Origin of the sequence: Weizmannia sp. FSL W8-0401 (assembly GCF_038009125.1) — a bacterium.
Taxonomy (GTDB): Bacteria; Bacillota; Bacilli; order Bacillales; family Bacillaceae_C; genus Weizmannia; species Weizmannia coagulans.
The window spans coordinates 3,106,760-3,282,095 of sequence record NZ_JBBPAG010000001.1; the positions used below are offsets into that span (position 1 = coordinate 3,106,760).

At 43.9% G+C, this 175,336-nt stretch carries 153 protein-coding genes, 3 tRNA genes, 10 pseudogenes and 2 riboswitches (1 of these 168 only partly in view); of the genes and pseudogenes, 62 read left to right on the forward strand and 104 right to left on the reverse strand.

Annotated elements, in window-relative coordinates:
* A protein-coding gene (locus NSU00_RS15100; protein ID WP_017552678.1) for an HD domain-containing protein crosses the window boundary here: on the reverse strand, nt 1-116 show its beginning. 1,201 nt of this gene lie to the left of the window's left edge; 116 of the gene's 1,317 nt are visible here — the first part of the coding sequence; it begins with the start codon at nt 114-116; its stop codon lies beyond the left edge, outside the window.
* Between the two features lie 597 nt (nt 117-713).
* On the opposite strand from NSU00_RS15100, the gene NSU00_RS15105 reads away from it, so the two are divergent.
* Nucleotides 714-1,424 (forward strand): RsfA family transcriptional regulator, encoded by a 711-nt coding sequence (locus NSU00_RS15105; RefSeq protein ID WP_340703871.1) that lies wholly within the window; start codon nt 714-716, stop codon nt 1,422-1,424.
* Between the two features lie 1,388 nt (nt 1,425-2,812).
* Here the strand turns inward: NSU00_RS15105 and NSU00_RS15110 are convergent.
* The 3 genes from NSU00_RS15110 to pta form a co-directional block, all read right to left on the reverse strand.
* Nucleotides 2,813-3,646 carry a lipoate--protein ligase family protein gene (locus NSU00_RS15110; RefSeq protein WP_013860779.1) on the reverse strand — a complete coding sequence of 278 codons (834 nt, stop codon included), beginning with the start codon at nt 3,644-3,646 and terminating at the stop codon, nt 2,813-2,815.
* Between the two features lie 31 nt (nt 3,647-3,677).
* The gene (locus tag NSU00_RS15115) at nt 3,678-3,857 is read right to left on the reverse strand and encodes a hypothetical protein (protein WP_207369055.1); all 180 of its coding nucleotides are present in this window, start codon (nt 3,855-3,857) and stop codon (nt 3,678-3,680) included.
* Nucleotides 3,858-4,240: 383 nt separating this feature from the next.
* Nucleotides 4,241-5,242, reverse strand: coding sequence for a phosphate acetyltransferase (pta, locus tag NSU00_RS15120; RefSeq protein ID WP_100228779.1), 1,002 nt, complete (start codon nt 5,240-5,242; stop codon nt 4,241-4,243).
* Between the two features lie 140 nt (nt 5,243-5,382).
* On the opposite strand from pta, the gene hemQ reads away from it, so the two are divergent.
* Both hemQ and gerQ read left to right on the forward strand, forming a co-directional pair.
* On the forward strand, nt 5,383-6,138 hold the full coding sequence (gene hemQ / locus NSU00_RS15125; RefSeq protein WP_013860784.1) for a hydrogen peroxide-dependent heme synthase: 756 nt from the start codon (nt 5,383-5,385) through the stop codon (nt 6,136-6,138).
* A 160-nt stretch (nt 6,139-6,298) separates the two neighbouring features.
* The gene (gene gerQ / locus NSU00_RS15130; protein ID WP_340703107.1) at nt 6,299-6,748 is read left to right on the forward strand and encodes a spore coat protein GerQ; all 450 of its coding nucleotides are present in this window, start codon (nt 6,299-6,301) and stop codon (nt 6,746-6,748) included.
* Between the two features lie 39 nt (nt 6,749-6,787).
* Here the strand turns inward: gerQ and NSU00_RS15135 are convergent, their stop codons facing one another.
* The 3 genes from NSU00_RS15135 to NSU00_RS15145 form a co-directional block, all read right to left on the reverse strand.
* On the reverse strand, nt 6,788-7,159 hold the full coding sequence (locus tag NSU00_RS15135) for a DUF423 domain-containing protein (protein WP_029143102.1): 372 nt from the start codon (nt 7,157-7,159) through the stop codon (nt 6,788-6,790).
* 163 nt (nt 7,160-7,322) lie between these two features.
* A complete protein-coding gene (locus NSU00_RS15140) occupies nt 7,323-7,568 on the reverse strand; it encodes a YwdI family protein (protein ID WP_017550345.1) in 246 nt (81 codons plus the stop codon).
* A 450-nt stretch (nt 7,569-8,018) separates the two neighbouring features.
* Complete coding sequence (locus NSU00_RS15145) at nt 8,019-8,705, reverse strand: uracil-DNA glycosylase (RefSeq protein ID WP_061566649.1); 687 nt, start codon at nt 8,703-8,705, stop codon at nt 8,019-8,021.
* A gap of 149 nt (nt 8,706-8,854) precedes the next feature.
* Between NSU00_RS15145 and NSU00_RS15150 the strand changes: the two genes are divergently transcribed.
* Nucleotides 8,855-9,202 (forward strand): general stress protein, encoded by a 348-nt coding sequence (locus NSU00_RS15150; RefSeq protein ID WP_237348700.1) that lies wholly within the window; start codon nt 8,855-8,857, stop codon nt 9,200-9,202.
* A 124-nt stretch (nt 9,203-9,326) separates the two neighbouring features.
* On the opposite strand, the gene NSU00_RS15155 is transcribed toward NSU00_RS15150, so the two are convergent.
* Nucleotides 9,327-9,599, reverse strand: a complete 273-nt coding sequence (locus tag NSU00_RS15155) for a helix-turn-helix domain-containing protein (protein ID WP_017550349.1) — start codon at nt 9,597-9,599, stop codon at nt 9,327-9,329.
* A gap of 476 nt (nt 9,600-10,075) precedes the next feature.
* On the opposite strand from NSU00_RS15155, the gene NSU00_RS15160 reads away from it, so the two are divergent.
* The 8 genes from NSU00_RS15160 (at nt 10,076) to bshB2 (ending at nt 17,397) form a co-directional block, all read left to right on the forward strand.
* Nucleotides 10,076-11,380, forward strand: coding sequence for an IS1380 family transposase (locus tag NSU00_RS15160; RefSeq protein WP_340702980.1), 1,305 nt, complete (start codon nt 10,076-10,078; stop codon nt 11,378-11,380).
* 305 nt (nt 11,381-11,685) lie between these two features.
* A complete protein-coding gene (locus NSU00_RS15165; protein WP_017550351.1) occupies nt 11,686-11,913 on the forward strand; it encodes an uberolysin/carnocyclin family circular bacteriocin in 228 nt (75 codons plus the stop codon).
* 74 nt (nt 11,914-11,987) lie between these two features.
* Nucleotides 11,988-13,637 carry a hypothetical protein gene (locus tag NSU00_RS15170; RefSeq protein ID WP_340703872.1) on the forward strand — a complete coding sequence of 550 codons (1,650 nt, stop codon included), beginning with the start codon at nt 11,988-11,990 and terminating at the stop codon, nt 13,635-13,637.
* A gap of 20 nt (nt 13,638-13,657) precedes the next feature.
* Complete coding sequence (locus NSU00_RS15175) at nt 13,658-14,176, forward strand: stage II sporulation protein M (protein WP_017550353.1); 519 nt, start codon at nt 13,658-13,660, stop codon at nt 14,174-14,176.
* A 17-nt stretch (nt 14,177-14,193) separates the two neighbouring features.
* Complete coding sequence (locus NSU00_RS15180) at nt 14,194-14,859, forward strand: ATP-binding cassette domain-containing protein (RefSeq protein WP_013860792.1); 666 nt, start codon at nt 14,194-14,196, stop codon at nt 14,857-14,859.
* Nucleotides 14,860-15,414: 555 nt separating this feature from the next.
* Nucleotides 15,415-16,233: a pyridoxine/pyridoxal/pyridoxamine kinase gene (gene pdxK, locus NSU00_RS15185; protein ID WP_017550998.1), complete on the forward strand. Its 819-nt coding sequence runs from the start codon at nt 15,415-15,417 to the stop codon at nt 16,231-16,233.
* Nucleotides 16,234-16,352: 119 nt separating this feature from the next.
* Nucleotides 16,353-16,700, forward strand: coding sequence for a YojF family protein (locus tag NSU00_RS15190; RefSeq protein WP_013860797.1), 348 nt, complete (start codon nt 16,353-16,355; stop codon nt 16,698-16,700).
* A gap of 13 nt (nt 16,701-16,713) precedes the next feature.
* Nucleotides 16,714-17,397, forward strand: a complete 684-nt coding sequence (bshB2, locus tag NSU00_RS15195) for a bacillithiol biosynthesis deacetylase BshB2 (RefSeq protein WP_340703873.1) — start codon at nt 16,714-16,716, stop codon at nt 17,395-17,397.
* Nucleotides 17,398-17,515: 118 nt separating this feature from the next.
* On the opposite strand, the gene NSU00_RS15200 is transcribed toward bshB2, so the two are convergent.
* The 5 genes from NSU00_RS15200 to NSU00_RS15220 all read right to left on the reverse strand — a co-directional run bounded on the left by NSU00_RS15200 (nt 17,516) and on the right by NSU00_RS15220 (nt 24,624).
* Nucleotides 17,516-18,382, reverse strand: a complete 867-nt coding sequence (locus tag NSU00_RS15200; protein ID WP_017550996.1) for a Cof-type HAD-IIB family hydrolase — start codon at nt 18,380-18,382, stop codon at nt 17,516-17,518.
* Nucleotides 18,375-20,561 (reverse strand): DNA helicase RecQ, encoded by a 2,187-nt coding sequence (recQ, locus tag NSU00_RS15205; protein ID WP_017550995.1) that lies wholly within the window; start codon nt 20,559-20,561, stop codon nt 18,375-18,377. Before recQ ends, NSU00_RS15200 begins: the two co-directional genes overlap by 8 nt.
* A 275-nt stretch (nt 20,562-20,836) precedes the next feature.
* On the reverse strand, nt 20,837-22,147 hold the full coding sequence (locus NSU00_RS15210; protein WP_340703301.1) for a transposase family protein: 1,311 nt from the start codon (nt 22,145-22,147) through the stop codon (nt 20,837-20,839).
* Nucleotides 22,148-22,377: 230 nt separating this feature from the next.
* Nucleotides 22,378-23,649: an alkaline phosphatase gene (locus NSU00_RS15215; protein WP_340703110.1), complete on the reverse strand. Its 1,272-nt coding sequence runs from the start codon at nt 23,647-23,649 to the stop codon at nt 22,378-22,380.
* Between the two features lie 126 nt (nt 23,650-23,775).
* The gene (locus NSU00_RS15220; RefSeq protein WP_118498706.1) at nt 23,776-24,624 is read right to left on the reverse strand and encodes a MurR/RpiR family transcriptional regulator; all 849 of its coding nucleotides are present in this window, start codon (nt 24,622-24,624) and stop codon (nt 23,776-23,778) included.
* A gap of 253 nt (nt 24,625-24,877) precedes the next feature.
* Here NSU00_RS15220 and NSU00_RS15225 point away from each other — a divergent pair, with 253 nt between their 5' ends.
* Complete coding sequence (locus NSU00_RS15225; RefSeq protein WP_340703111.1) at nt 24,878-25,744, forward strand: alpha/beta hydrolase; 867 nt, start codon at nt 24,878-24,880, stop codon at nt 25,742-25,744.
* Between the two features lie 165 nt (nt 25,745-25,909).
* On the opposite strand, the gene NSU00_RS15230 is transcribed toward NSU00_RS15225, so the two are convergent.
* The 3 genes from NSU00_RS15230 to NSU00_RS15240 are packed head-to-tail and all read right to left on the reverse strand — an operon-like array spanning nt 25,910 to nt 28,008.
* Entirely contained in the window at nt 25,910-26,086 is a 177-nt protein-coding gene (locus tag NSU00_RS15230) for an SE1832 family protein (RefSeq protein WP_013860804.1), read from the reverse strand.
* Nucleotides 26,079-27,347 carry a sensor histidine kinase gene (locus tag NSU00_RS15235; protein ID WP_041819555.1) on the reverse strand — a complete coding sequence of 423 codons (1,269 nt, stop codon included), beginning with the start codon at nt 27,345-27,347 and terminating at the stop codon, nt 26,079-26,081. The genes NSU00_RS15230 and NSU00_RS15235 overlap by 8 nt, the downstream gene beginning before the upstream one ends.
* Nucleotides 27,331-28,008 carry a response regulator transcription factor gene (locus tag NSU00_RS15240; RefSeq protein WP_013860806.1) on the reverse strand — a complete coding sequence of 226 codons (678 nt, stop codon included), beginning with the start codon at nt 28,006-28,008 and terminating at the stop codon, nt 27,331-27,333. Before NSU00_RS15240 ends, NSU00_RS15235 begins: the two co-directional genes overlap by 17 nt.
* A gap of 147 nt (nt 28,009-28,155) precedes the next feature.
* Here NSU00_RS15240 and NSU00_RS15245 point away from each other — a divergent pair, with 147 nt between their 5' ends.
* The gene (locus tag NSU00_RS15245; RefSeq protein ID WP_013860807.1) at nt 28,156-28,593 is read left to right on the forward strand and encodes a DUF2231 domain-containing protein; all 438 of its coding nucleotides are present in this window, start codon (nt 28,156-28,158) and stop codon (nt 28,591-28,593) included.
* A 13-nt stretch (nt 28,594-28,606) separates the two neighbouring features.
* Here NSU00_RS15245 and ybaK read toward each other — a convergent pair whose 3' ends face one another.
* The 4 genes from ybaK to NSU00_RS15265 form a co-directional block, all read right to left on the reverse strand.
* Nucleotides 28,607-29,095: a Cys-tRNA(Pro) deacylase gene (gene ybaK / locus NSU00_RS15250; protein ID WP_026104576.1), complete on the reverse strand. Its 489-nt coding sequence runs from the start codon at nt 29,093-29,095 to the stop codon at nt 28,607-28,609.
* A 106-nt stretch (nt 29,096-29,201) separates the two neighbouring features.
* Nucleotides 29,202-29,348, reverse strand: coding sequence for a hypothetical protein (locus tag NSU00_RS15255; protein WP_013860809.1), 147 nt, complete (start codon nt 29,346-29,348; stop codon nt 29,202-29,204).
* Nucleotides 29,349-29,416: 68 nt separating this feature from the next.
* Nucleotides 29,417-30,100, reverse strand: a complete 684-nt coding sequence (locus NSU00_RS15260; RefSeq protein WP_017552357.1) for an LrgB family protein — start codon at nt 30,098-30,100, stop codon at nt 29,417-29,419.
* A complete protein-coding gene (locus NSU00_RS15265) occupies nt 30,090-30,467 on the reverse strand; it encodes a CidA/LrgA family protein (protein WP_019720397.1) in 378 nt (125 codons plus the stop codon). The genes NSU00_RS15260 and NSU00_RS15265 overlap by 11 nt, the downstream gene beginning before the upstream one ends.
* Nucleotides 30,468-30,569: 102 nt before the next feature.
* Between NSU00_RS15265 and NSU00_RS15270 the strand changes: the two genes are divergently transcribed.
* The gene (locus NSU00_RS15270) at nt 30,570-31,505 is read left to right on the forward strand and encodes a LysR family transcriptional regulator (protein ID WP_340703112.1); all 936 of its coding nucleotides are present in this window, start codon (nt 30,570-30,572) and stop codon (nt 31,503-31,505) included.
* A 176-nt stretch (nt 31,506-31,681) separates the two neighbouring features.
* Here NSU00_RS15270 and asnB read toward each other — a convergent pair whose 3' ends face one another.
* Complete coding sequence (gene asnB, locus NSU00_RS15275) at nt 31,682-33,529, reverse strand: asparagine synthase (glutamine-hydrolyzing) (protein WP_340703113.1); 1,848 nt, start codon at nt 33,527-33,529, stop codon at nt 31,682-31,684.
* Nucleotides 33,530-33,905: 376 nt separating this feature from the next.
* Between asnB and NSU00_RS15280 the strand changes: the two are divergent.
* A pseudogene (locus NSU00_RS15280) lies at nt 33,906-34,049 on the forward strand (transposase); the annotation flags it as partial.
* 28 nt (nt 34,050-34,077) lie between these two features.
* Here NSU00_RS15280 and NSU00_RS15285 read toward each other — a convergent pair.
* A pseudogene (locus tag NSU00_RS15285) lies at nt 34,078-35,630 on the reverse strand (IS5 family transposase).
* A gap of 122 nt (nt 35,631-35,752) precedes the next feature.
* Between NSU00_RS15285 and NSU00_RS15290 the strand changes: the two are divergent.
* The 5 genes and pseudogenes from NSU00_RS15290 to NSU00_RS15310 all read left to right on the forward strand — a co-directional run.
* Nucleotides 35,753-36,925: pseudogene (locus NSU00_RS15290) on the forward strand (IS1380-like element ISBco1 family transposase); the annotation flags it as partial.
* A gap of 334 nt (nt 36,926-37,259) precedes the next feature.
* Complete coding sequence (locus NSU00_RS15295; protein ID WP_014096687.1) at nt 37,260-38,273, forward strand: DUF1646 family protein; 1,014 nt, start codon at nt 37,260-37,262, stop codon at nt 38,271-38,273.
* 1,016 nt (nt 38,274-39,289) lie between these two features.
* A complete protein-coding gene (locus NSU00_RS15300; protein WP_035190688.1) occupies nt 39,290-39,898 on the forward strand; it encodes a sigma-70 family RNA polymerase sigma factor in 609 nt (202 codons plus the stop codon).
* Complete coding sequence (locus tag NSU00_RS15305; protein WP_133536465.1) at nt 39,879-40,082, forward strand: hypothetical protein; 204 nt, start codon at nt 39,879-39,881, stop codon at nt 40,080-40,082. Before NSU00_RS15300 ends, NSU00_RS15305 begins: the two co-directional genes overlap by 20 nt.
* A gap of 375 nt (nt 40,083-40,457) precedes the next feature.
* A pseudogene (locus NSU00_RS15310) lies at nt 40,458-41,985 on the forward strand (IS5 family transposase).
* A gap of 344 nt (nt 41,986-42,329) precedes the next feature.
* Here the strand turns inward: NSU00_RS15310 and NSU00_RS15315 are convergent.
* Nucleotides 42,330-43,553, reverse strand: a complete 1,224-nt coding sequence (locus tag NSU00_RS15315; RefSeq protein ID WP_237349286.1) for an IS110 family transposase — start codon at nt 43,551-43,553, stop codon at nt 42,330-42,332.
* Between the two features lie 232 nt (nt 43,554-43,785).
* On the opposite strand from NSU00_RS15315, the gene NSU00_RS15320 reads away from it, so the two are divergent.
* The 3 genes from NSU00_RS15320 to NSU00_RS15330 are packed head-to-tail and all read left to right on the forward strand — an operon-like array spanning nt 43,786 to nt 44,757.
* Nucleotides 43,786-43,980 (forward strand): hypothetical protein, encoded by a 195-nt coding sequence (locus tag NSU00_RS15320; protein WP_340703874.1) that lies wholly within the window; start codon nt 43,786-43,788, stop codon nt 43,978-43,980.
* Nucleotides 43,965-44,468 carry a hypothetical protein gene (locus tag NSU00_RS15325; protein ID WP_035191344.1) on the forward strand — a complete coding sequence of 168 codons (504 nt, stop codon included), beginning with the start codon at nt 43,965-43,967 and terminating at the stop codon, nt 44,466-44,468. The genes NSU00_RS15320 and NSU00_RS15325 overlap by 16 nt, the downstream gene beginning before the upstream one ends.
* Nucleotides 44,461-44,757 carry a hypothetical protein gene (locus NSU00_RS15330; RefSeq protein ID WP_235801744.1) on the forward strand — a complete coding sequence of 99 codons (297 nt, stop codon included), beginning with the start codon at nt 44,461-44,463 and terminating at the stop codon, nt 44,755-44,757. Before NSU00_RS15325 ends, NSU00_RS15330 begins: the two co-directional genes overlap by 8 nt.
* A gap of 92 nt (nt 44,758-44,849) precedes the next feature.
* Here NSU00_RS15330 and NSU00_RS15335 read toward each other — a convergent pair whose 3' ends face one another.
* Entirely contained in the window at nt 44,850-45,215 is a 366-nt protein-coding gene (locus tag NSU00_RS15335; RefSeq protein WP_340703194.1) for a group II intron maturase-specific domain-containing protein, read from the reverse strand.
* Nucleotides 45,191-45,466 (reverse strand): hypothetical protein, encoded by a 276-nt coding sequence (locus tag NSU00_RS15340; RefSeq protein WP_237348709.1) that lies wholly within the window; start codon nt 45,464-45,466, stop codon nt 45,191-45,193. The genes NSU00_RS15335 and NSU00_RS15340 overlap by 25 nt, the downstream gene beginning before the upstream one ends.
* A gap of 193 nt (nt 45,467-45,659) precedes the next feature.
* Between NSU00_RS15340 and NSU00_RS15345 the strand changes: the two genes are divergently transcribed.
* Together NSU00_RS15345 and NSU00_RS15350 are read left to right on the forward strand one after the other, a co-directional pair.
* Complete coding sequence (locus NSU00_RS15345) at nt 45,660-47,075, forward strand: ISLre2 family transposase (RefSeq protein ID WP_340703114.1); 1,416 nt, start codon at nt 45,660-45,662, stop codon at nt 47,073-47,075.
* A gap of 571 nt (nt 47,076-47,646) precedes the next feature.
* Nucleotides 47,647-48,066: pseudogene (locus tag NSU00_RS15350) on the forward strand (DUF4277 domain-containing protein); the annotation flags it as partial.
* Between the two features lie 219 nt (nt 48,067-48,285).
* On the opposite strand, the gene NSU00_RS15355 reads toward NSU00_RS15350, so the two are convergent.
* The 6 genes from NSU00_RS15355 to NSU00_RS15380 form a co-directional block, all read right to left on the reverse strand.
* Complete coding sequence (locus tag NSU00_RS15355) at nt 48,286-48,576, reverse strand: hypothetical protein (protein WP_035191363.1); 291 nt, start codon at nt 48,574-48,576, stop codon at nt 48,286-48,288.
* 177 nt (nt 48,577-48,753) lie between these two features.
* Complete coding sequence (locus NSU00_RS15360) at nt 48,754-50,247, reverse strand: ISLre2 family transposase (RefSeq protein ID WP_340703875.1); 1,494 nt, start codon at nt 50,245-50,247, stop codon at nt 48,754-48,756.
* A 321-nt stretch (nt 50,248-50,568) separates the two neighbouring features.
* On the reverse strand, nt 50,569-50,751 hold the full coding sequence (locus tag NSU00_RS15365; protein ID WP_133537700.1) for a transposase: 183 nt from the start codon (nt 50,749-50,751) through the stop codon (nt 50,569-50,571).
* Nucleotides 50,748-51,152, reverse strand: coding sequence for a hypothetical protein (locus NSU00_RS15370; protein WP_340703117.1), 405 nt, complete (start codon nt 51,150-51,152; stop codon nt 50,748-50,750). The genes NSU00_RS15365 and NSU00_RS15370 overlap by 4 nt, the downstream gene beginning before the upstream one ends.
* 101 nt (nt 51,153-51,253) lie before the next feature.
* A complete protein-coding gene (locus tag NSU00_RS15375; RefSeq protein ID WP_340703118.1) occupies nt 51,254-51,601 on the reverse strand; it encodes a hypothetical protein in 348 nt (115 codons plus the stop codon).
* A gap of 61 nt (nt 51,602-51,662) precedes the next feature.
* Nucleotides 51,663-51,857, reverse strand: coding sequence for a hypothetical protein (locus NSU00_RS15380; protein WP_340703119.1), 195 nt, complete (start codon nt 51,855-51,857; stop codon nt 51,663-51,665).
* A gap of 531 nt (nt 51,858-52,388) precedes the next feature.
* Here NSU00_RS15380 and NSU00_RS15385 point away from each other — a divergent pair.
* From NSU00_RS15385 to NSU00_RS15405, 5 genes are all read left to right on the forward strand, one after another.
* A tRNA-Cys gene (locus tag NSU00_RS15385) sits at nt 52,389-52,461 on the forward strand.
* Nucleotides 52,462-52,486: 25 nt separating this feature from the next.
* Nucleotides 52,487-52,693 (forward strand): hypothetical protein, encoded by a 207-nt coding sequence (locus NSU00_RS15390; protein WP_035191069.1) that lies wholly within the window; start codon nt 52,487-52,489, stop codon nt 52,691-52,693.
* Nucleotides 52,694-53,663: 970 nt separating this feature from the next.
* Nucleotides 53,664-54,647 carry a transposase gene (locus NSU00_RS15395; protein ID WP_340703876.1) on the forward strand — a complete coding sequence of 328 codons (984 nt, stop codon included), beginning with the start codon at nt 53,664-53,666 and terminating at the stop codon, nt 54,645-54,647.
* A 54-nt stretch (nt 54,648-54,701) separates the two neighbouring features.
* A protein-coding gene (locus tag NSU00_RS15400; protein ID WP_371862244.1) for an IS3 family transposase occupies nt 54,702-55,864 on the forward strand; the annotation gives its coding sequence in 2 pieces (ribosomal slippage) (nt 54,702-54,945 and nt 54,945-55,864; 1,164 coding nt in all).
* A 532-nt stretch (nt 55,865-56,396) separates the two neighbouring features.
* Entirely contained in the window at nt 56,397-56,588 is a 192-nt protein-coding gene (locus NSU00_RS15405) for a hypothetical protein (protein WP_201627968.1), read from the forward strand.
* Between the two features lie 532 nt (nt 56,589-57,120).
* On the opposite strand, the gene NSU00_RS15410 is transcribed toward NSU00_RS15405, so the two are convergent.
* The 10 genes from NSU00_RS15410 to NSU00_RS15455 all read right to left on the reverse strand — a co-directional run bounded on the left by NSU00_RS15410 (nt 57,121) and on the right by NSU00_RS15455 (nt 67,609).
* Complete coding sequence (locus NSU00_RS15410) at nt 57,121-57,567, reverse strand: threonine/serine exporter family protein (RefSeq protein WP_328013987.1); 447 nt, start codon at nt 57,565-57,567, stop codon at nt 57,121-57,123.
* Nucleotides 57,568-57,625: 58 nt separating this feature from the next.
* Nucleotides 57,626-58,375, reverse strand: coding sequence for a threonine/serine exporter family protein (locus NSU00_RS15415; protein ID WP_340703121.1), 750 nt, complete (start codon nt 58,373-58,375; stop codon nt 57,626-57,628).
* A 133-nt stretch (nt 58,376-58,508) separates the two neighbouring features.
* Nucleotides 58,509-59,582 carry a branched-chain amino acid aminotransferase gene (locus NSU00_RS15420; RefSeq protein ID WP_340703122.1) on the reverse strand — a complete coding sequence of 358 codons (1,074 nt, stop codon included), beginning with the start codon at nt 59,580-59,582 and terminating at the stop codon, nt 58,509-58,511.
* 308 nt (nt 59,583-59,890) lie between these two features.
* A complete protein-coding gene (locus NSU00_RS15425; RefSeq protein ID WP_340703123.1) occupies nt 59,891-61,693 on the reverse strand; it encodes a carbon starvation CstA family protein in 1,803 nt (600 codons plus the stop codon).
* Nucleotides 61,694-62,147: 454 nt separating this feature from the next.
* Nucleotides 62,148-62,990, reverse strand: coding sequence for a MetQ/NlpA family ABC transporter substrate-binding protein (locus tag NSU00_RS15430; protein ID WP_013860819.1), 843 nt, complete (start codon nt 62,988-62,990; stop codon nt 62,148-62,150).
* A 59-nt stretch (nt 62,991-63,049) separates the two neighbouring features.
* Nucleotides 63,050-63,712: a methionine ABC transporter permease gene (locus NSU00_RS15435; protein ID WP_017552056.1), complete on the reverse strand. Its 663-nt coding sequence runs from the start codon at nt 63,710-63,712 to the stop codon at nt 63,050-63,052.
* On the reverse strand, nt 63,702-64,742 hold the full coding sequence (locus NSU00_RS15440; protein ID WP_340703124.1) for a methionine ABC transporter ATP-binding protein: 1,041 nt from the start codon (nt 64,740-64,742) through the stop codon (nt 63,702-63,704). The genes NSU00_RS15435 and NSU00_RS15440 overlap by 11 nt, the downstream gene beginning before the upstream one ends.
* 72 nt (nt 64,743-64,814) lie before the next feature.
* A riboswitch (SAM riboswitch) is annotated at nt 64,815-64,923 on the reverse strand.
* Nucleotides 64,924-65,004: 81 nt separating this feature from the next.
* Nucleotides 65,005-65,784 (reverse strand): ABC transporter ATP-binding protein, encoded by a 780-nt coding sequence (locus NSU00_RS15445; protein ID WP_017552054.1) that lies wholly within the window; start codon nt 65,782-65,784, stop codon nt 65,005-65,007.
* Between the two features lie 62 nt (nt 65,785-65,846).
* Nucleotides 65,847-66,419: a hypothetical protein gene (locus NSU00_RS15450; protein WP_340703877.1), complete on the reverse strand. Its 573-nt coding sequence runs from the start codon at nt 66,417-66,419 to the stop codon at nt 65,847-65,849.
* Between the two features lie 11 nt (nt 66,420-66,430).
* Entirely contained in the window at nt 66,431-67,609 is a 1,179-nt protein-coding gene (locus NSU00_RS15455) for a ParM/StbA family protein (protein WP_017553483.1), read from the reverse strand.
* A 419-nt stretch (nt 67,610-68,028) separates the two neighbouring features.
* Between NSU00_RS15455 and NSU00_RS15460 the strand changes: the two genes are divergently transcribed.
* From NSU00_RS15460 to pepT, 3 genes are all read left to right on the forward strand, one after another.
* Nucleotides 68,029-69,378 (forward strand): MATE family efflux transporter, encoded by a 1,350-nt coding sequence (locus NSU00_RS15460; RefSeq protein ID WP_340703878.1) that lies wholly within the window; start codon nt 68,029-68,031, stop codon nt 69,376-69,378.
* A gap of 193 nt (nt 69,379-69,571) precedes the next feature.
* Nucleotides 69,572-70,366 carry a glycosyltransferase family 8 protein gene (locus tag NSU00_RS15465; RefSeq protein ID WP_340703879.1) on the forward strand — a complete coding sequence of 265 codons (795 nt, stop codon included), beginning with the start codon at nt 69,572-69,574 and terminating at the stop codon, nt 70,364-70,366.
* Between the two features lie 62 nt (nt 70,367-70,428).
* Nucleotides 70,429-71,661 (forward strand): peptidase T, encoded by a 1,233-nt coding sequence (gene pepT, locus NSU00_RS15470; protein ID WP_340703935.1) that lies wholly within the window; start codon nt 70,429-70,431, stop codon nt 71,659-71,661.
* Between the two features lie 516 nt (nt 71,662-72,177).
* Here the strand turns inward: pepT and NSU00_RS15475 are convergent.
* Nucleotides 72,178-73,680 carry a DHA2 family efflux MFS transporter permease subunit gene (locus NSU00_RS15475; protein WP_340703880.1) on the reverse strand — a complete coding sequence of 501 codons (1,503 nt, stop codon included), beginning with the start codon at nt 73,678-73,680 and terminating at the stop codon, nt 72,178-72,180.
* Nucleotides 73,681-74,018: 338 nt separating this feature from the next.
* On the opposite strand from NSU00_RS15475, the pseudogene NSU00_RS15480 reads away from it, so the two are divergent.
* From NSU00_RS15480 to uraA, 7 genes and pseudogenes are all read left to right on the forward strand, one after another.
* A pseudogene (locus tag NSU00_RS15480) lies at nt 74,019-75,539 on the forward strand (IS5 family transposase).
* A 153-nt stretch (nt 75,540-75,692) separates the two neighbouring features.
* Nucleotides 75,693-77,246: an IS5 family transposase gene (locus tag NSU00_RS15485; RefSeq protein WP_265114716.1), complete on the forward strand. Its 1,554-nt coding sequence runs from the start codon at nt 75,693-75,695 to the stop codon at nt 77,244-77,246.
* 148 nt (nt 77,247-77,394) lie between these two features.
* Nucleotides 77,395-78,384, forward strand: a complete 990-nt coding sequence (locus tag NSU00_RS15490; protein WP_019720300.1) for a S8 family peptidase — start codon at nt 77,395-77,397, stop codon at nt 78,382-78,384.
* A gap of 226 nt (nt 78,385-78,610) precedes the next feature.
* Entirely contained in the window at nt 78,611-79,921 is a 1,311-nt protein-coding gene (locus tag NSU00_RS15495) for a transposase family protein (protein WP_013858128.1), read from the forward strand.
* 238 nt (nt 79,922-80,159) lie between these two features.
* A complete protein-coding gene (locus NSU00_RS15500) occupies nt 80,160-81,146 on the forward strand; it encodes an SAR2788 family putative toxin (protein WP_340703881.1) in 987 nt (328 codons plus the stop codon).
* A gap of 21 nt (nt 81,147-81,167) precedes the next feature.
* Entirely contained in the window at nt 81,168-81,626 is a 459-nt protein-coding gene (locus tag NSU00_RS15505; RefSeq protein ID WP_019720302.1) for a hypothetical protein, read from the forward strand.
* A 436-nt stretch (nt 81,627-82,062) separates the two neighbouring features.
* Nucleotides 82,063-83,343 (forward strand): uracil permease, encoded by a 1,281-nt coding sequence (gene uraA, locus NSU00_RS15510; RefSeq protein WP_340703130.1) that lies wholly within the window; start codon nt 82,063-82,065, stop codon nt 83,341-83,343.
* Nucleotides 83,344-83,554: 211 nt separating this feature from the next.
* Here uraA and poxB read toward each other — a convergent pair whose 3' ends face one another.
* Entirely contained in the window at nt 83,555-85,279 is a 1,725-nt protein-coding gene (gene poxB, locus NSU00_RS15515; protein ID WP_340703131.1) for a ubiquinone-dependent pyruvate dehydrogenase, read from the reverse strand.
* Between the two features lie 461 nt (nt 85,280-85,740).
* On the opposite strand from poxB, the pseudogene deoC reads away from it, so the two are divergent.
* Both deoC and NSU00_RS15525 read left to right on the forward strand, forming a co-directional pair.
* Nucleotides 85,741-86,412, forward strand: a pseudogene (gene deoC / locus NSU00_RS15520) (deoxyribose-phosphate aldolase).
* Between the two features lie 813 nt (nt 86,413-87,225).
* On the forward strand, nt 87,226-88,755 hold the full coding sequence (locus tag NSU00_RS15525) for a transposase (RefSeq protein WP_340703882.1): 1,530 nt from the start codon (nt 87,226-87,228) through the stop codon (nt 88,753-88,755).
* 210 nt (nt 88,756-88,965) lie between these two features.
* On the opposite strand, the gene NSU00_RS15530 is transcribed toward NSU00_RS15525, so the two are convergent.
* From NSU00_RS15530 to NSU00_RS15540, 3 genes are all read right to left on the reverse strand, one after another.
* Nucleotides 88,966-90,222 carry an MFS transporter gene (locus NSU00_RS15530; RefSeq protein ID WP_340703133.1) on the reverse strand — a complete coding sequence of 419 codons (1,257 nt, stop codon included), beginning with the start codon at nt 90,220-90,222 and terminating at the stop codon, nt 88,966-88,968.
* A 20-nt stretch (nt 90,223-90,242) separates the two neighbouring features.
* Nucleotides 90,243-90,803, reverse strand: coding sequence for an ArsR/SmtB family transcription factor (locus NSU00_RS15535; protein ID WP_340703134.1), 561 nt, complete (start codon nt 90,801-90,803; stop codon nt 90,243-90,245).
* Nucleotides 90,804-91,013: 210 nt separating this feature from the next.
* Nucleotides 91,014-91,784, reverse strand: a complete 771-nt coding sequence (locus NSU00_RS15540) for an SAM-dependent methyltransferase (RefSeq protein WP_340703135.1) — start codon at nt 91,782-91,784, stop codon at nt 91,014-91,016.
* Between the two features lie 212 nt (nt 91,785-91,996).
* Here NSU00_RS15540 and NSU00_RS15545 point away from each other — a divergent pair, with 212 nt between their 5' ends.
* From NSU00_RS15545 to NSU00_RS15570, 6 genes are all read left to right on the forward strand, one after another.
* Complete coding sequence (locus NSU00_RS15545) at nt 91,997-93,334, forward strand: IS1380 family transposase (protein WP_340703883.1); 1,338 nt, start codon at nt 91,997-91,999, stop codon at nt 93,332-93,334.
* A 466-nt stretch (nt 93,335-93,800) separates the two neighbouring features.
* Nucleotides 93,801-93,989 (forward strand): hypothetical protein, encoded by a 189-nt coding sequence (locus tag NSU00_RS15550; protein ID WP_328196800.1) that lies wholly within the window; start codon nt 93,801-93,803, stop codon nt 93,987-93,989.
* A gap of 91 nt (nt 93,990-94,080) precedes the next feature.
* Nucleotides 94,081-94,947, forward strand: a complete 867-nt coding sequence (locus NSU00_RS15555) for an aKG-HExxH-type peptide beta-hydroxylase (RefSeq protein WP_328196801.1) — start codon at nt 94,081-94,083, stop codon at nt 94,945-94,947.
* A 3-nt stretch (nt 94,948-94,950) separates the two neighbouring features.
* Nucleotides 94,951-95,826: an aKG-HExxH-type peptide beta-hydroxylase gene (locus tag NSU00_RS15560; protein ID WP_328196802.1), complete on the forward strand. Its 876-nt coding sequence runs from the start codon at nt 94,951-94,953 to the stop codon at nt 95,824-95,826.
* Complete coding sequence (locus tag NSU00_RS15565; protein ID WP_328196803.1) at nt 95,801-96,619, forward strand: SAM-dependent methyltransferase; 819 nt, start codon at nt 95,801-95,803, stop codon at nt 96,617-96,619. The genes NSU00_RS15560 and NSU00_RS15565 overlap by 26 nt, the downstream gene beginning before the upstream one ends.
* 164 nt (nt 96,620-96,783) lie before the next feature.
* A complete protein-coding gene (locus NSU00_RS15570) occupies nt 96,784-97,293 on the forward strand; it encodes a DUF6875 domain-containing protein (protein ID WP_328196804.1) in 510 nt (169 codons plus the stop codon).
* A gap of 19 nt (nt 97,294-97,312) precedes the next feature.
* On the opposite strand, the gene NSU00_RS15575 is transcribed toward NSU00_RS15570, so the two are convergent.
* Together NSU00_RS15575 and NSU00_RS15580 are read right to left on the reverse strand one after the other, a co-directional pair.
* Nucleotides 97,313-98,533, reverse strand: a complete 1,221-nt coding sequence (locus tag NSU00_RS15575; RefSeq protein ID WP_328196805.1) for an MFS transporter — start codon at nt 98,531-98,533, stop codon at nt 97,313-97,315.
* Nucleotides 98,534-98,819: 286 nt separating this feature from the next.
* Nucleotides 98,820-99,506, reverse strand: a complete 687-nt coding sequence (locus NSU00_RS15580; protein WP_328196806.1) for a hypothetical protein — start codon at nt 99,504-99,506, stop codon at nt 98,820-98,822.
* 174 nt (nt 99,507-99,680) lie between these two features.
* Between NSU00_RS15580 and NSU00_RS15585 the strand changes: the two genes are divergently transcribed.
* On the forward strand, nt 99,681-100,985 hold the full coding sequence (locus NSU00_RS15585) for an IS1380 family transposase (protein ID WP_340703136.1): 1,305 nt from the start codon (nt 99,681-99,683) through the stop codon (nt 100,983-100,985).
* 153 nt (nt 100,986-101,138) lie between these two features.
* Here the strand turns inward: NSU00_RS15585 and NSU00_RS15590 are convergent, their stop codons facing one another.
* From NSU00_RS15590 to NSU00_RS15620, 7 genes and pseudogenes are all read right to left on the reverse strand, one after another.
* Nucleotides 101,139-102,158 carry an RHS repeat domain-containing protein gene (locus NSU00_RS15590; protein WP_340703137.1) on the reverse strand — a complete coding sequence of 340 codons (1,020 nt, stop codon included), beginning with the start codon at nt 102,156-102,158 and terminating at the stop codon, nt 101,139-101,141.
* Nucleotides 102,159-102,633: 475 nt separating this feature from the next.
* A complete protein-coding gene (locus NSU00_RS15595; protein WP_327077457.1) occupies nt 102,634-103,146 on the reverse strand; it encodes a hypothetical protein in 513 nt (170 codons plus the stop codon).
* On the reverse strand, nt 103,116-109,127 hold the full coding sequence (locus tag NSU00_RS15600; RefSeq protein WP_340703138.1) for a DNRLRE domain-containing protein: 6,012 nt from the start codon (nt 109,125-109,127) through the stop codon (nt 103,116-103,118). The genes NSU00_RS15595 and NSU00_RS15600 overlap by 31 nt, the downstream gene beginning before the upstream one ends.
* 293 nt (nt 109,128-109,420) lie before the next feature.
* Nucleotides 109,421-110,076 (reverse strand): annotated as a pseudogene (locus NSU00_RS15605) (queuosine precursor transporter).
* Between the two features lie 11 nt (nt 110,077-110,087).
* A complete protein-coding gene (gene queF / locus NSU00_RS15610; RefSeq protein WP_017553497.1) occupies nt 110,088-110,588 on the reverse strand; it encodes a preQ(1) synthase in 501 nt (166 codons plus the stop codon).
* 317 nt (nt 110,589-110,905) lie between these two features.
* Nucleotides 110,906-111,523, reverse strand: a complete 618-nt coding sequence (locus NSU00_RS15615; RefSeq protein ID WP_340703884.1) for an MMPL family transporter — start codon at nt 111,521-111,523, stop codon at nt 110,906-110,908.
* A 21-nt stretch (nt 111,524-111,544) separates the two neighbouring features.
* Complete coding sequence (locus tag NSU00_RS15620; protein ID WP_328196832.1) at nt 111,545-111,721, reverse strand: hypothetical protein; 177 nt, start codon at nt 111,719-111,721, stop codon at nt 111,545-111,547.
* 230 nt (nt 111,722-111,951) lie between these two features.
* Here NSU00_RS15620 and NSU00_RS15625 point away from each other — a divergent pair, with 230 nt between their 5' ends.
* Complete coding sequence (locus NSU00_RS15625; protein ID WP_340703885.1) at nt 111,952-113,415, forward strand: alpha-amylase; 1,464 nt, start codon at nt 111,952-111,954, stop codon at nt 113,413-113,415.
* A gap of 144 nt (nt 113,416-113,559) precedes the next feature.
* A pseudogene (locus tag NSU00_RS15630) lies at nt 113,560-113,937 on the forward strand (phosphoketolase family protein); the annotation flags it as partial.
* Between the two features lie 89 nt (nt 113,938-114,026).
* Here NSU00_RS15630 and NSU00_RS15635 read toward each other — a convergent pair.
* The gene (locus NSU00_RS15635; RefSeq protein WP_014095882.1) at nt 114,027-115,145 is read right to left on the reverse strand and encodes an RNA-guided endonuclease InsQ/TnpB family protein; all 1,119 of its coding nucleotides are present in this window, start codon (nt 115,143-115,145) and stop codon (nt 114,027-114,029) included.
* Nucleotides 115,146-115,232: 87 nt separating this feature from the next.
* Between NSU00_RS15635 and NSU00_RS15640 the strand changes: the two genes are divergently transcribed.
* The 7 genes from NSU00_RS15640 (at nt 115,233) to NSU00_RS15670 (ending at nt 122,186) form a co-directional block, all read left to right on the forward strand.
* Entirely contained in the window at nt 115,233-115,373 is a 141-nt protein-coding gene (locus NSU00_RS15640) for a ribbon-helix-helix protein, CopG family (protein ID WP_003352379.1), read from the forward strand.
* Between the two features lie 127 nt (nt 115,374-115,500).
* Entirely contained in the window at nt 115,501-116,325 is an 825-nt protein-coding gene (locus NSU00_RS15645; protein ID WP_340703886.1) for an STAS domain-containing protein, read from the forward strand.
* A gap of 569 nt (nt 116,326-116,894) precedes the next feature.
* Complete coding sequence (locus tag NSU00_RS15650; RefSeq protein ID WP_013860852.1) at nt 116,895-118,094, forward strand: saccharopine dehydrogenase family protein; 1,200 nt, start codon at nt 116,895-116,897, stop codon at nt 118,092-118,094.
* Nucleotides 118,094-119,221, forward strand: a complete 1,128-nt coding sequence (gene nspC, locus NSU00_RS15655) for a carboxynorspermidine decarboxylase (protein WP_340703887.1) — start codon at nt 118,094-118,096, stop codon at nt 119,219-119,221. The genes NSU00_RS15650 and nspC overlap by 1 nt, the downstream gene beginning before the upstream one ends.
* On the forward strand, nt 119,218-119,388 hold the full coding sequence (locus NSU00_RS15660; RefSeq protein ID WP_235801247.1) for a hypothetical protein: 171 nt from the start codon (nt 119,218-119,220) through the stop codon (nt 119,386-119,388). The genes nspC and NSU00_RS15660 overlap by 4 nt, the downstream gene beginning before the upstream one ends.
* Nucleotides 119,389-119,949: 561 nt before the next feature.
* The gene (locus NSU00_RS15665) at nt 119,950-121,026 is read left to right on the forward strand and encodes a DUF1611 domain-containing protein (RefSeq protein WP_013860854.1); all 1,077 of its coding nucleotides are present in this window, start codon (nt 119,950-119,952) and stop codon (nt 121,024-121,026) included.
* Nucleotides 121,026-122,186: an alanine/ornithine racemase family PLP-dependent enzyme gene (locus tag NSU00_RS15670; RefSeq protein ID WP_326242726.1), complete on the forward strand. Its 1,161-nt coding sequence runs from the start codon at nt 121,026-121,028 to the stop codon at nt 122,184-122,186. Before NSU00_RS15665 ends, NSU00_RS15670 begins: the two co-directional genes overlap by 1 nt.
* Before the next feature lie 37 nt (nt 122,187-122,223).
* Here NSU00_RS15670 and NSU00_RS15675 read toward each other — a convergent pair whose 3' ends face one another.
* From NSU00_RS15675 to NSU00_RS15700, 6 genes are all read right to left on the reverse strand, one after another.
* Nucleotides 122,224-122,541, reverse strand: a complete 318-nt coding sequence (locus tag NSU00_RS15675; protein ID WP_445684494.1) for a hypothetical protein — start codon at nt 122,539-122,541, stop codon at nt 122,224-122,226.
* A 254-nt stretch (nt 122,542-122,795) separates the two neighbouring features.
* The gene (locus tag NSU00_RS15680) at nt 122,796-123,308 is read right to left on the reverse strand and encodes a transporter substrate-binding domain-containing protein (RefSeq protein ID WP_340703888.1); all 513 of its coding nucleotides are present in this window, start codon (nt 123,306-123,308) and stop codon (nt 122,796-122,798) included.
* A gap of 27 nt (nt 123,309-123,335) precedes the next feature.
* On the reverse strand, nt 123,336-124,073 hold the full coding sequence (locus NSU00_RS15685) for an amino acid ABC transporter ATP-binding protein (RefSeq protein WP_035188722.1): 738 nt from the start codon (nt 124,071-124,073) through the stop codon (nt 123,336-123,338).
* Nucleotides 124,066-124,755, reverse strand: coding sequence for an amino acid ABC transporter permease (locus NSU00_RS15690; protein WP_013860859.1), 690 nt, complete (start codon nt 124,753-124,755; stop codon nt 124,066-124,068). Before NSU00_RS15690 ends, NSU00_RS15685 begins: the two co-directional genes overlap by 8 nt.
* Nucleotides 124,736-125,395, reverse strand: coding sequence for an amino acid ABC transporter permease (locus tag NSU00_RS15695; protein ID WP_340703889.1), 660 nt, complete (start codon nt 125,393-125,395; stop codon nt 124,736-124,738). The genes NSU00_RS15690 and NSU00_RS15695 overlap by 20 nt, the downstream gene beginning before the upstream one ends.
* Nucleotides 125,396-125,889: 494 nt before the next feature.
* A complete protein-coding gene (locus NSU00_RS15700; protein WP_340703890.1) occupies nt 125,890-127,392 on the reverse strand; it encodes a malate:quinone oxidoreductase in 1,503 nt (500 codons plus the stop codon).
* A gap of 348 nt (nt 127,393-127,740) precedes the next feature.
* Here NSU00_RS15700 and NSU00_RS15705 point away from each other — a divergent pair, with 348 nt between their 5' ends.
* Together NSU00_RS15705 and NSU00_RS15710 are read left to right on the forward strand one after the other, a co-directional pair.
* Nucleotides 127,741-129,072: an MFS transporter gene (locus NSU00_RS15705; protein WP_340703143.1), complete on the forward strand. Its 1,332-nt coding sequence runs from the start codon at nt 127,741-127,743 to the stop codon at nt 129,070-129,072.
* A 76-nt stretch (nt 129,073-129,148) separates the two neighbouring features.
* Nucleotides 129,149-129,296 (forward strand): annotated as a pseudogene (locus NSU00_RS15710) (ABC transporter permease); the annotation flags it as partial.
* 417 nt (nt 129,297-129,713) lie between these two features.
* Here NSU00_RS15710 and NSU00_RS15715 read toward each other — a convergent pair.
* The 30 genes from NSU00_RS15715 to NSU00_RS15860 form a co-directional block, all read right to left on the reverse strand.
* Entirely contained in the window at nt 129,714-130,739 is a 1,026-nt protein-coding gene (locus NSU00_RS15715) for a restriction endonuclease (protein WP_340703891.1), read from the reverse strand.
* Nucleotides 130,740-130,842: 103 nt separating this feature from the next.
* On the reverse strand, nt 130,843-134,091 hold the full coding sequence (locus tag NSU00_RS15720; RefSeq protein ID WP_340703892.1) for a type I restriction endonuclease subunit R: 3,249 nt from the start codon (nt 134,089-134,091) through the stop codon (nt 130,843-130,845).
* 40 nt (nt 134,092-134,131) lie between these two features.
* Nucleotides 134,132-135,400, reverse strand: a complete 1,269-nt coding sequence (locus tag NSU00_RS15725) for a restriction endonuclease subunit S (protein WP_340703893.1) — start codon at nt 135,398-135,400, stop codon at nt 134,132-134,134.
* Nucleotides 135,390-136,907: a class I SAM-dependent DNA methyltransferase gene (locus NSU00_RS15730; protein WP_445684495.1), complete on the reverse strand. Its 1,518-nt coding sequence runs from the start codon at nt 136,905-136,907 to the stop codon at nt 135,390-135,392. The genes NSU00_RS15725 and NSU00_RS15730 overlap by 11 nt, the downstream gene beginning before the upstream one ends.
* Nucleotides 136,908-136,926: 19 nt before the next feature.
* The gene (locus NSU00_RS15735; protein ID WP_340703895.1) at nt 136,927-137,520 is read right to left on the reverse strand and encodes a helix-turn-helix domain-containing protein; all 594 of its coding nucleotides are present in this window, start codon (nt 137,518-137,520) and stop codon (nt 136,927-136,929) included.
* A 922-nt stretch (nt 137,521-138,442) separates the two neighbouring features.
* Nucleotides 138,443-138,922: a 23S rRNA (pseudouridine(1915)-N(3))-methyltransferase RlmH gene (gene rlmH, locus NSU00_RS15740; protein WP_019720229.1), complete on the reverse strand. Its 480-nt coding sequence runs from the start codon at nt 138,920-138,922 to the stop codon at nt 138,443-138,445.
* A gap of 298 nt (nt 138,923-139,220) precedes the next feature.
* A complete protein-coding gene (locus tag NSU00_RS15745) occupies nt 139,221-140,477 on the reverse strand; it encodes a S1C family serine protease (protein WP_340703147.1) in 1,257 nt (418 codons plus the stop codon).
* A 215-nt stretch (nt 140,478-140,692) separates the two neighbouring features.
* Complete coding sequence (locus NSU00_RS15750) at nt 140,693-141,487, reverse strand: MBL fold metallo-hydrolase (RefSeq protein WP_013860872.1); 795 nt, start codon at nt 141,485-141,487, stop codon at nt 140,693-140,695.
* Nucleotides 141,488-141,503: 16 nt separating this feature from the next.
* Entirely contained in the window at nt 141,504-142,283 is a 780-nt protein-coding gene (locus tag NSU00_RS15755; RefSeq protein WP_340703148.1) for a two-component system regulatory protein YycI, read from the reverse strand.
* A complete protein-coding gene (locus tag NSU00_RS15760) occupies nt 142,270-143,553 on the reverse strand; it encodes a YycH family regulatory protein (protein ID WP_340703149.1) in 1,284 nt (427 codons plus the stop codon). The genes NSU00_RS15755 and NSU00_RS15760 overlap by 14 nt, the downstream gene beginning before the upstream one ends.
* A complete protein-coding gene (gene walK / locus NSU00_RS15765; protein ID WP_340703150.1) occupies nt 143,550-145,370 on the reverse strand; it encodes a cell wall metabolism sensor histidine kinase WalK in 1,821 nt (606 codons plus the stop codon). Before walK ends, NSU00_RS15760 begins: the two co-directional genes overlap by 4 nt.
* 4 nt (nt 145,371-145,374) lie before the next feature.
* The gene (gene yycF, locus NSU00_RS15770) at nt 145,375-146,085 is read right to left on the reverse strand and encodes a response regulator YycF (protein WP_013860876.1); all 711 of its coding nucleotides are present in this window, start codon (nt 146,083-146,085) and stop codon (nt 145,375-145,377) included.
* Between the two features lie 376 nt (nt 146,086-146,461).
* Nucleotides 146,462-146,534 (reverse strand) — tRNA-Phe (locus tag NSU00_RS15775).
* 30 nt (nt 146,535-146,564) lie between these two features.
* Nucleotides 146,565-146,640, reverse strand: a tRNA-Asp gene (locus NSU00_RS15780).
* Between the two features lie 335 nt (nt 146,641-146,975).
* Complete coding sequence (locus tag NSU00_RS15785; RefSeq protein ID WP_017550656.1) at nt 146,976-148,265, reverse strand: adenylosuccinate synthase; 1,290 nt, start codon at nt 148,263-148,265, stop codon at nt 146,976-146,978.
* 177 nt (nt 148,266-148,442) lie between these two features.
* Nucleotides 148,443-149,798, reverse strand: coding sequence for a replicative DNA helicase (gene dnaB, locus NSU00_RS15790; protein WP_013860879.1), 1,356 nt, complete (start codon nt 149,796-149,798; stop codon nt 148,443-148,445).
* Between the two features lie 219 nt (nt 149,799-150,017).
* Nucleotides 150,018-150,461 (reverse strand): 50S ribosomal protein L9, encoded by a 444-nt coding sequence (gene rplI, locus NSU00_RS15795; RefSeq protein WP_017550659.1) that lies wholly within the window; start codon nt 150,459-150,461, stop codon nt 150,018-150,020.
* Nucleotides 150,458-152,431, reverse strand: a complete 1,974-nt coding sequence (locus NSU00_RS15800) for a DHH family phosphoesterase (protein WP_265114580.1) — start codon at nt 152,429-152,431, stop codon at nt 150,458-150,460. The genes rplI and NSU00_RS15800 overlap by 4 nt, the downstream gene beginning before the upstream one ends.
* Before the next feature lie 35 nt (nt 152,432-152,466).
* On the reverse strand, nt 152,467-153,408 hold the full coding sequence (locus NSU00_RS15805) for a YybS family protein (RefSeq protein WP_340703896.1): 942 nt from the start codon (nt 153,406-153,408) through the stop codon (nt 152,467-152,469).
* A 379-nt stretch (nt 153,409-153,787) separates the two neighbouring features.
* On the reverse strand, nt 153,788-155,203 hold the full coding sequence (locus NSU00_RS15810; RefSeq protein WP_265115626.1) for an ISLre2 family transposase: 1,416 nt from the start codon (nt 155,201-155,203) through the stop codon (nt 153,788-153,790).
* Nucleotides 155,204-155,396: 193 nt separating this feature from the next.
* Entirely contained in the window at nt 155,397-155,636 is a 240-nt protein-coding gene (rpsR, locus tag NSU00_RS15815) for a 30S ribosomal protein S18 (protein ID WP_013860883.1), read from the reverse strand.
* A 44-nt stretch (nt 155,637-155,680) separates the two neighbouring features.
* The gene (ssb, locus tag NSU00_RS15820) at nt 155,681-156,181 is read right to left on the reverse strand and encodes a single-stranded DNA-binding protein (protein WP_017554535.1); all 501 of its coding nucleotides are present in this window, start codon (nt 156,179-156,181) and stop codon (nt 155,681-155,683) included.
* Nucleotides 156,182-156,242: 61 nt separating this feature from the next.
* On the reverse strand, nt 156,243-156,530 hold the full coding sequence (rpsF, locus tag NSU00_RS15825; RefSeq protein WP_013860885.1) for a 30S ribosomal protein S6: 288 nt from the start codon (nt 156,528-156,530) through the stop codon (nt 156,243-156,245).
* 258 nt (nt 156,531-156,788) lie between these two features.
* Nucleotides 156,789-157,259, reverse strand: coding sequence for a 6,7-dimethyl-8-ribityllumazine synthase (ribH, locus tag NSU00_RS15830; RefSeq protein WP_019720267.1), 471 nt, complete (start codon nt 157,257-157,259; stop codon nt 156,789-156,791).
* A 12-nt stretch (nt 157,260-157,271) separates the two neighbouring features.
* Nucleotides 157,272-158,465: a bifunctional 3,4-dihydroxy-2-butanone-4-phosphate synthase/GTP cyclohydrolase II gene (locus tag NSU00_RS15835; protein WP_017554602.1), complete on the reverse strand. Its 1,194-nt coding sequence runs from the start codon at nt 158,463-158,465 to the stop codon at nt 157,272-157,274.
* 17 nt (nt 158,466-158,482) lie between these two features.
* Nucleotides 158,483-159,130, reverse strand: a complete 648-nt coding sequence (locus NSU00_RS15840; RefSeq protein ID WP_237348739.1) for a riboflavin synthase — start codon at nt 159,128-159,130, stop codon at nt 158,483-158,485.
* Nucleotides 159,111-160,232, reverse strand: coding sequence for a bifunctional diaminohydroxyphosphoribosylaminopyrimidine deaminase/5-amino-6-(5-phosphoribosylamino)uracil reductase RibD (gene ribD, locus NSU00_RS15845; RefSeq protein ID WP_340703151.1), 1,122 nt, complete (start codon nt 160,230-160,232; stop codon nt 159,111-159,113). Before ribD ends, NSU00_RS15840 begins: the two co-directional genes overlap by 20 nt.
* Before the next feature lie 106 nt (nt 160,233-160,338).
* A riboswitch (FMN riboswitch) is annotated at nt 160,339-160,478 on the reverse strand.
* Nucleotides 160,479-160,552: 74 nt separating this feature from the next.
* Nucleotides 160,553-161,653 (reverse strand): redox-regulated ATPase YchF, encoded by a 1,101-nt coding sequence (gene ychF / locus NSU00_RS15850; protein WP_133537527.1) that lies wholly within the window; start codon nt 161,651-161,653, stop codon nt 160,553-160,555.
* 159 nt (nt 161,654-161,812) lie between these two features.
* Nucleotides 161,813-162,013, reverse strand: a complete 201-nt coding sequence (locus tag NSU00_RS15855) for a DUF951 domain-containing protein (protein WP_013860891.1) — start codon at nt 162,011-162,013, stop codon at nt 161,813-161,815.
* A complete protein-coding gene (locus NSU00_RS15860) occupies nt 162,003-162,914 on the reverse strand; it encodes a mechanosensitive ion channel family protein (RefSeq protein ID WP_340703152.1) in 912 nt (303 codons plus the stop codon). Before NSU00_RS15860 ends, NSU00_RS15855 begins: the two co-directional genes overlap by 11 nt.
* 213 nt (nt 162,915-163,127) lie before the next feature.
* Here NSU00_RS15860 and yyaC point away from each other — a divergent pair, with 213 nt between their 5' ends.
* The gene (yyaC, locus tag NSU00_RS15865) at nt 163,128-163,751 is read left to right on the forward strand and encodes a spore protease YyaC (protein WP_019720262.1); all 624 of its coding nucleotides are present in this window, start codon (nt 163,128-163,130) and stop codon (nt 163,749-163,751) included.
* Between the two features lie 233 nt (nt 163,752-163,984).
* Here yyaC and NSU00_RS15870 read toward each other — a convergent pair whose 3' ends face one another.
* The 12 genes from NSU00_RS15870 to rpmH all read right to left on the reverse strand — a co-directional run bounded on the left by NSU00_RS15870 (nt 163,985) and on the right by rpmH (nt 174,656).
* Complete coding sequence (locus NSU00_RS15870) at nt 163,985-164,701, reverse strand: DUF554 domain-containing protein (RefSeq protein WP_237348741.1); 717 nt, start codon at nt 164,699-164,701, stop codon at nt 163,985-163,987.
* A gap of 36 nt (nt 164,702-164,737) precedes the next feature.
* Nucleotides 164,738-165,598: a ParB/RepB/Spo0J family partition protein gene (locus NSU00_RS15875; protein ID WP_237348742.1), complete on the reverse strand. Its 861-nt coding sequence runs from the start codon at nt 165,596-165,598 to the stop codon at nt 164,738-164,740.
* Entirely contained in the window at nt 165,591-166,352 is a 762-nt protein-coding gene (locus NSU00_RS15880) for a ParA family protein (protein WP_014096611.1), read from the reverse strand. Before NSU00_RS15880 ends, NSU00_RS15875 begins: the two co-directional genes overlap by 8 nt.
* Before the next feature lie 341 nt (nt 166,353-166,693).
* Nucleotides 166,694-167,554: a nucleoid occlusion protein gene (gene noc, locus NSU00_RS15885; RefSeq protein WP_013860897.1), complete on the reverse strand. Its 861-nt coding sequence runs from the start codon at nt 167,552-167,554 to the stop codon at nt 166,694-166,696.
* Between the two features lie 144 nt (nt 167,555-167,698).
* Entirely contained in the window at nt 167,699-168,415 is a 717-nt protein-coding gene (gene rsmG / locus NSU00_RS15890; RefSeq protein WP_029142107.1) for a 16S rRNA (guanine(527)-N(7))-methyltransferase RsmG, read from the reverse strand.
* Between the two features lie 64 nt (nt 168,416-168,479).
* The gene (gene mnmG, locus NSU00_RS15895) at nt 168,480-170,369 is read right to left on the reverse strand and encodes a tRNA uridine-5-carboxymethylaminomethyl(34) synthesis enzyme MnmG (protein WP_013860899.1); all 1,890 of its coding nucleotides are present in this window, start codon (nt 170,367-170,369) and stop codon (nt 168,480-168,482) included.
* 504 nt (nt 170,370-170,873) lie between these two features.
* Nucleotides 170,874-172,259 (reverse strand): tRNA uridine-5-carboxymethylaminomethyl(34) synthesis GTPase MnmE, encoded by a 1,386-nt coding sequence (mnmE, locus tag NSU00_RS15900; protein WP_340703153.1) that lies wholly within the window; start codon nt 172,257-172,259, stop codon nt 170,874-170,876.
* A 29-nt stretch (nt 172,260-172,288) separates the two neighbouring features.
* Nucleotides 172,289-172,609, reverse strand: a complete 321-nt coding sequence (locus NSU00_RS15905; protein ID WP_315959014.1) for a hypothetical protein — start codon at nt 172,607-172,609, stop codon at nt 172,289-172,291.
* Nucleotides 172,566-173,189 (reverse strand): RNA-binding cell elongation regulator Jag/EloR, encoded by a 624-nt coding sequence (gene jag / locus NSU00_RS15910; RefSeq protein ID WP_340703154.1) that lies wholly within the window; start codon nt 173,187-173,189, stop codon nt 172,566-172,568. Before jag ends, NSU00_RS15905 begins: the two co-directional genes overlap by 44 nt.
* Nucleotides 173,186-173,974 (reverse strand): membrane protein insertase YidC, encoded by a 789-nt coding sequence (gene yidC, locus NSU00_RS15915; RefSeq protein ID WP_013860902.1) that lies wholly within the window; start codon nt 173,972-173,974, stop codon nt 173,186-173,188. Before yidC ends, jag begins: the two co-directional genes overlap by 4 nt.
* 107 nt (nt 173,975-174,081) lie before the next feature.
* On the reverse strand, nt 174,082-174,426 hold the full coding sequence (gene rnpA, locus NSU00_RS15920; protein WP_013860903.1) for a ribonuclease P protein component: 345 nt from the start codon (nt 174,424-174,426) through the stop codon (nt 174,082-174,084).
* A gap of 95 nt (nt 174,427-174,521) precedes the next feature.
* Nucleotides 174,522-174,656, reverse strand: coding sequence for a 50S ribosomal protein L34 (gene rpmH / locus NSU00_RS15925; RefSeq protein WP_003397591.1), 135 nt, complete (start codon nt 174,654-174,656; stop codon nt 174,522-174,524).
* Nucleotides 174,657-175,336: the final 680 nt, after the last annotated feature.

The following is a 175,336-nucleotide window of genomic DNA, read 5'->3' on the forward strand; positions in this document are numbered from 1 at the left end:
TGGAACTCTTTTGTTCCGATCAAGTCCCAGATCACCCGGTCACGCACATGGACATAGCGGTGGACAGGGTCTTTAAACACTTTTTCCTCACTGAGCTTACGTTTGGCGTATTCCATGCTTTACCCTCTTCCTGATGTCGTAATTCTATTATACCGGGACAAGCCCGAGAAAAAAAGCTTGTAATATGCGGACGGGCAGCTTTTGGAAATGCGCGGGGCTAATGAATACCCCCCGATGGAAGACCGCCTCTTTCGAAAATGCTTGATTTTGCCGTTTCTATAGGGGAACCAGCTTGTGGCGCTGCATTTTTTAACACCGGCCGGGCGCGGTAAGCGTAAAACAGCGGCTCGCACCAGCTTTGACTCTGCACTTTTTAAACCGGCCAGGTGGTTGGAGAGCATTGGCGGTCTCCATGCCCACAGCTTGTGGCGCTGCATTTTTTAATTAGGAAACCCGTTCTTCTCTTGCCATATTTTCCAATCTCCGCCAGCGTGTGGCTGCGCTTTTTAAACCCCTTGCATTTATCCGTGCCCGGGCAGACGCTAACGGGGCTTTTTGGCTTCCCCCGTGTACCCGCCTGTCTGTGTTGCCGAAAGCAAAAATCCGTTTGCGCGCTAAAATTCTATTATTTTTTTACCATATTGGTATAAATTGCGTGTTTTTTGTCCATTCTCTTAGTACAAACAAAAAATTTACATTTGGGGGTAATGAGAATGAAATCACGTCAAGATGCGTGGAGCGAAGAAGATGATTTGTTGCTGGCGGAAACAGTGCTCCGCCACGTGCGCGAAGGAAGCACACAGCTGAATGCTTTTGAGGAAGTCGGCGATAAGCTGAACCGTACATCCGCCGCCTGCGGTTTCCGCTGGAATGCGGTTGTCCGCCATAATTACGAACAGGCGCTGCAGCTTGCAAAAAAACAGCGCAAACAACGCCAGCGCCTGCTTGGAAAAGACCAGGGCGGGAAAAAGAAACTGCTGTACCAGCCGCCGGTTCCAACACTCGAGGAAATTGGCGAAATGCCGCTTGCTGAATTTCCAGAACAACCGGCTCCGGACGGGGAAGAAGCTGAAAACGGCAGCCCGCAAGTTTCACAGCCGACCGAAAGCAACGGGGATATGAGCCTTGTCAAGGTCATCAGCTATCTGCAATACTTGAACAATACGCAATTCCAAAGCACGATTTTAAAAAGTGAGAATGCAAGATTGAAGCACGAAAACCAGAAATTGAAAAAGGAAACGGAAGAATTGAAAAAACGTGTCCAAGAGCTCGAAGAAGGTTCGGTTACCATGCAGGAAGACTACGAAACCTTGATGAAAATCATGAACCGCGCGAGAAAATACGTCCTTTTCGAAGAAGACGAAACCGGCGCGACTAAGTTCAAAATGGACCGCAACGGCAACCTCGAAAAGCTGGCAGAATAAGTTCCGGGCGAGCAAACAACAAAACCCATTGGGCGGTGCATGCTCAATGGGTTTTTGGCGTGCAAGCCGGCAATCTCCCGGCTTTTGTTGCATGAAAGGATAATTGGGACGTTCCCTAGGTGCCTTTTGGCTTTTAAGATGTTCTAAAGGACAGTTTGTTTGATTCACAGGCGCTTTTTGGCTTTTTGAGATGTTCTAAAAGACAGTTTGGACGCTGTCAAGGTGTCTTTTGGCTTTTTGAGACGCTCTAAAGGACAATTGGCATGTCTCCCCAGCATCTTTTGTCTTTTTGAAACGTTCTAAAGGACAATTGGGCTGATTTCCAGGTGCGTTTTGGCTTTTTGAGATGCTCTAAAGGACAGTTTGGACGCTACCAAGGTGTCTTTTGTCTTTTTGAGATGCTCTAAAAGACAATTTGGACGCTGCCTAGGTGTCTTTTGGCTTTTTGAAACGCTCTAAAGGACAATTGGCATGTTTCCCCAGCATCTTTTGTCTTTTTGAAACGTTCTAAAGGACAGTTTGGATGATTTCCAGGTGCCTTTTGGCTTTTTGAGATGCTCTAAAAGACAGTTTGGACGCTGTCAAGGTGTCTTTTGGCTTTTTGAGACGCTCTAAAGGACAATTGGCATGTTTCCCCAGCATCTTTTGTCTTTTTGAAACGTTCTAAAGGACAGTTTGGATGATTTCCAGGTGCCTTTTGTCTTTTTGAGGTGTTCTAAAAGACAGTTTGGACGCTGTCAAGGTGTCTTTTGGCTTTTTGAAACGCTCTAAAGGACAATTGGCATGTTTCCCCAGCATCTTTTGTCTTTTTGAAACGTTCTAAAGGACAGTTTGGATGATTTCCAGGTGCGTTTTGTCTTTTTGATCTACTCTAAAGGGCCAAAACACATGGCAGAGGCAGATCTTTTGTCCAATTGGAAATCCTAATTGGACAGTTTAACATGACCCGCTTGTTCTTTTGTCTAATTGAAACTTCTATCGGGGGTCGGTTTGGCTGACACGAATGTTTTTTGCCTTTTTGAAATGCTCCTAAAAGGAAAGTTTGGTCGCCGTCCAAGTGTCTTTTTGGATCCACGTCTTAAAAATGTTTTTCATTCGTTTTATGAAAGACAATGCCAACCCGCCGCGCTTCAAAATGTCTTTCATCCGCTTCATGAAGGATAAAACAGAGGCCATCACCGGCCCCAAATGTCCTTCATCCGCCCCATGAAGGACAAAACAATCTCACCACAACCTCCAAATGTCCTTCACTCGCCCGATGAAAGACAAAAACGGGCTACCGCCACTTTAAATTGTCCTTCATCCCGCACATGAAAGACAATGGACTCCGGCCACACCTCAAGAATGTCTTTCATCAGATCAAGGAATGGCCCATTATCATCCATTCTTTACAAAAACCGGGCGTTTCTTTCCAGCATGCGTTCATAATATTTGCCGTACCATTTTGTTTCCTGTTCCGAAAGCGGGCGGGACACAAGCCGGCTCCCCAGCGTCTTCAGCGTTTGCAAAAGCCGCATGAAAACGTCCTGGACCGTGAGTATTTCCTGTAAAAGCTCCGACAAAGAAGCCATCACTTCAGGACGGACACACGGGTATTGCAACTTTGTCTCCGCGCCCTGTTTTGCCCGCTCATAAAAATCCTGAACGAGTTCTGCCCTGTCGGCGCCGCTGCCCGTCACGCATAAATAAATCTGGACAGCCACCCCTCTCCTGACCCGCCGCTGGGAGATGCCGGCGAATTTTTTCCCGCCAATGCTCAAATCATAACTCCCCGGGCAGTACGAGCCTGCTATTTCCCCCGCTTCAATTACAACCGGAAAATCCGAAAACATCATTTGGACCAGCTTAAACATCGCTTCGTATCCGCGGTTGATATCCATCCCCTTTTCCGTATCCGGCATAACAAGCGAAATGTTCAGCACGCCCGTATCCAATACAACGGCAAGCCCGCCTGAATTACGGACAATATACCGGAATCCTCTATTTTTAAGAACAGCCAGCCCCTCCTCAAAAAAGGGCAATTTTGTATCCTGAATGCCCAGGCTGACGGTGTCGTGATGCACCCATGTCCGGACAACAGCCGGGGAGGCGTTTGCCCCTACAGAGGTGCACAATGTGTCGTCCATCGCAAATGACTGGGCCGCTTCAAACTGCGGGCCCAACCCGGACTGGTCCATCACCCGCCACTCGGGCTGCTTCAGCAATTGCAGCGCTTCTTCCATGTTGATCCTTCCCCCATTTATTTTACTACTATCATATCATGCCGGATTGACTACCAAAAAGCTGCTCTCGAAACCCCTCTATTGGCAAGGATTCGAGAGCAGTGCTGAACCATCGGCTATCGCATGCCTTAGTAAAAATTGCCCCGGCTGCACATAAATTCTCAATACGATCAAATTCAGCCTTTTCCCTTTTCTCCCCAAATTCTTCCATTATAAAATGCCTTCCCTCCGGCCGTATAAAACATAAAAAAGGTTTGGCATCATGCAAAAGCCAAACCAAAAGAAGGCAAGCACTCTAATCCCCGGCGCTTCCGGGGGGTGCAAGCCGGAAAAGAGGAGTCCCGGCTACATACCAAAGGCCATTTTCCCCCGCAATGTCCAACAGCTTTACTACTGTGCCGGCTGTTTGCCACTTTTCCGCTCATGCCGAATCATTGCGGCATGGATACACAGTTTTATTTCATTTTGTTAAAAAAATCACAATGCTGCCGGACGCGGACATTGCCGGCAATTTGCCTGCCGGGCTGCTCCCAAGGATCAACCCGCTCTCCTCCAAACTTTGTCCACCCAACAGCCGGAAGCCTGGCAACTCCCTTACAAACTTTGTGCCGCGGAAATCAAAGCCAAATGATAAACATCTTCCGCATTGCAGCCGCGCGACAAATCATTGACAGGCGCATTCAGCCCTTGCAAAATCGGGCCAACTGCCTCAAAACCGCCAAGACGCTGGGCCATTTTATAACCGATATTCCCCGCATCCAGATTTGGAAAAATAAACACGGTTGCATTGCCCTGAATCACGGAATCCGGCGCTTTCTTTTGTGCAACAGCCGGCACATACGCAGCATCAAACTGCATCTCGCCGTCCACCACAAGCTCCGGATCGCGTTCTTTTGCCAACCGGACAGCCTGCGCCACTTTCTCCGTCTCATCGGAATGGGCGGAGCCTTTTGTTGAAAAGCTCAGCATCGCAATCCTTGGTTCAATATCAAATGTCCGGGCAGTTTTTGCGCTCTCCGCGGCTGTTTCCGCCAAATCCTGGCTGTCCGGTGAAATATTGATTGCACAATCTGCGAAAACAAATTTCTCTTCGCCCCTCACCATAATGAAGACGCCGGAAACTTTTTTCACGCCCTGCTTTGTTTTAATGATCTGCAATGCCGGCCGGACTGTATCAGCCGTCGAATGGATGGCACCGCTTACCAGACCGTCCGCCTTTTTCAAATAGACGAGCATGGTGCCGAAATAATTGACGTCTTTTAATATTTGGCGCGCATCTTCCTCCGTCGCCTTGCCTTTTCTCCGTTCCACAAAAGCCTGCACCATTTCTTCAAAACCGGCATAGTCTTCCGGGTCATACACTGCAACGCCCTCGACGGAAACACCGATGTCCCGTGCTTTTGCCTGGATTTCGTCCTTGTTCCCGATTAAAACCGGCCGGATCACTTCATCGGATGCAAACCGTGAGACAGCTGTTAAAACTCTTTCATCCGAACTTTCCGGGAAAACAATCGTTTTGTTGTGCCCCCGCACTTTTTCTTTTATCCCGTCAAAAAATGTACTCACGCTCAACACTCCTCGTATAACGGTATCCATTTTAAGGATAATCCATTTTTCCGGAAAATCAAAGGCAAAAGAAGGCTTCTTTTAGACAATTTCGCGGCAGCCGTAATATTTTTTCCCTCTTCTAACCTGTGTTATAGTAAGGGAAGAGAAAAACATTTGGAGGGAAAAAAATGAGCGAAGCAGCAGAAACACTGGATGGCTGGTACTCACTGCATGATTTCCGTTCTCTCGACTGGGCGGGCTGGAAGGCGCTGCCTGCGGAAGAAAGGGATGCGGCTGTGAAAGAATTCCGGCAATTTCTTCAGCAACTGGATGCCATCCAAAGCAAACACGAAGGGGCTTATGCTTTATACACCATCACCGGCCAGAAAGCCGACTTTGTTTTATGGACGATGCGGCCGGCCCTGGAAGACCTCGAAGAAATTGAAACAGCCTTAAATAAATTAAGGATTGCTGATTTTACAATTCCGGCATATTCGTACATCGGTGTAAATGAACTGAGCAACTATGTGCGCGGCGGGAAAGCGGACGAGTCTGCATATGAAAATCCACGTGTCCGGGAGCGTCTCTACCCGGCATTGCCGAAATCTAAATACTTCTGCTTCTACCCGATGGATAAACGGCGCGAAGGCAATGACAACTGGTACATGCTGCCAATGGAAGAACGAAAGACGTTAATGAAAAGCCACGGATTGATCGGGCGCAAATATGCCGGCAAGGTAAAACAATATATTCTCGGTTCCACCGGGCTTGACGACTACGAATGGGGTGTGGCTTTATTATCCGATGATGCCCTGCAGTTCAAAAAAATCGTCTATGAAATGCGGTTTGACGAAGCAAGCGCAAGGTATGGGGAATTCGGCCCGTTTTATGTTGGCAGCCTGCTTGACGAAGAAAGGTTAACCTCCTATTTGCATATTGGTTAAAAGAAATCCTTCCAGCCTGCTGGAAGGATTTTTTAACGAAAGATCTTAAGCATAACCCGTTTCCGGCCGGCATACACATGAATGTAGTGAATGCCCTTGTTTTTTATGCATTTTACAAAAACCAGGGCAGACCGATATGCAAAATGGAGGGGGAAATCAGTTGGAAAACGGCAATTACACACCGCCCGTATACGGATATCCTTATTATTACCGGCAGTCCGCACAGCCTTATTACGGGGGATATTATCCGCAGTACCAGGTTCCCGGGGGGCAGCAAGCGCAGGCGCCATCACAGAACCTGCCCGGCCAGCTTCCGCTTGAACAATCGTATATTGAAAATATTTTGCGGCTGAATAAAGGAAAGCTGGTCACGCTGTACGCCACGTTTGAAAACAACCGGGAATGGAATGCTAAAGTGTTCAATGGCATTATTGAAGCTGCCGGACGGGACCATGTCATTCTCAGTGACCCGCAAACCGGGCAGCGTTATTTAATCCCGATGGTCTATGTTGATTATGTTGTCTTCTCTGAAGAAATTGAATATGAATACCCATATGGCAGCACAACGCAGGCCGGTCAGCCGCTGGCAACCTATCCGCCACGGGGATAAGCGAAAGAAAAAACAGCTCCGAAACCGGGCTGTTTTTTCTTACATCCACTTTACCGCCGCTATGCCGAGCAGTATCCAGGAAGCAAGGAACGCGACGCCTCCGATTGGCGTAATCGCACCAAGCACACTGATTTTCGTTAAGCTTAAAACATAAAGGCTGCCGGAGAAAAGGACGATGCCAATCAGCATCAACCATCCTGACCAGCTGAGCAGTGCGGATGATTTGAGGGTGCCGGAAAGAATGCCGATCGCAATCAATCCGAGCGCATGGTACATTTCATAACGGACGCCGGTCTCCCAAATATCCAGATACTTCTGATCCATGATCCCTTTCAACCCGTGGGCCCCGAAAGCCCCGAGCGCAACAGATATACATGCGTTAATTGCTCCGAGAAAAACAAAAATATTCATGCGATGCACTCCCGTTTTTTAATATGAAACGCTGCCAACGTAAATGTTCACCATACAAAGCTGGATGCCAATAGGAAGCTATGATGGCAGTGCAAACCGTATAAGAAGCTGCAGAGGAAAACAGGGACTCCCGCTTGGCTGGCGTTGTTTCAATTGTTTGCGATTAAAAGTCAAAAATAGAGTCCCCGTTTGCACCATCTTCCGTTTTCAACGGCTCCGGATTAAGCACCGGTTTCGGCACAGAAGGACCGGCAGGCAATGGCTGTTCAGGCTGGCTTTCCAATAAAACTTCGCACAAAGCTTTTACCGCATAGATATGCTCCCTGAGTTGTTCCGCCGGCATTGCCTGTTTTGCCTTTGCCAATTCCTGCTCCATTTTTTCCAAAAGCATTTCCGTTGTAATGGCCATATCCGCACCTCTGTTCAATTTCTATATAAAATAAATGAAATCTGTTGCCTACTGCAAAAAAGTATGAGCAATGAATATAAGTTTTTCCCCCAAGCCCGCGTTCCATTTGCACGATGACATTTTTTCCGAAGGCAACAGAACTGCGATATTTTATTCATTTTATATAGCCTGAAAATTTGTTTTCATCCCGCTGCTGTGATGCGTTCCCTGTAGCATAGGCGTCCAACCTGAAATTTGTAATCGCTAGGTTCATGACTTCCGATCGCATCATGGCTGCAGGGTGCCGGTCCTGACAATGTTTCCTTCCTTTGCTGGCCCGCATTTGTCGTTTGCTTACATTTATTTTAACAGAGGCCGTCTGTCCGAACAATGCGGAACGCTGTCATACTTTGCAAAAAAGCCGCCACGTTTCACGTGGAACATTGTCGGATTTCCTCGATGGAATGCGTTTTAAAGCTTTTCCTGTTCCGGCAGCTGCCAGTCGATCTCTTTTTCTCCCAACTTGCGCAAAATATTGTTGGTTTTTGAAAACGGGCGGCTCCCGAAAAAACCGCGATGGGCGGATAACGGGCTTGGGTGGGCAGCAGTTAAAACGAAATGTTTGTTGGTGTCGATCAGTGCTTTTTTGCTCTGTGCAGGCCTCCCCCATAACAGAAAAATGACAGGTGTTTCTTTCGCATTGATTTTCCGGATCACTTCGTCTGTAAAAATCTCCCATCCCATTCCCTGATGCGAATGGGCCTGCCCCTCCCTGACAGTCAACACGGTGTTTAACAGCATCACGCCCTGCTTTGCCCAGCTAACCAGGCACCCGTGCTGCGGAATCCTGCACCCAAGGTCGTCATGCAGCTCTTTGAAAATATTCCGGAGCGAAGGGGGAATCTCCACCCCCGGCTTTACTGAAAAACTGAGCCCGTGCGCCTGGCCCGGTCCGTGGTAAGGGTCCTGGCCAAGCAGGACAACCTTAATATCCCGGTAAGCCGTATAATGGAAAGCATTAAAGATATCGTACATATCAGGATGAATCCGCTTTGATGCATATTCCTTTTTGAGGAACTCCCTCAATTTTAAATAATATGCTTTTTGGAATTCCTCCTTTAAAAGCGGGCCCCAGTCATTTTTAAAGATGTCTTTCATTCCGTTTACAGCCCCTTTCTATCATCTAATTTAATTTTACCAGTTTCCCTGTCCGGCGGCTGTAAAACTTTTCTTTGTTTAAGGACGGCAGGAAGCGGTTATATAAATGTCAAAAGAAGCACCACCATTTTTCGGAAGGAGGAAGACAGATGCATAAAATAGAAGTTGTCGAAAACGGGCTCGAAGCGACAAATAAGATAACCGAGTTTGAAAATGAAGGATTTTCGAAAGATAATATTTATATTTTCTCGCATGACAAAAACCGGTCAAAAGATTTAACCGATGCAACGGAAACCGGATCGGTCGGCATGGAAGAACAAGGGGTCGTTGATTCGGTCGGCAATCTGTTAAGGGAGCGGGGAGATGAGCTGCGTTCGAAAATGCAGGCGCTCGGGCTGTCGGAAATGGAAGCCGTTCAGTATGAAAAGTTACTCGATGAAGGGCGCGTTGTCGTCATTGCCACGGATAACCAGGAAGAGCCTGAACACCTGCTATAAAACCGGACCGGGCCGGCGTTCCTTAAGCCGGCTTTTTTCTGCTTTTATTAGGTTAAATGGCTCATATTCAGCCATCCTGGGACGTGTCTTTAAACCAGGCCAATTAAACTAACAGTTGCAAAAATTATAAAAACAGATCACTTAAGAGAGACAAAAAACTGTCAGCTGATAATTCTAGTCTGCTCAATATGTAAAAAAAGGTAAACAGACTGGGTAGTACTTGACCTTTTTCAATCCGATGAACCGTTTTTTCGGATAATATGTTGCCTGCAAGATCCTTTTGTGTCAAACCCTTTTCTAATCTGGCAGTTTTTACTGCTACCCCTACATTTTCGGCATTTATGATTTTTTGTAAAAACATTTCCTCTGATTGAAATTGTTTGTCTTGATATACCATCAGCTCCCACCCCATATGATTTGAGTATTCTATTTTTGATTTACAAGTTTTGATTTACAAGCTTATCATTTCAAATTAAAAAAACGAACAATTAAAAATTCAAATCAATCACAAAATCTTTCGATACTTTTTATTTTAATAAATTACTGACTGTTGTCAACGAAAAATTTTTCGGCATCACTAAAGATATATGCTGAAATCTATCAGACACTTTTTCCAAAAGCTTTACTTCATCACCCATCCTTCTGTTTTCAGGTATAACTGGACACATGTGTCTATTGTCAACAAACACACATTTTAATAACATACACTTGAACAAATTGATAATTTCCAAGCAATAAATGATATAAATGTGCATAACATTTATCCTGAATTACGAGAGTAAAGCAGAAGCTTAAAATAAAAAGGTGCCCCGAATCTCTGGTATAATTGGGTTTGTATAGAACTACCAAACCAGAAAGGAGGGCACCTTTAAGGTGAATTATATCACTTCTGTCTCGAAAATCAAATATGCGTTTCGTTTAAAGAAGAGTACGAATTTTAGCGGGCTGCTCCCGATTTTGCAGTTTCTGGAAAGAATGAAGATTGAACAGACCTTCCGGGATTTTGACTGCTTGAAAAAATACAATGCCAAATATCCTTTAAGCAAAATCTTTATATACCTGGTGATTGGCTGGCTGTCCAATTGTTCCCGGCTATCTCATTTCCGGACTTTGCAGGATGATCCTTTAATCTTGGCATTTATGGGCGAGAAATGCCCGCACTATACCCTTTTAAATAAAGACCTGCTAAGGCTGGAAAAGTTGGAGGGCGCTGATCTTGAATTCAAAGAACGCATGATGGATTTGATTGAACCCTGGCTTGACAAGGAGCTCATTCTGGATTTTGATTCAACCGTGGAAACCGTCTATGGGGGCCAGGAAAAAGCAGGGGTCGGAGTAAATCCCTACAAGCCGGGAAGAAAAAGTTATCACCCTCTTCTTGTATTTGAAGGGAAATCCCGTCTTTGTTTAAACGCCAGGCTGAGGGAGGGAAATTCCCATTCTTCTCAAGGGGTACTCGGTTTTGCAGAAGAGACCTATCAGCTGCTTTCTCCCCATTACCCTATTCGTTATGCCCGTTTTGACAAAGGATTTGGTGGAGAAGATTTCTACAGTTACTGGGAAAACGGTGGGATTGGCTATACCGGCAAACTGAGGTGGACTTCGAGACTTAAAAAAAGGGTTGAAAACGATGATTCACCGTGGATCCGCTATGTTGACGACGAATTGACCGTGATAGAGGGAAAAGCCGTTGATTACCAGGCAAGTTCCTGGAAGAAGCCAAGAAGAGTTGCGGTAATTCGTAAAGCTGACAAATATGAGGACAGTCAGCTTCAAGCTTGTGATTTTTTATGGAAGTATGAAGCGATTGTGACGAACATGGACTGGGAACCCATTGATATTTGGAGATTCTATAATCAAAGGGCTTGCATGGAAAACTACATCAAAGAGTCAAAATATGGATTCTCGATGGGCAAGATTTCAACGCATTCATTTGACGCCAACCAAATGGATCTGCTGATTAAACTGCTGGCATACAATTTATTCGAGATCTTTAAAAAAGAACACTGTCCGCCAGCGTATCGCTCTTATACGATCAGGCGATTCCGGAGGGAATTCATCTACGCGGCTGGCGTGCTGGTCTATCACAGCCGAAGTGTCATTTTAAATATTTGTGAAACATACGCCCATAAAAAGGCATTCCGGCAAATGATTCAAAGTGTACGGCTGATTGACTGAGTGTGAAGGCTGAAACAGAATACTGGAAATTGAAACGCCCGCAAATGTGGGGAGGGGGCAACTGTGGCCTTAATAACCCAAAAATAGGCAGTTGTGATTCCATTTTTGATAATATTATCCATTTATTTTCCATATTATTCCAATTACCTGCATCAATCTAGTAAAGTTTTGCACTTTCTTAATTTGGGTTTATATAAAAGTTATTAAAATAGGCCCTTCGGGTTAAATTAAAATAATAAAAATATTAAATTTTAAAAATGTAACTAATCCCGAGGGTCTACTTTTAAAAGGGAGGTGAATATAATATGGGATTATTCCACGTTGCATCTAAGTTTCATGTTTCTGCAGGAATAGCATCTGGTGTTGTTACAGCTGTATTGCATGCTGGTACTATAGCATCTATAATAGGAGCCGTCACAGTAGTTATGTCAGGTGGCGTTGATGCAATCCTCGATATGGGATGGACAGCGTTTATTGCAGAAGTAAAACATTTAGCTAAGGAATATGGCAAAAAAAGAGCTATTGCTTGGTAAAAACTGGAACAGCCAGGATCTACAGTCCTGGCTGTTAAAAAACATTTATTGATTTTTATTGTGGAGTGATGTTTATGGGGATTTTTAGGCTTGTTATGCTATATATCATAAATACATACTCAACCCGAGGTTTTTTAATAAAAAAGGTACTGAAAATAAAGAGCACTAAAAAATACATTCTATTGAGTTTTTTGTTTGAAGTCTTTATATCTGTATTTTTAATTTCTATTTTTAACAGGATCTTTTTACCGGACCATAAAAATATTCTTATTGGAGTGGCTCTGATTCTGACTGTTGGCGACCAAGTGAAAGCTGTTATGACAACAAGAAAAATGTTAGATGAAAGGTACTTGGTCTATCATTTTAGCAGGTATCTCGGGAAGAATAACAATTTAATGAAAAAGGTTATACTGCTCGACTGGATGGTTAGCATGGTGCAAAGTTTAACCAAAATCGTGCCGTTTGGGGTGTTTTTTTATTTACACAGGATGGGAACGAAGTACATATTGATTGTGATTTTGTTCGAACTGCTCCTGTTTTGTATTCATTTACTTGGAAAATCGTTATCTTATCATAAAGGTTTCCGTATTGTACTAAACCTGACAACAAAAGCTTTGTTATGCTGCTTCGTTTATACCGTTGCTTCCATCTTCATGCAAATCATTTATGAATCAAGACGTAACATATCTACTTATGGATATAAATTAAAAGCCATCACAAATTTAAATAATCAAGCAAAAGAAATACTTCTAAGCTCAAATTTGTTTATCATTTTTAAAAATGCAGCCTTGTTTGTTAGCCATATGCATATTCTCACGGCTACTTTAACCGTGGTATTGCTATTCATCATTAGTATTATCATTTTTGCTTTCTCAAAAGATACGAAGGAAGTTTATTATCAAACGCCCTTCTTTGGTTTTTTATATAAAACATTGAATAAGGAGCACTATTATACCTATGCTGACTACTATTCTTTAAAAGCAAACTCAAAAGAATTACTGAACAATCCTTTTGACCTGTTTATCACGGGAGAACTTTCTGTCAGTACAGGAATTTCATTGGCCTCGGCACCTTATATTCATAATATCATCGTTACCCTTATTTTTATGTTTTTTCAGCTCCACATCATTCTGAAGGGAGCGATAAGCACTACAAGCTTTATCTACAAAAAAATTTTTAAGTTTGAACAAGAATGCTCGATGATGGAAATTTTTAAAATATATGAGATTAAAAAAAGTGATATTTTATATTCAAAATATGAATTATTAAAAAGAACAATCAATGTATATTTATTTTGCCATTTGCTTTTGTTCCTTATCGCAACTATGTGTATTTCATTTCAACAAAGCCTGTCTTTTTTAATTTTAATTCCATTTTTTTATGCGATGAAAAACGAATATGTTTTATACTCGCTTAGAACCAATTATGATGTTTTTGTTTTATTGCTCGGCAAAAGTAATCCTCCTAAAATTGACAGGCTGAATGAATTTGACGGATTTTCGTTAATTGCTACAGCGAATAATGTATTATCGAAGCTTATAACCCAATTTACAATATTAGGATTGATCATAATAGCGATGTTCAAATTTATCTCGGGGATTTATTGGCTCTGCCCCTTCTTGGCTATCGCCTTTACTCTTTTTGGACAAGTAGTTTACAGCAACAAGGATTACAAAAAATCAAACAGTCCTGTCAATAGGTTTATTAAAACAAAAAATAACTAAACACGGGGATTTAAGAATTTATGAAAAATATAATTACCACATATAAAAAATACTTTTTTGTTTCTTTAGCCGTTTATTGTATTAGTTTTATAACCGGAGCATTCTTATCAAAATTTTTAAGTTTCAAGTATACCGAAAATGAGCAAAGATTTGTTGACCTGTTTCTTCATAATTATACATTGGGGCTTAAAATCATGGTATTAGGTTGGATTAGTTTGGGTGTAATTAGTATAATATATTTGGGGTATAATGGGGTTTTTTTAGGTGCTTTCTCATTTGCAATTATAAGAAACCATGGGCTCAAACCTGTATTAACCGGAATAATCCCACATGGGATTATAGAAGTAATTGCATTTTTGCTTTTTGCAACAATTGGCTTTGAAAGCCTGCGTTGCATTAACATTTTAAAATTGAATTCTAAAAGTGAACAAGAGTTAAGATATAAAGTTGAAATTATAAAGTTAGTATCGATTTTTCTTTTCGCAACCATTTTATTGGTAATTGCTGCATGGATTGAAGCGGACATATCACATGTATGAACGGAAGTGAAATAGATATGGAAAGGATATCAATAAAGCATTTAACTTATGGTTATGAAAATCAACCCAGGTTATTTAATAACGTAAATATCGAGATAGATCAAAACAGTATTGTAAGATTATATGGAAAAAACGGTTCAGGAAAGACTACTTTGCTGAAAATCATTGCAAATATTATAGACGATCCTCATCTGTCTTATGAGTTGCGGTTTTTTGGTGAAAAGCTAAGTTTTGCAGACATTCGCAAGCGTAGAGTATTTGTTGGAGACTCTCCTGTATTTTATGAAGAATTAACAATGGAACAAAATATTCAATTTTACAATTTGTTATTTCATTACGGCCCTGTATTCAGCAAACAAGTATATGAATACTGTAAAAAGTTTGATGTTGATGCCTATAAGAATGAGCAAGTGAAAAATTTGTCATTAGGGACCCGGCAAAAAATCTTTTTATCCATTAACTTATCGATCCCTTCAGAATTGGTCTTATTGGATGAGCCGTTTAATTCCTTGGACACTTCCAGTAGAAAAGTTTTATCTGACATCATCACACAAAGTAAGCAAAAAACGTTTGTTATTGTGTCACATGAAAAGGAAGCAAGCCTGTCTTTCACACATGAATTAAATAGCGAAAATTGGCAGTTAAAAAGTTTAAATAACACGGATGGGGGTGTGGGAGAATGAAATCCGCCATATTCACGCTGGTACTAATCGCCATTTTTGTTTTTGTCTATATTAAAAAAACGGGGATTTCAAATATATCTATTCCAAAGTTATTGTTTATACCGGCGATTTTTATCGCAGCCTATTTTATAGACAAAAAGTTGCAACAGAAATTACGAAAATAAGCATTCATACCAGCAATTTCCTGGGCCAGTTGCCAGATTAAACTTAACAAAATTTATCAAATGGGATTTGTAGCTATGAATATTTCAGGTAAAATACTGTTTTCACAAGACATGGTTCTTTATCATGGAATTCTTATTTTTCTCAAGTTAAAATATAGTACAGATGATTAAATAAATCAATATTTACTTTCTATTTTAAATATTACAATACCTTCTTTTGAAAGCCGGTCATTCTAAAGTTCGGTTCGCGGCCCTGCTGTGTGACTGGCAGATCATCCCCTGTTCATCAAGCATTCGGCCGCTTGATGCACGTCCCCGGGATTTGTATTTTTTATGGCAGTATTATATTCTAAAATAGTGTAAAGCTTATTTTAAAGGAGATGGGTGCGTGATGGGTTTAAAGAAAACTTTTACGCTGGCCGGTTCTGATTCGAGCGGCGGCGCGGGACTTCAGGCGGACTTGAAAACATTCCAGGAACTCGGGGTTTACGGCATGTCCGCGATTACTTCCATCGTTGCGATGGATCCTAAAAACGGATGGCATCATCATGTTTTCCCGATTGATGTCAACATTGTTGAACCGCAGCTTGAGACCATCCTTTCTGTCGGAATTGATGCCATGAAAACCGGTATGCTCGGTTCAGTGGATATTATTGAACTGGCCGCCCGTAAAATAGATGAATACCATCTCGACAAAGTGGTCATTGACCCGGTTATGGTATGCAAAGGCGAAGATGAAGTATTGCAGCCGGAAAATACGGATGCAATGCGCGAGCTTTTGCTGCCGCGGGCGACGATTACAACGCCGAACTTGTTTGAAGCCTGGCAGCTGGCACAAACCGGCCCGATTAAAACCGTTGAGGATATGAAAGCAGCAGCGGTCAAAATCCATGAACTGGGCGCGAAAAATGTTGTCATCAAAGGTGGCAGGGGGCTGGATACGGATCAGGCCATCGACTTGTTCTATGATGGGGAAGATTTTGAAATTCTCGAATCGAAAAAAATAAAAACAACATATAACCACGGTGCAGGCTGCACATTTGCCGCAGCCATCACGGCCGAACTGGCAAAGGGCAACACAGTGTCCGGCGCAGTGAAAGTGGCAAAAGAATTTGTCCATATGGCGATTGAACACGGCTTTAAGCTGAACGAATATGTCGGCCCTGTGATGCACGGAGCCTATACCCGTTTTTCGCATACCAACTCTTAAGCCAAACCGGGCCCTGCCGGAACTTTCCGCCGGGGACCCGGTTTTTAATTTTTCCTTAAAGCGCCGCCGGTTGGTATAATGGAAAGAAACAGGAGCGGACGGCCAAAAGGAGGAAAAAAATGGAACCGATACAAAAACAAACAGCCCAAAAATGGCTGGACGAACTTGCCGGAAAACCGGTGTATATCCATTTGGAAACAACCAATGGCGCCTATGCCTCCCATGTCAATGAGTCATTTTTCTCTGCAGGCGCCTATATCCGCAATGCGCAAGTATCCTATGAACACGGAAAAATTGTTGGGGACGGCCCGTACCGGATCGGCCTGAAAATGAAAATTGGCTGGATTTATGCAGAAGGCCTGACCCACTTTGAAAAAGATGAATTCGACCGCTTGCTTTTTGCCGGCCATGGTTATGACGGGAAGTTGGCTGTTGCCCTCGAATTGAGCATGACACCATTTGAGTGAGGAGATGAGAAAAATGGAAAAAAAGCGCCATGTTCTGGTGATTTTCCCGCATCCCGATGACGAGGCTTTCGGTGTATCCGGCACGATCGCAACCCATGTGAAAAACGGCACGCCGGTCACTTATGCCTGCCTGACGCTTGGGGAAATGGCGCGAAATCTCGGCTATCCCCCTTTTGCCACAAGAGAATCGCTGCCGCATATCCGGAAAAAAGAACTGCAAAAGGCGGCCGAGATTATGGGGATTCAGGATTTACGTATGATGGGGTTGCGCGATAAAACTGTAGAATTTGAAGACGATGAGAAGATGGTCAAAATGGTACTTGACCTCGTCCATGAGCTGAATCCGTCACTTGTCATTACCTTTTACCCGGGCTACTCTGTCCATCCTGACCACGAAGCAACCGGAAGAGCCGTTGTCCGCGCGCTCCGCCGAATTCCTGAAAACAAACGCCCGAAACTCCACTGCGTTGCTTTTTCCAAAAACCATGAAGCGGAGATCGGAAAGCCGGATGTCCGCAATGATGTGAGCGGCGCAGCCGAGCAAAAAATCGGCGCCATGAAAGCCCACCTTTCCCAGACCGGCTGGATGATGGCGGAACGGGAAGAAAAACTGAAGCAAAAGGACCCGGAAACCCTGGAATGGCTCCATTATGAATACTTCTGGACGTATGACTGGGAAAACGACCGGGTCCGGTAATGGTAAAAAGCGAGCCCGTAAAGGCGCCATGGGCTGAGTGGTGCAAGGGGCTCTGACGCCGTCATTGCAATATAATTGCCCCCCGGTTTACCAATATAAACGGGGGGGCAATTGTGTTCTAACACATTTCAAGCATTCTGTAAATCGCTTTTGCCACGCCGTCTTCATCATTTCTTTTCGTCCGGTAGCGGCAAATTTCCAATACTTCATTTTCGGCATTTCCCATCGCAAACGGGTAGCCCACCCTTTCGAGCATGGAAATATCATTTAAGTTGTCCCCGATGGCCATCGTTTTTTCCATCGAGAGCCCGTGTTTTTCCGTGTATTCCTTGAGCGCAATCCCTTTTTGCGCCGACACATGGTTGATTTCAATATTGCGGAATCCTGATGAAGTCACTTTAATATCTGGAAAGTCTTTTTCAAGATCCTTGCCGATTTTCCGCAGCCTTTGTTCTTCTTCATTAAAGGCCAGTATTTTGTAAAACAAAATGGACGGATCGTGAAAAATATCCTTTGTATCTCCAATATTATGGACGTATCTCCGGATGCCGCGCTGCTCAATATAATTTCGCACTTCTTCCACCGGCACTTCAGGGTTTGCGGAATGGAACAAATCGACCAGCATATCCATGTTTTCCTCGTAATCTTTCGTATAAGTGCCTTTATTTGTAAAAAATTCATAATAAATGCCGAGTTGGTCGAAAACATCAGCAACCCGGGAAGCTGTCAGGGGATCCAGCCCGCTTGTTTTGAGTAATTTTCCCTTTTCATCCCGCACTTCGGCCCCGTTCAGCCCGATTACCGTACAGTCAATGCCGACAGGATCGAGCACAAGCCGCGCTTCTTCATAAGAACGGCCAGTTGTCACGACAAAGTGAATCCCTTTTTTCTGTGCCAATTTAATCGCTTCGGCATTTGCCGGGCTGACTTCCTGCCTTGAGTTGAGCAAAGTTCCATCCATATCAGACGCGATACATTCAATCATGATGCCAATCCCCTCCAGAAATATATGATACTGTTTTTCCTTGGTCCGGATGATGCTTCCTTTCCTGTAAGAAAGCCCGGATCATAAAATAACTGACCTCATCCGGCAGCAATTCCTTTATCGGCGTAAGCCGCCCGGTACCTGCCCGGCTTGCGGCATCGGCGATTCGCTCCCGGTACCTTTCAGGAATAAAGCGGCTCCATTCTACCGGAAATCCCTCGTCTGAACATTTGATCACATGCGTTTCAATCGTTCTTTCCGACATGCCGCGGATTTCCGCAATTTCACGGATCGTTTTGCCTTCTTGTAACAGGCGGTATGTCACATGATGGCTTTTTTCTTTCCCGTCTTCACGCGCTTTTTTTGTATGCGGCAATGCTTTCGGCTGCGCTTGCGCTTGTATCCCTTCTTCTTCCATGTATGTCCGGATCACGTGCATAAACAGCTCGGCGTACTGTTCCGCCTTTCTTTCCCCAACCCCTTTCACCTGCAGGAAAGCCTCCCTGGTTACCGGCATCCTGGCACTCATTTCCCTCAGCGACTGGTCGGAAAAGACAATATAAGGCGGTATTTTTTCACGGTCAGCAATCTCTTTGCGAAGTGTGCGCAGTTTTTCAAATAAAAGGTTATCGGTTGCAATTTGCTGCGCCCTGACACTTTCTTTCCGGAAAACCTGTTTTTTTGAAAGCAGGACTTCCACTGCCTTTTTTGTCAGCATAAGCACCGGGTATGTACCGTCTTTGGCACGCAAAAAACCGTCAGCTGTCAGAAAATCAATCAGTTCAGCCACTTCTTTTTGCGTTTTGTCTTTCATAATGCCAAAAGTGGACAGCTTGTCAAAACCGAATTGCCTGATTTTCTGGTCGTTTGACCCGGCCAGCACTTTTGCAATCATGGTTTTGCCGAACCGTTCCTGCATCCTTTTGACACAGGAAAAAACCATTTGCGCTTCTTTTGTCACGTCTGTTTTTGCGCGGGTATCCAAGCAGTTGCCGCATTTGCCGCACGGCTGTGCCTCTTTTTCGCCGAAATAATGCAAAATGAACTGCTGAAAACAGCCTTCCGTATGGCAGTAGTCAATCATTTTTCGCAACTTGGCATACTCGCCCAGTTTTCTGTCTTCGTTGGCTGACTGCTCAATTAAAAAAGTTTGCGTATGGATATCCTGGGGAGCAAACAACAAAATACAGTCGCTTTCTTCCCCATCGCGCCCGGCCCGTCCTGCTTCCTGGTAATACGCCTCCATATTTTTCGGCATATGATAATGGATGACAAACCGCACATTGCTTTTGTCGATCCCCATCCCGAAAGCGGAGGTGGCGACCATCACGGAAACATCATCGTATAAAAACCGGTCCTGAAAGCTGCCGCGCTCCGCTTCTTTCATCCCTGCATGATATTTTCCCGCACGAATGCCATTTTTAACAAGAAAATGATAAATGCGTTCGGCCTCTTTTCTCGTTGCCGTGTAAATGATCCCGGACTGGTTTTTATTTTTCAGGATGTAGTCCAGCACAAAGGCATCGCGGTCCTGGCCTTTCACCACTTGGAAATGCAGGTTCTCACGGGCAAAACCTGTAGCCACTGTGTTTTCTTCCGGAATCATGAGCAGCTGGCAAATGTCTTTCTTTACCTGCGGCGTCGCTGTAGCGGTTAAAGCAAGCGTCACCGGTTTTGGCTTGAATTGTGAAATTAGTTTTTCGATTAAACGGTAGCTTGGGCGGAAGTCGTGGCCCCATTGTGAGATGCAATGCGCTTCATCGACAGCGATAAGGGAGACATTGATGTTTTCGAGAAGATGCAAAAAAGGAGGAAATTCGAGCCGTTCCGGTGCGAGATAAATTAATTTGTATGCGCCCTTTGATGCAGCCGCAAGCCGCTCATTGATTTCTGTCGGATCCAGGGAGCTGTTCACATATGTTGCCGGTATCCCCATGCCTGAAAGTGTATCCACCTGGTCTTTCATCAAGGAAATCAGCGGCGAAATGACAAGCGTGACCCCTGATAAAAGCATGGCCGGCACCTGGTAGCAAACCGACTTCCCCCCGCCGGTCGGCATCATGCCCAGTGTATCCTTGCCATCCATGATCCGGCTGATAATGGCTTCCTGCCCGCGGCGGAAATGATCATAGCCATAATATTGCTTTAAAACCTGTTTGGCTTTTTCCATTGCTGCCACAAGGCTCCCATCCTTTCCGCAAAATTTGCCTCTATTATAACAGATTTTGCCGGGGTGGTATACGGAGAAAACCACCCCGCAGTTCTGAAGAGTAAATTCATCAATTTTTAGATGTTTTATGATAAAATGACTTATCCACATTTAGAAAATTTTTCCATCTATTTTTTCTGCTTTCAAAGTCAAAAAGAGCCGAATTTGCAAATTTCTTTTTTAAAATTGTGGATAACTTCAAAAAAACCTTTTTTTACATCACATCCTTTGCTATAATATAACCATTAAGTAAACCTTACTTGTATTGGCTTACTTAAATGGGTGAAATCCTCGTCTGTTAAAATGCGTGTCCGAAACGCTTCCAACAGATTTGAGGATTTTTCTTTTGCCGTTTTTTTGAGTGCTTTTAAGATTGACGAACCTTTTTCAAACAGCTGTCTAATAATATCTGTTATTTGAACTAATAAATAATGATTTTTCATGGCTGTGTAGTTTTGGCTATTGGCATGTTCTATATTGTAACGATTATTTTTTTGTTCGTTAAATCCTTGATTTTCAATCTTCCAGCGGCTTCTTCCTGCAGCGATGAGTCGTTCCACGTTCTTTTTCGTGATTTTAATATCCGTTATAAATACATACTCTTTCGATTTCCCATCCTCTGTTTTCATTGTGGCCTCCATCAGATTGACCGTTCTGTCTTTGTAGGCAATATCATTCACCCAAACTAATGAATTCTGATCCTTACTTTGTTCCAGCTCTTTTATTGCCTTAAACTCCGTCGAGATACTTTTAATTCTCCCTTCCTTAAATCTGCATATATATTTCCATTTGTGCGCCCTGCACAGATTAAATACCGTTTCACATGCATAGAGACTATCTCCCAAGATACAAATCGGTAGTCTTTTAAATATTTTTTTTATTTTCTTTGCCAGCCTGTCGAAGGCTTTTAATTCACAATCTTGCTTAGAAACATTTTCTGATTCATTTTCGATAAATTCGGAGGCAATACTGAAGACCATATCCCCCACGACAAGCTTGGCTTCAAGTACATGGTGCATATAAAGTACGTTCGTTTCTCCTGTTTCTTTATTTGTATATGCCCGTCTCAGGCAGTGTTTACAATGTTTCTCATGAAAGGTGTGTAATCCAGTTCCATCAATGATGACACCCCAGTACTTTCCTTCAATTCGATAAGACTCGAGAGACCTTTTTTTCAATAATTCTTTAATCATATACGTTCTAATTTTTTCTAATTCATTTACATCTAAGCCAGATAAAAAGTCGTTAATTGTATCATAATGTGGAAGTTCTTCAAGAGAATCTAAGCCTAACACCTTCCCTACATTTTTAATACATTCTTCTTTATTAAAACTCTCACTCATGTTTCTCATGGATTTTAGGCCGGTCATATTTTTCAACATCATCGTAAATAAAAGGACCTCTGGACCATAAGTGATATAGCTTTGATGTCGGTGGTCTGCTACCTTTTTTAGGTTATTCATCAGGTCTTTGAAAAAATGCTTCTGAATTTTAAGGAACTCGAAAAAATAATTTGCTTCTTTTTCACGATTTCTTTTTTCTTTTCTAGTAACCAAAATAAAAACCCCCTCAAAACAGCGAAGTTTAATTAGGGCTTGCTGAACGAATCGAATATTAGCTTGTATCCGATTTGTCAGTAAGCAATGCCAAAATATTCGTCCAGTAAGCTCTAATTATTTAAATTATTACATATTTAGCCGCATTTTTGGGAGGTATATTTAAATTATCACGAAAAATTTTTACTCCTCAGAGCTGACCACCCCGGCAGTTGTCCGGCCGGTATATATTATTTTTTCAGCCCCATCGCTCTCAGCAAAGCATCATGGATATATGTGTTTTCATAAGTGCCTTCAAACAACGATGCGCCGCTGCCTATCGCCGTGAGCGGGATATCGACTGCCGTATGGCCGGAAGTTGTCCAGTCCACGACAAATTGCGCGCTTGAACCCGCCACCTGGAACGGTCCGTCTTCTTTTGAAATGCCGTCCCCGGATTCGTCGCTGTTATCGACATTTTCAACCGTCATGCCGCCGCAGTCATGGTCGGCCAGGACGAGCACAAGTGTATCCGGGTGCTTTTTCGCATAATCCTTTGCCACTTTTACGGCATGATCCAGTTGCCGGCCCGCCTTGATCAGCTGGGAGGCGTTATTTTCATGGGCCATTTCATCGATGGCTTCTTCTTCAACCATCAGGAAAAAGCCGTTTTTATTTTTTGACAGCGTGCTGATTGCTTTTTTTGTCATTTCCGGAAGTGAAACAACCGGGTCGTACTGGTCGCCTTGGCCTTCCTCTCGCTGTTCAAACATTTCTTCATTGGCAAAAAGGCCTAAAAGCTTATTCCCGCCTGCCTTTTTCAGTCCGGAAGCATCTGAAACATACTGGTAACCGAGCCGTTTCGCTTCGTCGACAAGATTTCCTTCCGTGCCTTTGCTTGCTTCGGAAGTATCTTTTGCCGGGTGGTCTTTATAAGCGCCCTGTGTGCCTTGCGGGTACCAGTAATCTTCCCCGCCGCCGAGCAACACGTCCACTTTGCTGTTTTTCAAATATTGCTTTGCAATTTTGCTCTGTTCAGAACGGTTTTTGACATGGGCACCGAAAGCGGCAGGCGTTGCATCTGTGATTTGGCTTGTCGTGACCAATCCTGTTGACTTGCCGGCTTGCTTTGCTTCTTCAAGGACGGTCCTTTTGCTTACTTTATTGGCATCGACACCGATTGCCCCGTTATACGTTTTAACGCCTGACGCCATAGCGGTCGCAGCCGCAGCCGAATCGGTCACCACGGAGGTGGAGCTTGTATGTACAACCCCCGTATACGGCATTTTGTTCATTTCAAGGTCCCCGCTCAGGCCGGTTGAAGCAAGGCGGATCGCATCCCGTTGCGCAGCCCCCATACCATCCCCGACAAACAGAATCACGTTCTTCGTCTTCGCGGAAGTGGCGTGACCGGTGTGTTGCGAAGGCTTGTAAGCTTTTGCATTTGCAATCCCGGATATCCCCAATACCGCCACTGCAGACAAGGCAATTGCCGCTTTCATCATACGGTTCTTTTTACCCAATGTTCTTCCTCCCCTTTTTCGTTTTGTGCTTACGCCTCTTATTGTAAAAAAGGATTTTGAAGGAAGTATGTTGGATTTGTAAAAGAAAGATATAAATCTTGTGTAGGGGCTTTTACAAAATTCCCGTTATCTTCGCAGCCTGAGGTATTCGTTTCTCGTTTCATTGTAATACTTCAAAATGTCTTCCCCCTTGCGCTGAAAAACACTTAAATAGAGCGCGTCAATGATATTCAGCTGCGCCATTCTCGAAGACGTCGTTCCGATCCGGAAATCTTCCTCGGTTACCGGCGTGCAAAGCCTAATATCCGCTTCTTTGTACAGCGGGGATTTCTCCATATTCGTGATGGCAATCACTTTTGCCCCTTTCCTTTTCGCAAAATCAGCGAGTTCGAGTACATCCTTCGTCCGCCCTGAAACGCTGAGCGCCACAAACACATCCATTTTATTCATATAGGGAATCAGGGAGATCAGGTAATGGTAATCCTGGGAAAAAATAGACTGGCAGCCCAGCCTTGTAAATTTATAGCATGCATCGACAGCGGCAGTTACCGACCCGCCGACACCGAAAAACACCACTTTTCTGGCATTTTCAAGCACATCGGCGGCTTTTTCCAGCTCTCTCCTGTCAAGTGAAGAAACACACGATTCTATCGCCTTTTTATTCCCATAAGTGACTTTTTGGAATAAATCATAAGGAGAATCTTTTTGTTGCAAAATTGAAAAATCTGTCATATGGCTTTCGGTTAAAGTTAAATTTTTCACAAGCTCCAGCTTAAACGTTTTAAAACTTGCCATGCCGATTGTTTTGCAAAACCGGACAACGCTTGACTCACTTACGCCGGTTTTTTCTGATAAATCTTTTGTGGTCATCGTCGGAACCATCTCAGAATGCTCCAAAATATATGTGCCAATTTTCTTTTCAGTGCCCGTAAAGTGATGCATTTCCTTTTGAATTCGTTCAAGTATTGAATCCACAACTTTTCCTCCATTTATAACCATCATCGTATACACGAGACAACAAGAGTTTTCCCTCCTTTACGCCTGCCTATTCACCAGTAAAGAAACCAGCGTTTTCCACATCATAGAATGAAACTTTTTCTTCGTCAATGGCATCGGAAAAATTCTGTTACAACCGCTTTCTCCCTATTCCCTTTCGCTATTTTGTATGATAAAATGAACATCATTTCGCAGGAAAGTTACACCATGACTTCCATCAAGGGGTGTTAGCATGCCATATATCCAACATCGGAATGCGATTCTGGCCATGATTTGTTTGTTTCTTATGCTCAGCCTTTCAACTGTATGGTTTTCCCATCGTACGGACAAAAGCAATGCTGCTGCGGCCCCGCCGGCACAAAAACCCGTTCCGACTGTTTTTGTACACGGGTATAAAGGAACGGCCCGATCGTTTAACGGGATGCTCGGCCGGCTGGAAAAAAGCGGAGTTGCTGAAAAAGCAATGGTGATTCGCGTCACAAAAGACGGGATGATTGTGGTCAATGGGGAAATTTCCAACCGGGCCCGGCATCCGATGATCCAGGTCATTTTTTCCGATAACCGTGCAAGTTTCCGGCAAACGGCCGGCTGGCTTGAAAAAACCATGCACATTCTTTATACGAAATACGATGTGAAAGAAGCAAATCTCGTCGGGCATTCGATGGGCGGTTTGATTTGCACAAAATATATTGAAGATACTTCCGGCAGGCGGCAATATCCGGTCATTCAAAAGCTTGTCACGATTGGAAGCCCTTATGAAGGCGTGCTTATCCGTGTTTTTAAGCAAAATCCGAATAATACCGGCGATGCGGCGCGCGACCTGCTTCCGGGTTCCGTAGCGTTCAAAGCTTTATATGCCAACAAAAACCGCTTCAGCCCGCATATTCAGGTGCTTGCCATTGCAGGCGTTGTGGAAAAACCGGCATCGGGGGATTCCCTTGTTTCCCTGGACAGCGCGCTTGGCGGCAGGTTCATCGTGCCGAAAAAGCAGTATACGTCCAAAATTGTTTACGGAAAAAATGCGCAACACAGCAGCCTTCATGAGAATAAGCGCGTGGACCGGATTGTCACGGACTTTCTTTGGGATGCAAAAAAATAGAAAAAAGCGGCGATACCTGCATAAAAGCAGCATTTGCCGCTTTTTTTTGCTTAAACCCGGGGAAACCGTTTTTCCTTTTCTGCCGGAACCGGCTCTTGCAATCTTATTAAAGTTGAAGCGATCCGGTGAAAAAGCAATCTGCCCTCTTCTTTGCAAGCAAAAGAATTAAAAGCGGTCCAATTGCTGGTACAGTTTCTTTAATGCCTGTTCAATCTCCGCGAGCTGTTTTTCGAGCGGGTGGAGATTCCCTTTTACATACTCAAGTTTTTCCAAATCCTGCTGCAGGCGGACATAATCCGCTTTCAAATCGGCAATTTGGTATTCCACTTCCAGTTTATCCATGATGCACCTCCTTTAAAGGAATGAAAATGGTAAAAATGGTGCCTTCTCCCGGCTTGCTTTCCACCTCAATCCTGCCGCCATGTTTTTTCGCTATGGTCTCCGCAATCGACAAGCCGAGACCGGTTCCGTCACGCACCCTTGCTTTATCTCCTCTGTAAAACCGTTCAAAAATACGGGGAAGGTCATGGGCGTCAATGCCGATTCCGCTGTCCGCGATTTCAATCGCGGCAAAGCTGCCTCTTTTGTACAACGACAGTTTGATGAACCCTTTTTCCGTGTATTGGCGCGCATTTTCAAGAAAAATATAAACCAGTTCCTGCAGCCTTGTCGGATCCCCCCAGACAACCGGGCAGTCCTGCAGGTTGTTCACAAGCAGAATCTCTTCCGGCAGCCCGGACTGGAACCGGCGGGCGATGGAAGTGCATAAATCATAAAGCCCTACTTCTTCGAAACGGTACGGCTGCACGTTCTGGTCGCTCCTTGCGAGGAAAAGCAAATCATCGAGCATGGCTGCCATTAATTTGGCTTCCGTTTTTAAATCGGCGACAATTCCCCTGCCGAACGCGCTCAAATTCTCCCCCTCTTCCCGTTCCAGCAGCTCAGCCGAACTGTAAAAAACGCTGACCGGCGTCCGCAGTTCATGCGATGCATCCGACACAAATTTCCGCTGCTTGTCAAAAGCCTGCTGGATGGGCACAATTGCTTTTCCGGCCAGAAAATAACTGAGCAGCGCAAGCACCCCCGTAAATACAGCAGCCAGGAATAGAAACAGCAAAAGCAGTTTTTTCAAAACAAGATGCGCGCCTGTTGTTTCAATTCCAACCACCGTGTACACACGGCCTATGCCCGGGACGGTTCTCATCCCGGCATGGTACATTGCATGCCGTTCTTTATATTCCGTTTCATACATGCCAGATGGGGAGCTTTTCTCCGTAACAAATTTTTTCATCTTTGTGTGGAAGCCGGGAATCAGTTCCTCTCCCTTGAGCAGGGTGCCGTCCGGCTTAAAAATATAGTAGAAATACGGATGGTCCGCTTCCTTCACCTTTTCGGCAGGTTTTCCTTTTAAACGTGCGATCCCGCTTTTGCTGATGGCCGCCTCCTGTTTCATATACTGGCGGATTTCTCTTGCTTGTTCCCTTTCCGCCACTTTTTGGACGGTTACATACATGACGGCAAGAATAAAGATAAGAAACAGAAAAAAGGTCAATATGTAAACAATGGTTAAGTTTTTCCGGATCGGTTTAAACATGGCCATCATTCATTCTGTATCCGAGCCCCCGCACAGTTTCAATCAAGGACCTTTCCCCTTCTCTGTCAATTTTCTTACGTACGCGTTTTACCAGGGCATCGAGCGCGTTATCGGAAATATCTTCGTCCAGCCCCCAAATATGCTCGATGATCTTTTCGCGCGGCAAAACAAGGTTTTTATTGCGCATGAAATATTCACAAAGCTGGTATTCCTGTCTTGTTAACGGGATCATTTTGCCATTTGCTTCCGCCTGCTTGGATTCAAGATGCAATGCCAGATAAGCGCATGTGATGGTTTCCTGATATGTTTTCAACTTCCTGCGGCCGAGCGCATCAATCCTCGCCACCAGTTCATCAAAGGCAAATGGTTTGACAATATAATCATCTGCGCCTGCCCGAAGCCCGGCAACCACATCATCAACTGCATCCCGTGCCGTCACCATGATAATGCCCCCCTGGAAACCCTGTCTCCTCAGTTTCCGGCAGATCTCAATCCCTTCCAGGCCGGGCATCATCCAGTCCAGCACCAGCATGTCATAAGACCCGAACACCGCTTCGTCATAAGCGCGTTCACCGTCCTGTTCCCATGCGACCTGATGTTTTTCTTTTTCCAGCATATGATGGAGCAATTTGCCGAAACGCCTATCGTCTTCCGCCAGTAAAATTTTCATATTTCATCCCCTCGTCCGAAAAGATTTCTTATTTTTATCATACCATGCGGGTAGAAAAGCTTCTAAGTTAATTTTGTTTTTTCAGTTTCATTTCAGATACGGCTTGTATACTGGGCCTGTAAATTAAAGAAGAAGGGGATTATCAAAATGGGAACACCGATACACCCGTTACTAGTGCATTTTCCGATTGCCCTGCTGATATTCGGGGTTATCTTTCAGTTTGTTGCACTGTGGAAAAAAGAATTTTTCAATAAGATGGCGCTGTATTTATTCGGCAGCGGTTTTGTGATGGGAATCGCCAGTTATATGACAGGCGACTCCGCGATTCCGGATGCAAGGGAAAAATGGGGGCAGGCGGTACATTCGATGGTCGAAACACATGAACATTACGCCCTGATTACCATGGCGATTTTCGGCGCCGTCCTATTTTTCAAACTGCTCGCCCGTTTCAAACCGTATAAATGGATCATGCCGCTTGTGCTTGTCCTGTGCATTGCTGGCACAACCACGCTGGCTTTGACCGGCCATTACGGCGGGAAAATGGTCTATAACATGCCGGGCGAAACATCTGCACCGGCAAAATAAAGGATATGCCGCTTTATCGCGTTTCCTGCGTTAAAGCGGCATATCTTGCATGGGCAGCTTCCAGCAATCCTTGCGGGGAAAGAGTGATCTGTGTCCCAATTTTTCCTGCGCTTACAACGATTTCATCAAGCGTTGCTGCGCTCTCATCGACAAATGTCACATAGTGCTTTTTCATACCGATCGGGGAACAGCCACCGCGGATATAGCCGGTATATTTTTGGATATCTTTCACATGGATCATTTCGATCTTTTTCTCGCCCGCTGCTTTTGCGGCTTTTTTCAGGTCGAGTTCTGCCGCAACCGGGATGACAAACACATAAAGTTCACCGCTGTGCCCCTGCGTGACCAAGGTTTTATAAACGGCTTCCGGCGGTTTGCCGATTTTTGCCGCAACGGAGATGCCGTCGATTTTCCCGTCCTTTACCTCATACGACAGCATGCCGTACGGGATTTTCTGCGCATCAAGCAGCCGCATCGCATTTGTTTTTGCTATTTTTGCCAAATTCACCACTTCCTCCAGAGGCCTGTTACTATCATTGTACCGGTTTCGGGGCGGATTTTCCATCAAAACAAAAAAGCCGGCCTGCACGGGGCGAGGCCAGCTTCCTTTATTTACGCACACCTTTTTTCTTTTTCTGGTCGATTTCATCTTTTCTCCCCGTGGAGAATTCCACGAGTTCTTCTGCAACCTCATTTCCAAGCTTGGCATTTTTATTCCGCTCAGCATTCTGGTTTCCGTATTTTTGCCTGCCCATTTGCACGCTCCTTTCCTTTTTTACAGCTATATTTTGCATTGAAAAAGGAAGAATATGCGGCTTTCAGATTAATGAATGATATGGGATACCATCCACGGCGTAACAAAAATGGAAATGGCCGCAACGATAATCATGCTGACGCTGGAAATGGCGCCTGACCGGGCGCTGAGTTCAAACGCTTTAGAGGTGCCGATCCCGTTCGCATGCGTTCCAAGCAGGATGCCATGGGCAATTTCGTTTTTAATGCGCAGATGCTTGATCAGCCACGGCGCCATCACAGAGCCGATAATCGCGTTCAAGATCACAAAGACAGCCGTTATAGACGGCACGCCGCCGATTTTTTCAGAGACGCCCATTGCAATCGGGGTTGTGATCGTAAACGGGATGATACTGTGCTCCAGGCTTTTGCTGAAATGGAAAAGCGTGGCGATGGCCGAGGAAAGGAATACTGCCATCAGCCATCCCGCCCCGATGCCGATTAAAATTTCAACCGCATATTGGCGGACGATTTTAAAATGGCGGTAAAGCGGCACAGCAAAAGCAACAATGGCCGGCTGCAGCAAATCCGTTAAAACAGAGGTGCCTTTCTGGTAGTCCCGGTACGGTATATCTTCCCCGAGTAAAAAGGCGCCTAATAATACCGGCGTGACCAAGAGCGGGGAAACAAAGATTTTTTTATATTTCCCGTGCAGTTTTTTGAAAATCCAGTAACTTCCAACCGTTAACAGCAGGCACACAATTTTAACGATCACGCATCTTCACGCTCCTTCGATTTGCAATTTTGTCCGCAAGCCATCCCGAACAAGCCATCGCGGCAATCAGGCTGATCAGGATCACAACCAGGATTTCCGGGCCGTTATGGACAAGCAGGTTTCTATACTTTACCATGCCGACTGCTGACGGAATAAAAAACAACAGCAGCTCCGCCATCAGGAAATTGGCCCCGATTTCAATCCAGCCCATTTTTACAATGCCGAATTGCAGCAGGAGAAAGAGGACAATCATTGCCAGCATGCTGCCCGGCAGCGGGATGCGCAACAGTTTTGCGACCGCGCCCATGGCTTCAGCGAACAGATACAAACCGGCAATCTGTAACATTCCGATCAGGATTTTTTTCAATATTTTCACCTTCTATAACTAGTTTACCGCGCCTGCGATAATAGGTAAAATGAATATATAGAATGGTAAAAATGCCTTTTATCTATACAAGGAGGGTTCCAGTTGGATATCCAGCATCTCCAGTACTTTGTTTCCGTTGCCACCCACGGCAGCTTCACGAAAGCCGCCCGGGAATGTTATGTATCGCAGCCGACAATCAGCAAAATGATTAAAAGCTTTGAAGCAGAACTCGGCGTCCCCTTGTTTAACCGCGCCGGGAAAAAAATCGTCTTAACCGATGCCGGGCAGGCCGTTTTTCAGCAGGCGCAAAAAACGCTGAAAGCTTTCCGGCAGCTGACAGATGCGATCAATGATGTGGCCGGCCTGAAAAAAGGCACGATCCGGATCGGGCTGCCGCCAATGATCGGGTCGCGCTATTTTCCCCGGGTTATTGATGAATTTCATCATGCCTACCCGGATATTAAAATCCAGCTCGTGGAGGATGTCACAAGAAAAGTAGTCCATGATGTCGAAAATGGGACATTGGATCTCGGCGCCGTCGTGATGCCGGTTGATGATGAGGTGTTCGGGCATTTTTCGTTTGTCCATGACCGGCTTGTGCTGCTTGTGCACCCGTCCCATCCGCTTGCAGGCTGCACAAGCGTCCGGCTGACACAGCTGAAAGAGGAGGGATTCATTTTTTTCCACAGAGATTTTGCCCTTCACGACCAGATTATAAAGGAATGCCTGAAGCTCGGGTTTATGCCGAATATTGTTTACGAAAGCACGCAGTGGGACCTTATCTGCGAATTGGTGGCGTCCAATCTCGGCATTGCCCTGCTGCCGAGTACGATATGCCATGCGTTTAACCCGGAACGCGTCAAAATCATTCATCTGGAAGAACCTGTCCTCCCGTGGAATCTGGCAATCATCTGGCCGAAACACCAATACCTTTCTTTTGCGGTAAAAGAGTGGATCCGGTTTACAAAGAACTTATTCGGCAGCGGGATCCGGCCTGCCGTGCCGCAGCCGGAAGAAGCAACGAAAAAAAGAAAGTAAAAAACAGGCGCACGGGTTCAGCAACAGGGAAAATCGGATCAGCAGGGGCGGGGTTTGAGGCACCTGCGAAATTTGCCTGAACCGGGACTTCTCCTGATGATCCGGTTGGACTATTTCACGTTTTAAAGCACTTGTGAAGCTCCCTGAAATCAAAAAAACCGGCTTGAAGCAGCCGGCTAAGCTTTGATGTCAATCCTGTATGTTTCAAACCAGTAATGGATCTGGGCGAGGTAGGCAAGCAGCTGCGGGCCCGTCATCAGCTGTCCGAACCACGGCGTCCGGAATGCTTTCCCGTTTGTCTCCATCAGCTCCATTAATTGATCGCGATGCAGAAATTCATACAAAATGGAATCTTTCTGTTCCAAAACTTCACTGAGCCACCGCTTCACCGCTGCCGTGTAAGCCGGATGGTGCGTTTTCGGATACGGGCTTTTTTTTCGGTATAAAATCTCTTCCGGCAAAATGCCCTCCAGCGCTTTCCGCAAAATGCCCTTCTCCCTGCCGCCGTACATCTTCATCTCCCACGGGATATTCCAGACATACTCCACAATCCGGTGATCGGCAAACGGCACGCGCACCTCGAGGCTCGCCCCCATGCTCATCCGGTCTTTCCGGTCAAGGAGCGTTGCCATAAACCAGAGCATATTGATGTAAAACAGCTGGCGGCGCTTTTTTTCCAAATCGGTTTCGCCGTCCAAAAGCGGCGCTTCTGCCACAGACGCTTCATATTTCGACATCACGTAATCTTTTAACTGCAATTTTTCCTGCCAGCCTTCTTTTAACAGGCCGATCCGTTCACCGAGGGACCGCATCCACGGGAAGCCTTCACGGTTCAAATCATCTTCGCGCCGGAACCACGGATACCCGCCGAAAATTTCATCCGCGCACTCACCCGAAAGGCTTACAGTAAAATCCTTTTTGATCTCGCGGCAAAACCAGAGCAGCGATGAGTCAACATCCGCCATTCCCGGCACATCCCGGGCGAGAACCGCCGCTTTTAAAGATTCGGCCAGTTCTTCCTGCGTGATCACGCAATGATGGTGGACTGTATCAAATGCTTCTGACATCTTGCGGATAAATACCCCGTCAGCATCCGGCTGAAAATCATTCGCTTTGAAATAGCGGTCGTTCCCTTCGTAATCAATGGAAAAAGTATGCAGCCGCCCTTTTCCTTCCCTTTGAAAATGGCCTGCAGCAATGGCGGTAATGGCGCTTGAATCGACGCCGCCGGATAAAAACGTGCAAACCGGGACATCCGAGACAAGCTGACGGACAATCGCATCCTGAATGAGCGAACGGATCGTTTCCGCCGTTTCCTCTGCTGCCTCCGTATGCGGCGTGCTTTTCACGTTCCAGTACCGCCACACTTTTAATCCGTTACGATCCATCTTCAGCGCATGTGCCGGGCGCAGTTCCGCCATGCCGCGAAATATTCCCGTCCCCGGTGTCCTCGACGGCCCGAGCCCCCATATTTCGGCAAGCCCTGCCTCATCCACTTCCGCTTTCACGTCCGGGTGGGCGAGCATCGCTTTTACTTCCGAGCCGAACAAAAGCCCGCTTCCGTGTGCTTTGTAAAAAAACGGCTTTACCCCGAGGCGGTCGCGTGCCGCAAATACCTGTTCCTTATTCCCGTCCCAGACCGCAAACGCAAAAATACCGTTCAGACGGTCCACACATGCCTCTCCCCACTTGATATAAGCGGTTAAAAGCACTTCCGTATCCGAGTGGCCCTGATAAGTATAGCCTTTTTTCAAAAGCTCCGCGCGCAAATCTTCCGTATTGTACAATTCGCCGTTATAGCAAATTGTATACATCTTTCCGTCCTTTTGCCGCGTCATCGGCTGCACACCGCATAAAGGGTCAACAACGACGAGCCGTTTATGGCCGAATGCCGCATGCGGCGAAAGCCAGTAATTCGTATCATCCGGTCCCCGTTTGGTCAACGTCTCTGTCATTTTTTTGACCGTTTCCAGTTCACTCCGCAAGTCTTTTTGAAAATCGACCCATCCGGTTATTCCGCACATTCCGGCTCACCCTTCCTGAATTTCTCTACTTCCTGCGGCCCATGCAAAAGCCGCTTTGCCGTGCCATTTTTCTTACCGGCTGTATTAGTATATAGGCGCATGCCCGGAAATGTGCATGGCCCGTATGTGTAAAATTTTACGTGAAGGGGTAACGGGGTGGAAAAAAATGGGAGGCTGTGGTGTGAAACGAAGTGAAAATGTCTTTTATGGTAAAATAAAACCTGAATTATTCACAGAAATTCAGAAACTTATTATAACTTATGGATTACCAAGCCTTTTCGGCTTTATTGTAATTCATTAAAAAAATGAAAAAAGAATCCATTTCTGTTAAAGTTAAAGTAACCAAAACAAAAACCAAACAGAAAGGACTCTTTATATGGTTACTTTAACGCAAAAAACACTTGATTTCAATCATAAAATTAAATTGTCAAATGATGGAGGTTCTCTTTCCTCCGATACAGGTGAGTTTCTTTTTAGAGAATTCGATGAAAAAATTGGTTTTTCAAAGACTTTAGTTAAGTAGGGCTTGCTGAACGAATCAAATTTGGTCAGATACAAGCCAAATTCCGATTATCAAAATATAAAATAGTGTTGTGTAAAAATTAAAAAAAAGAACCCTGAGCTTGCGCTCCAGATTCAGTATGAAGAATTGAAGGGCTACTACTGTTTCGCTGGTCTCCTGAAGGCGTGCTCGAATAAGGCCCAGCCCATACTTGCGCTTGCCTTCGCCAAATTTGCCTTCAACGGCATTACGTTCAGAGGCATCCTGCCTTGCGACGCGTTCCAAGGTTTTGTCTTCCGTTCTGGATGGGCGTCCTAACCTTGGCCCACTCAGACGAATGCCAAGAGATTTGCAGTATGCCAGATTATTACGGTTTCGGTAAATTTTATCTGCCAAGATCGCTTCCGGATAAAATCCGAACCGGTTGTAGTAGTTTTCAACAGATTCCTTGAGAGTGGTCCCTTCATTGTAATTTTCCCAGTCGAGGTGCTCAATCAAGGCATAACCATCTACGACACTGATGGCGACTTTTGAACCGAACTCCACGTTCGCTTTTGCCTTGCCGCGCACAATTGGACGGACATGTGGCTGGGAAATGCTTACAATCCGGTGGTCAACCCGGTGTGTTTTCTTTTTGTACATTTCTGCCTGTTGGCGGTAAAGTTCATGAATCACGAGAAGTTGCCTGTATTCATCTTTGCTTAAAAGAGACAGAGAGCTTTGGGAAACAAGATTTTTAATGATCTCCAGATCTCGTTTCACATATCCGAGCTGTTTGCCTACAGCTTTCCGGATTTTCCGGGCGCCAGCTTTACGTTGCTTAGCGACAGAAAGATAGTCCTTGCGGGCTCTTTTTCTGTAGGTCCGTGGCTTACGTAATTTCCCTTTGTGTGGTTCATGCAGGACATCAATGATATGTTCCAATTTCTCACGGGCTTCGTTCAACAACCCGAGGTCTGTAGGGTAAGCAATATCAGCCGGTGCACAGGTTGCGTCCAAAATGAGCTTTCCTCTGTTCTTCGTTTTGGGAGAAGCCGATTCAGTTGAATGCTTTTCTGAATCGGAACCGGAAGGCTGAAGATCGCCACGATCATGATCATGATCATTACGATCTTCATCATCATGATCGTCATCGTCGTGATCCTGATCATCATTGTTGTCGTTTTCCTTAGATGCTTCTTCCAATTGGCGTTTTTGTTCTTCCAGAACGATCCATTCATTCAGTTCGTTGATGATATTTGCGCCCAAACGTTTTCTAAAACGAGTCATCAGAGAATGGTCGAATGGGGCTTTTTCCTGGAATTCAGGCAAGCCGATAAAATACTGAAGATACGGGTTTTCTGTGATCTGTTCGACTGTTTCCCGGTCAGACAGCCCAAGCCGTTCTTTGATATAAAGAGCCCCAAGAGCGATTCTGACAGAATAAGCCTTTTCGCCTTTGAATTTCTTCTTGAAGGACTTGGCATACTTTTCTTCGGCCATCCACCAAGGAATCATTTCAGCAAGACGGACCCAGCGATTTTCTTTATTTCATTTCCCACCGAATGGTAGAAAAAAATCATCTACAAAAGTTAATTGATGTTCGGTCTTTTTGTACATCGTAACAGCCTCCAAGTGCAAGGTTTTTTACGTGTTTCCTTTGAAATCCTTACACTTTATATTCGACAAAAGTAGCCAAAATCCTTGTCAAATCTGGAATTTTTGCTTATTCAGCAAGCCCTAAGTACTTGAGACTTAACGATTCAAGGAAATATTATCTTCATTCAAATGAAAACTTGTTACGTCAAAAAGTCTATCAACTCATTGCCGGGTATGCGGAAGATGATGCGGCTGATCAGTTGACTCATGATCCTGTGTTTAAGGAAATCATTGAAACTCCAACACTTGCTTCCCAGCCCAGTTTGTCTCGCTTTTATACACGATTTGATAAAGATTCAATTGAACAATTAAATCTGGCTAACCAAGAAATGCTTGATAAGATTCATTGTTTTCGACAATCGAAAGAGTTATTTATCGACTTGGATTCGACTCATTCGGATACATATGGGGACCAAGAATCTTCGTCATATAATACTCATTATGGCACGATGGGTTTTCATCCATTAGTCGCCTTTGATGGTGCGACTGGTGACTTTTTGAAAGCACAACTCCGTCCCGGAAATGTTTATACATCAAATGGTGTGGTGGAATTTATTCGGCCTCTCATTAAACATTATAACGAAATGTTTCCGGAAACTACCCTGTTTCTTCGTGGAGATAGCGGGTTTGCTGTTCCGGGATTATACGATCTGTGTGAAGAAGAATCTGTTTTGTATATTATTCGGTTGAAATCGAATTCACAACTACAAAGTTTAGCGAAGGAATACCATCCTTCTTCCGCACCTTTAGATGTTTCCAAGACGGAAACCTATTATGAAGAAACGATTTACCAAGCAAAATCATGGTCAAAACCAAGAAGGGTGATTATTCAATCGGTACGTCCTGCAGGTGAGCTGTTCTTTACCCATTCCTTTTTTGTTACTAACTTTGAATTAGCTTTTCCTCAAGATATCGTCCGAGCTTATCAAAAAAGAGGGACGATGGAAAACTATATCAAAGAAGCAAAAAATGGCTTTTACTTTGATCATATGAATAGCCACGCTTTTCTAGTGAACGAAGTAAAAATGATGTTAACACTTCTTGCATATAATTTGACCAATTGGTTACGAACTCTTTGTTTTCCGGAAGGTCAAAAAACGATGCAAATTGATACGATACGTACTCGGTTAATTAAAGCGGCAAGTAAAGTCGTGAAATCAGGCAGATCCCTTTACTTCAAACTATCATCGAGTTTTGTGTATCAAAATTTCTTTTGGGATGTACTGAATCGAATTCAAAAGCTACAATTGGAATGACCAATAGAATACTTCTCATAACTGAAAAAATAAATTTTTCAGTCAAGGGGCAAGTATGCCCAAAATACCAGAGTTGTTCTATTGAAAATTCAGTTATTTTATGAATTGGCTACGGTTCTTAATTAAATACCGTTATTTTCAACTAATTTAACAAAATTTATCAAATGGGATTTGTAGCTATGAATATTTCAGGTAAAACTATATAAAATGGACAAAATATTGCCGTTCTATTGCCTGCCGCAAAAAAGTAGTTCTCATGCAAATGGATGCTCGGGCTTGATGTAAAAACTTAAGTTCATTTTATATAAGTTTTTTTACAGAAAGGGTTGAGCCGATGATTTCCGCTTTGATCATCATCCTGGCGCTCGTCTTGTTATTGCCTTTTTTTGTGCCATTTGTCGAGCGCAATTTGGAAATATTTTTGTTTATCATGGGATGGGCTGCGGCCATTGCCGGCGGTGTCCTAGACAAGCCTCTGTTGAGAAAGGCTTTGGAAGACCCGGTTAACATCACCATTGCCGTATTTGTAGCCGGCCTGTTGTTCCGCTGGCTGGAGCGGCCGCTTGAAAAAGTAATTTCCGCCATTAACCGGGGGATACCGTTTCCGCTTCTGGCTGCCTTGACGGTAATCATTCTCGGGTTGCTTTCGAGTGTCATCACGGCCATTATTGCCGCTTTAATTTTAGTCGTGATTGTCAGCGTGCTGCGGCTTGACCGGAAATCGGAAACACAGCTCGTCGTCTACTCCTGCTTTTCCATCGGGCTCGGCGCCGCACTGACGCCGATCGGCGAACCGCTCTCCACCCTTGCGATCAGCAAGCTGGGGGAGGACTTTTTCTATTTGCTTCGCCTGATCGGGCCGGAAGTCATTTCGGCAGTTGTGATTTTCGGCATTCTGGCTGCCATTGTGATCAAACCCGAACAGTCGGCGATCGGGCTGAAAACGGCGCATAAACGAGAGTCGTATGTGGAAATTGCGGGGCGGACAGTGAAAATTTACTTGTTTGTGATGGGGCTGACCCTGCTCGGCGCAGGGTTTGAACCGCTCATTAACCGCTTCCTGCTCGATTTGAGCCCGTTTATTTTGTACTGGATCAATATGATTTCAGCCGTGCTGGACAATGCGACACTGGCAGCAGCAGAAATCAGCCCGAAAATGGCGGACAAAACGGTACAGGCCATTTTGCTCGGACTGCTGATCAGCGGAGGCATGCTTGTACCCGGCAATATCCCGAATATTATCTCCGCCGGAAAACTCCGGATCACAAGCCGGGAATGGGCCCGGTTCGGCCTCCCAATCGGCCTCGCCGCCATGGCCGTTTATTTTGTCGTGATTTTGTTTGTATAAGAGGGTTGAAGACAGATTTACAAAAGGATAGGGATGGCTCCCGCTTTGTTCTTTTTCTGTTATGAAAGACATTTGCGCGGCGGGCTATCTTTTTTTCTTCATTCCGGTTGTGAAAGACATTTTGGGGGGCAAGGGATACTACGTTTGTCTTTCATCCGTGTTATGAAGGACATTTTGGGGGCGAGGGATTCTCTTTTTGTCTTTCATCCCCATTATGAAGGACATTTTGGGGGCGAGGGATTCTCCTTTTGTCTTTCATCCCTGTTATGAAGGACATTTTGGGGGCGGGAGATTCTCCTTTTGTCTTTCATCCCCGTTATGAAGGACATTTTGGGGGCGGGAGATTCTCCTTTTGTCTTTCATCCCTGTTATGAAGGACATTTTGGGGGCGGGAGATTCTCCTTTTGTCTTTCATCCCCGTTATGAAGGACATTTTGGGGGCGGGAGATTCTCCTTTTGTCTTTCATCCCTGTTATGAAGGACATTTCGGAAGGCGGGGATTCTCTTTTTGTCCTTCATCCCTGTTATGAAGGACATTTCGGAAGGCGGGGATTCTCTTTTTGTCCTTCATCCCCGCTATGAAGGACATTTGGGACGCCGGCGATTCTCCTTTTGTCCTTCATTCCTGCTGTGAAGGACATTTTGGGGGGCGGAATTCCTTATTTTGTCCTTCATACGTGTTATGAAAGACATTTGGGACGCGAGGGATTCTCCTTTTGTCCTTCATCCCTGTTATGAAGGACATTTTGGGGGACGGGGATTCTCTTTTTGTCTTTCATCCCCGTTGTGAAGGACAGACTGGGCTCTTTTACGTCTGTCTTAGGGTCACCATTCTTAAGAACCTATTAGAACGCAATTGCAGGCACTAACTTGCCCCCCATAGTCCCATCTTTATACCCTTGATAAAAATAATCTTATTTATTAAAAAAATAAACGTATGTTCGTTTTTTGCTTTATAATTGTAGTATCCCATTCACTTTATATAATAAGATATTTACACAGGGGGGTAGGTTGCTGTGTTCTTCAACAAATGTGATCCTAAGGTTAAAGATTTGTTAAATACAAGCAGGGTGTTAAAAAATCCATTAATTAAAGGGTTCTTAGAAAACGAAGAGAACTTTCGCTTGTTTCAAAAAGCAGTTTTATCTCCAACCAAAGAAAACAAAACTAAAGTTGAAGAAAAGTTCAGTTCGTACTATGAAAAAGTGCGCATGGTCGCTTATTACCACAGGCTCATCAAACAATATGCAATTGACTTTGACAAAAGATTAAGAAAGGCAAGAGACAAATATAGCCTTACTCTTGAGACACCATTGGAATCTGGTAATGAAGAAGCAGAAACATTGTTGTCTCTGATTCCTGACGAAAAAGTAAATGAAAACATCATATACGAGAAAACACTCAAAGAAGCAATTAGTGACGAAAAACTGTATAATGCTTTAAAATCCTTAACTGAAACCCAGTACAGGATTTTGGAATTGATTTATGCGAGAGGACTCACAACGAAAGAAATTGCAGATATTATAAAATCAACCCCGCAGAACGTATCCAATATCCACAGAAAAGCAATAAAAAAATTAAGAAAAATAATGGTGGGTGAGAACTATGAATACAAAAAACAATGAATACTCCGAAAACGACTTCTTAAAAAAATTTGAAAAAACTGTCGAAAAATCTCTTTATCAAACGGATCCACAAGAAAGAGATGATTTACGGCAGGAGCTATATATGAAAATTTATGAAAAGTCGTCTTATTTAAACTTTAAAAAAGAAACACCAAGCTTTTGGGATTATTTCCATATCATATGAAGACATTTATGAAGACATCTCTTTCGAGAAAACGTTACAGAAAACCTTACTGACATGGTCAAATGTAAAGCATAGGTTAAGTAAACCATCATTCTTGGGATCAATCCGGATATTACCTATAGGATTATACAAACATGCTGTACAATAAACAATTTTTTCGAAAAAAATAACCAGATATCCCTTTGGGTATTTTTAGAACGGGACAATCCTTAATTCAAAAATGACTTGTCCCGTTTGTTTAATTCTTATAATTCGGGCTTGCTGAATAAGCAAAAATTCCAGATTTGACAAGGATTTTGGCTACTTTTGTCGAATATAAAGTGTAAGGATTTCAAAGGAAACACGTAAAAAACCTTGCACTTGGAGGCTGTTACGATGTACAAAAAGACCGAACATCAATTAACTTTTGTAGATGATTTTTTTCTACCATTCGGTGGGAAATTAAATAAAGAAAATCGCTGGGTCCGTCTTGCTGAAATGATTCCTTGGTGGATGGCCGAAGAAAAGTATGCCAAGTCCTTCAAGAAGAAATTCAAAGGCGAAAAGGCTTATTCTGTCAGAATCGCTCTTGGGGCTCTTTATATCAAAGAACGGCTTGGGCTGTCTGACCGGGAAACAGTCGAACAGATCACAGAAAACCCGTATCTTCAGTATTTTATCGGCTTGCCTGAATTCCAGGAAAAAGCCCCATTCGACCATTCTCTGATGACTCGTTTTAGAAAACGTTTGGGCGCAAATATCATCAACGAACTGAATGAATGGATCGTCTTGGAAGAACAAAAACGTCAATTGGAAGAGGAAAAGAGCAACGATGATGATCATCACGACAACAATGATGATGACGTTGATGACGATCATGGTAGTGGTGATCATTAACCTTCTGGTCCTGCTTCGGAAGAGACTCAACTGAATCGGTTTCTCCTAAAACGCATAACAAAGGAAAGCTCATTCTGAACGCAACCTGTGCACCGACTGATATTGCTTACCCTACAGACCTTGGGTTGTTGAACGAAGCCCGTGAGAAATTGGAGCATATCGTTGATGTCCTGCATGAACCACACAAAAGGAATTACATAAGCCACGGACCTACAGAAAAAGAGCCCGCAAGGACTATCTTTCTGTCGCTAAGCAACGTAAAGCTGGCGCCCGGAAAATCCGGAAAGCTGTAGGCAAACAGCTCGGATATGTGAAACGAGATCTGGAGATCATTAAAAATCTTGTTTCCCAAAGCTCTCTGTCTCTTTTAAGCAAAGATGAATACAGGCAACTTCTCGTGATTCATGAACTTTACCGCCAACAGGCAGAAATGTACAAAAAGAAAACACACCGGGTTGACCACCGGATTGTAAGCATTTCCCAGCCACATGTCCGTCCAATTGTGCGCGGCAAGGCAAAAGCGAACGTGGAGTTCGGTTCAAAAGTCGCCATCAGTGTCGTAGATGGTTATGCCTTGATTGAGCACCTCGACTGGGAAAATTACAATGAAGGGACCACTCTCAAGGAATCTGTTGAAAACTACTACAACCGGTTCGGATTTTATCCGGAAGCGATCTTGGCAGATAAAATTTACCGAAACCGTAATAATCTGGCATACTGCAAATCTCTTGGCATTCGTCTGAGTGGGCCAAGGTTAGGACGCCCATCCAGAACGGAAGACAAAACCTTGGAACGCGTCGCAAGGCAGGATGCCTCTGAACGTAATGCCGTTGAAGGCAAATTTGGCGAAGGCAAGCGCAAGTATGGGCTGGGCCTTATTCGAGCACGCCTTCAGGAGACCAGCGAAACAGTAGTAGCCCTTCAATTCCTCATACTGAATCTGGAGCGCAAGCTCAGGGTTCTTTTTTTGAAATTTTTACACAACACTATTTTATATTTTGATAATCGGAATTTGGCTTGTATCTGACCAAATTTGATTCGTTCAGCAAGCCCTAATTCAATGGTTTATTTTTATCTAATTTGCTTCTCTTTATAAAGTAAGAAACACGGCAGCACAATAAGCACCTTTGCTTTATTTACATTCATATGCTGCCCCTTAAAAATAGTTGCAACTATTTCCGGGTCTGATCAACCCAGAAGTAAAATTTTTAAGAAGTCCTACGGTGTGATGTCAAGGGTTAAAAACAAGTGAATTGGAAATTTTGTTGGCTCTATGTCATAAAAATGGCAATACTGAACTAAGCCTCCAGATAATTGGAATAATCTGGAAGTTTTCAAGTTCAGGCTATCGATGATGGTTACCTGGTTACCTCATCGCGTCACCTTCTTTTTCGGCGCATAAATTTGATCGTTGCGGAGCAGCGCATCGATCAGGCGCACCAGTTTTCTTGCCGTTAAGACGAGGGCGCGTTTGTGTGAGTGCTTATGCACCTCACGATATTTCTTTTGGTAAAAGGCGCGGTACTCAGGTTCGTGTCGCCGGACCAGATTGGCAGCCTCAACCAGGTAATACCGGAGATAACGATTGCCTGTACGCGCAAGCATTTTGTCATCAGCCTCAAAATCACCCGATTGGTGGCGGGGCCAGAACAATCCGGCAAATTTTGCGATCGCGGCTTGGTCGTCAAAGCGCTCAATGTCGCCGATTTCAGCGAGAATCCCAGCACAGCTCACCGGGCCTATTCCCGGAATGGTCTGGAGGGTATTCGGGATTCCATCAAGAACGCGGGCAATCGCCTTATCCAAATCCTTGATTTGGCGTTTAAGATGCCGGATGATCTCAATAGAACTGCCCAGGACCAAGTCAATCGAATCCTCCACACATTTAGAAAGCCGGTAAGAGGACCGGGCAGCTTTTTGGATGGATGCGGCCAAATCCTCGGGATCGCTAAAGCGGCCATGGCCTTTGGTCTGGAGATACATCGCTAAGTCCTCCAGAGGCATTTGGGCAATTTCATCGAGGCTATAGGCCTCAAGCAAAAATTCCGTTATGGCATGGCCGAAGACCGATGTATCCACTTCAAGGTTAAAGGCACTGAATTTGAAAAACAGATGATTCAAAAATACCTGTTGTTCCCGGGTTAAACTTTGAATCAGGTGATAGCGCATCCGTGTTAACCGTTGAAGGGCAAGGTATTGTTCTGACTGAATCACGGATTTCGGCAATCTCCCGAAACGCAAGCGGTCCGCAATTACCCAGGCATCTTTGGGATCGGTCTTGTCCATCTCGGCATAAGCCTTTTTGAAATTTCTCACCAGCTTCGGATTCAGGGTAAACACCTTTGTACGACGCTGTTTCAGCTCGGGATCTTCATGGAAAAACATTGCCGGGTGCCAACTATACACAGATGTGGCCTCCATGGCGATCTGGATGGTGTCATCCGCCTCCGCATGTTGGAGGATGGTGTCTCTTAACTCAGAGGCACCGGGAAGATTGTTTGTCACCGTTTGGGTGGCCAACGTTTCCCCCATTCCATCCATCAGGCAGGCATCGAGGTTTTTGGAGCTCACGTCAATACCGACAAATAAGGGCATATGATTTCCTCCTCTCTGTATTGGGATCGATGGAATCGGACGCTTCGGGATATCCCCAGATGGCTTGCCGATCTGTCAGCCTCGCGTATGAGAACTCATCCGGGCCGTGGGCTGCCTGGAACTGCTCATTTCCAGCACGGAGATCCGGAGGAACGGCCTACGGGTTAGACGTTCAAGCAAGAACCTGGGGATGCAGACTTTTCGAGTAGTCAGGCTACAAGGAGGGGAAGCATTGACCCAAACGATCCTAAGACCATTATCCGGGAACATCGCGAAGCGTCCAAGTCCGAACTTGTATTCCGGGCTCGCCCGGAATACAAAATCTTATATTCACTTGTCAATGAGCAGCAGAATGAACTGGAAATTGACATCCACTTTGGATTTAAACTTATTATACGAGGAGGATTTACTATGGAATTTGTTGTAACAAAAATACAGGAGAATCAAGCAAATTTATACAAAGCATATTTACAACTGGATAAAATTAAAAATATTATTCAAGAATCTGGACTTTTCCACAATGATTCTTATCCAACTCCGGATCAAGTTGTGGCTTATAATATCACTTATCAACCAGAATTATCGGATGAGGGAATTGATGCAAATAAAACCAACGGGAGTATTACTAATAATATCGTAGAGCAAACAAACATATTCTTTCGCTTTGGAGACACTGCCTATATAAATTTAATTAAAAGCTCAAATTTAAAGGAAGATACATCGAATCTAACCTTACAAATTGCCTTTTTATCCCAGGAAGGCGATCACACTCATGAAAATTTATTAATGTATATAGACTTCGAACTGCTTGATCATTCCAAAGAAGTTACTGACAAAACTACATTATCTTTACCTATTGATGAATTTGAAGATTTGAGTAGTGAAAGCGAAGGAGATGTCACAACTAATGGCTAAAAAATATTCAACGTTGTGTTTTAAGAATGGTACTTGTTGTGAATTTGGTAAAGTAAAGTATAATTGGTGCGGACCTGGTTGTGGGAGTGGTAAACCGGTAAATGCGCTTGATTCATGTTGTAAATCCCATGATGCCTGTTACGGTAAATACAAACACTACCGGACATCACCACCAAATCGTTGCACATGTGACGCAAATCTAATAAAGTGTGCTAATAAAACAAGTTCTCCTGGAAAATCTGTAATTATTGCTGCATTCGTAGCAAAACGCGCGGCCTTCCTATGCTAGGAGCTCTTGATCGAGTAGGGACTAATCATTATTTAATTAGCCGACCTCTTACACCACCGTGCGTACGGTTCCGTACACGGCGGTTCTAAAGTTTACGACCGTACAGACAGATAATAATCCAGAAAACTTATATATCTTGCTCTTCGAAAGAGTTCGTTTGTAAGGGTTCTGGCTAAGATATGGCTGCTGGAGATTCTCCAGTAGCCTTTTCTTCTGTTAGCCCATTCCCACGCTTTTCTTTTATTGATCCCTAATTTCTTGAACCAATGAAATCTTGTGCGTACTCTCTTCCATCTTTTCCAAGTTACCATTCGCATTCTTCTTCGTGTCCATTGGTCCAGTCTGGTTACCAGATTTTTCATATCCGCTAGCTTGTAGTAATTTACCCATCCTCGGACAGTGTCATTTAGCCTTTTTTTTCTTTCCTCTACGCTTAATCCGTTGCTTTTTCCTGTAATTCTGTATTCATTCCATCGATACCGCCCGCACCTTTGTTTTTCTTTACCTTTTTATAGGCACGGTGCAGGTTATTACTTGAAAGGATTCGTTCGAGCATCCATTCGTTCTGTCTGTTGGTGTTAGTGGTGTTGTTTTCGGTTATCCTCTTGAAACTATGCCCTCTGTCATATCCTTCCTGTTCCGCAGTATCTTTTTGACAGCAGGTTTCTTCCTGTTTTCTGCATTTGTTCGTTTCTTCGGTAACTTTCATTGACTTCCACTTCCTTTAGTTCAGCCCTTCCTTCGATGCCCCAGACATCTCCGTACTATGGCTTCTGCTGACTTCTCACGGCAAAGTATGTGTAAAATTTTACTCGAAGGGCAGATGAGTGGAAAAAATGGGAAGACGCTCTATCATTTAAATGTACGCTTGTGGGCGAATACATTTAGAAAGAGGTCTTCCTATGGATATTATATCAATAATTGCTAGATTATTAAAGGATACAAAAAGTCTTATTGAATTTGAAGAACAAGTTAAAATTCTGATCCAGAATGCCTTTACGCAATGGGTTGGGGAAATATTTGAGACGTTAGATAAAACAATTAAGCAAAAAAAGCTGGAGGATGGCTGGGAGTACTGCCGGAGTGATAACAGAAGCATTCAGTTTTTATTTGGAAATGTGACCTTTAAACGTTCACTAATGCATGACCAGAAAGGGAATTCACATTATCCTCTGGATGAATGGTTAGGGCTTTTACCATACCAACGATACAGCCCGTTAGTGGAGTTAAAGGTGGCAGAGTTGGCAAGTGAGAACACCTATCGGGAGGTAGCTGATATTTTAAAAGAATGGACAGCAGTGAGCCTTAGTCACACAACTGTAGGGAACATGGTGAAACACGTAGGGAAAACGCAAGCTGAAGCCGACAAGGCACTTGTAGAAGAGCTAGAAATAGCTGATTCACTACCTGAGGGAAAGAAGGTAGATTACCTGTTTTCCGAAGCTGATGGTATATTCGTCCGGGGACTAGAAAAGAAACAGGGTTTGGAAGTCCACCACGCCATTCTCTATGAAGGATGGGAAACCAATGGCAAAAGAGTCTCTCTACACCATCCCGTTGTTATCATGACGACGAAATCCATCCAGACATTTTGGGATGAAGTCCAAGCTGTAGCAGCCAACACCTATTCCCTAGAAAAAGCTCGTGTCATTACAAATAGTGATGGAGGTGCGGGGTACACAGCTGAACGGTTTCAAACAGCATTCTCACAGTCGGAATTTCCGGTGCTCAACCAGCTGGATACCTACCACGTTGCACAAGCCATCATAAGGACATTTGGGGGCGGAAAGAGCGAGATCAAGGAGCAAATTAGAAAAGCGATTAGAACGCATGACCTGGACCAATTCACGTTATATTTGGATACGCACGAAAGCACCTTGACGGATAAAAAGGCTCTCAAGAAAATCAAGGAATTCCGTTCGTATATCTTGAAAAACTGGGACCGCATTTTTGACTGGAGAGACAGGGTGAAAAACGTGCCGGAAGGTGCGAGAGGCCTAGGAGCGATGGAATCGAATCAAAGGCATATCTCCTTCAGGATGAAAAAAAGGGGCATGCATTGGAGTGAACTTGGCGCAGAAGCCATGGTGAAAATCAAACAAGGCATACTCAATGGGACATTGAGAGAAGTCTATCTGAAACACCGTTCAAGAAGCGAGAGAAAGCAACGGAACTTGAAACAATTAATCAGGATGTCTCAACTACTCAAGCAGCCTGTACGCCCGTCAGTGGGCGTAAAGCACGGATCAGTTGCCCTGCATTCAAGCAGTTCATCGGCAATGGGACATTTAAGCAAAATATTAGAGCTTTCGTTTTAAGCTTGGCTCAGTGGGGACTGATCGTTGAGGCGCGCGAAATTTACGAGACTCCTGCGGGAAAAGCGAGCCAGGAGAGACCCCGCAGCGAGGTACGAGCGAGGAGGCTCGCCGGCCGCCCGCGGAAAGCGAGTGAATTTCGCGCGCCTCAACATCCCCGTTATCCATCTTTATACGGAAATATTACATCTTTTCCGAAAATTACACCGAGCAAGTAAAGCACGGTAGCCGAAAGTGTACAAAAAGAGTGTCTTGGAATACCCGATATTTAAACCTTGTCGAGAAAAACTTGACACATACCACGGCAAATCTTGTTTCAACCAGGTTTCATACTCTGTTTCCACCTGTCCGTGAGACCTCCCGTGGTAAGGTGATTCACTTTCATTCCATGTACCCGCACCATTTACGTTTCCACATCCGGATAGCTTTTGGGCTTTGACTTGTTTTGCAGCCTTACCCTGTGAGCGCATATTCCCCACGTAAATTTTTCCATTTTGTGATTTTTTTAAAGGAATTTTCTCCTTCTTTGTAGAATTGAATGATTATCTAACTAGGGGAAGATGAGGAAATTTTTATGTCAGATCAAATTTTAACCTTACATGTGGGGCCGTCTCAACTTTTATCTGAACTGTGTGATGAAATAGAACTCGAAAAGACCATTAATGATTTAGTCAAATGGGATTCTGTCCGTTGTCATATCTCACCCGGAACAAGGATTAAAGCCCTTGTCTTAAACATTTTATGCAGTGGCAAGCCCCTTTATAAGGTTCATGAATTCTATCAAAACCTAGATTCTGAGATGCTTTTCGATACATCGGTTTCACCCGATCAATTAAATGATGATGCATTAGGAAGAGCATTAGATTACTTGTATGAAGCCGAAGCATGGAAAGTCTATTCCACCCTTGCATTAAAAGCACTAAAAAAATTGAATCTTCCTATTGGTGTACTGCATAACGATACAACCTCAATTTCTGTTTATGACGAATATAAGCTGTGAGAGTACGCCTAATGATGTTCGTGTTCCTCGGGTCGGAATTTTGCCTCCAGCTTCCCTCAGATTCCATCTCACAATGGACACACTTGCTCTTGGCTAATGGTTGGTCGCTACCTACCTCCATAGCGGACTTTCACCGCCTAGCGAATCGCCATACACGGCGCACAAACAAAGGGACTAGTAATTGATTGTTAATTACTAGTCCCTCATCAAATTCTATACAAAATGAAAGCTCCAGTACAGAAGACATATTACTATAATAACTCCAAAAATAAGAGCGCCAATATAAGGAATAATTTTTAATTTTCCAGGCTCTTTTCTAACAAATGAAACAATACTTGCTAAGAAGCTTATGCTCCAAGCAAACCAGCCCCAATGGTGAAAACGAGTATAATATTTTATATCTTGCCCAGTTAAAAACAAGGTAATTGCAATTATAAAAAGAATAAGTCCGATGATAAACATAAAAAAAGAAAGTTTGCTAAAAATTCTGTTTTCCTTATCCATTTTTCCCTCTCCTCCACGCAAGTATATAGTTTAACAAAACTCAGATTAATACTGCCCTCCTAAATGCCTAAACAACCCATAAAAACTTATAATGGTTTGAAATATTAATAGTACAGCTAAATCATTTTCAATGTTTAATACAACATTTTTAAAGCACATTCATCCATAATAATGTTTTTACCAAAGAATAAAGACTAGTATGATTTTATTATAAATTAAATTGAATTCCATTGTCAAGACGCTCATTTTACAGGTATGTGTCAAGTTTTTCCTGACAAGGTTTAAATATCGGGTATTCCAAGACACTCTTTTTGTACACTTTCGGCTACCGTGCTTTACGCCCACTGACGGGCGTACAGGCTGCTTGAGTAGTTGAGACATCCTGATGGATTGTTTCAAGTTCCATTGCTTTCTCTCGCTTCTTGAACGGTGTTTCAGATAGGCTTCTCTCAATGTGCCATTGAGCATGCCTTGTTTGATTTTCACCATGGCTTCTGCGCCAAGTTCACTCCAATGCATGCCCCTTTTTTTCATCCTGAAGGAGATATGCCTTTGATTCGATTCCATCGCTCCTAGGCCTCTCGCACCTTCCGGCACGTTTTTCACCCTGTCTCTCCAGTCAAAAATGCGGTCCCAGTTTTTCAAGATATACGAACGGAATTCCTTGATTTTCTTGAGAGCCTTTTTATCCGTCAAGGTGCTTTCGTGCGTATCCAAATATAACGTGAATTGGTCCAGGTCATGCGTTCTAATCGCTTTTCTAATTTGCTCCTTGATCTCGCTCTTTCCGCCCCCAAATGTCCTTATGATGGCTTGTGCAACGTGGTAGGTATCCAGCTGGTTGAGCACCGGAAATTCCGACTGTGAGAATGCTGTTTGAAACCGTTCAGCTGTGTACCCAGCACCTCCATCACTGTTTGTAATGACATGCGCTTTTTCGAGGGAATAGGTGTTGGCAGCTGTGGCTTGGACTTCGTCCCAAAATGTCTGAATGTCTTCCGTCGTCATGATGACTGTGGGCTGACGCAGGGAGACCCTTTTTCCATTGGTTTTCCAACCTTCATAGAGAATGGCATGGTGGACTTCCATACTCTGTTTCTTTTCCAGTCCCCGGATGAATACGCCATCTGCTTCGGAAAACAGGTAGTCTACCTTCTTCCCATCAGGCAGTGAAGCAGCTATTTCCATCTCTTCTACAAGGGCCTTGTCGGCTTCTGCCTGCGTTTTTCCTACGCGTTTCACCATTTCCCCTACAGTTGTATGACTAAGACTCACGGCTGTCCATTCTTTTAAAATATTCGCCACCTCCCGATAGGTGTTCTCACTTGCCAACTCTGCCACCTTTAATTCCACTAACGGGCTATATCTCTGGTGGGGTACCAGCCCCAAGCATTCATCCAAGGGATAATGTGGGTTCCCTCTCTTATCACGCATTAATGAACGTTTAAAAGTCACACTTCCAAATAGAAACTGAACGCTTCTGTTATCACTCCGGCAGTACTCCCAGCCTTCCTCCAACTTCTTTTGTTTAATTGTTTTATCTAACTCCTCAAATACATCCCCAACCCATTGTGTAAAAACTTTTTGCATCAGAATTTTAACCTGTTCTTCAAATTCAATAAGACTCTTTGTATCCTTTAATAATCCAGCAATTATTGATATAATATCCATGGGAAGACCTCTCTCTAGATGTTCATTTCATGGTGTACATTTAGATGATAGAGTGTCTTCCCATTTTTTTTCACTCATTTGCCCCTTCGAGTAAAATTTTACAACATACATTTTACAGCTCTGAAGAGTAAATTCATCAATTTTTAGATGTTTTATGTTAAAATGACTTATCCACATTTGGTAAATTTCTCCATCCGCTTTTTCTGTCTTTAAAGTCCAAACGAGCAGAATTTGCAAATTTCTTTTTTAAAATTGTGGATAACTTCAAAAAAACCTTTTTTCCATCACATCCTTTGCTATAATGAAGTCGTTAAGTAAACCTTACATTGGTTTACTTAAATGGGTGAAATCCTCGTCTGTTAAAATGCGTGTCCGAAGCGACTCCAACAGATTTGAGGATTTTTCTTTTGCCGTTTTTTTGAGTGCTTTTAAGATTGACGAACCCTTTTCATACAGCTGTCTAATAATATCTGTTATTTGAACTAATAAATAGTGATTTTTCATTGCTGTGTAGTTTCGCTATTGGCATGTTTGATATCGTAACGATTATTTTTTTGTTCGGTAAATCCTTGATTTTCAATCTTCCAGCGGCTTCTTCCTGCAGCGATGAGTCGTTCCACGTTCTTTTTCGTGATTTTAATATCCGTTATAAATACATACTCTTTCGATTTCCCATCCTCTGTTTTCATTGTGGCCTCCATCAGATTGACCGTTCTGTCTTTGTAGGCAATATCATTCACCCAAACTAATGAATTCTGATCCTTACTTTGTTCCAGCTCTTTTATTGCCTTAAACTCCGTCGAGATACTTTTAATTCTCCCTTCCTTAAATCTGCATATATATTTCCATTTGTGCGCCCTGCACAGATTAAATACCGTTTCACATGCATAGAGACTATCTCCCAAGATACAAATCGGTAGTCTTTTAAATATTTTTTTATTTTCCTTACCAGTCTGTCGAAGGCTTTTAATTCACAATCTTGCTTAGAAACATTTTCTGATTCATTTTAGATAAATTCGGAGGCAATACTGAGAACCATATCCCCTACGACAACCTTGGCTTCAAGTACATGGTACATATAAAGTACGTTCGTTTCTCCTCTTTCTTTATTTGTATATGCCCGTCCCAAGCAGTGTTTACAATGCTTCTCATGAAAGGTGTGTAATCCTATTCCATCAGTGATGACACCCCAGCACTTTCCTTCAATTCGATAAGACTCGAGAGATCTTTTTTTCAATAATTCTTTAATCATATACGTTCTAATTTTTTCTAATTCATTTACATCTAAGCCAGATAAAAAGTCGTTAATTGTATCATAATGTGGAAGTTCTTCAAGAGAATCTAAGCCTAACACCTTCCTACATTTTTAATACATTCTTCTTTATTAAAACTCTCACTCATGTTTCTCATGGATTTTAGGTATAATTTTTCAACATCATCGTAAATAAAAGGACCTCTGGACCATAAGTGGTATAGCTTTGATGTCGGTGGTCTGCTACCTTTTTTAGGTTATTCATCAGATCTTTGAAAAAGTGCTTCTGAATTTTAAGGAACTCGAAAAAATAATTTGCTTCTTTTTCACGATTTCTTTTTTCTTTTCTGGTAACCAAAGTAAAAACCTCCTCAAAACAGCGAAGTTTAATTAGGGCTTGCTGAACGAATCGAATTTTAGCTTATCCGATTTGTCAGTAAGCATTGCCAAATATTCGTCTAGTAAGCTCTCATTATTTAAATTATTACATATTTAGCCCCTTTTTTGGGAAGTATATTTAAATTATCCCGAAAAATTTTTACTCCTCAGAGCTGTTTTAAATTCCGGCTCCGAGGAGAAATTTTTCAATTTTTAGATGTAAGGATGCAGGTATGATCTATCAACACTTATAACATAAAATTTCGAAGATAAAGTCGAATAATACATTGCAGGTGGAAACTTTAAAAATGTCGAATTAAATAGAATTCTATAGAAAATCCCTCAAAAATAAGAAGATATCATTTTAGATAAAGTTCATTCAAAAATTAAGGTAAATTTGTACTTAAGCAAGCGAAATATTTGTTTCAAGAAAGCTATACCTCTTTTTTTGAGTTTTTTCAAGAAAATATAGTTTCATTTCATGCAAATGCATTCACTTTATATGATGAACGGTGGTATAGCCAAAAGGTAAAGGCAAAGGTCTGCAAAACCTTCATTTCCCGGTTCAAATCCGGGTACCACCTTTACTCTTAGAGTGAGGTGTAATAAATGAGTATTGAAGAAGAGCTGGAAAAATATAATCAACTAAAAATTGATTTATTAAAAATGTCGAAGTGCATAGAGGATTGCGATATATCTCAAAAAGAACTTTACCAAAACATTTGTTTGGAGTACTCTAAGGAGTTAAAAAATGCAAAGAATGCACTAGCATCAAAATATGGTATTAAAGCTTGTCAATGTTGTAATTTACCTTAGAACTCTCTTTTACGAGATTTTATAATATGTTCCTTACATCCAAAAATAGACGTAAGTTGACTGTATTGCCTGTCTGGAATTTGACGAGTTTCATTTCCTCGTATTTATCTCTAGAGAAAGGAAAAGGACAATTCCCGTATAGCTTATACGGGAATTGTCCCACCAAAAACAAATTGTATCATATTAAGCTAATTGAAAATACTAAATTTAGAGTTATATGTGTCAAGTTTTTCTCGATAAGGTTTAAAAATCGAGTATTTCAGGACACTCTTTTTGTACACTTTCGGCTGCCGTGCTTCGGTTGCTCTCCTAGCTCAGTAGTATTTTCCGAAGTGCGTAAATTGCCGTAATATTTCTGTACAAAGATGAATAAGAGGAGTTGAGACATCCTGATGGATTGTTTCAAGTTCAGTTACTTTCTCGCGCTTCTTGAACAGTGTTTCAGATAGCGTTCTCTCAATGTCCCATTGAATAAATGGATTTAGCTATTTACTTGGAAGACATTGCTGCCAACCAAAATAACAGGAAGTTAGGAAACTATTTCTATAACTCTCTTGGCGTCTAATTTAACTTTCTCTTCCAACCAAGGTATCTATAATTCCGTTTAAACCATAAGGTATTTAACTAAGAGCCCTTGCCAAAATGCTATATCCCCTGAAACTGTAAGCAGTCAGACAATTAAAGGTCGTTGATTTATTCCACTAAAGAAAAAAGACGTTTGTAGGAACATTATGACAAATGTAAAAAGAAATTGTGAGTTTTTGATTTTAATGGGGTAAATTTATTTATTATAAGTGTCTAAATTTTTCCACTTTGGTCGGTTTTGGGCGGGTTTCAATAGATTAGGCTACTCATTCCTGTGGTAAATATTGTAAAACGGAAAAGGATGATTTTTTTTGAAAAAAAAGAGCCATGAAAGCCACTCCTTTGTTAAGATATAAGTACGACCAAATATCCAGGGAGTGATTTCATGACTATTTCTATTCTAACACAAACCAGAGACTTTTCAATACAACAAAATTTGATTCCCCACAATTGGCAAGACTATGCCGATATACCATTTGTCATTCCAGCCATGTGTTTCCCATGGGAGATTTTTAAGCCGATTGAACGAGAATACTACACCCTTTTATATTTGCACCTAAAAAATGAAAGAGCACATGATCCTTCTAATGAAATACAACCGGCACTATTTTCAATAACGGAGGAAGAAGACAAGTCTGCGTCTTCATTATTTCATCTCCCTTCCACTGGGAGAAAACCGCATCCTTTCATGCCCTTTTTTCGTGCTTTTGAACTGGCCTCTTTACAGTATATTGAAGTGATGGTGGAGAGTGTCTATTTGCAAGTGAAATCAAACCCGCTATTTGCCGCCATGTGTGGATTTACGGAGAAAATTCCGAGTTACCGTTCCTTTGCTCGCTTTGATCAAATCATGACAACAAATGATCTTTGGGAAAAAGCTCGACTATTGGTGGTTGAATATAATAAAGGGGAAGGCGTGGTTGAAACGGTTGAGGAAGCAGCCGCCGTGGATACATCACATATAGAGGCAGAAGCAACGTTGAATAAAACAATGAAAACGTGTTCTTGCGAAGGAGATTGTGATTGCCCTAGAATCCTTACGGATGATAACGCAGGGGTGATGCGTAAAAGTACTGCAGTCTCCTATATTGCGCATAAATTATCAATGGTATGCGGAGTGAAATCCGGCTTGCCTTTGACACGGGAAGTATTCAAAGGAAATACACCTGATGGGAAAACATTAGAAACGACATTGGAGACGTTTAAGGCAGAGCACCCCGAGATGGCTGAGCAGTTGAGCTTTATCTTGGCAGATGGAATCTACCAAACGCCGGAAAATCAAAAAGTGACAAAGGATGTATTACAGGCGAAATTGGTGGCACCGATCAACCCACGGAACCGTAAAGATAAACCAATGATGCTAGTATAGTTTCATGGACACCCTTTAGTGAAATATAATATTAACGAAGGGATGTGTCCTGATATGGGTAACACAAGCGAAAAACGTAAAAGTTATCATGCTGAATTTAAAGAAATGGTGGTTGAGCTTTATCAAACTGGAACACCAGTAAAACAGATCTGCAGCGAATATGGCCTGTCTGAAACGACAATCTACAAATGGATCAGAAAACAAAAACCGGTTAAGCTGGATGACGGGAGCTCTTTTACCCCGGAAGAATTTCTGAACCTGCAAAAAGAATTGCACCGGCTGAAAGAGGAAAACGAAATCTTAAAAAAAGCTATGGCCATATTCGCAAAGAAGTAGATCAAACCACTGTTATATCCATGATTGACGAGATAAGAGCCAAACACCATTATGACCTTAAAACCATGTGTACGGTCCTTGGCGTGCCGAGAAGTACCTACTATCAATCCAAACAAAAAAAAGAGTCAAAAACAAAACGGGAAAACCGGGAGTTGACAGACAGAATACGAAAAATCCATACGGAAAGCAAGCAGAGGTACGGAGCGCCGAAGATCCGCCATATGCTTGAAAAAGAAGGGCTCAAAGTCAGCCTGAAACGGGTTCAGCGTTTGATGAAGGCTGCAGGCATTTATTCCATTATCAGAAAAAAGTACCGTCCCCATTCCAATAAGGGCAAGATGGAAGAACACGATAACCTGCTGAACCAGGACTTCTCAACGACAACCATCAACGAGAAATGGGTTACGGATATTACGTACATTCATACTTTGAGAGACGGTTGGTGCTACCTGGCTTCCGTAATGGATTTACATTCCAGAAAGATTGTCGGTTACGCTTTTGACCGCCACATGACGACTGAACTGGCTTTAAAGGCAGTAGAAAACGCTTATCAGGCACAACGTCCAGGTCCGGGATTGATCTTGCATTCTGATTTGGGATCCCAGTATACAAGCGAGAAATTTGCAGAATACATGGAAAAGAAGCAGTTCAAACACTCCTTCAGTAAAAAAGGTTGCCCATACGATAACGCCTGCATTGAGTCTTTCCATGCAATTCTGAAAAAGGAAGAGATCTACAGAGTCAACTATTTGAACTTTCAAGCTGCCAGAAGAGCCTTATTCGAATTTATAGAAGGCTGGTACAATCGGAAACGGATTCATAGCTGCTTGGGCTATATGACGCCACAAGAGACAGAAGACAGTATCAAAGGGGCAGCGTAGTGCTCTTCACAATTTTACAAGCATCCGCTTTACATGGAGTGGCGGGTGTGGCAGGCTTGTTTGCCATGCGAAAGAAATCATTGCCCCTTTCGCCCTTCGCATAACACCACGCCCGCAGAGGCTCCATGTCAAGCGACCAGCGATGTCATGAAAAATATGGCATGAGATCAAAATTAAATTTCACTTATTGGTGTCCAAAATATTGACTTAAATCCACAATGCCTGATGATGTAAATGTTTTTGTTCAAGTTTATACTCATTCCTTTCGCTTTACCCAAGGTACAAAACGCAATGAAATAAATGTTGCCTTGAGCGTCATTTTTATTATTCTAAAGTCAGAGGGGTAACAGTTAACTAAAAATCACGTCGAGGTGATGAAGTGACCGTGTTTATATGTGTAGATTGCCTTTCCAAGCACAAATAAGTGTGGCAGCGGACACGCAGACTTATCTTTGTATAAACATTACTCATTTATCGCTGGGCAATCAGTCAATGCTGTCTATCCCTATAATTCCGTGAAAAGAGTTTCCCTATGGCTTTAAAGATTGTTTATCCAATCTGTTGCGGAATTGATGTCCTTGTTGCCTGTATTGCTTCACCATCGGCAAGGGGGTTACTACTTACAAACACCATCGCTTTTCTACCTATACCAAATGCAAATTTTTTAAAAAATCCAGGAAAAAGCTTGCACTCGAAAGTTGATTCAACGAATAGAGAAGGGTGAATCAATTCTCCTATATATTGAGGCAAAGTTTGCTGATAAAGTCAAAACTGGTTTCGTTTAGCAAGCCCTAATTATAGAAGCCGAATACAGCTTTATCAATATACAAAATGTGTCAGTTCCTCTGCTACTATTTAAAATGCACTTTTGTTTTTCGCGTCAAAATCATTACGATCAGGATATGTTTTTTGCAAGAAAAAAGTGCAGAGTATTGCAGTATATAAATTCGTTTATACCGCATAAAAATTCAATCTGAATTCTCGCTATTAAGGGCTTGACATGGAGCCTCTGCAGCCATGATTCTTTTGCCAAGCGGCCAGCTGTAACAGATTTGGCAAACCCAAACAGGTTATCATGGCTACCCCTCCATGTAAAGCCCCTCTGCATAACCATTTGCATAGAAATTTTGCACATCTCTGCACTTTAATTTTGCAATAAACAAGGATAGACTGCTTCTGGCAACACGTAAAGAAATAGGAATGTTTAGTTCGACTTATATAGTACAGCCGGGCTCTCAAGCAAACCCGGCTTAAGGCTACTTCATTCTTTTTGGCCGTCTGTCCGGCAGTTTTTTGATAAACTGGTTCGTCACTTCAGAAGCCACCAGGCCGATCGCAATTGCAACAGAGAGAAGCAGCACTTTTGCGGCAAGCGATACGGCGCCGTTATAATCGTTTTGGACGAAGTGCCGCATGGCGTCATACGCAAGGCCGCCTGGCACAAGCGGGATAATCCCGCCGACCGTAAAAATCAAGATCGGCGTCTTATAAAAACGGGCAAACACCTGGCTGATCACCCCGACGAAAAAAGCAGCAATAAACGTACCATACACGACGTTCTGCTCATACAAGTAAAATAGAAAATAAATGCCCCAGCCGATCATGCCGGTAATCCCGCACTGGATCAACAATTTTCTCGGTGCATTGAAAAGAATGCCAAATCCCGCCGAAGCAAAAAAGCTGGTTAATAGCTGTTGGAACAACTTCCGTCACCCTTTTGAAAAACTGTAATCATGGAGATGTGTAAAAGCGCAGGCATCTTTAAAAAATCGTAAGGATAATCGCGATGCCGGCACCGATGGCAAATGAGGTCAAAAATGCTTCTGCGCCTTTTGTGACGCCGGAAAAAAGATGCCCCGCCATCAGGTCGCGCAATGCGTTGGTAATCGCCAGCCCCGGAACAAGCGGCATAACAGAACCGATAATGATTTTATCCAGTTCCCGGCCGATGCCTGCATGGACAAGGATGTAAGCCGTGATCCCGATCACAAGCGAAGCGACAAATTCAGCAAAGAAACGCACCTTTACGAACCGGTGGATGGAATGCGTGCTGAGAAAGCCAAGGCCGCCTGCAATACACGCAGGCAGAAAATCAATCCAGCCGCCTAAAAAAATGATGACAAAACAGCCACTTGAAATCGCCGCAGCCACAAATTGCAGCGAGAGAGGGTAAGCTTCCTCTTCCGTTTCAATTTTTTTCAACTGTCCATACGCTTCCTCGAGGGTGATGCCCCGGTTGCTGATTTGCCGCGAGATGCTGTTGACCTGGTCGACTTTTCTCAAATCCGTTGAACGTTCAGAGATGCGGATCAACTTTGTCAGTTCCGCCCCGTCCAGTGAAAAAATAATGGCTGTTGGGGTGACAAAGCTGTGCGACCCACTGATCCCGGCAGCTGCAGCAATTCTTGACATCGTATCTTCCACACGGTACGTTTCCGCGCCGCTCATCAGCATGATTTTTCCGGCTAATAGGCAAACCTTCATGACCTGCTGGGCTTCATTCTGATACATGCTCATTTCTCCCTATCGATTCACCTGCAATTATTTAACCACAGTTTGCCGGCCATTAAAATAGCCGGCTCCATTTTTCAGGGCCGGCTTTTTATTGAAAAACTGGCTAAACGCGCCGTCTTCAATGTCAAAATTATTTAATTTCGACGGTCCAATTGAGCGGATCTTCCGTTTTTCCGAGCTGGATGCCGGTTAAAGCATCATAAAGCCGGTTTGCAACCGAATCCGGCGTTTCAGCATTTGGAAGCTTCATCGCAATATCCTTCCAGCCGAGTTCGCCAACAGGGGAAATCACAGCTGCCGTTCCTGTGCCGAACACTTCTTCCAGATGCCCTTTTTTATAAGCGTCATAAATTTCATCAATGGAAATTTTCGTTTCCTTTACAGGGACATTCCAGTACTTCAGCAGCGCGATAACGGAGTCTCTTGTGACACCGCCGAGAATGCTGCCGTTCAGTTTCGGAGTGACGACTTCTCCGTTGATTTTAAAGAAGATGTTCATGCTGCCGACTTCTTCAATATATTTTCTTTCCACACCGTCCAGCCAGAGCACCTGGTCGTAGCCCGACTCCTCTGCTTTTTCCTGTGCTTTCAAACTTGCTGCATAATTGCCGCCTGTTTTTGTAAAGCCGACGCCGCCCGGGACAGCCCGGACATATTCGTCTTCCACATAAATGCGGACAGGTTTCAGCTGGTCGCCGTAATACGAACCAACAGGAGAAAGGATAATCATGAATTTATATTCGTGTGCCGGGTGTACGCCAAGGCTGGGCTCCGTTGCAATAATGAACGGGCGGATGTAAAGCGATGTCCCTTCCCCGTCCGGAATCCAGTCCTTTTCAAGCTTAACAAGCTGCTTAATGGCATCAAGCACAATGGTCTCGTCTATTTGCGGGATGCTTAACCTCGCGCAAGACACATTCATCCGGGCAACATTTTTTTCAGGCCTGAACAACAGAACCCTGCCGTCCTTTGCGCGATAGGCTTTTAATCCTTCGAATACAGACTGGCTGTAATGGAATACCATTGCTGCCGGATCCAATACAAGCGGTGCGTACGGTGTTATTCGTGGTTGGTGCCAGCCTTCTTCGTCATTATAGTCCATGACAAACATATAGTCCGTGAAATGTTTGCCAAAACCCAATGATTCAACAGCCGGTTTTTCCTTTTTCACATCTGCTTTCACTAATTCGATAACCTGATTCAAACCGATAGCATCCCTTTCTAATACGTGAAATTATTATTTTCGATCTATTATAACAACTTTACGGAGAAAAGACCAGAGGCTTTATGAAATTTTTAAAATTTTTTGAGTGAAGCGCTTTCCGAACCAATAGCAGATACAACTTTAGACTCCCCCTGTAAAACAGGCTGCATACATGATAAAAGCGGCGGGGCCACGGTAAATCGTGTCCCGCCGCTTTTATCTGATATCCCCCCCCAAGAATGCCTGTACATTAAACCAGCTGGTGCATGCAAAGTTTTTCCTTTAAAGCGGATTCGGCAAGTTTTGCATCAAGCCTTCCTTGCCGATGCCTCCAAATCCGGCAGGGCAGGCGTTCTCAGCAGGCTGTACCAGTTCTTGAAAGCGGAGATCATAATGACGAGCCCGAGAATGAGCATAATGATCGACAAAATGCCGTTCAGTACATTGTAGCCCGGCGCGGCATGGTTCAGGTAAACATTTTTCACCATCCAATAGCCGGCATAGTTCACCGTAACATACAAATACGCAAGCGGAATCAGGCAAGTGAACATATACCGTTTTTTATCGGCAATTTTCAAAATGACGGTTGCCCCGACAATCAGCCCGATCGAGGCCATCAGCTGGTTCGATACGCCGAACAGCGCCCAGACTGAACCGATATCGCCGGAGTAAAGCAAATAGCCCCACATGAAGCAGGCCGCGGCGCTTGTGAGAATGGATCCCGGTAGCCAGTCGGTCTTTTTGAGCGGTTTATACAATTCCCCTAAAAAGTCTTGCAGCAGGTAGCGCGCGACCCGTGTCCCCGAATCGATCGCCGTCAGGATAAACACGGCTTCAAACAAAATGACAAATTGATAGAAATAGGGTGCAAGATTGCTAAACCAGTGGATTTTTGTAAAAATATACGTCATGCCGACTGCAAGCGTTACCGCACCCCCGGTTCTGCCAGCCAGGTCCATCCCGATTTCACTGCTTAAATGCGGAAGATTGACAACATGCATGCCGAGTGTCTTAAAGACTTCCGGCGTGGAGTTGATGGCAAAGTAATCGGCGGGCTGCAGGGCGGTCGCAGCGACAAGCGCCATCACGCCGACAAGCGATTCGACAAGCATGGCGCCAAATGCAACCGGCTTGATATCCGTCCATTTATCGAGCATTTTCGGCGTTGTGCCGGAGCCGATAAAGGCATGGAAACCGGAAATCGCACCGCAGGCAATCGTGATCGAAATAAACGGCCAGACCGGTCCTGTCATCGTCGGGCCGCCGCCGTGGATAAATTGCGACAGCGCCGGCATATGAATCGGCGGATTAATGATAAATATACCAATAATGAGGGCAATAAATACGCCGATTTTCATAAAGCTGCTCAAATAATCACGCGGCGCCAACAGCAGCCATACCGGCAGGGCCGCAGCAAAAAATGCATAAGCCGGAAGAATAATGGCCAATCTTTTCGGATCAAACGTAAGCCATTCGCCAATTACCGTATGGCGGATCCACGGCCCGGCAAAAACGCCCGCTACGATCAGGAGGAAACCGATCGTTGTGGTCAGCTTCAAATTGCCGGTTTTTTTGTAAAACAAGCCAACGCCCATTGCAACCGGGATCGTGATCCCCACGGAAAAGGTGCCCCATGGGTTACTTTGCAGGGCATTTACGACAACCATGGAAAGGCCGGCCATCGTAATCACAATAATAAACAGCATGGCAAGGCCTGTACAGAACCCGGCAACCGGCCCCATTTCCTCTTTCGCCACTTCAGAAAGCGATTTCCCTTTCCGGCGCATGGAGGCAAAGAGCACGACAGCATCGTGTACGGCCCCGCCGATAACAGCGCCGATCAAGAGCCATAAGAGGCCCGGCAAGTAGCCGAACTGCGCTGCCAAAATGGGTCCGACAAGCGGGCCTGCAGCCGCAATCGCCGCAAAATGGTGGCCGAACGTCACCCATTTATTGGTCGGCACATAATCTTTCCCGTCGTTAAACTCATGTGCCGGCGTCGGCGTATCATTGTTCAGCTTTAACACCTTTACGGCCATAAACGTACCATATAAACGATAAGCAATCATTAAGATACAGATGGAGCCGATTACAATTGTAATCGCATTCATTTGGTGAAAGCCTCCTTTTTTGTCATTCTCAACGCTTATATTTTATAAGTTATGCACGCTGTAAAAGCGGTTTTCCGGCAAAATGCAAATATCCAAGGATAAGAGGGCGAATCTAGAATAATATTCCACTTGGCTCGCCTCCCTTATAGGTAAATATATTCTGATAAGATTTGAAAGTCAATAACTTTTGCAACTTCTATAACTTATTTTCAGCAGTTAGCAATCCCCCCTTTGTTTTTCCACCCGTCCGTATTGAAAACCCTTTCTTCCATTATAGATGACTTCCCCGGTTTTAGGAAAGTAAAAAAAGCAACGGTCCAAAACCCAAAATCAATTAAAAAACGGCGGGATACCGGTCTAACCGTATCCTGCCGTTCTTTCTGCCATGGGGCGGATAAACCGCCTGTCTGAAAGCCCGCTGTTTTTCAGGGGGCTGCTGTGAAACTTTTTGCCGTCATTGTGTTTGCTTATAGTCTTTTAAATACGATACCGGTTTATTGACCGGGACGGCTGCGCCTTTATAATGCTTTTTGATAAAGTCGGAGACTTCTTTTGAATGATAAATGTTTACAATTTCTTTCAGCGTTTTGTCATTCTTGTCTTTTGTCCGGGCTGCGATAATATTGATATACGCTTTGTTGCCCGCATCTTCACGGAAGATGGAGTCATTCGTCGGGTTTAAGCCAGCATTAATGGCCATATCGCAATTGATCACAGCGAGTGCCGAATCATCTAGGCCGCGCGGTGTTTGGGCGGCATCCACGGCAGTAATTTTCAAATGTTTCGGGTTTGAAGCGACATTTTCAAGCCCGCCTTTGCCTGTGAAACCTTTTTTCGTCGTAATCAAGCCGGCTTTTTGCAGCAAAAGCAAAGCCCTTCCGAGGTTCGTCGGGTCTTTCGGAATCACAACCTGGTCGCCGTCTTTTACTTCGCTGATCTTTTTATACCTTTTCGAGTAGATCCCCATCGGCCAGATATTCGTTGTGCCGATCGCCGATAGCTTCAGATTGCGTTGTTTTATAAAGTCATCGAAATAAACAACCGTCTGGAATGCGTTAATATCAATTTCCCCGTCGCTTAATGCGAGGTTCGGCTGAACATAGTCGTCAAAGCGGACAATCTTGATATTGATATTTTTCTTTTTCGCAAGTTTCTGGATTAAATTCCATGTCGGCACTTCAGAAGTGGTTGTCCCGACTTTGATTGTCTTTGTGCTTGTGCTGCCCGAATTGTTTTTGGCCCCGCATCCTGCCAAAACCAGGATCAGCCCCAATAATAGAATCGCAAATTTTTTCATCGCTCTAAGTCCCCCTGCATTTCATTTTTTATAAAAAGGTGTAACCCATTTTTCCAATATTATTTTCTCCGGATTTTCTTGGAAAGAAAGTTGCCCAATGTCTGGACAAGCTGGGTGAAAATAACCAGCGTGATAACGGTAACGATCATGACGCCTGTCTGAAACTGGTTGTAGCCGTACGTGATCGCCAAATCCCCGATCCCGCCGGCACCGACCGCGCCCGCCATCGCGGAAGCCCCGATCAGCCCGATGGTGGCAATCGTTAAATTGAGCACCATGGACGCCTTTGCCTCCGGAAGCAAAAACCGCCAAATAATCTGCCAGTTCGTCGCCCCCATTGACTGCGCAAGTTCGATTGTCCCTTTGTCGACTTCAAGCAGTGAACTTTCAATGAGCCGCCCGATGTAAAAAGCAGTGTACAAAACGAGCGGCACAATCGCTGCCGTTGTTCCGATCGCTGTCCCGACAACCCAGCGCGTAAACGGAATGATCGCGACAACGAGAATAATAAACGGGATCGACCGGAAAATATTGATAATCACATTTAAAATATTAAAAATCCATTTGTTTTCCCAAATGCCGTTTTCCCGGGTAATAACGAGGATCACGCCGACCGGAACGCCGATGATGATGGAAATGATTAATGATACAGCCACCATATACAGCGTCTGGCCCATTGCCGTGAAAAATTGCGGCCAAAACCATGACCAATCAAATGCCATTTTTCTCCACCTCCCGAATGATGGCTTCGTGATCGTTGATGTACTGAATGGCCCGCTTCATTTCTTCCGGGTCGCCTTTCAATTCGACAAGCAGGTTGCCGAAAGGAATGCCCTGAAGTTCGGTGATCATGCCATGAAGCACATTCAGGTCGATTGAAAAATGTTTTGCCGTATTGGATAACAGCGGCATATTGGTGGAAGCTCCTTTAAACAGGATCCGGTAAATGCCGTGCGGATTGTCTTTGCTGCTTTCATCGATCAGTTTTTGCACCGACGGCGGAATCGAATCATTCAGCACGGTTTTCACAAAGCTTCTCGCAATTTGCGTTTTCGGTTCTGTGAACAGGTCGATTACCGGGCCCTGCTCCACAATTTTTCCGCCGTCCAGCACTGCCACTTTATCACAAATGTCACGAATGACGTTCATTTCATGGGTGATCATAAGAATCGTGATGCCCAGCTCGTCCCGGACTTTCCGCAAAAGGGCAAGCACGGCTTCGGTCGTATTCGGGTCAAGGGCCGATGTTGCCTCGTCACAAAGCAGGATGTCCGGGTCTGTCGCAAGGGCTCTTGCAATGCCAACCCTTTGTTTCTGGCCGCCTGACAACTGGTCAGGGTAGTGGTGCATTCTCTCTTCTAACCCGACAAAAGACAATAATTCTGCCACTTTTGCCTTTATTTCTTCCTTCGGGCGGTGTTCCAGCACAAGCGGCATGGCTACGTTTTGAAAAATCGTCTTTGACTGAAGCAGATTGAACTGCTGGAAAATCATGCCGATTTTTTTCCGCTCTTGGCGCAGCTTTGCAGGCGGCAGGCGCACAAGGTCGATCCCGTTAACGAGCACTTTCCCAGAAGTCGGCCGCTCGAGCAGATTTACGCATCGGATCAGCGTGCTTTTCCCGGCGCCGCTGTAGCCGACCACCCCGAAAATTTCCCCTTTTTCAACACGCAGATTGATGCCTTTTAACGCTTCAACCTTTTTGTCCTTCCCTTTGCCGTATACTTTATGAATATCTTCTAATACCAGCATGTTGAAATCTCCTTCTGTTCCTTTTAGCAAAAAAAAACCCGCTTTCATTCGAAAGAGGTTTGCCGGTCAAGTGACTTATCTCTCAGAATGAACCATTCTGCAGGAATTAGCACCTTTCAAAAAAAGATTTGAAGGTTGCTGGACGTCATCGGGCCTGTCCCTCAGTCTCTCTGGATAAGTTATTCATTTGTTATATTTAAATATTAGTGGACGGCTCGGGATTTGTCAATTCATTATTTTATATTTTTTTGTTTTCCAATCATCAGACAACTTGAAACAAAGCCCGGTTTCCGCGCCACTCCACCTGAATTTCATGCTCAAAAAAGCGGGAAAGCACTTGTTTTTCAATCATCTCGGACGTGCGGCCCTGCCGGAAAACTTCCCCGTTCCTGATCAGCAATGTCTTTTGGAAAGCGGGGGAAATTTCTTCCGGATGGTGCGTCACATATACAAGCGCCGGGCCGTTCTCATCTTTTGCCAGCTCTTCCACACTTTCCAGCAAAATTTCCCGGGCAAATAAATCCAGCCCGTTGCAAGGCTCGTCCAAAATTAAGATGCGCGGTTCCGCCATTAACGCGCGCGCGATTAAAAGCTTCTGCCGCTCTCCTTGCGAACAATGTCCATAAGCACGGCCATAAAGGGCGGCACAATGCAATTGTTCCATCAAGCGCAAGGCTTTTTCTTCGTCTTCTGCATCCACCACTTCATACAGCCCGATCGATGCATATTTGCCGCTGATGACCACATCGCGTGCAAGCTGGGTGCGCGGTATCCTTTCCTGGATGGAGGAGCTGACCCAGCCGATTGATTTCCGCAGTTCCGGCAGGCTTGTTTTTCCGAACGCTTTGCCGAGCACCTTGATGCTGCCCTTTGTCGGCCAGATATACCCGTTGATCATATTGAGCAAAGTGGTTTTGCCGGAACCGTTTAAGCCGAGGACAGCCCAGTGCTCCCCTTTTTTGACCGTCCAGTGAATGTCCGAGAGCAGTTTTTTGCCGTCGCGCACCAGGCTCACACCAGCAACTTCGATTATATTTTCCATCTGTTCCATCCCCTTACATTTCGTACAAGTTTTCAGGCGCACAGGGGTTCACCCTGCGCCCTTCATTTATTCATGCTTGCGAGAAAATCCCCGAGCAGGTCTTCCGCATCTTCTTCTTTTTCCGGCGCTTCCGCTTCAGGGGGTGCCGGTTCGGCGGCGGCAGTTCTCCAGTCGAACGCATCAAGATCATCCGAACCGGGCGGCTCACCACCGGATTGAACCGGTTCCAGGTCTGCTTCTCCACTGGTTTGCGGCAATTCGTCTTCCTGTAAAAAAAGCGTATCATCCATAGAAACAGGTTGTTTCGAGAGGGCCGCAAAAAGCGAAGTCGCCCGGAGCGGATCCTGAATCAGCTCGTAAACAATGCTGCCGAGCATTGCTTCCGAATGTTCATGCTTCAGCCAATCATGCTGCACTTTTGTCAGTTTGCGCGGCAGCGGAATTGTAATCGTTTCTTTGTCTTTTACAAGCGACTGGTTCACGCCCTGTATCACATACCCGGCTATTTTAGCGGAGAAGTTCCGTTTCTCTTTTTCTTTTAACTTTGACAGCTCTTTTAAAATATGATCGGGCGTATCCTGGGGGATCCGGAACGCAATCGTCTGGCCCCGCTTCATCCCGCTTTGATTTTCCATATTTTTTCACCTTATTTGGATTCGACCGGTTTCTTTCCTTTGTCTTCCGGTTTATTGTTTTTCCTCACATAATCCGAAATTAATTTGTAGTAAGCATTGGCCATCATCCAGATGCTCTCTTTTTCATCTTCAAAGAAGTCGATATTGTAGCCATCAAGGCTGTTGTTCAGCGTTTTTAAGTAATCTTTCAGGACAACAGAGCCGCCGCCGACAAAATAGCAAATCTCTGTTTGCGAGTTTTTCTGCCAAACGTTCCGGAGCAGGCGGTATTGTTTCTTCGCAAGGTCAAACAGGATGCGGTCTGTAATATCGTGCACGCTTGTCCGGCTGCCTTTCACCATAATATGGTTGCGGTCATGCTTTTTCGTGATAATATCGACCACATCGCGGCGGCTGTCCAGTTCGACCCCGTATTTGACGCGGATTTCTTCACGGATCTGTTCAAGCGCTTCTGATACGCCGAGATTAAAGCCCTGCGCCCGGTCATCATCGACTGTCCTGTTTTTGATCACGGCGATATCCGTTGAGAGGCCGCCGATATCCTGGATCAAAATGCGTTTGTCAATCAAATCGCGGTTAATGATGTTTAAATCGTTATCCATGACGAGATTGATAAAAGCGGCAAAGCCTTCCGGATACACTTTGATTTCGTCAAACTTCAGGTTGACTTTCAATCCCTGATATTTCGGCGTGACAAGAAATTCCACCTGGTGGACGGATCCAAGCAACTGCGACCGGTAGCCCGCATCTTTCCCCTCTTTTACTTCGCGGAGCGGCAGGCCTGTCCCAAGTGTGTAATTGGCATCAATCACATTCTGGTTGCGGGTAAAAACTTTGGCGTTTTCTTCCCTTACTGCGTCAAGCGCAAGGCTTGTAAAAAGCAGGACGAGGGTCTGGTCCTCTTCCGATTTGCTGCTCCCAGGGTCCAGTTCGGTTGCATTATCACTTTTGGTTGCGAGCTCCCCGACACGGTAAATCACGTTATTTTCCTTTAAAGCAGGGGAGTGGACTTTTACATGGATGCCTTCAAGCGGATCTTTGCTGTCCAGTTCCTCAATGCCGATTACCGGCCGGTCTTCTATATCCCGCGCGATGACGTTCGGGATATTGAGCTCATACTCCATTTTTCCAAAAATGCCTTTTAAAGAATCATTGCCTACATCGACTGCGGCAATCCGCGTCTTTCCCATTCATTTTTCCTCCCTGTATCGCTTTCTTTGGCTTACTCTAAGAATATCTGAGTCTATAAAAATAATCAATACTCTGAACTTTTTTAACGAAAATGTAAACTTGTTTGCGGCTTGTAAACTTTTGAAAAATGTTGCCATAAAGCCATGTTTACAGCTTTGCAAACAAGTTTGCATTTTTGTATACAAGTGTTTGCGCTTGTGTAAACATGTAAACAGATTTGAAAACATGCAAACAAATACGCAAATAGGAGCAATATCCGCTCCTCCATAAAAAATTCACGGGTTTTTCCAAAATTCCAATTGACAGTGCGGCAATAAAGGCTACAATGTTTCATAGTATTGAAGAATGAACATCCACCAGGCCTGGCAACAAAACCGGTATAAAAGGCTTGGGGTATCATATAAAAGGGGGGAAATTGTTGACAACACAACAGCAATATTACAAAGACCAGACCCTGTTTCAGATTTCTTGGCCGCTCTTTATTGAGCTTTCTTTGCATATGGGGATCGGGATCATCGCAACCCTTATGCTCGGCCACTACGCCGATGATGCGGCTGCCGGGGTGGGCGTGGCCAACCAGCTGTTGAATATGTTTATTCTCATTTTTAATGTCACATCCGTCGGTGCAATTATCCTGATCGGGCAGAATCTTGGCGCCGGGAAAATGAAAGAGGCGCGCCAGGTCGCCCATTCCGCTTTCGGGCTGAATTTTTGGTTCGGCCTTGCCGTCGGGCTTTTTGTTTTTCTGTTTGGGCAACTGCTCCTCGGGTTTTTCGACATTCACGGAAGGGTTTATCAATACGCGCTGACATTTGTCAAAATTTGCGGGGCTTCCCTGTTTCTCGAGTCCATCTCCCTTGCTTTAAGCGCAGTGCTGAGGAGCCACGGTTATACAAAAGAGTCGATGCTTGTCACCGTTATAATGGATTTAATCAGCATCTTCGGGAACATTTTGGCCATTACGGGCATTTTCGGGCTCCCGGTTACAGGCGTCATCGGGGTATCGTGGGCCATTGTGGTTGCCCGCGTTTTTGCGGTATCGGCGCTTCTTTTCCTTGTCTACCGCAGGCTCACATTGAAAATGGGCATCCGTGATATCATTTCTATAAAGAAAGAAGATATCCGTGCATTGCTTGAGATTGGAATCCCCTCAGCCGGCGAAAATTTTTCCTACCAGTTTTCCCAGCTGGTGATTACCGGGTTTATCGCCGTACTCGGGGAAGCATCCCTGGCTGCGCGCGTTTATTTAAATAATATTTCGATGATCTGTTATTTGTTCACCCTCGCCATTGCATCCGGCACCCAGCTGCTTATCGCCCGGTATGTCGGTGCAAAAACGTATGAACGCGCTCTAAAACGCGGGATGAAAACTTTAAAGATTGCCATGATGGCTTCTTTCTTTACTTCGCTGGTGATTGCGCTCATCGGCTCACCTGTTTTGCACGTGTTTACGAAAAGCGAAGACATTCTCGCCGTCAGCATCCCGATTCTTTGGGCCATTGTTTTTACAGAACCGGGGCGGGCCATGAATATCGTGCTGATGAGTTCGCTGAAATCAGCAGGCGATGTCCGCTTCCCGGTCATGATTGGCATTTTTTCCATGTGGGTATTTGCAGCCGGTTTAAGCTATGTCCTTGGGGTGCATTTCGGGCTTGGGCTGCTCGGTATTTGGATTGCCCAGGGCATTGATGAATGGTTCCGGGGCATCTTTGCCACCCGGCGCTGGCTTTCAAAGCCTTGGGAAAGACTGTCACTTCTCAGAGCCTGACCATTTTTATGGCAGGCTTTTTTCTGTGGAAACGCCAGAGGGTGCAATGTTTTCTCACCTATAAGGGCACGAGCGGGCAGTGATGATTGTACGATGAAAAAGGCCCGTACCCGGAACCCAAAAGGATTGTTAGCAGAAAAAGAAACCTGTATCATGGAAGTAGTTGAAACTACAGCCAAAAGGTGGAAAAGCCATGAATATCCTTGTTACGTTAAATGAAAATTACCTTCCTCCCCTAAAAGTGTTAATAAACTCTCTTGTCCAAAACAATCCTGAAGAAGAGTTTTCGATCTACCTGCTGCATTCCACCATTTCTGAAGAAAAACTTTCCGAGTTACATCACTATGTTGAAGAGAAAGGACACCATTTTTTCCCGGTCCGGATTCCGCCGGATCTGTTTAAAGATGCGCCTGTCCTCAGGCATTACACTTCAGAAATGTACTACCGGCTTACTGCCCACTTGTTTTTGCCGGCGCATCTTGACAGAATTCTTTACCTCGATCCTGACATTGTCTGTATCAACCCTGCTGCCGCATTTTATTATACAGATTTTGAAGGGCATTTTTTTATTGCATGCGAACATGAACACTCGGCAAAAAAGGCCCGCCTGATCAATAAAATGCGCCTGCGGACACCGAATGCAAAAGGATATTTTAACACCGGCGTTCTCCTCATGAATTTGGAACTGATCCGGCAGCATGTTAAAGTGGAGGACATCTTTCAATTTATTGAAGAAAATAAACTGAAACTGCTCCTGCCCGATCAAGATGTATTCAATGCCTTGTTCTGGAACAAAATAAAACCTGCCGAAAGCTACCGGTATAACTATGATGCCCGGTTTTTTGAACGTGCCGCGTTGATCAAAAAACAGGATATAGAGTCGATCAAAAAGCACACCGTATTTATCCATTATTGCGGAAAAGACAAACCGTGGCACCCGAATTATAAATATGCGCTCGGCACTTTTTACCAAAAATATTGCGAATAAATACAAGCTTTTGGGCTGGGTTTGGTAAAATATAGACATACTGAAAATGAGGAGTGAAGATGATGAAAGAAGCGTTAATGAAAAGATTTACTACATACGTTAAGGTCGACACACAGTCTAACGAAGAGAGTGTCCATTGCCCTTCCACAGACGGGCAATGGACACTCCTCCGCATGCTTCGCGATGAGCTGGAATCAATCGGCATGGAAGAAGTCCATCTGGATGAAAACGGCTATCTTTTTGCCACCTTGCCAGGCAATACCGATAAAGAAGTCCCGGTAATTGGATTTTTGGCACATGTCGACACGGCGACAGATTTTACGGGGAAAAACGTCAATCCGCAGATTGTCGAAAACTATGACGGGAAAGCCATCGTTTTGAACAAAGAACAAGGGGTTGTCCTGTCTCCGGATGAATACCCGAACTTAAAAAATTATATCGGCCAAACTTTGATTACAACGGACGGCACGACCCTGCTCGGCGCCGATGACAAAGCCGGCGTGGCGGAGATTGTGACGGCCATGGACTATTTGCTTAAGCACCCTGAAATCAAACACGGCAAAATCAGAGTCGCTTTTACCCCGGATGAAGAGATCGGCAGAGGGCCGCATAAATTTGATGTGAAAACGTTCGGTGCCGATTTTGCCTATACGATGGATGGCGGCCCGCTCGGTGAACTCGAATATGAAACGTTTAACGCCGCTTCCGCTAAAATTACAGTCCGCGGCAATAATATCCACCCTGGGAGCGCAAAGGGGAAAATGGTCCATTCGGCAAAAATTGCGATGGAACTGCACAACCTCCTGCCCGAGGATGAAGTGCCGGAACGGACGGAAGGTTATGAAGGATTTTATCATCTCCTGTCCATCCACGGAGATGTCGAGCAAACAAAACTGTACTACATTATCCGCGACCATGACCGCGAAAAATTCGAGGCAAAAAAGGCAAACCTCCAGTCGATTGTCAACCGCTTAAAAGAAAAATACGGTGATGAAAATATTACGCTAGAGTTGGCCGACCAATACTACAACATGAAAGAAAAAATTGAACCGGTAAAGGAAATTGTCGATATTGCGCATGACGCCATGAAGAGCCTTGGCATTGAGCCGGTCATCTCTCCTGTCCGCGGCGGCACGGACGGGTCACAGCTGTCTTACATGGGGCTGCCGACGCCAAACATTTTTGCCGGCGGGGAAAACATGCACGGCAAATACGAATACGTTTCAGTGGAAACAATGGAAAAAGCCGTCCAAGTCATTGTTGAAATTGCAAAACGGTTTGAAGCAAGAGCGTAAACAAAACAGCCGATATTTCGACTGCCGGGGCTTTTAAAAAGGCCAGAAATGAAAAAAACCGTTGGAATAGGTGAATTTCCAGCGGTTTTTTTGTATTTAGGGCTTGCTGAATAAGCGAGATTCCTAGATTTGGCAAGGATGCTGACAGCTTTGGCGATCATTTAAATGCAAGGGTTTACAACAAATCCAGGGAAATGCCTGCACGCGAAAGCCGATTCAACGTCCGGAGAAGATCAAATCACCCCTTTTCGCAAATGGATTCTTCTATATTTTGAGACAGAGGTTGCAGATAAATTGGGCACAAACTCAGCGTCGGATTCGTTCAGCAAGCCCTATTTATATTTTTCCACCAAAACCAAACAGGCATTTGCAGAGATTTTAAAATCATTTCAGAGAGGGCTAGTTTGAACACCCCGCTGCACCAGAATAAAAAGGCAGGCCTCTTTCATGCCGTTGGACAAGATAAAAAGGTGTCCTTTCGCCAGCTACTGCCGGCTTTAGGACACCGCGTTTTGATTATGATTCCGTTATCGGTTTTACCTGCTGGGCTGTATTTTCCGGAAGGCTGTCGCGCGGGATGGTTTTCCGGATAAAGAAAGCAAGAATAAAGGCAATCACAGCCAGGTAGGTGGCAACCATAAAGGCATCATTGATCCCCATCACCGTTCCCTGCCTTGCAGCAAGCGCCGCATGAATTTTATCCGCAGGGGAAATTTGACTGGAGACCATAATATCCTTCGTATGCGCAATCCCTTTATTCGTCATGACCGAGACAAAAAAGGCCGTCCCGACAGCGCCTGCTACCATCCTGAAGGTGTTCACCATCGCAGTGCCGTATTTATTCATCGCAAGCGGCAGGTCATTCAACCCGGCCGTAAAGATCGGCATCATCAAAATAGAAATCCCGAAACTACGGATCGTATAAATGGTGACGACATAAGTAAAAGATGTATCCAATTTCAGACGGGTCAATGCAAAAGTAGTCACAATGGTAATGGCAAGCCCGATTAAAGCAAGCCATTTTGCACCATAGCGGTCAAACAGCCGCCCTGTAATCGGCGACATAATCCCCATGATGACCCCGCCCGGCAAAAGCATCAGCCCGGACATAAGCGGCGAGAAACCACGCACGTTTTGCATATAAATCGGCATTAAAATCATACCCGAAAACAATGCCATCGTCACAATAATATTAATCACCATCGTTAACGTAAACACCGGATAACGGAAAATGCGGAATTCCAAAATGGGATGGTCTATGACCCACTGGCGCCAGACAAACAAGCCGAAAGCAATCACCCCGACTGCCAGCGTCGTCATTACTTCCACACTGTCCCAGCCTTTCGTGCCGCCGGTTGAAAATCCGTATAAAATACCGCCGAAACCGAGCGAAGACAAAATAACACCGATTTTATCAAGTTTCGGCCGGCTCGTTTCCGTCACATTTTTTACAAAAACAAAAGCGAAGATCAAGTCAATGATTGCGATCGGCAAAATAATGAAAAACAGCGTCCGCCACGAGTGGTTTTCCACAATCCACCCGGAAAGCGTCGGCCCGATTGCCGGTGCAAAGTTCATTGCGACGCCGAAAATCCCCATTGCAAAACCGCGCCGGTCAGGTGGAAACAGCACGAAAATGACGTTTGTCATCAGCGGAAAAATAATCCCCGCTCCGGCCGCCTGGACCACCCGGCCAATGAGCAGCACAGAAAACCCTGGTGCGACTGCACAAATCAGCGTCCCCACCGCAAACAGCCCAATGGAGAACAAAAACAGCTGTCTTGTTGTAAATCGGCTCATAAGGTACGCCGTGACCGGAATGACAATCCCGTTTGTGAGCATGTAAATCGTAGAAAGCCAGTTTGCCGTAGAAGCGGAAATGTGTAAATGATTCATAATTTGCGGGAGGGCAACATTAATCAGCGTCTGGTTTAAAAACGCCACCAGTGCGCCAGCCATCATCACCGCAAAAAAAGGGACAATCCTGATAGAACTATTTTTTGTATTCATTGTTTCCATTCCAATCCCCCATTCATGATGTTAGTGTAAACGTTGTATACCGGAACTATGCCGGAAATGCAGATGGTTTTTCGTTTGGCAGAAGTTTTGAAGAAAACTCCCGCCACTCAAGCGGGAGAAAGAAAGCGTTTCAATTATTTAGAGAGGGTAAACTTTCGGTACTCTAACTATTTTATTCATTTTATGCTGGAAGTCAAGAGAAAAGTTTACTTAATTAGGGCTTGCTGAATAAACAAAAATTCCAGATTTGACAAGGATTTTGGCCACTTTTGTCGAATATAAAGTGTAAGGATTTTATAGGAAACGTGTAAAAAGCCTTGCACTTGGAGGCTGTTACGATGTACAAAAAGACCGAACATCAATTAACTTTTGTAGAAGATTTTTTTCTACCATTCGGTGGAAAATGAAATAAAGAAAATCGCTGGGTCCGTCTTGCTGAATTAATCCCTTGGTGGAAGGCTGAAGAAAAGTATGCCAAGTCCTTCAAGAAGAAATTCAAAGGCGAAAAGGCTTATTCTGTCAGAATCGCTCTTGGGGCTCTTTATATCAAAGAACGGCTTGGGCTGTCTGACCGGGAAACAGTCGAACAGATCACAGAAAACCCGTATCTTCAGTATTTTATCGGCTTGCCTGAATTCCAGGAAAAAGCCCCATTCGACCATTCTCTGATGACTCGTTTTAGAAAACGTTTGGGCGCAAATATCATCAACGAACTGAATGAATGGATCGTTCTGGAAGAACAAAAACGCCAATTGGAAGAAGCATCTAAGGAAAATGACAACGATGATGATCACCATGATGATGACGATCATAGTAGTGGTGATCATCAACCTTCCGGTCCTGCTTCGGAAGAGAATTCAACTGGATCGGCTTCTCCCAAAACGAAGAACAGAGGAAAGCTCATTTTGGACGCAACCTGTGCACCGGCTGATATTGCTTACCCTACAGACCTCGGGTTGTTGAACGAAGCCCGTGAGAAATTGGAACATATCATTGATGTCCTGCATGAACCACACAAAGGGAAATTACGTAAGCCACGGACCTACAGAAAAAGAGCCCGCAAGGACTATCTTTCTGTCGCTAAGCAACGTAAAGCTGGAGCCCGGAAAATCCGGAAAGCTGTCGGCAAACAACTTGGATATGTGAAACGGAATCTGGAGATCATTGGAAATCTCATTTCCCAAAGCTCCCTGTCTCTTTTGAGCAAAGATGAATATCGACAACTCCTCGTGATTCATGAACTATACCACCAACAGGCAGAAATGTACAAAAAGAAAACACATCGGATTGACCACCGGATTGTGAGCATTTCACAGCCGCATGTCCGTCCAATTGTGCGTGGCAAGGCAAAAGCGAACGTGGAATTCGGCTCAAAAGTCGCCATTAGCGTTGTAGATGGCTATGCCTTGATTGAGCAACTCGACTGGGAAAATTACAATGAAGGGATCACCCTTAGAGAATCTATTGAGAACTACTACAACCGGTTCGGATTTTATCCAGAAGCGATTTTAGCAGATAAAATCTACCGAAACCGTGATAATTTGGCATACTGTAAATCTCTTGGCATTCGTCTGAGTGGGCCAAGGTTAGGACGTCCATCCAAAATGGAAGACAAAACCTTAGAACATGTGGCAAGGCAGGATGCCTCTGAACGTAATGCCGTTGAAGGCAAATTTGGCGAAGGCAAGCGCAAGTATGGGCTAGGCCTTATTCGAGCACGCCTTCAGGAGACCAGCGAAACAGTAGTAGCCCTTCAATTTCTCATACTGAATCTGGAGCGGAAGCTCAGGGTTCTTTTTTTAAAATTTTTGCACAACACTATTTTATATTTTGATAATCGGAATTTGGATTGTTTGTGACCGAATCTGATTCGTTCAGCAAGCCCTATTTAGGGCTTGCTGAATAAGCAAAAATTCCAGATTTGACAAGGATTTTGGCTACTTTTGTCGAATATAAAGTGTAAGGATTTCAAAGGAAACACGTAAAAAACCTTGCACTTGGAGGCTGTTACGATGTACAAAAAGACCGAACATCAATTAACTTTTGTAGATGATTTTTTTCTACCATTCGGTGGGAAATTAAATAAAGAAAATCGCTGGGTCCGTCTTGCTGAAATGATTCCTTGGTGGATGGCCGAAGAAAAGTATGCCAAGTCCTTCAAGAAGAAATTCAAAGGCGAAAAGGCTTATTCTGTCAGAATCGCTCTTGGGGCTCTTTATATCAAAGAACGGCTTGGGCTGTCTGACCGGGAAACAGTCGAACAGATCACAGAAAACCCGTATCTTCAGTATTTTATCGGCTTGCCTGAATTCCAGGAAAAAGCCCCATTCGACCATTCTCTGATGACTCGTTTTAGAAAACGTTTGGGCGCAAATATCATCAACGAACTGAATGAATGGATCGTTCTGGAAGAACAAAAACGCCAATTGGAAGAAGCATCTAAGGAAAACGACAACAATGATGATCAGGATCACGACGATGACGATCATGATGATGAAGATCGTAATGATCATGATCATGATCGTGGCGATCTTCAGCCTTCCGGTTCCGATTCAGAAAAGCATTCAACTGAATCGGCTTCTCCCAAAACGAAGAACAGAGGAAAGCTCATTTTGGACGCAACCTGTGCACCGGCTGATATTGCTTACCCTACAGACCTCGGGTTGTTGAACGAAGCCCGTGAGAAATTGGAACATATCATTGATGTCCTGCATGAACCACACAAAGGGAAATTACGTAAGCCACGGACCTACAGAAAAAGAGCCCGCAAGGACTATCTTTCTGTCGCTAAGCAACGTAAAGCTGGCGCCCGGAAAATCCGGAAAGCTGTAGGCAAACAGCTCGGATATGTGAAACGAGATCTGGAGATCATTAAAAATCTTGTTTCCCAAAGCTCTCTGTCTCTTTTAAGCAAAGATGAATACAGGCAACTTCTCGTGATTCATGAACTTTACCGCCAACAGGCAGAAATGTACAAAAAGAAAACACACCGGGTTGACCACCGGATTGTAAGCATTTCCCAGCCACATGTCCGTCCAATTGTGCGCGGCAAGGCAAAAGCGAACGTGGAGTTCGGTTCAAAAGTCGCCATCAGTGTCGTAGATGGTTATGCCTTGATTGAGCACCTCGACTGGGAAAATTACAATGAAGGGACCACTCTCAAGGAATCTGTTGAAAACTACTACAACCGGTTCGGATTTTATCCGGAAGCGATCTTGGCAGATAAAATTTACCGAAACCGTAATAATCTGGCATACTGCAAATCTCTTGGCATTCGTCTGAGTGGGCCAAGGTTAGGACGCCCATCCAGAACGGAAGACAAAACCTTGGAACGCGTCGCAAGGCAGGATGCCTCTGAACGTAATGCCGTTGAAGGCAAATTTGGCGAAGGCAAGCGCAAGTATGGGCTGGGCCTTATTCGAGCACGCCTTCAGGAGACCAGCGAAACAGTAGTAGCCCTTCAATTCCTCATACTGAATCTGGAGCGCAAGCTCAGGGTTCTTTTTTTGAAATTTTTACACAACACTATTTTATATTTTGATAATCGGAATTTGGCTTGTATCTGACCAAATTTGATTCGTTCAGCAAGCCCTATTTAAGAGATTCAATTAAATATTCTAAAAAAAAACAAAAAACTGTGTTGACAAAAAAAACAGTCTTGCTATAAAATATAATTCATTGAAAGGGGGGAACAATATTTCAAAATGGTTTAAGATGTTTGTTTTTGTATTAGTAGTGTTTGTATTAATATTCGGATCTATTGGACTTATTAGCATTAAAATCTCTAAAAAAAACTATCAGAAAGGAAGGGAACATCAAAATAGTACAAATTGTATACAACCCTTTAAGAATGCAAAACAAGTTGACGATCTTACCCTGCTTAAAAGAAATGCTAATAAACAAATAACTCCATGGGGTGTAAAGGCAACAATAAAAAGAGGATTGAATATTAAAAATGGAGTTAAAGTCGCAATTCTTGACAGCGGAATTAAAAAAAATCATCCTGATCTACAAAATGTAGTTATAAAAGAATTTGATGCAATTAATTCGATAAGTTCAAGCAAAACTGAAGATGTTTTGGGACATGGAACAGCTGTTGCCGGAATAATTGCTGCACAAGATAATAGTATCGGTGTAATTGGGGTAAATCCTGACTCTATATTATATTCTGTTAAAGTTTTAGACGAAAAAGGCAAAGGGACATTGGAATCAGTAGTAAAAGGAATAAATTGGTGTATTGAACAACATGTCAATATTATTAACATTAGTTTTGGCTTTAAGGCGGATTCTGATATGTTACGAAAAACTGTAAATAAAGCTATAAATTCCGGAATAATTGTAGTTGCTGCTGCTGGAAATAACTATATTGGGAATGCCGATTTTCCCGCAAGATATAAAAATGTTATTTCAGTAGGTTCTCTCGATCAGAATTACAATTTACTTAACTTTTCATTGAAAGGTAAAGTGGATGTCGTAGCACCAGGAAAGGATATATTAAGTACCAATATTCACAATTCCTATTCTTTATATAACGGCACCTCTATGTCTGCGGCTTTTGTAACAGGATTGTTTTCACTATTAATTGGTAGCGGCTACGATATGACATCCCATGCGAAGGTTATGACAACTATTAAAAAGAAAAGCATATCAATTAAAAAGCTTCAATGTAAATCAAAGTATGACTACAGGATGTTAATTTATTAAGGGGTGAGAAAAATGAGGAGTCTACGTCAGCCCTGAGGAGTAAAAATTTTTCGTGATAATTTAAATAAACCTCCCAAAAACGCGGCTAAATATGTAATAATTTAAATAATTAGAGCTTGCTGGACGAATATTTTGGCATGGCTTAGTGACAAGTCGAATACAAGCTAAAATTTGATTCGTTCAGCAAGCCCTAATTAAACTTGGCTGTTTTGAGGGGGTTTTTATTTTGGTTACTAGAAAAGAAAAAAGAAATCGTGAAAAAGAAGCAAATTATTTTTTCGAGTTCCTTAAAATTCAGAAGCATTTTTTCAAAGACCTGATGAATAACCTAAAAAAGGTAGCAGACCACCGACATCAAAGCTATATCACTTATGGTCCAGAGGTCCTTTTATTTACGATGATGTTGAAAAATATGACCGGCCTAAAATCCATGAGAAACATGAGTGAGAGTTTTAATAAAGAAGAATGTATTAAAAATGTAGGGAAGGTGTTAGGCTTAGATTCTCTTGAAGAACTTCCACATTATGATACAATTAACGACTTTTTATCTGGCTTAGATGTAAATGAATTAGAAAAAATTAGAACGTATATGATTAAAGAATTATTGAAAAAAAGGTCTCTCGAGTCTTATCGAATTGAAGGAAAGTACTGGGGTGTCATCATTGATGGAACTGGATTACACACCTTTCATGAGAAACATTGTAAACACTGCCTGAGACGGGCATATACAAATAAAGAAACAGGAGAAACGAACGTACTTTATATGCACCATGTACTTGAAGCCAAGCTTGTCGTGGGGGATATGGTCTTCAGTATTGCCTCCGAATTTATCGAAAATGAATCAGAAAATGTTTCTAAGCAAGATTGTGAATTAAAAGCCTTCGACAGGCTGGCAAAGAAAATAAAAAAAATATTTAAAAGACTACCGATTTGTATCTTGGGAGATAGTCTCTATGCATGTGAAACGGTATTTAATCTGTGCAGGGCGCACAAATGGAAATATATATGCAGATTTAAGGAAGGGAGAATTAAAAGTATCTCGACGGAGTTTAAGGCAATAAAAGAGCTGGAACAAAGTAAGGATCAGAATTCATTAGTTTGGGTGAATGATATTGCCTACAAAGACAGAACGGTCAATCTGATGGAGGCCACAATGAAAACAGAGGATGGGAAATCGAAAGAGTATGTATTTATAACGGATATTAAAATCACGAAAAAGAACGTGGAACGACTCATCGCTGCAGGAAGAAGCCGCTGGAAGATTGAAAATCAAGGATTTAACGAACAAAAAAATAATCGTTACAATATAGAACATGCCAATAGCCAAAACTACACAGCCATGAAAAATCATTATTTATTAGTTCAAATAACAGATATTATTAGACAGCTGTTTGAAAAAGGTTCGTCAATCTTAAAAGCACTCAAAAAAACGGCAAAAGAAAAATCCTCAAATCTGTTGGAATCGTTTCGGACACGCATTTTAACAGACGAGGATTTCACCCATTTAAGTAAGCCAATACAAGTAAGGTTTACTTAATGGTTATATTATAGCAAAGGATGTGATGTAAAAAAAGGTTTTTTTGAAGTTATCCACAATTTTAAAAAAGAAATTTGCAAATTCGGCTCTTTTTGACTTTGAAAGCAGAAAAAATAGATGGAAAAATTTTCTAAATGTGGATAAGTCATTTTATCATAAAACATCTAAAAATTGATGAATTTACTCTTCAGAGCTGAGTCTACGTTTCATTAGTTGCATTATTGTAGTAATAATTTTCTTGAGTCTTTTACCTCAAAAAGCAACATTTGCCGATAACTCCATAAATATGAATGAAATAAATTCTAAGAACATTGAAAAGTCACTTGAAGAACAAGGTATAGATAGCAGTCAAGTAAAAGTATCTGATACTGCCAATTCAATCACATTAAAAGTAAGCACAGACATTAATAGCGAGAGTGCAGAGCGCAATAATATCGACTTTGGTGAAAACTCGTCAAAAGATATAGAAGATAGTACTGGAAATTCTGAGTATAATAATGCTACATTAGAAAGTGATATATCTGAGAAAAATTTTGATTTTACTGATGATACTTCTAATAACATAACAGAAATACAAGATGATGTCGATAAAGCAACAGTAACTGCAGAGTTGGATAAAGATACAAACAAAGTTACTTTAACTTCCAAGGAAACAGAACATGGTGGCAATACCTTAACAAAGAAATATGCTGTTGAAATAGAAGATGCTTATGGTGACAAAATTAAAGCAGTATTTATCGACTTAGATACAGATAAAAAATATTACTTTGATAATAATGTTGCCGAAGCATCGTTTGCATTTTTAATTCCGATAGGAGTTGAAATAGGTGAAGTATTACTTTCACATTTGTTAGCTGCTTCTTTAGCAGTAACCATATCTGGAGCTACATATATTGCATACTCCGAGTTTATAAAAAAGAGAAACAAAAACTATCATTATTTTAAAGCGTACCTTGATAAGAAAAAAGGCTTATTTATTGGTGATGGAATTTCCCGATCAAAAGCGGTGAGCAGGTTGAAAAGCCATGATAATACTTGGTCCGACAGTAAAGAGCGTGCTAAATCTATTGCAAAGAGCGCCAGCCCTATAGGAAAAGTTACTGCGGCAGAGAAAGATTCGAATGGCAAGAACAAATTTTATCATTATCATCCAGTTACTGGGTATAAACATGGAAAAAGCATACGTCTAGCAGGTGCCCATTCTTTTTTCGGTGCCCCTAGTTAAATGAGTTGAGGAGTGGTAAGTTTGATATATATAGACAAAAATCCCAAAAATAAGGTATATAAAGATTTAATCGATTTTGCATTTGAAAGATGTGATATATTTCATTTGGTGATTCGAAAAGAATTTGGTCCACTGAATGATTACGATCCTGTATTAAATGAATTGCATCCTTTTCTAAAAGAAAAGAAAGAAACATCTAAATGGGCAGGGACTGAGTTGGATGGTGAAACGGCGTATGTATATTATTATTCCGCAAATGAACTGTCAAAGGATAAAATTCTAAAGTTTTCTAAATCCCTGTTCGGATGGGAACAGCCAATACTCCCTGAGGATCTTTCTTTTTACAAATCGGAGAATCCATGGCTGGTGAGTATTGCACATGAACAAATGGCTTATATATTGACCGATGACCAGTATGAAATGGATCGTTTAAGAAAAATAAAAGGCCTTCGCATAAGTTTCGAAGAGGACGGAGAGTAAAGCATCTGCCTTTTAAAAGGTGGTGTTATTCCAAGGAAAGATGACTTGAGGATTTGTATGATGGCTCCTTTTTCCAGAGGGCAATCATCGCTCAACAGGTTATCGGGAAAAGAACTTTCTAAACAGCCAACACCAGTCCGATAAAGCGCCGGGAAAGGGGGCACCATGGCGATAGAAAACTTGGCACATCCCGCGGTTCAAAAGCCGGCAAATGCAAAATAAGAATTGACAAACCCGGCTGGAACTGCCATAATAGCAAGGACAAAAGATGAATGAATGCCTTTAAAACAGTCCCGTGAGGCTGGCAAGGTTCCGGATAAATGTGCACTTCCATGCACCTTGCTTTCATTCGGGCAAGGTGCTTTCTTTTTGCCAAAAGGGCACTTCCTGGAAAACCCCTGCCTCGCATTTTACCAATCCATTGAGGGGGAGAAATATGGAACAGCATGAAATTCAAGTTAACCAAAAACTACCTTTTCTCAAAAGCCTGCCGCTAAGTTTTCAGCATTTGTTTGCCATGTTCGGTTCAACCGTTCTCGTTCCTGTCCTGTTTAAAATTGATCCTGCGACCATTTTATTCATGAACGGGATCGGGACGCTGCTTTATATCCTGATCACAAAAGGAAAAATCCCGGCTTATCTCGGGTCCAGCTTTGCTTTCATCTCGCCGGTATTTGCCGTTCTTGCAAAACATGCGGGCCTTACCGGATACAGTTACGCATTGGGCGGATTCCTTGCAGTCGGCATTATTCTTGTCATCACTGCGCTTATCGTTAAAATTGCCGGCACGGGCTGGATTGAGGTTGTCTTTCCGCCTGCTGCAATGGGCGCGATCGTAGCCGTTATCGGGCTCCAGCTTGTCCCGACCGCTGCCCAGATGGCAGGCCTTGTCCAGTCGGGTGCTTCCGTGAAACACTGGAGCCCGGACCCGCAGACCATCACGGTTTCCTTATTAACACTTGCCATTACAGTAGTCTGCTGGGTCACCCTGCGCGGCTTTCTTAAAATCATTCCGATCTTAATCGGGATCATTTGCGGCTACTTGATTTCCCTGGCATTCGGGATTGTCGACCTCAAACCCGTCCAGGAGGCAGCCTGGATTTCATTGCCAACGTACTATCCAATCAAACTGAACTGGTCCGACATCATGATGATTGCGCCGGCAGCGCTCGTCATCATTCCGGAACATATCGGCCACTTAATCGTTACAGGCAATATTGTCAAAAAAGATTTAACCAAGGACCCCGGGCTTGACCGGTCTTTGCTCGGAAACGGAATTTCCACAATTATATCCAGTTTTGTCGGTGCCACGCCAAATACGACGTACGGCGAAAATATCGGTGTGCTCGCAATTACGCGTGTCTACTCAACATGGGTGATCGGCGGTGCTGCGGTCCTCGCCATTATCCTTTCCTTCTGCGGAAAATTGGCGGCGCTCATTTCATCGATTCCGCAGCCGGTTATGGGCGGCATCTCTCTACTCTTGTTCGGCGTCATTGCGGCAAGCGGCCTGCGGATGCTTGTCGAACAAAAAGTGGATTACGGAAAATCACAAAATTTGATTCTGACCTGCCTTGTTCTCGCTGTCGGCTTAAGCGGCGCAACGATCAATATCGGTACCGCCTCATTAAGCGGGATGGGGCTTGCAACAGTTGTCGCCATTATCGCAAGCCTGTTCTTTAAACTGCTGAATTTGCTCCATTTGGAAAACGAATAACTAAAAAGGGGCGCCCCAAAAGCCTGAAACTGGCGGATGGGGCGCCCCTTCTGTAATATTGGGCGGTGCGCGGAAACCTGCATACCATTTGCCGGGCCCGCTTTTCCGGCAGCTTTTCGGCGGCCACAAGCACCATTCAAAAATACGAAAAAACCCTTATTTAAAAGAAAAAGCCCGGTTTCCCATGACGGATACCGGGCTTTTTCTTTGATTATCGGATCAAGTTCGTTTTAGCCAAATCAATTAATTCATTGGCACGGCCGTTTAATACGGCTTTCAGCATCCACAGCGTAAAGCCGTGTGCTTGTTCATACGTAATTTTAGGCGGCAGGGACAATTCCTGGCGGTTTACGACAACATCAATCACGGCCGGGCCGTCATGTTCAAATGATTCACGGAGTGCCCCTTCCAGATCAGCCGGGTCTTCCACACGGATCCCCTTCATGCCCATCGCTTCGGCAATGGCTGCATAGTTCGGGCTGTCAAGGCCTGTTCCGGTTTCCGGATAGCCGGCTGCTTTCATTTCCAGTTCAACAAAGCTTAATGCCGTGTTGTTAAAGACAACGACTTTAACTGGCAGTTTATGTTGGCGGAGCGTTAACATGTCACCCATCAGCATGGACAGGCCGCCGTCCCCGCTGAGTGAAACAATTTGTTTGCCAGGTTGTGCAACAGCCGCGCCGATCGCTTGTGGAAGCGCATTGGCCATCGTACCGTGGTTGAATGAACCGAGCAGGCGCCGTTTTCCGTTCATTTGCACGTAACGCGCCGCCCACAATGTCGGTGTACCGACATCGCAAGTGAAGATGGCATCTTCATCCGCCAAATCACTGACCAGTTTTGTCAAATATTGCGGGTGGATCGGTTTGCGTCCCGGTTTGCCAACAGCCAATTTATCAAGATCTTCTCTTACTTTTTGATAAGCTTTGACATGTTTTTCAAGATGCTTGCTGCTGTCTTTTTCCTGAATCATTGGCAGCAAAGCTTCAACCGTATCTTTTACATCCCCGACAACGCCGAGTGTCAGCGGTGTCCGGCGTCCCAGATGTTCGGAACGGATGTCGACCTGCAACACTTTTGCGTTTTTCGGATAGAATTGGCGGTACGGGAAGTCTGTGCCGAGCATCAGCAGCGTATCGCATTCCATCATGGCGTCATAGCCGGAAGAATATCCGATCAAACCTGTCAGCCCGGCAAAGTAAGGATTATCGTATTCCAAAAATTCTTTGCCGCGCAGCGCGACAACCATTGGCGATTTCAGTTTGTTGCACAGTTCCATAATTTCGTCATGGGCACCCTGGCAACCCGCACCGCAAAGCAGCGTTACTTTTTTCCCGTCGTTTAAGTAAGAAGCAAGCTGTGTTAAATCTTCTTCTGACGGTTTCACGACCGGTTTGGCAACATGGACCGGTACTTGCGGCACTGCTACGTTGTCATCCAGGCCTGCAACATCACCAGGCAAAACAAGAACGGAGACGCCTTGGTTTGCGACCGCCTGTTGCATCGCCATATTTACCATTAAAGGCATTTGTTCCGGGCGTTGTACTGTTTCAATAAAATGCGCACAGTCTTTGAAAATCAATTCAGGCCGTGTTTGTTGGAAATACTCGCTTCCGATTTCACTGCTCGGAATATGGGCGGCAATCGCCAATACCGGCACACGCGAACGGTTGCAGTCATACAGCCCATTGATAAGGTGCAAGTTTCCAGGGCCGCTGCTGCCTGCGCAAACCGCAATGCTGTTATTTAAGGTAGCCTCTGCGCCGGCTGCAAAAGCGGCCACTTCTTCATGGCGCACGCCGACCCATTCAATCCGCCCGGAACGCCGGATGGAGTCGAGCACTGCATTTAAAGAGTCCCCGACGATCCCATAAATTCTTTTTACACCTGCATTTAATAATGAATCAATCAGCAAATCCGCTATCGTTTTTGCCATTTGTCAATCCCCTTCTTTTCCATTTATTTTTCGTTAGTATCCCCTAAATGCCGGCTTTCAATCTCCTAATTCCTTTATCCGCATTGCGGCAAACCTGGCCAATGATCCCTTCTTTCTCCGCTGTTCTTGCACCCTTCGGCATTTGGCATACAAACTGTTATAGTAAAAAATAAATCTGTACTATATTTGTTCATAAAAAGTTCACATTTATATATTAAACCTATATATGCGGTAAAAACAAGGTTTTTGCATGAAAAAAATTATAAAATGCTTGTTTTGCACAAAACTGTATTAGTCCATATGTAAAAGATATTAATACACATTTTTAAAGCGATTGCATTTTTGCCCGCTGCCGCAAAATAGACAAACCCTTTCACATGCAATTTGCGTTATGACGATATTGATGGATGATGAAAGGAAGGAAGAATATGAAACATTACACAATCGACCAGCTGGCACAGATGATTGACCATACCCATTTAAAGCCGTTCGCGGATCAAGCGGCAATGGAATCACTTTGCAGGGAGGCGCAACAGCTCCATTTTAAAATGGTGGCGATCCACTCCGTCCAAACCGCCCTTTGCAAACACTTGCTGGAGGGTACGGATATCCATGTCGGCGCAGCCATTTCTTTCCCGCTCGGGCAGACCACGCTTGAAACCAAGGTATTTGAAACACAAGATGCGATCAAATACGGGGCAGACGAAATTGACTATGTCGTGAATCGGTCTGAAGTGAAAAATAAAAATTACCGTTATATTGAAAAAGAGATGGAAACCATTGCGGGCATTTGCAGGGAAGAAGGCGTCATTTCAAAAGTGACCTTTTAAAACTGCTATTTGGAAAAAGATGAAATCGAGGCGCTGGCCCGGATTGCCGGAAAAGTGAAGCCCGATTTTATCAAGACTTCTACCGGGTTTGGAACAGGCGGGGCCACGATAGAAGATGTCAAGTTAATGAAAGAAATTGCCGGGGACGGCGTAAAAGTAAAGGCTGCAGGCGGCATACGCGACGCCGAAGCGTTCCTTGCGATGATCAAAGCAGGCGCCGAACGGATCGGCACAAGTTCCGGCGTACAAATCATGGCCAGTCTCCGTGCAAAAGCAACAGATGGCCTGATAACGATCGATTAAAGAAAATCCCCGTGCCTAAGCCGCCTTGGCCTGTTTCCGGCCCTGGCGGCAGCACGATTTTTTGCTTTTGAATGACGTTATGGCAATCCCCGATGAAGGCGTCTGAGCAATTTTTGGTTTTTTAACAGATTCATTGAGGAACTTTTCCTGTATATGCCGGTTGTGTCGTACGGCAATACTTCTTTCGATAATTGATGATCCGGCCATTCGTTTTCAGAACCGCCATACCGGTATATTTTTTCCCTCTCTTTAGATTGCTCCTTATAAAAGGAATGTAGTCCAACTAAAATCGCCTCTTATTTTAAAAGCATGTAGCGGCAAAATCTCATGTTCTTCTAAATAAATTTGTACTATCAATAGAATTCCAAAGATCAATAGATGTTCAAGTATTTTTCATAAAACCGTTGCCTGCGTCCGGTTTCCAACTGCATCATACGTATAGCTGTTTGTCGTGCCGTCCGGCAATACTTCTTTCGTTAACTAGGGCTTTCCAAAATGCTATATCCCCTGAAACTGTAAGCAGTCAGACAATTAAAGGTCGTTGATTTATTCCACTAAAGAAAAAAGACGTTTGTAGGAACATTATGACAAATGTAAAAATAAATTGTGAGTTTTTGATTTTAATGGGGTAAATTTATTTATTATAAGTGTCTAAATTTTTCCATTTTAGTCGGGTTTCAATAGATTAGGCTACTCATTCCTGTGGAAAATATTGTAAAACGGAAAAGGATGATTTTTTTTGAAAAAAAAGAGCCATGAAAGCCACTCCTTTGCTAAGATATAAGTACGAGCAAATATCCAGGGAGTGATTTCATGACTATTTCTATTCTAACACAAACCAGAGACTTTTCAATACAACAAAATTTGATTCCCCACAATTGGCAAGACTATGCCGATATACCATTTGTCATTCCAGCCATGTGTTTCCCATGGGAGATTTTTAAGCCGATTGAACGAGAATACTACACCCTTTTATATTTGCACCTAAAAAATGAAAGAGCACATGATCCTTCTAATGAAATACAACCGGCACTATTTTCAATAACGGAGGAAGAAGACAAGTCTGCGTCTTCATTATTTCATCTCCCTTCCACTGGGAGAAAACCGCATCCTTTCATGCCCTTTTTTCGTGCTTTTGAACTGGCCTCTTTACAGTATATTGAAGTGATGGTGGAGAGTGTCTATTTGCAAGTGAAATCAAACCCGCTATTTGCCACCATGTGTGGATTTACGGAGAAAATTCCGAGCTACCGTTCCTTTGCTCGTTTTGATCAAATCATGACAACAAATGGTCTTTGGGAAAAAGCCCGGCTATTGGTTGTTGAATATAATAAAGGGGAAGGCGTGGTTGAAACGAATGAGGAAGCAGCCGCCGTGGATACATCGCATATAGAGGCAGAAGCAACCTTGAATAAAACAAGGAAGACGTGTTCTTGTGAGGGTAATTGCGATTGCCCCAAAGTCCTTACGGACGACAATGTAGGGGTAATGCGTAAAAGTAATGCAGTTTCCTATATTGCGCATAAATTATCAATGGTATGCGGGGTGAAATCCGGTTTGCCTTTGACGCGGGAAGTATTTAAAGGAAATACACCCGATGGGAAAACATTAGAACCGACATTGGAAACGTTTAAGGCAGAGCACCCCGAGATGGCTGAGCAGTTGAGCTTTATCCTGGCAGATGGAATCTACCAAACGCCGGAAAATCAAAAAGTGACAAAGGATGTATTACAGGCGAAATTGGTGGCACCGATCAATCCACGGAACCGTAAAGATAAACCAACTACCGCCCGGGGGATTGAAAAAATCAACCGGTACGGCACTCCCATCTGTATCAGTGGACATAAAATGGAACTTAGAGGATCTGATCGGGCAAAGGGGCAATATATTTACACTTGTCCTGTATTTCATCCAAATGGGAGCCCCCCGAAGATTCGGGGGGTTGGGGGGCTTATTTACACTTGTCCTGTATTTCATCCAAATGCCAAGCAAGAAGGTCTCACCTGCCCGCTAGCGAATCACGCGGAATGTTGTAATGGGGCAGCACAAGGAAGAGTATTTAGGATAGACTTTGATCAAACGCCTCAAGTAGATGTCGAGTTGCCGCAACATGGTCGCACATTTGAAGTGTTATATAGTGCCAGGACGATCATCGAAAGAATCTTTGGCATTCTAAAAGACGGATACAGTCTCCGTCGTGTTCACAAGCGTGGGAAACAGGCAGTTGAAGCTCATGTAGATCGATGCATGATATCTATGCATATCATGGCAAATATGGCGTACTATCAGACTGGAAAGGCCAATTGTGGATGGACACGCAATCGACTGCAAAGAGCAAATTAAGTTATTCACAGGTGGATATGTGAATAAGTAAAATGAGCGTTTCCTTTCCACAAAGGGTAGTGAAAAAAACCCATTTTGTGAAGGCGGGATACGTATGCCCTTTTTTTGAAGGAAAATGACCGTTTTACTTCTATTGAATTGAAAATCTGGATGAAAAGGCAAAAAAATCGGGATAATTAATTTTCCAGAGCCTCGCTCAAGGGTATATTTTTATTTTGGCAGAGGCTCTTTCTTTACTTTCTTATCAATCGTTAGGAGTGCCTTGAACCCCCTCATATTAATTGTGATGATCGAAATTAGAATTAGTAAAGTACCGGAAATGGCAGTTACGAATATGGACCCCCAAAATTTGGAAAGTAGTCCCGAAATTACTATCCCTAGTAGCAATCCAGTATTAGACGACATCTGTAAAATAGCCATTGCTCTACCTCTATAAATATCTGGCGTTAGACCAAGAAACAAACTGCTTATTGGGATACTGAGGAACGCATTAATCAATCCGATTATGGAGACCCAAACATATAAAGACGGAATAGTATAAACGTGAGAAAACTGGTGTAAAGGAACAATCAAAATCATCCATACACCCATTAAGGCTGTTGAAAAAAAGAGGAGATGACCCGGCTTGAAATGTCTTAACAAAAATGGGCCCATTGCAGCACCTATGAATGCACCTGCACCTACCATAGCCTCAATCATGCCATAATGAAAACTGGAAACATCGAACACCTGCAGCAATAACGAAGTAGATGTAGTGTTAAAAATACCCACAGCAAACATAAGTTGCATGATCAAAGCAATGAGAAATGTAAGTGGTGCCAATTCAAAAACTGTTTTTATCCCCTCTTTTGCAGCGCTCCATATTGATGGATTTGGACGATGATTTTCGCTGAATGTTTGTTTATATTTAATCAATTTGACGGTGATACCTGTAAAAAGTGCTGATAACAAGAAAGTTACAACATCAATCATGAGTATATTGGAGGGAGATGCAAGAACAAGCAATATCCCTGCTATACCTGGTCCGGCAATTTGCATAATTGAATTAATGCTTTGAGAAATACTTAAAGCTTCTGTAATATGCTGTTCCCCAACTAAATGAGGAATAAATGAAGATCTGGCTGGATAATTAATTGAATTTCCAATACCAGAGAGGAAAACTAAAACAATTAATAACCAAATAAAATGTGTTGAGAAAACCATGGCTAGCATAACAAGGGCCCGATATAAATCAGTTCCGATCATTAGATAATGTTTAGGAAATCTGTCTGCTATTGTTCCAGTAAAAAATCCAAATAAAAGCATAGGACCATATTGTGCAAAAAGAACAAGACCAATTAAAAAAGGATCTTCCGACATAGTTCCAATAATATACAAAATAATAGTAGTAGTTACTCCGTCACCAAAGCGTGAAATAAATTGGCCTAAAAAAAAATAGAAGGAGGATTGCTGTTTAAGTAATATCAAAACTATACTCACCACCCGTTTTAACTATTTTTAAAAACAGTTAAGTTGATGTGATATTTTTCACCTTCTTTTTCTTGATTTAAATCTTTTTGGTTTACATCCTTTAAGAGCGAATATATTTCTTTTAACAATATCTTCAGCTTTTCAATTTCTTCCCTATTTAGATAATAATCTCCCGTAACTTGATTCATATCAGAAACATCGACGATCTTCTGTTCCGCCAATACTTGTACTGATCTGTTTAAAGATATCATCATACTTTCCTTTAATCCTGCACTGAGCGTTGCATTATTTTTATTTATATATGGAGTTACCTTCTCAAGAGAAATAACCTTTGCAACTGTACGATAAAATTTTTGGATAATACCGTTTTTTTCCTCCGTTCTATCAACTTTAATAAGCCCAACTTTTTCGAGTTCAGTTAAATGATATCTTACTTTTGACGGAGATAAATGTAATTGATCGGCGAGCATTTTCCCCGTTTTGGGTACTTCGTCTATTTCCCATAAAATTTTTACCTTAAAGGGATCACTTAAGGCTTTTAATTGATTTAGATTATTTACATAGAAAACATTGTCCATACATAAACACATCCTAAACGTATTATTTTTACAATATGTAATTATACATTAATACGTATTAGAATGAAAAAAACGAAACTTTTTAAAAAGTCATGTGCAGAAAAAATTAGAGCACATGACCTTTTTACACTTAAATCAGTCAGGAATAATGATAATAACAACGCCTCTTTGTTCAAATTGTTTTTCCAGCATTATTCTCACCTCCTTTAATTATTTAGTACAAATTAAAATAATACTAGGAGACTCTATTGAATATTTACTTTCACTAAAATCACCAAAAACATTCTCAATATTAAATCCTACTTGTTTTAAATAACTTGCAATCTCGCTTAAGCTGTATAATCTTAGTTTGAGATTATATTTAGTGACTTTGTTGTCTATAATTCTAGTCTGATTAATACTTAATGAACTGCTTTGTAAATCCAAAGTCCTCCTTTCTAAAGAAAACCCTATTTGTTCGTTTCCAAACCAAACTAAGGGATTGAAATTTTTAATTAAATACTCTCTATTTGCAAGATGAAGGAGAAGCTTTCCGTTTGAATTTAAGCAAGAATACATACACTCTAACATTTTAAAATTTTCATCATCGTTTAAATATCCAATTGATGTTTCCATATTAAGTAAAACATTGTATTTTTGTTCTGATTTAAAGTATCTCCCATCTGCTAAAAAAGTTGTTACTTCACCACTGGTTTTTTGATTTATAAGTTTGAGATAATCTTCATTAATATCAAGGCCATGCACACTATAACCATCTCTCCATAATCTCAATAAATGTCTGCCATGCCCACAACAAAAATCAAGAATATGAGGATTCTCTATCTCATTTAAAAGATTCCTTTTTAAAAATCTAATTTGGTCATCTACTTCTCTGTCTAGTAGTTGAGAATAAACTTGTTGATACGTAGAGTCAAAAAAATTTTTATCGCCATCAGAAAATGGAATTGGATAGTCGTTAGTACGTTTAACTTTTGTTATCAAAAAAATCACCCCGTATTATTTTTTTAACACGTTCAAAATTATTAATATGATAATATCATTCTTACCGGTAAGCGTCAACAAAATTTTTAAAAAAATTTAACACTTACCTGAATCCGTGACGAAATTTCCGCTTAAAGGCAAACAAATCGCATAAAATTTAGTATAATTGGTATATCAGACAAATTAAATTCATTCCACATTCAGGTGATCTCATGAAAAAGTTTGTGATAGAACCCACAAAAGAACGAATTGTTCCCCAAGCTGGCTTAGCGATAGTAGGAAATTTACTAAATCAAACGAATTTAGTTTCCAGGTTGAATGCCTATAAACTCCCTGATATCTCCCGGTATCCGGCTTGTTCCAATGGCGATGTGGCTAAATCTTATATCGGCTTGCTTTGCCAGGGAAAAAGTGATTATGACAATATTGAAACCTTCCGTGATGATGCTTTTTTTGCACTGGCTTTGGATATCCAGAGGGTTCCTTCCAGCCCGACTCTCAGGCAACGATTGGACCAGGCCGCCTTGGTGGAAAAATGGAAAACGATCTTGCACGAAGAATCGCTGGATCTGATTCGCCATACAAATGCGGAAATCAGCCCGGTTTACGCCAAAGACAAGCCGTATATCCCGGTTGATCTGGATGTCTCCCCTTTCGATAACTCCAAAACAAAAAAGGAAGGTGTCGAAAGAACCTATAAAGGCTGTGACGGTTATGCCCCTATGTTCGCTTACATGGGACAGGAAGGTTACTGCCTGCATGTTGAGATGCGAAAGGGAAGTGTCCACTGCCAAAAAGGTACACCAAATTTCATCCAGGAAACCATTCAATCTGCCCGGAAACTAACAGATCAGCCATTGCTTTTCAGGCTTGATTCCGGAAATGACAGCCGGGATAATCTCATTATTCTCCTAGAAAACCATGCAAGCTTTATTATCAAACGCAATCCCCGTAAGGAAAAAGCTGAGGACTGGCTGTACATTGCCCGAAAATATGGGATCTGTTGTGAAGAACGGGAAGGAAAGAAGGTTTACCTTGGATCCATCCCCGAAACCATTCAAATTAAGGACCAGGAGCGAAGCATCCGAAAAGTTTTTAAAGTGACCGAAAGAACCATCTCAAGAGACGGACAAATTTTTTTAATTCCCGAGTATGAATTTGAAACCTACTGGACGGACCTTGAAGTGCCGCCTCATGTGGTGATCTCTCTTTATCATAACCATGGCACTTGCGAACAGTTCCATAGTGAAATTAAATCAGAACTGGATCTCGAACGGCTGCCGTCAGGCAAATATGAAACGAATGGCCTTGTGCTCCATTTCGGTGTATTTGCGTATAACCTGCTTCGCTTGATTGGACAAGAAAGCTTGAAAAAACAAGATACGCCATTGAAAAAGAAAACAACAAGAAGAAGAATCCGAACCGTCATCCAGAATATGATCACACTGGCCTCAAAGCTGGTTTTCCGTGGCCGGCAATGGAAATTAAAAGTCGCGGAGACCAACAAATGGTTACCGGTCTTTACTCGTTTGTATCAAGCCTTTTACTAAACATCCCGATCAATAGACTACTAGGAAAAAAGAAATAAAAACGAAAACTTGCAAAAAATGGAAATTTGCAGATTTATTTGGCGTGCACAAAAACGAATGAAACAGGGAAATTTTTACATACTGAATCACTAAAAGTGCATTTATCGAATAGTCGGACACTACTATATCCTTACTCTTGGGAAATCTACCTATTAACGGCGTTTGTTATATTTTCGTCACGGATTCAGGTATCAGATAAAGTTGTACTTGCTCAGCAAATTTGAATATCATATTCCATTTCGTGTATTTTCAAAGACACTAAAAGATTATTTTAATCATATGTCCTTCTATTTTCTTTCTTTAATAGCAGTATTACCATTTGGAAAATGATGCAAATTACCTACATAAAAATATTTACAAATTTAGTCTTTTCTGTTAATATAAGAATTGATCCGGATCACACCAAAATATTAGGAGGGTAATTTTCATGCAGAGTCCATCTCTTGATAGCTTGTTGTCTGAGATTGCTAATGAAGTAACTGAAGAGGAAGTATCTCAAGCACAATCAAACCTCTTAGAAGCACAGTCAGACGATACTGTAAGAATGGTTTGGAGGATGTATGCAGTGGATCCTTTCGAAGAGAAATCAGAACCCCCTTATGTCGATAATAAATAATTGTTAATTGTAACAGCCCGCATATAATCAATTGATTTATGCGGGTATTTCTCAATTTACACTTTTAATTTCCAAGAAAGAAGGGGATTATATGCTTTTTTTAAGAGGAGAAAAATCAGTTTTACAAACGGTTAATGTTTTGACGAAACCATATCAAAATAACAGCATCCTCACATCATTTGAATCGTTAAAAATCTCCTATAATAAATTAATTACTGAAATTCAACCTTGGGTGCCTCATTCCAAAGAAATAAACACCGAGTTTATTACAGATCTAAGAACTATAAAGAAGTTAATGGAAGTGTTTAGTACCGAATCCCTTGCTGATGACACCTTTTACGACATGGAACAGTCTAGACAATCACAGTCTGCTGGTATTCTAGGTAGAACAAAAAACTCTATTTTAACCCTTGGAGAAAGGCACCCTGGTTTTTCATGGGTTTTTAATTTAGTTATGAATTCAGTGTTTAATGTTTCTTCCAAAATTGCTTCAGGTGGTACTACAAGTGCAGCTGTTGGGGTCTTATTTATTGACCCACGAAGTCATTATACAGATGAAGATATGTACGAATTATTAGTACATGAGCTTGGCCACACGTTACTATTTCTCCACGAATGGCGATTTGGATTATTTAATGACGTAAACAGACTGACCGACCCTCAAACATTTGCATTGTCAGCCATCAGAAACCAGGTGCGACCTTTCGATAAAGCAATTCATAGTGTACTGGTTGCAATAGAAGTTTTGCTTTTAAGAGAACGCGTATTAGGACATTATAAAAAAAGATCTTTACATCCGCCTACTAATGAGTTGATACCAATGGTCAACAATTCTATCAAATCCATTTCAGAAACCGATAAAAGAGAAAACATGCTTACTGATTTTGGCAAAGATCTTTTGGCTGAATGTAGGTTAATTATGGAGAACTACAATAAGGGGGAAGTAAGGGGGAAGTGAAAAATGTGGTCTCTAGTCGGAGTTAACAATGTTTTCAAAACGCTTTGTACTCTAACACATGGGCAATTAGAGAATAAAGAAACAGTTACCATTCAGATATTAAAAAAAGCAATTACAGATTACCTTATTAAACACAATCCTCATATAACTTATAGCAACTCCTTAAAACCATGTATTATACAATCAGGCCACCAATTGATAGAAATAATAAAAATACTCGATTTAGAAAAGGAAATAAGGTCACATAATGAAAATAATTTAGAGGCTGTAAATAAATCTAATCTAAATAAATTAAATGCTGCTATGAAAAGCATGCAACAGTTAAACGATATATATTCATTGTTCTTTTTGTCGGTTGACACCATAGCCTTAACATCTAACATAAAATTCGCTGGTTCTGCTACTACTCCTGAAGCTATAGGAGTGGTTTGGATTCAACCCGATGAACATTGGAGTATGTTTGACGTTTTAGAATCCTTAGTTCACGAGTTAACCCATAATTTACTTGGTTTTGATAACCTAGTAAACAAACATTACGACAAACCTTCAGAAATTATGAATCCAAACACATGGGTACCTTCTGCTATCAGAAATCAACCTAGACCCGTTAACGGAGTAGCCCATAGTATTATTGTTGGAATCGAATTACTAAATTTAAGAAACAGATTAAATTATGACGATAGCGAAGTAAGTGTACATGGTAATTCTAAAGAACTAATAACCAAGACAAAAAATGCAATTGATAGTTTCAAATCACAAAGGGATAGTTGGCAGATTCTAAGCAATAGGATGCAGCACTTGTTAAACTTAGCTGATGAATCATTAAAACATTTTGCATATGGGAGGATTCAAGATGAAATATTCCCATCAAGAACCTAAAGTGTTACCGCATATCACCATCATAGGTGCAGGCGTTAGAGGACGAAAACAATTAACCTTAGAAAGCATTAAAATTATCAGAGAATCATCTTATGTTCTTTATTTTCCCATTGAAGATAAATTACATGATTGGTTAACAAATAGTATTGGAGTTAAAAATGCGGAAAGTTTGTCTGATTTGTACAAAAACGGGGCTCAAGACCTAGAGAATTACAAACGAATAGTTAGTAAAATTATAGAAGTAAGTTCTAAGTTTAAAGATGTTGCGGTACTTGTTCCAGGTCATCCCTATATAGGTGTATCTTGGATAAAAAGCTTAAACAAAATGGCAATGGAAAATTTAATACACTTGAATGTTATTGAAGGTATTTCTAGCTTTGATACGATGATTAGCGATTTAAAGATCGACCCTTTAGACCACGGAGCTACAATTATAGATGCAAACCGTTTATTGTTATTCCAGCTTAAAATCGAGCCTAAAATTGATCTGTATATTTACCATATTTGTTCTGTGGGTAACTCCAGAACGGATTACGAAGATCTTTCTAAAAACAATCATCTTGAAAAGTTACAAAAATACCTCATCCAGTTTTATCCTTTAAATCATAACGTAGTCCTAATTGGTTGTAACTCAAACTCAAATAAAAGCCTAATCAAATCATGTAAACTAAATGAATTGAATAATCTTCACAGTTATATTTCGGTGGCAACCAGCTTGTTCGTTCCAGGATTAGGTTTCACAAAAGACGACATAGATAAAGAGTTTTACAACCTTGTACAAAGTACCGTATAAAGAAAGCTATGCTACCTCTTATATTATAGATAATTGTTTTGTTGAGGTGATGCAAAATAATAACAAAACCCATAAATAATAAAGATGTCGAGAATGTCTGTCAAGCCATTTATGAAAACCAAGTAATTTCCTGTTTAAAGAATGCACAAAAATTAGTATTAGAGATGGCAAAACGTAAAGAGGCCGGATACTGTCCTTTTTTGCCTACAGCACTAGTTAAAAATGGAGTATGGTATGAAATAGTGGAACAGTACTCCATAGAAAACCTCAGTGCATTTATTGAAGAAAAAATATATGAATTTAAACAGTTACCTCCAGTAAATTCCGATAGAAAATACAAAACTTTGATATTAATATTTCCAAATATCCCTTTCCGTCCAGCCCAAGAAATGCTAGATGCAGTGCAAGAAGAATTGAAGCACTTTATTATTCACCATAAAATCGTAATTGGTGGATTTTCTTCCAATAATGAGCATAATACATTACATTTTATCCTTCGTTACTTAATTGAACAAGATTTATCTTTCTTATTAAAGACTAAGTCTTTAACCGACAAAGTGAATTACTTACAGAGTTATTTGAAGACATTCAAAACAACCCTTACCAATAAACAATACGAATTGGCAACCTATGAACTAAACAAAGCAAAAAAATACCAAACTAATAAAGTTTAGTTTGGTATTTTTATTTGAATTATAAGGTTGATTTGACTGGGTCAAGATATTTTTGTCTCATATAAGCCCAAACACTTGAAACCAAAAGAAGAAGCGATGAGATAACGAAAACTGACCTCACTCCAAATAATTCAGAAAACATTCCGAATATCAATGCAAAAACTCCGAACAGACCAGTAAAAATCACATCTCTAGCAGAAAACACTTTCGGAAGAATATCTTGAGGAGTACTGGACTGAATTAGTGAAAGTTGAGCAATTTCCTGAATTTGAGTCGGTACTCCTACTAATAGGGAAAATCCTAAGGCCCAAAAAGGACTTAAAGGAAACCCAAATAATAAAGTAAATAAGGCTGTCAAAAGAGAACCATAGATAATTAAATATCGTTTTCTCTCTTTATAAAACCTTTCTAATTTAAAGCTGATAACTCCACCTAACAATAGTCCGGCAAAGAAAGCGGAATTAATATATCCCCACCATGCTTCTCCCTTGTGCAAAATTTCATCAACATAAACGTAAAGAATAGCTGCTATCCATACAGCCCCTGTTATTGAATTTATTGCATCCATTACAGAAACCGTCAACAGGGTAGGTGTATTCCAAATGTATTTCCACCCCTCTTTTAAAGAATGCCATAATTTTGTTTTATTACCTTGGCTGCTTTGTACTTTTTGAGTATATTTAACAAATAGCATCATAAAACTCGATATAAAAAATAGGAAACAAGTAGCTGTTATTAAATATTTACCACTTAAGGCAGCAACAATGATCGCCCCAACCGGCCATCCACCGAGTTGAACTGTTCGGTCAGTTATTGAAAGTAAACTATTTGCCTTAACTAATTTTTCCTCTCCTACTATTACAGGAATCATGGAATTTCGTGCAGGTGTCTGCCAACCGTCCAGAAATGCAATAATGCTAACAAAAGGGATTATAAATGCTAGAGTGTTTAACCCCTTAGAAAAATGCATTCCTATCAGTAGAAATACCAATAAAAACGCTTTCCCAAATGAAGAACCAACAATAATTTGTTTTAGATAAACCTTGTCAAGTATCCATGGTGCTATTAATCCACCAATAAATCTTGAGAATGTTATGACAAACGGGATAAGGGATACCACAAAAACCGAATCCGAAACCACATATAAATAACTGATAATCCCAACAATATAAAAAATATCGCCAGCATTGGATACCGTTTGGCCGATCCACAAAAACAAAAAGGAACGGAAATTATTCAATTCATTCACTCCTTTAAAATTAATCTCATTATAACGAAGAATAATTTAAAAAGAGTTTACATTGGACCTCATCCCTTCAAATTTTTTTCTTCATATTTCTTGTTTTATTCAAAACATAAAAAATATATACCAGGATACAGCGTTTTTACTATTCAAAAAAATTTAGTTTAAATCAACCTTAAAATTTTAAATGTATTTTAAGCATCACTCAACTCTATTATTCACGATTAAAATTTTTTTGCAAATTCTAGTGATTTAATTTCCAAGTTATTGAACCAAATTGGTTTCACATACTATCCATTACTATTCTAATAGGAGATCTATATGCCGGATATTTTTTAGCTTTATTCATGGGACAATTTACTTGGTCATTGATCTCCTTTATGAGATTTATCATGTATTTAAAACGACCATTAGGAAAATAAAACTCAATTTCCTCATTATAATCGTGTGGAATTTTTGCTAGAAACATAGGAATGGTATCATCTGGATGGAGTTGCTTGAATTTTTTTGGGTTTTGTACCACCTCTACCCATTTAATAAAACGCTCAATTAATAAATGTGAAATGATTTTATTTAGAATAAAATTTATGCTACTAACATTACATTTTAAGAAATCAAACTCTTCCTCTCTACTGATAGGATTTAATATTTCTTCAATATGTGTCATAAATGTTCCATGAAGAAATATACTGAATCGTTCTTTTATACATTCAAAATCATAAGTATTGGGAATTTTTGTATGTTTTTCCATTTTCCAAGGTGCATCTATACCCTCACACTCCATTTTCCACCAAATAAATGCTAATGCGTGGGGACAAACATCGCCATTTTGGCTTGCCTTATTGAATATTTCGACGCAATTCCTATGGTCTTTGATAATCTTACGTAAAATATATCTACTAATTGCCTTATAAATAATCCTTGTTTGTTTATATGTAATTGTCAACTGAAAAATCCCCCACATTGTCATTGAAAATTCCCCCACCTAATTTTTCCAATTAGGCAGAGGACAGGACTTTCCATTTTAGTTTTTATCCTGAATTACGAAAGTAAAGCAGAAGCATAATATAAAAAGATGCCCCGAACCTCTGGTATAATTGGGTTTGAAGAAAACTACCAAACCAGAAAGGAGGGCACCTTTAAGGTGAATTATACCATCTCTGTCTCGAAAATCAACTATGCGTTTCATTTAAAGAAGAGTACGCATTTTAGCGGGCTGCTCCCGATTTTGCAGTTTCTGGAAAGAATGAAGATTGAACAGACCTTCCGGGATTTTGACTGCTTGAAAAATTATAATGCCCAGTATCCTTTAAGCAAAATCTTTGTATACCTGATGATTGGCTGGCTGGCCAATTGTTCCCGGCTGTTCCATTTCCGGACTTTGCAGGATGATCCTTTAATCAGGGCTTTTATGGGCGGGAAATGCCCGCACTATACCCTTTTAAATAAGGACCTGTTAAGGCTGGAAAAGATGGAGCAAGCTGATCTTGAATTCAAAGAACGCATGCTGGATCTGATTGAACCCTGGATGGACAAGGAGCTCATTCTAAATTTTGATTCGACCGTGGAAACCGTCTATGGAGATCAGGAGAATGCGGAGGTTGGGGGAAATCCCCACAAACCGGGGAGAAAAAGTTACCACCCTCTTCTTGTGTTTGAGGGGAGATCCCGTCTTTGTTTAAACGCCAAGCTTAGAGAGGGAAATTCCCATTCTTCTCAAGGAGTAACCGACTTTGCAGAAGCAACTTACCAGTTGCTTTCTCCCCATTACCTTATTCGTTATGCCCGTTTTGATAAAGGGTTCGGCGGAGAACCGTTCTACAGTTACTGGGAAAAACGAGGGATCGGTTACACGGGCAAACTGAAGTGGACATCGAGGCTGAAGAAAAGGGTTGAAGACGATGATTCACCGTGGATCCGCTATGTTGATGACGGATTGACCGTGATAGAGGGAAAAGCCGTTGATTACCAGGCAAGTACCTGGGAAAAGCCAAGAAGAGTTGCGGTCATTCGCAAAGCGGACAAGTATGAAGAAAGCCAGCTTCAAGCTTGTGATGCTCTCTGGAAATATGAAGCGATTGTGACAAGTATGGACTGGGAACCGATTGATATTTGGAGATTCTATAACCAAAGGGCTTGCATGGAAAACTTTATCAAAGAGTCAAAATACGGATTCTCAATGGACAAGATTTCAACGCATTCATTTGACGCCAACCAAATGGACTTACTGATTAAACTGCTGGCCTACAATTTATTCGAGATCTTTAAAAAAGAACACTGTCCGCCAGCGTATCGCTCCTATACGATCAGGCGGTTCCGGAGAGAATTCATCTACGCCGCTGGCGTACTGGTCTGTCACAGCCGGCGTGTCATTTTAAATATTTGTGAAACATACGTCAATAAAAAGGCGTTCCGGCAAATGATCCAAAGTGTACGGCTGATTGACTGAACGTGGCGAATGAAACGGAATACTGGAAATTGAAATGCCCGCAAATGTGGGGAGGGGGAAAGTATGACCTTAACAACCCGAAAATAGCCACCACAGTTCCATATTTGGTCCATGTTTCCATTTTACTTACGTATAATTCCAATTTACAGGATTTTATCTAGTGCAATTTTGCACTTTCGTAATTTGGGTTAATACATATCCATCTTCAACCACGCTAAAGGGTAAAATTGCTTTAATTCCAACCCTCAATGCTGCTCTCATCCCAGCCCTTCTTGCTACTTTTAAAATAGCCTTTCTTTCTGCTCTTCTACTTAGTTTTAAAAGAGCCTCTCTAAACGTTCTAGCACGTTCAATTTTGTAAGCAACACTCCCTGCACCAACAGAAGCCCAAACAGAACCCATAACCCAACTAGCATTATCCCATCCGATGTAGCTTGCCAGCCAATATTTTATGGCATATTTAATTGCATAAATTAAATGCTTCCGAGAAACATCCCCATTAGGATCAGTAAGCATAACTGGATTATTTTTCGCATACGTATAGCCATTCTGCGAAACCGGATCACTATCTTGACCAGGCTGTGGATCCATTGCTAAAAATGTCCCATTCGCAGGGTTATAGTACCTCGCTTTCAAATAGTAATCCTTCGTCTCAGCATCATAATAGTACCCGGCATACCGAATCGGATTGTATTTGGCAATTTCACCAGTTTCAGTCAGCACATTCCCGTATGCGTCATAAGTGTAGGAACCCACTTCGTTTCCAGACTGATCCACAATGGAAATGACATCCCCACGATGGTTCGTCCAGAAGAAGTATGCTTTATTGGCCCATTGTCCAGTGCTATCCTGCTGGCGAATGATCATGCCGAGCGGTGTTGTACCGTCTGAATCCCATTTGTAATACTTGTACTGCGTGATGGTACCGTTGTTTTTCACTACTTCCATGGACAAATTGTTGTCCTGGTCATAGTAGTATTCATTTGTTTTCGTTCCAACGGTTTTCTTTGTCCGCAGCCCGTTTTCATCATACGTATACTCGGCAACAGTTGTTCCGCTGAGTGTGGTAACTTTCGTCATCTGACCCAACGCGTTATACGTATATTTATCATTTTCATCCTGCGTTAAATTGCCGTCCTTGTCATACGTAAAGGCGGTGCCATTTTTCTTCACGATCTGGTTGGCATCGTTATACGTATAATTGGACGTTTTCCCGTTAACCGTTGCCTGCGTCCGGTTTCCGACCGCGTCATACGTATAGCTATTCGTCGTGCCATCCGGCAATATTTCTTTCGTTAATTGGTTATTCTGGTCATACGTGTAACTTGTATCGCCTTTTGCCGTTGTTTCTTTTGTGATATTGGCTGATCCGTCGTACTGATAAGCAAACTGGGCAGCTGCTGTTGTGCTGCTTCCTTTGAAATACTGGAACTTTGGATATTGTTTGCGGTATCCAAAGTGGTGGTTTGCTTAAACAGGCCGTTATTGGCTGTCAATGAATCTTTCCGGTTATTCACTTTTTTTACTTTCAAGTTTTAGTTATTAATATCCAACATTTAACTTAAATCTGACTGACCATTTAAGTGGTAGAAAATCTTTCCGTTTTTTGTTATTAGCCCACACCTTCAAGAAAAATATTAATATACTCTTATAACTTGTTTGCTATAAATAAAATATATTCTTTTAATGCTGAAGTTATTGTGATCTCTTCGGATTCATAGATTTCAACAATCAGAGGAACTATGTTTAATAGATCACTTTTAAAATTTTCTTCAGTAAAAGTTTTGTTTTTAAATATCTGATCTATAGATTTATCCTTTTCAATAAAAAATAATTTATCATTTGAAACAATTCTATCCCTATAAAAGCTTGCATCGTTTGCTTCACATATGATAAATTTTTTTTCGCCAAATAAGAAACGTTTTTTTCCTTGGAGCGGAATAGTTATTAAGGGTGATTCTAAAGCATCATTTGAAGTTGAAATTGTATATTGATACATGGTAAAATTAATATTTTTTAGTAGGTTTAGTACTTCATAAATTACATTTTCTATCGTTTCATATTCATGTGTCTCATTATTATATTTACCAAATGTCGATATTTGAAAAGAGTAATACATCTGCAAACTTCCTATTCTCCTTTTCCTATAGTCTTTCGCCATACAACATGACCTCTAATCCATTTTCCATTGTGTTTAGAATATTTATTGCATTGAATATGATAACCATGTCCGTGCTCAGGTGGGTGAAATTCTATAGAACGATAAATTCTTTTTCCTTTTCTAGTAGTTGAGTAAAGAATCCCCCACCTTCCTTTTTCCTTACTACCAGTATTTTTTATTCTCCCCACTTTTATTATCCTAAAACCCATTTTGTTTCTTACTTTTTTTACATACTTAGAAATATATTTCCAAGCATTACGAAATCCTTTAGCGACATGCTTGGATATGATTTTTAAAGTACCTATACTTATTTTTATCTCGCCATCTAGATCCACATTCACTATTGGATTATTGCTAACGTAATTATATTCATTCTGTGAAAAAGGATCATCTTTGTCCCCAGGCTGTGGATCCATTGCTAAAAATGTCCCATTCGCAGGGTTATAGTACCTCGCTTTCAAATAGTAATCCTTCGTCTCAGCATCATAATAGTACCCGGCATACCGAATCGGATTGTATTTGGCAATTTCACCAGTTTCAGTCAGCACATTCCCGTATGCGTCATAAGTGTAGGAACCCACTTCGTTTCCAGACTGATCCACAATGGAAATGACATCCCCACGATGGTTCGTCCAGAAGAAGTATGCTTTATTGGCCCATTGTCCAGTGCTATCCTGCTGGCGAATGATCATGCCGAGCGGTGTTGTACCGTCTGAATCCCATTTGTAATACTTGTACTGCGTGATGGTACCGTTGTTTTTCACTACTTCCATGGACAAATTGTTGTCCTGGTCATAGTAGTATTCATTTGTTTTCGTTCCAACGGTTTTCTTTGTCCGCAGCCCGTTTTCATCATACGTATACTCGGCAACAGTTGTTCCGCTGAGTGTGGTAACTTTCGTCATCTGACCCAACGCGTTATACGTATATTTATCATTTTCATCCTGCGTTAAATTGCCGTCCTTGTCATACGTAAAGGCGGTGCCATTTTTCTTCACGATCTGGTTGGCATCGTTATACGTATAATTGGACGTTTTCCCGTTAACCGTTGCCTGCGTCCGGTTTCCGACCGCGTCATACGTATAGCTATTCGTCGTGCCATCCGGCAATATTTCTTTCGTTAATTGGTTATTCTGGTCATACGTGTAACTTGTATCGCCTTTTGCCGTTGTTTCTTTTGTGATATTGGCTGATCCGTCGTACTGATAAGCAAACTGGGCAGCTGCTGTTGTGCTGCTTCCTTTGAAATACTGGATACTTTGGATATTGTTTGCGGTATCCAAAGTGGTGGTTTGCTTAAACAGGCCGTTATTGGCTGTTAATGAATCTTTCCGATTATCCAGATCATACCCGTATTGGAACTGCAACAGCGTATCGCCATTCAGCGTTGTATTTACTGTATCTGCTTTTCCTGATTCTATATATGTGTAATTGTTTTTCACTACAACAGATTGCGAATGATACGAATACGTATCGCTTTTCAAGGAATCATCATCGTTGTATTCATTGTTGATCTGATAAGAATCTCCCTGATTGTACTGGGACACCAGGCCGTTATCCGTATAGGCATAGGTTTTAGCGAGAATCTCTGCACCTGTCGCATCTTTCAACGCCGTTTTCGTTACTTGTCCATTATCATCATAAGTGTTGGCAATGTTGTATTCATTTTTTCCTGATGCGTCCGCAACAGTTGTCCCGGTTAGCTGCCCTGCCTCATCATACTGGTACGTCTCTAAAATGCCCGATGCTTTTTTGAAGGTCTGTAGGTTGCCATCTTCATCATACGTATATAGCATTTTCATCGGGTCTGATCCCGAACCGACCGGCAAAGTCACGCTCAATACTTGATTGTTATTGTTATACGTATAGCTTTTTGTAACATTTTTTGCATTTGTCACTGTCAGCATATTGCCGTTGTTGTCATACGTATAGCTCGTTTTATTACCGTTTCCGTCTGTTACGGAAGTTTTTAAATCAGGCGTCAGTGAATCATACGTATAAGAAGTTTTCCTTCCGGCACCGTCCGTCTGGGACACAATCTGGCCGTTATCATCGTATGTCGTACTTGTGGTATTCCCTTTTGCATCTTTTTCGGTAACAGTATGGTCGGTATAGGCTGTTTCCGTATACGTCTCGTTCGGATAAATTTCTTTCGTCTGCCGTCCATATGCATCATACTCAAATTTTGTGATTTCGTCCCCTACCTGCGTCTCGGTGAGATTCCGATTCCCGTCATAGCTGTAAGTAGTCGTAACCCCTTTTGGATCTGTTTTTGATGTGAGTAAATTTTGAGCATTATAGGCATATGTCGTCACATTTCCTTCTGCATCCGTTTCTTTCGTTACGTTACCGTTTGCGTCATATACCTTCGTTTCTGTATTGCCTTCTGCGTCGGTCGACTTGATTATATTATAATTTGCATCATATTGTACGGTGCCCGATTTCCCATTTTCATCAACCGTTTCCGTTACGGCAAACGTATTGTTTGCTGTATTCCGGTGATAAACTTTTTGGCTATCATTTGAATCCGTTACCGTAAATTTGTTATTTGGCAAATCATAATTATAGGTTGTTGAGACAGATGATGCTCCGTCTTTTTGCGGTGTGACAACCGTAATCTCGTTATCCTTATATTCCATTGTCCCTTCATTGCCGTTCCCGTCCGTAAAGGAACTTAACCGGTCGCCGTTATCCTCATAATCGTACGAATTGGTAATGGTTTTGCTTGTGCCTTCAGCATGCGTCACTGTATCTGTTAACAGCTTTGGGCGGTCCGCATCGTTGTATTGGTATTCAATCCAGCGATTATTGTAAGCCATTTTACTGACCAGGCCGTCCGCATTATACGCAAGCGTAATGCTTTTGCCAATTGTACTGCCTGAGCTGTCGGTTTCAGCAATTTCCGTCAGTTGATTATTTGTATACTTAAACCGGATCGTATTATGATTTGTATCCTGATAAGCGTACAAACGGTAAGTACCTGAAGTGGGGGCAGATTCAAACAGTTTGGTAAATCCGTCTTTATCAGTTAAAGCAAAACCTGAAGCGCCATTAACTGTCTGCTTCTTTAAGGACAGATATTTTCCTTTTGGCGAAGTGAACGAATCGTTCCCTGGATTATAAACGAACTCATGCCTCGTTCCGTCTTCATCATCATAATACAGATTAGATGATGAAGGTTTTGTTACAAGCGATTCATTCCCGGCGAATGTCCAGCCTGTGCCAAATGCGGAGCTGCGTGTGGATCCTGAATTATAAGACCTCGTAAAATCAAAATCCAGCACCCCACGTGGATAGAGTGAAGCATCTGTGATGGCCATATTCAGGTTCCCGGTTGTAACATTGACGGAAACAGTAGCATTTCCCATCGTATGGGTACCATATGTGAAATCATCTTCCAGACCAAGGAGATCCTCGCGTGATGCCATGTTGACGGTTTTGATTGCAGATGCGGCGCTGACACCCCGCGGACCGCTGATTTTTTCCTTTTCAGATGATGGGGCTATCGCATCATTGTACCGATATGCCTTTACCCTAACCTGGTAACCTTTACCAGGATCCAGCTCCAGTTTTCCTGTCGATTTCCAGGAGGTCACTTTTCCGACATCCACGGGTGACCGGAAAGTTTTTCCGCCATCCGTTGAGATTTCCACCAAGTAACCACCGGCTCCTGTGACAGCATCCCATTTGACGTTTAAAATACCCTTCGCACTCACAGGGTCTGCAAGTTCCGCTGTTGCTGCAACATTTTTCGGCGTTTCCAGCGGGATATATCCGTAATTCGTATCGGCTGACGGTGTGGTTCCCGCCGGACAGACTGCTTTGATGGTAATCGAATACCGGTGAAAATAATCATAGCCTCCGCCATCGGCCACTGCATTTTTGTATACCGGATTTGGGTCAATCGGCAATTCCGCGCCTGTTTTATCCAGGTGGAGCAAATACTTTCCGGCAGCAATTTCACTATCTGTCGGCCACAGTTTCTGGCCTTTGGTCGACCAGCTGGTGGCATTTCCGGCATTAAAATCCTGATAGTCTTTTCCGTTATAGATCCGGACGATATATCCTGTTGCCCCTTCCACCGGATCCCACGATATATCCAGCCATCCCCTTCCTTTATTTACGGAATCGGATTCAGAATAAGCGCTCGCTTTTACATCCGGCCTGTCCGGCGTATCTACAAGGCCGTTTGGAATAGGCTTGGATACAACGGTGGAGGCGGGGCTGCTTCCTCCCGGGTAATTGGCAATCACGCGGAACTGATAATTTTTATTTTTGGTGGCCGTGCCGCTTTTTGCACTGTAAAAGGCACTCGGATCAACCGGCAGCTCGACACCCGTCCCGTCCGATTTAAAAGCGGAACTGGTGGAATACGGCGACTTCGGAAAGATCTTTTTCCCCTTTGTAGTCCAACTCGTTGCCGTTCCTTTATAAACGGTTTCATAGCTTTTCCCGTCATACATCTGCAGGCTGTAAGATTCCACATTGTTCACTTTTGGCCAGGAAACATTTACATAGCCTGTTGCAGAACCGGCCGATGTCTGTGCAGCAGACAAGGTCGGGCTTTTCATTTCCGGATAATGGTACGTGACGACAAGTTTTGCTTTATTTGCACTTTCTGAAGCAGTAATCTTTTTCCAATATGTTTGGCCATTGCCATTTTCATGGAATTTAAAACCGTAGTTTGGATACTCACCATCCACCACTCCCTGAACAGTGCCTTTTACATTGAAGGTGGCCCATTGGTTCCGGGCTGCTGTCGTACTTGTAATGTTTGTTGAGCCCGGCTTGTTATTCCAATTCATTGTATCAGCCGACCAGGAAGATTGTACCCGGTCCACCCATATGCTTGTTTTAGTTGTGGCATAGTAAGAATGGGTGATATAGGCTTTTAAATCCGCCGAATCAATGATTGCCCCTTTTAAATCAGAAGGGATTGCAAACTTCATATAGGCATAATTGGTGCCGGTTGTATTGTCATATTTCCCAACCTTAAGGACATACTCACCCTGGGAAGAATCCCACTCTTTGTTATAGTTTGTCGTGGGATATGCACTCGCCACGAATGTATCTGCATTGACATCTAAGGAAACAGAAGGGTCTACATAAACCGGATAAACGCGGTCTTTTGATTCCAGCCAGTCTTTATCTGCAGTTAAGCTGAGTTTATACTGGCCATCCCCATCAGCAGATAAGGAATAATGCAAATCATTTGACTTTACACCACTGCCCAGTCCATCATTGTAATTGGAATCTTCCATTTGTGGGCGCGGCAGTACAAACACCTGATCTTTAAAATCAGAATCCTGATAGAAACCGACTGAACCATCGCCGTTCAGACGGGCAGCCAGGTCTGTTTTGATGATGTAGTTGAATTGGTTTATTCCAGTATACTGATTAATAATCCAATCTTCTTTTACTTCTTCGTTGAATGTAACATACCGCAAATCAATGCCATTAAAAATATTTTGGTACATTATTTGATTGTCTTCATATTTTGTTCGGGCTGAAGGGTTGGCAGCAGTGGTTGTACTTCCGTCCGAGGCAGAGAGATTGGAAAAGATAATGTCATGGTTTCCAACAGAGAAGGTCATATCTTTGTCAGAGGTCTTGTAAGTTTTTGGGAAAGTTGCATCCAATGTGGTGTTATCTGCTTCTACTACATTGGCGTTATCTTCATCTTCCACAAGTTTGTCTGAAATGTTTACCCATTTTCCGTCATCTTTGCGGTGAATCGGTTCTTGATAAATTTCCTTTTTAAAATCCCCCTCATTGTTGGTATACGTTTTGGAATAGGCATCCCTATCCGACACAAGTTCATGATACGCTGAATCCTCATTTTGGCCGGTACCGGCGCTCGCTGTCGAATTCTCTGTTGAATGGCCCGAACCGGAATCATTGGATTCAGCACCTGCATGCATGGGCAGCAAGGACGCAATCATTAAAATCGACAGCAGGCGCGCTAAATGTTTTTTGAACACAAAATATCCCCCAGTATTACAAAATTTTTACTAGCTTTTAAGAATTGTATCACGCGTAGTAACCCCTTACAAGAAAATTTTTCAAAACTTTCTTTCCTCATTCTGGTAATTAGCAAGATGGCTATGTGCTGCTTTTTATGCTGCAATATTTCATTTCCGGTTGGTGCTGGGAATGATTTTTTTATCGGTAAATCGGCATTCGCAACCCGTTAATTTTGCCGGAAACAGTTGCGGCTTCCTTCATACCGGACCAGGCCGGGCACAAAAGAAGCCGCTTCCGTTCTTGTAAAGTTTTATGCGTTTCCTTTTTCCACTGCTTCCTGGACGGTTTGCAGCCCATTTTCGCTCCGGGTTTTGCGGATCAGGCCGACAAGCAAATAGACAACCGGGGTCATGATGATCGAAGCTGCGAATTTAAAAATATACTGGGTGAGAATCAGCGTTCCGATCATCCCGGCCGGCACCGTTCCGTAAAAAGCAATCACGATAAAAATAGACGTATCGATCAACTGGCTGAACATCGTGGAAGCATTGTTGCGCAGCCACAGTTTTTTCTACCGTGCCTTATTTTCAGCTTATGAAATACAAAAACATCGAGATTTTGGCTGACCCAATACGAAATCAGGCTGGCCAACACGACGCGGAAACTGCCGCTTAAAATCGTTTTAAAGGCATCCTGGTGCTGAAAAGAAGGGGCAGCCGGGAGATGGATGGCGGCCACGATAAAAACCAGGGCAAGGATTTGGGTGAGAAAGCCTGCCTGAACCGTTGCCCGGCCCGCCTTTTTCCCGTAAACTTCCACTGTAACATCAACAAGGGGATACGTAAAAATGTAAATGATGGCGGCAGCGGGCAGCACAATCGCATCGCCAATATGAAACAGCTTCACAGAAATGATATTCGATAAAATCAGCAGCCCGACAAACATGCCATTTAAGTATGCATTCATCTGTATCCCCCTCACCGGTTATCCACTTTTTCAGGATACAGATCGTGATGCATCAGGCGAAAATGGGCCATATCTTCATATTTGGTGCCCGGTTTCCCGTAATTGCACCACGGATCAATGGAAATGCCCCCGCGCGGCGTAAATTTTCCCCACACTTCAATGTAGCGGGGATCGAGCAGCTTGATGAGATCGTCCATGATGATATTGACGCAGTCTTCATGAAAATCGCCGTGGTTGCGGAAACTGAAAAGATACAGTTTCAGGGATTTGCTTTCAACAATTTTTTTATCCGGTATATAAGAAATATACATGGTCGCAAAATCCGGTTGTCCGGTAAGCGGGCACAGACTTGTAAATTCCGGGCAGTTGAATTTTACAAAATAGTCACGGCCCGCATGCAGATTGTCAACCGCCTCCAGCACCCCGGGATCGTAATCCGCCGGGTATTTTGTTTTTTGGTTGCCTAGCAACGTCAAGTCCTGCAATCCTTCTTCCTGTTTTCTTCCAGCCATAAAAAAACCTCCTATCAAAAATTGTTCCCGCCATTTTTTCCAAGAGAGGCGCAGACCCGTGCCTGAATAAGATGAAAAAAGCCATATCCCGTATGGACATGGCTTTTTGATCCATTTATCCATAGTTTTTTATAGAGGGTTTGCTATGAACCTCATGCTTATGCAACTGTTCAATACCTGGTTCCGAAAATCTACATAAAGCTATATAATAATATAGTCTATCTAGATATCCGAATGATTCGCTCCTGAAAACAGGTCCTGGTTGAGCCAGTGAAACAGCTGTACACACAATTGCTCTATGCCGGGTAAGGCGTTCCTTACCATTTTAGAAAATGATGCGGCGCCTGTAAACCCTTTGAGCTGGAGAATCTTCCATTCAGCCATCTCGAAACAAGAAATAAACAGTAATCCGTGCCGGCCCCGAATAAGAGGACCGTCATGATCGAAGTGGCCTGGGAATCCACTGTAATGATGCCTTCTTTTGCAAGAATACCCAATATCGGCCCGATTGCCCCGTAAGCAAATATGACACCGATGAGCGGGACAAGCGCCAGAATCGGCGACCGATACAATACAATCAGCAGCACGAGCACAAGCATCACGGTCGAAACCAGCAGGGTGATATCCGCTTTGCTAAAAAGCGACACCGCATCCGTGGAAATGCCCGCAGGCCCTGTGAAGCGGACATGCAGGCCGGCATCCGCCAGTTTCTTGTTCAAAACGGCTTTCGATTCGAAGGATGCCACTCTCTTCTTCAATTCTTTCAAGTTATCGGAAAGTTCATCCGTCCCTGCATTCTTTTTCAAAAATACCGGCGTGGCAATCGTTGTGACGTCTTTTGAAGCCTGGCTGCCCAGTACCTGCGGCGGCATTTTTTCGTACGGTGGAATAAAACTTTGTGCGGGAAGCGGGTTTTTCTTTAAATCCGCGTACAATTTAGCAATCGTTCCGTAATCCTACTGCGAGAGGCCGCCTTCGCGGTACCAGGCGATAAGAAGCGGCGTGCCTGCATCCGGAAACTGTTTTTCGGCCACCTTTTCAGCCCGGGCGGACATGGCTGAAGCCGGCAGATTTGCTGCGCTGTTATCCGTTACTTTATTCACATTCGGAAAAACGGCAGATGAAACGGCCAAACAACCAAATTGGGCGGGCAGTCCCATGCCGGGAGCCGGATTTGAACCGTATTTTTGAAAGCGAAAGAAAAGCCTGCCTGTAAAAACAGGTTTTTCCGGATAAAAAGCGGGAATAGTGCCCTTGTTCTATTCGCTTTTTGGCATGCTTAAAATCATAATTGATTGAAAATTTTTCCGCATTCACTTATACTAAACGCATCAACCTAGTTCTTTTGGAAGGGGTATTTTTCTTGGAACGAAATCATACGATTCTGCAGTTTTTTGAATGGAATACGCCGGCAGACGGCAGCCATTGGAACCGGCTGAAAGAAATGGCGCCTGAATTAAAGAAAACCGGGATTGATGCCGTCTGGCTTCCGCCGGTGACAAAAGGGCAGTCAGACATGGACAATGGTTATGGGGTATACGACCATTACGACCTTGGGGAGTTTGACCAGAAAGGCACCGTCAGGACAAAGTACGGGACGAAACAGCAATTGCATGAAGCGATCAGCGCCTGCCATGAGCAAGATATCCAGGTCTATATCGATGTCGTCATGAACCATAAAGCGGGCGCGGATGAAACCGAAGCTTTCCAAGTGGTGGAAGTCGACCCGATGGACCGCAACAAAGAAATTTCCGAACCGTTTGAAATAGAAGGCTGGACAAAATTTAATTTTACAAACCGGAAAGATAAGTATTCTGCTTTTAAGTGGGACCACACCCATTTCACCGGCGTCGATTATGACAACCGGACAGGGCGGAAAGGCATTTTCCGCATTGTCGGGGAAAATAAGCATTGGGATGAGCATGTCGACAACGAATTTGGAAACTTCGACTACTTGATGTACGCGGACATTGATTACAACCATCCGGATGTCAAAAAAGAAATGATCGAATGGGGAAAATGGCTGGCCGATACGGCTGGTTGCGACGGCTACCGGCTCGATGCCATAAAGCATATCAACCATGACTTTATCCGAGACTTTGCCGCTGCTTTAATGGAACACCGCGGAGACCAATTTTATTTTGTCGGCGAGTTCTGGAACCAGCAGCTAGAAGCGTGCCAAAAATACCTCGACCATGTCCAGTTTAAAATCGATTTGTTCGATGTTGCGCTTCATTATAAATTGCATGAAGCATCCAAAAAAGGGCGCAATTTTGACCTCACGACCATTTTTCAAGATACGCTCGTCCAAACACACCCGCTGAATGCTGTTACGTTTGTTGATAATCATGATTCACAGCCGAACGAATCGCTGGAATCATGGGTGGACGACTGGTTTAAGCAGAGCGCCTATGCTTTGATCCTGCTGCGGAAAGACGGTTATCCGTGCGTCTTTTACGGGGATATGTACGGCATCGGCGGCGACCATCCGATTCCCGGAAAAAAAGGCGCCCTTTCCCCGCTTTTATCTGTCCGGCGGGAAAAAGCATATGGCGAGCAGGATGATTATTTTGACCATCCGAACACCATCGGCTGGGTACGCCGCGGCGTTCCGGAGATGCCGCATTCCGGCTGTGCCGTCGTCATCTCAAACGGCGAGAACGGCGAAAAAAGAATGCTTGCCGGAAAAGAGCGCGCTGGCGAGGTTTGGGTAGACGCCACCGGCAACCGGCAGGAAAAAATTACAATTGGCGAAGACGGCTATGCGGCATTTCCGGTGAACGGCGGCAGCGTCTCTGTCTGGGTACAGGAAACGGGCGAAAACTAAGGAGGGGCACTGTTCCATGTTCCGGAACGGTGCTTGTTTCATTCTTTTTCCCAAATTCAGTCGCTGGCATGCCCAACCAATGTGCGGCATCGTTCCCCGCCCGCTTCCAGGTCATTCCCGGATTTTTTTTAGCGCGGCCTTTCGGATGAAGCGTTCGACGCCTATTTTACAAAGGACAAACCGGTTGTTTTTGCCTTCCATGGCTACGAAAGCCTGATCAAAGACTTGTTCTTTGATCGTGCAAACCGCAATCTGCATGTGCACGGCTACCGTGAAAACGGGGATATCACGACGCCGTTTGATATGCGCGTGATGAACCAGATGGACCGGTTTGATCTTGTAAAAGAAGTGGTGTCAAGCCTGCCCGATGCATGCCGGCATGCAGCCCTCATCAGCGAAATGGACGGCATGCTGCAAAAGCATCACGCGTACATCCGCGAAGAAGGCAATGATCTGCCGGAAATCGAAAACTGGCAGTGGCAAGCGGTGAACTACCCACCACTTATCAACCTTACGGTTTGATTGAAGTGGGGGCTTCTCGACTTATCGTTGCTTTTACTAGCCAACGAAAACTGACCGAGCTAACCCTCTTGTTCCAAGAGTTTTGTTACTTATGATAACGCTAATAAGCGTAATCCCTCATTTTTGATATTGATTGCTGAATTGTGATCGCGATCTAATACAAAGCCGCAAGAACATTTATATACACGTTCAGATAATGGCATTTCTTTTTCCTTGCCGCAACATGAACACTTCTTAGTGGAGGGAAACCACTTATCAATTTTCACAAGTTGTTTCCCCTGTTCTTTTAGCTTATACGCTAAGAAAGTAGTGAACATCCCCCAGCCGTTATCATGAACGCTTTTCCCAAAGTGAAGGGCTTGAGACATCCCTTTCATGTTCAAGTCCTCAATCACGACAGCATCAAAGTTAGAAGCTAATTCTTTTGACTTATGATGAAGAAAATTCATGCGTTGGTTCGCCACTTTCTCATGTAATTTAGCCACTACTAGTCGTTGCTTGTTCCAACGTGCAGAACCTTTCTTTCTTCGAGAAAGAATTCGTTGTGCTTTTGCTAATTTATCTAAGGCTTGCCGATAGTAACGTGGGTAATTGGCTTTCTTACCCTGTTCACTCTCGACATATAGACCATCCATAGCAAAATCCAAACCAACAACTTTCTGTATTTTAACTGGACGAATATCTTTCTCATATTCTGTCAAAATTGAAATGTAGTACTTGCCTGTCTTTGTTTTAGAAATAGTGCAAGATTTGATTTTATAATCAGCAGGTATCTCTCTATGCTGTTTCATTTTTATTGGCTTTTTGATTTTTGGCAGTTTGATATGACCATTTTCTAGCTTAATATTTCCGTTGACCATATTAGTTGTATAGGATTGTTTTGCTTTACGATTTTTGAACTTTGGAAAATCCGCATTTCCTTCAAAGAAATTCTTATAAGCAGTCTGTAAGTTCATTTGTGCATTTGCCAAAGCTAAAGAATCCACTTCTTTTAGGAATGGAAATTCACTTTTATATTTTGCAGGAGTCGGAAACTTTTGCTTTTTAAGCAATTCTTTATCATCCTTGAACTTTTCATACGTTTCTTTGCGTTCAGCTAACATCTTATTGTAGACAAAGCGAACACAACCAAATGTCTTAGCTAATAATGCGGATTGTTCTTTGTTTGGTAACAAACGAAACTTGAAAGCTTTGTTTTGCTTGGCCATATCAATTCACCTCACTTTGTGCGGAAAAATTTCGTATATATTGATTATATCGTAAAAAATCCGTACAATCAATATGAGGTGATAATCATGAGAGAAGAGAAAGAACGTGTAGAAATTCGTATGCCTAAGACGATATTAGAAAAATTGGAGCAATATCAAAAAGAAAATGGGATTCCAACTAGAACAGCCGCAATCTTAGAATTGTTGAGAAAAGGATTGGAAAAATAACTTTGGCTAAAGCCAACCGAAATTCATCTCCCACCTACTCATTGGTGCGATTCGCACCTTCACATTCCTTGAGGATGGGAGACTTCTTTCGGAAAACCGTTAAATCTTACATCATGCGGGTGATAAAATGGAGCTAAGACAGGCATTGCATCAATTTTTCCTTGAAAAAACATGGCAATTGACGGAAGACTGGTACGCATCGCTCGACAAAAGCACCGTGCAGGGGGTTTATGCGTCCACCGACCCCGAAGTGGTTGCAAAACTGAAAGAGCAAAACCACGATTTCCACGTCCAGTTTTGTGAAGTGTTTTTAAAAGATGAAGATACATTTTTACACCATTTTGAAAAGTGGGTAATGAACGTTGCACAGGATGAAGAGCATCTTTCCACACCGAACCACTTTATTTTGCGCGAGTTCTTCCACACGCAGGAACAATATCTCGATCTGTTTGATTCATTTGTTGCAGCCCACGAGGGAAAATATACATACGAGGAACTGAATTTTTGGAGAAGGGCGATCATCCGGACATTCGAACATGTCATGCTCAGGTTTATGAAAGAAAACCACTATTATTCCTTAAAGCGATTGGAGTCCCAGCAGGAAATGATTAAAGAGCTGAGTTCCCCCGTCATTATGGTCGGCAAAAATACCGCGCTGCTGCCGCTTGTCGGGGAAATTGATTCCAACCGTGCGAAAATTATTCTGGAAAAAACACTCGAACAATGCGCAGAAAAAAGCGTTCTCCTTCTGTACATTGATTTATCCGGCGTGGTCGTCATCGATACGATGGTCGCCCAGCAAATTTTCCGGCTGATTGAGACGCTGCGGTTAATCGGGGTAAAATGCATTCTTTCCGGCATCCGTCCGGAGGTGGCGCAAACTGCCATTCAATTGGGCATTGATTTTAATGACGTAACGATCCACTCAAAACTGGAACTCATACCGGAATGATGGCGTTTTTTCAGCCATCCGGGCATCCCGTTTTGGAAAATAGAGATCCGGGGAGGAGCCCCCCTTTGAAACGCAGCCGTCCCGATATGGTTTAAGAAAATTTTTCTTCTTGCTATTTTAAGTCCGTGCTGATACGATAGAAGAGCATGATTTGGAAAGCATATATAGAGCATCAGGAGTCTTTCCAAGCAGATAATTTTGGCCAGTGGAGTAAAGGCATCGGTGTGCCGGGCCAAATGCCGAATCGGCAACTTTTGGTTGCCTTATTGATTGAGTGGGAAACTCAAATTTTATAAGTTGGTTACTTTACAACCGGTGCTTGTGCACATCAACTTGTGAAACGATCAATAAGAGTGGTAAAAGTAATTATTTGCTATATAGACTCTGATCCTATAGGAATATAAAGCTTTCTTCCATATTGTCCACGGACTTTTATGGCAGGCATATATCTGTTTATGCGGATATGCATGCTTTTTTAGGATGATGATTTCAAGCAAGTGTTGTGCGCACGTATGCGGATTGCACTTGCTTTTTATTATGCAAAAATTCTATTTGAAGGAGACAGAAGAATGGGAAAAGCGTTGATTATCGGGGCCGGCGGCGTGGCATCGGTCGCTGCGCATAAATGTGTCCAAAACAGCGAAGTCTTTGAAGAAATCTGCATCGCAAGCCGCACGAAATCAAAATGCGATGCGTTAAAAGCAAAGCTTGACGGCGGAAAAACGAAAGTGACGACTGCACAGGTCGATGCCAATCACGTCGATGAACTGGTTGCTTTAATTGAAAAAGTGAAACCGGATGTCGTCATGAATCTGGCGCTGCCTTACCAGGATTTAACCATCATGGAAGCCTGCCTTCAAACAAAAACAAACTATCTCGACACCGCGAACTATGAGCCGGAAGACACGGCAAAATTTGAATACAAATGGCAATGGGCATACCGCGAACGTTTTGAAGAAGCCGGCATTACCGCCCTTCTCGGCAGCGGCTTTGACCCGGGCGTAACAGGCGTATTTTCCGCTTATGCCCTGAAACACCATTTTGATGAAATCAATTATATTGATATTTTGGACTGCAATGCCGGCGACCATGGCTATCCGTTCGCAACAAACTTCAACCCGGAAATCAACATCCGCGAAGTTTCCGCCAACGGCAGCTACTGGGAAAACGGCAAATGGATCGAAACAAAACCGATGGAGATCAAACGCGTGTATGATTTTCCTGAAATCGGCGAACGCGACATGTACCTGCTGCACCATGAAGAGCTGGAGTCGCTTGCCGCAAATATCCCTGGCATTAAACGGATCCGTTTCTTCATGACGTTTGGCGAAAGTTACCTGACACATTTGAAATGCCTGGAAAACGTCGGCATGACTTCAATTGAGCCGATTGAATTTGAAGGCAAACAAATCGTGCCGCTGCAATTTCTGAAAGCTGTGCTGCCGGATCCGGCTTCCCTCGGCCCGCGCACAAAAGGGAAAACGAATATCGGCTGCATTTTCCGCGGCAAAAAAGACGGCAAGGACAAAACCTATTACCTTTACAATGTGTGCGACCATGAAGCCTGCTACAAAGAAGTCGGCTCGCAGGCGGTATCGTACACAACCGGCGTGCCGGCGATGATCGGCGCGATGATGCTGATCCAGGGCAAATGGGACAGAAAAGGCGTTTATAATGTGGAAGAGTTCGATCCTGATCCGTTCATGGAAGCTCTGAACAAATGGGGCCTGCCGTGGAAAGAAAGCTATAATCCGGAGCTTGTCGACTGATGCGATTTGAAGAACTGCCGACGCCTTGCTATGTAGTTGATGAACAAAAGCTCGAAGACAATTTGAAAATTTTAAACGGCGTGATGAAACGGACCGGGTGTAAAATTGTTTTGGCGCAAAAAGCTTTTTCGATGTTTGCTTTGTACCCGCTCATCGGCAAATACTTGAGCGGGACAACAGCAAGCGGCTTGTATGAAGCGCGCCTCGGGCATGAGGAAATGGGGAAAGAAAACCATATTTTTTCCGCCGCTTACCGTGAAGATGAAATCGATGAGATCGTCTCGATTTGCGATCATGTTATTTTTAATTCATTTTCACAGCTTGAGAAATTTAAAGGCCGCGTGATTGCAGGCGGGAAAAAGGCGGGCCTGCGCATCAATCCGGAATGCTCGACACAGACCGGGCATGCAATTTATGACCCTTGTTCGCCGGGCTCGCGCTTCGGCGTGACGCAGGAACAGTTCCGCCCTGATCTTCTGGACGGCGTAACCGGCCTCCATTTCCACACGCTCTGCCAGCAAAATGCGGACGATCTGGAGACAACGCTGAATGCCGTTGAAGAAAAGTTCGGGGAATGGCTGCCGCAAATGGAATGGATCAATTTCGGCGGCGGCCACCATATTACGAGGGAAGGCTATGACATTCCCTTGCTCGAAAAATGCATCAAGCGGATGCAGGACAAGTACGGTTTGGAAGTCTACCTTGAGCCGGGCGAAGCTGTTGCTTTAAATGCCGGCTATCTTGTCACGACAGTGCTTGACACGGTGAAAAACGGCATGGACATCGCGATCCTCGATACGTCCGCCTCGTGCCATATGCCGGATGTGCTGGAAATGCCGTACCGCCCGCCGCTCATCGGGGCCGGGGAGCCGGGCGAAAAACCGTATACGTACCGGATTGGCGGCCAAACATGCCTCGCCGGCGATACGATCGGCGATTATTCCTTCGATAAGCCGCTTAAAGAAGGCGTTCGCCTTGTATTTGGCGATATGGCCATCTACACCATGGTGAAAAATACCACCTTTAATGGCATGCCGCTTCCGGCCATCGCGATCCAATATAAAAACGGCGACTGCGCAATTGTCCGTGAATTCGGCTATCACGACTTTAAAATGAGACTCGGGTGAATACCTGCATTACCCGGGCTAAGTGGAAACAATATAGACGAGGGAGAAAAGCGAAACCGCCGGCAGCCTATCCGTGGCTGATGATGCTTTCTGCTGCAGATTACCGGAAAAAGACGGTTAACACGGACATTTTGCAGGAACTGGAGGAATGGGCGATGAATGGGTAGGAAGTGCTTGACGCAATCAAAGAGTGGGAGAATTTGAGTGCCAATCGGGAAAACAAAGTATTGTACGAAGCCCGGCTGAAATTTTACGCGACCAGCTCGCGAATATCCGCGGTGAAAGAGAGGAAGGGCTCAGAGAAGGGATTCAAAAAGGAATTGAAGAAGGGGTACAAATAGCAATCAAAAAATGCTGAGCAAAGGCACCCCACCCGAAACGATCGCAGATATGCTTGATTATCCGCTTGAAGAAATCAAAAAAACCCAGCGGGAATTAGAGCGGGGTAGCTAACTGAATCGCGCACCCGCCGCTTCCAAACGCAAGGGGGCTTTTCCAATGCCGGACTGGCGGCGGAATGGCCCCCTTTGCTATCTTGGTTGCATGCTTCCGGCTTCCCTTTTTTCCACAACATTGTTATAATAATATTTGGAAGCTTCCAATAACCTGGGGTTTCCGGCATGCCCATACGCAAACCCGGACAGCTATCTTCTTTAGTATTTTTACTATTTGAAGCCATTAGGTGTTCTTTTTGTGTTGCCTGAATTTCAATAAATGGAGGGATGGCAATGAAAAAGCGGGCAATTGTGTATTGCGAAAACCAATTTGGCACAACAGATGGCAAAACAGCAAACGGGCTCATCCGTGAACCCGGGAATTACACCATTACTGCCGTCATTGACAGCAGCAAACACGGGCAGGATGCCGGCATGCTCCTCGACAACAAATGGAGCGGCATTCCGGTTTGCAAAGACCTGGAAGACGCGCTCAGCCACTCCGGCCCGAAACCGGATGACTTCATTTTCGGCATCGCGCCGGCGAACGCCTTTTTAAAGCCGGAAGAAAGAAAAGTCATCCTGCAGGCAATGGAAGCCGGATTGAACATCATTAACCCGCTCCAGGAATTCTTAACCGATGATGAAGAAATGGCGGCCCATGCAAAGGCTTGCGGTGTCACGATCCGCGATATCCGTAAACCGCGGCCGAAAAAAGAATGGACTTTGTTTACCGGAGAAATTTTGAAAATGAACACCCCTGTCGTTGCCGTGCTCGGGACAGACGGGGCCTGCGGAAAACGGACAACCGCCAAATGCATTGAAAAGGCATTCATGGAAAAAGGCTACCGCCCGGCATTTATCGCAACCGGGCAGACAGGTTTGATCCAGGGCGCCAAGTACGGGTTTGCGATGGATGCTTTCCCGCTCCAATATTTAATCGGCGAACTGGAACGCGAAATTTTGCGGGCCAATAAACAAGAACACCCGGATATTATCATCGTGGAAGGCCAGGGCGCGCTCAGCCACCCGGCATATGCAAGCTCAACCGGCATTTTAAAAGGAGCAAGGCCGCAAGCAGTCATTTTACAGCACGCCCCGAAACGAAAATATTTATCCGATTTTCCATTTGCCGAAGTGCCGAAAGTGGAAGATGAAATCAGCCTGATTGAACATTTCGGAAAGACAAAAGTCATCGGCATTACGCTCAACCATGATGGAATGGCAGACAGCGAACTGGAAGACACCATCCGCCGCTATGAAGAAACTTACCATCTTCCGGTTACGGATGTTTTAAAAACCGGCACAGACAAAATCATAAACGCCCTGATCGATTTCTTCCCTTCCCTGAAAAAGGCAGTGGTTTCCTGATGGCCGTTCTGCCACGGGTGGAAATCAATCTGGAGAAGATCCGGCATAATGCGAAAACATTAAAACAATTATTCGGGAGGAAAGGAATCAGCATTACAGGCGTTGTGAAAGGTGTCGCAGCCGATTTAAAAATTGCCGGCACCCTGGTGGATGCAGGCATCAAAAGCCTCGCAGACTCGAAAATTGCAAATATCGAAAAAATGAGAAAAGCGGGAATCAAGGCAGATTTGATTTTGCTCCGTGCCCCCGGGATCAGCGAAGCGGAAAAAACGGTCCGGTTTGCGGATATCAGCATGAACACGGAGCTGGATACGATCCGCGCATTATCCGCTGAAGCGGTGCGGCAACAGAAAACCCATAAAATCATCCTGATGGTGGAAATGGGAGATTTGAGGGAAGGCATATTATTAAAAGATGCCCCTGCTGTGATCAGAGAAATATTAACCTGCCCCGGGATTGAACTGGCCGGAATCGGGACAAATTTTGCCTGCTTTGGAGGCGTGCTCCCGACCGAACAGAAGATGCAGGCGTTTTCCCGGTTTGTCCATGCCATGCAGGAGCTGTTTTCCCTCAAACTTCCTTATGTTTCCGGCGGCAACTCCGCCAACTACAACTGGGCCGTAAAAACAAAAGACGCCGGGGCCGTAAACAATGTGCGGCTCGGCGAGTCCATTTTGCTGGGCCGCGAAACATCAGGCGGGCATACCATTCCGTCTTTATATCAGGATGCCTTTTGCTTTGTTGCCGAAGTCATCGAATCAAAAATCAAACCTTCCGTGCCGTATGGGACAATCGGCAAAAATGCATTCGGGGAACAGGTCACCTTTATCGACAGGGGCAACAGAAGGCGGACGATTGTCAGTGCAGGGCGGCATGATGTGCTTGTTTCAGGCCTTACCCCTGTCCGGCCGTTCCATATCATTGGCTCAAGCAGCGACCATATCATTTTGGATACACAAAATGCGGTTCTCGTGCCGGGCGATGAGGTGAGATTTTATATGGACTACGGCGCGATGCTGAGAGCCATGACGTCTCCGTATGTTTATAAAACGTACGTCCATGGTGCGGCCACAACCGAGCCTTACAAACAACAGTTTCTGCTTTCGCGCGGAACAAAGCAAAGCCGGCCCACAGAAACCGAAAAAAGCCCCGCCAATTAAAGAAAAGGCAGGCTACAAAAACGGCAGCCTGCCTTTTTTACTTCGTTATAATGATGTCTTCCGCACGGATATCACTGCCAAAATATGGCGCCAGATTTTTGTTGTAATCACTTTTGAAAAAGCCATTGTTGTTTAACTTCGTAATTTCTTTGTTCATCCAATTGAGGAGCGATTGATTCCCTTTTTTCACAGCAGGGGCAATATATTGGTTCGGCCCGAGCGTTTTAATGCCAACCGTATAATCCGGATGGTTTTTCACCCAGGCATACAGGTAGGAATTGTCGTCCGCCAGTGCAACGGCCCGCCCGTTTTTAAGCGCATTGAACTGTTCTGTTTTGGAATCGTACTTTTGCAATTTCACATCTTTTTGTTTGCTTGTAAAATAGGGCTTGCTGAATAAGCAAAAGTCCTAGACTTGGTAAGGATACTGACAGCTTTGGCCGAACTTTAAATGCAAGGGTTTTATAAAAAATGCAGGAAAAACTTTGCACTCTAAAGCTGATTCAACATACAGAGAGGACAGAATAAAGCATTTTCGCAGATGCATTCTCCTATGATATTGAGGTAGAGCTTGCTGACAAATCAGATACAAGCCATAATCGGATTCGTTCAGCAAGCCCTAAAATAGTTTTCCGCAGTGGTGCCCTTGTTGACGATCAAAGACTTGCCTTTTAATTGGCTGACACTTGTGACCGGCTTTTTCTTCGGTGAAACAACACCGATGGAAACTTTCATGTACGGCTTGGCAAAATCAACAACTTGCTTCCGTTCCGGTGTGACTGTAAAATTCGCCAGAACCAGATCCACTTTATTTGATTTCAATGCATCCACACGGCTGTTGGCATTCACTTGCACGAATTTCACTTTTACGCCAAGATCTTTGGCAACTTGTTTGGCGAGCGCAACATCATATCCCTGGCGTTGCCCGTTTTTATCGACCCATCCGTATGGCGGAAGATCGCCGAATACGGCAATTTTGATCGTGCCGTTTTTCTTAATGGCTGAAACACTGGACGGATTGCTGCTTGAAGAATTGCCGGAACTTTTGCCGCAGCCTGCAAGCGCCAGCGACAAAATTAATAAAAATGCTGAAACCAAACCAAACAAACGATGCTTCTTCATGGTCTAACCCTCCAAAATATTTTTCTTTTAAAAATCCATGCTTTCCAGAAAATTTTTCGCCCGCTCTGTCTGCGGTTTTGTGAAAAATTGGCGCCCGGGGGTTTCTTCGAGAATCTTCCCGTCTTCCAAAAACAAGATTTTATCCCCGATTTGCCGGGCAAAATTCATTTCATGCGTGACGACAATCATCGTCATCTTTTCTCTTGCCAACCGCAGGATGATCTCGAGCACGCCGCGCACCATTTCCGGGTCAAGCGAGGCGGTCACTTCGTCAAACAGCATCAGCTTCGGGTTCAGCTCAAGCGCGCGGACAATCGCCACCCGCTGTTTCTGCCCGCCGGAAAGCTGGCGCGGATAGGCATTGGCATACTGCTCCATGCCGACTTCCTTTAACAGGCCCATTGCCTGGCGCGCCGCTTCGTCTTTTTTCCGTTTCTGGACTTTCACTGCACCGAGCAGGATGTTTTCCAACACCGTCATATTCGGAAACAGATCATAGCTCTGGAAAACCATTCCGATCTGCTGCCTGAGCCTGCGCCAATTTTTCGGCGACGGCCGCACGGTTTCCCCATTAAACAGAATGGTGCCGCCCTGGAAGGCTTCGAGACCGTTTAAGCAGCGGATCAATGTACTTTTTCCCGATCCCGACGGCCCGAGGAGAACAACAACACTGCCTTCCTCCACTTCGAAAGAGATATCCTCCAGCACTTGTTTTTCACCGTACGATTTTTTTAAATGTTCGACTTTCAGTAAAGGTTCAGCCATTAGCCCCTGCTTTGCCCCTCCTTTCTAACCGCCTTGCCAGCCGGGAAAGCGGATAGCATAAAATGAAATACAGGATAAATATAAAACCGTATATCCAAAACGCGCCATCCTGATAGCGGTGGCTATTCGCTTCGATGATTTGCTGGCCGACATTGATGACATCCACTACGCTGATCAATAGCAAAAGGGAAGTCGTCTTAATTATTCTGGTCATCAGGTTAATGGTCGCCGGAATCATTAAGTGGACCGATTGCGGCAGCAGCACGTACCGGTAAAGCTGAACCGTGCTTAAACCGACCGCTTTTCCGGATTCCACCTGATGCCTTGGGACAGAAATCAGCGCACCACGGACAATATCGCTCATTTCGGCAGCCATCCACAGGCTGAAGACAATCGTCCCGACCGTATCCGCCTTATAGTTGATGTTAAAGCTTTGCGGCAGAATATAGTAAAACAAAAATAACAGGACAATCGTCGGCACGATGCGGAAAAACTCCAAATACAGCCTGAGTAAAAGGCGGAGCAACGGATTGTGCAATGTCCTTAAAACCCCCAGCACGATGCCGAGGATACCGCCGAAAACGATGGACAGAAAAGCAATTTTTGCCGATACGTATAATCCACCCAGTAAACGTAAAAAGTTGGCTCCTTCAAAAAAGATATTAATTCCCAAATGTCCCATAACGCACCTTCTTCTCCAGCCATGTCAGCAAGATGGACAATGGAATTAAAATGATGGCATAAGCCACAACGAGCATAAACAGATACTCATTCGTGTTGTAATACATCCCGATCAAGTCAAGTGCCGTGTTGGTCAGTTCCGGAATCGCCAACACGGTAAAGATAGAGGTTTCCTTGATTAAAAAAATGACATTTGCGGCAAATGCCGGGACACTGAGCATCAATCCCTGCGGAAAGATGACGTAGCGTGCCAGCTGGAACCTGCTCAGACCGATCGCAAGCCCGGACTCAATCTGCGTTTTCGAAACGCCTGCAAGCCCTCCGGAAAACCCTTCTGCCATATAACTGCCGCCAAGAAAAATAATCCCGATAATCCCGCAAACCTCGGCAGAAAATTTGATCCCGACTTGCGGAAGCCCGTAAAAAAGGAAAAATAACTGGATCAATAAAGGCGTATTGCGGGACAGTTCCACATAGGCCGATACAAGCTTCCGTAAAACCGGCATCTTAAAATACTGGATAAAACTGCATATCAAGCCAAGAACACCAGCCCCGAGAATGCCGAAAAAGGAAAGCCGCAAAGTGAGCCAGAGTCCTTTTTCAAACATAGGCAAGCTGTTTTGCACAACGGTCCAGTCCATCTCACCCCTCCTCGTATAATACGTTTAAATCCAGGTGGGCTTGCGCCAGCCGCCCGGTATGTATCACGTTGCTGTCCCGAATCAGGTGCCCAGGCCGGACGACAAAAAGCCGTTTCCTAAGAAAACGACTGCCCTTTTTCAGGTATTGCTGCGGTTTTCTTATCTTGATAGACGATCATGAACGATACCTATTATGATGCCGGTTTCCAAGGACAGCCCTTCCGCCGCCCGGGATAAGAAATTTTCAGCATTTTAGCAACATCTTTATTTTACTGAACGCCGGGCCAAAAATTAATATATTCCTATCGACTTGATAGGTTTTCTTTGGATGGCACCCGAAAAAGAAAACAGCGTGCCGAAATTGTTCCTCCGCTTGCACCCGTACTGCTTTCCGGCTGCCTGCAAAATGAATGCCGGTTAAGACGCGTTACAGCCAAAAAAAGGCCTTCAATCCGCTTTAGGATCAAAGGCCCTTCATTTTAGCGCTCCACGCGTTACCGGTAGGCCGGTTCTTTTTCCGTCAGGTCGAGCGTCTCTGCCGTTTCAGCGTGAATTTGATGCAGCAGATCCGGGTTTTCTGCGAGCCGCACGCCATAAGAAGGAATCATTTCTTTTATTTTTGGTGCCCATGCTTTTTTCCGGTCCGGGAAGCATTTTTCAATGACTTCGAGCATAACATGGACAGCAGTAGAAGCACCCGGCGAAGCACCGAGCAATGCCGCGACTGAACCGTCAGCAGCTGTTACCACCTCTGTACCGAACTGGAGCGTGCCTTTTCCGCCTGCTTCCGTATCTTTAATCACCTGGACACGCTGCCCGGCTACGACAACATCCCAGTCTTCCAATCTCGCATCCGGAATGAATTCCTGCAGTGTCTCCAGGCGTTTTTCGTCTGACAATAGAAGCTGCCCGATCAAGTATTTAACAAGCGGCACATTTTTTGCCCCGGACGCAAGCATCGTTACGACATTATTCGGCTTCACAGAACCAATCAGGTCTAAATTTGACCCTGTTTTTAAAAACTTCGGCGAGAAGCCGGCAAACGGGCCGAACAGCAAACACTTTTTATGGTCAATATATCTTGTATCCAAATGCGGCACGGACATCGGCGGCGCGCCGACTTTCGCTTTGCCGTACACTTTTGCATGGTGGCGGCTAATGACTTCAGGATTGTTGCACACCATAAATAACCCGCTTACCGGAAACCCTCCAATATGTTTGGACTCCGGAATGCCGGTTTTTTGGAGCAACGGCAAGCTTCCGCCACCGGCACCGATAAAAATAAATTTCGCCGTATGGTATTCGATTCTGTTGTGCTCAATATCATGCACTTTCACTTCCCAGTTTCCTTCTGGGGTGCGTTTAATATCCTCAACGGCATGCTTGTAGTTGATTTCGACATTTTGGCGTTGCAAATGATCAAACAGCATGCGGGTCAAGGCGCCGAAGTTGACGTCCGTCCCTGCATCGCTTTTTGTCGCCGCTACCGGTTCATTGGACTTCCTGCCTTCCATCACAAGCGGAATCCATTCCTTTAATTGCCCGGGGTCGTCGGAAAACGCCATTCCTTCAAAAAGCGGATGGGCTGACAGCGCTTTAAATCGCTTTTTTAGAAAAGCAACGTTCTCCTCCCCTTCTACGAGGCTCATATGCGGGATCGGCCGGATAAAGTCCTGCGGATTGCGGATCAGCCCCTTGCTGACTAGGTAGGACCAGAACTGCCTTGAAAGCTGGAACTGTTCATTTACATTTACAGCTTTTGTAATATCTATTGAGCCGTCCGGTTTTTCAGGCGTATAATTCAGCTCACATAATGCCGAGTGCCCGGTCCCCGCATTGTTCCATTCATTCGAACTTTCTTCCCCCGGTTTTGCCAGCTTCTCATATACGGTGATTTCCCAATCCGGGGTCAGTTCTTTCAGCAAGGTGCCCAGCGTTGCGCTCATAATGCCGGCACCAATTAAGATGACGTCTGTCTTTCCCTGTCTGATGCTCATGATTACCTTCTCCTTATCCCTATATTTGCTAATATTATTCCGGACACACTGCCTCTTTTTCAGAACAAGGCAGTCCCCGGGAAAACGTTTTACAAGTCTTAATATCATAATATCATATTTTATGATAATTCTTTAGAATAATGATACACAATTTGACAATGGAAATATCAGGAAACCTTTTTATTTGCTGAATGATTCATTCTTCATTTTGCTTAAAAATATAATATAATGAATCTTGTAAATAGAAATTTTACTGGTATATTTCTTGCATTTGCCAAAGGGGGATGCCAGGAGATATTTTTCACGGATTGAAGACGGAATTTTCATTTTACAAAGGGGGAAGACAAATTGGCACAAACAACCGGACGCACATCCAGACATGTGACTGCTAACATCTTTAAAGGATCACTTGGCAATCTGATCGAATGGTATGATTGGTATGTTTATTCTGCGTTTGCGGTTTATTTTTCATCAGAGTTTTTTCCGGAGGGGAACCAAACTGTCCAGTTATTAAATACAGCCGGGATTTTTGCCATTGGTTTTCTGATGCGGCCGCTCGGGAGCCTGATCATGGGCCGGTATGCAGACCGATACGGCCGCAGGGCTGCACTGACCCTTTCCGTTGCCATTATGGCGCTCGGTTCACTTATCATTGCCTGTACACCGGGATACAGCAGGATTGGTGTGCTGTCACCGGTTATTTTGGTCCTGGCCCGCCTTGTTCAGGGGATCTCGCTGGGCGGGGAATACGGCACTTCTGCTACTTATTTGTCCGAAATGGCAAGCAGCGGCCGCCGCGGCTTCTATTCCAGTTTCCCATACGTCACGCTTGTATCGGGGCAGTTGATCGCACTTGGTGTCCAAATTGTGCTCCAACTCGCATTAAATGAAAGCGAAATGACCTCGTGGGGATGGCGGATCCCGTTTGTGATCGGCGCGATTGGCGCATTGGTGGTCTTGTGGCTGCGCCGTACGATGGACGAGTCCGAACAATTCGAGGAGATGGGATCGGAAACGCGTAAAAATGCCGGAACGCTGAAGGTTCTGATGAATTATCCGAAAGCGGTGCTGACCGTTGTCGGCCTTACACTTGGCGGCACTGTCGCATTCTACACATTCACCACCTATCTGCAAAAATTTATGGTGAACACGTCCGGAATTGATAAAGAAACCGTCAGCTGGATCAACTTTATTGCCCTTTTCATCTTTGTTGTTTTCCAGCCGCTTGCCGGAAAGCTGTCCGACCGGATCGGGCGCAGGCCGCTGTTAATCGGCTTCGGCATTCTCGGGACCCTTTTGACCGTACCGATATTTTTATGGTTGAGAGAAACGCAGAACCCGGTTTTTGCTTTTCTTCTCATGATGGCAGGGCTGACCATTGTAACCGGCTATACTTCCATTAATGCCATTGTAAAAGCTGAGCTGTTCCCGACTGAAATCCGCGCGCTTGGTGTCGGGTTTCCCTATTCATTAACTGTCGCGGTCTTTGGCGGAACAGCCGAATTTATCGCGCTTTGGCTGAAAAATGCCGGCGTGGAATCCGCCTTTTTCTACTACGTCGCCGGCTGTATTGCCATCAGCCTGCTCACCTACTTATTCATGGCCGAATCCTCGAAGCATTCCCGGATCGAAGCAGAACTTCAATCCCGCCCGGATTCGAAAAACAAAATTATCACCTGAAAATGCCAAACAGCTGCAGCGTGGCAGGCTGCAGCTGTTTTATTTTTCCTTGCAAGATGAAAGACCGGGAATACCCAAAAACCAGCCCGTAAATTCAATCGTGAATACGATTCGGGCCCTCCTGAATGAAGGATGATATTTGGACCGCGCTTGCCTGGTGCACCGGCATTATGGCCATCGCTTACTTCTTCGCTAATAAAGCATTTAAACGCCAGTTACGGTAGGCCTATCATGAGGAAGGTCAGTCATACGCTGTGATCAATGCATTGGCTTCCATTCCGGGAAGATTTTAAAGCATCGCCTCCAAACAGGGGGGCATCTCGATCATTTTCCAGGCTGGGGTTTTCCACACATAAATCAAAAGGAGCAGATGCTTTTCTTCCAAAGGTAAGATGAACAAAGCCAAAAAGGTGCAAGTTCCTATTTGATATTTGCACCTTTTTGGCTTTTTCTTTTCCGGAGAAAACCTCATCTACTTATGATACGGTTCACCGCGGTAATTTAAGAGGCAAAAAATTAGCACTGGGAATCAAATTTCTCAGTGCTTTTTAGCAAATCCATACATAAAAGTCTAAAAAGTCTAACTCCGTTTCGCTATCCTTCCACATTTTTATTCCCTCCTTTATTTCCATTAAAGCTTACTATTCTACTTCACTGTCCAACATCCAAACTCTTTTAATAGGAATCTCTTTTTTGATTTCATCGCTCAGTTTTTCATAGTTCTCAAAGATTTGTTGAATAATAGTTTTAGAATCCCAAAGACGAACTTTGAAAAATTGCTTAGGAATTTCCTTAGTGACAGAAGATTTAAAGCCACTCCACGATACTAATAAGCCAAAATCTGCACTATAATTGCTCATTGTACCTATCAACTGATCTAATGTCGGTCTATCAAGAGGAGTATCAGATGTCTTGACTTGGACACAAATTTTTGGATTTCCAAAACCTAACGTATCTGAAGCTGCTAATATATCCACACCGTGATCTGCACCTTCTGGACTTCTGTAAGTAGTAAAGCCTTTTGCTTTCAAAATTTCTTCAATTAAAATTTCCATCTTATGTCCTTTAAAACGCTGTATAATTCTTTCAGAAATTTGATCGTATATATATTCTTCTAAATCTATTGAAATTGTTTCTTCATTTTCCTCTACTAGTTCCTTTACATTTTTATTTTCTGGTACATGCCAATTATTTTTACGCATTTCTCTAATACGCTCTTCAGCATTATTTCTGTGTATTTTACAGACCGTCATAAAGGCTCCTAATGAATACAATATATCCTGATCAAATCGATCCCTTGGTATATCTTTAGCAATCCAATTTACATTCCGGTAATGATAATACGGACTGCCAAGTGACTCATCATATACATAGTCACCGATAACTTCCCCTATATGTATGGTGCGATTAAATTTTGAAGGCAAGGCTACTAAATCTCCTTGCTCCATTGCATGTGCAATTGGCCAAATTTGAGAAGCCCAGTTGATCGCTGTTTTTTCTTTATCTAAATCATAGTGTTCGATTAGTCGTTTATATAAATCCTCTTTGGAAATAATCTCTTTTAGATTAATATTTAAATCATCCCAAGTAAGATATACCCTTCCATCTTCTAAAAATTTGTTTTCGAACTCCCCTTGTTTTCCTGCACGAAATAACCAAACAGTCATTATGTAACTCCTTTCTTTGACGTAGCATAATAATTTTCTTGATAATAAAAGAAAACGTCAGTCACCTCTAAAAAATTTCTAGAAATGACTGACACTGATGCACTTAAACCTCATATTCACCTCTAGACTCCGCAGCCTGCAGCGTATTCCAATCTCTTACTTCAGTATGCTCCGCCATTAACTCTGCTTGTCGCATAACTGTGTCTAAAGCTTTTTTCGCTTGTTCTGGTGGATAATCATACTTCTTCAATAGTCGCTTAATAATTCTCCTCATTCCTGCACGGGCGCTTTTTCGGACATGCCAGTCAATGGTCATGTTCCGTCTAATTGCTTGAGTCAGTTCATTGGCGATTTTACGTAAGACTTCATCTTCCATTAACTCTTTAACTATAGACTCAGATGTTAAAGCATCGTAAAAGGCAATTTCATCTTCATTTAATCCTAGATCTTTTTCTTCTTCTCGTTCTTTTTTCATGTCCTTTGCCATTTGAATTAGTTCTTCGATTACTTCGGCGTTTGTAATGGCTTGGTTTTTATATTTGTTCAGCGACTGTTTCAGTTTTTCCGAGTATTTTTGGGATTTGACAAGGTTGCGTCTTTCCATTGTTTTGATGTTGCCTTCAAGTAATTTTTTTAGCATTTCAACCGCCAAATTTTTATACTCATATGAACGCACTTCTTCTAGAAATTCCTCGGACAATATGGAAACATCTGGATGTTTTAATCCCATCACTTCAAAGACATCCACTACTTCTTCTGAAATAATGGACCGTTCGAGTAATTGATTCACGCGTGCCTCGATTTCTTTTTTCGTCTTTCGCTTCGGCTGTTTTTCTTGAAGTTTATTTAGGCTTGCCTTAACCGCTTTAAAATAACTGACTTCAAGGGCTGCTGCTTTTCCTTCATCTGTCGCTGCACAAAGTGAATGCGCCTTCGCTAGCTCGGTTGCCGTCTTTTTGAATTCTTTTTGTTCTTTTTCACTCTTACCAAAAATGACATTCATTCCGCCCGTGATGGCTCGAATACGGCCTGCTTGAGATGAACCCATATAAGCAGAGTAATCAAACCCATGCATCATATCTTGCAAAATTTCAAGTTTCTCTTTCATTACAGCAATTGCAGCCGATGTATCGATACCCGTTGTTTTCTTATCACTTTCGGTATATTGATTTAAAGCTTTCTTTAAGCTTTCTAAAATCCCAATATAATCGACAACTACTCCACCTGATTTATCTTTAAATACACGGTTCACCCGTGCGATTGCCTGCATGAGGTTATGACCCTTCATCGGTTTATCGATGTACATCGTATGCATCGAAGGTACGTCAAATCCGGTCAGCCACATATCACGTACAATGACGATTTTTAGTTCATCACTATTGTCTTTCATTCTTTTTGCCAATAAATCCCGCCGTTTTTTTCCACCAATATGCGGCTGTAAGAAATCATCATCCCCAGCACTCCCTGTCATGACGACTTTAATTTTACCTTTATCGTCATCATCGGAATGCCAGTCTGGACGTAATTTGACAATTTCGTTATAAAGTGCGACACAAATACGGCGACTCATACAAACAATCATTGCTTTTCCGTCAATTGCTTTTGCCTTTTCTTCGTAATGATGAACAATATCTTTGGCTAATTGTTTGATCCGGTTAGGTGAACCAACGATCGCTTCGAGCCTTGACCATTTTGACTTGTATTTTTCACGTGCCGATTCTTCCTGATCTTCGGTAATCTCTTCAAATTCCTCATCGATCTTCGCTAATTCTTCTTCATTAGCTTCCAAGCGGATAATACGGTTTTCATAATAAATTTTAACCGTTGCTTTGTCTTCAACTGCTCGCGTCATATCATAAATGTCAATATAATTACCGAAAACTGCGGGCGTTGACTTATCTTCCAGCTCAATCGGTGTTCCTGTAAAACCGATAAAGGAAGCATTCGGAAGTGCATCACGAAGATATTTTGCATATCCATATTTCACTTCGCCTGTTTTCGTATCTGTCTTTGCAGAAAAACCATATTGACTGCGATGAGCTTCATCCGCAATAACAATCACATTTTTACGATCGGTTAAAACCGGCATTTCGCCTTCTTCTGGTTTGAACTTTTGAATCGTTGTAAAAATAATACCGCCTGATTCTCGATCATTGAGAAGATCATATAATCCGTTTATCTCTTTGGATTTTTCGTTGGCTTGTTGTTTTTTCTGTTCCTCACTCAATTTGCGGACATCTGCTTGTTTCGGTGTTTGTCTTAAGATATCCTTTGATTTTGAAAACGTCGAAAATAACTGGTCATCTAAATCGTTGCGGTCGGTGATCACCACAATGGTTGGATTATTTAGCTGCTTGACAAGCTGTGCTGTATAAAAAACCATCGAAAAACTTTTACCCGAACCTTGTGTATGCCATATAACACCGATTTTACGGTCTCCATTCTCACTGGTCGCTATTTTTGTCTTTTCCACCGCTTTTTTTACCGCAAAATATTGGTGATAGGCAGCGAGAATTTTGGCAATCGTTTTTCTTTCGCCGATTTTCTTCCCATTTTCATCCCGTTCTTCTTCTTTTGATTCCTGAAAGAGAATAAAGTTTTCAATAATATCAATAAGCCGGTCTTTTGCCAGCATCCCTCTTAACAACACTTCATATTGCGGCACTTCAAGTGGTTCAATGTTTTCCCCATCCACCGTCCGCCAATTCATAAAACGTTCTTGACTTGCGGTAATCGTTCCCGCTTTCGCATTAATTCCATCAGATAAAATACAAAACGCATTGTAGTAAAATAAAGATGGAATATCTCGTTTATAGGTTTGAATCTGTGCATAGGCATTATCGATACTCACATTTTCATCAGATGCTGATTTTAATTCGATAACGACGAATGGGATGCCATTTATAAAAATAACTAAATCCGGGCGGCGTTCTTCTTTTTCAACGACCGTAAACTGATTCACTACCAAAAAATCATTATTAGCCGGTTCTTCAAAATCAATCAAGAATGCCTTCATGGAACGGCTAAGACCATCTTGATGAAACGACACATCAATGCCTTCCGTGATTAATTTGTGAAAATGACGGTTGTTTTCTTCTAAGCTTGGACTATTAAAAGCTATAATTTGCCGAAATGCTTCTTCTATTGCTTCCTGTGGCAAATGGCGATTATGTTTAAACAAAGCATCTTTTACACGGTCTTCTAAAATTACGGTACGATAATCTTTGCGTTCCGGTCTTTCCCCATCACAACTAATGTCCGGACCAAAGACATAGTCATAGCCAAGTTCCTGAAGTATTTCAATTGCCGCTTCTTCCAGCTTATCTTCCGTAAAATTTTCAAAAAAACTCATTCTCCTCTCCCCTTTCGCAATCGGAACCTGCCATATTCCATTAACTCTGTTCTATTAAAGTTTCATTATCCAGCGGGACACGAATTTCTCCAGACATTAATTTTGGGCATAGGAGTTCTCTAATTTCATATAATTTTTCATTCTCTAAGACGTTTGATCTAATTTCCTTAAATAATGGGGCTATAAAATTTCGGAATTTTTCCATCTGTTTTCTATCTGGTATTAAAACAGGAATAGTTCTTACTAATTTTGAATTTATTGCTGTAGCAATAGAGGATGTACTACCTAAACTTTGGAAATTAAAATCTTTTAAATAAAGATATAAGTAATAAGGATTAATTACATCTTTATCTACTATATTGAAATGTGCGATTGCTTCATTAGTAGCCATTTCCCCAATTGTTATTGCGATACGTCCTACAGTTAACTTAAAACTCAAAACGACAGTGTTGTCCGGTACTTTTTTTATATTAAATTTTTCAACCGCTTCAGTTGTTAAGTATTCTGTTGAATGATTAATAAATACATTAGAATTACCCAAGTCCTTTATAGAAATCCATCTGATGTCTCTCATATCTTGAGAAAACCACTGTTTTTCTTTTCTTGGAGGAGTTTTACCAATATTCACACTTGTAATGTCGCCTACACTTTCAATTTTCCAACCTATAGGTATCATCCCCAACTCACTCTCAACCATTTCGCCGCCACTTGATTTGTAAGGCTTGCCATTTTCATTTGGAAATTCAAAATCTACAAACCAATGTTTAAACAATGCTTGAGCCATTTCTTCAAGCTTTTCATTGATTTGATTGTTCGTTTCAATTTTTTCGTCTAAGGTTGAAAGAATGTTTGCTATGGCTTTTTGTTCATTTAGAGGAGGAAGCATTATGCCATAATTCATAATTGCTGATTTATCTCCTCTTGGCATTTTTGTACCTTTAGAAGTGGCTGTAACATAATCAAAAAAATTATCTTGCAAAAGCGTGTAATATAAATATTTTTTGTCAAGTTCCTTCTCGTCCTTATTTTTAATAACTAATACATCATTAGAACAACCTCCATTTTTAGTGGCAAACCATATTTTTTTAAAGTACGGGCGAATATTTGATAATAATATATCTCCTTTTTTATATCTTCTTACACTCTTAGTTGTTGGCAACCCAGAAGCCATTCCTACACCACTTTTATTGGGTAACATATTTTCAGTTGAAATATAATTGTCAAGAGTAACTTCAGCCGAAGGAATTTTCTCATCTCCATAATAGCTAACTTCTTCAAGGACAACTTCTTTCCATCCATTAAATGTCATACCCAATCCCCCCTAGATTTTTTCTAATCTCTTCTTCCAATCGGTGGGATTTTTCAAATAGTTCTCTTAATTCACTGGTGAGGGTTTCCATTTTTTCTTCAAATGGTATACCATCATCCTCTACATCATTTATTCCAACATAGCGTCCGGGCGTTAAGACATAGTCATTTTGACGGACATCTTCTAACGTCGCTGATTTACAGAATCCCTTGATGTCTTCATATTTCCCATCTGGTTTACGCCAGTTTCGGTATGTTCCAGCAATTTTTTGAATATCTTCTTCCGTTAATTCACGCAGGCGACGGTCAACCATTTTTCCTAAGTTTCTGGCATCGATAAATAGAATTTCATGTTCACGGCTTCGGTATTTTGGATGATTTTTCTTATTACGGTTTAAAATCCATAAGCTCACTGGTATTCCTGTTGAATAGAATAATTTGTCAGGCAAAGCAACAATGGCATCGACTAAATCCGCTTCAAGTATGTTTTTACGGATTTCCCCTTCATTCGATGTATTGGAACTTAACGAACCATTTGCTAATACAATACCAGCTGCGCCATTTGGTGAAAGGTGATAAATCATATGCTGTAACCATGCATAATTGGCATTGCTCGCTGGTGGTGTGCCGAATTTCCAACGAACATCATCCACTAATTCATTTCCGCCCCAGTCACTCACGTTAAATGGAGGATTGGCAAGGATGAAATCTGCTTTCAGCGTTTTATGTAAATCATTATGGAACGTATCCGCATGATGTTCGCCGATATTCCCCTCAATTCCACGGATAGCAAGATTCATTTTACAAAGCTTCCAAGTCGTGGAATTCAATTCTTGACCGTAAATCGAGAGGTTATCGATTTTTCCTTGATGGCGTTCAACAAACTTTTCACTTTGAACAAACATGCCGCCGCTGCCACAACAAGGGTCATAAATTCGCCCTTCGTACGGTTCAATCATTTCAACCAATGTTTTAACAACGCTTTGTGGTGTATAGAACTCGCCACCGCCTTTTCCTTCTGCACTGGCAAACTTACCTAAAAAATATTCATAAACACGACCAAGTAAGTCTTTTTCTTGTTTGCTGTGCAATTTAATCGTTGAAATGAGGTCTATCAGTTCTCCTAATCGGCGTTTATCAATTTCAGGACGGGCATAACGTTTATCTAACACCCCTCGCAGTGTCGGGTTTTCTTTTTCAATTTCGATCATCGCTTCGTCAATGTATTGACCGATTTTCGGATCTTTGGCATGGTCTTTAATAAAATCCCATCGTGACTTCTTCGGAACCCAGAAAATATTTTCTGCAATATATTCATCGCGGTCTTCTTCAAAACCTTCTCCCTCTTCAACTAACTCGTTATACTTCATTTCAAACTTATCAGAAATGTATTTTAAGAAAATCAGTCCTAAGACTACGTGTTTATATTCGGATGCATCCATGCTTCCACGTAATTTGTCAGCAGATTTCCAAAGTGTTTCTTCGAATCCAATCTTTGCTGTTTCCATCATGAAGTCTCCTTTAATTCTAGTAATTAAAATCATCTAATACTTCGAATAATTCGCTTTCAAATTCATCTTGTTCTGGGCCTGTTGACACCCAATCTGGTAACACTTCTAAATAATGCGCTAAAGCTTCTATTGTTTTATGGAAAACCGGTTCATGCTGTGCTTTATCTAAAAGTTCAAGAACCAATTTAAATGTGTCTAAATAAGGTTGATGTTCAGCACGATTAAGCATGTTCCGAAATTTTTCAATTAGTTTGGCTTTTTCAATAGCATGTTCAATTTGATTCAATTCCTCTTTGTCATAAACCGGCACTTCAACAAGATCATTTTCTTCCCCAATGAGGAACTGTTCTTCATGTTTCGTGATAATAGGCTGTAAATCCCGTTTTAATTTTTCTTTTTGAATCTCCAGTTTATCCAAATCAGTTAATTCTTTCGAAAAGTATTTAGCGTCTATGCCAAAAATTTGTTCCAACGTAGGTAAATGTTTTTTGGAGATCTTTTGTTTTTTTTTTATCCAAAGATTAATATTTTGCTTTTTAATTCCAAGCTTTTCGGCCAGTTCAATTTGCTGCATACCATAAAGTTCAAGGATGTATTCTAAACCTATCAATTGATCACCTGCCAAAATATTGTCTGGGTCAATATAGTTATATTGTAATAGGTAAATAGTTTCCAGTCAATCAAACATTTACTATTATTGTGTTTTATGGGGCAAAACTGAGATGACAATACGATTTGTTAAAAACGGCCGCATAAATAGATGTGTTATAAGAAAAAATAAATTAGAAACATAAAAGGAACGCATAAAAAATAAACATATACTTCCAATTAGGATATAATATAATTACTTTATTTATAATAATTAAGCGATTAATCTGAGCATTATATTCCACACTGGGGCATTACGACAGAGCTCAATCTGCAGAATATATTGCCATGCATTTACAATATTCAGGAGTAACTGAGCAAATTTTCACAGATGTAGCTTTAGATGAAATCCATCGTTTTTCCGGGGGAGCCGCAAGGATCATCAACAAGATTTGTACCCACTGTCTACTTTACGGAGCACAAAACAGGCATCGAATCATTGACGATCATATGGTAAAACGTGTGATTGAAGGGGAACTTTCGTAAAATGACAATGATTTAAATTTAAGTATTAAACTCATAGGGGAAGCCACAATAAAGCGCAAACTGGCTTCCCCCTTAATTGACAACAATTCCGTCAATTTCTGGACAAATAACACCGTCAATTTCCTGCCATTTTGGGGCGCCAGTAACAACAGTCATCAAGAGAAAATCAAAAACAGCTACTTCAGTTATTGATCGATAAAATTTCAATTAAACAAACAGGAAAATCAAGAACCATTAAAAACATTGAACTTGAATTCGATTTTACAGAAGTCAACATATCTAAAACCTTTATACTTATCCACATGTTGTATCGTGAAGCGGATAATGAAACTGATTATCCACAGCCAATACCCGCTTCCGACAATAAAATTCCACCTTATCTTCAACAATTTTTGCCTCTATTTATGATACGGTTCCCCCCGGATAATCCGGAAGGCGCGGTAAATTTGTTCGACTAAAATGAGCCGCATGAGCTGGTGGGGGAAGGTCATTTTCGAAAAAGAGAGGCTTTCATTGCCGCGCTTGAGAACGGCTTGGCTTAAGCCGAGGCTGCCGCCGATTACAAAGGCAACTTTGCTTTTGCCGTATGTCGCCAGACGGTCGAGGGAACCGGCCAGTTCTTCTGACGATTTCATTTTCCCGTCTATCGCCAGGTTGATCACATAGGTGTCCGGGCTGATTTTTGCAAGGATCCGCTCGCCTTCCTTCTGCTTTACCAACTCCATTTCCGCTGGACTCAGCATTTCGGGCGCTTTTTCATCCGCTACTTCGATGATTTCAACTTTTGCGTAAGCGGAAAGCCGTTTTAAATATTCCTGAATGCCCTGCTTCAAATACTTTTCTTTCAATTTTCCCACTGTAACGATAGAGATATTCACAACTTACACCCACCTTACCCACAAGCTATTGACAAGAGTTATCCACATATCCACAGAAACTATCCACATTTTGTATGGGAATAACCGTTCCATACAAGATATATTTCACCATTTTTCGCTATTCACAGCCTGTTTATAACCTTCTTCTCGAGCAATTTCCACAAATATCCACCCGTATAAAAATTTTTTTCAACAAAATGTTCATTTCCGCTGCGGTCCGCAGCACGCTTTGCCCTGTTGATAACTGAATGCCGCAAAAAAAGGAAGGAAAAGCTTTCCGCCTTTCCTCCGCAGTTTGTTAATTTCTTCCCGAAGCGGTCCCGAGCGTTAATGTGAATGTTTTCGGCTGGCCGTTCCGGTATACCGACACTTTCACCTTATCACCGGGCTGTTTATGCTCATACAGGAATTTCCTTAATTCCACGATGTTGTCTATCTTTTGATCGTCCAGTTTGTAAATGACGTCAAATTCTTTCAAACCGGCTTTACTTGCAGGGGACCCGTTTTCAACAGAGCCGATCACAACGCCGGTCGTCACATTGGCGGGCAATTTTAACGTTTCCTTCTGTTGGTAAGCCGGGATATCCGAGACGTTTACAATCCCGACACCCAATGCCGGCCGGGTAATTTTCCCTTTTGTCTCCAACTGATGGATGACCGGTTTTGCAGAATTAATTGGAATCGAAAATCCAATGCCTTCAACCGACTCATTTGAAATCTTCATGGAGTTAATCCCGACAACCTGGCCGGCAATATTGACTAAAGCACCACCGCTGTTGCCGGGGTTGATCGCAGCATCGGTTTGAATGACTTCTGCCTGCCAGTCTTCCGTTCCATCTTCATCGATATCCACCGGAACAGTCCGGTTCAACCCGGAAACAATCCCTTCTGTGACAGATCCGGCAAATTCTTCACCAAGCGGGTTGCCAATCGCAATGACAGTTTCTCCAAGTTTTAATGCATCCGAATCACCGAATTGGGCAACGGTTGTCACATTGCTGCCGTCTATTTGAAGAACGGCCAGATCCGTATATTTATCGCTGCCGACAAGTTTGGCAGAAAGCTTTTTCCCGTTCGATAAGGTCACTTCCAGCGCATTTGCCCCTTCAATCACATGGTAATTGGTGACGACATAAGCTTTATCGCCAACCTTTTTGTAAATAATCCCGGAACCGGATCCGGCTTCCTGGGAAGAAGAAGATTTTGAGTCCTGTCCAAACATATCATCAGACCAAATACTTTGCTTTTGAATGTTTGAGACCCCGACAACCGCTTTCTCCGTCTTTTCCACTGCTTTTGTAATATCGGTTGTCACTTTTAACGAGACGGTTTTCGTTGTTTTCGGCGTTGATGGGTTTGTATTTGCCACAGAATTCGAATCTACCGCAGCGGAATCCGGGTTCGTTTTTCCAAAAATACTTGGAAAAAGAAGGGCTACCACAAGCGCCCCCACAATTACGCCAATCAGCCCGGAAAGAAAATAGCCGAACCTTCCGCCGCCCCGCCTGTTTTCTTTTCCACGCCGTTGGCCATCCTGATCATCATAATATCCCATTGCGCATCACCCTTTCTGTACTGATGAGGAAAATTGAAGTTTGGTGAAGGAGCCCTTTTTTGCCCATTCTGATTTCATTATAATGGCTGAAATTAAAAATTACTAAAAATCAAGCGCCAAAATAAAAAGAAATCTATCCCGCCTGCCGGTAAAACAGCTGCCCCGGCGGTTGGGGGGAGTCCGCAGCGACAGATTCTGCCGCCGGATCGCCGCGGTTAAACAGCCGTTAAGGCCGTTGGAATTTTCGGGTCCGTATCATATAATGAAAAAGTTTCACCGACAGCCAGGCCCTGTTCCTGGAGCGTTTGGGAAACCGCCAGCCGTGCGAGGTCTTTCATATTGTTATCTTTGCTTAAATGGGCAAGGTATATTCGTTTTGTCCGGTCCCCGATCACTTCGCCCATCGCAAGTGCAGCATCTTCATTCGACACATGCCCGACATCGCTCAAAATGCGCTGTTTGACACTCCATGGATACCTTCCCATCCGAAGCATTTCCACATCGTGGTTGCTTTCAAAAACAAAAATATCCGCGTTGGAAATCGTTCCTTTCATCCGGTCGCTGACATAACCCGTATCCGTAATGATGACCAATTTTTTGCCGCCTTCATGAAAAATATAAAACATCGGCTGGGCGGCATCGTGGGAAACGCCGAACGACTCAATCTCAAGGCTTCCGAACGATTGGACAGATTCCATCCCGAATGAAAACTTCAAATCTGTTGGAATCTCTCCAATCATGCCTTCCATCGCCGACCATGTTTTGTCATTTGCATAAACCGGGAGCTGGTATTTCCGCGCCAGCACTCCGATTCCTTTAATATGGTCACTGTGTTCATGCGTAACAAGGATTCCGCTTAAATCGGCAATATTGCGGCCGATCTGCCCAAAAAGTTGTTCCATTTGCCTGCCGCTTAAACCTGCATCCACTAAAAAAGCATGCTGCTCCGTCTCCACATAGATCGCATTTCCCGTGCTTCCGCTCGCAAGTACACTAAATTGCATCCCCATCGTATCCTCTCCAAAATTATTGTGCATTTTCCATTTCGTTGACCTGGCCTTCAAATGCATTGATAAATAATTGCTCTGTTTCATTCCCGTGTTTTACCGTAAAATGCCATGTCGGCACAAGCACCTGGAGTTCGGGCACCCTCGTATAGTAACCGAGTTCCGCCTTCGTCACTTTGCTGTTCGGTTTCAGCGTTCCTTTCTTATATAAGGCCTCCACCGCCTTTACCGCCGACAGCGTCTCTTCTTCCCGGTAGATTTTAATATTGGTCAAATACGTCTGGTCATAGGAAATGATTTCATTCCGGTCATTTAAATACACGGTCAGTTTCGCGTTCTTATTATTAAAAATCATTTTTCCGTTATATGTCTCATAAAAGACGGCCCGATTCAAATCTTTATCATAGTTCCACAGTTTATAGTGGCTGCCGTAGAGCATATTTTCCTGGATAACCGCCTCCAGCTGGTCCGTTTTGATTTTTGTGCCCAGTTTCACCGGCTTATCAAAAACGGAACTGAGTTTCTGCCCGTTCACGATTTCCGCCTGCTGGTTTTTCAATTTTTTCAAGTCTTTTGCGGTAAATACTTTTTCTTCCGCGCTGATATACGGCCGTTTTGCCTTTCCTTTCGGCAGATCGACGAATGTAATATTTGCAGCCTTTAGGCTTTGTTCAGCTGTCGGGCTGCCAATGACTTCATACTGATTTTTGACATGTTTGAAATACAACTGGCAGGAAAGGTAAATATCAAGTACCAGAAAAACAAGAATAAAGATTGTTTTTGTTTTACTCCAGTCCATCTTCATCCCCCCCTGCCATTTTCCATATTCCGTCGTAGCAATAATACCAGGCCGGCTGCAGCGAAAGGATATCATCACTGTCTTTTTGCAAACGGTACCCGACTGCAATATCTCTCACCTTGTTCATTTGAACGGAAGGGTTTTCCTGCAAGCCGGCGATTACATCTTGAGCCGGCGGGAGTTTAACAACAGCCGGTTTTAACGGCAGGTTGAGCGACAGGTTGAAATACGGGCGGACATATTTGTAAATTTCCGTTCGGCCCAAGTATTCCCGGATCTCCGCCATGCCGTCATCGTTAAAAACAGGATAGCCGTCTTTAAAAAGCCGGAACGTGACTTCATTTTCCCGCTCATTGATTTCGAAATACTGGTACTGGTCCGTCCAGCCGCTGTGCTGGTTAATAAAATCAATGGCCCGCGTCAACAGATGGTTCGGATCGGAGCTGTACCCGATGTCTTCGCCGGGATTGACGAAGGTTAAGACTTTATTGGATTCGTCTGTCCGCAACAGGCTGATACCGTTTGTATATTCCCCCGCCACTTTCTTTACAAAGTTTGGATCAGCAAACAGCGCTTTTTTAAATTTATCAATTTCAATATCGGTTGTCGCATATTTGTACTGGTTCACCACCGGATTTCCGGCAGGCAGGTAGATTCTTCTCGGGCCGGAAAGGGCAAAGGCAGTATACGGCTTGTACAAAGATTTGTTGTCGTTCAGTTTTGAAATGAACACCTGAATGGATTTTTGATCTGTGCTTGCCTCATATACTTTATTGGACGCCGTTGAAATAAAATAAACATGGTTTAAGTTTTTGGTTCCTTTGTTTAATTCGATAACAATATGGTCAAAATCGGCATCCGGCACTTTTTTATTGGCAAAGTTCAGGACCGATTGATAGACACTGAACGGGACAGGGGCCGGAAAGTCCAATTCAATCCTGTTTTTTCCGTACATTAAATTATACAGGTCTTTTTTTTGCAACAGGCGAGAGCTGCTCATATCAAATGTCCATGTTCGAAGCAGATTCATCACCCGTGAAATTTCCCCGTCATGAACCGTGCCGGTTGTCCCGTCATTCTCATGGTAAAGTACTTTGTCGGGGAGGATGATGCCGGGCACCTTTTTTTCCTTCGCAATCGCGATATTGTCCAAATCTTTTAAGTTGAGTAAGTCATAATTCGGCTGGTTATTCCAGATCAGCCACGTTAACAACAAGCTCAGAAGCACGAGCAACGTCAATATGATGGTTTTTACTTTTTCAAGACTCATAGCCACTCATCCTCTTGTGCCGGTTCGTAGGGAAGAGTAAAGTAAATGGTCGTTCCTTTTCCTTCTTTACTGCTTGCCCAAATGCTTCCGCCGTGCATTTCCACTATTTCTTTTGCAATTGCAAGGCCGAGCCCTGTTCCGCCGAGTTTGCGGCTGCGTGCTTTATCAACGCGGTAAAAGCGCTCAAAAATTTTCTTTACGCTTTCTTTCGGGATGCCTACGCCCTGGTCGGAAATGCTGACTTCAATTTTTTCGTTCAGTTCCCTCAGCTTAAACGTAATCTGGCCGCCTTCAGGGGAGTATTTCAATGCATTGGATATAATATTGTACAACACCTGGGTCATTTTATCTTCATCGATTTCCACAAAAATTTCCGTATTCGGCAGTTTGCGTTTGAACGTGACATTTTGCTGCTTTGCCATTTCAAACCGGTCAATGACATAGTGGAAAAATTCCACAAAATTGACCCACTCTTTATTTAAATGTTCGTCTTTGCTGTCCATTTTTGATAGCTTCAGCAAATCATTTACCAGCCGGATCATTCGTTCCGTTTCATTTTGCGTGACGCCTAAAAACTGCGGCGCAATTTTCTCATCTTTCCATGCCCCGTCTGTCAAAGCTTCCAAATAGCTTCTCATCGTGGTCAGCGGCGTTCTCAATTCATGGGATACATTGGCCACAAATTCGCGGCGTTCCATATCTATTTTCTCCTGCTCGGTGACATCGTGCAAAACCGTAATCAGGCCGCTAACAAAGCCGGCTTCATTTTGAATCACTGAAAAATTCGCCCGTAAAATGTATGGTTCTTCCTCCGTACTGAAATCAAGGATGACGGAATCCTGCTCTGTCAATAAATCATCAAACCTGTGTTCATCCTCGATTTTCAATACCGATATAAGCGGCTGGGAAAGCACTGTTTCACGTGAAACATCCAGCATCTCGGCAGCCGGCTCGTTGATTAAAATAATCCGTCCTCTCCGGTCGGTCGCAATCACGCCGTCCGTCATATGGGTCAGGATGGAGTAGAGTTTTCTTCTCTCGCCTTCCGTGCTGGCCTGCGCCTCCTGCAGCTTTTTGGTCATATGGTTAAACGAATAAGCGAGCTGCCCGATCTCATCATTCCCGATCACTTTGACTTTCCGGGCAAAATTGCCGCGTGCCATCGCTATCGCCTGCTTGCGGATCTCCCTGAGCGGCTTTGAAATCGTGCGTGCGGTAATGACGCCAAGCAGGGCTGTAACCAGCACTGCAATAACCGTCCCCGTCATAAAAATCTGGTTAATCGCCTGCACCTGGCGGTAAACCGTTTCAATTTTGGAGACAAGGTAAATAATACCGATCATTTCGCCGTTTGCTTTAATCGGGGAAGCCAGCACCCACATTCGGTCGCCGGTCTGCTTGTCCAAATAAATCTGGTCTTCCGGCTGGCCGGTTACACGGACGCTTTTGACAATATCTTCGGTTGTTTTTTGGCCGACAATGCTCTGGTCATTCGAAGAAGTGCCCAAAATAACGCCGCTGTGCGCGTCAATCAGCCGGATTTCAGAAACATCCGTACTTTTAAAGTCACCCAGCACTTTTCTCACTTTCAGCGTAATATCCGCCGCCTGGTTCTGCTTTTTCGTCAGCAGGTCTTCAATACTGTATTCAAGCACATTGACCTGGTCGTATATCGATTTTTTAAAATTCGTCTCGAGCTGGTTTTCCAGCTTGTTGATAAAATACACCCCGATAATTTCCATCGCGACGACGATCAGCAAAATATAAATCAGGACAAACTTAAAGTGAATAGACTGGAAGAATTTCACCTTATTCATTTGGCTACTCCTGTTCAGGGTTGCGCAAATAATAACCGACACCGCGCCTTGTCACAATCCACTCGGGATGGCTCGGGTTATCCTCCACTTTTTCGCGGAGCCGTCTGACCGTGACGTCCACTGTCCGGACATCGCCGTAATAGTCATAGCCCCACACGGTCTCAAGCAGGTGCTCGCGCGTCATGACCTGCCCGATATGCTTTGCTAGATAGTGGAGCAGCTCAAATTCGCGGTGCGTCAGTTCAATCGTCTCGCCGCGTTTTGAGACGACATAAGCATCCGGATGAATGACAAGTGAACCGATTGCAATTTCATTGGATTCCTCTTCCTCACCCGGAGCCGGGGGCGTCTGCTGGTGCCGCCGCAAATTCGCTTTGACGCGGGCAATCAGTTCACGGGTGCTGAAAGGTTTTGTGACATAATCATCGGCACCGAGCTCAAGGCCGAGCACTTTATCAATTTCTGAGTCTTTTGCCGTTACCATAATGATCGGCATATTGTATTTTTTCCGCACTTCGCGGCAAACTTCCATGCCATCCCGCTTTGGCAGCATAATATCAAGGACAATTAAATCCGGCTGCACTTCTTCCACCTTTTCCAGTGCTTCCTCGCCGTCATAGGCGCAAAACACCGTATAGCCCTCTTTTGTTAAATTAAACTGCAAAATATCGGCAATCGGTTTTTCATCATCCACGATCAAGATTTTTTTGTCCATCGTCCATACTCCTTCATTTAAAATGCGCCATTTTCATTGATTGACATCTATCTACAATTTTCTGTTATCTTTATGTTCCTAAAAAATTTCATTTTCCCCGAAGCATGGCGAACAGCAATGCCCCCGGAAGTCCAGAAGCATTGCTGCTCTGTATCAAGGATTCACAGGCAGCTTCCAGCAGCCATACTATTATAATTTTAACTTACTTGCATAAAAATTGTCCAATTCTACTGAAACCATGCCCCTGGTAATATCTATCAAAGGCGCCGGGGATCTGGCATGCATTCTGTTTTCCATTTTATCTTGCCGGGCGGGCCGTATAGTATAATAAAAAAGCACTACGAGAGTCTAAGTCATCGCAGTGCTTTTTAGTAAATGGCCCGGGACGGAATCGAACCGCCGACACAAGGATTTTCAGTCCTTTGCTCTACCGACTGAGCTACCGGGCCTGAACCGGGAACAAATATGTATAAGTAAAATGGCGGTCCCGACGGGAATCGAACCCGCGATCTCCTGCGTGACAGGCAGGCGTGATAACCGCTACACCACGGGACCATTGTGCATTTTGTAACAACAGAAGTAATGTTATCATATCTATCATCCATTTTGCAACACATTTCTACAAATTTTTTAAGCTAACGGGTATGGAAGTTCATTTTTAAGCATGGCAGCCGCAACGTGTGCCACTTTAAAATAAAATAAAAACGGCGAGAAACCCCTTTTATGGGATCACGCCGTTTTTCCGTTCTATTGGACATTCCGGGATAAAAACCGCTTTTTGTGGTGCCTGCCCGGCGTCCCTTTTTCATCGTTTTTTTCCACGTGGTTCCAGGTACGTTTCCGCCGCCGCTTTATCCGGCAGCCCAAAATCAATTCATCTGGGCTTTCCATCATACCCGCCAGACACTTTGGACCACAATCGTCTGCAGGCGGTCCGGGCCGACGGAAAACATGGAAAGGGGAACACCGGTCAGCTGGGAAATGCGCTCCAGATAATGGCGGGCATTTTCCGGGAGATCATCAAGAGAACGGCAGCCAGTTATATCTTCCGTCCAGCCCGGCAGTTCTTCGTAAACCGGTTCGCATTCGGCCAGCACTTTTAAGCTGGCCGGAAACGCTTCAAGCACTTTCCCTTTATAGCGGTAGGCGACACAAATTTTCAACGTTTCAATGCCGGTCAGTACATCGAGCAGGTTTACGGACAAGTCTGTCAGGCCGCTCACCCGGCGCGCATGGCGGACGACAACACTGTCGAACCAGCCGACACGGCGCGCTCTTCCTGTCGTTGTGCCGTATTCATGGCCGGTTTCGCGGATCCGGTCGCCGGTTTCATCCAGAAGCTCTGTCGGGAACGGACCATCGCCGACACGTGTTGTATAAGCCTTGGCAATGCCGACAACATGGTTGATTTTCGACGGGCCGACGCCGGAACCGATTGTCACGCCGCCGGCAATCGGGTTGGATGATGTGACGAACGGATAAGTCCCCTGGTCAATATCGAGCATGACTCCTTGCGCCCCTTCAAAAAGGACGCGTTTGCCCGCATCAAGCGCATCGTTTAAAACAACTGACGTATCGCAGACATATTGTTTAAAGCGCTGGCCATATTCGTAATAAGGCTCCAAAATTTCTTCCAGCGTAAAGCCTTCCGTTTCATATATTTTTTCAAACAGCCGGTTTTTTTCCTCAAGATTGCGCGCCAGTTTTTCTTTAAATTCTTCGTAATCAAGCAGATCGGCTATCCGGATGCCGGTCCTTGCTGCTTTATCCATATACGCCGGGCCGATCCCTTTTTTCGTCGTGCCGATTTTATTGCTGCCTTTCCGCTCTTCTTCTGCACCGTCCAACTTGATATGGTAAGGCAGAATAACGTGCGCCCGGTTGGAGATGCGCAAGTTATCCGTTGAAATGCCCCGTCCGTTCAGGTATTCCAGTTCTTCGACGAGCGCCTTTGGATCGACAACAACCCCGTTTCCGATGACACAAATTTTGTCTTTATAAAAAATCCCTGATGGAATCAAATGCAATTTATATGTTTCCCCATTAAAACGGATGGTATGGCCCGCGTTATTCCCGCCCTGATAGCGGGACACCACTTCCGCATTTTCAGAGAGGAAGTCGGTAATTTTTCCCTTTCCTTCGTCCCCCCATTGTGTACCTACCACGACCACTGACGACATTGAGTGCACCTCCGCATATTTTACAAATCATGATTTCCATCCACCATTTTACCAGCTTAAACCGCCATCAGTCAATGTAAATCCGAACATTTATATATTTTTTCAGCGTTTTTATTCGTAAACGGCACAAAAAAAGAAGCCTTTCCTTGGAAAGGAAAGGCTTCATGCGGATACTTGCTATGCCGGAACAGGCGCATCGTCAAACCGCCGTTCCAGGTTTACAAATTTATTGTACTCTTTTACAAAAGCAAGCTGGACGGTGCCGACCGGGCCGTTCCGCTGCTTCGCAATAATGATTTCAATGATATTTTTATTTTCCGTGTCCTGTTCATAATAGTCTTCCCTGTACAAAAAAGCCACGATATCGGCATCCTGTTCGATGCTTCCCGATTCACGGATATCACTCATCATCGGCCGCTTATCCTGGCGCTGTTCCACGCTCCGTGAAAGCTGGGAAAGGGCAATGACCGGCACTTCAAGTTCCCGGGCCAGCGCCTTCAGCGATCTTGAAATCTCGGAAACTTCCTGCTGCCGGTTTTCACGGGAGTGGGCGCTTCCCTGAATCAACTGCAAATAGTCGATGACCACCATGCCAAGCCCGTGTTCCTGCTTTAGGCGGCGGCATTTCGAGCGGATTTCCGTTACCCTTACCCCCGGTGTATCATCAATATAGATGCCGGAATTGGAAAGGCTTCCCATTGCCATCGTCAGTTTCCGCCAGTCTTCGTCCGTCAGCGCCCCGGTCCGGAGCCGCTGGGCATCAATATTGCCCTCCGCGCACAGCATCCGCATGACAAGCTGCTCAGCACCCATTTCAAGGCTGAAGATCGCCACATTTTCCCCTGTCTTTGTGCCGACATTTTGCGCGATATTGAGGGCAAAAGCCGTTTTCCCGACAGACGGGCGCGCCGCCACGATGATCAAGTCATTGCGCTGGAAACCGGCCGTCATCCGGTCAAGTTCGTAAAACCCTGTCGGTATCCCTGTGACGTCGCCTTTCCGGTTATGGAGCATTTCGATGTTATCGTATGTGCTGACAAGGACATCTTTAATATGTTTAAAATCGCCGGCATTTTTGCGCTGGGCCACTTCCATAATGCTGCGTTCGGCTTCATCCAGCAGTTCATCGACGTCGTCTTCCCGCGTATAGCCTTCCTGGGCAATATGGGTGGCCGTCCGGATCAGGCGCCTGAGCAAAGCTTTCTCAGCCACAATTCCGGCATAATAAGCAATATTGGCCGCTGTCGGAACGCTTGCGGCCAGTTCGCTCAAATAAGAGAGGCCGCCTGCGTCTTCAAGCTGCCGGGTGGCTGATAATTCTTCCGCCACTGTTACAAGGTCGACTGCCTTGCCGGCATCATTCAGCTTCGCAAACACCTGGAAAATTTTTTGATGGGCATTCCGGTAAAAATCGTCTGCCGTCAAAATTTCCGAAGCCGTTATAAATGCAGAAGGCTCCAAAAAAATGGCACCAAGCACTGCCTGTTCCGCCTCTATATTCTGGGGGGGAATTCGGTCTTGCAATTCATTCATTTTGAATCCTCCATTTTATCCTGAATCATCCGGTTCCGGCACCAAAACGAAGCATGCCGGGGAGAATGGCAGTTTAACCGGTAACCCGTTTGCCGTAAAAGAACCGCATACTCATTCCAAATAGAAAAAATGTGATCACGATAAAATGGACCACATTTTTCTGCACGTACTATTATTTTAACACGCGGGAAGCAAAAAGAAAGCTGGTAAAATCCGTTTCTATTCGGAAACGTGGACATTGAGCACTGCCGTTACATCATGGTGCAATTTGACTGGCACTTTCGTATAACCCAAAGTGCGGATCGCATCCGGCAGCTCTATTTTTCTTTTATCCACTTGGATCTGGAAGCTTTTTTTCAGTTGTTCGGAGATTTGCTTGCTTGTAATCGAGCCGAACAGGCGCCCGTCCTGGCCCGATTTGGCTTTGATTTCAACCGTGATGTTTTCAAGTTTCTCTTTTAGTTTTTTGGCTTCTTCCAGTTCTTCCTGCGCCAGTTTTTCTTCTTTCCGTTTTTGAGCTTCCATGTTTTTCAGATTGGCAGGCGTGGCTTCTATTGCCGCCCCGGTTTTGAACAAATAATTGTGGGCATAACCGTCCGCCACGTTTTTAATGTCTCCTTTTTTTCCTTTGCCTTTTACGTCTTTTAGGAATATAACTTTCATGATTCCTGGCTCCCTTCCATATACTCTTCTATTACTTGGATGAGCTTTTCTTCCGCCTCATCAACCGTTATATTTTTCAGCTGGGCGGCCGCATTGGAAAGGTGCCCGCCGCCGTCCAGCGCTTCCATAATGATTTGCACATTGACGCTTCCAAGCGACCTTGCGCTGATCCCCACTTCATTCTCGCTGCGCCGCCCGACGACAAAAGAAGCATCGACGCCGTTCATCGTTAAAATCGTATCGGCAGCCTGCGCAATTAAAACAGGGGAATAAATGGTATCATTTTTCCCTTTTGCCACCGCAATGCCGTTTAGCGGAAATTTAACGGTTTCTACAAGCCGGGCGCGCTGGATATACGAACGCAAATCTTCTTTTAAAAATTTTTGCACAAGCACCGTGTCGGCGCCCTGGGCACGGAGATAGGATGCTGCATCAAACGTGCGCGAGCCTGTCCGCAATGTAAAACTTTTTGTATCCACTATTATACCAGCAAGCAGGGCCGTTGCTTCAAGCATATTGATTTTGCCGTTTTTCGGCTGGTATTCCATCAATTCGGTTACAAGTTCGGATGTCGAGGAGGCGTACGGTTCCATATAGACAAGCAGCGGATTTTTAATAAAGTCTTCCCCGCGGCGGTGATGGTCAATGACCACGACATTTTCAATCCGCCTGACGATCCGTTCATCGATAACAAGGGAAGGCTTGTGCGTATCAACAACTACAAGCAATGTATCATCCGTTGCCATTTCAAGCGCCTCATCCGGTGTAATGAAGCGGGCATACAAATCCGGATACTGTTTGATCTCCTCAAGCAGCCGCTTGACGCTTGTGTCCGTTTCACTCGGATTTAAAATAATATAGCCGTCTTTTTGGTTGATTTCCGCCACTTTCCGGATGCCGACAGCAGCACCAACAGCATCCATATCCGGAAATTTGTGGCCCAGGATCATCACCTTATCCCTTTCCATCATGAGTTCCCGCAATGCATGGGAAATCACGCGGGCCCGGACTCTTGTCCGCTTTTCAACCGGGTTTGTTTTGCCGCCGTAAAATTTCACTTTTCCGTTCGCCTGCCGGATGGCAACCTGGTCGCCGCCGCGCCCAAGGGCAATGTCAAGGCTCGACTGGGCAAGCTCCCCCAGTTCGGGAAGGGACGGGACACCTGCGCCAACCCCGATGCTCAAAGTCAGCGCCACGTTTTGCTTCGCTGTGGCCTCCCTGACTTCATCAAGAATCGAGAATTTATTGTCTTCCAATTCATGCAAAATCCGTTCATTGAATACCGCAATAAATTTATCAGACGAAATCCGTTTAAAAAACAGGCCGAACTCCATTGTCCATTTGTTTAAAATGGAGGTCACGAGGCTGTTCAGGTTGCTGACAGACTGGTCGTCCATGCCTTGTGTCACTTCATCATAATTGTCCAAGTAAATAATGGCAATCACGGTCCGTTCGTCTTCATACAGCTGCTCGACTTCAGCCTGCTCCGTAATGTCGAAAAAATAAAGCAGCCGCTCTTCCAGTTTCAGGACGACCCGGTACTTCCTTTCATTTAAACTGATCGTCTCGGAATGCATTTCCTGCTTAATCAGCGGCAATAGCACTTCCGCTACATCGTAAAGGGAACGCCCGACAAGCGTATCTTCATTAAAGCAGGAGGCCATGAACGGGTTTGTCCATTCTATGATGTAATCTTCATTGTACAGCATTATCCCGATCGGCATTTCCATCAGTGCTTCTTCACCGACGCGCTTGACCCGGTAGGAAAGATTGGAAATATAGCGTTCAATTTCTTCGTTCGACCGCTGTTCCACGTAAAATGCGCAGTAGAATAACGCCCCGAGCACAACAATGCCGGCTGCCGTTATCCACCAGTGGTAAAAGAAAATAATGCCGAGCAGGATTAAAGATACTGCAATTAAGCCGTATAACGGATAGCGCATTAACCGTTTATTGTAGTAAGAAGGCATACCTTCAGCTCCTATATTGAGAAACTAAAAAAGGGTCACTTTTGAATCATCCGCCTGAAATCAAATCCTAAATCCATTATACCGAATATCATGACAAGATAAAGCAGCGGGCTGAACATGATGGATAAAATGACGGCGATAGCCAGTAAGCCTTTTGGCCATTTTTTCTCGTGGCTGACAAAGCTTATAAAAGCGTACCCCTGCAGCAAAATGAGAATTTGGAATATCAGCATCAGATTCAGGACCGCTTTCTCAAAGAAGCTGCCCGTGTCCCCGCGCATCAGCAGGTTGGCTGCCATTGCCAGAATGAAATACCATAAGATATTCCCCGGCAGCCGCATTTCACGGAAAGGTGGAAAGGACGGAACCGGGACACCGAAACGTTTTGCGATTGGAAAATCCACGGAAATCAGCACCAAAACGGCAATAAAGGCAGACAGCAATAACAGGCTCGGCAAATAGACAGAATACATCTGGCTTGCGGCATCGGCCATTTGCGCAAACCGGTCCTCATAGGCCTGTGGTTCCCCAAGGCTGTTGACAAGAGATTTCGACTGTTCGATTGACTGCTGCATGATGTTTAAGTTTTCCGCGATGATATTCAGATGGAATAACTTCAGGGCGGCAAACAGCCCGATGATCGTGACTGCTAAAAAGGCCAGGCTGGTAGCTATGTATATAAATAACTTTGATTTTTTTAGCTGAATAGCGTATCCCATAACAAATCCAATACAACCAAAAAAAACGGCCATCGGGATTGCCATGACTGTTCCCATAATGGCAGACACAAGCAAACAAACCAGACAAAAGACAAGAATCGAACGCAAAGGATATTTGGCACAAAACAGGATAAAAGGCAGCGGAAGAAAAACCAGAACAATTATCCGGATCACCGGGACATGCAATGCAACAAGCAGCATGACGCCGAAAACCGCTGCAAGCATTGCCCCTTCTGTCAGCATTCTTGTTTTTTTCACACGCATGCTCCCTTCAAAAAAACCATCATTTCCCCTCATTTTACCATAACCCATCCATGAAGCAAAAAGATAATGAAATGAAGTATGTGTCAAGTTTTTCTCGACAAGGTTTAAATATCGGGTATTCCAAGACACTCTTTTTGTACACTTTCGGCTACCGTGCTTTACTTGCTCGGTGTAATTTTCGGAAAAGATGTAATATTTCCGTATAAAGATGGATAACGGGGATGTTGAGGCGCGCGAAATTCACTCGCTTTCCGCGGGCGGCCGGCGAGCCTCCTCGCTCGTACCTCGCTGCGGGGTCTCTCCTGGCTCGCTTTTCCCGCAGGAGTCTCGTAAATTTCGCGCGCCTCAACGATCAGTCCCCACTGAGCCAAGCTTAAAACGAAAGCTCTAATATTTTGCTTAAATGTCCCATTGCCGATGAACTGCTTGAATGCAGGGCAACTGATCCGTGCTTTACGCCCACTGACGGGCGTACAGGCTGCTTGAATAGTTGAGACATCCTGATGGATTGTTGCAAGCTCCGTTGCTTTCTCGCGCTTCTTGAACGGTGTTTCAGATAGGTTTCCTGCAATGTCCCGTTAAGCATGCCCTGTTTCACCTTTACCATGGCTTCGGCGCCAGCTTTACTCCAATGCATCCCCCTTTTCTTCATTCTGAATGAGATATGCCTTTGATTTGATTCCATTGCCCCCAGGCCTCTCGCACCTTCCGGTACGTTCTCTACCTTGTCCCTCCAGTCAAAAATGCGGTCCCAGTTTTTTAGGATGTACGAACGAAACTCCTTGACTTTCTTAAGGCTCTTTTCATCCGTCAATGTGCTTTCATGCGTATCCAAATACAATGTGAATTGGTCTAGGTCATGCGTTCTAATCGCTTTTCTAATTTGCTCTTTGATCTCGCTCTTTCCGCCCCCGAATGTCCTTACGATGGCTTGTGCAACGTGGTAGGTATCCAGCTGGTTGAGCACCGGAAATTCCGACTGTGAGAATGCTGTTTGAAACCGTTCAGCTGTGTACCCCGCACCTCCATCACTATTTGTAATGACACGAGCTTTTTCTAGGGAATAGGTGTTGGCTGCTACAGCTTGGACTTCATCCCAAAATGTCTGGATGGATTTCGTCGTCATGATAACAACGGGATGGTGTAGAGAGACTCTTTTGCCATTGGTTTCCCATCCTTCATAGAGAATGGCGTGGTGGACTTCCAAACCCTGTTTCTTTTCTAGTCCCCGGACGAATATACCATCAGCTTCGGAAAACAGGTAATCTACCTTCTTTCCCTCAGGTAGTGAATCAGCTATTTCTAGCTCTTCTACAAGTGCCTTGTCGGCTTCAGCTTGCGTTTTCCCTACGTGTTTCACCATGTTCCCTACAGTTGTGTGACTAAGGCTCACTGCTGTCCATTCTTTTAAAATATCAGCTACCTCCCGATAGGTGTTCTCACTTGCCAACTCTGCCACCTTTAACTCCACTAACGGGCTGTATCGTTGGTATGGTAAAAGCCCTAACCATTCATCCAGAGGATAATGTGAATTCCCTTTCTGGTCATGCATTAGTGAACGTTTAAAGGTCACATTTCCAAATAAAAACTGAATGCTTCTGTTATCACTCCGGCAGTACTCCCAGCCATCCTCCAGCTTTTTTTGCTTAATTGTTTTATCTAACGTCTCAAATATTTCCCCAACCCATTGCGTAAAGGCATTCTGGATCAGAATTTTAACTTGTTCTTCAAATTCAATAAGACTTTTTGTATCCTTTAATAATCTAGCAATTATTGATATAATATCCATAGGAAGACCTCTTTCTAAATGTATTCGCCCACAAGCGTACATTTAAATGATAGAGCGTCTTCCCATTTTTTTCCACTCATCTGCCCTTCGAGTAAAATTTTACACATACTGAAATGAAAAAAGACAACCTGAAAACAGGGTGTCTTTTTTCATTCATATATTGAAGGAAAAATCCGGGTGATTTTTCCGCTGCTTATTTGTCTTCTGCAACATAAGGGAGCAACGCCATTTGACGTGCGCGTTTGATTGCAGTTGTCAGTTTACGTTGGTATTTTGCGCTTGTGCCCGTTACACGGCGAGGAAGAATTTTTCCTCTTTCAGAAATGAACTTTTTCAGCAAGTCCACATCTTTATAGTCGATATGGGTAATATGGTTCGCTGTAAAGTAGCATACTTTCCGGCGTTTCCGTCCGCCTCTGCGTCCACCTGCCATTTTTTCACCCTCCTTTATCTCATCACTTTACGGGTCTTTCCGCATTAGAACGGAAGATCGTCATCAGAGATGTCAATTGGTTGTCCATCATTTGAGAACGGATCTTCATCCGGCTTGGAATAACTTTGATTGCGCTGATTCTGGTTTTGATCCTGGTTGTACCCCGGGAAAGCATTCCCTTGGTTGTTCCCGTAATTCTGGCTGCTGCTGCGTTCCTGATTCGCGCTTCTCGGTTCAAGAAACTGGACGCTTTCTGCCACGACCTCTGTGACATACACGCGCCGGCCATCCTGGGCTTCGTAGTTGCGTGTCTGAATCCGGCCGTCTACGCCTGCCAGACTTCCTTTTTTCAAGTAGTTGGCCACATTTTCAGCCTGTTTTCTCCAAACAACACAATTGATGAAATCCGCTTCCCTTTCCCCCTGCTGGTTGGTAAACGTACGGTTTACAGCCAGGGTAAAAGTAGCAACCGCTACTCCGCTCGGCGTATAGCGCAAATCGGGATCTTTTGTCAGCCTGCCTACGAGAACAACACGGTTCAACATCAGAATCAACCCCTCTCATCATTCAAAGTCCGTTTCACGTGAAACGTTTTATCGTTAAAAATTATTCTTCTTCTCTTACAACAATGTGGCGGATAATATCACCGTTAATCTTCGCCAGACGGTCAAATTCCTGGACTGCAACCGGTTCAGCATTCACGTTGATGATATGGTAGTAACCATCACGGAAGTCCTGAATCTCGTATGCAAGACGGCGTTTTCCCCACTCTTTCGATTCGATGATTTCCGCGCCCTGGTTGGTGAGGACATTGTCGAAACGCTCAACAAGCGCTTTTTTTGCCTCATCCTCGATATTCGGGCGGATAATGTACATAATTTCGTACTTTCTCATCTGTTTGTCACCTCCTTATGGACTATGCGGCCCTTTTATGTAAAAGGGCAAGGAGCAATGGTTCATGCGTTCATTACTCACAAGTCGTAAGTATACCATATCCCGCAGGCAAAATCAAATGTCTTAAAGACTTCATCCCGCATTTGGCTATCGCTGACATTCCCATTTTATCAAACATACGTTCCTTTTACAAGGTCTTTTTATTAAAAACGGACTGAAATTTTTATCAAAAACAACAGGGGGGAGGCATCCGTTTCACTATGCTTCTATTTTCCGGATCACATTCGCCATTTCGATCGCGCTTACTGCTGCATCCCAGCCTTTGTTGCCTGCTTTCGTCCCGGCCCGCTCAATCGCCTGTTCGATCGTGTCGGTCGTGAGAATCCCGAAAATGACAGGCGTTCCTGTATGGAGGCTTGCATGGGCGACCCCTTTTGCCGCTTCCGCACTTACATATTCAAAATGCGGAGTCGCGCCGCGGATCACCGCGCCAAGTGCCAGCACGGCATCATATTTGTCCGTTTCTGCCATCTTTTTTGCCGCCAGCGGGATTTCAAACGCGCCCGGCACCCAAGCAAGATCAATGGCTTCTTCTCTGACGCCATGCCTCAATAATGCATCCTTTGCCCCGCTTACAAGCCTTGTTGTAATAAATTCATTAAAGCGGGCAGCAACCACGCCGATTTTTAAGCCGGTTCCAACCAGATTGCCTTCAAATACTTGTCCCATTTTGATCTCCTCCTATATATGCAGCAAATGCCCCATTTTTTCTGCTTTCGTCCGCAAATATCCTTCATTTTCACGGACAGGCGCGATTTCAACCGGCACTCTTTCCGCAATTCGGATACCGTAACGCGCCAATGCTTCCACTTTATCAGGATTGTTTGTTAAAAGCCGGACTTGCGTTGCCCCGGTATCTTTTAAGATTTGCGCAGCGATGCAGTAGTCGCGCATATCTGCCGGAAATCCAAGCCGGCGGTTGGCCTCCACTGTATCCAATCCTTTTTCCTGCAGCCGGTAAGCTTTCAATTTATTCAGAAGCCCGATCCCCCGGCCTTCCTGCCGCATATAAACGAGGACACCGCGCCCTTCTTTTTCAATCCGCGCAAGGCTCCGGGCAAGCTGCGGGCCGCAGTCGCAACGGAGGGAACCGAAACAATCACCGGTCAGGCATTCGGAATGGATCCTTGCCAGCACCGGCTCTTCACTGCTTACTTCCCCTTTTATAAGGGCAACATGTTCTTCCCCCGACAGCAGATCTTTGTAACCGGCAGCCCGGAACGTGCCGTAACGCGTCGGCAGCGTGATTTCCGCTTCTTTTTGAATCAGTTTCTCATGTTTTTTTCTGTACTCGATTAACGATTGGATCGTCACCAGTTTTATGCCGGAATTTTTGGCGATTTCCTCCAGCTGGGGAAGGCGGGCCATCGTGCCGTCTTCATTCATGATTTCGCATATTACGCCTGCCGGATTTGCGCCTGCCAGTTTTGCCAGGTCAACGGCTGCTTCCGTATGGCCGGACCGTTCCAGGACGCCGCCTGCTTTGGCCACTAACGGAAAAATATGCCCCGGCCGGTGAAAATCTTCCGCTTTCACCCCGTCTGCTGCCAGGTGCCGGACCGTTTTGGCACGTTCAAATGCGCTGATGCCGGTGCGAGTGGCGGCATGGTCAATGCTCACGGTGAAGGCCGTTTCGTGGCTGTCGGTATTTTGCCGTGCCATCGGATAAAGATCGAGCTGCTGTGCTTTTTCCGCCGTAATCGGTGCACAGATCAGCCCGCGCCCTGCTTTGGCCATCAAATTGATCATTTCCGGTGTCGCTTTTTCCGCAAGGCCGATAAAATCACCTTCGTTTTCCCTGTTTTCATCATCGACGGCAATCACGACTTTTCCGTGCTTTAAGTCTTCTACTGCTTCTTCAATGGTATGAAACAAGTTTTTCACCCCTTTGTTTAAATAAAATCATGTTCTTTCAGAAGCGTCATCATGTCGGTCTCTTTTTCCGCCCATTCTCCGTTCCTGAACAGCCCGGCCATGTACTTGGCCAAAATATCGCATTCAATATTCACGGCATCGCCAATCTTTTTTTCCGGCAATATCGTATGCTGCTGCGTATGCGGCACCAATGAAACGGTTAATTGCCCGCCCGCTGCCCCGAACACGGTCAGGGAAGTGCCGTCGAGTGCAACCGAGCCTTTTGGGATCAGAAAGGCAGACAGGGAGGAGGGAACAGAAATCGTCATGTACACGGCATTTTCCATCCTTTGCTTCAAGCAGACCGTGCCGGTGCCATCGACATGCCCTGTGACAAAATGCCCGCCGAACCGCCCGCCTGCAGCCATTGCCCGTTCAAGGTTGACTTTGCTGCCGATGTTCAGCCCGGCCAATGCCGTGCTGAAAAATGTTTCAGGCATGACATCAGCCGTAAATGCATGCTGCGTATAGGAAGTGACGGTTAAGCAAACGCCGTTCACTGCAATGCTGTCGCCGGGCCGCACATCTTGAAGAACCGTCCTGGCCTGTACGGCAAGCTTAAGGGAGCGGGGGCCTCTTTCCACGCGTTTCAATATGCCGGTTTCTTCAATAATTCCTGTAAACATGCTCCGGCACCCCCTTTTGGACGGCAGCCGTAATTTTTAAATCCGGCCCGATCTGTTCCACTTTTTCAAACCGGAGCGGCAAAGCATCGGCCACCTTGCCAAACCCGTGTCCGCCGAAAGGGGACGGCGCGTTTTGCCCGCCGACCACTTTCGGGGCAATGTAAAAAATATACTGCTGCACTGCGCCTTCTTTTAAAAATGAGCTGTTTACCGCCGCGCCGCCTTCGACGAGCAAAGTCATCACGCCTTTTTTTCCGAGCGCCGCTAACACGTCACGGATCAAGAGGCGGGCATGCGGCATGCGGGCCACTTCGGCATTAAGCTGCTTCAGACATTGTTCTTTTTCTTTTGGTGCATCGCTTCCGCAAAAAATAATGGTTGGCGCATCGCCGTTTAGCACTTTCGCTTCCGGCGGGATGCGCAAATGGGTGTCTAATACAATGCGAATAGGATTTTTCCCGGAATGGGGCAAACGTGCGGTGAGAAGGGGGTTATCTTGGAGAACGGTTTGTATGCCGACAAGTATTGCATCATGCCTGCTTCTTAACCAGCGGGCATCACGCCTTGCTTCTTCACTTGTGATCCATTTGCTGTCACGGGTTTCAGCTGCAATTTTTCCGTCTGCCGTCATGGCGGTTTTGACAGTGACAAACGGTGTTTTCGTTTGAATAAAGTGGAAAAAAGGGCGGTACAACCTTTCCGCTTGTTCCTTCAATACCCCGGTTTCCACTTCTACGCCGGCTTGCCTGAGCTTTTCTATTCCTTTGCCTGCGACAAGCGGATTGGGGTCCAATGCAGCGATATATACTTTTTTGATGCCTTTTTCAATTAAAAAATCTGCGCACGGCGGCGTCTTTCCGTAATGGGTACACGGCTCCAGCGTCACAAAAACTTCAGCGCCCTTTGCAAGCGGCCCGGCCTGTTCCACTGCAAGCCTTTCCGCATGTTTTTCTCCTGCCTTTAAGTGGGCCGCCATCCCGACGATCGTGCCGTTTTTCACGGCGACACTTCCAACCGGGGGATTCGGGGAAGTCTGCCCGGCCACACTTTCGGCCAATTGGAGTGCAAGCTGCATATAATCTTCTTTTTGCAATCCTTTCATGCCTCCTGTATTCAATTTCCGCCAACATACACCCGTGAAAACAAAAAAACCGCACGAAGATGTGCGGGGCAAAACGGCATAATGAAATACGCGTTCCAATAAACACCTGATCCTTCTCCCATCCAGACTGTTACTGTCGGCTTTGGAATTTCACCAAATCCACCGCATTCCGGAGAATACGGGTCACGGGCTTTGAGTTTCCTCATCACCGCCGGTCGGGAATTGCACCCTGCCCCGAAGGAAAATATTCGACTGATATTTATTTTAACGGATGATTTGAATTTTTTCAATACAATTCGAATATTCGTCCAAAAGTCCTGTTATACATTAAACCTGAAATGCATGACATCGCCGTCCTGGACAACGTAGTCTTTTCCTTCCAGGCGCACTTTTCCGGCTTCTCTTGCAGCTGCCACGCTGCCATATTCGATTAAATCTTCATACGACACCGTTTCAGCCCGGATAAACCCTTTTTCAAAGTCGGAATGGATAATGCCTGCGCATTGCGGGGCTTTCATACCTTTTTTGAATGTCCACGCGCGGACTTCCGGTTCCCCAGCCGTAAAATAAGTCGCAAGGCCAAGCAGGCTGTAAGCAGCTTTAATCAGCTGGTCAAGACCGGATTCCCGGATGCCGAGTTCGGTTAAAAACATTTTTTTCTCATCGTCATCCAGCTCGGCAATTTCTTCTTCAATGCGGGCACATATGACAATCACTTCCGCGCCTTCTTGTTTGGCATATTCGCGCACCTTCCCGACATACGGGTTTGCGGACGGGTCCTGAATGTCATCTTCACCGACATTGGCCACATACAAAACCGGCTTGCTCGTTAAAAGCTGGAACCCTTTGACGATTTTTTGCTGGTCTTCGGTCAGTTCCACCGCCCGCGCCGGTTTTTCCGCTTCAAAAGCCGCCTTTAATTTGGACAGCACTTCGTATTCGGCAACGGCTTCTTTATCCTTCTGTTTTGCTATTTTCTCCACACGCCCGATACGCTTGTCCACCGTTTCAAGATCGGCCAGGATCAATTCAAGATTAATTGTTTCGATATCATCAATCGGATCGACTTTCCCGGAAACATGTGTAATGTTCTCGTCCTCAAAACAGCGCACGACATGGCAGATTGCGTCCACCTGGCGGATATGGGAAAGAAACTTGTTCCCGAGCCCTTCCCCTTTGCTCGCGCCCTTGACGATCCCGGCAATATCCGTAAATTCAAAAGTGGTCGGCACCGTTTTTTTCGGATGGTACAGTTCTGTTAATTTTTCCAGCCGTTCGTCCGGCACTTCCACCATGCCGACATTCGGGTCAATCGTACAAAACGGATAGTTCGCAGATTCGGCCCCAGCTTTTGTGATCGCATTAAACAAAGTCGATTTTCCGACATTCGGCAAACCGACAATTCCGGCTGTTAACGCCATTTTATGTCCACTCCTTCAAACATTCTCGTATCTTTCAAGTTTTTCCCGGCCGTATCAAAAACCCCCAGGGTGCCGCTGGATGCGCCCGGTTAACATTTTTCGTTTGCCGGCCTTACTTAACCGCACCCCGGCTCCCAAAAAAAGACACCCATAAAAGGGCTATGCTTCTTCGTGCTTGACGAGGATTTTTTTCAGTTTGCGGGCAAATTCCCTGCGCGGCAGCAGCACGCTGTGTCCGCATCCTTCACATTTAATGCGAATATCCGCCCCCATCCGGATGATTTTCCAGCGGTTTGTGCCGCACGGATGCTGCTTTTTCATTTCCACAATATCATACAACCCGAAATTTTTATCTTCCATGTTCATCCCCCTTTAGAAATTGGCCGGCTAATGCCTCTTCTTTCTCAGTACGGGAATAAGTCACCATTTTAGGATAAGGTGCATGGATGCGATTTTCGTCCAATGCTTTTTTAATTTCTTTTTTCAACACTCTCGCAATATACCAGTGTGCCATCGGGAGGGTCTCCGCCACCACCCTGAGCGTAACATCCGTGGTGCCGAGCTGCTGGACGCCCAACAGTTCAGGCTCTGACACAACTTCTTCGTGCTCTCCCGCAAATGACACCAGTATTTCCTGAATGGCCGCTTCCGCTTTGTCGATATCCTCTTCGTACGGAATACGGACATCCACAACGGCGACGCTGTTATAAATGGACAAATTGGTGACTTCGGAAATATTGCCGTTCGGAATGATGTATAATTCGCCGGTCCAGTTTTTGATTTTTGTTGTCCTGAGCCCGATTTCTTCCACAACGCCTTCGTATTTCCCGATCTGCACCGTATCGCCGACCGAAAACTGGTCTTCAAAGATAATAAAGAATCCGGAAATCACGTCTTTTACAAGGCTTTGTGCCCCGAACCCGACAGCCAGCCCGACAATTCCGGCACCGGCCAGAAGCCCCTGGACATTGATGCCGATAATGGACAAAATCGTGACAATGGCAACAAACCAGACGAGATAGGTCAATGTGTTCACCATCAGCCGCAACAATGTGGCCTCGCGCCGCTCTGAAAACCGGAGAGGGGCTTTGGCGCGGACTGCAAAAATTTTGCCGATCGCCTTTTTTCCGAATTTAATGACCAGTGATGCGACAAGCAGCACCACAATCATCTTCAGCACTGTCTCCCCGACTCCGATCCATGTATTTTCATTTAACCACTTGGATGTGAGGTGTTTGAGATATGTCTCAAAATGGCTCATATTCCACCAACCTTCATTTCTTTTAACGTTATTGTAACAAAAAAACCGCGCTTGCTCGACAACCGGCTCCGCTTTTCAAAAATTACCTTTTTGATTGGCGGCTGAATCAAGTGTAAAACTGCCGGTTGCGGGTATCAAAAAAGAGATATGTTAATGTATAGATTTTTTTGATTTTCCGTATACTGGTACTATTACAAAGAGGGAGTGGCTGATATGAATCTGAGAAAAGGACAATTGGAATTCGGCGGCAATCGTATCAAGGTATTTCATGATGATGTTCTGGCAAAAGAAATCATATCCAACCATATTTTATCAGCACTTCCGAAAAGCATAAACCGGGAATTGGTGGTGGTCTGCATCGGCACCGACCGTTCCACCGGGGACTCGCTCGGGCCTTTAACGGGCACTTTTCTGGAAGAAACAGGCCTGGCCTGCTTCAACGTATACGGAACGCTGGATAAGCCGGTCCATGCTTTAAACCTGGAAGAAAATATTGAAAGGATTTATCAAAAGCACCACGACCCCTTCATCATTGCCGTCGATGCCTGCCTTGGAAAAATGAAGAGCGTCGGCATGATCCAAATCGGCGACGGCCCGGTGAAACCGGGGGCGGGTGTAAAGAAAGATTTGCCTCCTGTTGGCGACATCCACATTACAGGCATTGTGAACATCAGCGGTTTTATGGAGTTTACCGTCCTTCAGAATACCCGTTTAAATCTTGTTCTGAAAATGGCAAAACTGATCGCTGCAGGCATCAGCCGCGCCCATCTGCATCTTCAATACCAAAACGCCATGATTTCCATGAACAGCGGACAGGAGAAGGAAAAGCTGATTTAAGTTATCCGGAAACAGCAGCATTTTTGAAACCGTTTATCCGAAATCCCCCGGTGAACGCAAACTTCTAAACAAAAATATCATGACAACGAAACCAAATGAATGAATGAATGAATAAGCCGGCAACCTGTATAGCCCCCGGGATCCAGTGAAAGGATCCGCAACTTCAGTAAGTTTCTGCCGGTTCACATTCATACTTCAACCGATAAACAGGTGTTGATTCATTCTTGTAAAATTCATCCGAAAACCGTATAGTAAGCATGCAACAGGCCGACCAGCACGGCAACCACCAGGATGCCCGGCAATAAATTCGCCACCCTGATTTTGGCAAGCCCCGCAATATTCAAACCGATGGCAAAAATCATAATCCCGCCGGTTGCCGTCATCTCGGTAATAAACGAGTGCAGCACCGGTGCGGGGACAAGCCGGTTGATTTGCGTGGCAAATAACGCAATAGCGCCTTCATACAGGATCACCGGAACAACCGAAAAAACCACCCCGAAACCGAGGGTTGAAGACAAGATCAGTGCTGTGAAACCGTCCAGAACAGATTTCGTGTACAGCACCGTATGGTCGCCCCTGATTCCGCTATCCAATGCTCCGAGAATGGCCATCGCGCCAATCACAAAAACGAGCGTTGCCGTGACAAAGGCTTCGGCCGTACTGCCCTGGCTGCTGTTTCCAAACTTTTTTTCCAGCCAGGCACCAAGCCCGTTCAAATGAGCTTCAAGCTGCAGCATTTCGCCGATGACTGCGCCAATCACAAGGCTCAATATTACAATAGTATACTGTTCACTTTTCAGCCCCATTCCGAGCCCCAGCACCATCACCGCAAGCCCGATCGCCTGCATTACGGTGCCTTTCATTTGCTCCGGAATATGGTTTAACAGCCTTCCGATAAACGAACCGGCTACAATGCTCAGCCCGTTTACAATTGTCCCCAGCAATACCATCTTTTTCACCCGTTTTTGTCTTTATCTTTGTAATTCTTACGTTTCCTGTTCAAAACTGGCATCCAGCAATTGCAATATCCGTTCTAAATCTTCATTGGACATAAATTCAATTTCAATTTTCCCTTTTTTCTTTGTCCGCTTAATATGAACGGTTGTCCCAAACTTTTCGCGCAGAACCGTTTCGTGTTCCTGGATAAAAATATCTTTTTCCTGTTTGACTTTCTTCGTTTCACGTGAAACATTCCGGTTCAACTGCTGGACAAGCTTTTCCAGCTGGCGGACACTTAGTCCTTCGGCAATAGCCTTTTCAGCGATTTCTTCCATTTTTTCTTTCTTTTCCAGGCCAAGCAGCGTACGGCCGTGCCCCATCGAAAGTTTGCCTTTAGACATGGCTTCCTGGATGCTGACCGGCAAAGACAAAATACGGAGGTGATTGGCAATATAGGGCCGGCTTTTTCCGAGCCGTTTTGCCAGCTCCTCCTGTGTAACATTTAATTTTTCAAGCAAAAACTGGTACGCATTGGCTTCTTCAATCGGCGTTAAATCTTCCCGCTGCAGGTTCTCGAGCACAGCAAATTCCATCATCTGCCGGTCGTTCAAATCGCGGACAACAACCGGCACCGTTGTAAGTTTTGCTTCTTTTGCAGCTCTGTATCTCCGTTCCCCGACAATGATTTCGTATCCTTTAATGCTCTTGCGCACGATAAGCGGCTGCAGGATGCCATGCTGGAGAATGGATTTTTTTAATTCATTAAGCGCTTCGGGTTCAAAATTTTTCCGCGGCTGATAAGGATTCGGGCGCAATTCTTTAATATTGACTTCCTGCACGGCATCTTCTTTGCCGACGTCCATATTCGCAAACAACGCGTTAATGCCTTTTCCAAGTCCCTTAGCCATTTGCCGCCACTTCCTTTGCTAAGTCTAAATACACTTCCGCACCGCGCGATTTGGGGTCGTAAAGAATAATCGGCTGCCCGTGGCTCGGCGCTTCGCTTAACCGGATATTGCGGGGGATAATGGTACGGTATACTTTGTCCCTGAAATATTTTTTCACTTCTTCAATGACCTGGAGCCCCAAGTTGGTACGGGCATCGAGCATCGTCAGCAGCACGCCGTCAATCATTAGATTGTGGTTCAAATGCTTCTGGACAAGCCTGACCGTGCTGAGCAGCTGGCTTAACCCTTCCAACGCGTAATATTCGCACTGGACGGGGATAATGACGGCATCCGACGCGGTCAGTGCATTTAACGTCAATAGCCCGAGAGAGGGGGGGCAGTCAATGATAATATAATCATAATCATCTTTGATGGCGCTGATCGCCCGCTTTAACCTGACTTCCCTTGAAATGGTCGGAACCAGTTCAATCTCCGCTCCCGCCAGTTGAATCGTTGCCGGCACGGAATAAAGCCCGTCCACAGCCGTTGCCCTGATCACATCTTTTATATTCGCATCTTCCACTAACACATCATAAATACACTGCTGAACTTCGCCTTTATCAATTCCGGCTCCGCTTGTTGCATTTCCCTGGGGGTCGGTATCGACAAGCAAAACCTTCTTCCCGATGTATGCTAAGCAGGCACCCAAGTTGACAGAAGTGGTTGTTTTTCCTACGCCTCCTTTTTGATTGGCGATAGAAATCACTTTTCCCACGGTTGCCACCTACCTTTTTTGTCACGCTAGTCACGGCCCGTCTGCATTTGCAGAAACGGCAAACACGTAACTTTATTGTATCAAAGTTTGCAAGATTCGTTTACTGTAAACCGAAAAAAGGTTGTTTCAAGTTTTTTCGGCAATTGAAAACCAGGAGGCGCGGCTTCTAATGCCAAAGCCTTGCACCCATGCAGAAAAGAACGCAGCATCGCCGGGATACCAGGAAAAAGGGCTTTGTTGTAAAGCCAAGGCAGGCAGCACAAACCCGGCAGATGTTTAAAGCCGGTGGATAGGGAGTGGCCTGCACCTGAAAAAAAAGAAACCTGTCATCCAAGTTTCTTTTATTGGGATTTCGCCTTTTTCGGGATCCGAATCGTAATTTGATAGTAGTCCTCGAAATCTTCTTCTTTTGAATCGAGATTGATCCCGGAATCGGTCACCATGGAAACAGACTGGCGGATCGTATTGACGGCAATGCGCATATCTTTGCTGAACGCCTGTCTGCGCGGCTTTGCTTTTTTTTCCGGCTTATTCATCATACGGGTGACATAATCTTCCGTTTGTTTCACATTTAAATTTTTTGCGAGTATTTCATTGAGGACGCGAACCTGCTTTTCCGCCTCTTTTAAAGGAATCAATGCCCGTGCATGGCGTTCCGTGATCTGTTTTTTCAAAAGGGCTTCCTGCACTTCCGGGGGCAATTTCAAAAGGCGCAGTTTATTTGCAACCGTTGATTGTCCTTTGCCAAGGCGCTGTGCCAGTGCTTCCTGGGTCAAATGGTGAAGCTCCAAAAGCTTTCCGTAAGCCATCGCTTCTTCAATCGGCGTCAGTTCTTCGCGCTGCAGGTTCTCAATTAAAGCAATCGAGGCTGTTTCCGTATCGCTCATATTCTTTATGATGGCAGGCACGGTTTCCCAGCCCAGTTTCCGGACAGCCCGGAATCTTCTTTCCCCCGCAATGATTTCATACTGGCCTGCTTCGTATTCGCGGACGACGATTGGCTGGATGATGCCATGGGTGTGGATCGTTCTTGCAAGTTCATCTATTTTCTCTTCATTAAAAATGGTCCGTGGCTGAAACCGGTTCGGGATAATGCAGGAGACGGAGATATTTTTAATCTCTTCATTTTCATTCTCTGCTTCCAGTTCTTCTTCCCCGATTTCTTCCTCCACTCCGAAAAAACGAGAGAAAGGATGCTTCATTCACTGTACACCACCTTATAAATTCTCCCTAACTACTTATTCTCTATTATAAGACAAGTTCCTGCCAAACTCCCGGCGATTTTTCGAACAATCTCCCTCATTTTAGCGCATCATCCCGATTTCCGGCACGGTAAAACGCCCGCCTTATTCAAGCGGGAGTTTTACCGGGGTTCCCGGTTTGCGCGGATATTTTTTCGGCGTTTCCTTTACCTTTTTGACGACAATCAGGTTTCTTTCACTTTCTTCAACCGGCAAGGTAAAGTTGTATACATTTTCCGTTTGTCCGCCGAGGAGACGGATCGCTTTTTCCGCTTTTTCGAGCTCTTCTTTGGCATGCTGGGCTTTCATCGCGATAAATCTGCCGCCGGGTTTCACAAGCGGCAGGCACAGTTCGGAGAGGACGGACATTCTGGCGACCGCCCTTGCCGTGACCACATCGTATTGTTCGCGGTGTTCCGGTTTTTTGGCAAAGGTTTCAGCCCTGTCGTGAAATAGAAAAACTTGTTTTAAACCGAGCGCTTCTGTTAAATGCCCGAGAAATGTAATCCTTTTTTGCAATGAATCGACAATCGAAAGCCGGATTTCCGGAAAACAGATTTTTAACGGGATGCCCGGAAAGCCGGCGCCGGCGCCGACATCACAAACGTGCAGTGGGCCGTTAAAATCGGTAAAAAAGGCGGCTGTCAGCGAATCATAAAAATGTTTGAGATACACTTCCCCTTTTTCCGTAATCGCCGTTAAGTTCATCTTGTTGTTCCAGTCAACAAGCCATTCATAATACGTTTCAAACTGCTTCTTTTGTTCCCCGCTTAAGGTGATGCCTTTTTCAGCCAATAATGGAATGAATTGTCCGCTGTCCATTTTTCCATCCTTTCGGTTGAGATGTAAAAAAAGGGAGAAGCCGGAAAAACCCGGGCTTCATGCCTTATCCAGGGATTTTTGCAATTTTCCCCTGTTCAATGTAGACAAGCAAAATTGAAATATCAGCCGGATTTACGCCGGAAATGCGCGATGCCTGGGCAATCGAGATCGGGCGCACTTTGTTTAATTTTTGGCGCGCTTCTGTTGCCAGCCCGTGGATCGCATCATAATCAATATCAGACGGGATTTTTTTGTCTTCCAGCTTTTTCATCCGTTCCACTTGCTGCAATGATTTTGCGATATAGCCTTCATATTTGATCTGGATTTCCACCTGTTCTTCCACTTCAGGCGGAAGTTCCGTTTCAGGCGGCACAAGCGCTTTGATATGTTCATACCGCATTTCCGGCCGTTTCAGGAGATCAGCGGCGTGGATGCCGTCTTTCAGTTCGCTTCCTCCCGCTTCCCGGATCAGTGTCTGCGTTTTTTCATCCGGTTTCAGAATGACGGATTTCAAACGCTTGATTTCCGCTTCAATCGCCTGTTTTTTCGCCGTAAATTTCCGGTAACGTTCTTCGGAAATCAAGCCGATTTTATAGCCAATTTCAGTCAGCCTGAGATCTGCATTGTCATGGCGCAGCAGCAGGCGGTATTCGGCACGGGAGGTCAAAAGGCGGTACGGTTCGCGCGTTCCTTTTGTGACCAGGTCATCAATTAAAACACCGATATAAGCATCGGAACGACCGAGGACAAGTTCTTCTTTCCCCAGTGCTCTCTGCGCTGCATTGATGCCGGCAATAATCCCCTGCCCGGCTGCTTCTTCGTAACCGGACGTCCCGTTGATTTGGCCGGCTGTATAAAGGTTCTTCACTTTTTTCGTTTCGAGTGTCGGCCACAGCTGGGTCGGCGTGATCGCATCATATTCAATTGCATAACCGGGGCGCATCATTTTTGCATGCTCCAGCCCTTCAATTGAGGCTAAAATTTCCCTTTGCACTTCTTCCGGCATGCTTGTTGAGAGCCCTTGTACATATACTTCTTCAGTGTGGCGGCCTTCCGGTTCCAGGAAGAGCTGGTGGCGGGGCTTGTCATGGAAGCGGACGACTTTGTCTTCAATCGACGGGCAATAACGCGGCCCGGTGCCTTTGATCATGCCGGAAAACATCGGCGCGCGGCCGAGATTGGCGTCAATAATGGCATGGGTGCGTTCATTGGTGTAAGTCAGCCAGCAAGGGAGCTGGTCCGTGATCACCTTCGCCGTTTCATAACTGAATGCCCGCGGTTCCAGATCGCCCGGCTGGATTTCCGTTTTGCTGTAGTCAATCGTTTTGCCGTTTACGCGCGGCGGCGTCCCGGTTTTAAACCGGACGAGGTCAAAGCCGAGCTCTTCCAATTTTTCAGCGAGGGCAATGGAAGGCTGCTGGTTATTCGGGCCGCTTGAATATTTCAATTCCCCGATAATAATTTCGCCGCGCAGGAACGTGCCGGTCGTCAGCACAACCGTTTTGGCTGTATATTTTGCGCCGGTTTTTGTAACAACTCCTTTGCAGATGCCGTCATCAAGCACGAGTTCCTCGACCATTCCTTGCAAAAGCGTCAAATTTTCCTGGTTTTCAATGGTTTTTTTCATTTCACGTTGGTATTCGACTTTATCCGCTTGGGCCCTGAGCGCCTGCACGGCCGGCCCCTTTCCGGTATTCAGCATCCGCATTTGGATATAGGTTTTATCGATATTCCTGCCCATTTCACCGCCGAGTGCATCGATTTCGCGGACGACGATCCCTTTTGCCGGACCGCCGATCGACGGGTTGCACGGCATGTAGGCAATCATATCGAGATTAATCGTGATCATTAACGTTTTGGCACCGATTCTTGCGGCGGCCAGGCCTGCTTCACAACCGGCATGCCCGGCGCCGACTACAATGACATCATAGTCTCCTGCATCGTATTGCCGCATGCTTATCACTCCTTCATTTTATAAAATCAAACGTCCTCCGCTTTTCTTTGTCTAGCTGCGGGCGTTATCGGCTAGCGGATTTTCCGGCCTCTTCCCTACGATAAGCGGGCATCGGCTCGTTCCTCGCCGTGTTTCCTTTATCCCGCATTAACGGGCAGTAAGACCCCCGCCACAGGTATGATAAAAATATGACACAATAGGCTAAGCGGGGGTCAACTGCCCGTAAATGTCCGATTGGTTCAACTTGCAATCATCAGGGCCGTGGCCCTGATGATTGCAGTTTCACTCAATCTCAGTCAGAGGCCTAATAAAATCCGTACGCCGATAAGCAAACGCCCTCCGCTTTTCTTATTGTCCAGCTCCGGCTCCTAGCGGCTAGCGGATTTTTACGTCTTCTCCTTTCGATAAGTCAACATCGATTCACCTGTCGGCTCATCGTGTTTCCTTTATCTCGGTCGAAGACTACAAAATCCGTACGCCGCTGTACAGTCGCCTCCGCTTTTCTTATTTCCCGAGACAGAATTGGGAGAAGAGTTGGTTCAACAAGCTTTCCTGGACGGTGTCGCCGATGATTTCGCCGAGCAGGTCCCATGTCCGGGTCAGGTCGATTTGGATAATATCAATCGGGGTATTAGATTGAATGCCGTTTTGCACATCTTGAATGGCTTCCAATGCCTGGTTCAAAAGCGCAATATGGCGGCTGTTTGAAACATATGTCAGGTCGCCTGTTTCCATCTGCCCTTCAAAATACATCGCAGCAATCGCATCTTCCAATTTCTCCATGCCTTCCTCTGTTACAAGCGACGTGGTGAGGATTTTCGCGCCTTGCGCAAGTTGGCGGACGCTTTCCATCTCCACTTGATGCGGCAGGTCCCACTTATTTAAGATGACAATCACATCCATGCCTTCCACAGCTTCAAACAATGCCTTATCTTCCGGGCTGAGCGGCTCGGATGAGTTGATAACAAGCAAAATCAAATCCGCTTCCTTGAGCGCTTTCCGCGAACGTTCCACACCAATTCGTTCTACGATATCTTCTGTTTCGCGGATGCCTGCGGTGTCAATCAGGCGCAGCGGCACACCGCGGACATTGACGTATTCTTCGATCACATCGCGTGTCGTGCCGGGAATATCGGTGACAATGGCCTTATTTTCCTGGACAAGGCTGTTTAATAATGATGATTTTCCGACATTCGGGCGGCCGATAATAGCCGTTGACAACCCTTCCCGCAAAATTTTTCCCTGGTGCGCTGTCCGCAACAGTTTTTCGATTTCATTTTTGATGTACTGTGCTTTCTCTTCCAGCATGCGGTGCGTCATCTCTTCAACATCGTCGTATTCCGGATAATCAATATTGACTTCGATATGCGCGACGACTTCCAATATTTCCTGGCGCAACCTTTTGACCAGTTTCGACAATCTGCCTTCCATCTGGCCGATCGCCACGTTCATCGCTTTATCCGTTTTGGCGCGGATTAAATCCATGACAGCTTCCGCTTGTGAGAGATCGATACGTCCGTTCAAAAACGCCCGTTTTGTAAACTCACCCGGCTCAGCAAGGCGCGCACCGTTGTTTAAAACGAGCTGCAATACCCTGTTTACAACGACGAGCCCGCCATGGCAGTTGATTTCCACGACATCTTCGCGCGTGAACGTTTTCGGCGCTTTCATCACGCTTACCATCGCTTCCTCAACGGTTTCTCCAGTGTCCGGGTCGACAATTTTCCCATAATGGATCGTGTGCGAAGGGACATCCGCCAGTTTTTTCCCGCCGACACCTGCAAATAATCGATTCGCAATCGAAATCGCATTTTCGCCGCTCAGCCGGACAATCGAAATCGCTCCCTCTCCCATCGGCGTCGAGATCGCCGCAATTGTATCCATTTCCATTTTTTCACCCCGCTTCCTTTTTTGGTCATTTATATAAAAGATTGGCACTCTGCTTTCTTTTTTTCACCTAACGTAATAGAATACCAAATTTTTTCGCGAATACAAGTGATATGTTCTTTTTCACAATCCACAAAAAGCCGATAACTCCATTTTAACTTATCCACATGTGAATAACAACGGCAGAAAAAGCTGATTATCCCAGGTTGTGGATATGCCGGCTTTTTTTCATGCGGCAAAAAAAAGGCTGCACGCCCGGTGGGTACAGCTAAAAAAAACGCCTCCCCCGGTTTCCCGGATGGAGGGCGTTTAATGCTTTGCCAAATCAATGACAACATACCGTTTTGGTTCATTTCCTTCTGAATAGGTGATGACCTGTTTATGATGGGCGAGCGCACTGTGGATGATTTTTCTTTCATAGGATGGCATCGGCTCCAGCTTTACCGGCCGTCCGGTGCGCAAAACCTGGGCAGCAAGCCTTTCCGCAAGCCGGTTTAGCGCCTCTTCCCGCCTTTCCCGGTAATTGCCAATATTAAGCATCACTCTTTCATAATGCGGATAATACCGGTTTGCGGCCAGCTGCGTAAGAAACTGCAACGCATTTAAAGTTTGTCCCCTTTTTCCGATCAGCACCGACAGGTTTTCGCCCGTCACGTTAATATGCAATGTCCGGTCATGTTCTTCGAATTGGAGGCCGGGGGAAACCCCCATTTTTTCGATAATATTGCGCAAATAAGAGAGCACTTGTTCAACCGGCGTCTCTTTCAGCCGGACACGGACGACAGCCGGTTTCGCGCCGAACAGGCCGAATATGCCCTTTTTGCCTTCATCAAGGATCTCAATCTCCACATTTTCTTTTTCCGCTTCAAGCTCCTGAAGGGCCTGGTTGACAGCATCCTCTACATTTTGCCCTGTTGCGGTCGTTTCTTTCATTTTTTCGTCCCCCTGGCTTTTGCGTTTTGGACAGGCATGCTTGCAGCAGGACTTTTAATGAAATACGACTGGACAATCATAAAGATGTTCCCGACAATCCAGTACAGCGGCAGCGCGGACGGGAGCCCCACGCCGATCACAATAATCATGATGGGCATAAACCAAAGCATCATGTTCATTTGCATTTTCATTTGCGGATTTGCATCATAATTCCCCCCGGACATCATCACTTTTTGCTGGAGAAAGGTGGTGATGCCGGCAATCACAGCAAGCACATAATCCGCGGACCCGAGGTCAAACCAAAGAAAAGAGGACTCGCGGATGGCCGGCGTCCGGTTGATGGCATGATAAAATCCGATTAATATCGGCATTTGGATTAAAATCGGCAGGCATCCTGCAGCAGGATTAATATGGTACTCCTGATACAGTTTCATCATTTCCTGCTGGAGTTTTTGCCGTGTTACCGCATCTTTTGACGCATATTTTTCCTGCAGTTTTTTTATTTCAGGCTGGAGTGCCTGCATGGCTTTCGCACTTTTTAGCTGGGTAATATTCAGCGGCAAAATGGCTAGGCGGATGATAATCGTAATCAAAATAATGGACAGCCCGTAGCTGCCCCCCAGAAACCGGGCTGCCTTTATAATCAGCCAGGATAAGGGATATACAATATACTGGTTCCAGATTCCTTTGCTTTCCGGTGTGATATCCTGGTTAAATTCCGTACAGCCAGCCATCACGGCGGCAAGGGCAAGTACCATTCCAGCCAGCGCAAACTTTTTTCCCAATCGTTTGTCCTCCCCTGTATGAGATTTCAGCAAAAAACGCTTACTTTTTCAGATGTTCCAAAGCAGCCGGATGCTGCCGCACGCCCTGGTAAATTTCTTCTTTTATTCTAACTTTTTTTAAGGGCATTGGCTATTTTCAGAACGTGGATTAAGCTCTTTTTGACTTCATGGTAATTCATCTCGGCCGCCGGTTTTCTGGCGATAATAATATAATCATATCCGGGCGGGATGTCTTCTTTCAACTCTAAAAACACTTGCCGGATATATCTTTTGATTTCATTTCTTTTGACGGCATTCCCCAGCTTCTTGCTGACGGAAAGCCCGATTCTGAAATGTTTCCGGTTTTTCTTTTTCAGCACGTATACAACAAACTGGCGGTTTGCGAACGACTTCCCGTGCTTGAAAACCTCCTGAAATTCTGTATTTTTTTTTACCCGATAAGATTTTCTCATATATACTCCTTCTGTCCTGCCAACAGTGATGCAGCCAAAAGCGGCGGCCGGAACCGCCTTTTTAGTTAAAAAAAACCACTGAGACTTTTCAGTGGTTATGCGGATAATACTTTTCTTCCTTTGCGGCGCCGTCTTGCCAATACTTTGCGGCCGTTTTTTGTGCTCATGCGCGCACGGAAGCCGTGGACTTTGCTTCTTTTTCTTTTATTTGGCTGATAAGTTCTTTTCATGTATGACACCTCCTCGAGGGAATTCGTTCGAATGATAAACGACAGTCTATATTATTATAATGACGAACTTTCCTGCTTGTCAAGGCTCTCCAAAACTCCGCGTACCTGGCATTCGTCTCCCCGCTTAAAATAACGGGCCGTTTTTCCAGCTCCGCTTCCGTGCTCTTCTGGTCCAAAACGGCGTCCTGTTTCCGCGAAAAACGGGGCGGGATGATCCCTTCCGGTTATCATCCGCTATTTTTCCGCACAGCCGGAATGTGGATAATTTTTTGGCGGATTTTCAAGTATCCACAACAATTATTGACAAGTTTCACACAAATTCAGAGCATGTGGATAATGATTTTTCACACCTTTTGCGAATTGTGGATAATTTACAAAGATCATTGCAACACCTAAGATTATCTGTTATGATTATTGTGTTTTAACCCTGAATAACCGGTTGTGTATAACTAATTCATCCACAGTTTGTGGATAACTTGTGGACAGTTTATCCAAACCATTGGAATAAAGTTGTCCACAATTGGTGGATGATGTCGAAATTCCGGATTTATTCCTTATTATATATTTTTCCACCATACAAACATATGCATGTTTATAAATGGCCACAACCTTCGCCGAAACAATGTTACACAGACAGAGAGAATGGTTATTTTTCGTTTGATAAAAAGGAGGGATTGGCG

Coding starts and splice junctions, on each gene's coding strand:
- NSU00_RS15140 (WP_017550345.1), bottom strand. CDS start 7,568: ATGGCCATTACAACGGAAATGCTTTTGGAAAAAATGGAGCAGGAATTG.
- rplI (WP_017550659.1), bottom strand. CDS start 150,461: ATGAAAGTTATATTCCTAAAAGACGTAAAAGGCAAAGGAAAAAAAGGA.
- NSU00_RS15840 (WP_237348739.1), bottom strand. CDS start 159,130: ATGTTTACAGGAATTATTGAAGAAACCGGCATATTGAAACGCGTGGAA.
- NSU00_RS15595 (WP_327077457.1), bottom strand. CDS start 103,146: ATGGCGAAAGACTATAGGAAAAGGAGAATAGGAAGTTTGCAGATGTAT.
- NSU00_RS15430 (WP_013860819.1), bottom strand. CDS start 62,990: ATGAAAAAATTTGCGATTCTATTATTGGGGCTGATCCTGGTTTTGGCA.
- ribD (WP_340703151.1), bottom strand. CDS start 160,232: ATGAAAGGATTGCAAAAAGAAGATTATATGCAGCTTGCACTCCAATTG.
- NSU00_RS15180 (WP_013860792.1), top strand. CDS start 14,194: ATGGAAAGGATATCAATAAAGCATTTAACTTATGGTTATGAAAATCAA.
- NSU00_RS15475 (WP_340703880.1), bottom strand. CDS start 73,680: ATGGAAACAATGAATACAAAAAATAGTTCTATCAGGATTGTCCCTTTT.
- NSU00_RS15245 (WP_013860807.1), top strand. CDS start 28,156: ATGGGAACACCGATACACCCGTTACTAGTGCATTTTCCGATTGCCCTG.
- NSU00_RS15555 (WP_328196801.1), top strand. CDS start 94,081: ATGCTTTTTTTAAGAGGAGAAAAATCAGTTTTACAAACGGTTAATGTT.
- NSU00_RS15155 (WP_017550349.1), bottom strand. CDS start 9,599: ATGGTATATCAAGACAAACAATTTCAATCAGAGGAAATGTTTTTACAA.
- NSU00_RS15255 (WP_013860809.1), bottom strand. CDS start 29,348: ATGGGCAGGCAAAAATACGGAAACCAGAATGCTGAGCGGAATAAAAAT.
- NSU00_RS15340 (WP_237348709.1), bottom strand. CDS start 45,466: ATGAAAGTTACCGAAGAAACGAACAAATGCAGAAAACAGGAAGAAACC.
- noc (WP_013860897.1), bottom strand. CDS start 167,554: ATGAAGCATCCTTTCTCTCGTTTTTTCGGAGTGGAGGAAGAAATCGGG.
- NSU00_RS15855 (WP_013860891.1), bottom strand. CDS start 162,013: ATGGAAGATAAAAATTTCGGGTTGTATGATATTGTGGAAATGAAAAAG.
- rsmG (WP_029142107.1), bottom strand. CDS start 168,415: ATGGACAGCGGACAATTCATTCCATTATTGGCTGAAAAAGGCATCACC.
- NSU00_RS15235 (WP_041819555.1), bottom strand. CDS start 27,347: ATGATGGCCATGTTTAAACCGATCCGGAAAAACTTAACCATTGTTTAC.
- NSU00_RS15305 (WP_133536465.1), top strand. CDS start 39,879: ATGAATACAAAAAACAATGAATACTCCGAAAACGACTTCTTAAAAAAA.
- NSU00_RS15670 (WP_326242726.1), top strand. CDS start 121,026: ATGGCCGTTCTGCCACGGGTGGAAATCAATCTGGAGAAGATCCGGCAT.
- NSU00_RS15390 (WP_035191069.1), top strand. CDS start 52,487: ATGAGTATTGAAGAAGAGCTGGAAAAATATAATCAACTAAAAATTGAT.
- NSU00_RS15800 (WP_265114580.1), bottom strand. CDS start 152,431: ATGCCTTCTTACTACAATAAACGGTTAATGCGCTATCCGTTATACGGC.
- NSU00_RS15325 (WP_035191344.1), top strand. CDS start 43,965: ATGGAATTTGTTGTAACAAAAATACAGGAGAATCAAGCAAATTTATAC.
- NSU00_RS15755 (WP_340703148.1), bottom strand. CDS start 142,283: ATGGACTGGAGTAAAACAAAAACAATCTTTATTCTTGTTTTTCTGGTA.
- mnmG (WP_013860899.1), bottom strand. CDS start 170,369: ATGCGGCAATACGATGCAGGAGACTATGATGTCATTGTAGTCGGCGCC.
- NSU00_RS15905 (WP_315959014.1), bottom strand. CDS start 172,609: ATGAACCAAAACGGTATGTTGTCATTGATTTGGCAAAGCATTAAACGC.
- NSU00_RS15440 (WP_340703124.1), bottom strand. CDS start 64,742: ATGCTGGTATTAGAAGATATTCATAAAGTATACGGCAAAGGGAAGGAC.
- ychF (WP_133537527.1), bottom strand. CDS start 161,653: ATGGCGTTAACAGCCGGAATTGTCGGTTTGCCGAATGTCGGAAAATCG.
- NSU00_RS15225 (WP_340703111.1), top strand. CDS start 24,878: ATGCCATATATCCAACATCGGAATGCGATTCTGGCCATGATTTGTTTG.
- NSU00_RS15485 (WP_265114716.1), top strand. CDS start 75,693: ATGTACAAAAAGACCGAACATCAATTAACTTTTGTAGATGATTTTTTT.
- NSU00_RS15560 (WP_328196802.1), top strand. CDS start 94,951: ATGTGGTCTCTAGTCGGAGTTAACAATGTTTTCAAAACGCTTTGTACT.
- NSU00_RS15415 (WP_340703121.1), bottom strand. CDS start 58,375: ATGTATCAGAATGAAGCCCAGCAGGTCATGAAGGTTTGCCTATTAGCC.
- NSU00_RS15665 (WP_013860854.1), top strand. CDS start 119,950: ATGAAAAAGCGGGCAATTGTGTATTGCGAAAACCAATTTGGCACAACA.
- NSU00_RS15165 (WP_017550351.1), top strand. CDS start 11,686: ATGGGATTATTCCACGTTGCATCTAAGTTTCATGTTTCTGCAGGAATA.
- NSU00_RS15105 (WP_340703871.1), top strand. CDS start 714: ATGAAATCACGTCAAGATGCGTGGAGCGAAGAAGATGATTTGTTGCTG.
- NSU00_RS15550 (WP_328196800.1), top strand. CDS start 93,801: ATGCAGAGTCCATCTCTTGATAGCTTGTTGTCTGAGATTGCTAATGAA.
- NSU00_RS15425 (WP_340703123.1), bottom strand. CDS start 61,693: ATGAATGCGATTACAATTGTAATCGGCTCCATCTGTATCTTAATGATT.
- NSU00_RS15330 (WP_235801744.1), top strand. CDS start 44,461: ATGGCTAAAAAATATTCAACGTTGTGTTTTAAGAATGGTACTTGTTGT.
- NSU00_RS15175 (WP_017550353.1), top strand. CDS start 13,658: ATGAAAAATATAATTACCACATATAAAAAATACTTTTTTGTTTCTTTA.
- NSU00_RS15445 (WP_017552054.1), bottom strand. CDS start 65,784: ATGGAAAATATAATCGAAGTTGCTGGTGTGAGCCTGGTGCGCGACGGC.
- jag (WP_340703154.1), bottom strand. CDS start 173,189: ATGAAAGAAACGACCGCAACAGGGCAAAATGTAGAGGATGCTGTCAAC.
- NSU00_RS15700 (WP_340703890.1), bottom strand. CDS start 127,392: ATGAGCATCAGACAGGGAAAGACAGACGTCATCTTAATTGGTGCCGGC.
- pta (WP_100228779.1), bottom strand. CDS start 5,242: ATGGATACCGTTATACGAGGAGTGTTGAGCGTGAGTACATTTTTTGAC.
- NSU00_RS15730 (WP_445684495.1), bottom strand. CDS start 136,907: ATGGAAACAGCAAAGATTGGATTCGAAGAAACACTTTGGAAATCTGCT.
- NSU00_RS15145 (WP_061566649.1), bottom strand. CDS start 8,705: ATGAAAGACATCTTTAAAAATGACTGGGGCCCGCTTTTAAAGGAGGAA.
- NSU00_RS15650 (WP_013860852.1), top strand. CDS start 116,895: ATGGGAAAAGCGTTGATTATCGGGGCCGGCGGCGTGGCATCGGTCGCT.
- NSU00_RS15435 (WP_017552056.1), bottom strand. CDS start 63,712: ATGGCATTTGATTGGTCATGGTTTTGGCCGCAATTTTTCACGGCAATG.
- yyaC (WP_019720262.1), top strand. CDS start 163,128: ATGAATCTGAGAAAAGGACAATTGGAATTCGGCGGCAATCGTATCAAG.
- NSU00_RS15465 (WP_340703879.1), top strand. CDS start 69,572: ATGAATATCCTTGTTACGTTAAATGAAAATTACCTTCCTCCCCTAAAA.
- NSU00_RS15240 (WP_013860806.1), bottom strand. CDS start 28,008: ATGAAAATTTTACTGGCGGAAGACGATAGGCGTTTCGGCAAATTGCTC.
- NSU00_RS15170 (WP_340703872.1), top strand. CDS start 11,988: ATGGGGATTTTTAGGCTTGTTATGCTATATATCATAAATACATACTCA.
- NSU00_RS15535 (WP_340703134.1), bottom strand. CDS start 90,803: ATGGACAATGTTTTCTATGTAAATAATCTAAATCAATTAAAAGCCTTA.
- NSU00_RS15720 (WP_340703892.1), bottom strand. CDS start 134,091: ATGAGTTTTTTTGAAAATTTTACGGAAGATAAGCTGGAAGAAGCGGCA.
- hemQ (WP_013860784.1), top strand. CDS start 5,383: ATGAGCGAAGCAGCAGAAACACTGGATGGCTGGTACTCACTGCATGAT.
- NSU00_RS15450 (WP_340703877.1), bottom strand. CDS start 66,419: ATGGAAAATCAAAGCGGGATGAAGCGGGGCCAGACGATTGCGTTCCGG.
- yycF (WP_013860876.1), bottom strand. CDS start 146,085: ATGGACAAAAAAATCTTGATCGTGGATGATGAAAAACCGATTGCCGAT.
- uraA (WP_340703130.1), top strand. CDS start 82,063: ATGGAACAGCATGAAATTCAAGTTAACCAAAAACTACCTTTTCTCAAA.
- NSU00_RS15360 (WP_340703875.1), bottom strand. CDS start 50,247: ATGGATATTATATCAATAATTGCTGGATTATTAAAGGATACAAAGAGT.
- NSU00_RS15690 (WP_013860859.1), bottom strand. CDS start 124,755: ATGGGACATTTGGGAATTAATATCTTTTTTGAAGGAGCCAACTTTTTA.
- ssb (WP_017554535.1), bottom strand. CDS start 156,181: ATGTTGAACCGTGTTGTTCTCGTAGGCAGGCTGACAAAAGATCCCGAT.
- NSU00_RS15750 (WP_013860872.1), bottom strand. CDS start 141,487: ATGGGGATGCAATTTAGTGTACTTGCGAGCGGAAGCACGGGAAATGCG.
- asnB (WP_340703113.1), bottom strand. CDS start 33,529: ATGTGCGGAATAACCGGATGGGTCGATTTTCAAAAAGACTTGCGGAGT.
- poxB (WP_340703131.1), bottom strand. CDS start 85,279: ATGGCAAAAACGATAGCGGATTTGCTGATTGATTCATTATTAAATGCA.
- NSU00_RS15395 (WP_340703876.1), top strand. CDS start 53,664: ATGACTATTTCTATTCTAACACAAACCAGAGACTTTTCAATACAACAA.
- NSU00_RS15715 (WP_340703891.1), bottom strand. CDS start 130,739: ATGACTGTTTGGTTATTTCGTGCAGGAAAACAAGGGGAGTTCGAAAAC.
- mnmE (WP_340703153.1), bottom strand. CDS start 172,259: ATGGAAATGGATACAATTGCGGCGATCTCGACGCCGATGGGAGAGGGA.
- nspC (WP_340703887.1), top strand. CDS start 118,094: ATGCGATTTGAAGAACTGCCGACGCCTTGCTATGTAGTTGATGAACAA.
- NSU00_RS15150 (WP_237348700.1), top strand. CDS start 8,855: ATGCATAAAATAGAAGTTGTCGAAAACGGGCTCGAAGCGACAAATAAG.
- NSU00_RS15645 (WP_340703886.1), top strand. CDS start 115,501: ATGGAGCTAAGACAGGCATTGCATCAATTTTTCCTTGAAAAAACATGG.
- ribH (WP_019720267.1), bottom strand. CDS start 157,259: ATGGGACAAGTATTTGAAGGCAATCTGGTTGGAACCGGCTTAAAAATC.
- NSU00_RS15135 (WP_029143102.1), bottom strand. CDS start 7,159: ATGAATATTTTTGTTTTTCTCGGAGCAATTAACGCATGTATATCTGTT.
- NSU00_RS15110 (WP_013860779.1), bottom strand. CDS start 3,646: ATGGAAGAAGCGCTGCAATTGCTGAAGCAGCCCGAGTGGCGGGTGATG.
- NSU00_RS15580 (WP_328196806.1), bottom strand. CDS start 99,506: ATGACAATGTGGGGGATTTTTCAGTTGACAATTACATATAAACAAACA.
- NSU00_RS15680 (WP_340703888.1), bottom strand. CDS start 123,308: ATGAAGAAGCATCGTTTGTTTGGTTTGGTTTCAGCATTTTTATTAATT.
- NSU00_RS15635 (WP_014095882.1), bottom strand. CDS start 115,145: ATGGCCAAGCAAAACAAAGCTTTCAAGTTTCGTTTGTTACCAAACAAA.
- NSU00_RS15545 (WP_340703883.1), top strand. CDS start 91,997: ATGAAAAAGTTTGTGATAGAACCCACAAAAGAACGAATTGTTCCCCAA.
- NSU00_RS15230 (WP_013860804.1), bottom strand. CDS start 26,086: ATGGATAAACTGGAAGTGGAATACCAAATTGCCGATTTGAAAGCGGAT.
- bshB2 (WP_340703873.1), top strand. CDS start 16,714: ATGGAAAAAAAGCGCCATGTTCTGGTGATTTTCCCGCATCCCGATGAC.
- rpsR (WP_013860883.1), bottom strand. CDS start 155,636: ATGGCAGGTGGACGCAGAGGCGGACGGAAACGCCGGAAAGTATGCTAC.
- NSU00_RS15870 (WP_237348741.1), bottom strand. CDS start 164,701: ATGGTATTGCTGGGGACAATTGTAAACGGGCTGAGCATTGTAGCCGGT.
- NSU00_RS15570 (WP_328196804.1), top strand. CDS start 96,784: ATGGCAAAACGTAAAGAGGCCGGATACTGTCCTTTTTTGCCTACAGCA.
- NSU00_RS15785 (WP_017550656.1), bottom strand. CDS start 148,265: ATGTCGTCAGTGGTCGTGGTAGGTACACAATGGGGGGACGAAGGAAAG.
- NSU00_RS15190 (WP_013860797.1), top strand. CDS start 16,353: ATGGAACCGATACAAAAACAAACAGCCCAAAAATGGCTGGACGAACTT.
- NSU00_RS15200 (WP_017550996.1), bottom strand. CDS start 18,382: ATGATTGAATGTATCGCGTCTGATATGGATGGAACTTTGCTCAACTCA.
- NSU00_RS15565 (WP_328196803.1), top strand. CDS start 95,801: ATGAAATATTCCCATCAAGAACCTAAAGTGTTACCGCATATCACCATC.
- NSU00_RS15685 (WP_035188722.1), bottom strand. CDS start 124,073: ATGGCTGAACCTTTACTGAAAGTCGAACATTTAAAAAAATCGTACGGT.
- NSU00_RS15860 (WP_340703152.1), bottom strand. CDS start 162,914: ATGAGCCATTTTGAGACATATCTCAAACACCTCACATCCAAGTGGTTA.
- NSU00_RS15115 (WP_207369055.1), bottom strand. CDS start 3,857: ATGGAAGAATTTGGGGAGAAAAGGGAAAAGGCTGAATTTGATCGTATT.
- NSU00_RS15455 (WP_017553483.1), bottom strand. CDS start 67,609: ATGGGAAAGACGCGGATTGCCGCAGTCGATGTAGGCAATGATTCTTTA.
- NSU00_RS15315 (WP_237349286.1), bottom strand. CDS start 43,553: ATGCCCTTATTTGTCGGTATTGACGTGAGCTCCAAAAACCTCGATGCC.
- dnaB (WP_013860879.1), bottom strand. CDS start 149,798: ATGAATGAATTGCAAGACCGAATTCCCCCCCAGAATATAGAGGCGGAA.
- NSU00_RS15745 (WP_340703147.1), bottom strand. CDS start 140,477: ATGGGATATTATGATGATCAGGATGGCCAACGGCGTGGAAAAGAAAAC.
- NSU00_RS15725 (WP_340703893.1), bottom strand. CDS start 135,400: ATGACATTTAATGGATGGAAAGAAGTTGTCCTTGAAGAAGTTAGCTAT.
- rnpA (WP_013860903.1), bottom strand. CDS start 174,426: ATGAGAAAATCTTATCGGGTAAAAAAAAATACAGAATTTCAGGAGGTT.
- NSU00_RS15760 (WP_340703149.1), bottom strand. CDS start 143,553: ATGAGTCTTGAAAAAGTAAAAACCATCATATTGACGTTGCTCGTGCTT.
- NSU00_RS15405 (WP_201627968.1), top strand. CDS start 56,397: ATGGCTTTAAAGATTGTTTATCCAATCTGTTGCGGAATTGATGTCCTT.
- NSU00_RS15365 (WP_133537700.1), bottom strand. CDS start 50,751: ATGAAAAATCACTATTTATTAGTTCAAATAACAGATATTATTAGACAG.
- NSU00_RS15640 (WP_003352379.1), top strand. CDS start 115,233: ATGAGAGAAGAGAAAGAACGTGTAGAAATTCGTATGCCTAAGACGATA.
- NSU00_RS15810 (WP_265115626.1), bottom strand. CDS start 155,203: ATGGATATTATATCAATAATTGCTAGATTATTAAAGGATACAAAAAGT.
- walK (WP_340703150.1), bottom strand. CDS start 145,370: ATGAATAAGGTGAAATTCTTCCAGTCTATTCACTTTAAGTTTGTCCTG.
- rpsF (WP_013860885.1), bottom strand. CDS start 156,530: ATGAGAAAGTACGAAATTATGTACATTATCCGCCCGAATATCGAGGAT.
- NSU00_RS15355 (WP_035191363.1), bottom strand. CDS start 48,576: ATGGATAAGGAAAACAGAATTTTTAGCAAACTTTCTTTTTTTATGTTT.
- NSU00_RS15295 (WP_014096687.1), top strand. CDS start 37,260: ATGATTTCCGCTTTGATCATCATCCTGGCGCTCGTCTTGTTATTGCCT.
- NSU00_RS15345 (WP_340703114.1), top strand. CDS start 45,660: ATGGATATTATATCAATAATTGCTAGATTATTAAAGGATACAAAAAGT.
- NSU00_RS15875 (WP_237348742.1), bottom strand. CDS start 165,598: ATGGCTAAGGGACTTGGAAAAGGCATTAACGCGTTGTTTGCGAATATG.
- queF (WP_017553497.1), bottom strand. CDS start 110,588: ATGGCTGGAAGAAAACAGGAAGAAGGATTGCAGGACTTGACGTTGCTA.
- NSU00_RS15695 (WP_340703889.1), bottom strand. CDS start 125,395: ATGGACTGGACCGTTGTGCAAAACAGCTTGCCTATGTTTGAAAAAGGA.
- NSU00_RS15525 (WP_340703882.1), top strand. CDS start 87,226: ATGACTATTTCTATTCTAACACAAACCAGAGACTTTTCAATACAACAA.
- pepT (WP_340703935.1), top strand. CDS start 70,429: ATGAAAGAAGCGTTAATGAAAAGATTTACTACATACGTTAAGGTCGAC.
- pdxK (WP_017550998.1), top strand. CDS start 15,415: ATGGGTTTAAAGAAAACTTTTACGCTGGCCGGTTCTGATTCGAGCGGC.
- rpmH (WP_003397591.1), bottom strand. CDS start 174,656: ATGAAAAGAACTTATCAGCCAAATAAAAGAAAAAGAAGCAAAGTCCAC.
- NSU00_RS15490 (WP_019720300.1), top strand. CDS start 77,395: ATGTTTGTTTTTGTATTAGTAGTGTTTGTATTAATATTCGGATCTATT.